Source organism: Streptomyces sp. bgisy130 (assembly GCF_057708345.1).
Window position 1 is genome coordinate 113016 of sequence record NZ_JBYISA010000005.1, and the last position, 212328, is coordinate 325343.

The window sequence follows — 212328 nt, forward strand, 5'->3', positions numbered from 1 at the left end:
CCAGTGATCTGAGACCGCCCCTACGGGCCGGGACTCGTCGCGCCCCTCGCCCCGCCGGGAACCGGTAGGGCCGACCGCCCTACAACTGCGGATCCGTCACCCCGCCCGCACAGCGGTGCCGTTCGACATCCCACCCGGCCCGCCCGGCCCCGGCACGGTAGGCACTCTCGTAGAAGTCGAGCACGGCCGCACGGGGATCGGCCTCCGCACGGGCGTCGTCGTACCGCAGCACGGCCAGATGGCTCTGCCCGCGGGCGACCCACCGCGCCGCCGCCGGCCGCAGCGGCTCAGCGGCCAGATCCGCGGGCTCCGGCGCGGTGTACGAGTAGAACGCCGGCTCGGGGAAACCGTCGTCCCCGAACCAGAAGCCGAAGCTGATCACCTCCCTGGAGTACGCCTCCCGCGTCACCGGGTCGGTCTCCCGCGGCTGCTCGACCCGCCGCTCGGAGAACCGGGTGTGCGCGATGTCGAAGGTGTGCCAGAAGTGGTGCACCGGGCTGACCTTCCCCTCATAGCCCGCGGCGAATTCCTCCAGCACCGAGGCCACCTGGCTGAGCACCTGCCAGTAGCGCTGGGCGTGCCGGGGGTCGTAGGCCGCGTGCTCGGTGTCCTCGGCGAACGGCCGTCCGGCGTCGGGCAGGTCGAACGGCCTGGGAACGGCGAGCCGCACCCGGATCCCCAGTCCAGCCAGCGCGTCCATAAGGCTGTCGTGGAAGGCCGCCACGGACCGCCCGGCCAGCGGAAACGACACCGCCCGGCCGTCCAGCACCGCCACGACCAGCTGATGCCCCACGAAGTCGAAGTCGATCGTGAAGAGCGGATTGCCGTCGAGCTGCCCCATCGGCCGGGCGGTGATGCCCCGCCCGGTGAGATGGAACGGCACATTCCACCAGTGATTGCGCCGCGCACTGGCAGCCAGCCGGACCTTCCCGACCACCTGCGCAAAGCGATGAACCGTCTCTTTGGTGTCCCGCCACTCGCCATACGGGATCGCCGGAAACAGCTCCATCGCCCTCACCTTCCCCTTCCGCACCGCACTCCTGACGGCCGGACGGCCGCGGATGACCATGATGAGCACGCGGGGACACATACGGCACGTTGGTCCGGAAGGCGCAGCAGGGCCGCCACATCCGCGTGGCGGCCCTGCTGTCTGTCCTGTCCCAGGTAGAAAGGTTCTCCCCCCTGGGTGCTGCGGTGGGGCGGGTGGGACTCGAACCCACGGCCGACGGATTATGAGTCCGCTGCTCTAACCGGCTGAGCTACCGCCCCCCACGGCGCGGCGCGCACATTTGTGCGCGCCGTCTGCCGCAGCATAGCCGCTCATACGATCTGTTGCCCGTGAGGGCGGCCGACCCGCGACCACGCACGCCCAAGAGGACTTCGATCACGGGCCGTTCGGTTCCATGGCACAAGAAAAAGGACCCCTTGCGGGGCCCTCGTTCTCTCTGCTCCCCCGACTGGACTCGAACCAGTAACCCTCCGGTTAACAGCCGAATGCTCTGCCAATTGAGCTACAGGGGACCGAGCTCCCCCGACTGGACTCGAACCAGTAACCTGCCGGTTAACAGCCGGCTGCTCTGCCAATTGAGCTACAGGGGATTGCTCTGTGTGCCTCGAATGCACCGCTGACCGGTCTTCCGGACGGCGCGCGCTCGCTGCGACACATACATTAGCGCAAGCAGGGGGGTGCTCCGCCAATCGGTATCGCCTCAGGTCACCTCGGGTGATCTGCGGCCCCGGAGGGTAGGCGCGCGGCACAGCCCGGCACTCCGGTGCGTACCGGCACCGGACGGGACCGACGAGAGGAAGGGTGGAGCAATGCGCTACCGGCTCACGTTCATCGCGGGACTGGCCACGGGGTATGTGCTCGGCTCACGGGCCGGCCGGGAACGGTACGAGCAGCTCCGCAAGGCCGCCCAGCGGATCTCCCAGAATCCCGCGGTCCGGAACACCGCCGAGTCGGCCGCGCTGACCGGGCGCGAGGCGGCGTCGAAGGCCTTCGGGACGGTATCGGCCAAGGTCGGGGACCGGCTGCCGGCCTCCGTCACCGACCGGGTCCGCTCGCTGCGCGACCAGCGCGGCTCCGACGAGGACGACTGGGGCACGAGCAACACTTAGGGCCTGAACCACACGACAGGCCCTAGGGGTGTTCCCCGGGTAAGCCCTGACGCTGCTCCTATGCGTCGTATGGGGCATCATCTGAGGCCATGGGGATAGTCGCCGGATTGGACAGTTCGTCCGAGAGCACACGGATCGTCGTCTGCGATGCGGACACGGGCGCCGTCATCAGGCGCGGGTACGCGCCGCACCCCGGCGAGAGGGGGCCCGAGGTCGATCCACAGGCGTGGCTGATCTCGCTCGGGGAGGCGGCGGGCCACGGGCTGCTCGAAGGGGTGCAGGCGATCGGCGTCGCCGCGCAGCCGCACGGTCTGCTGCCGCTGGACGTCGAGGGGAATCTCGTACGGCCCGCGCTGGTCGGCAATGACAAGCGGGCACAGAGCGCGGCGGCGGATCTGATCGACTCGCTCGGCGGGCGTACCGCGTGGGCGCAGGCCGTCGGGGCGGTGCCGCAGGCGACCCATGCGGTGACCAAGCTGCGCTGGCTGGCGCGTAACGAGCCGGCGCACGCGGCCCGGATCGCGGAGGTCATGCAGCCGCACGACTGGCTGGCGTGGCAGCTGCTGGGGCGGCCCGCCCGGCGGACGACGGACCGTGGCGGGGCCTCGGCGACCGGTTTCTGGTCGGCGGCGACCGAGTCGTACCGGCCGGATCTGGTGGAGCTGGCGCTGGGCCACCAGGTGCGGCTGCCGGAGCTGCTGAGCCCGTCGGGGACGGCGGGGTTCACCCCGGAGGGGCTGCTGATCTCCGCCGGTACGGGCGAGACGATGGCCGCCGCCTTCGGGCTCGGCGTCGGGGAGGGCGACGCGGTGGTGTCGCTGGGCGCCTCGGGGTCGGTGTTCGGGATTCATCACGAGGCGCTGGTGGACCCGAGCGGCACGATCACCTCGTTCGCGGACGCGACCGGCCGGTATCTGCCGGTGGTGCACACCAGCAACGCGGTACGGGTGCTGCGCGGGGCCGCGGAGATGCTGGGGACGGATCTGGCGGGCGTGTCCGAGCTGGCGATGAAGTCGTCGCCCGGTGCGTACGGGATGGTGATGCTGCCGTATCTGGAGGGCGAGCGGACCCCGCATCTGCCGCATACCGCCGGGTCGTTGCACGGGCTGCGGCGCGACAGCATGAAGCCGGAGCATCTGGCGCGGGCAGCCGTGGAGGGCATGCTCTGCGGGCTCGCGGACGCACTGGATGTGCTGCGGGGGCGGGGCATGGCGGTGCGCCGGGTGTTCCTGCTGGGCGCGGCGGCGGAGCTGTTCGCGGTGCAGGCGGTGGCGCCGGCGCTGTTCGGGGTGCCGGTCGTGGTGCCGCAGCCGGCGGAGTACGCGGCGCTGGGCGCGGCCCGGCAGGCGGCCTGGGCCTGGGGGGTGGCGCACGGCACCCTCACCCCGGCCGGCGGCGCGGAGTCCGGCACGGGCAGCGGGCCCGCCTGGGTCGATCCCCCGCAGTGGCCGGCCGCCGCGAGCCAGGTCTTCGAGCCGGGTGAGGAGCTGGCGGTCGGCCAGGCCGTACGCCAGCAGTACGCGGCGGTGCGCGACGAGGCCTATCCGGGGGCTTTCCAGCGGGAGGCGTGAGGCCCCGGGCGGGGGTCGGACGGGCGGGGCTGTTGCTTGGCCGGGCCGGGCGTGCGGGGCCGGACGGGCGGTGCCGGGGCCGGCCGGTCTCAGTCGAGGTAGCCGCGGAGCTGGTCGGCGAAGGCGTGGTCGCGGAGCTTGTTGAGGGTCTTGGACTCGATCTGCCGTATCCGTTCGCGGGTGACGCCGAAGATCCGGCCGATCTCCTCCAGCGTCCGGGGGCGGCCGTCGGCGAGGCCGTAGCGGAGCTGGACGACCTTGCGCTCCCGTTCGCCGAGGGTGGACAGCACCGCGTCGAGGTGCTCGCGGAGCAGCAGGAACGCGGCGGATTCGACGGGTGAAGCGGCGTCGCCGTCCTCGATGAGATCGCCGAGGGCGACGTCCTCCTCCTCGCCGACGGGGGCGTGCAGCGAGACCGGCTCCTGGGCCAGCCGCAGCACCTCGCTGACCCGTTCCCCGGTCAGGTCGAGATGGGCGGCGACCTCCTCGGGCGTGGGTTCGTAGCCGCGTTCCTGGAGCATCCGGCGCTGGACCCGCACCACGCGGTTGATCAGCTCGACGACATGGACCGGGACGCGGATGGTCCGGGCCTGGTCGGCGAGGGCGCGGGACATGGCCTGGCGGATCCACCAGGTGGCGTAGGTGGAGAACTTGTAGCCACGGGCGTAGTCGAACTTCTCGACGGCGCGGATCAGCCCGAGGTTGCCCTCCTGGACGAGGTCGAGCATGGTCAGCCCGCGGCCGACGTAGCGCTTGGCGACGGAGACCACCAGACGCAGGTTCGCCTCTATCAGGCGGCGCTTGGCCATCCGTCCCAGGACCACCAACTTGTCGAGGTCGAAGGCGAGTTGGGAGGAGAGATCGGGGGCGTTGGTGAGCTTCTCCTCGGCGAAGAGACCGGCCTCGACGCGGCGGGCGAGCTCCACCTCCTCGGCGGCGGTGAGCAGCGGGATCCGGCCGATCTCGCGGAGGTACTGGCGGAAGAGATCGGCGGACGGGCTGCCCGCCTCGGGGCGCGGCACCGGCTCCGGGACGATCTCCTCGACGATCATCTCGGCGGCGGGTGGTTCGGCCTGCTGCGGCACGGTGAGCGGCTCCGCGGCCGGGTCCGTGTCGTGTTCCGTGGCGGCCGGCGCGTCGGCGAGGGTCTGGGTCTGCACGGGGGCGACCTCCAGGGTGATCGCTGCTGAAGCGGCAGAAAGGTCGGGCACGGTGGCGGCCGGGCCGCCGTCCGTCCCGTACGTCACGAGTGGTTCCGCGGGGGATTCCGGTGGGGTACGGCCGGGCCCGCGGCGCACCGAGGACTCAGGCACCGCTTCTCAGTGTGGAGTACGACACACGCCTGCCACGAGGGGCGTGCGTGCACTTTTTGAGTCCGGTCCGTGACCGGACGGCTACCGCGGGGTGTTACGGGCGGCGCGGCGCGCGGACCGGCTCCCCGGGGCGGGCTCCCGGGGACTACAGGGCGGCGTAGCCGCGTTCGCGCAGGGACTGGCCGTACTGCTGGAGGACCCACAGTTCGTTCTGGACGGCCGCGAGGTGTTCGGGGTCTGCGCGGGGGCCGAGGCGCTGGAGGGTGCCGCGGATCTCGGTGACGCGCTGATTGACGGCGGCGAGGCGGACGGCGACCAACTGGACGCCGGCGTAGGCGTCGTCGGGATCCCGGCGGGTGTGCAGCGGTTCGACGGCGAGCTCGGTGACCATGGCGCGGACGGTGTCGTCGGGGGCGGCCTCCCGCACCCGGGGGATGAACGCCTGGTCGGCGGCGCCGGCCGCGGCACCGCCGGCGTCCTCGATGCACTGACGGACCACGGCGTAGGGCGGGGCGGTGAACTCGTCGGCACCGTAGGCGTCGAAGGCCGGGGAGACCAGGTCGGGGCGCTGGAGCGCCAGCTTGAGAAGCTCCCGCTCGACGCGGTGGGCGGGGCTGCGGAGGTTGAGCGCCGGGCCGCGCGGGCCGGGCGCGGGGCCGGCCTCCGCGGGCGCCGGGGCCTGGCCGCGGCGCTGCTGACGGCCCTGGTCGGGACCGCCGTCCCGGCCGCGTTCGCGGGCCCAGCGGGCGAGCTGGGAGACCCGCTTGACCACGAACTGGGTGTCCAGGATGCCGAGCATGCCGGCGAGCTGGACGGCGGACTCGTGCTGGATGGAGCTGTTTTTGATGTGCGCGACGATGGGGGCGGCCTCGTCGAGGGCGGCGGCGCGGCCGACGGTGGTGTCGAGGTTGTGCCGGGAGACGACATGGCGCAGCGCGAACTCGAAGAGCGGGGTCCGGGCCTCGACGAGATCGGCGACCGCCTGATCGCCCTTGGCGAGCCGCAGATCGCACGGGTCCATGCCGCCCGGGGTGATCGCGATGGAGGTCTCGGCGGCGAACTTCTGGTCGTCCTCGAAGGCGCGCAGGGCGGCCTTCTGGCCTGCGGCGTCGCCGTCGAAGGTGAAGACGACCTCGGAGCCGGAGTTGTCCATCAGGAGGCGGCGGAGGATCTTGATGTGGCCCTCGCCGAAGGCGGTGCCGGAGGTGGCGATGGCGGTGGTGACCCCGGACAGATGGCAGGCCATCACGTCCGTGTAGCCCTCGACGACGACCGCGCGGTTGGTCTTGGCGATCTCCTTCTTGGCGAGGTCGATGCCGTAGAGGACCTGGGACTTGCGGTAGATGGGGGTTTCGGGGGTGTTGAGGTACTTGGGGCCGTTGTCGTCGTCGCGGAGCTTACGGGCGCCGAAGCCGACGACCTCGCCGGCGATATCGCGGATCGGCCACATCAGTCGGCCGCGGAAGCGGTCGATCGGGCCGCGGCGGCCCTCCTGGGAGAGGCCGGAGAGGACCAGCTCCTGGTCGCTGAAGCGGCGGCCGCGCAGAAAGCGGGTGAGGTGGTCCCAGCCGGCCGGGCTGTAGCCGACGCCGAAATGCTGGGCGGCGGCCTGGTCGAAGCCGCGCTCGGCGAGGAACTTGCGGGCGATCTCCGCCTCGGGGCTGTCGAGCTGCTCGACGTAGAACTGGGCGGCGGCCTTGTGGGCCTCCACCAGGCGGGTGCGCTCGCCCTGCTGGCGGCCGGGGGTGTAGCCGCCCTCCTCGTAGCGCAGGGTGATACCGGCCTGGGAGGCGAGGCGCTCGATGGTCTCGGCGAAGGAGAGGTGGTCGATCTTCATGACGAAGTCGACGGTGTCGCCGCCCTCCTGGCAGCCGAAGCAGTGGTAGAGCCCCTTGGCCGGACTGACGTGGAAGGACGGGGACTTCTCGTCGTGGAAGGGGCACAGGCCCTTGAGATTGCCGCCGCCGGCGTTGCGGAGCTGGAGATACTCGGACACGACGGCGTCGATCGGGACCGCGTCCCGTACCGCCTTCACATCGTCATCGTTGATCCTGCCTGCCACGCGTGAATTCTACGGCCGGGGTCGGACAGCCCTGGCCGCGCGTCGTCGCGAACGCCGGGGCTCTCCCCCCACCCCCGAACCCACCCCCGCCCCCTCCCCCCGAAGGGGGAGGAGGGGGAGGGGGCGGGGGAGCAGCAGGAGGGCGCCGCGGCCCGCCCGGCGCCCCTGCCGCTCACCTCAGGAGAACCCCGCGACCCGCCCGGCTCCCTCCCCTCACCCCAGCAGTTCCACGAACCGTTCCAGCCCTACATTGCCCCCCGAGATGATCACGCCGACGCGGGGCGGCAGGGGGCTGATGTGGCCGGCCAGGAGGGCGGCCAGGGCGCTGGCGCCGCTGGGTTCGGTGACGATTTTGAGGCGTTCGAAGGCGAACTTCATGGCCGCGCGGATCTCGTCGTCGGTGACCAGGACGACCGAGTCGAGGAGGCGCCGGTTGATGGCGAAGGTCAGTTCGCCGGGGGTGGCGATGGCCTGGCCGTCGGCGATGGTGTGCGGCACGGGAACGGTGACGGGGTGGCCGGCGGCCAGGGAGCGCAGGGTGTCGTCGCCGGCCTCCGGCTCCACGCCGATCATGCGGATGCCGGGGACCAGGGCGGTGGCGGCGGTGGCCGAGCCGGCCATCAGCCCGCCGCCGCCGACCGGTGCCAGCAGTGCGTCGAGCGGGCCGGTCTCCTCGAGCAGCTCCAGGGCCGCGGTGCCCTGGCCGGCGATGATGTGCGGATGCTCGTACGGCGGGATCAGCGCGAGGCCGCGTTCCTCGGCGAGCTGCCGGCCGATCGCGACGCGGTCGCCGGTGTAGCGGTCGTAGGTGACGATCTCGGCGCCGTATCCGGCGGTGGCGGCCCGCTTGGACTCCGGGGAGTCCTCGGGCATCACGATGACGGCGTGGCTGCCCAGCTCCCGGGCGGCCAGCGCGACGGCCTGGGCGTGGTTGCCGGAGGAGTAGGCGGCGACTCCACGGGCCAGCTGTTGCGGGGACAGCCGGGAGAGGGCGTTGTAGGCGCCGCGGAACTTGAAGGCGCCGACCCGCTGGAAGTTCTCGCACTTGAGGTGGACCTCGGCGCCGGCCAGGGCGTCGAGGGTGCGGGAGCGCAGCACGGGAGTGCGGTGGGCCACCCCCGCCAGCCGCCGGGCGGCGTCCCGGACGTCGTCGAGGGTGACGACGTCCGGGACGTCGGTGCTGCCGGGGCCGGAGGGACCGCTGGGGCTTGGCGTCATACGGGCACGCTACGGGAGCAGCGAGGCCAGCGGTACCTCCGGATCGGCCAGCGCCTCGGGCGCCAACGGCGCCCCGGAACGGATCAGTTGCTGGATGGACTCGGCGACGTCCCAGACATTGACGTTCATCCCCGCCAGCAGCCGGCCGTCCGCGCCGAGCCAGAAGGCGGTGAACTCCCGCTTGGCGACGTCACCGCGGCAGACGACCTGCGCGTACGAGCCGGGCGGGGCGTAGCCGGAGTACTCCATGCCGACGTCGTACTGGTCGGAGAAGAAGTACGGGATGCGGTCGTAGCTGACGTCCTGGCCGAGCATGGCGCGCGCGGCGGCCGGGCCGCCGTTGAGGGCGTTGGCCCAGTGTTCGACGCGCAGGCGGCTGTCCAGGACGGGGTGGTCGGCGGCGGCGACATCGCCGGCGGCGTGGATGTACGGGTCGGAGGTGCGCAGCGCCGCGTCGACCGCGATACCGCCACCGGCCTCCCGGTCGACGAGGTCCAGCCCGGCCTGTTCGGCGAGGGCGGTGCGCGGGGCGGCGCCGATCGCGGCGAGCACGTCGTGGGCGGGGTGTTCCTCGCCGTCGTCGGTGCGGACGGCGAGGACCATGCCGTCCTGGCCGACGATCTCGGTGAGGCGGGCGCCGAAGTGGAAGCGGACGCCGTGTTCGCGGTGCAGATCGGCGAACAGGCCGCCGAGTTCGGGGCCCAGGATGCCGTGCAGCGGGGTGGGGGCGGGCTCGACGACGGTGACCTCGGCGCCGTAGGAGCGGGCCGCGGCGGCGACCTCCAAGCCGATCCAGCCGGCGCCGGCGATCACCAGATGGCCGTTTTCCCGGCCGAGGGAGGCCAGGACGCCGCGCAGCCGTTCGGCGTGTGCGAGGCGGCGCAGGTGGTGCACGCCGGCCAGGCCGGTGCCGGGGATGTCCAGGCGGCGCGGCTCGGCGCCGGTGGCCAGCAGCAGCTTGTCGTAGGCGATGAGGGTGCCGTCGCCGAGCCGGACCGTCCTGGCCCCGGGGTCGAGGTGGACGGCGGGCTGGCCCAGGTGGAGTTCAATGTGTGCCTGGGCGTACCAGGCGGGTTCATGGACGAAAACGCTGTCGCGCTCTTCCTTGCCGAGCAGGTACCCCTTGGAGAGCGGGGGGCGCTCGTAGGGGTGGTCGCGCTCGTCACAGATGAGGATCACCCGGCCGGTGAAACCTTCCGCGCGGAGCGTCTCCGCGGCCTTTGCCCCGGCCAGGCCACCCCCGACGATGACGAACGTCTGGTGTGCGTCGACCACTTGCTTCCTCCTCGTTGCGGTACCTGCGTCCGCGTCCGCGTCCGTGAACGCCCCGATGTACCCCCCGGTGCTCTTCCGGTGCTCTCCCCCGTTGATGCGTCCGGTGGCCTCGGGGTTCCCGGGCGCCGCCGATCGGGGTTCCCGAGCGCCGTCCGCCGAACGGGGTTGCCGTGCCGGTCAGGGCTCGCTGTTCGCTGTTGTCAGGGTGCTCCGTTCGAAAACGGTGGGGTTCGAGCGTCCCGCACGGAGCGTGAGGGGGGAAGAGGGGCTTTCCTCCAGGGTCACCCGCGGTGGGCCTCGCCGTGACCGGGACGACGGGTGAGACGGGCGTGCAGCGAGCGGGCGGAGGCGTCGGTCAGGGCGGCGATCTGGTCGATGACGGCGCGCATCCGTGCGGTGTCGTCGGGGGCCGTGTCGAACAGTGAACGGAACTGTGGATCAAGGCCGTCGGGGGCGCGGGCGAACAACACCTCGGCCAGTTCGGCGAGGACGACACGCTGGTCGGCGCGGAGCGCCTCCTGGTCGGGGCGCTGCATGACGTACCGGTCGGCGACGGCTTTCAAAACGGCGCATTCCAGCCGGGTTTCGTCCGGAACCACCAGCTCCGCTCCGTAGCGGGTGAGCCGTCCGGTGCCCCACCGGGCCCGCGTCGCGCCCTCCGCGGCGAGACAGAAGCGGCCGATCAGCTGGCTCGTGGCGTCCTTGAGGCGGGCCTGGGCGAGGGCGGAGCCGTCGTAGCCGTGCGGCCACCACTCCTGCTCCAGGAGGCGGTCCAGCGCCGCGGCCAGCTCCGCGGGGCCGGCGCCGGGGGCGTAGCGGGCACCGGCGACCTCGAAGATCTCGGCGCGTTCGGCGTCGGCGAGCAGGAGGTTGGGGTCGAGGTGTCCGGCGTGCAGCCCGTCCTCGACGTCGTGCACCGAGTACGCCACATCGTCGGACCAGTCCATGACCTGCGCCTCGAAGCTGCGGGCTCCGTCGGGGGCGCCCTGCCGGAACCACGCGTAGACCGGCGCGTCGTCCGCGTAGACGCCGAACTTCGGGGACGCGGGGTCGGTGGGGTGACCGCCGCGCGCCCACGGGTACTTGGTGGCCGCGTCGAGGGCGGCGCGGCTGAGGTTCAGCCCGACGCTGACCGTCGAGCCGTCTTCGGCGGGCACGAACCGCTTGGGCTCCAGACGGGCCAGCAGCCGCAGCGACTGGGCGTTGCCCTCGAAGCCGCCGCAGGGCGCGGCGACTTCGTTGAGCGTCTGCTCGCCGTTGTGGCCGAAGGGCGGGTGGCCGAGATCGTGCGCCAGACAGGCGGTCTCGACCAGGTCCGGGTCGCAGCCGAGGGCGGCGCCGAGCTCCCGGCCGACCTGGGCGCACTCCAGGGAGTGGGTCAGCCGGGTACGCGGGCTGGCGTCCCAGGCGGCGGTGTGCGCGCCGGGGGTGACGACCTGGGTCTTGCCGGCCAGCCGGCGCAGCGCGGCGGAGTGCAGTACCCGGGCGCGGTCGCGCTGGAAGGCGGTGCGTCCCGGCCGTTTGTCGGGCTCGGTGACCCAGCGTTCGAGGTCGGCCGCGGTGTAGCCGGGGATGGTCGGTGGTGTGCCCGTCATACAGCGACGGTAGCCGCCCGGCGGGCCTCCGGGCCGGATCCGGCGGGAGCCTGGAGGGCCTGGTCGTAGCGGCGCAGTACGAGACGGGCCAGTGCGGGGTGGTCGCCCAGGGGTTCGGCGGCGGGCCCGGGAGCGGCGGCCGCGCACTGGGTGGCGAAGCGTCCGGGGGCGGTGAAGCAGCCGGCGACGGCGATCCGGTCGTGGCCGCGGGCGGTCAGCGTGCGGACCGCGTCGGCGACGGTGGGGGCGGCCGCGGAGGCGTAGGCGGGCAGGACGGGGGTGCCGCCGAGCCGGGCCGAGAGGAGGTGTGCGGTGCGTTCGGTGTCCTGGGCGGAGCGCGGGGCGCGGGAGCCGGCGGCAGCCAGGACCACGGCGGTGCGCGGGCCCGGGGCCTCGGGGAAGCCGGCCGCCAGCAGCCGGCCGTGCAGCGCCTCGGCGAGCAGCGGATGCGGCCCGAGGGGTGCGGCGATCCGGCCGGTGAGCTGGGGTGCGGCCGCCAGGGCGGCGGGCAGGTCGTGGGTGACGTGATGGCCGTGGCCGAACAGCAGCGGGACGAGGACGGCCGGGCCGCACAGCCCGTCGAGGGTGTCGGCGAGCAGCGGCCGGTTCAGCTCGATGTGCCCGAGCCGGACGTCCAGGCCGGGGCGCAGCGCCCGGACCCGGTCGAGCAGGGCCCGGACGGTGGGCAGGGCGCGGGGGTCGCGGCTGCCGTGGGCGACGGCGACGAGGGTGGGGGCCGGGTTCTCCGGGGCGCGGAAGCCGCGCAGCCGGACGCGGCGGAGCTGGGTGCTGAGCTGGGCGGTGATCTCGGCGGCGAGGCCACCCGTGCCGAGGGGGGCCAGGGACGCGGAGGGCAGGTGCGGTATCGGCGCCGTCATGATCCGAGCGTGGCAGCCGGGCGTTGCCGTGCTGTTTCCCCGGGGCGAACGTTGTGTTCCGGCCCGCTGCCGGCGGCCCGCGCCCCGGGGGCAGGACGGGCGGCAGGGGACCTCTCACACGGCCCTGCCGCCCGGGGGCCTACGCCTGGTGGGCGTCCACTTCCCGGAGGTACCGCTCGCGGGTCGGCTCGTCGAGGAAGGAGGCGCGGAAGGAGTTCCGGGCGAGGGTGCGCAGGGTCTCCTGGTCGAGGCCGAGGGCGTCGCGTACGGCGGTGAAGTTGTCGTCCGCGTAGCCGCCGAAGTACGCCGGGTCGTCGGAGTTGACGGTGACCAGCAGCCCGGCGTCCAGCATCGCGGGCAGCGGGTGGTCGGCGAGGTCGTCGATGACCCGCAGCCGGACGTTGGACAGCGGGCATACGGTGAGCGGCACCTGGTCCGCCACCAGCCGGGCCACCAGCCGCTCGTCCTCCAGGGAGCGCACCCCGTGGTCGATCCGGTCCACGCCGAGGACGTCCAGGGCCTCCCACACATAGGCCGGGGGCCCCTCCTCCCCCGCGTGCGCCACGCACTTGAGCCCGGCCTCCCGCGCCAGCGCGTAGACCTCCCGGAACTTCGACGGCGGGTGCCCGACCTCGGCGGAGTCCAGGCCGACGGCGGTGATCCGGTCGAGGTGGGGACGGGCCGCCTCGAAGGTCGCGAGGGCGGACTCGGCGCTCTCGTCGCGCAGGAAGCACATGATCAGGCGGGTGCTGATGCCATAGGTCTCGGGGGCGCTGTCCAGGGCGCGGGCCAGGCCGTCGATGACGGTGCCGATCGGGACGCCGCGCGCGGTGTGCGCCTGCGGGTCGAAGAAGATCTCGGCGTGCCGTACGCCCTGCTCCTTGGCGCGGGCGAGATAGGCGTGGGCGAGGTCGGCGAAGTCGTCCTCGGTGCGCAGCACGGCCATCAGCGCGTAGTAGAGGTTCAGGAAGGACTGGAGATCGGCGAAGGAGTAGGCGCGGCGCAGCTCGTCCTGGGTGGCGTAGGGCAGCTCGACGCCGTTGCGCTCGGCGAGCGCGAAGGCCAGTTCGGGTTCCAGCGTGCCCTCGATGTGCAGATGCAGCTCCGCTTTGGGCAGCGGCTCGTGGGCAGTTGCGGAGGGGGAGGACGGGGAGGAAGCCACGCGGTCACACCTGTTCTGCGGTACGGGAAGGGCCCTCGGTACGGGTGGAAGCCCTGGTACGCGAGGGGTCGTCCAGGTTAGCCGGGGCGGGGGCGGCTGCCGCGGCGGCGCCCGGGGGCGGCCGGGTGGCGTGCCCGGGCGGGCTGCGGGGCCGGTCAGCCGGCCGCGGCCCGCGAGGCCGGCCAGTCGCCGCCCTCGATGGGGGTGCCGGTGGCGCGCAGCCGGGCGGCGAGCGGGCCGGCCGCCAGGTAGACCCAGGCCCGTACGGTCCGGCCGTCCGGGCACACGGCCTCGGTGGCCACCCGCTCGTAGAGGTTGTGCGGGTCGCCGGGGGTGTAGCCCTCCAGCCGGTCCAGGACCGCGCACACCGCGTCGTAGTCGGTGTCGCGGGGCCGGACCAGGGCGCCGTGCACCACCGCGGCGGCGGGCCCGGTCGTCGCGTAGGGGTAGCCGGGGCCGTCGTACAGCAGCGCGCCGCCGATGTGGGCCGGTTCCTCGGCCGCGGTCCGGCCGCGCAGGGTCCGGCCGTAGTTGGCCTCGCCGGGCCGCAGCGTCCCGTAGACGAAGAACGGCAGCCGCTCGGGCTCGCGGGTCATGGTGGTGCGGTCCTCTCCGGGCGGGGTGCTCTCTGCCACGATGCCAGGCCCGCGCTGCAACCATCACGGGTGCACCGGGCGTCGGAGCCTGCGAGATCGATCGCGAGCGGACGGGGGCGGGGATGCGCGGGCCGGTACCGGGACTGGTGCGACGAATAGGGAGCAGGGTGCGCCGGCTGCGGCTGCCGCGGACCCGGCGGGGCCGGCGCCGCGTGTTCCAGGCCGTGGTGGCGCTGACGGTGCTCGCGCTGGCGCCCGCGACCTGGATGAACGCGACCGCCGGGCCGCGGGTGCACGGTGTCGCGGACGTCCCGGAGGCGCCGGTGGCCCTCGTCTTCGGCGCGGGCCTGTGGAACGGCGCGCCGTCGCCGTATCTCGCCCACCGGCTGGACGCGGCCGCCGCGCTGTACGAGCGGGGCACCGTCCGCGCGGTCCTGGTCACCGGCGACAACAGCCGGACCGACTACGACGAGCCGGACGCGATGCGCAGCTATCTGCTGCGGCACGGCGTCCCGGCGCGGAAGATCGTCAGCGACTACGCGGGCTTCGACACCTGGGACTCCTGTAGCCGGGCCCACCGGATCTTCGGGGTGAACCGGGCCGTGCTGGTCAGCCAGGGCTTCCACATCCGGCGCGCGCTGGCCCTGTGCAACGCCGCCGGGGTCGACTCCGACGGCGTCGGGGTGGCCGCCAAGCACGATGTGACCTGGGCGTACGGCGGGGTGCGGGAGATCTTCGCGGCCGGGAAGGCGGCGGCGGACGCGCTGCTGCGGCCCGATCCGCAGTTCCTCGGGCCGCAGGAGAAGGGGGTGACGGAGGCGCTGGCGGACGCAGGTTAGCGCCTCCGTCGGAGGGTCACTTCTCGGCCGCGCGGGCGTACAGGTTGAGGATCTTCGTCCCGAAGTACGGGCTGTAGGAGATCCGGTCGGCGTCCGGGCCCTTCGGGCCGCCGCCGTTGAGGCCGCCGATCACGCCGATGACCCGGCCGGTCCCGCTGTCCTCGTTGAAGTCGCTCAGCCAGGGGCTGCCGGAGGTCCCGCCGTAGAACCCGCCGCATTCCATGCGCAGTTCACGGGTGCCGGTCAGCCGGCCGGTGCGGGTCGCGCAGCGTACGGCCCGGTCCTCCGGGTCGTTGCGGACGTTCGGGTAGCCGATGACGGTGACGTCGTTGGTGTAACCGGGCGTCGGGGAGAGGGTGTTGCCGCCGGTGACCTCTTCGAGGGTGCGGTCGTCCTCGTCGGGGGCGACGGTGGCGAAGGCGAAGTCGAGGTCCGCTCCGGCGCCGGTGGTGCCGCGCCCGGGGTAGGCGAAGGTGTCCTCGATCGCCCATACCCCGTGCGGCTGGGTGGCCGCGCCGGAACGATACTGCGGGACGAACGCGGCACGGGTCCCCGGATTGCAGTGCCCGGCGGTGAGGATGAGGTTGCCGTGCGGGCTGTGCACCACGCTGGCGGTGCAATGGTGTGCCTTGGAGTCCCCGTCGACGGAGAACAGCACACCGACGGACGGGATGCCGTTGAAGTGCCGGGCGGTGCGGGCGGCGCGGGCCGCGGCGGCGGTCCCCTTCGGCGCGGCGGACCGGGTCGTGGCCGCGGTCGGGGTGGGGGCCTCGGGCCGGGCCGGGGTGTCGCTGCCGGCCGGTGCGGCGGCCGCCATCCGGTCGGGCGTCCAGTAGTCGGCGGCGTCCCGGCTGGTCCAGGTCGCGTCGGGGCTGGGGGTGCCGTCGCCCGGTGCCGCGTGCCGGGCCTCGTTGACGGCGTGGCCGACGGTCGCGGTGGCCAGGCACACCGTCACTCCGGCCACCGCCGCCGCGGCCCTGATCCAGCGCTTCCGGGTGGGCCGCGCCCGGTCAACTCGGGTCGTGGCGCCGGGTTCGGTGGTGTCGCGCTCCATGGTCAGCTCGTCTCCTCTGCGACCCAGGACAGATAGCCGGTGCCACCGCGGGTGATGGGGGTGGCGATGATCTCGGGGGTGTCGTAGTCGTGCGCGTCGAGGAGATAGGCCGCCAGCGCCTCGTAGCGTGCGTCGGCCGTCTTGAACAGCACCTGCCACTCCTGGCTGGCCTCGACCGCGTCGTCCCAGCGGTACACCGAGGTCACCGGCGCGCTGATCTGCGCGCAGGCGGCGAGCCGGCCCTCGATCGCCCCGCGCGCCAGCTTCCGGGCCTTGGTCTCGCTGTCGGTGGTCGTCATGACGGTCAGGAATCCGGTCTGCCGCCCGGTGGAGTCGGGCGGGTTGTTCGGGGCAGTCGGGTCGGCCACGGGTGCGCATCCTTCACGGTGGGGGGCGGGAGGGAACGGACGGGACGGTGGGGCCGCTTCGGCCGGGCGGACCGGCCGGCGGCAGGGGTCCGTGGCGTGGCCGAGCGGACTCGGCGACGCCACGGACCGCCTCGCATCGTACGGACCGGATGATCATCCCGTAAGTGACCGGCCCGCCCCACGGCGGTATGCACCCGGACGCCGTCCGCCCCCGCCCGCCGGGCTCCGAGGGCCGGGGCGGGCTCCCCGGTTGCGTCCCCCCGTGCACCGGCAACGATGGAAAGGGCAGCCCAACCGCCGGTCCGTACGCGAAAGGCCAGCATCATGGACGATCTCGATGCGCTCGCCCGCCAGCAGCTCGACGAGGCCAGGGTCTCCACGCACGGGCGCAGTGCCCGGCTCTTCCTCCACGACGACCGGCTGCGGCAGACCGTGATCGCGCTGGTCGCGGGCGCCGCGCTGGACGAGCACAACGCGCCCCCGGCGGCGAGCCTGCAAGTCCTGCGGGGGCGGGTCCGGCTGACCGGGGCGGGCGGCGGCCAGGAGTTGATGACCGGTCAGGTCGCCATGACGCCGCGCGAGCGGCACGGTCTGCTGGCCGTGGAGGACTCGGCGGTGCTGCTGACCGCCGTCACGGAGATACCGGCCGGGGCGCGCCCCGCGCCCCTGGCGGGGGCGGACCCGCGCTAGCGCGGGGGCAGCCCGCGCCTCCTCCACAGTCTCCGGAATTCTGAGTCTTCACATTTTTCTGAATCTTAAGTACTCTGTACTTCATGATCAGTCCTCGTACCGACCCGCGCCCCCAGGTGCATCTGACCGAGGAGAAGGAAACCCTTCTCGCCACGCTCTACGGCCGCGCGGTCGACAGCCGCGCGAAGGATCCGATCCTCGGCGACACCACCGCCGCCGAGACCGTGCGGCGGCTCGACTACGACTTCGGAAAGATGCGGCTGAGCCCCGGCAAAGCGGCCGCGGTCGCGCTGCGCGCCCGGCAGTTGGACGTCTGGACCGCGCGCTTCCTCGACCGGCACGAGGAGGCGACGGTGGTGCATCTGGGCTGCGGCCTCGACAGCCGCGTCCAGCGTCTCGACCCGGGGCCGGGGGTGCGGTGGTTCGACATCGACTACCCCGAGGTCATCGAGCTGCGGCGGCAGCTCTACCCGGAGCGCACGGGCTACACGGCCATCCCGTCGTCCGTGACCGACCCGGCGTGGGTGGCGCGGATTCCCACGGACCGGCCGGCGATGATCGTGGCCGAGGGGCTGCTGATGTATCTGACCGAGGAGGACGGCACGGCGCTGCTGCGGCGGCTGATGGACCGGGTGCCGAGCGGTGAGCTGGCCTTCGACGCCTTCAGCAGGTTCGCGATCCGCGCCCAGTGGCTCAACCGCGTCGTGGTGAAGGCCGGCGCGCGGCTGCACTGGGGTACGGACGCCGCGGGGATCGCGGCGCTGAGCCCGAAGCTGGAGATCGTCGAGAACATCAGCGCCCTGGAGATCCCCGGCATCGAGAAGCTGTCGGCGGGCAGCCGGCTGGCGGCCCGCATGGTGGCGAAGCTGCCCGGGGTGCGGGACATGGGGCGGATGTACCACTGCCGGTTCTGAGGGGGCGGGGGCGGCCGGCCGGGCCTACGGCGCCGACCTGGCGGAGGGGGCCCCACGGGGGTGGGCCCCCGAACCAGGCCGGGCCACCGGCCACCGCCGGCCCGCCCGCCCCGTCAGGCCGCCAGCCACTGGTCGTAGCCCAGCTTGCACAGCAGCGCGACGACCACGACCACCAGCACGCCGCGGACGAAGCCGACGCCGCGCTTGAGGGCCATCCGGGCGCCCACCATGCCGCCGGTGAAGTTGAACAGGGCGAGCAGGGCGCCCAGTTGCCACAGCACGGTGCCCTGGATCGCGAACATCGTCAGTGCGCCGATATTGGTGCAGGAATTGACGACCTTGGCGGTGGCGGAGGCGGTGACCAGGTCCATGTGCAGCACTGCGGCGAGCGCGATGATCAGGAACGCCCCGGTCCCGGGCCCGATCAGCCCGTCGTAGAAGCCGATGCCCAGACCCGCGATGAGAATGGCCGCCAGGACGCGCTGCCGGGAGACCGGCCCCGAAGGCGCGGGGGCGGTCCCGAAGGCGGGCCGGAGCAGGATGAACACCAGCACCCCCAGCAGGACGGCCATGATCATCGGACGCAGCACCGCACTGTTGATCCCGGCCGCGAAGAACGCCCCGGCCAGCGAACCGGCGACCGCGGCGAGGCCGATGCGCAGCGCCGTCCGGACATCGATCGGGGTCTTGCGGACGTAGGTGACCGCGGCCGCGGTGGTGCCCACGATGGCGGTGGACTTGTTGGTCCCCAGTACGTACGCGACCGGGGCGTGCGGCAGACCGACCAGCAGCGCGGGGAGCAGCAGCAGTCCGCCACCGCCCACCACGGCGTCGATCCAGCCCGCCGCGAGCGCGGCCAGGCAGAGCAGGGTCAGAGTGAAGAGTGATATGTCAGGAGGCACCGGCTGATCTTATGAACCGGCCGTCACCTACGGGACGGCCCTTAGACTCCGAATGCATGGATGCAGACACTGTGTTGGCCGATTTCTCCCTCGGCGGGGAGCTGCCGGTCCGGCGGCTCGGCCTCGGCACCGGCGGGCTCGTCGGCCCCGGCTACTGGGGCCCCCGGCACGACGATCCGCGGCACTCCGTCGCACTGCTGCGCCGCGCCGTCGAGCACGGCGTCACGCTGATCGACACCGCCGACAACTACGGCCCGGACGTGGCCGAGGAGCTGGTGGCCCGCGCCCTGCATCCGTATCCCGAGGGGCTGGTGATCGCGACGAAGGGCGGGGTGGTCCGTACCGGCCCGGACGTCTGGCACCTCGCGGGGCGCCCCGAGCAGCTGCGCGCCGGCTGCGAGGCGAGCCTGCGCCGGCTGCGCACCGACACCCTCGGCCTCTACCAGCTGCACCGGCTCGACCCGGACGTGCCGATGACCGATCAGCTGGGCGCGCTGCTGGACCTCCAACGGGAGGGAAAGATCCGGCACATCGGCCTGGACTCCATCGACGCGGCCGAGCTGACCCGGGCCCGGGAGATCGCCCCCATCGCGTCGGTGCAGAACCGCTACAACCTGCTGGACCGTGCCGCCGAGGACGTCCTGGAGCTGTGCGAGAAGCACGGCATCGCGTTTCTGCCGTGGTTCCCGCTGGGCAACGGCGCCCTGACCGGTGCCGCGGGCGCGGCCCTCACCGCCGTCGCCGCCCGGCACGGCGCGACCACCGGCCAGATCGCCCTCGCCTGGCTGCTGCACCACTCCCCCGTCCTGCTCCCCACTCCGGGTACCGGCTCCCCCGCCCACCTCGACGAGAACCTGGCGGCGGGCCGGATCGCCCTGACGGAGGGGGACTTGGGGGAGTTGGAGGCGTCGGCATAGGGCGCCTGGGGACGCGGGCCCGACTGCGGACTTCACGGTGCCGCGCGGAACGGTGCCGACGGCGAGCCGACCGGCGCCGAGGCCGTGCTGACCAGCGTGACAAAGCCGCCGCTCGGCTGCTCGGGAAGGTTGTACCCGGCCGGTGTCCGGTCCGGGGAGACCGGGGCGTCCGGGGTGATCGTCCGGGACACCAGGGTGGCGGTGAGCGCGCTCGCCCCCACCAGGCAGGCGGCGAGCTGACGGCGGGCCCACACGGTGACGGCCGGGACGGTGTGCGGTTTGCGGTGTCGGGCCATGAGGGTGACTTCCTTGCGGGTCGGGACGGCGGTCGGGGACAGCGGGGCGGGCTGGTGGCGGGCCGGCGAGGGCTCTCAGAAGGTGAACTGCTCGGAGTGAATGCGGTCGGCCGGCACCCCGGCCCGTTCCAGGGCGGCGGCCGCGGCCGTGGACATGCCGGGCGGGCCGCACAGGTAGACGTCGTGCAGCGCCAGGTCCGGGACGAGGTTGCGCAGGGCTTGGGGCGCCAGCGGATCGAAGGGGCCGTCGGACGGGCCGAGGAGGTAATGCAGCGCCGCGCCACGGGCCGCGGCGATCTCCTCCAGCTCCTCCCGCAGCACCAACTGCGCGGCGTTGCCCGCCCGGTAGAGGAGCGTGAGATCCCCGGGCTCACCCGGCAGGGTCTCGAAGAGCGCCCGCATCGGCGTGATCCCGACGCCGCCGGCGAGCAGCAGCACCTTGCGCCGGGTGCGCCGGTGTGCGGTCAGCGCGCCGAACGGGCCGGTGGCCACCACGCGTACGCCCGGCCGCAGCCGGCGGATCCGGCGGGTGTGGTCGCCGCACGCCTTCACGGTGATCCGCAGGGTGTCGTCACGCACGGGTGCGGAAAGCGAGAAGGGCAGGGCCGTCCGCCACAGCCGCCGGGACAGGAACCGCCAGCGGAAGAACTGTCCCGGCTCGGCCCGCAGCGCGTCCAGACCCAGGCCCCGCATGACGACCGAGACCACGTCCGGCCCCTCGACCCGCACCTCGGTCACCCGCAGGCCGTGCCGCAGCGCCTGACGTGCGGGAACGACCAGGCGGTACCAGACCAGCAGGGTGCCGACGGTGGTGTGCAGCAGCGTCCACAGCCAGCCGGCGAACGCGCCGCCGGCCAGATCCGGGCCGGCGAGCTGGTGGGCGAAGGCCAGGGCGGCGCCCACGTAGGTCAGCAGATGGACGGCGCGCCAGGTCTCATGGCGTACCCGGCGGCGGACCGTACGGGCCGAGGTGACGCCGACGGCGACGAGCAGCGCGGTGCCGACGGCGGCCGCGGCCAGCCCCGGGTAGCCCATCAGGTCGACGGTGGCGTCGAGGACATCGGTGCCGGTGTGGACGGCGTAGCCGCACAGCGCGAAGGCGGTGTGGGCGAAGCACAGGGTGAGGACATGGCGGCCGCCGAGCGCGTGCCAGCGGGCCAGCCGGTCGGCGCCGACGCCGTGTTCGATGGCCGGGACCCGGGCCATCAGCAGCAGCATCACCAGGATTCCGTAGCCCGCGAGCAGTCCGGTGAGATGGGCCAGGGTGGCGAACAGCGCGTCGAGCCGCACCGAGGGCTCGGCCTGCGCCAGCCACAGCCCCACGATCACCACCGCACCGAGGCCCAGCACCCGCAGCAGGGTCATGGGCGAGAGGCGCAGCGGAGGCGCGGGCACGGGAGCCCTGCGGGGCGCGTAGTCCGGCTGGGGCGGCAGGTACCGGGGGCTGAGCCGCGAGTACAGCGGGTGGGTGGGCGGCGGGTCGGCGGGGCCCGTAGGCGGGGCGCCAGGGCCGGGTGCGCCGCCCGGCGCGTACCCGTCGCTGAGGCCGGCGTGGATCGTCACGGCGTCGAAAATACGGCCGCTCGGTGGCCGGAAACAGCAGGTCAGGGCCTCTGCGCAGATCCTTAAGGCGGCCTTGAGGGTCCGCTGACCGGCGGTTAAGAACCGCGGGTTCCGCGGGGCGCCTCCGGCGCCGGGCTCCTCACCCCAACAACTCGGCCAGCCGGGCGCCCCGGCTCTCCGCGACGCGGTGCACATCGGCGAGCGCGGCGGTCAAGTCCTCGGCCAGGAGGTGGATTTCGCCCGGCGTCCAGCGCCGTCCGGCGAGCACGGCCCGCGCCTCTCCGATGAGTTCGGCAGCGGAACCGAGCTGCGTCGCCTCGATGGTGTCGGCGGTGCGGGACACGAAACCGGTCCCGTCGCCCGCGACATAGCACGGCTTTCCGTCGGGGCTCGACCAGGGCAGAAGCCGTGGGGTGGATTCGGTCATCTCGCGAACTCCCTAGCTGTCTTCGGTGGCTGTCTTTGGTAACTGGATGTAGCCAATTGGTCACCTGGACACGTGTCGGGCAATAGGGTCGGAGTGCTTGAAGCGGCCGTGCGCAAGTCTGCGACGTGCCGCACTACCGGCACGCACCCATATGCCGAGAGGTCATGGCGTTGGACGAAACGACCCCGCCCGAGCACTTGAATCCGCTACAGCGCTTCGGGCGCGACATCAAACAGGTACGACTGGCCCGCAAACTCACCCAGAAGCAACTGGGCAAGGCCACCGGCTACTCCGAGGGCTACGTCAGCAAGGTCGAATCCGGCACACTCCTGCCCCGCCCCAGCGAGAAGTTCGCCAAGGGCTGCGATCTCACGTTCGGGACGGGGGAGTTGTTCGCGGGGTTGCTGCGGAGGATCGATGAGGGAGACCACCCGAGCTGGTTCTTCCCGTATCTGCATCTGGAGCGGAAGGCTGCGCGGATACTGGACTACTCGGCGAGTCTGGTGATGGGCATCCTCCAGACCGAGGCCTACGCGTGGGCAGTCTTCCGAGCGTCACATCCACGCGAGGATGCGGAGCTACTCGAAGGCCGAGTCTCCGCCCGCCTGCGCCGTCGTGAAATCTTCGAGGGAGAGGACCCACCGCTGCTGTGGGTCATCCTTCACGAGACATGCCTGCGGACGGTCGTCGGCGACGATGAGGTCATGGCCGAACAGCTCGAATATCTGCTCACGGCGGCCAACTCACCTCACATTGACCTCCAAGTCCTGCCGTTCTCCGCAGGAGCTCCTGGGGTGCACACGAGGCCGTTCACCATACTGACCTTCGCCAAGTTCCCTACGGTGCTTTACGCAGACGGCCCGCAAGGCGGCAAGCTGTACGACTCTGCCCAGACAGTCTCGTTGCACCTCGACAGCTACGATCGGCTGAGGGCACATGCACTGTCCCCCGGCGATTCAGTGGCCCTCATCAAGTCCCTGGCAAAGGAGTACAGATCATGAGCGCTGACCTCGACCTCACGAACACCGAGTGGCTCAAGTCGTCCTACAGCGACGGCAGCGGCGGGGACTGCGTCGAGTTCACGCGCGACTTCACCTGGCTCAAGTCCTCGTACAGCGACGGCGACGGCGGCCAGTGCCTCGAATTCTCCCGCGCCCTCACCGAACCCCACGGCCTCGTCCCCGTCCGTGACAGCAAGGACCCGGACGGCCCGGCGCTCATATTCCCCGCGGGCGGCTGGTCCTCGTTCGTCTCGGCCGTCAAGCGCGGGCAATTCACCGCCTGACGGGCGTCTCCGTGCACGGGAGTACTTGAGGCGCGGTGTCGGTACCCGCCATGGATACGCGCTGCGCCATCCGGGCTAACCCGGTCGTCAACTATGGCGTGTCGTGCTGGCGGTCCCTTGAATCGGTGCTACCGACGGTGGGGTGCCCATCCCCTGGCGGGGGACCATGGACGGCTGCTGGTGTGATGCGGTTCCGTCGTGTTCTTCAGGGCACCCCCGACAGGTGAGCGCGCCAGGACAGTTGCCTGCCCTCCGGCGTGCCACAGCCCCCCACCTCCGCATACGGAGCCTTCGAAAGGGGCTGTCCAGCATGGCACTCGTTCTCACACTCACCCCGTCAACCGTCTTGGCGGGCCAGACCTTCCAAGCCGCTGTCACCGGGGCGGTGGCAGGTGAGGCGATCACCTTCACCTACGACGGAGCGACCCCCCAGACCGTTATCGCTGACGCCATGGGCAACGCGAGCGCCACGTTCACCGCGACCACAACGGACGTGGTGGTCGCCGCCGGCCCCACCAGTGGCGCCTCCTCCGTGACGCTGACCGTCACCGAGCCGGAGAACTGTGTCGTCACGGTGACGGCGACGCCGACCAACCCGACCGCGGGCCAGCCGGTCACCGTGACCGCCACCGTCACCTGCGGCGGCGTACCTGTCGAAGGCGCGACGGTCCTCTTCGCCACCACAAGCGGCTCTCTCGGCGTCGGCGTCACCTCGGCCGCCGGACAGGCCAGCGTCACCACCAGCGCGCTGCCCACCGGCGTCAACGTCGTCACCGCCACGGTCACCGCCGCCAACACCACCTGCACCTGCGTCGGCGTCTCCGCCACCGCGACCGTCACCGTCACCGCGCCGCAGAGCTGCGTGGTCACCCTGTCGGCGACACCGACCAACCCGTCCGCCGGTCAGCCGGTCACCGTCACCGCCACCGTCACCTGCGGCGGCGCCCCCGTAGCCGGCGCCACCGTCCTCTTCACCACCACCAGCGGCTCCCTCGGCGTCGGCGTCACCTCGGCCGCCGGACAGGCCAGCGTCACCACCAGCGCGCTGCCCACCGGCGTCAACGTCGTCACCGCCACCGTCACCGCCGCCAACACCACCTGCACCTGCGTCGGCGTCTCGGCGACGGCCACCGTCACCGTCACCGCGCCGCAGAGCTGCGTGGTCACCCTGTCGGCGACACCGGCCAACCCCGCCCCGGGCCAGCCGGTCACCGTCACCGCCACCGTCACCTGCGGCGGCGCCCCGGTGGCAGGCGCGACCGTGCTCTTCAGCACCACCGGCGGGCCGCTGGGGATCGGCGTGACCAACGCGGTCGGCCAGGCCAGCGTGACCACCAGCACCCTGCCGGCCGGGGCCACCGTCGTCACCGGCACCGTGATCGCCGGCACCAGCGCCTGCACCTGCGTCGGCGTCTCCGGCACCACGACCGTGAACGTCCCCCCGGCGCAGAGCTGCGTGATCACCCTGTCGTTCACCCCGGCCCGGCCGACCGCGGGCCAGCCGGTCACCGTCACCGCCACCGTCACCTGCGGCGGCGCCCCCGTAGCCGGCGCGGTCGTGCTGTTCAGCACCACCGGCGGCCCCCTGGGCATCGGCCTCACCAACGCCGCCGGCCAGGCCAGCGTGACCACCAGCAGCCTGCCGGCCGGCAGCACCGTCGTCACGGCCACCGTGCTCGCCGGCACCAGTGCCTGCACCTGCGTCGGTGTCTCCGGCACGGGGACGGTGACCGTGGGCGTGGGGAGCGGTTTCACGGCGCACCCGGCCTGCTACACGGTCAGCTTCCCCCCGGTGCCCTGGGCCTTCGCAACGGCCACGTTCAGCGCCAGCGGCGCGACTCCGGGCGCGCTGGTCACCTTCCACCTGGGCGGCGCCAACGGGCCGGTGGTGTGCACCGCCACCGCCGACGCGAGCGGCAACGCCAGCTGCACGGCCACCCTCAACATCGGGCAGGTGCTGTTCGCCACCTACACGGCGACCACCAACGGCGCCAGTGGGCCGCTCCAGTCGTCCAGCAGCCTGGGCATCTGCACCTGACGCCCTCCCCGGCGCGTGCACCGCACGGCCGGTAACAGAACGCCGCGCGGCTGAAGCGGCGCGCACACCCCCGGGCTGACGAGCCCCGGCGAAGCAGCCGTCCCCCGTAACGCAACTACGGGGGACGGCTGCGGGCCCAAGACAGGCCCGGGGACATCCTCCCCACACCGGCCGGGCCGTATCGGCCCGCCTCGCGAAACGTCACTCAAGGAGCGGACCATGGGCTGCAATTGCGGCGGCGGTGCCCGTACGGGCGTCACCCTCTACCAGTTGACTCTGCCGGACGGCACGGTGCGCCTGTTCTACACCTGGCAAGAGGCCGAGGCGGCCAACCAACGGGCCGGCGGCATCGGCACCATCACCGTCATCACTCAATAAGGGACCGCCCCGCGCCCGCGCGGTGACAGGGTGGAGGTGGAGTGCATGAGCCTTCCGGAGTTTCTGCTGTCCCTCGGCGCCACGTGCCGGCTCACCAGATTCGTCACCAAGGACACCCTCGCGGCGGGGTTCCGCTCCTGGGTGGCCGACCGCTTCGGCGATGACTCCAAACCGTCGTACCTGGTCAGCTGTAGCTGGTGTACGAGCGTGTGGGTGGCCTCCGCGATGGCCCTGCTCACGCACTGGGCCGGCGGGACCACCGCGCTCCAGGTCACCACAATGGCCCTGTCGCTCTCCTACCTCGCCGGGCTCGCCTCCCGGTGGCTCGACTGAGCGGCCCGTCGCCGCGTGGCGGGGCGCGGGCCCTGAGCCGACAATGAGGGGCAGAGCGGACGGTGGCCAGGGACCGCGGCTGCCCGCCGCAGTCGTCCAGGAGGTGGCAATGCGCCAGACCCAACTCACCAGGGAGTCGACCGCATACGCCGACGCCCGTGAGGAGCTGCGGCAGGCCGAGATCGAGCTGATGCGCCGGCGCGAACGGGTCGCCGAACTGCGCCGGGGGCTGCCGCCGGGCCCCGTCGTGGACGACTACGTCTTCGAGGAGGGTCCCGCGGATCTGCACGCCGGGGACGCCCCGGCGCGGTCCGTCCGGCTCAGCGAGCTGTTCAGCGGGCCCGGCCGGGACCTGATCGTCTACCACTTCATGTTCGGCAAGCAGCAGAAGCAGGCCTGCCCCATGTGCACGATGTGGATCGACGGCTTCAACGGGATCGCCCACCACCTCACCCAGAACGCCGACTTCGCCATCGTCGCCGCGGCCGGGCTGCCGGTGCTGCGGGCGTACGCGCGCGACCGTCAGTGGACGAATCTGCGGCTGCTCAGCGCCGCGGGCAACACCTTCAAGTACGACCTGGGCAGCGAGGACACCGACGGCAACCAGGACTCGACGGTGTCGGTCTTCACCCGCGACGACACCGGATCGCTGCGCCACTTCTACTCGGCGCACCCCCGTATGGCCGACGACATCGACCAGCGCGGCATCGACCTGCTCACGCCGGTGTGGCATCTGCTCGATCTCACGCCCCAGGGGCGCGGGGAGTGGTTCCCGGCGCTGCGGTATTAGGTGTTGGTCCGGTGCGCCCTGCGGATATCAACCGGCCGTAGCAGAAGATGAATTCGGCCATCAGCCTCTTCCCCCGTCTGGCTCTGCCAATGCCCTGCTACGGTGATCATTCTTCGCTGTCCGTGCGTGGGCACGACGGCGAGACGCGAGAGCCTTGGCCGGCAGAAGAGGACCCCGTATCTCGGATGCGGCATGTTCTGGTGAATGCTCTCGGATTCCGGTGCCGATCCAACTCGCTTTGCCAAGTTCGCGCATGACCGGCGTGAACTCGGCGGGGAAGCCGCGCCGGGAAGAATCAACTCGGGGAAGCTCCATGCACGAAAAGAGGGGAAATTCCATGCGTGACAAGAAGTGCACGAACCACCGAGGCGGAGCGCTGCGCCGTACGGCTGCCGCCGCATCTCTGACCCTGCTTATGGGGGCTCTGCCGGTGGCTCTCGCGACGCCTGCCTCGGCGTCCCCAGGAGCATGTGCGAGTTACCTGGCCGCGAAGGGCTACAAGGTCGGCCCGTGGGTGAAGAAGGCATGTGCCAGGGGGACGGGCCCCGCGGGCACGCCGGGCCAGCATGCATGTTGGTCCATGCTGGTGGAGCTCGGAGTCAAGGGCGACCACGCAGTAGACGCCTGCTACCGGGCGCGCTGATCGGCTTCATAGCTGACGTGACGCCACAGCACCCCAGCCTCGGCCGGGAGTGCGGCGAAGAGCGGGCGGCGCTGAACTCAGCGGAGCGTGATGCTCCGGACGGAGCGGCACGACAGCGCTGAGAAGACCCATCAGCCCCAACGGTCGTCCTCGAACAGCAGGCTCCCGGGACTAAGTCCCGGGAGCCTGCTGCGCATTCCGCCTCTGCGGCCCGGCGCAGGGGCTCCTCATCTCCTCCCGCGGACTCGCCACATGAGGCGCTTCTTAGAACCCTCTTAAGACCTGGGACTATCCAGTCCCCATGACATCCGAAGTTCTCCAGTCCCCCAAAGCCACCGGCCGTCGCCGGACCGCCACCCGTGTGCTCGCTGCCTCCCTCGCCCTCACCGCGACCACCTTCGGGGTGGCCGGCTGTGACAGTGCCGCCGCCGGCACGCTGGAGGGCAGCCGGCTCGAACTGCCCGTGTCCGGTGGCACGGCCGTGGTCGACACCGCCTCGCTTGCGGTCACCGCGCAGACGGGCGGCAGACGGGCGCTGGTGCTGTCCGGTCCGGCGGGCGGCGGGCTCGGGAAGCCGGGGCCGGTGACGCGTACGGCCCACGGGGCGCGCTGGAGTTACCCCGCCAAGGGGCTGGAGGTGACGGCCGGTTCGGAGCGCGGACGGCTGCGGATCAAGCTGCGGGCGAACCGCGACGGGTCGGTCAGCTGGCCGGTGACCGGTACCGACCGGGCCGCCGCCGCCCTGCAACTGCCGCGCGGCGAGGGGCTGGACGTGCCGGTGCGGGACGCGTTCTGGAACTCCAGTGCGCCGAAGGGCGGGCTGGCCGGCAGCACCCTCGACATGGGTGAGGGCCTGGCGCTCCCGCTGTGGGGCTACTCCATGGGGGCGGCCGGCGTCAGCTACCTCACCCCCACCGACCTCGGCACCTCGCTGAAGTTCGCCTCCACCGGCGGACGGCTGCGCACCACGGCCGAGCACGCCTTCGACGCCGGTGAGGGCACCCGCGACTACGAGGTCTCCTTCGCCCTCACCGACGGCAACCCGGTCGCCCCCGCCGCCGACTACCGCTCCTACCTCGCCCAGCGCGGACAGCTCGGCAGCCTGCGCCGGAAGATCCGGCAGAACCCGGCCAACGGCAAGCTGCTCGGCGCATTCCACGCCTATGTGTGGGGCGATGCGCGGACCGCCGCCGGGGTGGACAAGCTGAAGAAGCTGGGCGTGGACCGGATGTGGCTCGGGTACGACGCCGGTCCTGGCCCGATGAACGCCGCGGCGGTGCGGGCCGCCAAGAAGGCGGGCTACCTCGTCGGCCCGTACGACACCTTCGCCAACGGGCAGGACCCGAAGACCGCCGACAGCCCCACCTCGGTCTGGCCCGGCCGGGTCTACCCCGACTTCTGTATACGGAAGGCGGACGGCACCCCGGAGACCGGGTTCGGGGGCCGCGGCTGCTACCTCAGCTCCCGCGCCTTCGAGAAGGCCGAGCCGGGCAAGCGCTACCTCGCCGACCGCACCCGCACGATGGTCGCCAACGGGGCTGACAGCTACTTCCTGGACGTGGACGCGACCGGTGAGGTGTTCCGCGACCACGGCAAGGGCCATGAGATGACCAAGGCCGGTGACCGCGAGATGCGGCTCGCACGGATGCGGCGGCTGTCCCGGAACCTCGTCCTCGGCTCGGAGTCCGCGCAGGGCTGGGCCAACAAGGTGCTGGCCTACGACCATGGCTCGGGCACCCCGGCCGCCGACGGTCTGTGGAAGCTGGAGCGCGACAAGAAGACCTGGGGCGGCTACTTCCCGGAGAAGGCCCCGGGCGCCTTCTTCAAGCCGGTGAAGCTGCCCGCCGAACTGGCCACCGCCATGTACGACCCCAAGTACCGCGCACCGCTCTACGAGACCGCGCTGCACGGTTCGCTGGTCAACGCCGAGCGCTGGGAGCTGTCGTACGAGAAGCTGCCCGGGCAGAAGACCGACCGGGCGCTGCTGGCGATGCTCTACAACACCCCGCTCAACTACGTCCTCGACGGCCCGACGCTCGACAGGAACGGGCCTGAGATGGCCGCGCTCCAGAAGTACTTCTCGCCGCTGCACCGCGCGGCCGGCACCGAGCGGCTGACCTCGTTCCGGTGGCTGTCCGGGGACCGCAGCGTGCAGCGCACGGTCTTCGGCGACGGCACGCTGACCGTCACCGCCAACTTCGGCAGCCGCACCCACGAGGGTCTGCCGGGCGGCTGTGTGGACGCCAGGCTGCGCACCGACGACAAGCCGCGGCGGCTGTGCCCGGCACAGCCGCAGGGCTGACCGGCCGGTCAGCCCGACCCTTAGGGGCAAGGGGCGGGCCCTGCCACGGCGGGCCCGCCCTCACACGGCGGCCCGCCCGCCACTGAGGGCAGCGTTCCGCCCGGGAAACAGAGCAGATGCGGGCGGGTAACAGCCGGACCGCAGGCTGATGAACATGACCTCGATGCCGCCGCACCCGGAAGCCACGCCAGCCGCCGCGCCTGGCACCACCCCCACCCTTGTCCTCATCGGCCACGGCATGGTCGGCCAGCGCTTCCTGGAGGAGCTGGCCGACCGCGGCGTCACCGAGCGGACCCGGGTGGTCGTGCTGTGCGAGGAGCCCCGCCCGGCCTACGACCGCGTCCAGCTGACGTCGTACTTCGCCGGCCGCAGCCCGGACGACCTGAGCCTGGCCGATCCGGACTTCATGGCCCGCCACGGCATCGAACTGCACCTCGGTGACCCGGCCACGGCCGTCGACCGCACGGCCCGTACGGTCACCGCCCGCTCCGGCCTGACCGTCCGCTACGACACCCTGGTGCTGGCCACCGGCTCGTACCCGTTCGTGCCGCCGGTGCCCGGCAAGGACAGTGCGGGCTGTTTCGTCTACCGCACCATCGAGGACCTGCTCGCGATCGAGGAGTACGCCGAGAACGCCCGCACGGGTGTGGTGGTCGGCGGCGGGCTGCTCGGCCTGGAGGCGGCCGGGGCGCTGAAGGGGCTGGGGCTGCGCACCCACATCGTGGAGTTCGCGCCGCGGCTGATGGCCCTCCAGGTCGACGAGGGTGGCGGCCGCGCGCTGCGCCGTACCGTCGAGGAGATGGGCCTGGAGGTGCACACCGGCGTCGGCGGCAAGGAGATCGTCGCGGACGGGGCCGGTGCGGTGACCGCCATGGGCCTGTCCGACGACTCCCGTATCGAGACCGATCTGGTCGTCTTCTCGGCCGGTGTCCGGCCCCGCGACCAGCTCGCCCGGGACTGCGGGCTGCCGGTCGGCGAGCGCGGCGGCATCGTCGTCGACGAGCGGTGCCGCACCACCGACCCCGCCGTGTACGCGATCGGCGAGTGCGCGCTGGCCGCCGACGGCCGGGTCTACGGTCTGGTCGCGCCCGGCTACGACATGGCCCGCGCGGCCGCCGGCACCATCGCCGACGCGCTCGGCACCGGCCCCGGAGCGCCGGACGGCTTCACCGGCGCGGACCTGTCCACCAAGCTCAAGCTGCTCGGGGTGGACGTCGCCTCCTTCGGCGACGCGCACGGCGCCACCGACGGCTGTCTGGACGTGGTCTACTCCGACGCCCGCAGCGGTGTCTACAAGAAGCTGGTGATCGGCGCCGCGGGCGAGCTGCTGGGCGGGGTGCTGGTCGGCGACGCCGAGGCGTACGGCATGCTGCGCCCGCTGACCGGCAGCGTTCCGCCGGTGTCGGCCGAGCAGCTGGTGCTGCCCGCCGGGGCCGAGGGCGGGGCCGCCGCGCTCGGCCCGTCGGCGCTGCCGGACAGCGCGGTGCTGTGCAACTGCCACAACGTGACCAAGGGGACGGTCCGGGCGGCGGTCACCGAGCACTCCTGCGGCACCCTCCCCGAGGTCAAGAAGTGCACCAAGGCCGGTACCGGCTGCGGCAGTTGCGTCAAGTCGCTGACCGCCGTGATGAACGACGAGCTGGCCGCGTCCGGCGCCACCATCGACACCGGGCTGTGCGGCTGCTTCCCGCACACCCGCGCCGAGCTGTACGAGATCGTGCGCACCCTGCGGCTGACGACCTTCGCCGAACTGCTGGACTCGCACGGCCGCCCGGAGGCGCGGAACGGCGACGGCTGTGAGATCTGCAAGCCCACCGTCGGCTCGATCATCGCCTCGCTCGCCCCCAGCGTCGGCGCCGACGGCTATGTCCTCGACGGGGAGCAGGCTGCCCTCCAGGACACCAACGACCACTTCCTCGCCAACCTCCAGCGCAACGGCTCGTACTCGATCGTGCCGCGCATCCCCGGCGGGGAGATCACCCCGGACAAGCTGATCGTGATCGGCGAGGTGGCCCGCGACTTCGGCCTCTACACCAAGATCACCGGTGGTCAGCGGATCGATCTGTTCGGCGCCCGGGTCGACCAACTCCCGCAGGTATGGGCCCGGTTGGTGGACGCCGGCTTCGAGTCGGGACATGCGTACGGCAAGGCGCTGCGCACCGTGAAGTCGTGTGTGGGGCAGACCTGGTGCCGCTACGGCGTGCAGGACTCGGTCCGTATGGCCATCGAACTGGAGCTGCGCTACCGGGGGCTGCGCTCCCCGCACAAGCTCAAGTCCGCGGTCTCCGGCTGCGCGCGGGAGTGCGCGGAGGCCCGCGGCAAGGACTTCGGCGTCATCGCCACCTCCAACGGCTGGAACCTCTACGTCGGCGGCAACGGCGGCGCCGATCCTCGGCACGCCGATCTGCTCGCCCAGGACCTGAGCGACGCCGAACTGATCCGGCTGATCGACCGGTTCCTGATGTTCTACATCCGCACCGCGGACCGGCTGGAGCGCACCTCCGCCTGGCTGGAGCGGATCGAGGGCGGCCTCGACCACGTCCGGGACGTCGTCGTCCACGACTCCCTGGGGCTGTGCGACGAACTGGAGGCCCTGATGGCCGCCCATGTCACCCACTACCGCGACGAATGGGCCGAGACCCTCGCCGACCCCGAGCGGCTGGCCCGCTTCGTCTCCTTCGTCAACGCGCCCGACGCGCCCGATCCGTCCGTCCGCTTCGTGCCGGAGCGCGACCAGGTCAAGCCGGACCTGACGCTGCTGGCCGGCCCGACCCTGCCCGTTCGCACCCTGGAAGGGACCTCCGTCTGATGACCACCGCCACCGCCACGCGCACCCGCACCGAGGAAGACATCGCGGCCGCCACGGTCGAGATCCGCTGCCCCCAGGGCTGGGTCGCGGTCTGCACCCTGGACGACCTCATCCCGGGGCGCGGGGTCGCCGCGCTCCTCCCGGACGGCACCCAGGCCGCGCTCTTCACCGACCGCGCCGGGCAGCCCTATGCGATCGGCAACCGCGACCCGTTCACCGGCGCCCAGGTGCTCTCCCGCGGCCTGACCGGCTCCGCCGACGGCCGCCCGTTCGTGGCATCGCCCCTGCTCAAGCAGCGTTTCGACCTGGCGTCGGGCAGCTGCCTGGACGATCCGTCGGTCTCCGTACCGGCGTATCGCGTACGGACCGGGAGCGGGGAGCGCGCCCACTGAGACCTGTCCCCGCCGGGACGCAATGCGCAACCCATCGGTTGCACCTCCTGCCGCCACGTGCAACCATTGGGTAGCACGTAAGGCATCAGCCGATCCGAGAACGGCAGGAGGCGCACGCCATGAGCACCGACAGCCACCAGAACACCGACAGCGGCGCGGGCGGCAGCAGGGACCGCATCGAGCGGGAGATCAGCATCGCCGCGCCCATGGAGCGGGTGTGGGCCGTGCTCACCGAACCGGAGCACGTCGGCTCGTGGTTCGGGCAGGGCAAACCGACGCCGGTCGATCTGCGGCCGGGCGGCATCATGGAGCTCGACCACGGCGAGTACGGGCAGTTCCCGACCACCATCGTGACGGTGGACCCGCCGCGCTACTTCGCGTACCGCTGGGCCAGCGCCTTCCCGGGCGAGGTGGCGACCGAGGGCAACTCCACCCTCGTCGAGTTCACCCTCACCCCGGACGGCGACGGCACCCGGCTGCGCGTCGTGGAGACCGGCTTCGCCGCGCTCAGCATCCCCGCGGACCGGCAGCCGACCGCCGGGTACGAGAGCCACTCCGAGGGCTGGTCCGGCCAGGTGGAGAACATCCGGCGGTACACGGAGCAGCTCGCGGCATGACGAGGGACGCGGGGGCAGGAGCGGGACGGCCGGGGGCGGGGCCGGACGGGGGGCCGGGGAGGGGTGCGGGGGCCGGAGCGGGTTCCGGTCCGGGCTCCGGCCCTGTCCCCGGCCCGGACGGCGGTGCGGGCGGGGACGCCGTGGCCGAGGTGTTCGCCGCGCTGGCGGACCCGACCCGCCGCCGGATACTCGACGCCCTCGCCGCGCACGGCGAGGCGACCGCCACGGTCCTGGCGGCGGAACTGCCGGTCAGCCGCCAGGCCATCGTCAAACATCTGGGGGTCCTGGACCGGGCCGGTCTGGTCGCCGGCCACCGGGAGGGCAGGGAGGCCCGCTACCGGGTCATCCCGGAGCGGCTGGGGGTCACCGCCCGGTGGATGGACCGGGTGGCCGCCGCCTGGGACACCCGCCTCTCGGCGATCAAGCGCCTCGCCGAAGGGGAGTGACCGGGGCGGCGTGACGGCGGGAGCGGTGCGGCGGGAGCGGTGCGGCGGGAGCGGTGCGGCGGGAGCGGTGCGGCGGGAGCGGTGCGGCGGCGGTGGGCGGACCGGCAAGCGGCCGTGGGCGGACCGGGGCGGCAGCGGCCGGTGTCCGGGCGCGCCGCACCCGTCACCTCCGTCCCTCCCACCCCATCCGCCCCACCGCCCGGCGTAACCTGGTTGCCCCCTACGGAGGAGTGCAGGCGTGACCAGGTGGAACACCAGCCACATCCCCGACCAGACCGGCCGCTCGGTGGTGGTCACGGGCGCGAACAGCGGTATCGGCTATGTCACCGCCCGCGAACTGGCCCGCCAGGGCGCCCGCGTACTGCTGGCCTGCCGCAACGAGACGCGCGGGATCGCCGCGCTGGACCGGCTGCGCTCCGAAGTTCCCACCGCCGAGGCCGAGTTCCGGTCACTGGACCTGGCCGATCTGTCCTCCGTACGGGACTTCGCCGCCGCCCTCGACGACTTCGACGGCGACCGCCTCGACCTGCTCATCAACAACGCGGGCGTGATGGCCCTGCCGCACCGCACCACCGCCGACGGCTTCGAGATGCAGTTCGGCACCAACCACCTCGGCCACTTCGCGCTGACCGGGCTGCTGCTGCCCAAGCTCCTCGCCACCCCCGGCGCCCGGGTCGTCACGGTCTCCAGCATGCTGCACGCCCTCGCCGACCTCGACTACAGCGACCTCAACAGCGAGCACTCCTACCGCCGCTGGATCGCCTACGCCCGCTCGAAGAGCGCCAACCTCCTCTTCGTCCACGAGCTGACCCGGCGGCTGGCCGCGGCCGGCTCGCAGGTCGTCGCGGCCGCCGCGCACCCCGGATACGCCGCCACCAATCTCGCGACCGAGGGCGTCCGGATGGAGGGCCGCGCCGCCACCGAGCGCATGGTCGAGCGGGCCAACCGGGTGCTCGCCCAGTCCCCCGACGGCGGCGCCCTGGGTACCCTCTGCGCGGCCACCGCCCCGCACATGCGGCCGGACTCCTTCATCGGCCCGCGCAGCGGACTGCGCGGCGCACCCGCCCAGTGCTTCCGCGCCCCCTGGACCAAGAAGGACGCGAACGGCGAGCGCCTGTGGGCGGCCTCGGAACAACTCACCGGTGTCCGCTACGACTTCTCCCGGCCCGCCACGGCGTTCTGACCCGCACGGCATGGAAAAATCCGGACCCGTGTACGAAAGATCTTTCCCTCCGCAGCAACCCTCCCCGCAGGGCCCGCCACTGCACCAGCAGCCCTACCCGCCGCAGCCGTACGCCCCGCAGCCGGCCGCGCAGTCCCCGTACGCGCCGCCCGCCGCGGCCGTGCGCATCCCCGACGAGGCGCGACCGCTGCGCCGGTGGGGGGCGCTCCTCCTCGACGGTCTGCTGGCCCTGACGGCCGCCTACGTCGCCCTGAACTCCGCCGACCACGCCGGTCTGCCCGCCCTTCAGACCTGCTACGCGGTCGCCGGCGCGGGCTTCGGGCTGTCGTTCCTCAACCAGGTCCTGCTGACCCGTATCGCGGGCGCCAGCCTGGGCAAGTTCGCCGTCCGTACCCGCGTCATCCGCGAAACGGACGCCAGCCGTCCGCGACTGCCCCGGCTGTTCCGCCGCTGGCTGGGCGGCTACCTCTTCATCGTGGTCTGGATCATCGCGGCGTGCTTCGAGATGGAGGACGACCCCGAGGACTTCTGCGGGATCCGCCTGGTCCGCCACAAGGACCTGCGAGCACTCGTTCCGACAGCCTGACCGGCCCCACCCCCGTCAAGAACGCGTGAAGAACGGTCCGTCGCCCGCCAAGGGGCCGCCAAGGCCGCGGGCGCCGGCCGTCGCGCCCCGCACGCTGGCCTGGTCCCGCACGGTGCGCACGGAGGTACGACGAACAATGCCGCAGGTGTCCCCAGCCGATGGCCGACCGGAGGAACCACCGGATACCGCCACCGTCACCGCCGCAGCCACCGCCAACGGGCGGGGCGGAACGGGCGACGGCCTCCACTCCGAGGCCGGGGCCGGAGCCGGGGCTGGGGCCGGAGCCGGGGCCGACTCCGGCATCTCCAACGCCCCCCGCGGCGCCACCGTTCCCGAACCCGACGCCCGGCACCGACTCACCGCCCTCCAGGGTCTGGCCGCCCTCTCCCTCGACGCCATGGCGTCCGTGGCCTACGGCCCCGAGGCGATCGTGCTGGTCCTGGCCGCGGCGGGCGGCCACGGCCTCGGTTTCACGCTCCCCGTCACCCTCGCCATCGCCGCCCTGCTCGCCGTCCTGGTCGCCTCCTACCGTCAGGTGATCGCGGCCTTCCCCAATGGCGGCGGCTCGTACGCGGTGGCCAAGACGCACCTCGGCCGCCGCACCGCCCTGTTCGCCGCCGCCTCCCTCGTCCTCGACTACGTGCTGAATGTCGCGGTCTCGGTGACCGCCGGTGTCGCGGCCCTGACCTCGGCCTTCCCCGCCCTGCACGACGACCGGGTGGGTATCTGCCTGGCAGTCCTCGCCCTCATCACCGCCCTCAACCTGCGCGGTATCGCCGACTCAGCCAGGGCCTTCCTCGTCCCCACCGCCGTCTTTGTCGGCGCCGTCCTGACGATGATCGCCGTCGGGCTGTTCCGTACCGCTCCCGCCGCCACCGTGGCCGCCGACGGACACGCCTCCGTCGTCGCCGACAACGCCACCACGGTCGGCGCCCTGCTGCTGCTCAAGGCGTTCGCGGCCGGCTGCTCGGCGCTGACCGGGGTCGAGGCGGTCGCCAACGCGGTGCCCTCCTTCCGGGCCCCGGCGGTCCGGCGTGCCCAGCGCACCGAGGTCGCGCTCGGCGCGCTGCTCGGGGTGATGCTGATCGGGCTGTCCGTCCTCATCGGCCGTTTCCACCTCCAGCCGGTGGAGGGCGTCACCGTCCTCGCCCAGCTCGCGGACGCCTCGCTCGGCCACCACGCGGCCTTCTACGTCGTCCAGTTCGCCACCATGGTGCTGCTGGCCCTCGCCGCGAACACCTCCTTCGGCGGCCTGCCCGTCCTGATGGGCCTGCTGGCGCGGGACAACTACCTCCCGCACGTCTTCGGCCTGAAGGCGGACCGCCCACCTCTGGCAGCGCCTGCTCCAGAACCAGCGCGGCGCGGTCGTCGCCCACGCGATCCGCCGCGACACCGACGCGGTGATCTGCCGGCTCCGCTTCCGCCTGACGGCGCCCGCTCACACAGGGTGACAGCGCATTGTCAGTGGGTGGCCCTACCGTGACGACATGGACGCCACCATGGATTACGACGACCACTGCGCCGAAATCGTCCAGCAGGCCGAGCTGCTGAGCTCCCACCTCGACGAGAACACGGCCCTGACCACCTCGGTGCCCTCCTGCCCCGACTGGAACCTCGCCCAGCTGCTCCGGCATCTGGGCGAGGCCCATCGCTGGGTCGAGCACCTCGTCCGGACCCGGGCGACCGAGCCCCCGCCGGAGACCGCACTCCGGGTCCTCCCCCGCGAGACCACCGAGACCCCTGCCGCCCTCGCCGGCTGGCTCACCCAGGGCGCCCGGCTCCTCGCGGACACGCTCCGCGCCGCCGGCCCCGACGCCCGGATCTGGACCCCGCTCCCCTCCGGCTCCCCGCGCTTCTTCGCCCGCCGGATGGCCCACGAGACGGTGATGCACCGGGCCGACGCCGCTCTCACCCTCGGCGCGGACTTCACCGTCGACCAGCGGGTCGCCCTCGACTGCCTCGACGAATGGATGGAACTGGGCTCCCTGCCCGAGATGTTCGACCACCACCCGGACCGCCGCGCCCTCCTCGGCCCCGGCCGCACCCTCCACTTCCACGCCACGGACACCCCACCGGACGCGGCCGCCGACTGGCTCGTCGACCTCACCGGCGACACCCTCGCCTGGCGCCGCGCCCAGGAGCCGGCCGCCGTCTCCGTCCGCGCCCCCCTGACGGACCTCCTGCTCCTCATCTACGGGCGCGTCCCGGGCGACCGCGACACCTTCGCCATCACCGGTGACCAGGAACTGCTGGAATTCTGGCTGTCACAGGTGCTGTTCGGGTGAGGAGGGGCACCCCGGAGGCGAACCGATCGGGCCGTCACGGCGTGAGTTAGGTTGACCCTCATCCGCATGTCCAGCACCAAGGAGTCAGAACATGACCGATTCCGACCAGTCTGGCAGCGTCCCGGGCCTGCCCCCCACGCCGCCCCCGCTCCCCCCGCAGACCGGACCGCAGCCCGTGCCGGCGAACGCGGACGAGGCACTGGAGATCGGCCGTCAGCACTTCCCCGAAGTCGGTTCACCCGGCGGCCCGTCCGGTCTGTTCGTCCATGAATTCGACATCGGCTACCTGATCCACGCGAGCTGGCCGCCGCCCGCGGACCCCACCGCCCCGCCCGCGGAGCCCGGCGGAAGCAATGTCGTCATCGCCAAGACCGACGGCGAGGTCTCCTTCCTGCCCAACTTCCCCCCGGAGTCGGCCGTGGAGCTCTACCACCGCCTGCGCGGCGGTCACACCTCCTGAGGCTTCCCGGCCTCGGTCGCACCCCTGAAACCTCCCGGCCGGAGCTCCACCGACCACGCGCAGAGCGCTCCGCCCGCAGCACCTGGTGGGCTGTCAACCGCGCCAGTTAGGCTTTGGCTTGAATTTTGACCGGGTCAGCGCGAACACGGGGGACGTCATGGCCGGAGCCGGTGGTTTCCAGACCGATGTGGAGAGCCTCAAGGCTCAGGGCACCAACTTCGTCAAGCTCGGTGAGGACTTCTATTCCTCGGTCGCCCGGCTGATGGACGGCCTGCACGCCCTGGGGGCCGGGCCGCCCAGCAACGGGCAGGAAAAGCCGCCGCCGGAGAAGTCGTTCGGTGAGCAGTTCGTGAGCGGTCTGACGACGTTCGACAGCAAGGACGGGGCTCCGCCGTGGGGCGATGACGAGATCGGCGAGAAGTTCGGTGTCGTCTACGAAGGTGTGCGGGACGGCATGAACGAGTCGATGGGCCATCTCTCCGCCCAGCTCCAGAAAATCGGCAAGGCACTGACGTCGATGTCCAAGAACCATGCCGAGAACGAGGACTTCAACGACTCGCTGATGAAGCAGCACGTCGAGAACCAGCAGGCGTGGCGCGACCCGACCGTCGACGACACGGTCCGCACCTCGATCACGCCCGTCAAGCACTGACGCCACCGGCCGGTTCCGGGGATACGGACGCGGCGGCCGTTCCGCGCGGCCCGCGTCCGCCACACGCCTAGAAGCACTTTTCTAGAAGTACATTTCACGGGGGAGCTTCCGCCTTGTCTGTCATGCTGCCTGATCCGCTTGAGTGGGTCCTGGACATGCTCGGCTTCAACTGGCCGCACGCGGACGAAGACAAGTTGCTGGAATGCGCGCAGGTCTGGCGCAATTTCGCGGCGGAGGTGCAGGGGCATCAGGCCCGGGGTGCCACCTATGCGAGCAATGTGCTCGCCGAGAACTCCGGCGATGCCATCGAGGGCTTCGGCAAGGCGTGGGAGAAGTTCTCCGGGAATTCGGGGTATCTCAACGATGCCGCGCAGGCGGCCGAGGTCATCGCGTTCACCTTCGAGGCCGCCGCCACGCTCGTGATCGGCATGAAGGTCGCCGTGATCGTCCAGTTGGCGATTCTGGCCGCGGAAATCATCGCGGCCCAGGCCGCGGCCCCCTTCACCCTCGGTCTGTCCGAAATAGGCGCCGCGGCCGCCACGTTCGCCACCCGCGAGATGGTCCGCAGGATCCTCAAGGAGGTCGCCAAGCAGCTCCTTGACGCGATCATGGAGGCCGCCAAGGAGCCGGTGATCTCCGCGCTGGAGGCCATGGCCTCCGACCTCATCGCCCAGACCGTCAACCAGAACTTCGGCGCCCAGAAGGGCTACGACCTCGGCCGCACCGCCAAGGAAGGCCAGAAGGCCGCCACCGACGCCCTCAAGAACACCGGCGAATCCCTCGGCGAAAGCCTCCGCGACGGCGCCGGCGGCCGCGCCGGACGCCGCGCCCGCAACGGCCTGGACAGCGCCGCGGGCCACGGGAGCGACGGCAGCGACTCGACGGACGGCGGCAGCGGCGACGGCGGGTCGAGCGGGTCGGATAGCGGGTCCGGTGGCTCCGGTCGTGGGTCGGGCAGCGGGGCGGGGGCCGGTGACGGGGCCGACGGGGGTGGCTCCGGCAGCAGCTCGGGAGCGGGCTCGGGTACGGGCTCAGGTACGGGCTCGGACGGCGGCTCGAACAGCGGTTCCGATGGGGGCGGTTCCGGTTCCGGTTCCGGTCGCGCCTCCGGCGACACCGGCGGCAGCGGCAACCGCGGGGGCGTGGACTCGGGCAGCGCGGACTCCGGCGGTTCCACCAGCCACTCCCCCCGCGCCTCGGACAACGTGGGCACAGGTACGGGCACGGACGGCGGCAGCGGCTCCCGTACGGATTCCGGCGCGGGCTCCGGTACGAACCCCAGCTCCGGCTCGGACGCAGGCGCGGGCACGGGCACCAACCCGGGCCCCTCCGCCGACAGTTCCTCCCCCGGCTCGGACCCCTCGCGCAGCGTCCCGGAGGCCCAGCCCCTCCCGCCGCCGGGCCAGCGCTCCCCCTTCGACGAGGGCTACTCCGGCGGCAACGACAGCCCGTACGGGACGTCCCCCACCCCCGACTCCGGGCACGCTCCGGACAGCGGCCCGACCCCCGACTCCGGGCACACTCCCGAGTCGGGCCCGACCCCGACCCCGGACGCCGACTCCCCCAGCACCCAGCCCACCCCCGACAACACCCCTGACTCAGCCCGCCCGGACCCGGACAACATCACCACCCAGCCCGCACGGGACACCACCCCGGACGCCCTACGCCCGGACGCCGACAACATCACCACCCAGCCGGCCCCGGACCACACCCCGGAAGGGGCGCGCCCCGCCCCCGCCCCGGACAACGCCCCGGACGCGGCCCGCCCGGCCCCCGCCCCGGACCCCATCAGCACCCAGCCCGCACCGGACCAGTCCCCCCAACAGGGCGGGCCCGCACATCCGGACGCGCCCCAGGCCGCGCCGGCACCCTCGCCAAGCCCGGACCCCGTAGCCGGCAACCCGCCCTCCAACAGCGACAACTCCCCCGACGCGGGCAACAACAGCACCTCCAACGGGGACAGCTCCACGGGCGGCGGCCGCACCTCGATGCCGCACGCCGGCACCCCGCCGCAGGGCGCCCCCGTACAGCACAGCCCGTCGTCCGGTCAGCCCATCCAGCAGCGTGACCCGGCTCCCGGCGACCCCATGCCCACGGTGGACGACCCCGACGACACCACCGTCACCACCCAGTCCGCGGGCACCGCAACCCTCCCCCCGCCGACCCAGCACACCGCCGACACCGGCACCCCCACCACCCCCTCCCCCCAAGGGACCCAGCCCCACACCCCCCAGGCCAACGGCCCGATGATGACGGGCGCCATGCCGCCCCAGGCCGGTGGCACCGGCACCCCCCGCGGCACCACACCGCCCACCGGCAACACCAACGGCAACGCTTCCGCCCGCCCCAACCGCCGCCCCGACGGCTCCCAGGCGATCCACGACGCAAGCCAACAACGACGCCCCGAGCAGCCCGCGTACAACCCGCGCCTCGACGGCCCCCGCCGGGAAGAGACCTCCCGGCCCTACAACCCGCGCCTGGACGGCCCCCGCCGGGAAGAGACCTCCCGGCCCTACAACCCGCGCCTGGACGGCCCCCGCCGCGACATCCCCACCACGCCTCCCGGCAACAACCGCCGCCCCGACGGCTCGCAGATCATCCAGGACCACACCCAGCAGCCCACCCCCGAACGCCCCCCGCACAACCCCCGCCTCGACGGCCCCACCCGCGCCAACGAGCCCCGCCCCGAGGAGAACGCAGCAGGCAACGGCAACCCCGCGACGCCCCAATCCGACCCCGCCCCCACCACAACAGACCAGACCACCCCCGCCGAACCCCACGACCAGCACACACCGCCGGACACATCGGACACGTCGGACGCATCTCACCCCGCAGACCACTCCACACACTCGGACCAGGCGGACCACTCGGAGCAGGCAGACCACTCGAAGAACTCCGACCAGAACAACCCCACTCCCGCCTCCGACACCCGCAACCGCGAGCGTCCCGGCGGTCTCGACGGTCCCACCGACGCGCATCAGCAGCAGGTCGAGGACGCGATACCCAAGGGCGAGGACGGCGAGCCCCAGCGCCACCCCGACCCCGAGGACGGCAACTGGGTCGACTCCATCAACGACCCGGGCCCCGACGCCCCCGGCCGCAGCAACAACTGCGTCGACGCCGCACTCGCGGCCGCCGACACCTACTCCGGCAACCCCACCGCCGCCGCTCACCGCACCCCGGACACCAACCCCGACGGCACGCCCTCCGACCGCGGCGAGAACAACGGCCGCGACCGCATCGAGAACACCCTCGGCGCCCGCTTCAGCGACTACGGCAACGGCCCCAGGGCGTTCAACCGCCTGGAAAACGACCTCCGCAACTCCGGCCACGGCTCCCAGGCCGTCATCGTCACCCAGGACAGCAAGGGCCGCGCCCACGCCTGGAACGTCGTCAACCACAACGGCAAGATCACCTACGTCGACGCCCAGACCGGCCAGCGCAGCAACAAGCCCCTCCACGACGGCACCAACGGCGTCCACGCCATCCCACTCAATGCCAACCGCCGTCCCCTCCAGGATGGTTCACCCCGCCACGACGGAGCCACCCAAGGCGACCGCCGCCCCGCAGCCGAACCCGCAGGCAACGGCAAGGGGAACCAGCACGACCCCTCCCCCGACGACATGGACATCGACGAAGTGGGCCAGCCCCACGACGATTCCGACGTCGACATGGCCGACGCCGACGGTGACGGAACACCGGACCCGACCAAGCTCAACGGTCCAGAAGGCGCGCACGATCCCCAGCTCGGCCTGCCACCGGACGAGGAACAAGAGAAGCTGCGCAGCCCGAAGAACCCCGTTTACAGGCTCGGGGAGGATGCGCTCAGCGACAACTATGGGGCCGATGGACTGTCGCATGTCCATGACAGCCTCCGCGGTTGGGCGCGTGACGGCAGCCTGGCCAGCATCTTGGAACGCGCCGAGGGACGGATGGCGGCACAGCGCCGCGCCCTCGCGGCCGGGAACACCAACCCTCCGCCGACGACCATCACGCGACGGGAGTTGGAGGCCACCCTCGGAGACCGGTTCCGCGCCATGAACGACGGTCAGAAGATGGCAGTGGTCGGCTCTCTGGCGCGAATGAGTGCGGTGTATCACGAGAGTCAGGGCGTCGGGAAAAACCCTGGATATGACTCCCAGCCCTACGCCAACGCCGACGCTCGTCAAGACGGCACGGATGACCTGGCCAAGAGCAGGGATCGAGGAGTGAGTTCGCAGGCCCGCGAGGAAGCGAGCCCTAATTTCCCCGTGAAGCACCGCAGCGCTCCCGAGACCAAGCGCGACATGAAAGAGCTCTACAACCGGATCACCGGAAACAAGGCATCAGCAAAGGGGCCGTCGAAGAAGCAAATCGACGAGATGATCGCCGCGACCGCTGCACACAAGCCAGATTTCTCTGGAAAGAACTACGCAGTTGTCGAGGTCGTTGACGCCGACGGAAATTCGACATACGTCGTGGATTCATCGGTCCCCGCAGAAACTTCGGGAGTGTCTCCGCGCCACTCGGAAAAGCACCTGCTCCAGTGGATCGACCGGCAGAACGAGAAGCCCGGTGGGTCGCAGTACACACTTCGGGGCCTTTACACCGAGCGCGAGCCCTGCGGCAAGGGACAAGGACATGCCCACTGTTCCGACAGGCTCCGCGAGCATGATCTGATGGCCGGCGTGCCCGTGTACTACAGCACGACGTACCGAACGGATGATGCCGGACTCAAACTGCGGTCCAACGAACGCGAACTTCAGAAGAAGAAATTCGCATCCCAGATCCAGGCGGCGCAGGCCATGACCGACGAGAAGGACAGGCGAGCCGCACTGAAGGAAATCAGCAAGAAGATCAACAATGAGGTGAAGAAGAAGAAGTCCGACAAGGAGTTGCTCATGCAGCAAGAAATGGATGACCATCTGGACGTCATCGGTGAGGTTTGGGCAACGACCATGCGTCATATCGTTCCGAGGTAATCACGTGAATCAGCCCAGTACCCCCGGCCACCACCACCTCTCGACCGACGAGGCGGTCTCACGCGTTGTCGAGTGGTGGAACCAAGGGCGTCCCGCCGGCAGCCGCTGCGACATCGTGGGCGGGCACGCCGCGGACGAGGTTCTGCACGAAGTACACCGGCGAACGCCTCGAAGTCTGCTGCTCGATGCCGCGGGGCAGACGCCCGGGGAGATCGTGACGGAGGTACTTGGCTTTGTCGGCGTGCCGACCTCAGCCCACATCAACACGCCGTGGCGCCATTTGCGCAAGTATTTCTCCGCCGACACGTGCATCCTGCTCAAGAACGCACACCGGGCAGGCCGGACCCGGTGTTCGGCGCGGCCTTTGCAGGTACGGGACGAGCTTGCCGGGAGGCTCAGCCACCAGCGCAAGGTCGCCGTGGTCGTTGCCGCTCCGCCACAGGCCGATCCGCCGGCCCGCGAGTTCGTCCTGCATCTAGACGATGGTCCTGAATCCCCCTGGGATTCAGAGCTCGTTGACGTACCGGCGCAGATCCGGGCACTGGCGCTGGCCGAGCCGCGCCGGGTTCCGCTCCGGGTGTGGCGGGAGCTTGCGCAGTCCGCCGGGCTGCGCGATACGGAGGAGGTCATGCTTCAGGAAATCCTCGCCCGGTTCCCCGACCTGGTGACGCACGACTCCGACGGTGTCACATTCGTCGATGAAGGGCTGGCGGAGGCTCTTCGCGAGGCCGCCGACGAGGAGACGGTGCTCCGCGTCAACCGGCACATGGTCGAATGGCTCAGGGAAATGTCCCCCCAATTGCTGCACACCGAGGGGTGGGCGGCCTCGGGGGAAATCGGACGCTACGCCGCACACGGGCTGGCAATGCATGCCGTCCAAGCCGGGCTGTTCCACGAATTGCTGTGCGATGGCTCCCTCATCGCCAACATCACGCAGGAAGCACTGCTTGATGCAGCACATTGCGCCTTCGACGGATCGGTTCCGGGAAACAACCCCGCAGCCGACGCCGTACATCTGTGGAGCTACGGGGTGACCCCACCCACCCAGCCGGAGTGGGCTGCCTGGCTGCATCTGATGGCGACCGCACGCGAGGACTCCGCATTCGCGACAGGCATTGCGGGCTCGGGACTGGGCATGCCGTGGACCACGAGCTGGACCCACTGGCGTCCGCCGGGCGGCTATCACCCGCGCTATCTCACCCCAGGGGTGGTCAATGACCTTTACCCGGTCCATTGGCACGGCCGCCCCGCAGTGGCCGTCGAGTGCGAATCCCCTTCCCCCGTGCACGTCCGGGACATCGCAACCGGCGAACTGCTGGGCGGTCCCTGGTATGGCGACGACCTGCCGGAAGCCGCACAGCAGGCCCTCACCTGGGCCGACCCCGACGCCCATGACACCAGCGGCCCCCTCACCCTCAGCGATTTCGAGGAGGCCGACGGGGCCGACGAAGGCCCCGACGAGGAATTTCTCTACCTCGCCCGGACCGTTGAGGACCGCGTCATCGTGGCCGGCGCGGGCGGCCTGTTCGGTGTGGCGCCTGCCGAGCCAGACGAGTTCCCGGGCCTCACACCGCCGACCGGCCCGCCCCTCTCCGGATGCCCGACCGTGGCCGGCCCCACCCGCCCTGCGCACGCCCCCGAACCCGCCCCGACGGATCTGACGGAACTGCTCGACGAACCCCTCGTCGTGCGCACGCCCATCGACGGCTTGCCGAGCGGCCTCACCGACGCGGCGGCCCGGCGAACGCTCTCCGAAACCGGACTCCCCGTCATGGACACGAGAGGAATCGCCCTGGAACCTGATCTCCCCGGCTTCCTCTCGGAGATCGCCTGGCAGGAGGGCCTGGAGGCGCCCGACGCCGCAGGCCCATTCTTCAAGATCGGCCGATGGATGGGCGGCCTGATCGTCATCGACGGCCCCACCGGCCGCACACTGCGTATGCCCGGCAGCCCTGACGAAGACGGCCTGGAAGGGACACTCGTTGCCACCAGCCTGGATTCCTTCCTTACCAAGGCAGCCCAATGGATCACGGGTCGGCACATCCTCGATGCCACGGAAAACGAAATCGAAGCCCACTCGCTACGACGGGACATCGAAGACACCTTGTGGAACATCGACTGGCGCGGCTCCACGGCGGGGGCGTGGGTCTATCCCCTCCACAATGACTGAGGATCTGCGTCCTTTCGGAGGTGCTGACGCTGGTGTGACGCCGCCCCGGATATCGCCCTGAAGTCGATGGGAGTGCAAGTACGTGGAGTCACCTCCAACTGCCGCGGCGGAGCTGGAAGCCTGGCTCGGTGAGCCGCGGCGCAAGGGCGGCGTGCTCGTATTGCGCGGCGCCGGCGGCTCCGGTGCCGGGCAGGTGCTCGACGACCTCCGTCGACGAGTGCCCGACGCAGTGTTCGTCGATTGTCTCCATCTGAGTGCCGAGGAAGTGGCAATTCATGTACTTCTCGGTCTGGGGGTGGATCCGGAGGCCGCTCACGAACGGCGAGCGAGCTTCTGGAGTGCGCAAGGGCTCATCAACCGTGATGCGGTCGTCTTGCTGGCCAACGCCCAGTGGGCCGGACCCACGATCACCTCGACGGAGCCCGGGCGGGTGCTCCGTCTGGTCGCGGAACGCTTGGGGCGCGATGACCGCCGGTGTCTGCGGATAGTGGTGGAAGGTGATATCGATCGTGCGCGTATCCCCCATCGCCGCCAGTCGCAGGAGGTGTTGATAGCCGATGGCGACGCGCCGGGTAGCGCCGGAACTCTTCAAGAGGCCAGCGCCATGTGCCGGCACCGTGCCATTCAGCTTCTCGCTGCGGCCGAGACGCCCGCTATTGCCTTTCCTGTGTGGTCAGCGCTCTGCGAAGCTTTGGGGCATCGCGCGGACGAGGGCGAGCTCCGGTCACTCGTCGCCCAGTACCCGAACCAGCTGTCTGTGGAAGCCGCCGAGGACGACGCCGAAAGCATTTCTTTCACCACACCCATGACGCGGTCCATCGCTCGCGAGGAAAGCGCCCTCTCCCCCGCGGATCAGCAGGCCCTTTTCCATTACCTTTCCGCGCACGCGGGCACGCCCGAGCTGACGCGATATGCCGCTCAGGCCCTCCCCATGCACGCGGCACTCGGTGGTTCCCTTGAGGAGTTGCTGGGCAATGGTGAGATGCTCGCCCGCACGGAACGCTACGGGCTGCTACAGGGACTTGCAGCGGCCTGGCCGTCGGGTGTACCACAAGGCACCGTCGCGATGGACATTCACTATCTGGAAGCGCAGCGAGTTGATCCCGTATCACGCGGCGAGTGGCTTTCCTGGTTGCACTGGGCGGCAGTGAACCATGGGCAGCACGAGCTGGCAGACGGACTCGCAAACGCCGGCATCGAGCTGCCTTGGAAGACGCTCTGGTCTCATCAACGGCCGTACGGCGTATTCGGTCCGATGGACGGGGAAGTGGGACGCGTCGACCAGGTGCGCGTGGAGCGCAGGGATAACGTGCCGGTCGCCGTGATGAGGCGGGTCGTCCAGTACGACGACATGGGCGGGCCGTTGAACGAGGAGTATGTGGAACGTGTCTTCGCTCTCGATGACGGCACGGAGGTAGGCGCGGAAAGTGTCGTACGGATTCCGCATACCCAGGACACCCCCAGGCCGGCGGAATTCCAGGAGGCCGCAGCGCTACCGGCCCCCAGAACTCCCGATGCCAACAGAAGCATCAGGCCGGCTGGGCCGGGCTGCTGGGTCATCGGCGGGCACGGCGGGCTGTACGCAGTGCACGCAGTGGCCTCGGCCGATGCCGAAGCGGGCGTGTGGGCCACGGGGCCCTACCTCGGCTCTGTAACAAAGGCCGCCACCTGGCAGTGCCCCGAGGAGGCGCTTGCCGATGGTGCCCCTTCGGCGTCATGGCTGGAGAGAATCTTCGGTGGCGGAAGCTGCCGGACAATGAGTGCTGCTCACCTACCCGACGGCCTGCGCAATCCCGCCGCCCGGGAGTTCTTGAACACGACTGGCCTGCCGTACGTGAACGGCCAGATCCCTTTCTTCTCCTCTCTCCCCCTGGACGGACAAGGGCTTCCGGAGTTCGAATGGCCAGACGATGCGCCGGATCCGGAGGCGGAGGGCCCCTTCTATCGGATCGGCTCGTGGAGGGGAGGAGCCGTGGTACTGGACGGATCGAGCGGCGCAGTCCTCCAGGACACGGAGAGCGGCTATTCGACAGTCCTCTTGGCCGGCAGCCTCCCGCAATTCGCCACGGCGCTAAGGCTCTACTGCGAGTACCGCACCAGTTGGCTGTCCACCCTCGCCGAAGTCATCGACGCCCGGTGGAGCCTCAGGGAATGGGCCGAGGAAATCGACCCCGCCACGGAGACCGCTGATCACTGGGACGAGGTATTCGAAGGCGGATTGGACAACCTCGGATCCTATTGACGGAGCGGCGAAATTCCCCGGCGAGACCGTGCACGACAGGAGCAGTAGATGACCAGGCCGCAGGGCAGTCCCACACCGCCCACTACCCCCGAGGAAGCGCTCGCCATCGCCCATAGCCGCCATGCCAAGCCCGCTGCCGGCGGCCGGCAGGCGCCCCGATAGAGCCCCCCGCCCCCGTTATCCACAGACGCAACACACCCCCACCCCCATACGGCACCATGGACGACCGCACCATCGGTGATCGACCATAACCATGACGTGACAAGCGCACGGGGCGATGCGTCGTGCGCGACGTGGCAACCGCACGAGGCGGCATGTCGTGCGGAACGTGACGAGCGCAGGGGGCGACGTGGCATGACGGAGATCAACAGGCGGCGGTTGTTGGCGGCTGGTGGTGGGGTCGCGCTTGCCGCGGGGCTGGCGACGGCGTGTGGGTCCAATACCGGGCGGGGAGGCGGGGGTTCGGGGGCGGAGATCAGGCAGTGGTATCACCAGTACGGGGAGCCGGGGGCCGAGCGGGCCGTGAAGCGGTATGCGGCCGCGTACCGGAAGGCGGATGTCTCGGTGCAGTGGCGGCCGGGGGATTATGACCGGCAGACGGCGGCGGCGCTGCTGACCGACTCGGGGCCGGATGTCTTCGAGGTCAATGGGCCGCTGCTGGAGCAGATTCAGGGCGGGCAGGTGGTCGATCTGACCGATGTCGTCGAGCCGGTCAAGGATGACTTCCACCAGGCCGCGCTGGCGCCGAAGATCTGGCAGGACAAGGTCTGGGGCATCCCGCAGGTCGTGGACATGCAGCTGCTCTACTACCGCAAGAGCCTGCTGAGGGAGGCCGGGGTCCGGCCGCCGCAGACGCTCGATGAGCTGGTGGACGGGGCGAAGAAGCTCAGTAACAAGAAGGCCAAGGGGCTGTTCCTGGGGAACGACGGCGGGGTCGGGGTGCTCGGCGGGACGCCGTTGTTCGCGGCCGGGCTGAGTCTGGTCGATGCGGACGGCAGGGCCGGGTTCGACGATCCGGCCGCGGCGCGGGCGCTGGGGAAGATCCGGCAGCTGTACGCGGACAAGTCGTTGCTGCTGGGGGCGCCCACGGACTGGTCCGATCCGGCCGCGTTCATCCAGGGCCTGACCGCGATGCAGTGGTCGGGGCTGTGGGCGCTGCCGCAGATCAAGAAGGCGCTGGGGGACGACTTCGGGGTGCTGCCGTTCCCGAAGGACGGAAGCGGCGGGAAGCCGTCCGTTCAGGTGGGCGCCTATGGCTCGGCGGTCAGTGCCCGGAGCAAGCGCAAGGCGGAGGCGAAGGCCTTCGCGAAGTGGCTGTGGGTGGACCGCACCGACTTCCAGCAGGATTTCGCGCTGTCGTACGGGTTCCACATCCCGGCCCGGATCTCGCTGGCGAAGAAGGCCGAGCAGCTGCGGGAGGGGCCGGCGGCGGATGCGGTCCGCTTCGCGACCGAGCACGGTTATGCGGAGCCGCTGTTGTGGACGACCGCGGACCGTACCACCTATCAGGACGCGCTGAGCCGGATCATCAAGGACGGCGCCAACCCGGAGAGTGAGCTGAGGACCGTGGTGCGCAAGGTCAACGCCGAGCTTCAGCGGGTCAGGAAGAAGTGACGGCGGGAGGGAGCGGAGGGGCGGTCGGGGTCAAGGACGAGCCGGTCCGCCGCCGGGCGGCGGTCGCGCCGGCTGCCGGGCGTCCTTCGCTCGGTGTCCGGCTGCTCGGGCAGCAGCGGCGGAATCTGTGGTTCTGGGCCTTCGTCGGGCCGTTCGCCCTCGGTCTGGGGCTGTTCACCTACGTGCCATTGGTGTGGAGCGTCTATCTGAGCTTCTTCGACGCGCACAACACGGTGAGTCCGTCCGGCGCGGATTTCGTCGGGCTGGGCAACTACGGCGCGATGCTCAGCGATGCGTCCTTCCTCGGCAGTCTGGGGACGTTTCTGCTGTTCACGGCGTTCATCGTGCCGGCGACCTATGTGCTGTCGCTGGCCCTTGCGCTGATGGTCAACCGGCTGCGGTTCGCCCGGGCGTTCTTCCGGTCGGTGTTCTTTCTGCCGACGGCCTGCTCGTATGTCGTCGCGGCGGTGATCTGGAAGCTGTCGATCTTCAACGGGGTGCGGTTCGGGCTGGCCAACACCGTGCTGGGGTGGTTCGGGGCGGACCGGACCGCCTGGCTGTCGACGACCGAACCACCCTGGTACTGGCTGGTCATCGTGACCGTACGGCTGTGGTTGCAGGCCGGGTTCTACATGATCCTGTTCCTGGCCGGGCTCCAGCGGATCTCGCCGCAGCTGTACGAGGCGGCGGCGGTGGACGGGGCGCGGCCCGGATGGCAGACCTTCCGGTACATCACCTTTCCGCAGTTGCGGGCCACATCGGTGGCGGTGGTGCTGCTGTTGGTAATCAACGCGTTCCAGGCGTTCGACGAGTTCTACAACCTGCTGAGCGATGCGCGCGGCTATCCGCCGTACGCCCGGCCGCCGTTGGTCTACCTCTACTACACGGCGCTGGGCCGGGATCAGAACCTCGGGCTGGGCAGCGCGGGTGCGGTGATCCTGGCGCTGATCATCGCGGTGGCGACGGTGGTGCAGGCCCGCTGGCTCGGCCTCGGTCGCAAGGAGGAGTGAGTGGGGGATGGAGGAGTGAACGGGATGGACGATGCGCTGACAAGGGCCGGGCGGGCGCTACGGGTGGTGCTGCTGGTGGCCCTGGCGCTGCTGTTCCTGGTGCCGTTCTATCTGCTGGTGCGGAACGGGCTGGCGACCGAACAGGACATCACCGCGCCCGACTGGACGTTCTTCCCACGGGTGCTTCAGTGGTCGAACCTGACCGAGGTCTTCCAGGACCCGAACCTGCCGCTGGGGCGGGCGCTGCTCAACTCCACGCTGATCGCCGTGTCGACGACCGCCGGTACGGTACTGCTGGCCTCGCTCGCCGGGTACGGCCTGGCCCGGATCCCGTACCGGCACGCCGATGTCGTCTTCTACGCGATCCTGGGGACGCTGATGGTCCCGGCGGCCGTGACATTCGTGCCGAGCTTTGTGCTGGTGTCATCGCTCGGATGGATCTCCACGCTGCGCGGGCTGGTCATTCCGACGCTGTTCAGCGCGTTCGCCTGCTTCATCTTCCGGCAGTATTTCCTGGGCTTCCCACGGGAGCTGGAGGACGCGGCGCGGGTCGACGGGCTCGGCTACTGGCGGACGTACTGGCGCATCGTGGTGCCCAACGCCCGCCCGGTCTTCGCCGCCGTCGGCACGATCGTGTTCATCGGCGCCTGGAACGCGTTCCTGTGGCCGCTGGTGATCGGGCAGGACCAGGAGGCATGGACGGTGCAGGTGGCGCTGTCGACGTTCACCACCGCGCAGAACCTCAATCTGCATGAGCTGTTCGTGGCCGCGGCGGTCTCGATCGCCCCGCTGGTGGTGGTGTTCCTGGTGCTCCAGCGGTACATCGTCGCGGGGGTGGAGCGCAGTGGGATCGATGACTGACGCATTGAGGACACCTGGCTGAGGCGGTACGGTGCGTGGCATGAGCACGCACCTGGACGTCCGTGAGGCGGAGCCGCGCGACCGCGGCCCCCACGGCGAGTGCGCGCCCCGCGGCCTGAGCTTTCTGCGCCGCCGCGGCCGGGTGGGCTCTCCCCCGGCCGGTTGTTCCTGTACGTCCTGACGGCTCCGTGAGCTGAGCTCCGGCCGCCGGTCATCCGCGTGCCGGGCCCACCGGCGCCCCCGGCGACTCTCCCGTAACCCACCGCACCCCACCGGCACCCTGCCCTCTCCTTCTCCCCTCCAGGAGGATCAGTTGACGGCTCGCACCGACTCCGCCGCTCCCGCCCCGGCCACCACTTCCGCCCCTCCCACCCCTTCCGCCCCTCCCGCCCTGCGCCCCCACCGCATCCCCGCCGACGGGCTGTACGAAGGGCCCCGTCTGCTGCGCCGGACCCCCGACGGCTGGGACGACCGGCCCTACGAGCGCTTCGAGGTCGTGCCGCAGGCGGCCACCATCGGGGCCGAAATCCGTGGGCTGGACCTGTCCCGGCCACTGTCCGCGGAGCTGCGTACGGAGCTGAACCGGGCGCTGCTGGAGTGGAAGGTGCTGTTCTTCCGCGGGCAGCGGCTGAGCTCCCGGGAACAGCGGGAATTCGCCAGGAATTGGGGCGAGCTGGAGACCAATCCGCTGCTGGCCCGGGGTGATTCGAAGGACGTGGTGCGGTTCGACAAGGCGGCCGGCGGGGTCCCGACGTTCGAAAATGTATGGCACACGGATGTGACGTTCCGGGAACGTCCGGCGATGGGCGCGGTGTTGCAGCTGCGTGAGGTACCGCCCGCCGGCGGGGACACGATGTGGGCCGATATGGCGGCGGCATACGACAATTTGCCGTCGGAAATCCGGGCACGGATCAATGAGGCGCGGGCGGTGCACGACTATCTCCCGGGCTTCGCGCGCTTCTACTCCCCCGCTCAACTGGCGCCATTTCAGGAGGAGTTCCCTCCGGTTGCGCATCCGGTGGTGCGCCGGCACCCGGAGACGGGGCGGCGGATGCTGTTCGTCAACGCATCCTTCACCACCCACATCGTGGGGCTCGGCCGGGCGGCGAGCGACCGGTTGCTGCGGCTGTTGTTCCAGCAGGCGCAGGTGCCGGAGTTCCAGGTGCGCTGGCGCTGGCAGCCGGGGGATCTCGCGTTCTGGGACAACCGCGCCACCCAGCACTACGCGGTGAACGACTACGGGACGCACCGCCGGGTCGCCGAACGGGTCGCCATCGCGGGCGACCGCCCCTTCTGACCGCGGGGACGCCGCCGGCGGAAGTCCGTCCCTCCCGCACCCGCCCGGCACCCGGCACGGCGTCCCCGGCGCCCCTCACCGGAGCCGCTCGTACGCCGCCTCCTCCGCCGGGCGTGCGCCGCGCAGCAGGGCCGCGCCCAGCGGGGTGAGGGTGTGCAGCACCGCGTTGCCCTGCCGCAGGGTGAGCAGCAGACCGGCGTCGCGGAGCACCGTCGCATGCTGGCTGGCGGAGGCCAGCGAGACATCGGCGCGCCGGGCGAGTTCGCTGGTGGTGCAGCCGACACCGATCCGCTGGAGTATCGCGGAGCGGGTCTGGCCGACCAGCCGGCCCAGGGAGCGCTCCGGCGGGACCTGGGGCGTGAGCCGGGGCGCGGGATGCTCGACGGGGTAGACCAGGACGGGCGTCAGCTCCGGGTTGTGGAAGGTGACGGGGGTGCGGCGGCAGAAGTACGACGGCAGCAGCAACAGCCCCCGGCCGTTGAGGTGCAGATCGCGGTCCACCGGATAGTCGGCCTCCAGGACCGGCGGGCGCCAGCGCATCATCGGCGGGAGCGAGGCGAGCAGCCGGTCCGCGCCGCCGTCGAGCAGTGCCCGGCCGCGGGCCGCCCGGTCGGCCTCTATGCGGCCCTGGACGCGCGCCCAGTACGGGGCGACGGCCGCCTCGTAATAGCGCTGGAGTATGCCGGCGAGCCGGCCCAGCGCACGGGTGTCACCGTCGGCCATCGCCCGTATCCAGGACGGGAACGGGCGGGCGGCAGTGGAGAGCCGGGCGAGCTCGGCACCCAGCCGGGAGGCGGGCGTCTCCCGCAGGGCGGCGAGCGCGTCGGTCATCCCGAGGAGCCCTTCGGCGGGCGTCAGGAAATCGGGAAAATAGCCGCGAGTGGGCACCAGCGGCGCCAGCAGCCGCGCTTCGCCATTCAACCTTCCCCGTGTTTCCGATCGCCATTTGCCGAACGCCGAATCGTCCCGTCTGTCACGTAGCCGATGAAAGCTTAAGACGGTCTCCCACAGTGCGTCCGGGCGTGCCGCAATGCGCACACGGGCCAGATCGAGTCCACTGAAATGGACGCGTAACACCGAACCCCCACCCCTGGTTTCCTCAGTCGGCCCCCGGCACGCCTGAGTATGCACGCCAACACGCGCGGTCACCATGCCCTTTTGGCCAGACTTGAAAGTGGTCGCGCCACCAGGGGGCCGGAAGGAATGCTGTACTCAATTCAACGGCGGCGCGAACGGACCGGGTTGCTCGATCCCGTGGGGGGTGATGGGCACACCACCGGCCGCTCGGCAGCCCCGTTGAAGGCCGCCTTCCCGCGCCGACCGGGGTGGCGGCAGCTCCCGAGGGGGGAGTCCGGAGAAAACGAGGGCGGCACCTCCGCACAGGTGCCGCTCTCGTCGGACCGGGCAGGAGCACGAGGGCCCTATCGCCCCGCTCCACCGGATGCACCCTCGGGGACACGGGGGCAGGCTGGAGTCATGGCCGAGCACCCGCCCGTCATCGTGCATCCGCCGTCGCCCACCGGTGGCCGGCGCGTCACGATCGAGGGCGAGATCCTCGGCCTCGCGTACAGCAGCGTCGATCTTCTGGAGTTTCTGCGCCGGGCCGGTCTGGACACCGATGTGGTGTCGCTGGACGACCGCGACCTGATCGAGTGGCGGGGCGGCGGCCACAACGTCTGGATGTGACGAAGGGCGGCACCTCCGCACAGGTGCCGCCCTCGTCGGGGTGCCGGAGCCGGCGTCAGGCCGGTGAGGGTGAGGTGCCGTGGCACCGGCTCCGGTGGGCTGTCCCGGGGCCGCGGACGCGCCTGGCGCCCGCGGTACCCCGGTGGGGTCAGCGGCTGTCGCTGCCCTTGGACTCGGCGGCCGCCCGGCCCGCCTCCAGCCGTGCGACCGGGATACGGAACGGGGAGCAGGAGACGTAGTCCAGGCCCACTTCGTGGAAGAAGTGGACGGACTCCGGGTCACCGCCGTGCTCGCCGCAGACCCCGAGCTTGAGGTCGGGGCGGGTGGCGCGGCCGGCCGCGGCGGCGTTGCGGACCAGGGAGCCCACGCCGTCCTTGTCGATGGTCTCGAACGGGCTGACGCCGAAGATGCCCTTCTCCAGGTAGGCGGTGAAGAAGCTGGCCTCGACGTCGTCGCGGCTGAAGCCCCAGACCGTCTGCGTCAGGTCGTTCGTACCGAAGGAGAAGAAGTCCGCCGACTCCGCGATCTGACCGGCCGTAAGGGCGGCGCGGGGCAGCTCGATCATCGTGCCGAGGGTGAGCCGGAGGCTGACGCCGTGGGCCTTCTCGACCTCGGCGATGACCTGCTCGGCCTCCTCGCGGACGATCTCCAGCTCCTGGACGGTGCCGACCAGCGGAATCATGATCTCCGCGCGCGGGTCGCCCTTGGCGTTCTTGCGCTCGGCGGCCGCCTCGGCGATCGCGCGCACCTGCATCGCGAACAGACCGGGGATGACCAGGCCGAGGCGTACGCCGCGCAGACCCAGCATCGGGTTCTGCTCGTGCAGCTTGTGCACGGCCTGGAGCAGGCGCAGGTCGTTCTCGTTGGCGTCCTTGCGGGCCTCGGCGAGCGCGACCCGCACCGACAGCTCGGTGATGTCGGGCAGGAACTCGTGCAGCGGCGGGTCCAGCAGCCGGACGGTCACCGGCAGCCCGTCCATCGACTCGAACAGCTCGATGAAGTCGGCCTTCTGGAGCGGCAGCAGCTGGCTGAGCGCGGCGTCCCGGTCGGTCTCGGTGTCGGCCAGGATCAGGCGCTCGACCATCTCGCGGCGCTCACCGAGGAACATGTGCTCGGTGCGGCACAGGCCGATGCCCTGGGCGCCGAACCGGCGGGCGCGCGCGGCGTCCTCGGCGTTGTCGGCGTTGGCCCGTACGCGCAGCCGGCGCACCCGGTCCGCGTACGCCATGATCCGGTGGACGGCCTTGACCAGCTCGTCGGCGTCCTCGGCACCGGCGTGCATCCGGCCCTCGAAGTACTCCACGACCGGGGAGGGCACGACCGGCACCTCGCCGGCGTAGACCTTGCCGGTGGAGCCGTCGATGGAGACGACGTCGCCCTCCTCGATGACGATCCCGTCCTGGGTCGTCATCCGGCGGGCCTTGGTGTCGACCTCCAGCTCCTCGGCGCCGCAGACACAGGTCTTGCCCATGCCGCGGGCGACGACGGCGGCGTGCGAGGTCTTGCCGCCGCGGGAGGTGAGGATGCCCTCGGCGGCGATCATGCCGTTGAGGTCGTCGGGGTTGGTCTCCCGGCGGATCAGGATGACCTTCTCGCCGGAGCGCGACCACTTGACGGCGGTGTACGAGTCGAAGACGGCCTTGCCGACCGCCGCGCCCGGGGAGGCGGCGATACCGCGGCCGATCATCTCGGACTTCGCGCCGAGGTCGAAGCGGGGGAACATCAGCTGCGCCAGCTGCGCGCCGTTGACCCGCTGGAGGGCCTCGGCCTCGTCGATCAGGCCCTGGTCGACAAGCTGGGTGGCGATCCGGAAGGCGGCACCGGCGGTGCGCTTGCCGACCCGGGTCTGGAGCATCCACAGCTTGCCGCGCTCAATGGTGAACTCGATGTCGCACAGGTCCTTGTAGTGCGTTTCGAGCGTCTCCATGATCTGCATCAGCTGGTCGTACGACGCCTTGTCGATCTGCTCCAGGTCCGCGAGCGGGACCGTGTTGCGGATACCGGCGACGACGTCCTCGCCCTGCGCGTTCTGGAGGTAGTCGCCGTAGACGCCCTGGTGGCCGCTGGCGGGGTCGCGGGTGAAGGCGACACCGGTGCCGGAGTCGGGGCCGAGGTTGCCGAAGACCATGGAGCAGACGTTGACCGCGGTGCCGAGGTCGCCGGGGATGCGCTCCTGGCGGCGGTAGAGCTTGGCGCGGTCGGTGTTCCACGAGTCGAAGACCGCGCGCACCGCGAGGTCCATCTGCTCGCGCGGCTCCTGCGGGAAGTCGCGGCCGGTCTCCTTGGCGACGATGTCCTTGAAGTGCGCGACCAGGCTCTGGAGGTCGGCGGCGTCGAGGTCGATGTCGACGCGGACACCCTTGGCCTGCTTGGCCTCCTCCAGCGCCTCCTCGAAGAGCTCGCCGTCGACGCCCAGCACGGTCTTGCCGAACATCTGGATGAGGCGGCGGTAGGAGTCCCACGCGAACCGCTCGTCGCCGGCCTGCGCGGCGAGGCCGGAAACCGACGCATCGGAGAGGCCGATGTTGAGGACGGTGTCCATCATGCCGGGCATGGAGAACTTCGCCCCGGAACGCACCGATACGAGCAGCGGGTCGTCGGCCTGGCCGAGCTTCTTCCCCATCTTCTGCTCAAGGGCGTCGAGGTGCTGCGAGACCTCGGCACGCAGTGCCGCGGGCTCGGTGCCGCTGTCCAGGTAGACCTTGCAGGCTTCAGTAGTGATCGTGAAGCCGGGAGGGACCGGAAGCCCCAGGTTGGTCATCTCGGCGAGGTTCGCGCCCTTGCCGCCTAGCAGGTCCTTGAGCTCCTTGTTGCCCTCGGTGAAGTCGTAGACGAACTTCGCGACCGAAGGCTGCGTTACGTGGGGATCTTGTGTTTCCGGCACGGCACTGACTCCTCGCCGACGGGCTGCCCTGACGGCGAGGAACATACCCAGATCGAAGGCGTATGGGTACGTCCACTTGGTCGACATACCTGCGTAACCAGTCGTCCGCCACCAGATCGAAAGTGATCACGCGTTTGGACGATGCTTCATTACCTGAATGCATCACTGCGCTACGCAGTCATGGATAGGTTCTATGCTACGCACTGCAACGAATGGCTTAATCAGTCGAACACATGATGCGTGGCACCCGGTGCCACCATTGGAGAGATAGAACCCCACTCACACTGCTCATCTGAGCGCCACCCCTATCAGGGGTGGCGAGAATCACGCGCTCATGTGTGACCGGGTTCCATCATTTGGACCCACTCGTGGCTATGTGATCAAGGAAAGCGTCCACCAACGCGCGGGCACGCGCGCGGACGGCAGGGAGATCTGCCCGCAATTCGGCCACCAGCCGCTCCGGGTCGACGCCCACCTCGGCCGCGATCGCCGTCCCGTCCTCGTCGAACCACGCCTGGAGCACCTCCGGCGTCAGCTCCGGATGGAACTGCACGCCCCAGGAGCGGCCGCAGACGAAGGCCTGCGAGGCGACGTCATTGCGCGCCAGCTCCCGGGCGCCCGGCGGCAACAGCCAGCGGTCCCCGTGGAACTGGAACCAGGGGCCCGGCCCGACCAGCTCCGGGGCGTCAGTCGTGAGGCGGCTCCAGCCCAGCTCGAAGCGCGGGGCGGCCTCGATGTCCCCGCCGAGCGCGGTGGCCAGCGCCTGGCCGCCGAAGCAGATACCGAGCACCGGGACCCCGGCCCGGTGCGCCGCGCGCAGCAGGGCCAGTTCCGCCTCGATCCAGGCGTTCCTCCGCGCCACCGACCACGGAGCACCGAGCGTCAGGATCAGGCCATAGTCCTCGGCCGCCGGGAACGCCACGTCGACGTCCGGAGTTGTATACCGCTCGGCCGGCACGACGAGCAGTTCGTCGAGCTCATAGCCCCGTTCGGCCAGCCGCTCGCCCACATGGCCCGCGGTGGACAGATGGTCGTGAACGATGACCAAGGCACGCATGCCGGTCACTCCCCTCCCTTTGGCGGGGCCGCCCGGACCCCGGGTGCGGACGCTCCGTTTGGGCTCAAACTTCAGTATCACCCGGGGGCCGCCCGACGCGACGGGTCCCTCTTCTACCTCTTCGCCCGGCGTCCGCTCCGCCGCGGGCGGGGGTCCTGGCCGTCCAGCAGCTCCAGCCGCCGCTCCTCGCCCCGGGTCTCGACCTGCGCCACGACCCGGCCCAGCAGCTCCGCCAGGTCCAGCGCCTCGTCATCGCTCAACCCCTCGGTGACGAAGACCTCTTCGGCGTGGAACTCCGGGAAGACCCGGGCCATCAGCCGCTCGCCCTCGGGCGTGAGCGCGAGCAGGGCGAGCCGTCCGTCGGTCGGATGGTCCTTGCGCTCCAGCAGGCCGCGGCTCTGGAGGGTGCGGGCGACGCCGGTGAGCGTCCCCTTGGAGATCCCGGCGTCCTCGGCGACCCGGCGGGTCTCCCGCTCGCCCCCGATCCACACCACCCACAGCACCACGAAGGAGGTCCAGGTCAGCTCGACGCCGCGCAGTACGGAGTTCTCGAAGTGCTGCCGTACGGCCGCCGCGGCGCGGTAGAGGTGTGCGACCGCGGCCATCCGCTCGTGGTGCACGGGGGTGTCCCCGAGCTTGGCCTGTACGTCCTTCTCCGTGTCCCCGGTGGAACGGTGCCCGCTCACCACAGCGACTCCCTCGGCCGGTCCGTCGGTTCCGCCCACCGTCTGCCGGACCTCGTGGGCGGCCGTACGAGCTGCCGCAAAACGCCCGTACGGGATCAAACGATAGCGCCGTACGGTGCCGTTGGGCCCCGACCGCGCGCCGACACGCCCCAGGGGTACACGGGTGCCGTAGGCCGGACGGCGGCCTCCAGGCCACGGGGCTCGTGCGGGGAGCCGTGCGCCGGAGCAGCCGGAGCGGCCGCCGGGGGTCAGCCGCCCGAGGTGTCCAGCTCCGCGCCCGCGTCCACGCCCGCGCAGTCGTACGGGTCGTCCAGCCAGCCGTCCGGCAGCACGACGCGGTTGCGGCCCGACGTACGGCCGCGCGGGCCGTCCGCGCCCGCCGGCCACGGCTGGTCCAGGTCCAGCTCCGACAGCAGCGCGTCCAGTTCGTCGAGGGAGGAGGTCACCGCGAGGCCGCGGCGCATCTCGGAGCCGATCGAGAAGCCCTTGGTGTACCAGGCGACATGCTTACGGAAGTCGATCACGCCGCGCGTCTCGTCACCGATCCACTCGCCGAGGAGGGTGGCGTGCCGCAGCATGACGGCGGCGACCTCCTTCAGCGTCGGCTGGGCGCCCGCCCGTCGCCCGCCACCACCCTCCTGTGGAAGCGCTTCGCGCCCTGGTTCTGTGCCCTCAAAAGCGGCGACCAGGTCCCCGAACAGCCACGGCCGCCCGAGGCAGCCGCGCCCCACGACCACGCCGTCGCAGCCGGTCTCCCGCATCATCCGCCGGGCGTCCTCGGCCGACCAGATGTCGCCGTTGCCGAGCACCGGGATCTCCGGGACATGCTCCTTGAGGCGGGCGATGGCGTCCCAGTCGGCGGTGCCGCCGTAGTGCTGGGCCGCGGTGCGGCCGTGCAGCGCGATCGCCGTGATGCCTTCTTCGGCCGCGGTCCGGCCCGCGTCGAGGTAGGTGATGTGGTCGTCGTCGATGCCCTTGCGCATCTTCATCGTCACCGGCAGGGCGCCCGCGTTCGCCACCGCCTCCCGCAGGATCGAGCGCAGCAGGTTCCGCTTGTACGGGAGCGCCGAGCCGCCGCCCTTGCGGGTCACCTTCGGGACCGGGCAGCCGAAGTTCAGATCGATGTGGTCGGCGAGATTCTCCTCCGCGATCATGCGGACGGCCTTGCCGACGGTGTCCGGGTCGACGCCGTACAGCTGGATCGAGCGCGGCTTCTCGGTCTCGTCGAAGTGGATCAGCTGCATGGTCTTCTCATTGCGCTCGACCAGCGCCCGCGTCGTGATCATCTCGCTGACGAACAGGCCCTTGCCGCCGCTGAACTCCCGGCACAGCGTCCGGAACGGGGCATTGGTGATCCCGGCCATCGGCGCGAGGACCACGGGCGGCTGCACCGCGTGCGGACCGATCTGGAGCAGAGTCATGGCGGCGATACCTTCGGCTTTCTTCGGCTTCCGTTGGCGGGGCGGGCGGGCCGCGGCCGTACGGGGCACCGGCCGCTGCGACCTCCTATTGTCCCGCACCGCGCGAGTGGCCCCGTCAGGGCCGGGGACGGCGGATCGCTGTAGCGTTCAAGAATGCCTGAGCTGAGTCGTCGACGGCGTCTCCTGGTGCTGGCGATCTGCTGTATGAGCCTGCTGATCGTCAGCCTCGACAACACCATCCTCAATGTCGCGCTGCCGTCCATCCAGCACGATCTGCACGCCACGGTCGCCGGCATGCAGTGGACGATCGACGCCTACACCCTGGTCCTGGCGGCGCTGCTGATGCTGGCCGGCTCCACCGCCGACCGGCTCGGGCGGCGCCGGGTCTTCGTGGTCGGCCTGGTGGTCTTCGCGGCCGGCTCGCTGCTGTGCAGCCTGGCGCCGAGCCTGGAGTGGCTGGTGGTCTTCCGGATGGTGCAGGCGGTCGGCGGCTCGATGCTCAACCCCGTCGCGATGTCGATCATCACCAACACCTTCACCGAGCCGCGGGAGCGGGCCCGGGCGATCGGGGTGTGGGGCGGCGTCGTCGGCATCAGCATGGCTGCCGGGCCGGTGATCGGCGGGCTGCTGGTGCAGAGCGTCGGCTGGCGCTCGATCTTCTGGATCAACGTCCCGATCGGCGCCCTCGCGCTCTTCCTGACCCTGCGCTACGTCCCCGAATCGCGCGCCCCCAGGCCGCGCCGCGTCGACCCGGTCGGCCAGCTGCTGGTGATCGGGGTGCTCGGCTCGCTGACGTACGCGATCATCGAGGCCCCGGACGCCGGCTGGGCGTCCCCGGAGATCCTGGCCTTCGTCATGGTCGCGCTGGCCTCGCTGGCCGGGCTGGTCGGCTATGAGCGGCGCCGCCGGGAACCCCTGATCGACCTGCGGTTCTTCCACAGCGCGCCGTTCAGCGGGGCCACGGTCGTGGCGGTCTGCGCCTTTGCCGCGCTGGCCGGCTTCCTCTTCATCAACACGCTGTATCTCCAGAACATCCGCGGCCTGTCCGCTTTGGACGCCGGTCTCTACATGCTCCCCATGGCCGGGATGACGCTGATCTTCGCGCCGCTGTCGGGACGGCTGGTCGGCAGCCGGGGGCCGCGGCTCTCCCTGCTCCTGGCCGGTGCGGCGATGGGGGCCAGCGGAGTGCTCTTCGCGGCGTTCGACGCCCAGTCGGCGGACCCGCTGATGTTCACCGGCTACGTCCTGTTCGGCATCGGGTTCGGCCTGGTCAACGCGCCGATCACCAACACCGCGGTGTCCGGGATGCCCCGCGCCCAGGCCGGGGTGGCCGCCGCGGTCGCCTCCACCAGCAGACAGGTTGGACAGTCGCTCGGCGTCGCGGTGATCGGCGCCGTACTGGCGAGCGGGGCGCATGCCGCCGCCACCGCGGACGCCTTCCTCGCGGCCGGCCGCCCGGCGTGGTGGATCATCGCCGGCTGCGGCGCGGCCGTCCTGCTGCTCGGCGCACTGACCACCGGCCGCTGGGCGCGGGCGACGGCCGACCGCACGGCGGCACTCTTCGAGGAAGAGGCCCCGGGGTTCCGGCCGGCGGACGCGCGGTCTTAGGCGGTGTCCCTTGGCGCTGGACGCAGGCGTGGTGCGCGGGCGCTCACTGCGCGCCCAGGAGTGCCAGCACCTTGTTGACGGCCTCGACGATCGGTACGCCGAGCGCGCCGAAGGTCGCGGCGATGCCCGCGACGGCGTACAGCGCGCGGTGGCGCTCCTGCTGCGGGACGTTCGCCTCGGCGCGGAGGGCGGGCAGCGAGTCGTCGAGGGCCGCGGCGCCCGCCTGCGGGACCTGGCCGCGCAACTCCTGGACCAGGGCGAGGAGTTCGCGGGCCTCTGCCGGCGGGTTCCACGACGGCTCCGCCGGACCTGTTGACGTCATACGAGTCCCCCTCTTCAGACCTCACCGGGCGAGATCCGGTCACCTCGCGGCAAGGAGATCTTTCCCTCTCTCCGTGCCGCACCATGCAAGAGGATTCACTGCGTCAGAGGTGCTGCCACAGAAGGAAGTTGGTTCTCTGCAAGCAGCCGTCCACGTCCCCTGAGCCCCTCGCCCGTACGGTCACACCGCCGCGAGCGCCGCCGGTTCGGCGGCCAGTTGCTCCAGCCGCTCCCGGGACATCTCGTCCACGGGCGTGTAATACAGCAGCTTGGGACCGGGGTTGGGCCCCGTCCACAGGCTGGTGGCGGTCAGCTGGAGGGCGCCCACCTGTGGATGCCGGAAGACCTTCACGGCACTGACCGGGCGGAGGACCTCGTGCTGCGCCCATATTTCACGGAACTCCGGCGAGGCCTCCATCAGCCGCGCGACCAGCGCCTTCCAGGCCGGCTCGGCGAGATGCTCGGCCATCGAGGCCCGGAACTTGGCGGCCATCACCCGCAGCGTGGCCTCCAGATCGCCGAGGCCCGCCCGCCACACGGGGTGGGTGAACGCCAGCCACATACAGTTGCGGTCCTCTTCGGGCACCGCGTCGAGATCGCACAGCAGACGGCCGTAGGTGCGGTTGTAGGCGAGGATGTCGAACCGGCTGTTCTGGACGACCGCGGGGAACGGCGTGAGCTGGTGCAGTAGTTGCCACAGCTCCCGGGTGACGCCCGTGCACTCCCTGCCGGGCATCGGATCGACCGCCCCCGCCAGCGCGAACAGATGGCTGCGCTCGGCGCGGTCGAGCAGCAGCGCACGGGCCACCGCGTCCAGGACCTGCGGCGATACATGGATGTCCCGGGCCTGTTCGAGCCAGGTGTACCAGGTGACGCCGACCGCGCCCAGGTGCGCGACCTCCTCGCGGCGCAGACCGGGCGTACGCCGGCGGGCGCCGCGCGGCAGTCCGACCTGCTCGGGTGTGATCCGCTCCCGTCGGCTGCGCAGAAAGGCGGCCAGCTCGGCCCGGCGGGCGGCGCCATCGCGCGGGGCGGTGCCGTACGGCGGGGCGGCGGCGCCACCGGGGCCTGTGGCAGGCTGCGGCAGAAGCGGGTCCACGGTCATGGGTCCAGCCTGCCGCAGGCCCGAGGCGGTTGCCAGGTAGCGCTGGTACCAGGATAAGAACACTCTGGTACCCGGTTGAGCCCTCGACGATCGTCGACTCCGTGAGCGATACCCGAGCACAGATGACCACCCGGGAAGCCCCGGCCGCGCCACTCGGCGCCCCGGCCACCGCCCCGGAGGCCGCGTTCCCGGACGCCCCGGCGACCCCGGAGGCACCGGCCGCACCCGGCCCCGCCCGACAGCCGCAGCGGACCCCGACCGTGCTGACCCCGCTCGGTCTGCTGACCGTACTGCTGGGCGCGGCCCTCCCCATGATCGACTTCTTTATCGTCAATGTCGCCCTGCCGACCATCGACCACGATCTGCACGCCGGTCCGGCGATGCTGGAGATGGTGGTGGCCGGTTACGGCGTCGCCTACGCGATGCTGCTGGTCATCGGCGGGCGGCTGGGCGACATGATCGGCCGCCGCCGGCTGTTCCTGTGGGGCCTGGCCGCCTTCGGACTGACCTCGCTGGCCTGCGGTCTGGCACCGGACGCCTGGACGCTGGTGGCCGCCCGGGTCGCCCAGGGCGCCGCGGCCGCCCTGCTGCTGCCGCAGGTACTGGCCACCATCCAGGCCACGACCACCGGCAAGCGGCGCGCCAAGGCCGTCAGCCTGTACGGCGGCACGGCCGGGGTGTCCAGCGCCGTCGGGCAGGTACTCGGCGGGCTGCTGGTCTCCGTCGACCTGGCGGGCACCGGCTGGCGCGCGGTCTTCCTGGTGAACGTCCCGATAGCCGCCGCGGCCTGGCTGCTGGCCGCCCGTACGGTCCCCGAGACCCGCTCCCCGCACCCGGCCCGGGTGGACGGCCCCGGCACCGCACTGCTCGCCGCCACCCTGATCACCCTGCTGCTGCCGCTGACCGAGGGCCGGGCGGCCGGCTGGCCCCTGTGGTCCTGGATCCTGCTGGCCGTCTTCCCCTTTGCCGCCACCGCGTTCGTGCTGTTCGAGCGCCGGGCCGAGCGTCTCGGCCGTACGCCGCTCATCCCGCCCTCACTGCTGCGCATCCCCTCCGTGAACAGCGGACTTCTCATGCTGGTGCCGTTCACGCTGGGCTTTGGCGGCTTCATGTTCGTGGTGGCGGTCGCCCTCCAAAACGGCCTGCACTTCGGCCCGTTCGCGGCCGGACTGTCGCTGGCGCCGCTGTGCGCGGCCTTCTTCCTCGCCTCGCTTGCCGGTCCGCGGCTGGTGCAGCGGTTCGGCCGGCGGGTGGTGATCGCCGGTTCGCTGATCCAGGGCACCGGGCTGGCACTGCTGGCGCTGACCGTGCACGAGGGCTGGCCCGGGATCTCGGTGGCCGGCCTCGCGCCGAGCATGGCCGTACTGGGCTTCGGTCAGGGCATGGTGATGCCGGTGGTGATGCGCATCGTGCTGAGCGAACTGCCGATGTCCCAGGCGGGCGTGGGCGGCGGCGTCATGGTCACCACCCAGCAGTCCGGCCTCGCCCTGGGCGTGGCCACCCTCGGCACCCTCTTCCTCTCGCTGCTGCCGTCCGTCGGCATCCGCGACGCCCTGCTCGCCGCGCTGCTGACGCAACTGGCGATCGTCGCGGGCACCACGCTGCTCACCCTGCGCCTGCCACGCACTGTGCGTTGAGGTGCGCTGAGGGGCTCTAGGGGCGCTGAGCTGGGCCGGGCGGGGGTCTGTGCGGCGTGACGGCTGACAGATATTGAAATCTGTCAGCCGTCATGCCATGCTGAGTGCACGGCAGCCGCTCTCCGTCCCCGTTCCGCCCTCCCTCACCCTTCACTCCCCTCATCACCTTCAGGAGCGCACAGTGCAGACCCGCACCCTGGGCACCACCGGCCCGCAGACCTCCGCCCTCGGCCTCGGCTGCATGGGCATGTCCGCCCTCTACGGCGACAGCGACCGCAGCGAATCCCTCGCCACCGTGCACGCCGCCCTCGACGCGGGCATCACCCTGCTCGACACCGGCGACTTCTACGGCATGGGGCACAACGAGCTGCTGATCAACGAAGCGCTGCGCACCGCCCCCGCGGTGGCTCGCGAAAAGGCGCAGATCAGCGTGAAGTTCGGCGCCCTGCGCACCGTCGAGGGCGGCTTCACCGGCTACGACGGCCGGCCGAACGCGGTGAAGAACTTCGCCGCCTACTCCCTCCAGCGCCTGGGCACCGACCACATCGACATCTACCGGATCGCCCGGGTCGATCCGGATGTCCCGATCGAGGAGACCGTCGGCGCCATCGCCGAACTGGTCGAGGCAGGCCATGTCCGCCACATCGGCCTGTCCGAGGTGGGCGCGCAGACCCTGCGCCGAGCCGCCACGGTGGCCCCGATCGCCGACCTCCAGATCGAGTACTCCCTCCTCTCCCGCGGCATCGAGGAGGCGATCCTGCCGACCGCCCGCGAGCTGGGCATCGGCATCACCGCCTACGGGGTCCTGTCCCGCGGCCTGATCAGCGGCCACTTCACCCGCGACCGCAAGCTCGCCGCGAATGACTTCCGGGGTATGAGCCCGCGCTTCCAGGGCGAGAACCTCGACCGCAATCTCGACCTGGTGGACGCGCTGCGCAAGATCGCCGACCAGAAGGGCGTCTCGGTCGCCCAGACCGCCATCGCCTGGGTTCTCTCGCGCGGCACGGACATCGTCCCGCTGGTCGGCGCCCGCCGCCGCGACCGGCTGTCCGAGGCCCTCGGCGCCCTGGACATCACCCTGGACGCCGACGATCTCACCGCGATCGAGCACGCCATCCCGGCCGGCGCCGCCGCCGGCGACCGCTACCCCAGCGCGCAGATGGCCCACCTGGACAGCGAGCACTGACGAAGGGGGGAGGCGGACCACTGAGCCATAGGGGCATGGCTGCCACTGGGGCATGCCGGCCACCGGGCGCACGAGCCACCGGCCATACGGCCACCGCAGCGGGTACGGGGCGCGGCCAGGTACCGTCCGTACGTACCACCGTCCCTGCTCCATCCCTCCCCGACGCCGCGCCGTCGCCGCCCGGTCCCGCCCCGTCGCCGCCGCGTGACCGTCCGCCCTCCCGAAAGGCCGACCCGCCGCATGCCGCCCGAAACGTTGACCCCAGAGCGCATCCTCGAAGCCACCGAGGAGGTGCTGCGCCGCTACGGCCCGGCCAAGGCCACGGTCGTCGATGTGGCACGGGCCCTGGGCGTCAGCCACGGCAGCGTCTACCGCCACTTCCGTACGAAGGCGGCGCTGCGGGAGGCGGTCACGGCACGCTGGCTGGACCGTACGAGCCAGGAGCTGTCGGTCATCGTCACGGCCGAAGGGCCGGCTCCGGAGCGGCTGGACCGCTGGCTGACCGCCCTCTTCGAGGCCAAGCGGCACAAAGCCGGCGACGATCCCGAACTGTTCGCCACCTACATGACGTTGATCGGAGAGAGCGGCGGCGTGGTCGAGCGCCATATCACCGACCTCGAAACCCAGCTCACCTCCATCATCGAAGCCGGCGTCAGCCAGGGCGACTTCCACACCCCCTCCCCCGCCACCACCGCCCGCGCCGTCTTCGACGCCACCGGCCGTTTCCACGACCCGTGTTACGCCCCCGAGTGGTCCCGCCCCGAGATCACCACCGACTTCGAGGCCGTCCGCGACCTGGTCCTGCGCGGCCTGCGCACGGATACCTGAGCAGGCACGCCTGCGCATGCGGGGCGGCACGCTTCAGATGCCGTCCGCCTCGCCACCGCCCGCCCGCTACACCGCCCCCGCCGTGCCGTGCAGAAAGAGGGCCCAGGCAAGGAGGCCGAAGGACGCGGTGTGAAGGAGGGCGCGGATGGTGTTCCAGGTGACCCAGCGGCGCTCGAAGGCGGCCCGGGCGGCTGCGGTGCGGTGGTCGTCTCCCGTATCGGCCTTGTCGAGGGCGTTGTTGAGCGGGACGTTGACGCCGCTGGTGACGAAGAAGCCTGCCAGGTAGAGGACCAGCGCGGCGAGAATCCAGGGCAGGGCCACCTGCCCGTGGCCGTTCCAGGCCAGAACCGTGGCGAGGACCAACAGGGGGACCGGCAGCAGAAAGGGGATCAGGAACCAGCCGTTGAGGATGGCCCGGTTGATGTGCTGCATGGCCTGGACGAAGGTGCGGTCGGCGGAGCGGGCGAGACCGGGCATCACCGCGTAGGCGAAAGCGGCGAACAGTCCGGCCATCAGGCCCGCGCCGAGCGTCGCGACCAGCAGCGTGGCGGTCTGCAAGGCCCTCATGGCTCCTCCGTATGCGATACGCGGGGGTGCGATACGCGGTGCGATCCGTGAGCTGACCCTACCGAGGGCATCCCCCGGAAACCGTCCCACCGGGAGGAGCTGCGGTCAGGGCTGTTCCCCGCCGCCCGCGCGGGAGCGCTCGGCCAGCTCCGCGGCCCACCCGTCCGACCAGCGGACGAGGGGGCGAAGGGCCCGGTGGGCGTCCTTGCCGAGGGCGGTGAGGGCGTACTGGCCCTCCGGTGTCTGCTCCACCAGGCACGCATCCACCAGTTCGAGCAGGCGTTGGCGCAGCACGCTGGAGGACATGTTGTCGCACCGCTGCTGAAGGGAGCGGAAACCCAGGGAGCCTTCCTTCAGCTCCCAGACGACGCGCAGCGTCCACCGCCGGCCGAAGAGGTCGAGCGCGGCCATGAGCGGCCGCCCCGTGGTCGAGCCACGAACGGGCCGTCCCGGTGTCGGCGATGCCATGGCGGTTCCTCCTCCGGACGTTCCCCGTTCCCCGTTCCCCGGTGACGGCGATCATCGCACGCGACGGGCGCCGGGGCAGCTGCCCCGGCGCCCGTCGGCAGCGGTGGAACTCAGTCCGAGCTCTGCTGGCGGTAGCGGACCCACGTCACGACCGTCAGGCACGCGGTGGTCCACATCACGACGCTGGCGGTGGCCACGGACTCGACGTACTGCTCATAACCATCTGCGCGCAACTGGACCGCGAGGACGCCCAGCACCGTCCCTAGCGCCGCAATCGCGGCGGACAGAGAAGCGAACGGAGGGTGCTGTCTCATGTCATCTCCTTTTGAGCTGTGAGCCGGCAGGGTGATCATCAAGTCTATGTAACACGCGCCCGCCCAGGCCCTGTTGTGTCGCGAACGACTCCAAACCCACCGCGCACGCCCACCACCTGACCGGCCGTGCTCCGCCCCGAAGCCCCGAACGCGCTCTGAGGCGGCGCAGCGGCAACTCGCCCGCCGGGCGGGCGAAACTCACCGCCGGGCGGGCGCTGCACGGCGAACTCGCCCGGGGCCTGCCCTCGGCCGGGGCCCGCCGCGCTGCCCGTGCGGCCGGGCTGCCGTGCCGCCGGGCTACCCCTACAGGTCGAGTTCGGCGACGATGGCACCGTGGTCGGAAGCCTGATCGCCGGGTCCGGTCACGTCGTCGAACGGGGTGCCGAACTCGAAGATCCCACGCCGCTCCACCTCGACCGTGTCCACCTTGGCGAACAGCTGCGGCGAGAACATCAGGTAGTCGATCTTGTCGCTGGCGTTGCACTTCCCGTGGGTACCGGGCGGCCCCTCGTAACTGCTGTGGGTCATCGCGTCCTTCAGGCTGGTGGCCTCGAGGAACGCGAGCGGCGGGCTGCCCGGGGTGTCATTGAGGTCCCCGGCGACCACGACATGGGCCGAGCGCTTGAGCGCGGCCCGGTAGAGCTGGGCGACGCGCTCGCCCTGGAGCTTGCGCTTGTCCGCGCCTCCGCCGAGCTTGCTCTTGAAGTGGTTCCCGAGGAGCCAGAGCGGTTCGCCATCGACATCGATCTCGAATTCCGGGCAGTCCCGGCTGAAGATGTCCCGGGAATCCTTCTTGTCGAAGATGTGCGAGCGTATGGAGGTGATCGGGTGCCGGCTGAAGACCCCCACGTCGATACCGCGAAGGTCGTTGCCGTCGATCAGCATGTTGAACGGATACGGCTCCACGTCGAACTGGCCGGTCAGCACCTGTTTGTTGAAGCGGTGCAGGGTGAGACGGTCCTCGACTTCGACCGTCAGCAGTATGTCGGCGTTCACCTCGGCGATCACCCTGGCGGTGTTCTTGACGGCGGCCCAGCTGAGGTCGGTCTTGACCAGCTCGACCCAGCCGACCCAGGCGTTCCGTCCCGTGACCTCGGCCCTGACCTCGATGTTCCTGCCCTCACCCTTGAGCAGCTTGGCCTGACCGCGCGGCTCGTTCACCATCATCGTCTGGGTGGAGATTTCCTGGGAGACATCGACGCTGTGCTTCTTGAGAAGCTCGATGATCTTTGTTTTGTCGTTGGCCGTATACGTGTTGTGATCGAGGATTTCGACAAGTTTCCTGAAGTCCCCGAGCACGGCGTCGCGTATGGGGTCGTTCCCGGCCCCGAAAACGACGGGCCTCCGGAAGAGATTTTCGCAGTTGAAAGTGGCTATGCGGATAGTCATCGCCCCTCCTCACCTACTTCCGATTCTCCGGCGGCGGGCCACGACTGTCGAACGGAGCAGCACCGCTCCCGGAGGAGCGCAGCTCGCGGCGTCTCACACCCCCTAAGGGCTGTCCCGTAATCCCTGGCGGAAAAGCCGCTAGCTAGGCCCCCATCCCCAGAAAACGCAGCACCGCCAGCACCCGGCGGTGATCGGCATCGGCCTTGGGCAGATCCAGCTTGGCCAGAATGTTGTTGATGTGCTTGGCGACCGCGCTCTCGCTCACCACCAGTTGTGCGGCGATGCCCGCGTTGGAACGGCCCTCGGCCATCAGCGCGAGCACATCCCGCTCGCGGGCCGTCAGCCGCTCCAGCGGATCGCTCGCCCGGCGCACCAGCAGCTGCGCGACGACCTGCGGGTCCAGCGCGGTGCCGCCGCCCGCCACCCTCCGCAACGCCTCGATGAACTCCTCGACATCCGCGACCCGCTGTTTGAGCAGATAGCCCACCCCACTGGTGTTCGTCGCCAGCAGTTCGGCCGCGTACCGCTCCTCGACGTACTGGGAGAGCATCAACACCGCAGTCTGCGGCCGCTCCTGACGGATCGCCAACGCAGCGCGCACCCCCTCATCCGTGAAACCGGGCGGCATCCGCACATCCACCACCGCCAGATCCGGCCGGTGCTCCTCGACCGCCGCCAGCAGCCCCGGCCCGTCCCCCGCCTCGGCCGCCACCTCGAACCCGGCCATCTCCACCACCTTGACCAGCCCGATCCGCAGCAGAACGGAGTCCTCGGCGATCACGGCACGCCTCACATCGGGCACGGCAGCTCCACGCTCATCATGGTCGGGCCCCCCACGGGGCTGCTCATCCGGAAGGTTCCGTCCACGGAGCGCACGCGCTGGGCGAGCCCCTTCAGACCGCTCCCCTTGGACGGATCGGCGCCGCCCATACCGTCGTCGGCGATCACCACCCGCAGTATCTCGCCGAGCCGGGTGACCGTCACGTCCGCCCGGGTCGCCTCCCGTGCGTGCTTGGCGACATTCGTCAGCGCCTCGGAGACGACGAAGTAGGCGACGGCTTCGACGGCCGGTGCGGTCCGCTGCGGCAGCTCTGCCGGCAGATCCACCCGCAGCCGTACGGGGAGCGGCGCGCGGGCCGCGAGCCCCGACAGCGCGGCGTCCAGCCCCAGTTCGTCCAGAACGGCCGGGTGGAGGCCGCGCACCAGATTGTTGAGCTCCTCGATCGCGTCCTTCGCCTCGCGGTGCGCGGCATCGATGACCTCCTGCGCCTCCGCCGGCAGATCCGTGAGGGTGGCCTTGGCGAGCCCGAGGTTCAGCGCGAGGGAGACCAGCCGCTGTTGTGCGCCGTCATGCAGATCCCGCTCGATGCGCCGCCGTTCGGCGTCGGCGGCGTCCACCGCACCGGCCCGGCTCTCGGTCAGGTCCTCGACCCGCCGCGCCAGCTCGTCGGACCGGCTCACCCCCAGCACCGCCCGCCCGACCAGGATCTCCAGCCGCACCAGCCCCGCCGCCAGTGGGGGCACCGCGGCGAGCGCCACCAGCCCCAGCACGGTGAGATAGGTGGCCGTAGTGCTGTAGCCGGGGTGCTCGATGCGCCATTGCGCCGGCGTGAGCCACACCCACACCAGAACCAGTACCGCGGCCAGCGCCGTCAACACCAGCCCCAGCAGCAGGACTTCCAGCACGCCGAGCAGCGGGCCCACCAGCCAGTTGTAGCCCAACTGCCGTTTGCCCGCTGTGAACCGCAGCCGCGGCAGCTCGACCCCGCACAGCGCCCGGAACCGCCACCGCTGCGCCTCGGTGAAGCCGTACCCGGCAATGACCAGCAGGGTCAGCGGGGCCGTCAGCACTACAGGGGCGTTGGGGGAACTCCCGGTCACCGTGTCGGCCAGCAGGGACAGCGCCCACCAGGACAGCAGCATCGGGACGACATGCAGCGGCACCCCGGCGGCGGCGAAGGTGAGGTCGCGCCGCATACGGACGAGGGCCCGGCGCTGCCGGGGCGGGATGGTCATGATCACACCGTATGGGGCCGGTAATGCGGCAGCCATGACAGCAGTGTCCGTACCGGGGGTGTAGCTGGTGCCACCCCAAGTCGGACAGCGGAGTTACTGACGGAAGGCGCCCGAAACCGGAGTGTTGATCACGAGCCCGACGGCCGGGTTCACGACTCCGAAAGCGACCCTTCCATGACCCTGCTCGCCTACAACTCCCCCGCCACCCAAGCCAGTTGCCCCCGCCGCAGCATTTCCACCCGACCGGCGCGCATCGCCACCGAACGTCGCCGACGGTCCAGAATCCTGACCGACACCGGACGTCGCCGGCAGTCGCGGATCCTGACCGATGCCGGACGTCTCCGCCTGGGCAGGATCCTGACCGGCGCCGGCCTCGTCCTCCTCCCCTGGCTCGGCTACCTCGCCGGCACCCTCCCGCCCGCCGAGGCCGCAGCCTGGGTCACCCTCGACACCCTGGAAGCTGCCGCCCTCCTCCTCACCGGCACCCGCCTCCTACGCGGCGACCCCCGCCACCGCACCCCCGCAGCCGCCGCGGCCCTCCTGCTCCTCACCGACGCCTGCCTCGACCTGGCCACCGCCACCCCCGGCACGGAACTGACCACCGCCCTCGCCATGGCGATAGGAGCGGAACTCCCCCTGGCCACCCTCTGCGCAACACTGGCCACCCGCCCGGCAATCCCGGCCGCCGCCCCTCACACGCGTTGACAACGCCGGCGCGCCATACGCCTAGGGGCCGACCGAACAAAACCCGTAGGGGCCGCTGGCACCCCCTGCGGGCCACAACGCGGCGGGTATAACGGGGTATTCCCACGACCCCGTCCCGCCACGACGACGTTCAGCCCACGCGGCCCGCTCGGGCCGCCCGGCCCACGCGGCCACCCCACGGTACGTGCACGCAAAAACACCGGCCCACCCCAGAAAACCCAGCCCGACCGGCACTTGAGGTCACCCACCGGCCCCCCCACCCCGCACACACAAAAACGCCGGCCGACCCCGGAATACCCGAGCCCGACCGGCGTTTGAGGTCGCCCGCAGGGGCGCAGCCCCGAGGGACAGCGCCCCGCCCCGTGAGGGACTAGCAGCCGAGCAGTCGCGCCCCCAGGTACGCCTGGATCTGGTCCAGGCTGACCCGCTCCTGCTTCATGGTGTCGCGCTCGCGCACGGTCACCGCGTTGTCGTCGAGGGTGTCGAAGTCGACGGTGACGCAGAACGGCGTGCCGATCTCGTCCTGGCGGCGGTAGCGGCGGCCGATCGCGCCGGCGTCGTCGAACTCGATGTTCCAGTTCTTGCGCAGGTCCGTGGCCAGCCCCTTCGCCTTCGGCGACAGCTGCGGGTTGCGGGACAGCGGCAGCACCGCGACCTTGACCGGCGCCAGGCGCGGGTCGAGGCGCATGACGGTGCGCTTCTCCATCTTGCCCTTGGCGTTGGGCGCCTCGTCCTCGATGTACGCGTCGAGCATGAAGGCGAGCATCGCGCGGTTCACACCGGCCGCCGGCTCGATGACGTAGGGGGTCCAGCGCTCGCCGGCCTCCTGGTCGAAGTAGGAGAGGTCCTGGCCGGAGGCCTTGGCGTGCGCCGACAGGTCGTAGTCGGTGCGGTTGGCCACGCCCTCCAGCTCGGAGAACTCGGTGCCGCCGAAGTTGAAGCGGTACTCGATGTCAGCGGTGCGCTTGGAGTAGTGCGAGAGCTTCTCGGCCGGGTGCTCGTACCAGCGGATGTTCTCCTCGCGGATGCCGAGGTCGCGGTACCAGTTCCACCGCTCGGCCATCCAGTACTCCTGCCACTCCTCGTCCTCGCCCGGCTTGACGAAGAACTCCATCTCCATCTGCTCGAACTCGCGGGTCCGGAAGATGAAGTTGCCGGGCGTGATCTCGTTGCGGAAGGACTTGCCCATCTGCGCGATGCCGAACGGCGGCTTCTTGCGGGAAGTCTGCTGCACCTGGGCGAAGTTGGTGAAGATGCCCTGGGCGGTCTCGGGGCGCAGGTAGGCGACCGAGGCGGTGTCCTGGGACGGGCCGAGGTGGGTGGAGAGCAGGCCGGAGAACTGCTTGGGCTCGGTGAAGCCGCCCTTGTTGCCGCAGTGGGGGCAGTTGACGTCGGCGAGGCCGTTCTCGGGGAGCCGCCCGTGCTTGGCCTCGTACGCCTCCTCCAGGTGGTCCGCGCGGAAGCGCTTGTGGCAGGAGGTGCACTCGGTGAGCGGGTCGGTGAAGGTGGCGACGTGGCCGGACGCCTGCCAGACCTCGGGGGCCAGGATCACCGACGAGTCGATGCCGACGACGTCTTCGCGCGAGGTGACCATGGCGCGCCACCACTGACGCTTGATGTTCTCCTTGAGCTCGACGCCCAGGGGACCGTAGTCCCAGGCAGCGCGGGAGCCGCCGTAGATCTCACTGCACGGATAGACGAAGCCACGGCGCTTGCTCAGGCTGACGATGGTATCGATCTTGTCGGCGGCCACGGTGCTCTCTTCATTACGACGACGAACGATGGATGGGCGGCGCCCTGGCGTCCCGATGAGGGGTGTGGTCAAAGACGGCCGGGCGAATAGTTCAGGGTACCGGCGGCCGTACCCCCTGGATCAAATCGGTTCCGGCCCACTGTCGCCCCGCTCACACCGCTCCAGCTGTTGTTGACAATCGTTTCCAACATTGTTGAAAATGAGTGTCATGAACATACGCCGTCCCATATCCACCGCGACCCTCGCCGGGGTCTCGGTGCTCGGCCTGCTGGCCCTCTCCGCCTGCTCCCCCTCGGGCGGCGCCCGGACCGAGGACGGCAAGCTGAGGGTGACAGCGTCCTTCTACCCCATGGAATTCCTCGCCCGGCAGATCGGCGGGCAGCACGTCGAGGTGACCGACCTCACCAAGCCGGGGGTCGAGCCGCACGACCTGGAGCTCTCCCCGAAGCAGACCGCCCAGCTCGGCGAGTCCGGCGCGATCGTCTACCTCAAGGGCCTCCAGCCCGCCGTGGACGCCGCCGTCGAGCAGTCCGGCGCCAAGCACGTCGCCGACGCCGCGGCCCTCACCTCCCTCGAAGCGCACGGCACCGAGGTCGACGGCCACCACCACACCACCGGCGACAACCACTCGCACTCGGAATCCGAGGGCGGCAAGGACCCGCACCTCTGGCTCGACCCGGTGAAGTACGCCGAGGTCGCCAAGGGCGTCAACAAGACCCTCGCCAAGGCCGACCCCGGCCACAAGGCCGACTACCAGAAGAACACCGACGCCCTGGTGAAGAAGCTCGACGGGCTGAACACCGAGTTCAAGAACGGCCTGAAGAAGCGGTCGTCCGACACCTTCCTCACCACCCACGCCGCCTTCGGCTACCTCGCCGAGCGCTACGGCCTCACCGAGGAGGCCATCAGCGGACTCGACCCCGAGTCCGAGCCCAGCGCCAAGCGCATCAAGGACCTGCACACCCTCGCCAAGGAGCACCACGTCTCCACGGTCTTCTTCGAGACCATCGCCAACCCCGCCACCGCCAAGGCCCTGGCCGGCGACCTCCGCCTGAAGACCGATGTCCTGGACCCGCTGGAGGGGATCAACGCCAAGTCCCGCGGCACGGACTACTTCGGTGTGCAGCGCGCCAACCTCGCCGCGCTGCAGAAGGCGCTCGGCAGCAAGTGACGGACACCGCACCGCACGTGACGGAGGCCCCCATGAACCAGCCGCACCCCCAGCCGGTGATCGACCTGCGCGGGGCCACCGCCTCGCTGGGCGCCCGCCCCGTATTGCGCGGTGTCGACCTCACCGTGCACTCCGGCGAGGTCGTCGCGCTGCTCGGCGCCAACGGCTCCGGCAAGTCCACCGCCGTACGCTCCGTGATCGGCCAGGTCCCGCTCACCGGCGGTGAGCTGGCCCTCTTCGGCACGGACTTCCGGCGGTTCCGGAACTGGGCCCGGATCGGCTATGTCCCGCAGCGCACCACCGCGGCCGGCGGCGTCCCCGCCACCGTCCGCGAGGTCGTCACGGCAGGCCGGCTGGCCCGTACGAAGCTGGGCATCCTGCGCAAGGCCGACCGGGCCGCCGTGCACCGGGCGCTGGAGCTGGTCGGCATGGCGGACCGCGCCAAGGACTCCGTCAACGCGCTCTCCGGCGGACAGCATCAGCGGGTGCTGATCGCCCGTGCGCTGGCCGGCGAACCGGAACTGCTGATCATGGACGAGCCGATGGCCGGCGTCGACCTGGCCAGCCAGGAGGTGCTCGCCGCCGCCCTGCGCGAACAGGTCGGCCGCGGTGCCACGGTCCTGCTCGTGCTGCACGAGCTGGGCCCGCTGGAACCGCTGATCGACCGCGCGGTGGTGCTGCGGGACGGCTGTGTCGTCCACGACGGCCCGCCGCCCGAGGCCGTGGGCCAGCACGCGCTGCCCGGCCACGACCATGTCCACCCGCACGCCGACCAGGCCGCGGAACCGATCCGGACGGGGCTGCTGAGCTGATGGAGATCCTCGACTACGCCTTCATGCAGCGGGCCCTGATCGCCGCCCTGATCGTCGGCGTCACCGCCCCCGCCATCGGCATCTACCTCGTCCAGCGCCGCCAGGCCCTGATGGGCGACGGCATCGGCCATGTCGCGCTGACCGGCGTCGGCCTCGGCTTCCTGCTGAACACCAGCCCCATCTGGGTCGCCACCGCGGTCGCCATCGCCGGCTCGGTCGTCATGGAGCTGATCCGCTGGTACGGCAAGACCCGCGGCGACCTCGCGCTGGCCATGCTGTTCTACGGCGGTATGGCGGGCGGCGTGATGCTGATGAACCTCTCCGACGCGGGCTCCAACGCCAACCTCGGCACCTACCTCTTCGGCTCGATCACCACCGTCTCGCCACAGGACATGACGACGATCTATGTGCTCGCCGCCCTGGTGCTGGCGATCACGATCGGACTGCGCCGCCAGCTGTTCGCGGTGTGCCAGGACGAGGAGTTCGCCCGGGTGACCGGCTTGCCGGTGCGGCTGCTGAATCTGCTGGTCGCCGTCACCGCCGCGGTCACCGTCACCGTCGCCATGCGCGTCGTCGGTCTGCTGCTGGTCAGCGCCCTGATGGTGATCCCGGTCGCGGCCGCCCAGCAGATCAGCCGCAGCTTCGCGGTCACCTTCTCGGTGGCCGTGGCCATCGGGGTCGCGGTCACCCTTACGGGCACCACCACCTCGTACTACGTCGACGTCCCGTCCGGCGCCACGATCGTGCTGTTCGCCATCGGTCTGTTCGTGCTCTTCACCGGGCTCGCCGCCCCGCTCGCGAAAAAGCGTGCAAGGGCTGCCGCAGAAGCCTCGAAGGGGTGCACTCTGGAGGTACCCGGCGACCGCTCGGCGACGGACGATGTCAGTGTGGCCGGGTGAGCACGGGCGGCAGGAAGCCGGCGGACCACCGCCGGCGACAGATACGTGTATCGGTAAGCGTCTCCCCGGCGGGCCGGTCATCACCTGGCACAATGGCGGGACGCACGTGCAGGGGGAAGTCCTGACGTCGTAAACGTCCTAGGGAGGCAACGGTGGCGACGAGCGCGGGATCTCCGGTACGCGGCCGGTCGACGCGGCAGCGGACCGCGGTGTCGGCCGCACTCGACGAGGTCGACGAGTTCCGCAGTGCGCAGGAGCTGCACGACATGCTCAAGCACAAGGGCGACTCCGTCGGGCTGACCACCGTCTACCGGACGCTTCAGTCCCTCGCCGACGCCGGTGAGGTCGATGTGCTGCGCACCAGCGACGGGGAGGCGGTCTACCGCCGGTGCAGCACCGACGATCACCACCACCACCTGGTGTGCCGGGCCTGCGGCAAGGCCGTCGAGGTCGAGGGCCCCGCGGTGGAGAAGTGGGCCGACCAGATCGCCCGGGAGCACGGCTTCCAGGACGTCGCGCACACCATCGAGATCTTCGGGACCTGCGGCGAGTGCGCCAGGCGGGCCACCGAGAAGCAGTAGCGGCAGCACCGCGACGCCACGCCGAAGGGCCGCCTCCGATCATCGGAGGCGGCCCTTTGCGCGTCTGCCCGCGGCCCCTACGTCGCGGTCTCGCCGTCCGACAGCTGCGCGCCACCGAACCTGCGGTCCCGCTTGGCGTACTCCAGGCACGCCTCCCACAGGTTCCGGCGGTCGAAGTCCGGCCACAGAATGTCCTGGAACACCATCTCCGCGTACGCGCTCTGCCAGATCAGGTAGTTCGAGGTCCGCTGCTCGCCCGACGGCCGCACGAAGAGATCCACATCCGGCATGTCCGGGTAGTACATGTACTTCGCGACGGTCTTCTCACTGACCTTCGACGGGTCCAGCTTCCCGGCCCGCACATCCGCCGCGATGGCCGCCGCCGCGTCCGCGATCTCGGCCCGACCGCCGTAATTCACGCAGAAATACAGCGTCATCGCGTCATTGTTCTTGGTCTGCTCCTGGGCGATCTGGAGCTCCTGCACGACGGACTTCCACAGCTTCGGCATACGCCCGACCCAGCGGATACGGATACCCAGCGCATCCATCTCGTCACGGCGCCGCCGGATCACATCGCGGTTGAAGTTCATCAGGAAGCGGACCTCGTCGGGCGACCGCTTCCAGTTCTCCGTCGAGAAGGCGTACAGCGAAAGATTCTTCACGCCCATTTCGATGCAGCCCTTGAGGACGTCCAGCACGACGCCCTCGCCGACCTTGTGGCCCTCGGTGCGCGGCAGCCCGCGCTCCTTGGCCCACCGGCCGTTGCCGTCCATGACGACCGCCACATGGTTCGGGACGAGCTCACTGGGGATCTTCGGCGGCCGGGCACCGGAAGGGTGCGGCTCGGGCGTGAGGTATTCACGTCGATTACGGCCCAGAATCCCGCGTCGTGCCATGCGGCCCACTTCTCCTAGAGGTCTTGAGAGGCGTCTTCGCCTTGAGGGTCGTGTTCGCTATTTCTCTACGTACCGGAGAGAGCGCAGGCCCCGCTCCAGATGCCAGTGCAGATACGCCGTGACAAGGCCGCTGCCCTCCCGGGCATGACGGGCCTCACAGGCGTCCGCGGTCTCCCAGTCGCCGGTCAGCAGCGCACTCAGGAGCCCGATGGCCTCAGAGGAGGGTACGACGCTCCCCGGCACCCGGCAGTCACCACAGGTCACCCCGCCCGACGCGACCGAGAAGAACCGGTTGGGGCCGGGCAGCCCGCACCGCGCACAGCTGTCGAAACTTGGCGCATAACCGTTGACGGCGAGCGAGCGCAGCAGGAACGCGTCCAGCACCAGATGCGGCTCGTGCTCCCCGCGGGCCAGCGTCCGCAGCCCGCCGACCAGCAGCAGATACTGCTGTACGGCGGGCTCGCCCTCATGATCGGTGAACCGCTCGGCGGTCTCCAGCATGGCCGTGCCGGCCGTGTAGCGGGCGTAGTCGGTGACGATCCCGCCGCCGTACGCCGCGATCGTCTCGCTCTGCGTACACAGCGGCAGCCCGCGCCCGATCAGCTCGCTGCCGCGGGCGTAGAACTGCACATCGACATGCGAGAACGGCTCCAGCCGCGCCCCGAACTTCGACTTCGTCCGCCGCACCCCACGGGCCACCGCCCGCACCCGGCCGTGCCCCCGGGTGAGCAGCGTGATGATCCGGTCCGCCTCACCCAGCTTCTGGGTGCGCAGCACGATGCCGTCGTCGCGGAACAGACTCATGGCGCCATTCTCGCGCATCGGCCGAAGCGGACCGGGCCGGGTGCCCCTCGGGCCCACGGCCCCTCAGCCTCCCTCAGCCTCCCTCAGCCCTTCTCAGTCCCGGGCGCCCCTGGAGTGCTCGGTCAGGGCGTCGGTCAGCTGCCGGGCGACCTCCATCGAGCACCGCCCGAGCTCGACCAGCGGCGGGATGTAGCGGTGCGCGATCGACACCGGATCGGGGCGCAGCGAGGGCAGCACGACGCCGGCCCGTGCCAGGGCCTCGCGCAATTCCGTCGTCACGGCTTCCACTTCCTTGAACTGCTGCATGGGCGTCCGCACTTTCCGTGAGGGGTTTCACTGTTCGCATTCAGAGCGTGACGGTGTGGAACTACGGTGGGCAAGGGCACCGCCACTGCAACGGGTGCGCAGAGAAAGGACGTACGTCATGGCCAACGCTTCACGGCAAGCCGCCTGGGAATTCTGGGGCACGGGGCTGAAGCGCCGCCGGGAGGACGCGGGGTTGACCCAGGAGGCCCTGGGCCGCCGCGTCTTCGTGTCCGGCGGCTACATCGGCCAGTTCGAGCAGGCGATCAGAAAGCCGCAGTTGGACGTGGCAGTGCGCATCGATGAGGTCCTGCAAACCGATGGCTTTTTCGAGCGGACCTGGCGGAAGCTGATCGACGACAAGCGGTATCCGGATTACTTCGCCGTAGCGGCGGAGCTGGAGCCGCTGGCAGCGAAAATCTGCGAGTTCGAGCCCGTGATCGTGCCAGGGCTGCTCCAGACACGGTCGTACGCGCAGTCACTCTTGCTCGCGGGCAACCCGCTCGCGACGGACGAGTACATCGATGAGAAGGTCCGCGGCCGTCTGGACCGAACCGTCATCCTCAAGGACGCTTCACGCCCCGTCTACTGGGCTGTGCTGCACGAGGCCGCACTGCGGGTACCGGTAGGCGGCCCGGGCATCATGGCTGAGCAGTTGGAGCACATTGCGCGACTCTCCCGCGAGCGCAAAATCCTGCTACAGGCCGTACCGTTCGCGGCGGGGGCATACCCGGTGATGGGGAAATCAATTCGGCTCATGGAGTTCGAGGATGCCCCGCCAACCGCTTATACAGAAGGCCTGTATTCGGGGAACTTGCTGGACGATCCGGCCGTGGTGAAGCGCGTACAGCAGGACTACGATCTGCTCAGGGCCGCCGCGCTGTCGCCGGAGGCGTCCCGGGCCCTGATCGAGTCGGCGGTGGAGGACTACAGACGATGCGTGAGTACGACCTGAGCACCGCCCGCTGGCGTAAGAGCAGCTACAGCGACCAGAACGGCGGCAACTGCGTCGAGGTCGCCCACGACTTCCCCGGCGCCGCCCATTGGCGCAAGAGCAGCTACAGCGACGGCAACGGCGGCAACTGCATCGAGGTCGCCGACGACACCCCCGGCATCGTCCCCGTCCGCGACAGCAAGAACCCCGAGGGCCCCGCCCTCGTCTTCCCGGCCGCGGGATGGACCGCCTTCATCGGCGCCGTCAAAAACTCGCATTTCACCGGCGCCTGACCGGCTTTCACCAGGCGTACACAACAGGCGCACAAAGGCCCCGCCATCTCGCTGGATGACGGGGCCACATCACGTTATGGTCCGGGTCATCGTGGGCGGAAGACGACCTTCCCGTACTTCTCAGTCGCCCCGTGGAACTGGCCCTCACGGCTCGTCAACCGCCCGGTAGCATCCCGTGAAGTTCGGCAAGACACGTCGCCGTGAAGGCCGGCCGATCCAGTCAGTACCCAAATGAGGATCTCGATGACATCCATACCGGAGGCGCTGTTGTGGTGCCTCAGCGCAGGTACGGCCGCCGCCGTGGTCCTGGCGGCGCTCTCGATCCGTGCGGGCAGGCAGCGCGCGGACCTGCGAAAGCGCCTGTCCGCCGCTGAGGATCAGAACAGCGCCACGCTCCACAGCAATACGGAGCTGACGGCCCGGCTGCGCGCCACCGAGGCCGAGATCCGGCATCTGGCCGGTAGCCGGCTCCCCGAACTGACGCTGGCGCTGGCCCATCCGCATGTGCCCGTACCGGGGCTGCTGGACGCGCGGTTCGCCGGGTCGGAGACCGAACAGGCGCTCAACGGCGTACTGGAGCAGGTCAGCGACGCGATCACCAAGGAGCGGGCGCGGGTCGACGCCGCCGCGCAGTCCACCCTCCGCGGGGCGACCACCACCATTCAGGCGCTGCTCTACCGCATCCAGACGGCGCTCCAGGAGATGCAGCACCGCTACGACGACCCGAACGTCGCCCAGGACCTGCTGAACGCCGACTTCCTCAACGAGCAGGCGCTGCGGCGCGTGCAGGCCACCGGTGTGGTCTGCGGCGCCTGGCCGGGGCTGACCCGCGAGGACTCCTACCTCGCCGAGCTGGTCGTCGGCGCCACCTCCCGGCTGCGCGGCTACGAGCGGGTGAACATCAGCAATCAGCTGCGGGACCCGGTCGCCGTGGTCGCGCGGGCGGTGGAGCCGATCGCGATCGTGGTCACCGAGCTGCTGGCCAACGCGCTGCACCACTCGCATCGTGAACTGCCCGTCACCATCACCCTCCAGCAGGGCAATCGGGGCGCCTCGGTCATCGTCGACGACTACGGCGTCGGGATGCACGACGACGAGATCAAGGCGGCGATGGAGCTGCTGGCGGCCGACGAGGACCTGCTGCTCACCCAGCTCGGCGACCCGCCGCGGTCCGGGTTCGCGGCGGCCGGTCAGCTGGTGCGCCAGTACGGCTTCGGGGTCCATGTCGAGCCCTCGCCGTACGGCGGGGTGCGCGCGGTCGTGTACATCCCGGGTGACCCGCTGCTCACCGTCCTCGACGAGAGCGCCCAGCCGATGTCCGTGATGGCGCCGATGCCGCACCGTTCCGCGGTGCCGGATCGTTCCTCCTCGGTGCTGCCCACCGGGTCCGCGACAGCGCCCGCGGCCCCCGCCGCACAGCCCGCGCCCGCGCCCTCCGCGCAGCCCGCCCCCTCCTACGAGGCCCCGGCCCAGCAGGCCGAAGGCGAACTCCCGCGCCGGCGGCGCCGTAAGCCCGTCTCCGAAACCGATGAGGATGCCGCGCGCACCGAGCCGGCTCCCGAGCGCTCCCCGGAAGAGACCGGAACCCGCTGGGCCGCGCTCCAGCGCGGTACCGAGTCCGGCCGGGCGGCCGCCCAGTCAGAACCCCCTCGCAGTCCCGAAGGGAACGCCTAGTCATGAACAGCCCCACCCGCCGCCGTGTTGCCGAGGACAAGTCCTGGGTGCTGGCACCCCTTTTGGAGCTGCCGCATGTTCTTCACGCAGCCGTCATCTCCGGCGACGGATTCATCGAGGGCTCCTCACCCGGTCTGAAGCGGGACTCCGCCGAGGGTGTCGCCGCGATGATGTCCGCGCTCCAGGGCGCGGGCCGGGCCGTCACCGCGGCGTTCGCCGAGAAGGACGACACCCGGCTGCGGCAGACCGTGATCGAGTCCGATGAAGGCTTCGTCTTCGCGATACCGGCCGGCGAGAACACCTGCCTGGCCGTCTTCGCCGGCCCGGAGGTGAACATGGGTGTGGTCGCGCACCATATGCAGGTCCAGGTGACGACCCTGGGCAACAAGGTCATGAACAGCCGGGCGCGGGACCTCGGTAACCCGGTATGACCCCCCGCCAGAGCAGCGGCAGGCGCCTCGTACCGGCCTATCTGGCGACCGGCGGACGCGCCCAGCCCAGCCGCAACACCCTGGACCGGCTCACCCTGCTGCACAGCGTGGGGATGCCGATCACCAGTGAGGTACGCCCGGAGGAGCACCGCATCCTGGAGCTGCTTCAGCCCGGGGCGCTGTCTCTGGCCGAGGTCGCCGCCCACCTTCACCTGCCCGTGAGCGTGGTGAAGGTGCTGGTGGCCGACCTCGTCGACGCCGGGCGGCTGCACGCCCGTGCCCCCATCCCCGAAGCCGAGCAATTCGACCGACACATCCTGGAGAGGGTTCTCGATGGACTCCGCTCTCTCAAGTCCTAGCCCCGGCACCGGCGCGAGCACCGGCAACATGTACCTCTCCGGCGAGAACCAGACACTGGTCAAACTGCTGATCGCGGGACCGTTCGGGGTCGGCAAGACCACCCTGATCCGTGCGCTGTCGGAGACTCCGCCGCTGCACACCGAAGAGGTCATGACCCAGACCGGCGCCGCCGTCGACGATCTCGCCGGAGTCCGGGAGAAGACCACCACCACCGTCGCCATCGACTTCGGGCGGCTGACCCTGCCCGGGGACCTGGCGCTGTATCTGTTCGGCACGCCGGGCCAGAAGCGCTTCCGTCCCCTGTGGCAGGACATCGCCCGCGGCGCACTGGGCGCCCTCGTCCTCGCGGACACCCGCCGGCTGGCGGACTCCTTCGAGGTGATGGACATCGTCGAGGAGGCCGGACTGCGCTACGCGGTCGCGGTCAACACCTTCCCCGACGCGCCCCAGTACGACGTCGACAAGCTCCGCGAGGCGCTCGATCTGCACCCCGAGACGCCGCTGGTGCTGTGTGACGCCCGCGACCGGGAGCAGTCCGTCGACGCGCTGATCGCGCTCGTCGGGCACGTCCTGGCCCACACCCCCGAGGAGAACCCGAACCCGTGACTTCCCCGCACCGGCCGGGAGCCGCGCCGCCACCGGGCTGCCCGGCGCACGCCGCCGCTCCGTACCAGCAGGCACCTGACGACGCCCACGCCCCGGTGAAGCTCTACGGGCCGGACTTCGCCGCCGACCCGCACCGCATCTACGCGCAGCTGCGCCAGTACGGCGCGCTGGCGCCGGTCGAGATCGCGCCGGAGGTGACCGCGATGCTGGTCACCGACTACCGGGCGGCCCTCGACCTGCTGCACGACGACCAGACCTGGTCCAAGGACTCCCGCGAGTGGATGACCACCGTCCCGGCGGACTCGCCGGTCATGCCGATGCTGATGTGGCGGCCCAACATCTTCTACGCGGACGGGCCGGCGCACGTCCGCTACCGGGACGTCGTCGTCGACAGCTTCAAGCTCGTCGAGCCGCATGAGCTGCGGGCCCGCGTCCACCACGCCGCGGACAGCCTGATCCAGCGGTTCGGGGCGCACGGCGAGGTCGATCTGATCGGCGACTATGCGCGGCTGATCCCGCTGCTGATGTTCAACAACCTCTTCGGGATGCCCGATTCCTACAGCGAGCGGCTGATCGAGGCCATCGCGGGGATGCTGGACGGCACCTCCCCGGAGGAGGCCGCGGCCGCCAACGAGGCGTTCACCAACTACATCATGGAGCTGGTGGGCTCGAAGAAGGCCGAGCGCGGGCTGGACCTGACGTCCTGGTTCATGGACCACCCCAACGGGCTGAGCGACGAGGAGCTGATCCACAACATCCTCCTCACGATGGGCGCGGGCAACGAACCGCTCGCCAACCTCATCGGCAACGCGCTGTCGCGGATGCTGTCCGACGACCGCTACTACAACACCCTGTCCGGTGGCGCGCTGACCGCGCACGACGCCATCAACGAGGTGCTGTGGAACGACCCGCCGCTGACGAACTACTCCGCGCACTTCCCGGTCCGGGATGTTTTCTTCCACGGCACCTGGGTGCGCAAGGGGCAGTTGGTGATGGTGTCGTACGCGGCCGCCAACAGCCAGTTCGACACCACCTCGCTGGATACGCCCGGTTCGGGCGGCGGCTCGCACCTGGCCTGGGCGGCCGGTCCGCACGCCTGCCCCGTGAAGCGGCATGCGCTGCTGATCGCCACCACGGCGATCGAGCGGCTCACGGCCTGGCTCTCCGACATCGAACTCGCCGTGGATCCCGGCACGTTGCAGTGGCGCAACGGCGCGTTCCACCGGGCCCTCGTCGCGCTCCCGGCCCGCTTCACCCCGATCACCCCTGACCAGGCAGGAGCTACTCCATGGCACAACAGGGACAGCGGCCCTTCGTCATCGACCCGGTCGGAAGCGACATCCACGGGGAGGCAGCCCGCCTCCGCGCACTAGGCCCGGTGGCCCGGACCGAGCTGCCCGGCGGTATCGAGGCGTGGACGGTCACCAGCCACGCCCTCCTCAAGCAGCTGCTGACCGACGACCGGGTCTCGAAGAACCCCCGGGACCACTGGCCGGAGTGGCAGCGCGAGGAGATCCGCAGCAGCTGGCTCCAGTACTGGATCGGCGTCACCAACATGTTCACCGCGTACGGCGCCGATCACCGCCGGCTGCGCAAGCTGATCGCCCCGGCGTTCACGGCCCGCCGTACCGACGCCATGCGCCCGCGGGTGGAGAGCATCACCGCGGCGCTGCTGGACGACCTCGCCGCGCACCCGGCGGGCGAGCCGCTGGACCTGCGGGCACGGTTCAACCACCCGCTGCCCATGCAGGTCATCTGTGAGCTGTTCGGCGTCCCCGAGGGCGAGCAGCGCGGCGAACTCGCCCGCCTCGTCACGGCCATCATGGACACCACGGCCACCCCGGAGCAGGCCGGTGCTACCAGCGCGGCCGTCCATGCGCTGCTGTCCGGTCTGGTCGCCGCCAAGCGCGAGCACCCGGCGGACGACCTCACCAGCCTGCTGGTCTGCGCGCGCGACGACGAGGGCCGGACGATGACCGAGCAGGAGCTGCTGGACACCCTGCTGCTGGTCATCGGGGCCGGTCACGAGACCACCGTCGATCTCCTGGGCAACGCGGTGCACGCCCTGCTGACCCACCCCGAGCAGCTCGAGCTGGTGCTGTCGGGCCAGGTCTCCTGGAACGACGTCATCGAGGAGACCCTCCGCTGGGCGCCCAGCATCGCCGCGCTCCCCCTCCGCTTCGCCGTGGAGGACATCGAGATCCCGGACGGCCCGACCCTCCGCAAGGGCGAGGCGATCCTCCCGGGCTACGCGGCGGCCGGCCGGGATGCCGCGTTCCACGGCGACACCGCCGCCGAGTTCGACATCCGGCGCTCCCACCAGGAGCACCTGGCGTTCGGTCACGGCGTGCACCACTGCCTCGGCGCCCCGCTGGCCCGTATGGAGGCCCGGATCGCCCTGCCGGCTCTCTTCGCCCGCTTCCCTGACCTCCAACTGGCCGACCCGGCCGAGCAGTTGGAGCCGACCAGCGGCTTCATCTCGGGCGGTCTGCGCACCCTGCCGGTCCGTCTGACTCCGGCGTGAAACCGTCCTGAGGCGGGCCTGAACCCGTCCCGAGGCGGGCCTGAAGCGGGCCTGAGAAGGCTCTTGGGCGGCCCGCCGCTGCGGCGCCCGACCCCGTCACACCGCCCGGGTGGTGGGGTCTTCTGCTGCCGCCCTCAGGACGGCGTACGCGCCGCGGCCAGCAGCCGGTTGATCTCGGCGGGGCGCAGCGTCAGGGCGCTGCCGACGGTGCTCAGCACCTCGCGTTCCGCGGGGGTGTAGGAGCCGTCGGCGAGGGCGATCCGGGCGCCCTGGAGCAGGAGCGCTTCCCGGCCCGCGGGGGCGAGGTGCGGGGCGAGCGGCTCCAGCGCCTCGTGGAGCTCTATGGCCAGCGCGGTGCCGCACGGGTCCAGGCCCTGGTGGCCGCAGTGGCCGCCGGTGACCGCGTCGTAGGTGCCGGTCAGCCGGCCGGTGTCGGCGGCGAGGGCGGCGAGCAGGGTCAGCAGCTCGTCCTCGGTGCAGTCCGCGAAGCCGGCCGCGCGGACCGTGTCGACGGCGGTGTCGCGGACCGCGCGGGAGGAGGTGCCGCCGGCGGCCAGCAGCGCGAGGGTGACGGTGTGGACGGCGTCCCGGAGCATCGCGGAGAAGCGGAGGGTGGTGGGGTGGTCCAGGGCGTCCGGGCCGAAGTGGCCGCGGCAGGCGGAGCACTCCAGGACCGGGCCGGCGGGGCCGCGGGAGAGGAGCGGGAGGCCGAGGAGGGTGAGCCGGCGACGGCCGGTCCGGCGGAGGTAGTTGCGGTCCCCGCCGCAGTCCGGGCAGAAGAACTCGCCATCGGCGACGGTCCGCCAGGACGTGCGCACGCCCATCACACACATCTTGTGGATCACGTCAGCCCTCCGTAACTCACCCGTACCCCTCCGGACACGGGTGGTAACCCCACGGCCCCCTCGTCGCATTGGACGTGATGTTAGCCACATACGTGATGCGGCGTCAGCACCTCGTACCGGACAACTGGCCGGATGACGAAGCACCCCGCCCCTCCGGAAGGTAGGCGGCGGGGCCTATGGACGCCGTGAAGAGCATGGCCATGAGGAGGCGGGCAACGGGCGGGGCGGCTGCGGGGGCCGCTCGTGGCGGGAGCGCGGCTTGGCCAAAAGGGTGGGGGTACGGCGGGGCCGCGCCGGGACCGGCGTCAGCCTTACGAGGTCATTTGCCTTACGGGATCATCAGCGCCCGGGTCACCTGGCGTGACTGGCTGTCCAGGCCGCGGGCGTTGGGGTGGACGAAGGTGCAGGCCGCGCCGGTGCCGGGGAAGGACCGGCACAGCTCCGTCGGCGGGTCGGCCTGGTTTCCGTCGCCGGTGAGGTCGTCCTTGATGCCGTACATCCACTTCGCCTCGCCGCTCGCACACACCCCGTGCGCGGCACTCGGCCCGTAGGTGTCGACGTAACTCGCGCCGTGGTAGGCGGCGTGCTTCTCCAGCAGTGCGTTCAGGCGCAGTTCGAGGCTGTCGAGCCAGGGCATGTCGCCCTTCTTGACGCTGCCGAGCTGGTTCCAGCGGCCGAAGGTGCAGCCGGAGTTGTCCGGAACGATGGCCGGATATCCCACGACGGCGACCCGTGCGTGCGGTGCGCGCCGGTGGATCACCGTCATCATGTGGGCGAAGTCGGTGTCGAGCCGGCTGAACCGCTCCTCCAGCCAGTCCTCGCCCGGACCGCCGTCGCTGTAGTGGTCGGTACAGGGCTTCGGCTGAAGGGGCTTGGAGATGCCCAGTTCGAGGCACTTGGTCACGATGGGCCCGAAGCCGAGGGAGTTGCCGCCGACGCCGATGGTCACGTAGTCGGTGTCCGGGGACAACGCGTCGACCTGCGGGGGCAGATCGGACCAGCCGCCCGGGGGCGGGTTGGTGGGCGGCCCGTGAATCTTGGCGGCCGGCTGGGGGCCGAGGACCCCGTCGACCACCTCGGCGGCCCCGCAGGTCTTATCCGTCAGCGCGAATCCGAGCTCACCGGCCACCTGGTGCGGGTAGTTGCGTCCGGAGCGGCCGCAGCCGTCGTGCTCCTCCCAGGGGCGGACGAAGACCCCGGCGCTGTAGGAGTCGCCGAGCGCCACATACTCCGGACGGTCCGCCGTCCGGGCCGGGGCTCCGGACGCCGCCGGGGCGAACACGGAGGCCAGCACGGCAAGCAAGGCAGCCGCCGCGACGGCCGGCCGGGAGAGTGCGGGCACGCCATATCTGCTCATCTGCACGTCCTTGGTGTCCGCGCCGCGGCCGGTCCGACGAGCGCTGCTCACCAAACGTACTGAGCTACTTACGCACAGTGATATGCATGGAGTCCAAACCCCACCTTCAGGTGGCGGGGTCGCACAACGGCGCCCCCGCGGCTCGGAAGGAGTCGCGGGGGCGCCGAAAGGGGGCGGCCGGCGCCGGGCGTCAGCGCCCCGCGCGGTTCACGGCGGAGACCACGGCCTTCAGCGAGGCGCGCGTGGTGTTCGCGTCGATGCCGATGCCCCACAGGACCTTGTCACCGATCGCGCACTCGATGTACGAGGCGGCCAGCGCGGAGGCGCCCTCACTCATGGTGTGCTCCTGGTAGTCCAGCAGCCGCGCGTCGATGTCGATGCCCTGGAGCGCGTCGAAGAACGCGGAGATCGGGCCGTTGCCGGTGCCGGTCAGCACCGTCTCCGCACCGTCCACCTCGGCCTCGACGGTGAGGGTGTCGACGCCGTCCTTGTCGGTGGTCGTCTGGCCGTTCTTGACCTGGATGCGGCCCCACGGGTTCTCGGGGTTGGGCAGGTACTCGTCCTGGAAGGCCGACCAGATGGCGGTGGGCGTGACCTCGCCGCCCTCGGCGTCGGTCTTCTCCTGGATGATCCGGGAGAACTCGATCTGCATCCGGCGCGGCAGTTCCAGCTTGTGGTCGTTCTTCAGGACGTAGGCGATACCGCCCTTGCCGGACTGCGAGTTGACGCGGATGACGGCCTCGTAGGAGCGGCCGACGTCCTTGGGGTCGATGGGCAGGTACGGGACCGCCCACTCGATGTCGTCCACGGTCTTGCCGGCGGCGGCCGCCTCGGCCTCCATGGCGTCGAAGCCCTTCTTGATGGCGTCCTGGTGGGAGCCGGAGAAGGCGGTGTAGACCAGATCGCCCGCGTAGGGGTGGCGCGGGTGGATCTCCATCTGGTTGCAGTACTCGCTGGTGCGACGGATCTCGTCGATCTGCGAGAAGTCGATCTGCGGGTCGACGCCCTGGGAGAACAGGTTCATGCCCAGCGTCACCAGGTCGACATTGCCGGTGCGCTCGCCCTGCCCGAACAGACAGCCCTCGATGCGGTCGGCGCCCGCCATGATCGCCAGCTCGGCGGCGGCGACGGCGGTGCCCCGGTCGTTGTGCGGGTGCACGGACAGGCAGACGTGCTCGCGCCGGGACAGGTGGCGCGACATCCACTCGAAGCGGTCGGCGTGGGTGGACGGGGTGGAGCGCTCGACGGTGGCGGGCAGGTTCAGGATGATCTCGCGGCCCTCTTCGGGCTGCCAGACGTCGCAGACCGCCTCACAGACCTCCAGCGCGAAGTCCAGCTCGGTGTCGGTGAAGATCTCCGGGCTGTACTGGTAGCCGAAGATCGTCTCGTCGCCGAGGATCTTGTCGGCGTACTCCATGACCAGCCGGGTGCCGTCCACGGCGATCTGCTTGACCTGCTCCTTCGAGCCGCGGAAGACGACCCGGCGGAAGGTGGGCGCGGTGGCGTTGTAGAGGTGCACCGTGGCGCGGCGGGCGCCGCGCAGCGACTCGACGGTGCGCTCGATCAGCTCCTCGCGGGCCTGCGTCAGGACGGAGATCGTCACGTCCTCGGGGATCGCGCCCTCTTCGATGATCGAGCGGACGAAGGCGAAGTCCGTCTCCCCGGAGGACGGGAAGCCGACCTCGATCTCCTTGTAGCCCATGCGTACCAGCAGGTCGAACATCTCGCGCTTACGGGCCGGCGACATCGGGTCGATCAGCGCCTGGTTGCCGTCCCGCAGGTCGGTGGAGAGCCAGCGGGGCGCGACGGTGATGCGGTTGTCCGGCCAGGTGCGGTCGGGGATGTCGACCGCTTCGTAGCGGCCGTACTTGTGGACCGGCATTCCGGAGGGCCGCTGGAGCTGCGTCGCGTTGGTGACCGGGGTGGGCCGGCCGACGGCATGACCTGCGGGGCTCGACGGATTCGTCATGGTGCGTAGGGCTCCTCGTATGTCCGCTGGGGGTCCCCCTGCTCCAAAAGAGCCAGGGAGAGGCCGACGGGGCGATAGATCGCAACACCGAACTCCGCGGGGAGGGGGTCGGCCTACGACTACAGGCCCTCGCCGCGGCAGCTAAGGAGAAGCAGCCCGAAACGCATGATGCACAGCACCCTAGCCGAGGTACGCCGTGTCCGGCGGTCGCGTATCAGTATGCGGGACCGGACGGATGTTACGGCTTAAATGCGACCAACCACACTTTTACGGGAATCTTGGACGCGGGCAGTGACAGCCGCATTACACAGTGCCACCGTTTGTGCATGGACCTCAACGACGCGCAGCCAGATCCCGCCACCTGCCACACGCCCGTCTTCTGCACGATCATCCCGCCGCACATCCTCGACAACCTGGCCCAGTCGGACGACCCGGAGCGGCACGAGCCCGCCCGCCGCACCCTGGAGCACGACGACGTACGGCGCACCGAGCGCCTCGCGATCGCCGCCCGCGGCGGCCTCACCCCCGGCGAGCCCGGCGCCGACGCCGACAAACCCAACCGCACCATCTACGACGCCCGGCACCACGAGGACCTGCCCGGCAAGAAGGTCCGCAGCGAGTCCGACGGCCCCTCCAAGGACGCCTCCGTCAACCGCGCCCACGCCGGCCTGGGCGCCACCTTCGAGCTCTACCTCAAGGTCTACGGGCGCAAGTCCATCGACGGCGCCGGCCTGCCGCTCAACGCGACCGTCCACTACGGCCGGCGGTACGACAACGCCTTCTGGGACGGCGAGCGGATGGTCTTCGGCGACGGGGACAACGACCTGTTCAAGGACTTCACCATCCCCGTCGACGTGATCGGCCACGAGCTCACCCACGGGGTCACCCAGTACACCGCCAACCTCGACTACCAGGGCCAGTCCGGCGCCCTCAACGAGTCGGTCTCCGATGTCTTCGGCGTGCTGATCAAGCAGTACGCCCTGGGCCACACCGCCGACCAGGCCGACTGGCTGATCGGCGCCGACCTGCTCGGCCCGAACGTCACCGGCACCGCCCTGCGCTCGATGAAGGCCCCGGGCACCGCCTACGACGACGACGTGCTCGGCAAGGACCCGCAGCCCGCCGCCATGAAGGACTACGTGGACACGGCCGGCGACAACGGCGGCGTGCACATCAACTCCGGCATCCCCAACCACGCCTTCTACCTGGCCGCCACCGCCATCGGCGGCAAGGCATGGGAGCGCGCCGGGCAGGTCTGGTACGACGTGCTGACCGGCGGCAAGCTCACCAAAACCGCCACCTTCGCCGACTTCGCCGCCCTCACGATCAAGGCCGCCCAGGCCCGCTTCGGCGCCGGCGACGAGCACGAGGCGATGATCAAGGCCTGGACACAGGTCGGCATCACCACGAAGTAGCGGCACCGCGCGCCCGGGGCGGGAGGATTCGGCAGCGCCTTCCGCCCCGGGCACGATTACCGTGGCCTTACGGGGTAGGAGTCCGTCGAAGACGTCGGAGGAGTCCGTTATGCGCATTCATGTCCATCGCACCGGAGGCTTCGCGGGCGTCGACCGCCGCGCCGAGATCGACACCTCGGGCCGCCCCGACGCCGATGACTGGCAGGACCTGGCCAAAGAGGCCGTCGCCACCGCCCGCACCGAACCCCCCGTCGGGGTCCCGGACGGCTTCAGCTACCAGATCACCGTCGACGGCCGGACGGTCTACTGCTCCGACCCGCGCCTCACGAAGGAACAGCGGTCGCTGATCACGAAGGTGATGAAGGAAGGCGCGTAGGCGCGTCCGGGTGCCGCGCGGAGCCCGGTTCATCCGCTGAGGGCCCCACGCCTTGGCGCGTTCTCGCCGCCGTCACGTCCTGAAGTCGTACAACCCCAGCGCGTGGTGACCGGCATCACCGGCACCCATGGCCCGGAATGCCCGCTCCGCCCCCTTGATAGCGCTTTATGGAGCTATTCAACCCACCCCGGCTGCGCTTAAGTTCCCGCCCACAGCACGTTCGCGGCATGCACCCGCATGCCTTTTCGTCGGTGAGGTGGGGGACTTGGCAGGGAGAGCTGCGGCGGCGCATCGAAGGCGCTTCCGCCTGATCCGGGTGGCGGGGCTGGGCGGACTTCTGGTGGGGGTGCTTCCCGTGTTCCTCGGGGCCTCGGCGTGGGCGGCGCCCCGTACCCCCACAGCCGTCACGACGACCGCCATGGGGCAGGCCGCCGCCCGGGACACCGCCCCGAAGAAGGTCACCGCCCGCTGGGAGTTCGACCGGGAGGCCGAGGCGGGCGCCAACTCGGTACCGGGCGGCCCGGCCATGACGCTGGGCGGTGGCGCGAAGCTGGTGCCCGGCGCCGGGTTCATGGGCGAGGGGGGTCTCCTCCTGGACGGCAAGCGGGGATATGCGTCCAGTGCCGTGCCCGTCGACACCGGCACCAGTTTCACAGTGACCGCATGGGTGAAGGCCGCCTCGGACCCCACCCGCCGCATGACGGTCGTCAGCGCCGCAGGGAACGCCACCAGCAGCTTCCGGGTGGACTTCGTCCCCGACCGCGCACAGGTGCCCGGCGGGGATGCCTGGGAAGCAACCATGGCGCGGACCGACACGACCGGCGGCACGACCGTCTCGGCGACCAACGTGGGGGGCTGGAACAGCGCGACGGACTGGAACCACCTCGCAGTGGTCTACGACGCGTCGGCCCAGCAGCTCCGCCTCTATGTCAACGGCCAACTCGGCACCGCCGCTTGCTTCGACGACGACAAGGACGGGGCGGCCGACGATCCGCAGTGCGTCCCGGCAGTGCCGTGGGCCGACCATGCGCGCTCCTTCACGCCACCGCGGTCCCTCCAGGTCGGACGGGCCAAGAGCCAAGGCACCTTCGGGGACCACTGGTCAGGGGCGATCGACGACGTATGGACGTTCCAGGGTGCGCTCAGCCACGACCAGATCGGCCGTCTCGCGGGCGAGTGGGACGGCCTGCCGACCGAGGTGCCGAACGTCCCCGAGGCGGGCTGACCTGCCCCTCAACTCCCGTACCGCACCGCCCCCTTGACACCGTTACCGCCGGTTACAAAGATCCGGTCCATGACGACCGAGCCGGTGAGCGCCGCCCTGCCCCGCTTCCCCCGTGACTTCGTGTGGGGGGTGTCCACGTCCGCCGCGCAGATCGAAGGCGCGGTGGCGGAAGGCGGGCGGGGGCGGTCCGCGTGGGATGTGTTCGCGGCGGAGGCGGGGCGGATCAAGGACGGGTCGCAGCCGCGGGTGGCGACCGATCACTACCACCGGTACCCCGAGGACGTGGCGCTGCTCAAGGAGCTCGGGGTCGGGGCGTACCGCTTCTCGGTGGCCTGGCCGCGGGTGGTGCCGGACGGGAGCGGGGCGGTCAGCGAGGCGGGGCTGGACTTCTACGACCGGCTGGTGGACGCGCTGCTGGCGGCGGGGGTCGCACCGGTGCCGACGCTGTTCCACTGGGACACCCCGCAGGCGCTGGAGGAGGGCGGCGGGTGGCTCGTCCGGGAGACGGCGGAGAAGTTCGCGGCGTACGCGGACGTGGTGGCGGAGCGGCTCGGGGACCGGGTGGAGCGGTGGATCACGCTCAACGAACCGGCCGAACTGACCTTGCTGGGCTACGGGCTGGGGCAGCACGCTCCGGGGCGGCAGCTGCTGTTCGAGGCGCTGCCGGCGGCACACCATCAGCTGCTGGGGCACGGTCTGGCCGTACAGGCGCTGCGGGCCCGCGGGGCGGCGAGCATCGGGATCGCCAATTCGCACGGGCCGACCTGGACGGCGAGCGCGTCGGAGGCGGACACCGCGGCGGCCGATCTCTACGACCTGCTGCTCAACCGGCTGTTCGCGGAGCCGGTGCTGCTGGGGCGGTATCCCGATGAGGAGCTGGCGGCCCTGCTGCCGGGGCCGGTCGCCGAGGACCTGAAGGTCATCGCGCAGCCGCTGGACTGGTACGGGATCAACTACTACCAGCCGACGCTGGTGGGCGCCCCGGGGGCCGAGGGTGCGGCGGCGGCCGACTTCGGCGGGATCCGGCTGCCGCCCGAACTGCCCTTCGCGCCCCAGGAGATCGAGGGGTATCCGCGGACCGACTTCGGCTGGCCGGTGGTGCCGGAGGCGCTGACCGAGCTGCTGGTGTCGTTCCAGGAGCGGTACGGCGACCGGCTGCCGCCCGTCGTGATCACCGAGAACGGGTGCTCGTACGAGGGCATCGAGGACGGCGAGCGGATCGCGTTCCTGGACGGGCATCTGCGGGCGCTGCACGAGGCCATGGCGGCCGGGGTGGACGTCCGGGGCTACTTCGTGTGGTCGCTGATGGACAACTTCGAATGGGCGGAGGGGTACGCGCGGCGCTTCGGGCTGGTGCACGTCGACTACCCGACGCTGGCGCGGACGCCCAAGGCGTCGTTCCGCTGGCTGCGTGACGCCCTCCGGGAGCAGGCCCGGGGATGAGCCGCCCCGCCGCTCCGGAGGCGCTCACGGAGCCGGTGGAGCGGCCCGGACGCGGGTGGACCGCCGCCCTGTCGCTGGCCAACGGGGCGATCTGGGTCGGCTGGTACGGGCCGCTCCAGATCCTGCTCGCCCTCCAGGCCGCGGAACTCGCGCCGCCGGGCACCGCGAAGGAGTCGGTACTGGCGTGGGTGACGGGCGCCGGGGCCGTCGTCTCGATGGTGGCCAACCCGCTGTTCGGGGCGCTGTCGGACCGTACGGCCTCGCGGTTCGGGCGGCGCACCCCGTGGATCCTCGCGGGGGTGCTGGGCGGGGCCGGGGCGCTGGTGCTGCTGGCCGGGGCGGGCACGGTCGCGGGGATGGCGCTGGGGTGGTGCCTGGTGCAGCTCACCCTCAACGCGGCGTTCGCGGCGATCACGGCGGTGGTGCCCGACCGGGTGCCGCAGGGCCGGCGCGGGGCGGTGGGCGGCTGGCTGGGGGCCGCGCAGATCCTCGGGGTGGTGGCCGGGACGGGGCTGGCGACGGTCGCGGGCGGGGTGGTCGCGGGCTATCTCGCCTGTGCCGGCTGCACGGTGCTGGGCGCTCTCCCGTACGTACTGCTGCACCGGGACCCGGCGCTGCCGGCCGGGCGGCGGCCGGCCCTGCGCCTGCGGGCCCTGCTCGCCGGGTTCCGGATCAGCCCGCGCCGCCACCCCGATCTGGCGTGGGCCTGGCTGACCCGGTTCCTGATCAACCTCGGTAACGCGCTGGCCCTGCTGTACCTGCTGTATTACCTGCGGGATGTGCTGCACCGGCCGGACCCGGACGGCGGGGTGCTGGTGCTCACCGCCGTCAACGCGGTGACCCTGCTCGGCACGGTCGTCGTCGCGGGCTTCTGGTCGGACCGGATCGGGCGCCGGCAGCCGTTCGTGCTGGGGGCGGGGGTGCTGATGACGGTGGCGACCGGGCTGCTGGCCGGGTGGCAGACCTGGCCGGGGGCGGTGTGTGCCGCGGCGCTGCTCGGGGTCGGCTTCGGCGTCTTCACCTCCGTCGACTTCGCGCTGATGACGCAGGTGCTGCCGGCCGCTGCGGACCGCGGCAAGGACCTGGGCGTCATCAATATCGCCAACGCGCTGCCGCAGGTGGCCGCCCCGGTGCTGGCCGCGCCGATCGTGCAGCACCTCGGCGGCTACCGGGTGCTGTACGGCGTCGCGGCGGCCATCGGGCTGCTGGGGGCGTTGCTGGTGCGCAGGATCCGGGGCGTGGCGTAGCGGCCGGTACGGCGGAGCCGGGGCGTGGCACGGGGCCGTCGGCCGGGCCCCGGGCCGGAGCGGCTCAGAAGCCCAGCTTGCGCAGCTGCTTCGGGTCGCGCTGCCAGTCCTTGGCGACCTTGACGTGCAGATCCAGGAAGACGGGCGTGCCCAGCAGCGCCTCGATGTGCTTGCGGGACTTCATGCCGACCTCCTTCAGGCGCTGGCCCTTGGGGCCGATGATGATGCCCTTCTGGCTGGGGCGCTCGATGTAGACATTGGCGTGGATGTCGAGGAGCGGCTTGTCGGCCGGGCGGTCCTCGCGCGGCAGCATCTCCTCGACGACCACCGCGATGGAGTGCGGCAGCTCGTCACGGACGCCTTCCAGCGCGGCCTCGCGGATCAGCTCGGCGACCATGACCTGCTCGGGCTCGTCGGTGAGGTCGCCCTCGGGGTAGAGCGGCGGGCTCTCCGGGAGCATCGGGACCAGCAGGTCGGCGAGCAGGGACACCTGGGTGTCACCGACCGCCGAGACCGGGATGATCTCGGCCCATTCGATGCCCAGTTCCTTGCCGAGCTGGTCGATGGCGATCAGCTGGGCGGCCAGTGCCTTGGAGTCGACCAGGTCGGTCTTGGTGACGATGGCGACCTTGGGGGTCTTCTTGATGTCGGCCAGCTCACCGGCGATGTAGCGGTCGCCGGGGCCGATCTTCTGGTCGGCGGGCAGACAGAAGCCGATCACATCGACCTCGGACCAGGTGGTGCGCACGACATCGTTCAGCCGCTCGCCCAGCAGCGTGCGCGGCTTGTGCAGGCCGGGGGTGTCCACGAGGACCAGCTGGGCCTCGGGGCGGTGCACGATGCCGCGGACCGTGTGGCGGGTGGTCTGCGGGCGGTTGGAGGTGATGGCCACCTTCGTGCCGACGAGCGCGTTCGTCAGGGTCGACTTGCCGGCATTGGGACGGCCGACGAAGCAGGCGAAGCCCGCACGGTGCGCGGCGGAGGACTCGGTACGAACGCTCATGGCGCCCATTCTCCCCGATCCCGGGCGCGCCTCCGACCATCCCGGCCCGGAGACGGCCGGCGGGGGGCGCGAACGGCGCGGGGCGGCCCTGCGCTGCCGGCGGGCCGCCCCGTGTGCCGTCGTACGGCTGCCCGGCTCAGGCCGGGGCGCCGCCCGCCGGGACGGTGCTGCGCAGAGTGCCGTCGAGACCCGCGACCAGCACCGGCGTCTCGGGACCGCCGAGGTCCCGTACGGCCGCGCGGTCCGCGTCGGTGGCGCGCTCGGCGTCGGTGACCACGGCCGCGGCCTCCAGGGACGTGGCCCCGCTGGCGACGGCCATCGCGACGGCGGTCTGTAGCGCGCTGAGCTGTAGCGAGTCCAGGGCGACGGTGCCGGCGACATAGGTGCGGCCGGTCTCGTCGCGGACGGCGGCGCCCTCGGGCACGCCGTTACGGGCCCGCGCCGAGCGCGCGAGCGTGATGATCTTGCGGTCTTCGGGGTCCAGCGGTGCGGCTTCGCTCATACGGGCGAGCATATGCGGGGCGGCGGGAGGACCGCGGCAAGGGCCGACGGGCCGGGCCGGGCTGCTCAAGGGGCGCCCGCCCGTGGCCGTCCACCGGGGCCGCCCGCCCCCGGGCCGTCAGCCCGCGACCGAGGACATCCCGCCGCGCCGGCCCTCCGGAGAGGTGAGCCACGCCAGCCGGGCCGCGGTGTCCGTCTCCGGGCGCGGATTGTGCAGCACGATGTTGAGGTCGGGGCGGACCGGAACCCGCAGCTGGGTGGTCTCGAAGTACAGGGCGCCGACGAGTGGATGGTCCAGCTCCTTGTGGAGCGTCCCGCCGTCCTGCACATCGCCGCGCCCCCACAGCTCGGCGAACTCCGCGCTGAGCGCCGAGGCCTCGCGGACCACCTCGTCGAAGCCCTCGTCGCCGGGCCGCGCCGACCATGCGGCCCGGTACTGCGCCACGAGCGCGGGGGCGTTCGCCTCCCAACTCGCCGCCCGCGCACGGTAGACGGGGTCGGTGAAGAAGGCGATCAGGCAGTTCGTCGAGACGCCGGGGCGGCCGTGGCCGAGCACCAGCCCCGCCGCCTCGTTGAAGGCGATGAGGTTCCAGTACGGGTCCATGATGTGCGCCGGGGACGGCATCCAGGCGTCGATCAGCCGCTGGAGGCCCGCGCACACATCGGTGCGGCCCAGTTCCTCGGCGTCCTGCCGCAGCGGTGGGTTCAGCCCGGCCAGGACGTACAGATGCCGGCGCTCGGCGCCGCTGAGCCGCAGGACCCGGGCGACCGAGTCCAGCACCTGCGGCGAGACGGTGATGTCCCGGCCCTGCTCCAGCCACTGGTACCAGGACGCGCCGACCCCGGCGAGGACGGCGACCTCCTCGCGGCGCAGGCCCGGGGTGCGGCGGCGGCCGCCGTCGGGCAGGCCCGCCTCGGCCGGGGTGACCCGGGCGCGACGGCTTCTGAGGAAGTCGCGCAGATCCTGGCGGCGGCGCGCGGTGTCCCGGTTGGCTGCGTTCGTGGCCACGTTCTCCCCCTGTTCGCGTGGCTGGTGGTGCGGACACCACGATAAGTTCCCGCTCCCCACGCGGTCTTGCGGGGCCGCAGCCTCGTCGTATGCCGATAACCGACAGCACCGCTGCTCTTGACACACCGACGGACGCCGCCCCCGCGCCGGGCGCCGCCCCGGATGCCGCCGCCGGCCCGCGGATGACCCGGCGCGCCCAGCTCATCCTGCTGCTCCTGTGCGGCGCCCAGTTCATCATCGCGCTGGACTTCTCCATCCTGAATGTGGCGCTTCCGGTGCTCGGCCGGGATCTGGGGATGGACCAGGCCGATCTCCAGTGGGCGGTCACCGCGTTCGCGCTGCCCTCGGGCGGTTTCCTGCTGCTGTCCGGCCGGATCGCCGATCTCTTCGGGCGGCGGCGGCTGTTCCTCATCGGGCTCGGGCTGTTCACCGCGGCCTCCGTGCTGGCCGCGCTGGCGTGGTCCCCGGCGGTCTTCCTGGCCGGGCGGGCGCTCCAGGGCCTGGGCGCGGCGATCATCGTGCCCACCGGGATGTCGCTGCTCACCACCACCTTCGCCGAGGGCCCGCAGCGCGAACGCGCGCTGGGCATCAGCGGCACCGTGCTCTCGACGGGTTTCACCATCGGCATGGTGCTGGGCGGGGTGATGACCGAGACGCTGGGCTGGCGCTCCACCATGGGCCTGCTGTCCGTGGCCGGGGTGGCGGTCCTGGCCGCGGCACCGCTGCTGCTGACCGAGTCCCGGCATTCCGAGCGCCCCCGGATCGACGTACCCGGCGCGGTCACCGTCACCGGCGGGCTGCTGTCGCTGATCTACGCCCTGTCGACCGCCGCCGAGCAGGGCTTCGGCCGCCCGGACGTGCTGGTGACGCTGCTCGCGGGGGTGGGGCTGCTGGCCGCGTTCGTGGTGGTGGAGTCGCGGGCCACGCAGCCGCTGGTGTCGCTGCCGATGCTGCGCCGGCGGACCGTCGCCTGGGGCAATCTGGCGGGCCTGACGACGTTCGCGATGATGAGCACCGTCATCTTCCTGCTGACGCTCTACCTCCAGGAAGTGCTGCGGCTGTCCCCCTTCCACACGGGTCTGGTGTTCGGGGTGCAGGGCGTGGTCTCGGCGTTCGCCGGCCTCGTCGCCCCGAAGGTCATCGGCCGGCTCGGTGCCCGCCGCACCCTGCTGGCCGGGCTGCTGATCCAGGCGGGTTTCACGGCCGCGCTGCTGGGGCTGGGCACCGGCAGCGGCCTGTGGCTGGCCCTGACCGGGGTGTCCCTCGGCAGCCTCGGCCATCTGTGGGCGATCATCTCCTACGGCGTGACCGCGACCTCCGGGGTGCCGGACGCCGAACAGGGCCTGGCCACCGGGCTGGTCACCAGCTCGCAGCAGGTGGGCATCACCCTCGGCATTCCGCTGCTGAGCGCGGTCGCCTCGGCGCATATCGCCGCGCTGCGGGCGGACGGCAGCGGCTTCGCCCAGGCCACTCTCGGCGGCATCAAGCTGGCGCTGGGCCTGGACGCGGCGCTGCTCGCGCTGGTCGCGCTGCTGGTGGCGGCCGGGCTGCGGATGGTGCGTCCGGCGCGCCGCGGCTGAGGAAGAAGGTGGTTGCCCCGGTCCCCCGCCCCGGGGCAACCTGCGCTACAGGATTTCTCACGCATTGCGGTCACCGTCGGCGACCGCTTGAAGATCTTTCCATGGCGCCCGCCGCGGAATCCAGCTTCCCCGGATATGGCTTTCAGAACATTTCTGCTGCACTGGAGATAAGTAGCCGCCCGGCAGGCCACAGCCAGAAATATTCCCGGCATCACCAGAAATTACGCGGCGAATTCCGCGGATGTTCAGCCGGCGGTGCGGCCGCCCGCCGGCGATTCCTCGGCGGCGCTCGCGCCCGCCGGGCGCACCGGCTCACACAGCACCGTAATGATCTTGTTGCGGCGGCCGGCCGGGGCTTCCGCGGTCAGCCGCAGCGCCTTCAGCCCCGGGTCGGAGGCGTCGTCGGCGAGGTCGACCTCGGCGGTGGCACCGGCGATCGGGACCCGGCCGAGGAGCTTGGCGAGCAGTCCGCCGACGGTTTCGACGTCCTCGTCGTCCAGCTCGGCCAGGCCGTAGAGCTCACCGAGGTCGCCGATGTCCAGCCGGGAGGTGACGCGATAGCGGCCGTCGCCGAGATCCTCGACGGGCGGCAGTTCCCGGTCGTATTCATCGGTGATCTCGCCGACGATCTCTTCCAGAATGTCCTCGATGGTGACAATGCCGGCGGTGCCGCCATATTCATCGATGACCACCGCGACATGATTGCGGTCCTGCTGCATTTCGCGCAGCAGATCACCGGCATTCTTGGTGTCGGGGACGAAAACGGCGGGGCGCATGGCCGTGGAGACCAGCTCGGACTCGGCGTCGCGGCTGATGTGGACCTTGCGGGCCAGGTCCTTGAGGTAGACCACGCCGACGATGTCGTCCTCGTTCTCGCCGGTCACCGGGATACGGGAGAAGCCGGAGCGCAGGGCGAGGGTCAGCGCCTGGCGGATGGTCTTGAACCGCTCGACGGCGACCAGGTCCGTACGCGGCACCATCACCTCACGGACGAGGGTGTCGCCGAGCTGGAAGACGGAGTGCACCATCCGGCGCTCCTCGTCCTCGATCAGCGACTCCTTCTCCGCGAGGTCCACCAGGGAGCGCAGCTCGGCCTCGGAGGCGAACGGGCCCTTGCGGAAGCCCTTGCCGGGGGTCAGGGCGTTGCCGAGGAGGATCAGCAGCTGCGGGATGGGGCCCATGATGCGGGCCAGCGGCAGCAGGACGTAGGCGGCGGCGGTCGCGGTGTTCAGCGGGTGCTGGCGGCCGATCGTCCGCGGTGAGACGCCGACGGCGACATAGGAGACCAGCACCATCACGGCGATGGCGACGGTCAGCGCCTCCCAGGTCGCGTCGAACGAGCGCAGGCAGGCGTAGGTCACCAGGACCCCGGCGGCCATCTCGCAGCCGACCCGCACCAGCAGGGCGACATTGAGATAGCGGGTGGGGTCGGCGGCGACGGCGGCGAGCCTGGCGCTGCCGCGGCGGCCGGAGCGGACGGCTTCCTCGGCCCGGAAGCTGGTCGTCCGGGCCAGGCCGGCCTCCGCGCAGGCGGCGAGCCAGGCGATCACGACGAGCAGGACCGCGACCGCGATCAGCTGGGTGGTCATCGGGTGTCCCGTCAGGTCACGGTGGGGGCCGGAGAGGGGCCGGTCAGCCCCCGCTCGGCGCGCCAGCCGTCAACGATCGCCGCCTGGAGGCCGAACATCTCGGCCTTCTCGTCCGGCTCCTCGTGGTCGTAGCCGAGGAGGTGGAGCACTCCGTGGACGGTGAGCAGCTGGAGCTCCTCGTCCATGCTGTGCCCGGTCGGCGCCTCCTCGCCCTGCTTCTTGGCGACCTCCGGGCAGAGCACGATGTCACCGAGGAGGCCCTGCGGGGGCTCCTCGTCGTCCTTGGCCGGCGGGCGCAGCTCGTCCATGGGGAAGGACATGACATCGGTCGGCCCCGGCAGGTCCATCCACTGGAGGTGAAGCTGCTCCATGGCCTCGGCGTCGACGACGATCACGGACAGCTCGGAGAGCGGGTGGATGCGCATCCGGGCGACGGCGTAGCGGGCGACATCCAGGATGGCCTGCTCGTCGATCTCGGTGCCGGACTCGTTGTTGACGTCGATGGACATGGGGAGGGTTGCTTCTCGCTTCTCGGGCCCGGCCCGATGGTTGCTGGGAGCGCGGGGCGTGGACCCCGGCCGGCCGGGTGGCCGGCCGGTGGGCTCACGTGCCGTTGCGGCTGTCGTACTTCTCGTAGGCGTCGACGATACGGCCGACGAGCTTGTGCCGGACCACGTCCTTGCTGGTGAGCAGGGAGAAATGCACATCGTCGACGCCGTCCAGGATGTCCCGGACCTGGCGCAGACCGCTCTTCGTCCCGCCCGGGAGGTCGACCTGGGTGACATCGCCGGTGATGACGATCTTCGAGTCGAAGCCGAGGCGGGTGAGGAACATCTTCATCTGCTCGGGGTTCGTGTTCTGCGCCTCGTCGAGAATGATGAAGGCGTCGTTCAGCGTGTTGTGTGTGAGCAGATAGTCCTGGGTGACGTACAGCGAGTCCTCCGCTGCCACCTGGATGCACACCGCTTCCTCGCGACCGGCCGGCTCGATGCTGTCGATGAAGCGCATCGGGCGTCCGCCGCCGCCGGCGGCGTGATACTTCTCCCGCTTGCGGGCCAGGCGGAAGGGTTCCAGGCCCTCGGGAAGCCGGATGTCGACGATGTGGGCGTCGCGCCGGTGTTCGACCGCGCGTTGCCCGGCCCGGCCGGGAGCGCGGCCGGCTGCCGGCCTGCGCCGGGTGTAGGCGACACCGCCGAGGGACTGGACCAGCGAGATGACATCGTCGCGGAGCAGAATCGACGTGGTCGAGTACTGGACGCGGCAGGTGCGGGAATCCTGGGCCACCGGTCCGCCATCGGCGTCGAGAAGCCCCTGAAGCAGCGCGAGCCGGATCTCAACGGAGTTGTACCGATACACGTCCGGCACGAACTTGGTGTTGGAGCGGCTGCCCAGCAAATCCAGTTCGCGCAGGACACGCGTCACCGGGTTCTCGGTCGTGACGACATCACCGGGCTCCTTGATCCGGTTCAGGACGTAGTCGGGTCCTCCCTTCGGGCGGGCATGGACACCTGGCAGTGCGGCCGTCAGCGCCTCGACGAGCTCAGGGTCGTCACTGGAGAACGACGGGGTGGTGGAGCCCGTCAGGCACCCGTCGCCAAGCAACAGTCCCAGCGCGTACGGATCCATCGGGACCTCGCGCTCCGGGAAGCAGACCGGGGCGGTGAGGAGCGGCAGCTCATAGCGGCGGGCGTGCGCCGCGCGGAGATTGCCGATCATTTCCTGCGTCTCCAGGACCCGCCACGGCTTGTCGCGGCGCTTGTCCGAAGCCGTGCGTACGGTCCACAGGTGTTCACCGCAGCACAGGGTCCAGGAGCCGTCCTGGGCAGTGACGCGGTAGATGTCCTTCTCGCCCTGTGGGTAGACGCCGAGGACCGGAGTCGGCTCGCCGTTGGAGCCGATCACCAGGTCGCCGACCTGGAGCTCGCCGATGGGCCGCCAGCCGTCCGGCGTCAGAACGTTCGTGAAGACCGGCTGGGCGCGGCCGCGCATGTACGCCAGCGGAGCGACCTCGATCGTCCCGGCGGCCATCAGGCGCGGGATGGAGTCGGGGTCGAGCATGTCGTGCAGCGCGTCGTAGAGCGGGCGCAGATAGGGGTCGATCTTCTCGTAGAGCGTGCCGGGCAGGAAGCCCAGCCGCTCACCGGCCTCGACCGCGGGGCGGGTCAGGATGATGCGGTTGACCTGCTTGGCCTGGAGCGCCTGGACGGCCTTGGCCATGGCGAGGTAGGTCTTGCCGGTGCCCGCCGGGCCGATGCCGAAGACGACGGTGTGCTCGTCGATGGCGTCGACATAGCGCTTCTGGTTGAGGGTCTTGGGCCGGATCGTCCGGCCGCGGTTGGAGAGGATGTTCTGGGTGAGCACCTCGGCGGGCGTCTCGCTCACCGCGCCCTCGCCGTCCTCCGCCGCGCGCAGCATGGCGATGGACCGTTCCACTGCGTCCTCCGTCATCGGTTGTCCGGTGCGGAGCACCAGCATCATCTCGTCGAAGAGGCGCTGGATGAGAGCCACTTCCCGGGCGTCACCGACAGCGCTGACCTCGTTGCCCCGGACATGGATGTCGGTCGCCGGGAAGGCTTTTTCGATCACGCGCAGTAGGGAGTCACCGGATCCCAGGACCGTCACCATCGGGTGCTTGGCCGGGACGGTGAACTGGGCGCGCGCCTGCGGTTGCGTGGGTGTCTGAGTCATAAGGCGGCTCGGTGGCCTGCTCAACCCCCATCCTTTGCTAATAAGAGGTGCCTGCCTGCACTCGACTCCTTGAGATACAAGAGTACGACGGAGCACTGACAGGCCCGAGAGCTTTTTCCCGCCGGGGCGGGGCGACGGGGGCCCACCGCGCGCTCCCGGGGCGTCGGCCGGCCGGGCCGGGAACGGCCCCGCGGCGGCTCAGGCCGGGCGGCGGAAGCCGATGGTGGGGACGGCGCGGGCCAGCGGCGCGGGCCGGTACGCCGCGGGCAGCACCTCGTCCAGGAAGGCGTACTGGCGGCGCAGCACGCCCGGTGCGCCCGCCTCGTAGGCCCGCACCTGCTGCCACCAGGCGGCGATCTCCGCCCAGCCCGGCGCGGACAGCGAGCCGCCGAATTCCTGCACGGACAGCGCGGCGGACAGCCCCGCGAAGGCGAGCCGGTCGGCGAGCGGCCAGTCGGCGAGGGTGCCGGTGACGAATCCGGCGACGAAGACATCCCCGGCGCCGGTGGGGTCCAGCGCCTCCACGGCGATCGCGGGCACCTCGGCGCTCTCGCCGGTCCGGCCGTCCACCGCGTAGGCGCCCTCCGAACCCAGCGTGACCACCGCGAGCGGCACCCGGTCGGCGAGCTTGCGGGCCGCGGCGCGCGGGCAGTCCGTCCGGGTGTAGCGCATCGCCTCCTCGGCGTTGGGCAGGAACGCCTCGCAGTGCTCCAGGTCGGCGAGGTCCGCCGGGTCCCAGCGGCCGCTGTCGTCCCAGCCCACGTCCGCGAAGATGCGGCTGCCGCGGCCCGCCGCGCAGCCCAGCCAGCCCTCCCGCCGGCCCGGGACCAGCGAGGCGATGCAGGCGCGGGACGGCGGCGGGCAGCCGGGGGCGTGCTTGCCGTCGAAGGCGAAATCGGGCGGTGGCGCCTCGTGGCCGTGCGACACCATCGTGCGCTCGCCCTCGTACGCCATGGAGACGGTGACCGGGGAGTGCCAGCCGGGGACGGTGCGGGACAGCGCCAGGTCGATGCCCTCGCCCTGTTCGAGCGCCTCCCAGCAGTACTCGCCGTAGTGGTCGTCGCCGAAGGCCGCGGCGAGTGAGGTGCGCAGCCCGAGCCGGGCCAGGGCGGTGGCCATGTTGGCGACGCCGCCGGGGCTGGAGCCCATCCCGCGGGCCCAGGACTCGGTGCCGCGGACCGGGGCGGAGTCCAGGCCGGTGAAGATGATGTCCAGGAAGACCGAGCCGGTGAGGTAGACGTCGGTGCGCGGATCGCCGTCGGCGCGCACCCCGGCCAGCGGATCGAGGTCCGCGGGCACGGCCGCCGGGCCCGCGGGCGGAAGGTCATCGCGTCGGCTGCTCACCGTGCTCTCCCCTCTCGTATCTGCACGTGCCGCCAGTGTGCCTGATGCTGCGGTACGTTCCGCCCCATGAGGCTCACGATTCTGGGCGGGGGCGGTTTCCGGGTGCCGCTGGTCTACCGCGCCTTGCTGGACGACCCGGGACGCGCCGTCTCCGAGGTGGTGCTGCACGACACCGATCCGCGCCGGGTGGCGGTGATCGCCGACGTCCTGGCGCGGCTGGCGCAGGGGCATCCCGCGCCGGTACCCGTACGGGTCGCGGGCGGTCTGGACGAGGCGCTGACCGGTGCCGGCTTCGTCTTCTCGGCGATCCGGGTGGGCGGCACCGCGGGCCGGGTACGGGACGAACGCATCCCGCTGTCCGAGGGCGTGCTCGGCCAGGAGACGGTCGGCGCGGGCGGTGTCCTCTACGGCCTGCGGACGATCCCGGTGGCGCTGCACATCGCCGAGCGGGTCGCGGCGCTCGCCCCGGACGCCTGGGTCATCAACTTCACCAACCCCGCGGGCATGGTCACCGAGGCGATGTCCCAGGTGCTCGGCGACCGCGTCATCGGGATCTGCGATTCGCCGGTGGGGCTGGTGCGCCGCGCGGCGCGGGCGGCCGGCGCGGACCCGGACCGGGCCGGCTACGACTATGTGGGGCTCAACCACCTCGGCTGGCTGCGGTCGTTGACGCTGGACGGCACGGATCTGCTGCCGGGCCTGCTCGCCGACGAGGACGCGCTGGCCTCCTTCGAGGAGGGCCGGCTGTTCGGCGGGGAATGGCTGCGGACCCTGGGCGCGCTCCCGAACGAGTATCTGCACTACTACTACTTCCGCCGCGAGACCCTCGACTCCGTACGGGACACCCGGGAGACCCGCGGCGAGTTCCTCGACCAGCAGCAGGGCGGCTTCTTCGAGCGGGCCGCGGCGGCCGGTGGCCCGGACGCGGCGTACGCCCTGTGGGAGCGGACCCGGCTGGAGCGCGAGGAGACATATATGGCGCACAGCCGGGAGGCCAGTGGCGGCTGGCAGCGCGACAGCCACGATCTGGAGGGCGGCGGCTACGACCGGGTGGCGCTGGCACTGATGCACGGCATCCTGGGCAGCAGCGGCACCCAGCTGATCCTCAATGTCCGCAACGGGACGACCGTGCCGCAACTGGCACCGGACGCGATCGTGGAGACCGTGTGCGAGGTGACCGCACAGGGCGCCCGCCCCCTGCCCTGCGCACCGCTGCGCGAGGACCAGTTGGGCCTGATGTTGCAGGTCAAGGCGGTGGAACGGGCGACGATCGAAGCCGCCGTCTTCAAGGACCGCTCCGCCGCCCTACGAGCCCTGGCCCTGCATCCCCTGGTGGACTCCCCCACGGTGGCCGCCCGGATTCTGGAGCGAGCGGGCGGGGAGGGGTAAGGGGGAATGCCCCTCCACCCCCGCCACGTTATGGCCCCGAGGGGGCGTCCGCGCCCCCTACGGGAAGTGTTCGCCCCTCCCCTAAGGCATCCCCCCAGCAGCCCCCGGTTTCCCAACTGGACGCCACAGCCTCGTTCTTCGGGTCCCCCCAGGCGCATTTCCCCTGCTCACGCCCGTGTTAGCGGGACGTTAGCGGGGCGGCAGCCTTGCACTAGTGGCCCCGACCAGAGTGGTGGTCGTACCGAGGAAACAGCGACACACCGACCGTCCTGGGGGACCCGAAATGAGCGCCAACACCACTGCCCGCACCGTCCGTCGCCGCAGCCTGCGCCTCGCCGTCGCGGCCCTGACCGCGGCCGCCGGCCTGACGCTGACCGCCTGCTCCGGCTCGGACGTCGCCGCCACGGAGCCCGCGGGCCAGTCGGGCCAGGGCGCGGCCGTCGAGTCCGGCGGCACGGACTCCGGCTCCGAGGCGCAGGGCTCCGGTGACGAGGCGGGCGCCGGCGCCAAGACCGACACCAAGGCCGACGCCAAGGGGGGCGCTGCGGCCAAGAAGCCGGGCGGCACGAACGCCGCCGGCGGTGGCGGGACGGGCGCGGGCGCGGGCGTTGAGCGCTGCCACACCTCCGGCCTGAAGGCGGCGTTCGCCACGGGCGAGGATGCGGCCCCGGACCCGAACGCGGGCGGCTCGACGACCACCAGCGTCGTGCTGACCAACAAGGGCAGCCGCAGCTGCAAGATCGGCGGCTTCCCGGGTGTGGACCTCAAGTCCGAGAACGGCGGCGAGCGCTGGTCGCTGGCCCGCTCGTCGGCCAAGCACAGCTCGATCACCCTGGCGCCCGGCGACAGCACCGACTTCACCATCAACGTCGCCCTGACCAAGGAGGACAAGGGCTTCTACCAGCCCGCCTTCGCGGACGTCACGCCCCCCAACGAGACCAAGTCGCTCACCATCAAGTGGCCCTGGGGCACCCTCGTCGACCAGCGCAGCGCCACCCACCCGGCCACCTTCGTCAACCCCATCGGCTGACCACCTCGGCGCCACCCTGGACATCAGCCGGGAACACTTCTGAGCCCGACCGGCTCAGAACGCACAAAACAAGCAGAGGAGTTCACCATGAAGTCGTTACGCACTCGAATCGGTGTCGGTCTCGCGGTCGCTGCCGCAGCGGTCGCCATCCCGCTGACCTCCACCACCGCCTTCGCCGCCCCGCCCCCCGGTGACGGCTGGGTGCCCGTCGGTGGCGAGAAGTACCCCTCGAAGGCGGAGTGCGAAGCGAAGGAACTCCCGTACGCCCAGGCTAACGGGTACCACGAGGTGTGGTGCGACGACAGCAAGCCCATCATGGCCATCTACAACCGCTGACGGCTCGCCACCCGGCGAGAAACCCGGCGAGGACTCCTCCCGCCGGCGCCGCGCCGAAAGTCCGCTGCCCCGGTGTGTCACACCGGGGCAGCGGACTTTCGGCGATCCATGCGGACCCGCCCTGGGGCCGGTCGTGCTAATGGCCCCGCTTGATCCACTCTTCCAGGTGCGGGGCCTCCGTCCCGATCGTCGTCGGATCGCCGTGTCCGGTACGGACCGAGGTCTCGGGCGGCAGGGTCAGCAGCCGGTCCCGGATCGAGGCGACGATCGTCGGGAAGTCCGAGAAGGACCGGCCGGTGGCGCCGGGGCCGCCCTGGAAGAGGGTGTCGCCGGTGAAGACGGTGCGCAGGTCGGGCGCGTGGAGGCAGACCGCGCCGGGGGCGTGGCCCGGGGTGTGCAGCACGGTCAGGTCCGTACCGGCGATGGTCAGCACCTGACCGTCCGCCAGCTCCGCGTCCGGTGGGGTGTCCGGGTGGGTCATCTTCCACAACGGGAGGTCGGCGGGGTGCAGATGGATCCGGGCGCCGGTGCGGGAGGCGAGCGCCGGGGCCGCGTCGATGTGGTCGTTGTGCCCATGGGTGCAGATGATCGCGCGCAGCGTCCGGCCGCCGAGGGCCGCGACGATGGCGTCGGCGTCATGGGCGGCGTCGATGACGATCGCCTCGTCGTCGTCGCCGACGATCCAGACGTTGTTGTCGACGTCCCAGGTGCCGCCGTCGAGGGAGAAGGTGCCGGAGGTGACCAGGTGGTCGATGCGGGCCGCCATCAGAGCGTCACCACCGAACGCAGCACGTCGCCCGCGTGCATCCGGGCGAAGGCCTGCTCCACGTCCTCGATGCCGATGGTCTCGGTGACGAATGCCCCCAGGTCGATCCGGCCCTGGAGGTGCAGATCGACCAGCATCGGGAAGTCGCGGGAGGGCAGACAGTCGCCGTACCAGGAGGACTTGAGGGCGCCGCCGCGGCCGAAGACGTCCAGGAGGGGGAGTTCCAGGGACATGTCCGGGGTGGGGACGCCCACCAGGACGACGGTTCCGGCCAGGTCACGGGCGTAGAACGCCTGCCGGTAGGTCTCCGGGCGGCCGACCGCCTCGATGACGACGTCCGCGCCGAAGCCGCCGGTCAGCTCGCGGATCGCCTCGACGGGGTCGGTGGAGCGGGAGTTGACGGTATGGGTGGCGCCCATGGAGCGCGCGGTCTCCAGCTTGCGGTCGTCGATGTCCACCGCGATGATCTTGGCCGCGCCGGCCAGCCGGGACCCCATCACGGCCGCGTCGCCGACGCCGCCGCAGCCGATGACCGCGACCGCGTCGCCGCGTGCGACACCGCCGGTGTTGAGCGCGGCGCCCATACCGGCCATCACCCCGCAGCCCAGCAGACCGGCCGCCTCGGGCGCGATCTCGGGGTCGACCTTGGTGCACTGCCCGGCGGCGACCAGGGTCTTGTCGGCGAAGGCGCCGATGCCCAGCGCCGGGCTCAGCTCCGTGCCGTCCTTCAGCGTCATTTTCTGGCGGGCGTTGTGGGTGTCGAAGCAGTACTGGGGGCGGCCGCGCAGACACGCCCGGCACTGGCCGCACACCGCTCGCCAGTTGAGGATGACGAAGTCGCCGGGCGCCACATCGGTGACGCCGGAGCCGACCGACTCCACTACACCGGCCGCCTCGTGCCCGAGCAGGAACGGGAAGTCGTCGTTGATGCCGCCCTGCTTGTAGTGCAGATCGGTGTGGCACACCCCGCACGCCTGGATCTTCACCACGGCCTCGCCGGGACCCGGGTCCGGCACCAGGATGGTCTCCAGCCGGACCGGTTCGTTCTTCCCCGGCGCAATCACGCCGCGCACTTCCTGTGCCATCGGGACAGCCCCTTTCAAAGATCACGTACGGGACCACTGTGGCGCACCGCCACTGAGCCGTGCCTCACCGTACGCGTGCCGGGCCACCGCGCACAGGACCACGGCCGGGCACGGGGCGGCCCCCAGGATCACCAGCGTGGCGTGGCAGGGCTGACCCAGCCGGGGTCCGCGTGCCGCATGGCGGCGGCGTCATCGCGGTCGCGCAGTGCGCCGTCGTCGGCCAGCCAGCGGCGGTGCAGCGCGGCGAGCCGGTCGCGGTCGAGGGTGATGCCGAGGCCGGGGGCGTCGCTGACGTCCACCCGGCCGTCGCGGATGCCGATCCGTTCGGTGAGGACGTCCTCGGTCTGCCAGGGGTAGTGGCTGTCGCAGGCGTGGTCGAGGTGCGGCAGGGTCGCCGCGACCTGGGTCATGGCGGCGAGGCTGATGCCCAGATGGGTGTTGGAGTGCATGGACAGGCCGACGCCGAAGGTGCGGCAGATGGCGGCGAGTTCGCGAGTGGTGCGGAGCCCGCCCCAGTAGTGGTGGTCGGCGAGCACGATCTGGACGGCGTCCCGGGCGAATGCCCCGGCGATCTCGTCGACGGTCGTCACGCACATGTTCGTGGCCAGCGGGAGGCCGGCCCGTCCGGCGGCGTCCGGCCGTGCCCCGCGCAGGGCGGCCGCCACCTCCGCCATCCCTGCCGTGCCGCTCGTCGGGTCCTCCAGATACTCCAGGACGTCCGCCAGCCCGGCCGCGACCCGGCAGGAAGTCGGCACGCTCCAGGCGCCGTTGGGGTCCAGGCGCAGCGGCTGCCCGGGGAACGCGGCGGCCAGCGCCCGGACCGCGGCGCTCTCCTCGTCGGGCGGGAAGACGCCGCCCTTGAGCTTGAAGGAGGTGAAACCGTAGGTGTCGGCGAACCGGCGGGCCTGGGCGACGACACCGGCGGGGTCGAGCGCCGCGCCCCAGTCGTCGCGTTCGCCGCGGCCGCCCGGGTGTTCGGCCCAGCGGTAGAAGAGGTAGGCGCTGAACTCCACCCGGTCGCGGACCTTGCCACCGAGCAGGGCGTGGACGGGCAGTCCGGTGGCGCGGCCCCAGGCGTCCAGGCAGGCGACCTCGAAGCCGGAGAGGACGGAGAGCCGCAGTTTTTGTGCGGTCCGGACGCCGCGCAGTCCGCCGGCGTCCACGGCACCGGCGCCGGTCGCGCCCGGCGGGTCCCCGCACACCTCGGCGGCCAGCTCGGGCAGTCCGTTCAGATCCGTGACCGACCGGCCGATCAGCGCACCGGCCAGCGGCTGGGCCAGGGCCAGGTAACCGGTGTCCCCGTAGGTCTCGCCGAGCCCGGTGACGCCGCCCTCGGTGGTCACCTCGATGATCAGCCGTGGGGTGTACGGCTGGTGTACGCCCTGCGTGTTCAGCAGCGGCGGATCGGCCACCAGGACCGGGGTGAGCCGGACCTCGGCGAGGGTGAGGTCGTGCCGGGCGTCGGTCATCCAGAGGCTCCTACGAGGCCGAGGGCTGTTCTCATATGTAGATGACGTCTATGGAGGGAGTGGGAGGTTAGGGATTCCGCACAGCGACCGTCAAGGCCCGCCACCGCGGTCAGCTTTTACCAAGGGTTGAATCTGCGCGCGTAGATACCGATGTGAGGCTCTGTTAGACCTACGGGGTCCGCTCATGTCTCCGGAGGAGCCGCGCATGCCCCGTCCCGCCCGTTTCCGCCCCGCCCTCTCCCGCAGGGCCCGCCTCGGCGCCACCACGGTCGCCGCCCTCGTCGCCGGCACCGCCGTCTTCGGCATCGGCCAGGCCACCGCCGAACACTCCGTACCGCGCACCGACAAGGAGATCCCGAACCTCACCCAGGTGCAGGACAAGATCAAGGCGTACTACGGCGACACGGTGACGGCGGACGGCGAGCACTACGCCTCCCCGCGCAGCAACTACGCACAGCAGGTCCGCGGCATCGAGGCCAAGGCCCGCGGCTATCTTTCGAAGGCCCTGGCCCGCCATGACCGTACGGGCAAGGCCAAGCCGGCCATCGTGCTCGACATCGACGACACCACCCTGCTCACCTACAACTACGAGCTCCAGGTCGGCTTCCACTTCACCGAGGAGAGCCAGGACAAGTACCTGGCCCACACCGACATGGACCCGGTCTTCGGCATGGACCGGCTGGTCAACTGGGCGCACGACAAGGGCGCCGAGGTCTTCTTCCTCACCGGCCGCAAGGAGGCCCAGCGCGCCTGGAGCGTCCGCAACCTCAAGAACGTCGGCTACGGCATGCCCCTGGACCGCCGGCACGTCTACCTGAAGGACAAGGAGCACCCGCCGGCCTACCTGCCCTGCGGTGCCACCTGCACGACCATCGAGTACAAGTCGGGGACCCGCAAGCACATCGAGTCCCTCGGCTACCACATCGTCGCCAGCTTCGGGGACCAGTACAGCGATCTGCGCGGCGGCGCCGCGGACCGGACCTTCAAGTTGCCCAACCCGATGTACTACCTGCCGTAAGGCGGAGGCTTGCGGGTCCGGTCCCACGGGGCCGGACCGGGCGGGCCGGGCCGCTTTCACGCCCCGGCCCGCCGCCCTCAGCGCCGTTTGGGCAGCGGCACCCGCGACAGGTCCTGGGCGATGGTCAGTTCGCCCGTGTACCCCGCCGTGCGGGCCTGCCGCTCGAACTCCGTGGGGTCGTCGTAGCGCTGCGAGAAGTGCGTCAGCACGAGATGCCGCACGCCGGCCCGTGCGGCCACCTCCGCGGCCTGCCCGGCGGTCAGATGCCCGTGGTCCTCGGCCAGCTGGACGTCCTCATCCAGGAACGTCGACTCGATGACCAGCATGTCCGCCCCCTCGGCGAGCGCATGGACCCCGGGGCACAGCCGGGTGTCCATGACGAACGCGAACCGCTGGCCCCGCCGCCGCTCGCTCACCTCGTCGAGGGTGACGCCGTTCAGCTCGCCGAGCTGCTTGAGCCGCCCGATGTCCGGCCCGGCGATACCGTGCTCCGCCAGCCGGTCCGGCAGCATCCGGCGGCTGTCCGGCTCGACGAGGCGGTAGCCGTACGACTCGACCGGGTGGGAGAGCTTGCGCGCTTCCAGGACGTACGCCGGCGAGCGCTCCAGCTCACCGTCGACGGCGACCGGCCGCTGGACCAGCCGGACCGTCTCCCGGTACGCGGTGGCATAGCGCAGCCGCTCGAAGAAGCGCTCCCCGCTGGCCGGGTAGTGGGCGGTGACCGGGTGGGGCACCCGGTCGAGATTGATCCGCTGGATCACGCCGGCCAGGCCGAGCGAGTGGTCACCGTGGAAGTGCGTGATGCAGATCCGGTTCAGGTCATGGGCGGCGACCCCGGCGCGCAGCATCTGGCGCTGGGTGCCCTCGCCGGGGTCGAAGAGCAGCCCCTGACCGTCCCAGCGCAGCAGGTAGCCGTTGTGGTTGCGGTGCCGGGTGGGGACCTGGCTGGCGGTGCCGAGGACCACCAATTCACGTACGGACACGGTCGGTTATCCGGGCGGCCACTGGAGGCCGCGGCCGCCGAGCACGTGCAGGTGGGCATGGAAGACGGTCTGGCCGGCGCCCGCGCCGGTGTTGAAGACGACCCGGTAGCCGCGGTCCTCCACCTTCTCCTCGGCGGCGACCTCCCGGGACTCCCGCAGTATGTCGGCGATGACCTGCGGTTCGGCGGCGGCCAGGGCCGCGGCGTCGTGGTAGTGCACCTTGGGGATGATCAGGACATGGGTCGGCGCCTGGGGGTTGATGTCGCGGAAGGCGACAGTGGTCTCCGTCTCCCGGACGATGGTCGCCGGCACCTCCCTCGCCACGATCTTGCAGAACAGGCAGTCGGCCTGCGGTTCTCCCGCCACGGGTGGCTCCTCCCAGGTCATCCGTCCGGCGCACGGTGCGCACGGCCTCGGATGCTACCGGGCGGGCCGCACCGGAGCGTCCACCCGGCCCGCCCGCCGCGCGGCTGCGCCCGCCCGGGCCCGGCGCCGCGGCGGGCACGCGCACGGGTCGGCCGGGCGCCGGGCCGCCGGATCATTAAGCTGGGCGGTGATCCCTTTCGCCCACAACCGGGAGTTCTGCACCATGGCAACCACGCGCACCGCCAAGACCCACTGGGAAGGCAACCTCCTGGAGGGCAAGGGCACCGTCGCCCTGGAGTCCTCCAAGGTCGGTACGTACGACGTGAACTGGCCCGCCCGCGCGGAGCAGCCCAACGGCGTCACCAGCCCCGAGGAACTGATCGCGGCGGCCCACTCCTCCTGCTACTCGATGGCCTTCTCGCACGGCCTGGCGGGCAAGGGCTACACCGTCGAGGCCCTGGACACCCAGGCCGATGTCACCTTCCAGCCCGGTGAGGGCATCACCGGGATCGCGCTGACCGTCAAGGCCCGCGTCCCCGGCCTGTCCGAGGAGGACTTCCAGGCGGCGGCCCAGGACGCCAAGGCCAACTGCCCGGTGAGCCAGGCGCTGGCGGGCGTCAAGAACATCACGCTGGCGGCCGAGCTGCTCTGACGGGACGGCCGGCCGGGCCGGTCCTCCGAGTGTGAACGGCGGTGCGCCGGACGGCCCCTGAGGGCACGTCCGGCGCACCGTCGCGTTGTCAGTGGGCTGTGCCACGATCTCTGTGCTGCCGCGGAACGGCCCGGTGCCGCTCCGCGGGCCTCCGCACACCCGCCCCGCGAAGGGACTCCCGCACGTGACCCACCGCTCCGCCACCCCGCTCCCTCTGGCCCTGCGGCTCGCCGCGCCGGACACCGCCGATGCGCTCGCCGAGCGGCAGCGCCCGGAGCTGCTGGCCGCGCTGTCCAGCCGGTTCGGGCTGCCGGAGGAGATGGTGGAGACCCTGATCGGGCCGGGCGGCGCGGCGCTGCGTGCCGCACTGGACGCCGATCCCGCGGCGTTCCTGCTACGGGCGGCGGAGACCGGCGATCCGGTGATCGCCCGCGCGGTGTGGCGGGCGCGCTACCGCCCCGCACCGGACCGGACCCGGCGCGGGCGGGACCTGCCGGATCTGCTGCCGGCGATTCTGCGCGCCGCCGACCCCACGGACCCGCGCTGGGAGGCCGAGGACGGCCTCGTCCCGGTGCTCCAGGAGGAAGCCACCGGATGCGAGCTGTTGCCCACCCTGACCGGCCCGTTCCCCCAGCTGATCTCCTTCACCCTGGTCCGGCTGGCCCGGTTCCTCCCGCTGCCGGTCGCCCTCGACGCCTGTATCGCCCTGGTGCAACTCGCGGGCGGTGAAGGGCTGCTGGCCTTCGCCGACGGTGTCGAGCGGATCGAGGACTTCGACCTCGGGCGGCCGGAGTTGCTGGAGCTGATGCGGGCGGCCGCCGCCGCGGACGATCCGGAGGCGTTCCTGCGGGAGCGGCGGCCGGCCGGTGAGTGGACCGACCCCGCGGCGCTGCACGCCCTGCTGCGGGTCCGTGAGACCAGCGCGGTGGTGGCCGCGCCCGACGCCCTGGACTGGGAACCGGTCCGCCGCGAGCACGCCCGTCTGCCCTTCGAGACCGAGCCGGCGCGCGGCTACGGCCGCCACGGCAGCAACCGCCTCTTGCAGCTCACCCGCTGGGAAGGCTGCCCGGCGGACCTGGTCATGGAGAGCTTCCGTGCCGACCCGCGGTCCACCGCACGGTACGCCGCCGAGCTGCCCTTCGAGGCGCTGAAGGGCCCCGAGGCGGCCGCGGGCAGGGTGGAGTTCGGGGATGTCCTCGCCCACGGCATCCGGGCCGGCCGGCTGCCGGTGGACCGCGCGCTGACCGAACTCACCCCGGCGCCGGAGGTGCTCGGCGCGCTGCCCTACGACCACGAGCCGACCCGTAAGGCCCTCGCCGGGCTGCTCGACCGGCTCGGCACGGACCCGGTCAACTGGCTGACGTGCTACGCCCGGATGGGCCGGGCCCGCGGCAGTGTCGCCGAGCTGATCGACGACGCCGCCTCGGCCACCTCCCGCCAGAAGCGCAACACCAGCTGGCCGCGCCCCCTGGAGGCGGTGTTCCCCGCCACGCCCCCCGAGGCGTCCCGGGCCGCGTTCCTGCACCTGTTCCAGTGCGCCTCCGAAGAGGCGCAGATCGCCGTCGTACCGCACTTCGACCCCCGGGCCGTGCAGCATCTCCTGGTATACGGCGATCCGGCGCCGGCCGTCCGGGACGCGGTCATCGCCGCCCACGGAGTGGCGGCACAGGCCGCGCAGGCCGCCACCACCGCCCTCTCCCCCGAGAAGCTGGCCTACCTCCTCGATCTCGACGAACCGCAGGTGGATGCCCACCTGTTCTTCTACTGCGGTATCGACCAGCGGGAGCGGGAGCGGATGCTCGCCGGACGGCTGCGCGGCGGCGGCGTCCGCCCCGTCCCCGAGGAACTGCTCCACGTCCTGCGGGAGACCAACCTCGGCCACTACCGTCACTGGCTCATCGCCGGCCTGGACTCCGGTGACCTGGGTGTGGCGCGCACCCTCCTCGGGCGGCTGAAGCTGCGGATACCCGCGGCCCGGCTGCGGCTGCTGGTGGCCGTGTGGCAGCGCGGCGGCCCGGACGCGGTGCGCGAGATCCTGGCGATGGACCGGCTCCCGGTCACCCTCCGCCGGCAGACCGAGAAGCTGCTGGACGCGCCGGACGGCCTGGACCGGCTGCGCGCCCGCCTGGCCGCGGAGGAGGACCCGGAGAAGCTGCTGGAGTACCTCAACAAGGCGCCGGGCTACGACGGCAGCCAGCCGCACAAGCTCACCGGCGAGGGCATCCCGCTGCCCTGGCCCGAGCTGATCGCGGCGTACCGCTCCGGCAAGCTGACCCCCAGCGCGGCCCGGGACCTCGCCGAACGCGCGGACTGCCCGCGCGAGCTGCTGCTGGCCCTCCTGCCGGACACCCCGGAGCCCGACCGCTACAGCACCGCCTGGCCCCAGCTCGCCCTCCGCCACGGCACACTCACCCCGCAGGACATCCTGACCCACGCCGCCCCGGCGCGCCGGGCCCTGTCCCATCTGAGCCACGCCCTCAACTCCCCCGAGCAAAGGGCCGACCGGCAGGAACTGCGCACACAAGCGGCCGCACTGACCGCCGAGCAACTGGGCACCGACCCCGAAGCCTGGGCCGTCGCCCTCCAGCTGCTCCCGACCTTCGCCGGCACCCTCACCGAACTGTGCACAACGGCAGCCGCAATCACCCGACCGTCCACCTGACCACCCCGGCGGCCGCCCAGCCCGATCCACCGGTCACCGAACCACCGACGCAGACCCCCACCGGCCTTCCCCCCACCCCTCAACGGGAGGGGACGGGCCGGAGGGGCAGGGTGTCCGGACGTAAAGCGAAGCAGTCCGGACACCCTGCCCCGGAGGCCCGTCACCGCACCCCAACAGCCCCGCGCAGCGGCACCGCCCGCCGCAGGCGCAACGGCGAGGTCCCACACGACGGGAAAGCCGAAAACGTGGGCCCGAAACCTAACCCCACCGCCCCGTAAGCCCCATCAGCAGCGCCGTGGCCGCCGTCCCGGCCGTAGAGGTCCGCAGCACACTCGGCCCCAGCCGATAAGGCTTCGCACCGGCCTCCGCGAAGGCGGCCAGCTCCTCCGGGGAGACCCCGCCTTCCGGACCGACGACGAGCACAATCCGCCCCTCGGCGGGGAGTTCGGCGGTGGCGAGCGGCGCGCTGCCCTCCTCGTGGAGGACGGCCGCGAAGTCGGCATCGGCGAGCAGCGCGGCCACCTGCTTGGTCGTCAGCGGGTCCGCGACCTCGGGAAAGGTCAGCCGGCGGGACTGCTTGCCCGCCTCGCGGGCGGTGGCGCGCCATTTGCCCAGCGCCTTGGCGGCCCGCTCGCCCTTCCACTGGGTGACACAACGCGCCGCCGGCCAGGGCACGATGGCGTCCACCCCGGTCTCGGTCATCGTCTCGACGGCCAGTTCCCCGCGGTCGCCCTTGGGCAGCGCCTGGACGACGGTGATCGTGGGGCGGGGCGGGTCCTCGGTGCGCAGCTCGGTGACCGCGACGGTGAGCCGGTCCTTGCCCTCGACGGCGGCGACCGTCCCGTGGGCGCCGGTGCCATGACCGTCCGTCAGGACGACCTGCTCGCCGGTCCGCAGCCGGCGCACCGAGACCGCGTGCCGGCCTTCGGGGCCGTCCAGCGTCAGCGTGCCGCCGGCCCGTACGCCCGCGAGCGACTCGACGAGGAAGACGGGCGCGGTCATGAGGCGTTTCCGTCGGCGGTGCGCTGCAACGCGGCGCGCGCGGCGTCCAGTTCGGCCGCCAGCACCTCCACCAGCTGCCGGGCGGGCAGCTCCCGCGCCAGCCGGTGCCCCTGCCCGGCCCACAGGTTCATGCCCTGGGCGTCGCCCGCCTTGGCGGCGGCCTTGCGCACGGTGGAGGTGAGGTAGTGGACGGCCGGGTAGGCGGCCGGTGCGTACGGGCCGTGCTCGCGCAGGAAGCGGTTGACCAGCCCGCGGGCCGGCCGTCCGGAGAACGCCCGGGTCAACTCCGTATGGGTGAACAGGGGGTTGGTCAGGGCCTGCTTGTGCAGCGGGTTGGCGCCCGACTCGGGGGTGGCGAGGAAGGCGGTGCCCAGCTGCGCCATGGTCGCCCCGGCGGCCAGCACGGCCGCGATCTGCGACCCGCGCATCAGCCCGCCCGCGGCGATCATCGGAATCTGCACGGCCTCCCGGACCTGGCCGAGCGCCGCCAGCAGCCCCAGCCCCGCGCCGGTCCCGTCCGCGTGCGGATCGTCCCGGTGCGTGCCCTGGTGGCCGCCGGCCTCCACGCCCTGCACACACACCGCGTCCGCACCGGACCACTGCGCGGCCTGTGCCTCGGCGGCGGTGGTGACCGTGACGACGGTGTACGTACCGACCTTGGCGAACGCGTCGAGGACGGCGCGCGAGGGGCAGCCGAAGGTGAAGGACACCACCGGCACCGGGTCCTCGCGCAGTATCGCGAGCTTGGCCTCGTAGCCGTCGTCGATGGGCCCGTCGGTGTCGCCGAGTTCGGTCTCGTACCAGGTGGCCTCGCCGGCGAGCTGTTCGCGGTAGACCTCGACCACGGTGCCGTCGGCCAGGGAGGGCTGCGGCATGAAGAGGTTGACGCCGAAGGGCCGGTCGGTCAGCGACCGCAGCTGTTTGATCTCCTGGTACATCCCGTCGGCGGTTTTGTAGCCGGCGGCGAGGAAGCCGAGACCGCCGGCCGCGCAGACGGCGGCGGCCAGCTCGGGTCCGGAGCCGCCGCCCGCCATCGGGGCCTGCACGATCGGGTAGCGGCAGAGATCGGTTGGTGCGGTGGGCATGAGCACATCGTGTCACGCCCACCGCACCGCCCCGAACGGGGGCGGTGGCGGCCACGCGGGCCCGGGGAGACTCCGCGGACCCCGGGCCGATCTGGGCTATCGCCCGTTGAAAGCGTCCTTCAGCCGCGAGAACAGCCCCTGCTGCCCCGGCTGGAACTGCCCCGTGGGCCGCTCCTCACCGCGGAGCTTGGCCAGCCGCCGCAGCGCCTCTTCCTGCTCGGGGTCGAGCTTGGTGGGCGTCTGCACCTCGACATGGACGATGAGGTCGCCGCGGCCACCGCCGCGCAGGTGGGTCACGCCGCGCTGGTGCAGCGGGATCGACTGGCCGGACTGGGTACCGGGCCGGACATCGATCTCCTCCACCCCGTCCAGCGTCTCCAGCGGGCACTTCGTGCCCAGCGCCGCCGCCGTCATCGGGATGGTGACCGTGCAGTGCAGATCGTCGCCGCGCCGCTGGAAGACCGGGTGCGGCAGCTCGTGGATCTCGACGTAGAGATCGCCGGCGGGGCCGCCGCCGGGGCCGACCTCGCCCTCGCCCGCGAGCTGGATGCGGGTGCCGTTGTCGACACCGGCCGGGATCTTGACGGTCAGGGTGCGGCGGGAGCGGATGCGTCCGTCGCCCGCGCACTCGTGGCACGGCGTCGGGACGACCGTGCCGAAGCCCTGGCACTGCGGGCACGGCCGCGAGGTCATGACCTGGCCCAGGAACGACCGGGTGACCTGCGAGACCTCACCGCGGCCGCGGCACATGTCACAGGTCTGCGCCGAGGTGCCCGGCGCCGCGCCCTCGCCGCTGCACGTCGTACAGACGACGGCGGTGTCGACCTGTATGTCCTTGGTGGTCCCGAAGGCCGCTTCGGTCAGCTCGATATCGAGCCGGATCATGGCGTCCTGGCCGCGGCGGGTGCGCGAGCGCGGCCCGCGCTGCGACGCGGTGCCGAAGAAGGCGTCCATGATGTCGGAGAAGTTGCCGAAGCCCGCGCCGAAGCCGCCCGCGCCCTGGCCGCCGCCCGCCTGCGAGAGGGGGTCTCCGCCGAGGTCGTAGACCTGCTTCTTCTGCGGGTCCGAGAGCACCTCGTAAGCGGCGTTGATCTCCTTGAACCGCTCCTGGGTCTTCGGATCCGGGTTCACATCCGGGTGCAGCTCACGCGCCAGCCGGCGGAAGGCCTTCTTGATCTGGTCCTGCGAGGCGTCGCGTCCGATACCGAGGACCGAGTAGTAATCCGTGGCCACTTACGACTCCGCGAGGATTTGTCCGACGTAACGTGCCACTGCGCGTACCGCTCCCATCGTTCCGGGGTAGTCCATGCGGGTCGGTCCGACCACGCCGAGTTTGGCGACTGCCTCGTCGCCCGAACCGTAGCCGACCGTGACGACCGATGTGGACGCCAGGCCTTCATGGGCATTCTCATGCCCGATACGTACGGTCATGCCCGAGTCCTTGGCCTCGCCGAGAAGCTTGAGCATCACCACATGCTCCTCAAGGGCCTCCAGCACCGGCCGGATGGTCAGGGGGAAGTCGTGCCCGAAGCGCGTGAGATTGGCGGTGCCGCCGATCATCAGCCGCTCTTCGGTCTCCTCCACCAGAGTTTCCAGCAACACCGACAGCACTGTCGAGACCGTGCTGCGGTCGTCCTGCTCGAAGGACTCCGGGAGATCCTGCACCAACTGCGGCACATCCGCGAACCGGCGCCCCACGACCCGGCTGTTGAGCCGGGCCCGCAGGTCCGCCAGGGAGGTTTCGCCGAACGGCGCCTGGCAGTCGATCAACCGCTGCTCGACCCGCCCGGTGTCCGTGATCAGCACCAGCATCAGCCGGGCCGGGGCCAGCGCCAGCAGCTCGACGTGCCGGACCGTGGACCGGGTCAGGGACGGGTACTGCACGACCGCGACCTGCCGGGTCAGCTGCGCCAGCAGCCGGACCGTGCGGCCCACCACGTCATCGAGGTCGACGGCGCCGTCCAGGAAGTTCTGGATCGCCCGCCGCTCCGGGCTGGACAGCGGCTTCACACCGGCCAGCTTGTCGACGAACAGGCGGTAGCCCTTGTCGGTCGGGATGCGCCCGGCGCTCGTGTGCGGCTGGGCGATGAAACCCTCGTCCTCCAGGGCGGCCATGTCGTTGCGGACGGTGGCCGGGGAGACGCCGAGCTGATGGCGCTCGGTCAGGGCCTTGGAGCCGACCGGCTCCTCCGTCCCGACATAGTCCTGGACGATGGCGCGCAGCACTTCGAGCCTGCGTTCACTGAGCATCCCGCGCACCTCCAGTCCGGCCGTCCGCCGTCTCGACTCTCCTGGCACTCACACGGGCCGAGTGCCAGACCTTGAGCCAGTGTACGGCCGAGTAGCACGGACACGGCAAGGGCGGCCGCACACTGCACCCGCCCGGTGACCGTGTTCGGTCGATCTGTCGGGCAACGCTATCGCGATGGCGCTAGCGTCTCGGTATGCACACGACTTGGGAAGAGGCCGGTTGGGAACAGCTCGGTGACGGTGTCGCCAGACGCCGGATGCCGGGCTGGGACGAGACGATCGGGGTGATCGCGGGGACCACCGGCGTCATGATCGTCGACACCGGCGCGACCCTGCGCGACGGTGCGGATCTGCGGCGCGCGATCCGCAGTGTGCTGGGCCGGAACGTGACGCATGTCGCGCTCACCCACCCGCATTTCGATCATGTCCTGGGCACCGCCGCCTTCGCGGGCGTCGAGGTCTTCGGCGCGGCCGGGCTGGGCGAGCTGCTGCGCCGCGGCAAGGACGAGCTGCGGCACGACGCGATCCGGCACGGCATCGACCGGGACACCGCCGCCGAGGCCGCCGATCTGCTGGTCGCCCCGCACCACCACGTCCACGACCAGCTGACCGTCGAGCTCGGCGACCGGCAGGTGCTGCTCGCCAACGTCGGCCCCGGCCACTCGGCGCACGATCTGGCGGTCCTGGTACCCGGCCGGGGCGGGTCCCCCGAGATTGTCTTCTGCGGCGACCTGGTCGAGGAGTCCGGCGAACCCCAGGCGGGCCCGGACGCGCTGCCGCAGCGGTGGCCCGGCGCACTGGACCGGCTGCTGGCCCTGGGCGGTGAGGACGCCCTGTATGTGCCCGGCCACGGCGCCGTGGTGGACGCCGGTTTCGTCCGCGCCCAGCGTGCCGCCCTCGCCGCCCGCTTCGGCGTCGCCCCCTCCTGAACCGCCCGCCGACCTCACGAGACAGGCCGCCATGCAGAGCAAGCGCTACAGCCCCGACCTCACCCCTCCCTGACTGCATCCCCCGGGGGCGACCCCCGGACCCCCGGCCGAAACACCGACCACCCGCAGAGAAGCAGGCCCACTCGATGCAGAACAGGCACTACAGCCCCGACCTCACCCCGCCCTGGAAGAAGCAGCGCCCCGCGCCCGAAGTGCCCGCCGAACCCGATCTGGTCGTCGAGGAGGTCACCTCGGGCTTCTGCGGCGCGGTGATCCGCTGCGAGAAGACGGCGCAGGGCCCGACCGTCACCCTGGAGGACCGCTTCGGCAAGCACCGTGTCTTTCCCATGGCGCCGCGCGGCTTCCTCCTGGAGGGCAAGGTGGTCACGCTCGTACGCCCCCAGGGCGCGCCGGCGCCGAGCGGTCCGGCACGCACCGCATCGGGCTCCCTCGCCGTCCCCGGCGCCCGCGCACGGGTCGCCCGCGCCGGGCGCATCTACGTGGAGGGCCGGCACGACGCCGAGCTGGTGGAGCGGGTGTGGGGCGACGACCTGCGCATCGAGGGCGTCGTCGTGGAGTACCTGGAGGGCGTCGACGACCTGCCCGCCATCGTCCGCGGCTTCTCCCCCGGCCCGGACGCCCGCCTCGGCGTCCTCGTCGACCATCTCGTTCCCGGCTCGAAGGAGTCCCGGATCGCGGCCGGGGTGACCGGTGACCACGCGCTGGTGGTGGGCCACCCGTACATCGACATCTGGGAGGCGGTGAAACCGTCCTCGGTCGGCATCCCGGCCTGGCCCTCCGTCCCGCACGGCCAGGACTGGAAAACGGGCGTCTGCCGGGCACTGGGCTGGCCGGAGAACACCGGCGCCGCCTGGCAGCGGATCCTCTCCCGCGTGCGCTCCTACAGGGACCTGGAGCCGGCGTTGCTGGGGCGGGTGGAGGAGCTGATCGACTTCGTCACGGCCGGCGGTGACGTGTGACACCAGCAAGCGTCCCGAACCGCGAGGTGTCCAGCTCGACGCCGAGGGTGTCGACGCGGAGCGAGGCACCGAACGAGACGGTGCGCTGAACCTCGTAGTCGGCGTCTTCTCCCGCGCCGTGCGGTTCCGTCAGCAGTACGCAGCGGGCGTCATACGGGTCGACGATCAGATACGCGGGGATTCTCCCTGCGGCGTAGAGGGAGCGCTTCAGGCCGTAGTCGCGGTCGGCGCTGCGCAGGGAAACCACCTCGAGCAACAGCGTCACGTCCGCAGCGGGTACGAGCCATCCGGAACCCTCGCACCTTCCGCGCTCCATCACCACGAGGTCGGGCTGTGGCTTGCTGACCTCCCCCGGGAACGAGATGTGCTGTGTCGCGAACCTGTGCCAGCGGCCGTGCGGAATCTGCCCCGTCACCTCGCTGACGATCTTGTTGTGGACGATATCCGTCCCGCCGGTCAGCAGAATCTCCCGGCGCAGGAGCTCCGCCCGGAGACCCTCCGGAGGCTCGAACTCCGCGAAGTACTCCTCGATATGCTGATCGTGCACTGCGGCCAACCGCCCAACTGTCCCTGCCTGCCGATGTGTTGCCGGCAGCCTAGGGACGCCGTTGCCCGGTGGGCGGGGTCTCTGGGGTGAGATCCCTCGGCCGGGTGATCAGTCCACCAGATCCCGCACCACCGCGTCGGCGAGCAGTCGCCCCCGGAGCGTCAGCACCGCCCGGCCGGCCTCGTACGGGCCGGGCTCCAGCAGGCCGTCCGCCAGTGCCCGCGCCGCCGCCCGTGCCCCCGTCGGGGCCAGGATGTCGAGCGGGCAGCCGTCCACCAGGCGCAGTTCCAGGAGGATGCGTTCGACGCGGCGGTCCTCGGGGGAGAGGAGTTCGCGGCCGGCGCCCGGGGAGCGGCCCTCGGTGAGCGCCTGGGCGTAGGCGCCGGGGTGTTTGACGTTCCACCAGCGGACGCCGCCGACGTGGCTGTGGGCGCCGGGGCCGGCGCCCCACCAGTCGGCGCCGGTCCAGTAGAGCTCGTTGTGGCGGCAGCGGGCGGCGTCGGTGGTGGCCCAGTTGGAGACCTCGTACCAGGTGAAACCGGCCGCGGCGAGGCGTTCCTCGGTGATCAGGTAGCGGTCGGCGTGCACATCGTCGTCGGTCATCGGGACCTCGCCGCGGCGGATCCGGCGGGCCAGCTGGGTGCCCTCCTCGACGATCAGGGCGTAGGCGGAGACATGGTCGGGGCCGGCGCCGATCGCGGCGTCGAGGGAGGCGCGCCAGTCGTCGTCGGTCTCGCCCGGGGTGCCGTAGATCAGATCGAGGTTGACGTGGTCGAAGCCGGCGGCGCGGGCCTCGGCGACACAGGCCTCGGGGCGGCCCGGGGTGTGCGTCCGGTCGAGGATCTTCAGGACGTGCTGGCGGGCGCTCTGCATGCCGAAGGAGACGCGGTTGAAGCCGCCGGCGCGCAGTTCATCGAGGTAGCGGGGGTCGACGGACTCCGGGTTGGCCTCGGTGGTGATCTCCGCGCCGGGCGCCAGGCCGAATTCCTCGCGGATCGCGGCCAGCATCCGGCCGAGGTCGGCGGCGGGCAGCAGGGTCGGGGTGCCGCCGCCGACGAAGACCGTCTCGACCGGGCGCGGGTCGTCGCCCAGCACCTTGCGGGCCAGCCGGATCTCGTCCACGACGGTGTCGGCGTAGTTGTCCCGGGAGGCCAGGGCGCCGCCGGAGCCGCGCAGCTCGCTCGCGGTGTAGGTGTTGAAGTCGCAGTAGCCGCAGCGGGTCGCGCAGTACGGCACATGCAGATAGAAGCCGAGGGGGCGCCCGGCGGCCCCGGCCGCGGTATGACCGGGCAGCGCCCCGTCCTCGGGCATCGGCTCACCATCAGGCAGTGCGGAAGGCATGGGATCCATTGTCCGTCATGGCGGGACCGTGCCCGTCCGGTGCCGCTGTGCCTCAGGACACCCCGGGGCCCGACGCCTGGAGGACCAGCAGGGCCAGGTCGTCGTCGGGCGGGGTGGGGCCGAAGGCGTGGACGGTGCGGCGGATGTGGTCCGCGAGGGCGGTGGCGCCCAGGCCGGCGCCCGCGGCGAGGGCGGTGGCCAAGCCGTCCTCGTCGTCGAAGAGCCGCCGCCCCGAGCGCCGCTCGGTCACCCCGTCGGTGACGCACAGCAGCGTCTCCCCTGGGCAGAGGTCAAACGATTCGCTTACGTACGCCGCGTCCTCGACCACCCCCAGCAGCATCTGCGGCGCCGCGACGACCCGGACGGTGCCGTCCGTGCCCAGCACCAGCGGCAGCGGGTGGCCGGCGCTGGCGAGGGTGCAGCGGGCGCCGCCGGAGCCGCCGGGGTACGGGACGATCTCGCCGTAGAGGAGGGACAGGAAGCGGGCCTGTTCGCCCTCCTCACGGATCTCGACCGGCGCCTCCGCCCCGGCGCCGGCCGCCGCCACCGCCGCCGCGACCGCCGCGACCGAGTCCGCGGCCTCCCGGGCCATGGTCTTGTTGAGCCGGTCGAGCACCGCCGCGACCCCGAAGCCGTCCCGGGCCAGCAGCCGCAGCACCGGCCGGGCCAGCCCGGTCACCGCGGCCGCCTCCGGGCCGCTGCCGCAGACGTCGCCGAGGGCGAAGCACCAGCGGCTGTCCCCGGCGTCGAAGAGGTCCCAGAAGTCACCGCCCGCCCAGGCGCCCTCGCGCGGTTCGTAGACCACCGCCGACTCCACGCCGGGCACCCGCGCCCGCCCCCGGGGCAGCAGCCGGCGCTGAAGGACCTGGCTGATGCGCTCCTGGCGGCTGTAGGCGCGGGCGGTGGCGACCGCGCGGGCTACCCGGCGGCACAGGTCCTCGATCAGCGCGACCACCTCGTCGGGGAAGTGCGGCAGCCCGCCCCGGCCGAGCAGCAGGGTGCCGAGCCGCCGGCCGCCGGCGACCAGGGGGCAGGCCAGGGCGGCGCCGCCGGGGCCGTAGCCGCCCGGTTCGTACGGCCAGGGCCAGGGCGCGATGCCCGGTGCGGCGCCGGACGCGCCGCCGCCCGGAAGTTCCGGCGGCTGCTTCTCCAGCGCCGTGCGCAGCGCGTCGATCCGGCTCTCGCTGGTGTGCCAGACGCCGGCGAGCCGCTGCTCGTCACCGGCCTGGGCGATCCCCCGGCCGGGTGCGCCGCCGTCGCCGTCGTACAGCCACACCGCACACCACTCGGCGAGCCGGGGCACGATCAACTGGGCGGCGAGCGCGGCAACTTGGTCGGCGTCGAGCTGGCCGGAGAGCAGATCCGAGGCCTCGGCGAGGAAGGAGAGGGCGCCGTTGTCTGCCCGGCCGCTGCCGGGTTCCGGGCGGGCGGCGCGGCGCGGGGCCGGGGCGAGGAGCTCGGCAGCCCGCAGCTCGCGCTGGAGCAGCTGATTGTCAAGGACGATCTCCGGCTCGGGCCGGCCGGCGCCGTCCGCGGCCCCCATGGGCAGCCGGAACCAGACGGTCTTCATGGCCCGGCGGTAGGTGACACCCCAGGACTCGGCGACCGCGCTGATCAGCTGGAGCCCGTGCCCGCCGTTCTCGGACGCGGCGCTCTCCGCACGGGCCCGGACCGGCTGGGTGGGGTGGTGATCGGAGACCTCGATGAGGATGCCGGGGCCGCAGTCGTCGTCGGCACCGGCTCCCGGGGCGGCCGCCGCTTCCCGGTGCGCCTCGTACGGCTCGCGGTCGCGGCCCCGGTACGGCTCCGTGTCCCCGTCCCGCCCGGCCGCCGGGTCCAGTTGGCAGCGCAGTTCGACGGTGGTGCCCGCATGCACGACCGCGTTCGTCACCAACTCGCTGACCAGCAGCTCCGCTGCGTCGGCGAGTCGGCCGGTGAGGCCCTCCGCACCGGTCAGCCGCCGGCCGGTCCAGTCGGCGAAGGTGGCCCGGACGAAGCGCCGGGCGGCGGCAGCGGCCTGCGGATCACCGGGCAGGCTGGCCCGGCGGGAACGGGCGGCGGGACCGTCGGCGGCCCCGGCCGCGGGTCCGCCGGCGAACCCGTTCGTCCTCGTCGCGCGCGCCGCCGTGACGTCGTCGTCCCGTGGAGACGAAGTTGTCGTCCTCATTGAGCAACTCCCGCCCAGCTCCGCTACGGCGCCGGATGCGCCACCGACAGAGTGACAGAACGAGCGCAGCCATAAGCACTGAGTCACAGAAGTGGGAGGTCGCAGCCATCAATTCGGCTGACGTACCGCGGGAGTTGGCCGACGGGATTGGAGTTACGGGCACGGCGGAGCGGGGCGGAGCCACCGGGACGGCGGTCCGGGGGGGCCTACCGGGACGGCGGTACGGGCGGAGCCGACCGGCACGGCGGTACGAGGCGGGAGCCCACCGGCCCGTCCGTACCGCCGTCCCGGATCGCCGACCCGTACCGCCGTCCCGTATGGCTACGCCTCGCGCGCCCCCGTGTACATGTCGTCGAGCAGGTCCTTGAACGTCCGCTCGACCACGGGCCGCTTGATCTTGAGGCTCGGGGTCACCTCGCCGTGCTCGATGTCCAGGTCACGCGGCAGCAGCCGGAACTTGCGGATCTGCTGCCAGCGCTGGAGCCCCTCGTTGACCCGCTCGACATAGCCGTCGATCAGCTCCCGGACCTGGTCGGTGGCGACGACCTCGGCGTAGCTCTTGCCGCTCAGGCCGTGCTCCGCCGCCCAGGTCAGGATGGTCGGCTCGTCGAGGGCGATCAGCGCGGTGCAGAAGTTCCGGTTGGCGCCGTGCACCAGCACATTGGAGACGAACGGACAGACCGCCTTGAACTGGCCCTCCACCTCGGCCGGCGCGATGTACTTGCCGCCCGAGGTCTTGATCAGGTCCTTCTTGCGGTCGGTGATCCGCAGATAGCCGTCCGGGGAGAGCTCGCCGATGTCGCCGGTGTGGAACCAGCCGTCCTCCTCCAGGACCTCGGCGGTCTTGTCCGGCAGGCCGTGGTAGCCCTGCATGATGCCGGGGCCGCGCAGCAGGATCTCGCCGTCCTCGGCGATCCGCACCTCGGTGCCGGGCAGCGGCTTGCCGACCGTTCCGGTGCGGTAGGCCTCGCCGGGGTTGACGAAGCTGGCGGCGCTGGACTCCGTCAGGCCGTAGCCCTCCAGGATGTGGATACCGGCACCGGAGAAGAAGTAGCCGATCTCCGGCGAGAGCGCGGCCGATCCGGAGACCGCGGCGCGCAGCCGGCCGCCGAACGCCTCGCGCAGCTTGGTGTAGACGAGGGCGTCGGCGATCTTGTGCTTGGCGCCGAGCGCGAACGGCACCGAGGCGCTGCCGGTGCGGCGGAAGTTGTCCTGCGAGACCTTGGCGTACTCGCGGGCCACCTCGGCCGCCCACTGGAAGATCTTGTACCGGGCGGCGCCGCCCGCGCGGGCCTTGGCGGCGACCCCGTTGTAGACCTTCTCGAAGATCCGCGGCACGGCCGCCATGTACGTGGGCTGGACGACCGGCAGATTCTCGATGATCTTGTCGACCCGGCCGTCCACGGCGATCACCTGGCCGGTCGCGATCTGCCCGGCGGTGAGCACCTTGCCGAAGACATGCGCCAGCGGCAGCCAGAGGTACTGCACATCGTCCTCATGGACCAGGCCCGTCGACTGGATCGCGCGGGCCATGTACGACCAGCAGTCGTGCGGCAGCCGGACGCCCTTGGGACGGCCGGTGGTCCCGGAGGTGTAGATGAGCGTCGCCAGCTGGTCGGCCCGCAGCGCGGCCACCCGCTCCTTGACGCACTCCGGGTGCTCCTCCAGATAGGCGGTGCCGCGCTTCTCCAGCTCGGCGAGGGTGAGCACCCAGCCCTCCGGATCGCCCTCGGCTGGCTCCGCGCCCGTCTCGTCGATGACGACGACGTGCGCCAGCTCGGGCAGCTCCGCCCGCTGCTCACGGGCCTTGGCGAGCTGACCGGCGTCCTCCGCGATCAGCACCCGGCTCCCGGAGTCGGACAGGATGTACGCGGTCTCCTCGGCGTTGGTGCTGGGGTAGACCGTGGTGGTGGCGGCGCCGGAGCAGAGCACCCCGAGGTCGGCGAGGATCCACTCGACGCGGGTGTTCGAGGCCAGGGCCACCCGCTCCTCGGGGTGGACGCCGAGCGCGATGAGCCCGGCGGCCACGGCGTAGACCCGCTCCGCGGCCTGGGCCCAGCTGATCGCCTTCCAGTCGTCCGGCCCCTTGCCCGCGGCCGGGGGGACGGGATGGCGATAGGCCTCGATGTCGGGCGTGGCCGCCACCCGCTCCAGGAAGAGATGGGCCACCGAGGGCGGCCGGTTTTCGATCAGCGTGTGGGTGTCCGTCACGGCGTCCTCCGGGGCCCGCTTCGTTGCTGGTGACTCGCGAGTAACCTTTGAGCAGTGATCAGACTAGAGCGCGATGCGCCGCCACGTAAGGGGCTGCGACCTACTGGTTCACGATGTGACCGGTGCGTTAGGTGTATGTAGCACGCGCAATGCCCCGATAGTAGCCGCGCCGGTCACCGCCACCGGATCACACCCGGCGGGCCGCAGCACGCCACCCCCGGTGGCCTGCCGGGCAGCCCTCCCCGGGTGCGGCCCGGAAAGCCGGCAGGGCGCCGGCCCCCATGGGGACCGACGCCCTGCCACCGCCGCTTCGCGGCCGCCGTTACCGGCCGCGCGCTACTTCTTCGCCTTCGCGTCACCGTCGGAGTCCGAGGACAGCACCGCGATGAAGGCCTCCTGCGGGACCTCCACGCTGCCGACCATCTTCATCCGCTTCTTGCCTTCCTTCTGCTTCTCCAGCAGCTTCCGCTTACGGGAGATGTCACCGCCGTAGCACTTGGCGAGGACGTCCTTGCGGATGGCGCGGACCGTCTCACGGGCGATGACCCGGCTGCCGATGGCGGCCTGGATCGGCACCTCGAAGCTCTGCCGCGGGATCAGCTCCCGCAGCTTGGCGACCAGCCGCACGCCGTACGCGTACGCCTTGTCCTTGTGGCAGATCGCGGAGAACGCGTCGACCTTGTCGCCGTGCAGCAGGATGTCGACCTTGACCAGGTCGGCGGCCTGCTCGCCGGTGGGCTCGTAGTCCAGCGAGGCATAGCCGCGGGTCTTGGACTTGAGCTGGTCGAAGAAGTCGAAGACGACCTCGGCGAGCGGGAGCGTGTAGCGGATCTCGACGCGGTCCTCGGAGAGGTAGTCCATGCCGAGGAGGTTGCCGCGGCGGTTCTGGCACAGCTCCATGATCGCGCCGATGAACTCGCTGGGCGCCAGGATCGTGGCCCGGACGACCGGCTCATGCACCTTGTCGATCTTGCCGGTCGGGAACTCGCTCGGGTTGGTGACCTCGTGCTCGGCGCCGTCCTCCATGTCCACGCGGTAGACCACGTTCGGCGCGGTGGCGATCAGATCGAGGCCGAACTCGCGCTCCAGCCGCTCCCGGATGACCTCCAGGTGCAGCAGGCCCAGGAAGCCGACGCGGAAGCCGAAGCCCAGGGCCGCGGAGGTCTCCGGTTCGTAGACCAGCGCGGCGTCGTTGAGCTGGAGCTTGTCGAGCGCGTCACGCAGCTCGGGGTAGTCGGAGCCGTCCAGCGGATACAGCCCCGAGAACACCATCGGCTTGGGATCCTTGTAGCCGCCCAGCGGCACCTCGGCGCCCTTGCTGAGCTGGGTGATCGTGTCACCCACCTTGGACTGCCGGACATCCTTCACACCGGTGATCAGATAGCCGACCTCACCGACGGACAGCCCGTCGGCGGCCTTCATCTCCGGGGAGTTCGTACCGATCTCCAGCAGCTCGTGCGCCGCGCCGGTCGACATCATCCTGATGCGCTCGCGCTTGCTGAGCGTGCCGTCGACGACCTTCACATAGGTCACGACACCGCGGTAGGCGTCGTAGACCGAGTCGAAGATCATCGCGCGGGCGGGGGCGTCCTTGACGCCGACCGGGGCCGGCACCTCGCGGACGACCTTGTCCAGCAGCTCGGGCACGCCGACGCCGGTCTTGGCGGAGACCCGCAGCACGTCCTCCGGCTCGCAGCCGACCAGATTGGCCAGCTCGGCGGCGAACTTCTCGGGCTGCGCGGCCGGCAGGTCGATCTTGTTGAGGACGGGGATGATCGTGAGCTCGTGCTCCATCGCCAGGTACAGGTTGGCGAGGGTCTGGGCCTCGATGCCCTGGGCGGCGTCGACGAGGAGGATGCAGCCCTCGCACGCGGCGAGCGAGCGGGAGACCTCGTAGGTGAAGTCGACGTGGCCCGGGGTGTCGATCATGTTGAGGATGTGGGTCGTACCACGTCCCTCTTCACCCTCGGAGGGGTCCCAGGGCAGCCGGACCGCCTGGGACTTGATCGTGATGCCACGCTCGCGCTCGATGTCCATGCGGTCGAGGTACTGCGCGCGCATCTGCCGCTGGTCGACGACACCGGTGAGCTGGAGCATCCGGTCGGCGAGCGTCGACTTGCCGTGGTCGATGTGCGCGATGATGCAGAAGTTACGGAGGAGGGCCGGATCGGTACGGCTCGGCTCCGGCACGTTCGTAGGGGTCGCGGGCACGCAGGGTCCATTCAGTGAACGCGGGTAGGCGGGACTCGGGTATATGACGTCTCCCCCCATCGTCCCATGAGCGAGGGGCTCGGTCCGGTTTGGGCGGGGCGGGGGGGGGCTTCGCGGGTGCTGGTGGGCGGTTGTCGGGGGCGCGACTGGGGGCCGGCGGTGGCCGGGTGGGGCTCGGGCGGTGGTCGTGCGAGGGTTCCGGCGGTGGTGCGGCGGCGGTCGGACGGTGAGTGCGGTCCGGTTTGGGCGGCCGTGGAGCCTGCTGGTAGCCTGGTCCACTGCGCTTCGTGCCCTCTCTCGTACGAGGCGCAACTCGAAACTCCAACGAACCTGAAAAGGCTCTTTCGTGGCGAACATCAAGTCCCAGATGAAGCGGATCAAGACGAACGAGAAGGCTCGTCAGCGCAACAAGGCTGTCAAGTCCACTCTGAAGACCGCGATCCGTCGCACCCGCGAGGCCGTGGAGGCCGGTGACCTTCAGAAGGCCACCACCGCCCAGGCCGAGGCTGCCAAGAAGCTCGACAAGGCCGTCAGCAAGGGTGTCATTCACAAGAACGCCGCCGCCAACAAGAAGTCGGCGCTGGCGAAGAAGGTCGCGTCCCTCCAGGGCTGACCTTCCTCTCGGAAGAAGGTCTTCGGCCTTTCAGGCCGGATCTTCGACCCACCGCAATACCTGAGCAGTAACCCTGCCGACAGGGACCCAGCGGCCCCTCTCTCCGCTCCCTGACCGGTGCACCACCGCGCCGCACACGGCCTGCGTTCGCCACGCGGGTGCGGCGCACCCGGCTCGCCAGGCGGCTACCACCGCCGACGAAGCCGCAACAGCTTGATATGAAGGCCCCGCCTCCCCCTTCCCCAGGGATGAGGCGGGGCCTTTTGTCGTGGGGGAGGCGCGGCCGCCCGGCGCCCCCGCACGGACGCACTGCCAGGCTTCGTTAAGTGCTGTGGCGAAACTTGCTGTGGGTTTTGTTGCGGAAGTGGTGAGTGCTGGGGTTTTCGCAGGGATCTGCTGCCGGGCTTTTACTCGGCGAGCGGTAATTGTTACGGGGAATATGTCCAGGGGCCCTTGTTACGGGGCTTTGGGACTTCTTGCCCGAGGGCTACTGCCATCCGGAAGATCGGCTTACCCGCCGTCGAGGAAATTCGCGGTGCCGCGCCCGGGTTCGCTTTCGGCCGGGTCCGCTACGCTGCCGCCCATGTCCATATCGGGGGATCAGAACAATCCTTACGGCCGGCCACAGGCGCATCCCTACGGCCAGGTTCCCGCACCGCAGAATCCGGTGCCCGCGCAGCAGAATCCCTACGCACAGCAGCCCCCGCCGCAGGGGCCGGCCGGCGGATACGGCTATCCGGCAGCCGGCGGACCCCTAGTAGGGGCGCCCGGTGCTCCGGACGGCACGGGCCGCGGCACGTCCGGCTGGCTCTGGGCGATCGGCGGGGCCGTCGCCGCCTCCGCGATCTGGGGCTCGCTCCTGTTCGCGACCGGCGGTTTCTCCTCCGAGCCCAGCCCCGATCTCGCGGGCTACGGCTACACCGGTGATCTGTGTGCGGACACCTCGATGACCCCGTTCGAGAACGCCGGCCTCAAGGCCAAGGCGAGCACCGGCACGGCCTCGAAGGACGCCAACCCGCAGCACAGCGGCGCGCGACAGGCGTCGCTGGACATCATGTGGTGCAACACCTCGCTGGAAAAGAAGAACGCCGGCAGCTCCGACTACTCCTCGATCTGGCTCTCCAACACGGCCACCCTGCACAAGAAGGCCGACCCCGCGCCCGAATTCGCCGACAGCTACCGCTCGTACGAGAAGCAGGACGCCTCCACCGGCTACCGGGTCGAGGCCGTACCCGGCCTGGGCGACGAGGCATTTCTGGTGACCCGGAAGGACGACGACAGCACGAGCTCCAGCTCGTATGTGATCCTCGGCGTCCGGGACGGCTGGATGACGTATCAGTCGACATGGTCGAACTACGCGTCCAGCAGCAGCTCCACCAAGCAGCCGACCGCGGACGAGGTCGCCACGATGCTGAAGACCAGCGCCACGGAAACGCTCAAACGACTCCAGAACTCGCGGTCCCGGTGAGGGGCTTGGGGGTTGGGTGAGGGGCGCCGCCGGGCGCCCCAGGCCGCCGTCGCCTCGCCACCCCCGACACCCGGCCGTGTCACCGCCTCACCGCGACCGGGCCGCCCGGGCGATCGTCACGACGGCCTTCTCCAGGGCGTATTCGGGATCGTCGCCGCCGCCCTTCACTCCCGCGTCGGCCGCCGCCACCGCGCGCAGCGCCGTGGCCACACCGTCCGCCGACCAGCCGCGCATCTGCTGCCGGACCCGGTCGATCTTCCAGGGCGGCATACCGAGGTCGCGGGCGAGGTCGCCGGGGCGGGCGCCGCGAGGGGCGGAGGCCAGCTTGCCGATGGCGCGGACGCCCTGGGCCAACGCGCTGGTGATCATGACGGGGGCGACGCCGGTGGCGATCGCCCAGCGCAGTGCCTCCAGCGCCTCGGCGGCCCGGCCCTCGACGGCGCGGTCCGCGACGGTGAAGCTCGATGCCTCGGCCCGGCCGGTGTAGTAGCGCGCGACGACGGCGTCGTCGATCGTGCCCTCGACGTCGGCGGCCAGCTGCGAACAGGCCGATGCCAGCTCACGCAGATCGCTGCCGATCGCGTCCACCAGCGACTGGCAGGCCTCCGGCGTCGCCGAACGCCCCGTCGCACGGAACTCGCTCCGTACGAAGGCCAGCCGGTCGGCCGGCTTGGTCATCTTGGGGCAGGCCACCTCCCGCGCCCCGGCCTTACGGGCGGCGTCCAGCAGGCCCTTTCCCTTGGCGCCGCCGGCATGCAGCAGCACCAGCGTGATCTCCTCGGCGGGCGAGCCGAGATACGCCTTGACGTCCTTGATGGTGTCCGCGGACAGGTCCTGGGCGGCCCGCACCACGACGACCTTGCGCTCGGCGAAGAGCGAGGGACTGGTCAGCTCGGCGAGGGTGCCGGGCTGTAGTTGGTCGGGGGTGAGGTCGCGCACATCGGTGTCCGCATCGGCCGCCCGGGCGGCCGCCACCACCTGCTGCACCGCACGGTCCAGCAGCAGGTCTTCCTGGCCCACCGCGATCGTGACGGGGGCAAGCGGGTCATCGTGAGCTGTCTTCCTGGCCATCGCGGTCCAGCATCCCACGTGCCACTGACAACCCGCCCCGACCGAACCCCGCCCCCTGCCGGACCGGGCCGCCCTCCCCCTGTCGGACAATGGCCGGGTGAATGACGCAGCCCCCCACCACCCCGATGTACGACCTGAGCGCCACGTCCTGGTGCTGCCCGACCGCGACGCGGCGGAGGAGGTCGCCGAAGCCCTGACCGAACGTTTCGGGGTCACCGAGGAGCCCCAGCTCGTACGGGACGCCCTGGCCGGTGAGGACGACGCCGAGGACGCCCAGTGGCTGGTGGTCGTCGAGGACCCGGACGCCGCTCACGACCCCGCGCGGCTGCACGACCTCGCGGCGGAGTACGAGGGCTGGCGCGAGGCCGAGTAACGACAGGCCGCGCCCGTCCCGACGGCCGGACGACCCCGTCGGCCGGTCCACCACTGCCGACGGCCAGACGACGCCCGTCGGCCGGTCCACTGCCGACGGCCGGACGACTCCCAACGGCCGGACCACTGCCGACGGCCGGACGACGGGCCGCTACGAGCGTCCCTGGGCTCCGATCCCGGGCGGCGGCACCTCGCCGACCACGGGCTCCCGGTCCAGCACGATCCCGAAGTGCTCCCGGTAGGCGGCGAGGATCTCGTCAGCGGCAACCAGGCGCTCGTCGCGTGCGCCGTCCACCGCGGTGGTCACGAGCGTACGGCCGGAGAGGGTGATCCGACCGGTCTCCGTCAGCCGCGAGCACACCAGGGACTGGGTGAAGTGCGACGTGGGCGAGGTCCGGTTCCACCAGCAGCCGACCTCGAAGTCCGCGTACACACGCGGACGTTGCTCGATGCGGTACTGCGGCGAGCCGTCCCGCACCACATCGAGATCGCCGTCCGCCGTCTCCTCGATCCGGAACACCCCACCCGGATCGGCCTGCTCGGCACGGCTGTCCCAGCGCAGCGGAAAGTGGCTGTGCCGGCCGAAGCCGACGTCCGCAAGCCATGGCCCGTCGGACGTCCGGACGCGCAGCGCAAGGTGGTCATACGGGATCCCGAGCTTCCCCTCGGCGCCGAAGACCCGCGCGGCCAACAGCTCGACCTCATACCCCAGCGCGCCCAGCAGCATGGCGAACGCGCCGTTGAGCTCGTAACAGAAGCCGCCCCGCCGGGCACCGACGATCTTGTCGAGCACCGGCTGCTCCGCGAGCACGATCTCCTCGCCAAGGTGGATGGAGAGGTTCTCGAAGGGGACGGTGCGCAGATGGCTGAGGTGCAGTGCCCGCAGTGCGTCGGCATCGGGGGAAGCGGGGCGGTCGGCGCCGATCCGGTCCAGGTAGGCGTCGGTGCCAGCGGTGTCCATCAGGTGTGCGTCCTCTCCGCAGCGAACCAGCGGCGGGTCCGTTCCGCCGCCGAGGCGGGCGTACCGGCCATCACGTCGGCAAGGGTCTGTGCGGCCAGCTCACGCCGCCAGGCCAGCTCGGCCTTGCCCATCGCCGTGGCGATGCCACAGGGCCGGCCGAACTCCCTGCCGGACGCCGCCGCACCGGCCCCACGCCGACGGATTTCGGTACACCGGAAGACATCGTCGGCGCCCTCGATCGCCGCAACGACGTCCATGAGGGTGATCCGCTCCGGCGACCGTGCCAACTGGAACCCACCCCGCGCACCGGGCGTGGAACGCAGAATCCCGGCCCGCACCAGCGCCTGAAGCCGCTTGTTCAGGTAGGCCGCCGGCAACTCGAAGGAGGCCGCCAGCCGAGCCGTGGACACGGGCCCGTCCCCTTCGAGCCAGGCCAGCGTCACACAACAGTGCAGGCCCCACTCGACGCCTTCACTCATCCTCATAATCTGGAGTCTACTGATCCTGGTTCTGAGACCTTCCTCCATTTCTCCGGCGTCGACGGGTAGCGGTTCGGCGGGCGGCTGTGGGCGTCGGCGGGCGCCTATCAGGTGGTGGTGGGCCGCGGGACGGGGGCGGTTCCTGGAGCGGCGCCTGCCTGCTGCACGAACGCCGGCCCGGCGCACGCCCGGGTGCGTACGGCCTCGGATTCTCGGGCCGCTGACCAGCCGGACCTTGACCCGGTGGCCGGTGACCGTGGCGGACAGCCCGGCCGGGGTGCCGAGGATCGCGATGGCTCCGTCGGTGTCCGTACGCAGCACCCGGGCGCCCTGGGCACGGAGTGCCGCGATGGTGCGGGGCGCCGGATGGCCGTACGGGTTGTCGGCACCACAGGAGATCAGCGCCAGGCGCGGCGCCAGCCGCTGCATCAACGGCGGGTCCTGATAGGCGGAGCCGTGGTGTGCCACCTTCAGGACGTCGACACCACCAAGCTCGGGGTGCGCCGCCAACAGCCCCTGCTGTGCAGGCGGTTCGAGGTCGCCGAGCAGCAGAATGGACAGCCCTCCCGTACGGACGAGCAGAGTCACGCTGGCGTCATTGGGGCCGTCGAAGACCGTGGGGTCGGTGGGGGGAGTGGGGGCGGCCGGGGCACCCGGGCTACCCGGGCTGACGGGACCACCGGAGCCCCCCGGGCCACCAGGAGCGCCAGTGCTGGCGCCAAGAGCGGCGGGGCTTTGGGTGGGGACGCCGGGGCCGGGAGGGGTGGGCGAGGCGGGTGGCCAGAGGACCTCCCAGGTCAGCGGGCCCAGGTGGCGGTGCTCCCCTGGTGTGGCACGGACGACCGGTACCCGGGCCGCAGCCGCCGTACTGCGCACGAACTGCGCCTGCCCCGGAGGTTCTTGCAGGGTCGTGGTCTGGATCGCGCCGACCGAGCGCCCGCGGAGCGCGCCCGGGAGCCCGTCCACATGGTCGGCGTGGAAGTGCGTCAGAACGAGCAGAGGGATGTGGCGGATACCCAGGTCGGTCAGGCAGCGGTCGATGGCGCGGGGCTCGGGCCCGGTGTCCACCACCAGCGCCGTACCGTCGCCGGCTGCCAGCACCAGCCCGTCGCCCTGCCCGACGTCACAGACCACGGCCCGCCATCCCGGCGGCGGCCAGCCTGTGAGAACGCGGGTGAACGGCGCGGGGCGGCACACTGCCAAGATCACCGCCAACGCGCAGAGCACACACAACCAGCGGCGGCGCAGCACCCAGCGGCCGACCGGCACCAGGACCACCACGGCGGCCGCCAGCACCAACCCACCGACCCAGCCGCCCGGCCAGGCGAACTCCGCCCCCGGCAGGGCCGCTCCCGTACGGGCGACACCGGCGATCCACTCGGCCGGCCAGCCCGCGCACCACGCCAGCGCCTGGGCGACCGGCGGCACGATCGGAACGATGGCGAGGGCCGCGAAGCCCAGAACCGTCGCGGGGCCCACGGCCAGTTCGGCCAGCAGATTGCAGGGCACAGCGACCAGCCCCACCCGGGCCGCCAGCACGGCGACGACGGGTGCGCAGACCGCCTGGGCGGCGGCCGCGGCGGCCAGCACCTCGGCGAGACGGGGCGGCACCCGACGCCGTTGAAGTGCGGCGCTCCACCGCGGCGCGAGCAGCAGCAGAGCGCCGGTCGCCAGGACAGAGAGCAGAAAGCCGTAACTGCGGGCGAGCCAGGGGTCGTAGAGCACCAGCAGCAGGACCGCGGCGGCGAGCGCGGGGAGCAGCGAACGGCGGCGGCCGGTCCCGATCGCCAGCAACGTGATCAGACCGCAGGCGGCGGCCCGCAGCACGCTCGGGTCCGGGCGGCACACCACGACGAAGGCGAGGGCGAGCGCGCCACCGATGACCGCCGTACCGCGCAGCGACAACCCCAGACGCGGCGCCAGCCCGCGGCGCTCGGCGCGCGTCGCCAGATGCGGCGGGCCGATCAGCAGCGCGAGCACAATCGTCAGATTGCTGCCGGACACGGCGAGCAGATGCGTCAGGTCGGTGGCACGGAACGCGTCGTCCAGATCCGGCGGCACACGCGAGGTGTCCCCCACCACGAGTCCCGGCAACAACGCCCGGGCATCGGGACGCAACCCCTCGGTGGCCGCACGCAGCCCCGCACGCAGGCTCCCCGCCAACCGCTGTAGCGCGTCCGGCGCACCCACCTTGCCCGGCGGCTCATCGGCCGTCACCCGCAGCACGGCGGCCACCTGATCGCCGGACAACAGCGGCGGCGCCACACGCGCCATGGCCCTGATCCGGGTCGACGGCAACAACTCCCGCCACTCCGACGCGATGCCCCGACGGGCGCCGCCGCTCCCTCCTCCCGGCTGTTGTACGACCACCAGGGTGGGCGTACGGACAGCCGTGACCTCACCATCCGGTGCCGTGACGCGGACGGCATCGGCCGTGAAGACCAGGACCGGGGGCGTCCGTTGGGAGCCGCGCACCCTGGGGCGGGTCAGCCGTGGATCACCCGTCACCTCCAGTTCCACCGTGGCCCGCGCATACTGCTCCGCGAGGACGGGGAGGGGCCCACGCCGCAGGTCCGAGGCATGCAGCGCGGCGGACGCAGCCCCCGCCGCGGCACACAGCAACACCGCGGCCAGGGCCACCAACGCCCCGGCCGGCCGGAGGCGGGGCGAGCGACGCCGGGGCGACTCAGCTCCACGCCGACCGGTGTCGGTCAGAGGAGCGACATCAGGCTGCTCTTCCACCCCTGACGCACGCTCGGCCCTGCGCCGAACCACAGCCACCCGCAAGACAAGGACCGCCAGCACCACGGCCACGCCACAGGCCACCGCCACTCCCCCGCCGGGGACACCCAGACCGATCGCCGCGGCCGCCCAGGCGGCCAGGGCGGGCGCGACGAGCCGAAGATCGGCCGGGCCCTCCTGATGTGGGTCCGAGGCGCCGTGCGGCGATGCCGCCGTGGCGTGCACGGTGGCGCGAGGGCCGGTCATGGCACCACCAGGGGGCGCAGATCGGCGAAGCGTCGGTCACCGATACCGGTCACCTGACGGAGCTGGTCCACCGAGGTGAACCCACCGTGCTGGGTGCGGAATTCGACGATGTGGCGGGCCAGGACCGGGCCCACTCCCGGCAGGGAGTCGAGCTGCTGCTCGGTCGCCGTGCTGAGACTGACCGGACCGCCCGGACCGGCCCCGGCACTCGGCGGTCCACTCCCCGACCCGCCGGCCCCCACGTCAGCGGAACCGGCACCACCCCCGGCCCCAGCCCCGCCACCGGCCGCACCGGCCGCACCGGCCGGACCTGCCGCACCGACCACGATCTGCTCGCCGTCGGTCAGCAGCCGCGCCCGGTTGAGCCCACGGATGTTCGTCCCGCGCAGCACGCCACCCGCGGCCCGCAAGGCGTCGACCACCCGCGACCCCGGCGGCATCCGCTGAATTCCGGGGCGCCGGACCTTGCCCGTGACATCGACCACCAGCCCGCGCCCCGCATTGCCCGGCGGACCGTTCGCCACCGCAGTGGCGGACGATGACGCTGACGGCAACGACGGTGCTCGCGAGTCGGGGCCGGGCGCCCCTCCGGCCCGTTCGACCGCCGGGGCCCGTACCGGCTCGGGGCGCCCCACCCAGAAGTGCTGCACGGCGAACCCCACGGCCACCAAGAGCACCAGGACCAGCGCAACGAGCGCCTTGGGGTCGGTGCCACACCGTAACTGCACCCAGAGCGGGAGCCGTTCGCGCACGGCACACCACGCCCGCTCCCCACGGCCTGAGCGCGGAGAATCATGCCCAGGAGGCGGCAGGCCGGCCTCGGCGGCGCTCCCTGCGTCACCAAAGATCGCCGCAACCCGGGCCCGCACCCTCTCGCGCTCCCACTCCCGCCGCTCCGCCCCGCCGGATGGCGCCACTGCCCCATCCGGCGGGGCGGACAGAGCCGACGCAGGCGAGGAGGCGGAAGGAACAGACGCCCCCGAAGAGCCGGAGGGAGCGGAAGGGGCAGAGGGTGCCGAAGGAGCTGGAGGAGTCAAAGAGGAGGAAGCCGCTCCCAGCCCCGAACCCCCCGACGAGGCCGGAAGCCCCCATGACGCAGACCGAGACAAGTTCATACGACCGACGCTAAGCACCCCGCGCGGATCCCGCCGAGCAGCGTCAAATCCGGTGGACAGCGCCCCAGTTGTGGATAACTCCGTCACCCACAGGGCACCCCGCCGCCCCACTCACCGCGGCGACACCACAACCCCCAGCAGCCCGGGACCCGTATGCGCGCCGATCACCGCACCCACCTCGCTCACATGCAGCTCATTGAGCCCGGTCACCCGCTCCCGGAGCCGCTCGGCCAGGGCCTCCGCGCGCTCCGCCGCGGCAAGATGGTGAACCGCGATATCGACCTGGCCCTCACCCGCCCGCTCCGCGGCGATCTCCTCCAGCCGCGCGATGGCCTTGGACGCCGTACGGACCTTCTCCAGCAGCTCGATCCGCCCGTCGGCCAGTTGCAGGAGCGGTTTGACGGCGAGCGCGGAGCCGAGCAGCGCCTGGGCCGCGCCGATCCGGCCGCCGCGGCGCAGATAGTCGAGGGTGTCGACGTAGAAGTAGGCGGAGGTACCCGCTGCGCGCTTCTCCGCGGCGGCGACCGCATCGTCCACGCCCCCGCCGGCCTCCGCCGTCTCCGCGGCCGCCAGGGCGCAGAACCCGAGGGCCATCGCGACCATCCCGGTGTCCACGACACGTACGGGCACCGGAGCCTCCTTGGCCGCCTGCACCGCCGCGTCGTAGGTGCCGGAGAATTCCGAGGAGAGGTGGAGCGAGACGATGCCGCGCGCACCGGTCGCCGCGACCTTGCGGTAGGTCTCCGCGAACGTCGTGGGGCTGGGCCGGGAGGTCGTCACCGACCGGCGCTTCTGGAGCGCCTGGGCGAGGGATCTCGCGGAGATTTCGGTGCCCTCTTCCAGGGCCTGGTCCCCCAGGACGACGGTCAGTGGTACGGCTGTGATGTGGTGACGCTCGATAGCCGCCCGCGGCAAGTAGGCCGTGGAATCGGTGACGATCGCGACATGGCGGGACATGACAGGGAGGTTATCCGGGGATCCGGACGCCGCACAGTGCGGGCCCCTTCCCAAGATCCTCCAGGATTACCCAAGGCTCTGCCAAGACCCCACCGAAAAGCACCGCCGGGGCCCTGGGTCCGCGCGACGGCAGCCCCCGGCGCAACGCCCCGGCAGCCGCCACGTCCGCGATGTCCACCAGGAACAGAAGCCCGGTGGAGCCCGATAAGGACTGGTGGGGTCCGATAAGGCCGGTTGGAGCCCGGCCCTTCCCCGCCGTCTTCCTCTCCCCCCGGGGCCCCGCCCCACCCCACCCCACCCCCTCGCGCCTCCCCTGCCGCTACGCCCTCATCTGGTCGTGTCCTCCGTCCGCGGGGTCTTCTGCCACGGGTACGAGGGCTGGGTGCGGGGGTCCCGTGCGGTGATCGCCGGCGGGTCCTCGGGGGTCGGGCCCCAAGAGCGGGCGGCGGCGTCCGACGGGCCGGCGGTGGCACCGGACCGTGCGGGCCCGTCCGTCGGCTGCCCTCGGCCGGGGGCCTTCGTCTCTGCCGGTTCCGCGCTCTCCGGACGGCCCGGTACGGGGTCCCGCAGCGGATCCGTGGCGTCCTCGACCCGGGTCCAGTGCCGCAGCGCCCCGGACTCCACATCGATCTGGTCGCTGAGCGAGGCCAGATCGTCCTCCGCGAACTTGCGGGCGCGGTCGCGCGCGGCCCAGCGCAGCGACTCCGCGGAGTGCGTGATCCGCTCCAGGCGCTCCCGGAGGTCCGGGAGGCGGGCGCCGATGGTGGCCCGGTCGGGCTCGCGTTCCAGCCGCTTGAGTTCGTCGTCCAGCTCATGGCCATGGGCGCTGAGGCGCTCGAAGAGGCCGATCGCCTCGCTGAGGGAGGCATCGTCCGGCGATCCCCCGTAGAGCACTTCCTGAGTGGCGCGCATGGAGGTGCGCAGCGAGAGCCGCAGCTGTGCCAGTTCGCCGACCACGCCGGGCTGGGCGAACTGGCGGGCCCGGAGGGTGGTGTCCTCGACGGTTCTTCGGGCCTGGGCGACCGTGCGGTCCACTCCGCGCTTGGCTGCCTTGACCGCCTTGACCGTCACGAAGACCCCGGCCAGAACGAACAGCACGAAGAGCAGTCCGATGATGGCAACGGCGGCTTCCATGGGCTCTCCCCAGACGTGTCGGCGGCGCCGGATTACGGCCCGCGCCTTGTACCTCCACGGTAAACGGCTCGGGCAGGTCACGGGTTCCAGAGGAACCCCCAACCTGCCCGTAGGGGAAACCACCCATGGCGCTCACGGAGCGCCGGCAGGGCGGATCGAAGCGGTCTCGCGACCGGCCCGGTGAGGCGTCAGCGGCGGTCCCGGAGAACCGCTGCCGGGCGCCCGGGGCCGGTCCCGGGCGCCCGCCGGCGGTTACGCCGGAACGATGTTCACCAGCTTCGGCGCCCGGACGATGACCTTCCGGATGCCTGCGCCGTCCAGCGCAGCGACCACGGCCGGCTCGGCCAGGGCCGTCGCCTCCAGGTCGGCGTCGGAGATCGACGGAGCGACCTCCAGCCGCGCCTTGACCTTGCCCTTGATCTGCACGACGCAGGTCACGGTCTCGTCCACGACGTACGCCGGGTCGGCCACCGGGAAGTCCGCGTGCACCACGGAGTCGGTGTGGCCCAGCTTGCGCCACAGCTCCTCGGCGATGTGCGGCGCGAGCGGGGCGATCAGCAGCACCAGCTGCTCCGCGACCGCGCGCGGGACGGGGGTGCCCGCCTTGGTCAGGTGGTTGTTCAGCTCGGTCACCTTGGCGATGGCGGTGTTGAAGCGCAGGTTCGCCATGTCCTGGCTGACACCGTCGATCGCCTTGTGCAGGGCGCGCAGGGTGGCCTCGTCCGGCTCGCTGTCGACGACGGTGACCTCGCCGGTCGCCTCGTCGACGACATTGCGCCACAGCCGCTGGAGCAGGCGGTACTGGCCGACGACGGCCCGGGTGTCCCACGGGCGCGACACGTCCAGCGGGCCCATGGCCATCTCGTACAGGCGCAGGGTGTCCGCGCCGTATTCGGCGCAGATCTCGTCGGGAGTGACGGCGTTCTTCAGGGACTTGCCCATCTTGCCCAGGACGCGGCTGACCTTCTCGCCCTGGTAGTAGTAGCCGCCGTCCCGCTCCTCGACCTCGGCGGCGGGGACGGCGATGCCGCGGCTGTCCCGGTAGACGAAGGCCTGGATCATGCCCTGGTTGTACAGCTTGTGGAACGGCTCGGAGGACGAGACATGGCCCAGGTCGTGCAGTACCTGGGACCAGAAGCGGGCGTACAGCAGGTGCAGTACGGCGTGCTCCGCGCCGCCCACGTACAGGTCGACGCCGCCGGCCGGCTGCCCCTCACGCGGGCCCATCCAGTACTGCTCGATCTCCGGGTCGACCAGCGCATCGCTGTTGTGGGGGTCCAGGTAGCGCATCTCGTACCAGCACGAACCCGCCCAGTTGGGCATGGTGTTGGTCTCGCGGCGGTAGCGCTTGATGCCGTCGCCCAGGTCCAGGTCGACATGGACCCAGTCCTCGTTGCGGGACAGCGGGGTCTCCGGCTGGGTGTCGGCGTCGTCCGGGTCGAAGGTCCGCGGGGAGTAGTCCTCGACCTCCGGCAGTTCCAGCGGCAGCATCGACTCGGGCAGGGCGTGGGCCACCCCGTCCTCGTCGTAGACGATCGGGAACGGCTCGCCCCAGTAGCGCTGCCGGCTGAACAGCCAGTCGCGCAGCCGGAAGTTGACGGTGCCCTCGCCGATGCCCTGGTCGGCCAGCCACTCGGTGATCTTCGCCTTGGCTTCCGTGACGCCCAGGCCGTCCAGCGAGATGTCCGCGCCGGACGAGTTCACGATCTTGGCGTCGTACGAGGCGAAGGCATCGTCCCAGGTGGAGGGGTCGGTGCCGCGGTCGTCCGAGGGCTCGACGACACAGCGCATCGGCAGCTCGAAGGCGCGGGCGAAGGCGAAGTCGCGGGTGTCGTGGGCGGGGACGGCCATGATCGCGCCGGTGCCGTAACCCATCAGGACGTAGTCGGCGATGAAGACCGGGACCTGTTCGCCGCTGACCGGGTTGGTCGCGAAGGCGCCGGTGAAGACGCCGGTCTTGTCCTTGGCCTCGGCCTGCCGCTCGACGTCCGACTTGGAGGCGGCCTGCTTGCGGTAGGCGGCAACGGCGTCGCCGGGGGTGGCGTGGCCGCCGGTCCACACGTCGTGGGTGCCCTCTGGCCAGGCGTCCGGGACGATCGAGCCCGTGCCGTTGCCGTTGTCGGCGCCGGCGACCAGCGGGTGCTCGGGCGCCAGCACCATGTACGTCGCGCCGAACAGGGTGTCCTGGCGGGTGGTGAAGACGGTGATCTTGTCGTCGCCCACCGGGAAGTCGACCCGGGCGCCCTCGGAGCGGCCGATCCAGTTGCGCTGCTGGAGCTTGATGGCCTCCGGCCAGTCCAGCCCGTCCAGGCCGTTCAGCAGCCGGTCGGCGTAGGCGGTGATGCGCATGTTCCACTGGCGCAGCTTGGCCTTGAAGACCGGGTAGTTACCGCGCTCGGAGCGGCCGTCGGCGGTGACCTCCTCGTTGGCCAGCACCGTGCCCAGGCCAGGACACCAGTTGACCGGTGCGTCCGAGGCGTACGCCAGGCGGTACTCGCCCAGGATGTTGGCCCGCTCCAGGGGGCTCAGCCCGCTCCAGGCCCGGCCGTCGGGGGTCGGGCGGTCACCGGCCTCGAACTGGGCGACCAGGGTGTCGATCGGGCGGGCGGCGTCCGCCTCCGGGTCGTACCAGGAGTTGAAGATCTGGAGGAAGATCCACTGGGTCCACTTGTAGTACGCCGGGTCGATCGTCTCGACCGAACGGCGTCCGTCGTGGCCCAGGCCCAGGCGGCGCAGCTGGCGGCGCATGTTCACGATGTTGGCCTCGGTGGAGACCCGCGGGTGGGTGCCGGTCTGCACGGCGTACTGCTCGGCGGGCAGGCCGAAGGCGTCGAAGCCCAGGGTGTGCAGGACGTTGTGGCCCGTCATGCGCTGGTGGCGGGCGTAGACGTCGGTGGCGATGAAGCCCAGCGGGTGCCCGACGTGCAGGCCGGCGCCCGACGGGTAGGGGAACATGTCCATGATGAACTTCTTGGGGCGGGCCACCGACCCGGCGTCGCCGGCCAGGTCACCCTTGGGGTTGGGGGCCTCGTAGGTCCCCTCCACCTCCCAGAATTCCTGCCAGCGTGCCTCGATGTCGGCGGCCAGCGCGGCCGTGTAGCGGTGCGGCGCCGTCGTTTCGGTGGGGGCACCTCCCGCACTTTCGGCAGCGGGGGAGTTGGTCGTCTCGCTCATCGTCCTCAAAGCTCCATCGATCGTCTCTGCCAGCGGAAACGCGCCAGATCCCCGGCACGCCGGAAACAAAAAGACCCCTCGCACAGGAGGGGAAGCCGCGCCGATTCCGACGGGTTCTGTCATCCGTCGGTACTGATCAGCGCGGCCCGCTAAGCAGAAGGCGTACGGCACGCATGGCGTCAGGGTACCGCAGGGCGTACGGGGCCCGCGCTGGGATTGCCCCCATGCGGGCCCCGCCCCCGGTTACCCCGCCCTCCTACCGCCGCGTCACCGGGCACGGCCGGCGCGGGGAGGCGGCGCCGCGCCCTGGCGTCAGGGGCGGTAGGAGCTCACATAGCCGGCGCCCGGTGTGCCGACGCCGGTGACGTCGTCGTAGCCGACGACCGCGTGCAGGGAGCTGTCCTTGCCCAGGCTGCGCAGCGAGGTCGTGGTGCCCTTGCTCGCGTCGGTGCCGTTGACGTAGTCGACCCGGACGACCGCCAGGTCACGGCCGGCGCCCAGGGGGTGGTCGGTGACGTCGTGGTAGGCGGGGGTGCCGTAGCGCTGGTAGATGCCGGGGTTGGCGAAGCCGATGGCGACGCCGTGCCGGGCCTGCTGGGCGAGCGCCTGGACGCCCGCGATCACCGGGGCGGCCAGTGAGGTGCCGCCGATGCGGTACTCGTCGTAGCCGAGCGTGCCGTCCGGCAGGGTCTGGGTCTGGCCGACCAGGAAGCCGGTGTTGGGGTCGGCGACCGCAGCGATGTCCGGGACGGTGCGCATCGCGCCGCCGCCGTTCGCCTTCGCGAGCCCGTCCGGGACGACTCCGCGCTGGTAGAAGGGCTGCGCGACGGTCTTGCTGGTGCCGCCGCCGGCGCCGCCGTTGAAGGCACCGGGGAAGCCGGTCCAGTCGTGGCCGTCCTTGGAGAGCACCGCCTTCCGGGTGCCCCAGCCGGTCTCCCACTGGTAGGCGTCGTGCTTGCCGACAGCCAGAGAGGTGCCGCCGACGGCGGTCACCCAGGCGGAGTTCGCCGGGGTGTCGACCTGCTTGGTGCCGGTGTTGTCGACCTCGTCACCGTTGTCGCCGGAGGAGAAGTAGAAGCCGATGCCCTGCACCGCGCCCTGCTGGAAGAGCTGGTCGTAGGCGGCGGCCACGTCCGGGGTCTCGTTCGCCTCGATGTCGCCCCAGGAGTTGGAGACGATGTCGGCGAGGTGCCCGTCGACGATCTTGCCGAGCGATTCGAGCAGATCGTCGTCCATGCAGGAGGCGCCGCCGACGTAGACGATGTCGGAGTCGGGGGCGACGGCGTGCACGGCCTCGACGTCGAGGGTCTCCTCGCCGTACCAGCCGGCCGCGCCGCACTCCTTGATGTGCGTGTAGTCCTCGGGAAGCACCTGGGAGAGCTGGCCCCGGCGGTAACGGGGGTCACCGTTGCGGGCGGCGTACTTGTCCGCGTCCCGGGCGATGGTCGGCGAGGCGTAGGCGTCGGTGATCGCGACGGTGACGTTCTTGCCGGTCCACTTCTTCGCCCCGTAGGCGGCGCGGAGCTGCTGTCCGGTGTAGCCCTTGATCGCGTACGGCGCCTTGCTCCCGTAGGCGGACGGCAGCTTCTTGTCGGTCCTGGAGCCGTAGTACGAGGAGAACGGGCCGGAGTTACGGAAGACGCCTTCCGGCGGCGGCAGTTCGCTGGAGTGGTGCTTGGCGAGCCGCGGCGCGTTGTCCAGGCCGGTGACCGTCAGCACCGCGTCGGCCAGGGCGGCGGGCGCGGAGGCAGTGGCCGACGGGGCGTGGTAAGTGTGCCCGCTCTTGCGGTAATTGTGCAGGTCGACGGCGAAGGCACGCTCGGCGGCGGCCGCGTCGCCCCGGACCGTCAGATAGCGGTTGGTGGTCCCGGTGACCGTCAGGCCGGACTTCTTCAGCCAGCCGGTCACCTTGGCTATCTGGTCGTGCGTGGCGCCGTAGCGGGCGCGCACCTGGGCGGGGCTCAGATATTTGCCGTACGCGGCGGAGTGCGGGTCCGACACGGCCCGCGCGCGGTCCGCGAGCCCCTTGGCGTCGCGGCCGGCCAGGTAGACGCGGGCGGTGACGGCCGTGGAGGCGGCGGTGGCGCCCTGGTCGGCCTGCCGGGTGGCCCACAGCGGCTTGGTGCCCGGCAGCGCGTGCCGTCCGCCGTCGTGGCCCGCGGCGTCGGCGGCGGGCGCGCCGAGCGCGAGCGCACCGGCGACCAGCGGCAGCGTCGCTGCCCAGGCCAGACCGGCGCGGGCGCGCGGTGATCTGGTGCGGCTTGATCTCATGGAACCCCCTGTGTGGCGATGTGGTGCGCCGCGGGGTGCCGCGCTGCGCCGGTGTGCCGGTGTGCGGCACCGCACGAGCGGTGAAGGCGTGAGAGTGCGCTCACGCGATGCGCCACTCTTTCGGTGAACCGTTCATGTCAGGGGCATGCGATCACCAAGATGAGCCCAAGGAAAGACAAGGACTGGTCAGGAATGAACACGGAGCGAACAGTCAACTCGCCCTGGCGGACGCGTCACTGACCGAATATCAGCACAACACCGGGAGAACTCCCGCCGGTTGCACCCCTGGGGCGCCCGGTGCGCAGACGCACGACGAAGCAGGCCATCCATATCGGATGACCTGCTTCGTTCACTGTGGAGCTAAGGAGAATTGAACTCCTGACCTCCTGCATGCCATGCAGGCGCTCTACCAACTGAGCTATAGCCCCGTATTCTGTTTCCGCGCGGTTCCCCGCTGCGGCATCGCCTACATTACACGGACCTCCCCGGCTTCTGCCAAATCGTTCTGCCAGGGGCCCTTCGGCGCGACGCGCGGTACTGTCGGCGATCTGTGCCCGATTCGTCCTGGGGAGTCGTACGCCGTGACCGCGCTGGAGCTGGAGCAGTCCACCGACGCCGGCGGCGACCGGCCCGGCAAGGGCCTCATCCGCCGGCACCCCACACTCGCCGCGGCCCTCGGCTGCCTGGTCTCCTTCGCCGTCTTCTGGACCGTGCAGCGCCTGCTGCACGTGACGATGATCGACCTGATGGTCTACCGCGCCGAGGGCTTCACCGTCCGCAACGGCGAGTCCCTCTACGACATGGTGGCGACCTCGGCGCATCTGCCCAACACCTACCCGCCCTTCGCGGCCCTGCTGTTCACCCCGCTCACTCTGCTCGGGGTCCCGGCGATGCGGACCGTCGCCACCGCCGGCAACCTGCTGCTGCTCGTCGGCGTCGTCCACCTCTCGCTGCGGCTGACCGGCCGGCCCCGGCGGCTCCCCCGGCCCGCCGCGGCGTTCGCGCTCTCCGCGCTGCTGGTGTGGTGCGAGCCGGTCTGGACGACGCTGCGCTACGGCCAGATCAATCTGCTGATCGCGGTGCTGGTGCTGTGGGACCTGACCCGCGCGGACACCCGGCGGCTCGCGGGCATCGGCATCGGTGTCGCGGCCGGACTCAAACTGACCCCGGCGCTGTTCGCGGTCTTTCTCGCGCTGGCCGGACTGGTCCGTGCCGGGCAGCTGTTGCGCTCCGGCGCGGGAGCCCGCGCCGCCTGGAACCCCTGGCTGCGGCAGGCCGCCGTCGCCACCGCCACCTTCCTGGCCACCGCGCTGCTCTCCGCGCTCGCGCTGCCGCGCGACTCGTACCGCTTCTGGACCGAGATCGTGTACGCCACCGACCGGGTCGGTGAGGTGGAGATCACCGCGAACCAGTCGCTGCGCGGCGCCCTCGCCCGGCTGCTGCACACCCACGACCCGGGCGCCGCCTGGCTCGTGGTCGCCGGTCTGACCGGGGCCCTCGGTCTGGCACTGGCCGTCGCCGCGCTGCTGCGCGGCCAGCGCGCCTGGGCGGCCGCCGCCTGCGCCGCGACCGCGCTCCTGGTCAGCCCGATCTCCTGGTCCCACCACTGGGTGTGGTGCGTGCCGATGCTGATCCTGGCCGGCTCCGAGGCGCTGCACCGGACGGGCACCGCGGCCCGCCGCTGGTGGACGCTGACCGGTGCGCTGGGGCTGCTCTTCTGCTCGTTCGCGCTGTGGTGGGTGCCGCACCGCTGGCACCGCCACGAGGAACTGCACCAGAACGGCGTGCAGATGCTGCTCTCCGGCAGCTATCCGCTCGCCGGTCTCGCGCTGCTGGCCCTGACCGGGGCCCAGCTGTGGCGGCTCCGGGGGCGGGCGGGACAAGGCGAGGCGCGCCCGTCCGCCGACGCCGGTGGAGGCGGCAGCTGAACCCTGCCCCCGCACTGCGGAATTGCGCGGTGACCCTCTCATGTCCGCCACAACGTCCCCGCCGCCGACGGCAGTTCCGGCTGACCGGAAGCGCCCGGAAGCGTCCGGAACTGCCCGGAGCTGTCCTGAGCTGCCTGAGACGCCGTCAAGGAGGGGGACGCCGCGTCAGCGGCACCTACGGGGGCGGCGGCCCGCTCAGGCCGTGGCGAAGGAGTAGAAGCGCTTCAGGGTGCAGTGCTCGTCCAGCAGGCGCCCGTAGATCGGCTCCCCGTCGAGCTCCCGGTAGGTCTCGATCGGGTCGCCTTTTATGACCAGGGCGCGGGCGCATTCCTCGCACCAGTACTGGTAGGCCGTGTTGACGGGTTCCATGTCCCGGACGATCGGCGTACCACTGCCGCACCAGTCACATTTCCTGCTGTGCGCGCCCATCCATCAGCTCCAACTGTGGCCGCAGGCCGTACAAACGAAGGAAACGCCCCCGTTGTCGCCCAGCACCTGTGCGACATGGGAGGAGCCGCACGAGGGGCACTGAAGAGCGGTGCCGTCGCCGTTGCGCACGGAGGCGGGACCGTCGACGGGGCAGGTGAAACGGAGCGCGTATTCCGGCAGCCAGTCATAGCCCTGCGCCTCGGCCACTTCGAGCAGGTCATTGACCTCCTCGAGGATGCTCGTGGGCATCGCGATCTCTCCTCCCCTGCCGGCGCCGTCCGATTCTGCCACGGACCGGGGGCCGGGTCAGGGCCGCCTTCGCGCCACCGTGGACGACGGCACCGCCGGCCACCGGCCCGGCGACGGCCCGCGCACGGGGCGCCCCGACCGCGCGGCGGCCCCGCACAACGCAGAGATCCCGCCTCCGAGAGGAGACGGGATCATCCGGGTTGTGGAGCTAAGGAGAATTGAACTCCTGACCTCCTGCATGCCATGCAGGCGCTCTACCAACTGAGCTATAGCCCCGAGTCTTGTTCCGCTCCTCCGGGTTTCCCCCGGCGGCGCCGCGAACAAGAAGAACTTTAGCCTGCGACCTGCCCAGATGTGAAATCCGGTCCGGCCGGGCCGCCCGGCGGGCTCAGTCGTCGTCGCCGAGCACCGGCTCCGGCAGGGTGCCGGCGTTGTGTTCCATCAGGCGCCAGCCGCGCGCGCCCCGGCCCAGCACCGACCAGCAGCAGTTCGACAGACCGCCCAGGCCCTCCCAGTGGTGGGCCTCCAGGCCGAGCAGCCGCCCGATGGTGGTGCGGATCGTGCCGCCGTGGCTGACCACGACCAGGGTGCCGTTCTCGGGAAGCTTGTCGGCGTGGTTGAGCACGACGGGGGCGGCCCGGTCGGCGACCTCGGTCTCCAGCTCGCCACCACCACGGCGCACCGGCTCACCGCGCTTCCAGGCGGCGTACTGCTCGCCGTGGCGCGCGAGGATCTCGTCGTGCGTCAGCCCCTGCCAGGAGCCCGCGTAGGTCTCCCGCAGGGCCGCGTCATGCGTGACGTCGAGCCGGGTCAGCGCGGCCAGCTCACGCGCCGTCGCCGCCGCCCGCTGGAGGTCGGACGCGACGATGGCGTCCGGCCCGAGGGCGGCGAGCAGCCGGGCGGCGCGCCGCGCCTGGGCGACGCCCGCCTCGGTCAGCTCGATGTCCGTCGAGCCCTGGAAGCGGCGCTCCAGATTCCAGGCGGTCTGGCCGTGGCGCCACAGGACGATGCGGCGACCCTGGCCGCTCCTGGTGCCGTTCAGAGCAGCTCACCGTCCTGTTCGCCCGCCGTGGCGTCGGCGTGCGCCGCGGCCTTGCCACGGGTGGCCTTGGCCTCCTCGGGGAGGTCGATCTCGGGGCAGTCCTTCCACAGGCGCTCGAGCGCGTAGAAGACCCGCTCCTCGCTGTGCTGGATGTGCACCACGATGTCGACGTAGTCGAGCAGCACCCAGCGGGCCTCGCGGTCGCCCTCGCGGCGGACCGGCTTGGCACCGAGGTCCTTGTTGAGGCGTTCCTCGATCTCGTCGACGATCGACTTGACCTGGCGGTCGCTGGGCGCCGAGGCCAGCAGGAAGGCGTCGGTGATCGAGAGGACGTCACTGACGTCGTACGCGATGATGTCGTGCGCGAGCTTGTCGGCCGCGGCCTGGGCGGCGGCGTTGATGAGCTCGATGGAGCGGTCCGTGGCGGTCACAAGCGGCTTTCCGGTTCGAGGGCAGCCTCTCCGGCCGGGCAGGGGCGCTCGCTCGCTGCGGAGCCGCGGCGCGCGCCGCAGTCCCCATGGGCAACCGGATCGGCGGTCAGGTACCCCTCAAGGGTCTCACGGACCGCCGACACTCCCGGCTGTGTTTTCGAACCCACTGGTCGGTTCCGGCGTCCGGGCCGGTCAGCGCCCGGGCCCCCGGCCGGTGCCGGAGGGGCCGGGCGCGTCCGGCCCGTCAGCCCTTGTAGTCCTGTCCCAGCACCACGGTGATATCGGCGTTCGAGGCGCCCTTGCCCTGCCTGACCGCGCCCGCCGGCAGCCCCAGCGTCTTGGCGACCTCCGCGGCCCTGGCCTTCTGGGCGGCCTGCGCGTAGGTGATCCGGGACGCGGTACCGGCCGCGGCGGCGGTGCCGTCGTCGACGAAGCTGTAGCCGCCGTTGAGCAGCGCCACCTGCGCCTTTCCGGTGGCGGCCCGGTTTCCGGTGGCATTGCGGACGGCTACCCGGACGGTCGCGTCGGGGTTGGTCTTCTTGACCGTGCCGCCGAGCACGTCCTTGACCACGCTGGCCGAGGTGGTCTGGCTGAGCGTCCCGTTCGCCTGTACGGGCAGCAGGGTGGTGCGGTAGGCGCCGGTCTTCGCCAGCTCCGCCCGCTGCGCCAGCGAGCTGCCCAGCTGGGCCTCGGTGAGCGGCGGGTCGAGCACCTGGAGCAGCGTCTTGACCGTGGTGGTGGCGCCGTCGGCGTCGCTGGAGACCTTCTTCAGGGCCGCCTGCATGACCTGGCCGAACCGCTGGAGCTGCTTGGTCTGCGGCTCGCCCGGCTTCAGGTAGGTGGCGTAGGCGACGGCGGCCTGTCCGCCGAGGTCCTGGGCGCTGCCCTGTTTGACGACCGGGGAGGCGCCCTTCTTGGCGCCGGGGACGGTGGCGTCGGTGTCCAGGGTGATCCCGCCGACCGTCTCGACGAGGTTCTCCAGGTACGGGGTGTCCAGCCGCCAGCTGGCCTTGAGGTCGGCGCCCAGGAGGTTGTTGAGGGAGTCCCGGGTCGGCTCGGTGCCCTCGTCCTTGACGGACTTGCCGAGCGTCGTGCTGGTGCCGTCGTCCTTGGGGACGAGGAGGCTGTTGGGCAGGAGGACGGTGGTGCCCTTGTGGGTGGTCTCGTTGTCCACCAGCAGCGCCGTCGAGCTGTTCCCGCTCTTGGTGTCCCGCAGATGGACGACGAGGACATCGCGCTTCTGCCCGGCGCCCGCGGCCGCGCCGGCGTCCGGACCGGCCACTCCCGGCAGCTTGCCCGCCCACCACAGATAGCCGACACCGCCGGCGACCAGCAGGGCCAGCACGACGGACAGCGCGACGATCCGGCTGCGGCCGCGCCGCTTGGCCTCCTCGCGCCGCTCGGTGCGGCTCTCGGTGAACTTCAGCCAGTCGATGACGTCTTCGGGGTCCTCGTCCGGCTCCTCGATGAAGGAGAACTGCTCGGTGCCGTCATCGGGGCCGCCGGCGGAGGGCGCGCCGGACCTGCCCGCGGCGTCCGGTCCGCCGGCTTCCTCCGCCGGGGCGCGGCGCTGCGCCGGCGCCCGGGGCGGGCCGTCCTGGCGCTGCGGGGCGGCCTCCTCGTAGCGGGGCTGCTCCCCGTAGGGGACCTGCTCGTACGGGGACTGCTGGGCCTGCTGCGGGATCCACTCCTGCTGGTGCGAGGGGTCCTGCTGGGGGCGGCCGTACGGGTCGTACTGCTGGGGATAGCCGGGCCGGTCCTGCACCTGGCCGCCGCCGTAAGGGTCGTAGCCGTACTCCGGCTGCGCCTGGTACGGCTGGTGGCCGCCCTGGTACCCGTGGGGGGCCTGGCCGCCGCTCTGTTGGCCGCCGTACGGGTCATAGCCCTCATAGGCGGACGGGGCGGCCTGCTGCCCGTACGCGTCGTAGTGCTGCTGGTACGACGGCTGTGCGGCGTCGTGGTACACCGGCTGCCCGTAGGCGTCGTAGGTGTAGCCCTGGCCCTGCTGCCCTTGCTGCTCCTGGGCATACGGGTCGTGGGCGTACGGGTCCTGCGGCCCGTACGGATCCTGTCGGTCGCTCACCGGTGCCCCTTTCCGTCAGCCCCGTCAGCCGTCGTTGCGGTACAACTGCTTTTTGTCGATGTAGCGCACCACACCGTCCGGCACCAGGTACCAGACCGGATCCCCCTGGGCGACGCGCACCCGGCAGTCGGTCGAGGAGATGGCCAGCGCCGGCACCTCGACCAAGGACACCGCCCCCGCGGGCAGCCCGGGGTCCGCGAGGACGTGTCCGGGCCGGGTCACCCCGATGAAGTGGGCGAGTGAGACCAGCTCCGCGGCATCGTGCCAGGTCAGGATCTGGCTGAGCGCGTCGGCGCCGGTGATGAAGAACAGATCCGCGTCACGGTGCTCCGTCCGCAGATCACGCAGCGTGTCTATCGTGTACGTCTTGCCGCCGCGGTCGATATCGATCCGGCTGACGGAGAACTGCGGATTCGACGCGGTCGCGATGACCGTCATCAGATACCGGTCCTCGGCCGGGGACACCGTCTTGTGGCTCTTCTGCCACGGTTGTCCCGTAGGCACGAAGATGACCTCGTCGAGGTGGAACTGGCTGGCCACCTCGCTGGCGGCGACGAGGTGTCCGTGATGGATCGGGTCGAACGTCCCGCCCATCACTCCGAGTCGCCGCTTCACGGGCCCTGTGTGCTCTCCCATGCGTGCAGACCCTACTGGGCGACGCGCGATGCCGGGTGCCGGGTGCCTGGGCTCAGCGGTCCCGGTTGAAACGGGTGGTGATCCAGAGCAGGAGAAGCAGGATAAACAGGGCGCCGCCGCCGGTCACGAAGGGGCTGAGGCTGGCGTGCCCGCCCTCGTGGCCGGGCTCGGCGGCGAGGGTGGCCAGGGACTGTGCGGTGGTGTGCAGGCTCATCGTCGGCAGGACCAATCCGGGCTGGGGTCGGGCAGAGACTTCCACCACATCGTAAGCGTCGGCCCACCGGGAGCCCACGGCGACTCCGCCCGGAGGCGCCCCGGGCGGGCGGCGGAGGTCAGTCCTGCCCGTAGCCGCGCAGCAGGAACCAGGCGAGCAGGGCGGCACCCACGACGCCGACGATGATCACTGCGCGCAGGATCCATCCCGGTCCGCCGTCCCTGGCGGTCTCCTGGGCTGCGGCGAGCAGCACGCTCGGATACGGCATGACGATGCGCTCCCTCTGATGCGGTCCGTGCGGCCATCTGTACGGACCTGTGCGGGTATTGGTGCGATCGCCAGCGTACGCCCGAGCATCCATTCTCCTGTCGGTGGCGTCCTCTACTCTGAACACACGCAGTCGAACAGGGGGAGGCCCCAATGACGGAGAGCCCAGGCGGCAGCGCAAACGTACCGAGCCGGGACCGGCGGCGATTCCCCGGAATCTCGTCGCGGTCGTACGAGCACCCGGCGGACCGCTCGGCGCTGGTGGCGTTGCGCAAGCTGAGCGGGTTCGACACCGTCTTCAAGACGCTCAGCGGCTTGTTGCCGGAGCGCAGCCTGCGGCTGCTGTTCCTGTCGGACTCGGTGCGGGTGAGCGACCAGCAGTTCGCGCACCTCAACGACATGCTGCGCGATGCCTGCTACATCCTGGACCTGGAGAAGGTCCCGCCGATGTATGTGAATCAGGATCCGCAGCCCAACGCCATGTGCATCGGTCTCGACGAGCCGATCATCGTGGTGACGACCGGACTGGTCGAGCTGCTGGACGAGGAAGAGATGCGGGCGGTCGTCGGCCACGAGGTCGGGCACGCGCTGTCCGGGCACGCGGTCTACCGCACGATCCTGCTGTTCCTGACGAATCTGGCGATGAAGGTCGCCTGGATCCCGCTGGGCAACGTCGCGATCATGGCGATCGTGACGGCGCTGCGCGAGTGGTTCCGCAAGTCGGAGCTGTCGGCGGACCGTGCCGGGCTGCTGGTCGGGCAGGATCTCCATGCCTCGATGCGCGGTCTGATGAAGCTGGCCGGCGGCAATCATCTGCACGAGATGAATGTCGACGCCTTCCTGAAGCAGGCGGACGAGTACGAGTCCGGCGGCGATCTGCGCGACTCCGTGCTGAAGATCCTCAACCTGCTGCCGCGCAGCCACCCGTTCACGACCGTGCGGGCGGCCGAGCTCAAGAAGTGGGCGGCCAGCCGCGACTACCAGCGGATCATGGACGGCCACTACCCGCGCCGGGACGAGGACAAGGACACCTCGGTCTCCGACTCGTTCCGGGACTCCGCCGCCCACTACGCCGACTCGATGCGCAACAGCAAGGACCCGCTGATGGGCCTGGTGCGCGATATCGCGGGCGGCGCGGGCGACTTGGGCGGCAAGCTGCGCGACACGGTCTTCCGCGGCGGCGGGCGTCCCGAGGGCTCGGGCGGCGCCAACGGAAGCGGTGGAGCGGACGGCTCGGACGCCTAGGTCCCGTCCCTCGGACGCCCAGACCCCTCCTTGGGCGTCCGGGACCGGACCTAGCGCATCGGATGGCTCGGCTTCGGCTGGGCCGAGGGTGCCAGCTCACCGCAGAGGGACGGGTTGACCCGCTCCCTGGCGTAGGGGTCGGTGCCCGTGGGCCGGTCGTTGCCGGCGTGCTGTCCCGCGAACAGCGGGCGCAGCGCGTCGGCCGGCTTCGAGGAGCAGGTCATCGGCCCGGCCTGGAGGCTGCTCTGGACCACCTCCAGGCGGTGGTCGCTGAGGTTGTCGCGGGTCAGCCGGAAGTGCACCTCACGGCGGACGGTGACCAGCGAGGCGGCGCCCGGTGTGGGCTTGCCGAGGTCCTGGCCCGATGCCGCGGCCGGCGCACCCGGGGCGGGCCGGACTGCGTAGACGAAGGTGTAGTCGGCGGTGACATCGAGCGCGTCCGGGCTCAACTCCGAGGCGGACAGCGTGCCGTCGACCCGGACGTTCCGGTCGGCGAGCCGGGTCTGCGGGTCGAAGCGGACCAGCCAGCCGGTCGCGGCGTCGTGGCCGTTGTCGCCGGGGTGCGCCAGGCTGCGGTCGAACTGGTCGAGTTGGCGGGTGTCGAGCAGCAGCCGCACCGGCCGTACGGAGCCGCCGGTGAGGGTGTCCGGGTCCAGCGAGGAGCGGACGATGTAGTCCTTCGCGACGGTCAGCGCGGAGACGATCTGGCCGTCGGAGAAGTGCTCGGTGCGGGCGACGGGGGGCAGATTGATACCCGCGGCGCCGATCCGGTAATTCGCCGCGGGGCTGTGCGCGAAGAGATCCTCCGGTGTCGCGCCGGGCACCCTCCCGGAGGGCGCCAGCGGCACCACCGCGGAGCGCAGCGGCTGTGCCCGGACCGTGTCCGGGGCCTTGTAGGGGTGGCGTACGCCCATGTAGACGGCGGTGCCGAAGGCGAGCACGATCAGCAGCACCAGCAGGATGGCCTGCCGGGAGCCGCCCAGGCGCCGCCAGGCGTGCCGGGTCTTGACGGCCGGCGAATGATGCTCACCGAGCCGCTCGTCCGCGGAGAACTCCTGAAGCCGCGCAGCCCGAACAAACGATTCGTCGAAGACGACGGATCGGTATTCGTCCTCACCGCCTCCCGGGGCGCCGTTGGGCGTCCCTTCCGGAGGGTCACCAGGCCCGGTCATACAACAAGAGTAGGTCTGCGGGGGCGAACGTAAACGCCGGGACGCCGGGCAACTTCACCGGTCGAAGCGGTTTCAGGCGTCCGATTTGCGGGAAGTGTGCCACGCCGTCAGTGCGGCCTGGGCACCGCCGAGAACGACGGTCTCAGGGGCTCCACGGCCGGCGGCGACGGCAGGCCGGGGCGCGCCGTCCGGACGCTGTCCGTACGGCCCGTGACAGGGGCGTCCATCCCGCTGGAGGTGGGTGCCGGGGCGGGGCTCTGGGTCCGCCCGGCGGAGCCCCGGTAGACGGCGCTGAAGGCCAGCGCGACCAGCCCGATGCCCATCACCACGGCCAGCACCCAGGCGACCGGCCGGTGCCAGCGGGTGCTGCTGCGGTAAGGACGCAGCGCACCGCCGTAGGGGCCATACGGGTCATGCGGCGGATCGTCGCCGTACTCCCCGTCCCCGTACTCTCCGTAATCGGCGTAGCCCTCGTAGTCATCGGTATCCCGGCTCCGTCGGCGGCCGCGCCTGTCCGGGTCGTCGCCCTCGGGGCCGAAACCGGTCCCGGAGCGGGTGGCCTCGGCCTCGGCGCGCGCCTCGGCGGCGGCCAGCATCCGCTCGACCGCGGAGGGCTCGTGAATACGGGCGGACCGGACGAATTCCTCGTCGAAGACCACGGAGGCGAATTCTTCGTCCGCTTTTCCGTGGCTCCCGTGGTGGTGCTCGTCGGGCTCTTCACCGTCCGGGAACGGCTTGCCCCCCACGTCGTCCGGCACCCGTCCAGGTTAGCCCCGGCCGGTCATTTTGGGCAGGGAGAACGGGGAATCCGGGGGACGTTCAGCGGGTGTGGCCGTCGCCCGTGACGATGTACTTCGTCGAGGTCAGTTCCGGCAGTCCCATGGGGCCGCGGGCGTGCAGCTTCTGCGTCGAGATGCCGATCTCCGCACCGAAGCCGAACTCGCCGCCGTCGGTGAAGCGGGTGGAGGCGTTGACCGCGACGGTGGTCGAGTCGACCAACTGGGTGAAGCGGCGGGCGGCGGCCTGCGAGGTGGTGACGATGGCCTCGGTGTGACCGGAGGTCCAGCGCCGGATGTGCGCCACCGCCGCGTCCAGGTCGGGCACCACGGCGGCCGCGATGTCGTACGAGAGGTACTCGGTCGCCCAGTCCTCGTCGGTGGCGGGGGCCACCAGCCCGGGGCCGGCCTGCTGCCAGGCGGCGTCGCCGTGCACGATCACGCCGGCCTGGGTCAGCGCCTCCAGGGCGCGCGGCAGGAACTTCTCGGCGACCCCGGCGTGCACCAGCACCGTCTCGGCGGCGTTGCAGACGCTGGGCCGCTGGGCCTTGGAGTTGACGAGGATGTCGACGGCCATGTCGAGGTCGGCGGCCTCGTCGATGTAGACGTGGCAGTTGCCGGTGCCGGTCTCGATGACCGGGACGGTGGACTCCTCGACGACCGTACGGATCAGGGACGCGCCGCCGCGCGGGATCAGCACATCGACCAGGCCGCGGGCGCGCATCAGCTCGCGTACGGAGTCGCGGCTCTCGCCGGGCACCAGCTGCACCGCGTCGGCGGGCAGCCCGGCGCTCTGGACGGCGTCGCGCAGCACCTCCACCAGGGCGCTGTTGGAGGCGTACGCGGAGGACGAGCCGCGCAGCAGCACGGCGTTGCCGGACTTCAGGCACAGGGCCGCGGCGTCCACCGTCACATTGGGCCGGGCCTCGTAGATGATCCCGATCACGCCGAGCGGGACCCGGACCTGCCGCAGGTCGAGGCCGTTGGGCAGGGTCGAGCCGCGCACCACTTCACCCACCGGGTCGGGCAGCGCCACGACCTGGCGGACGTCGGCGGCGATGGCCGCGATCCGCTCGGGGGTGAGGGTGAGCCGGTCCACGATCGACTCGGCGGTGCCGGCCTCCCGTGCCTTGGCGATGTCCTGGGCGTTGGCGGTGACGATCGCCCCGGTCCGCTCCACCAGGGCGTCGGCGATGGCCAGCAGCGCCGCGTCACGGGCCGTACGCGGCAGTGGCGCCAGGACGGCGGCTGCCTCCCGCGCGCGGCGGGCGGTCTCGAGGACGGGAGAGGAGTGCGATGCGCTGCTGGTCATGGCCGCAGCCTAACGGGGTGGCGGGCCGCGGCCACGCCGTATCTCACAGCGCGGGACGCGGACGGCCGGTGGTCAGAACGGGTGGACGCCAACCGGGGAGGCCGGCGGCGGACCGTACCCCTCCGCGAGGCGCTGGTGATACGTCTCACGGTCGATGACTTCCAGGCCGACGATCTCCCACGGCGGCAGCTTGGCCGTCGAGCGGTGCTCGCCCCACAGCCGCAGCGCGACCGCGGCGGCGTCGTGCAGGTCCCGGGCCTCCTCCCAGTAGCGGATCTCGGCGTGGTCGGTGGCGTAGCGGCTGGTCAGCAGGAACGGATGGTCGTGGGCGAGCTGTTCCAGCGCCCGCCGGACCTCGTTCAGCGGGGCCTTGGCACCGGAGACGCTGAGCGTGATGTGCCACAGCCGGGACGCCTCCCGGCTGCCGCCCTCCGGTGCCTGCTGCGCGGCCCCGGGACGCTGTGCACTCTGCTCGTCCCGGCCCGCGTCCTCGCCGGTTCCGACGCTGGTCAGTGTGCGCTCCGCCGTCCCTCGGGGCGGTGCCCCTGGGCGCCCTCGTCTCACCGGCGGCCTCCTGTGATGAGAATCGCTCCGCTCTTGGGGGGTGCGGAGTCGTCGTACGTCGGCGGGTGCGCGTGCGCGCTGCGGGCGCCGCTCCCCTACGGCGCCCCCGCAACAAAGTTGACCAGCCCGCGGCCCGTCGCGGGGGCGTTTTCCCCAAGGTCTCCATGGAAAGGCCGGTCTTCACACCAGGCCGGAGGGGCTGTTTTCGGCCGCCCGGGGGACGTCGCGCCGGGACGGGGTCCTCAGGAGTGCAGCAGCACCAGATCGTCGCGGTGCACGACCTCCCGCTCATAGGCGGGGCCCAGCTCACGGGCGAGATCGCGGGTCGAACGCCCCATCAATCGGGGGATTTCCCGGGCATCGAAATTGACGACGCCGCGGGCCACCGCGCGGCCCTCGCCGTCCCGCAGCTCGACCGGGTCGCCGGCGGAGAACTCGCCCTCCACGGAGGCGATGCCGGCCGGCAGCAGCGAGGAGCGGCGCTCGACGACGGCCCGTACGGCACCGTCGTCCAGAATCAGCGCCCCGCGCGGGGTGGAGGCGTGCGCGAGCCACAGCAGCCGGTCGGCGGAGCGGCGGCCGGTGCGCAGGAAGTGGGTGCCGGTGGTGCCGCCGGCCAGGGCGTCCGCGGCGTGCACGGCGGAGGTCAGGACGACCGGGATACCGGCCGCGGCCGCGATCCGGGCCGCCTCGACCTTGGTGACCATGCCGCCGGTGCCGACGCCGGCCCTGCCCGCGCTGCCGATGGAGATGCCCTCCAGGTCCTTGGGCCCCTGGACCTCGGCTATCCGGGAGGTGCCGGGGGTGGCCGGATCGCCGTCGTAGAGGCCGTCCACGTCCGAGAGCAGGATCAGCAGGTCGGCGCGGACGAGATGGGCGACCAGGGCCGCCAGCCGGTCGTTGTCGCCGAACCGGATCTCGTCGGTGGCGACGGTGTCGTTCTCGTTCACGATCGGTACGGCGCCCATCGCCAGCAGCTGGTCGAGGGTCCGGTAGGCGTTGCGGTAGTGGGCCCGGCGGCTGGTGTCGTCGGAGGTCAGCAGGACCTGGCCGACGCGGCGGCCGTAGCGGGCGAAGGAGGCGGTGTAGCGGGCGACCAGCAGGCCCTGGCCGACGCTGGCGGCGGCCTGCTGCCGGGCCAGGTCGCGGGGCCGCTTCGCGAGCCCCAGGGGCGCCAGACCGGCCGCGATGGCGCCGGAGGAGACCAGCACGATCTCCTTGTCCTGGTGCTTGGCCAGCACATCCACCAGCGCGTCGACGCGGTCCGCGTCCAGTCCCCCCGCGGCCGTGGTCAGCGAGGACGAACCGACCTTCACCACGATCCGGCGGGCGTCCTTCACGTCCTGCCTTGCGCCTGCCACCTGCATACCCCTGTGCTCGCCGATCCCACCGCCGTACGGGGGACACTGCCCGGCCCGCACCACGGCCCTACGGGCGCAATCTACGGCAGAGCGGGCCGCGGGCGCTTCGTGATATTGCCTGGCGGACGGCCCGTGAGACGGGGCCGGATGGTCCCGGCGGGGGGAAAAGTGGCGCAGAATAGGGGCCGCGCTTCCCGTTCGCCCGATACCCGGCGGGGTTTTCCTTAAGAGAGAATCCGAGGCCAACTGGTTGCGTTCGATTGATCCGCTTTCGCGGTGATGAGAGCCACAGCAGATTGTCACCAAGGCCAACAAGGTCATACGGTCGGGTGTCCATCGGTCCCGTTTCGCCGCTCCCGCGGCGTCGCAGCGCGGGACCCGGCCGCCCCCCTCGGCCTCCCCCTGACCTTTCGTGCTGCCAGGAGCCCTCCCCCGTGCCTTCCGCCGGAATCGTCCCCCGCCGAGCCGTACAGCTCGCGGCCCTCTTCGCGATGATGGTCGCGTTCACCGCGCAGCTCCTCGGTGCGCTGCTGCCCGTCATCCCGCTGTTCATCGCCGCCTCCGTGGTCAACCTGGGTCTCGACCTGGTCCTCCAGCACAAGCAGCCCGGCCTGCTCGCCGTGCTCGGCCGGATCCGGTTCGATGTCACGGTGCGCCAGTTGCTGCGCGACATGCTGATACTGGTCGGCCTGCTGCACATCGACGGCATCAACCCGCTCGAGGAGCAGGCGCCGCTCACCATCACGCTGCTCCTCTTCTACGGCACCCACTTCGTGTGCCAGGCGGTCGCGGTGCTGGTCCGCCGGACCCGCAGCCTGCCGTTCGTCACCCGCAACATCGACGCGAGCGCGCTGCGGCTGACGGACGCCCCGCCGCGCATCCTCTCCCGCCAGACGGGCCGCCGCCTGCTGCGCTTCTCGGTGCCCACCACCACCGGCATGATGCTCACCGCGATCACCACCGACGCGTACTGGGGCGGCATCGGCCTGGCCGTCTCCCTGGCCCTCTCCGCCGGCGGCACGCTCTACCTGGGCACCTGGCTGCTGCCGAAGAAGCGGGTGGCCAACGAGAAGCAGGCCCTGGAGTGGCTGGACAACTGGCTTGCGGAGTACCGGCCGACGGTCGGTATGTACTTCTCCGGCGGCTCCTCGTCCGCCTACCAGGCCAACATGTGGCTGAGCACCCTCGCCGACCTGGACGGCAACCCGATCATCGTGCTGCGCGAACGTTTCATGGTGCAGAAGATCGAGGCCACGGACGTGCCGATCGTCTGCATCCCCAAGGTCGCCAACCTGATGCGGCTGGAGCACTCCACGCTCAAGGTGCTGCTGCACCCGGCGAACTCCGGCAAGACCTCGCAGATCCTGCGGATCCCGTCCATCAAGCACGCCTTCACCAACCACGGCGAGAGCGACAAGCTGTCCTCCTGCAACCCGTACGCGAAGGCGTACGACGAGGTGTGGGTGGCGGGCCCGGCGGCCCGTGACCGCTACCAGCTCGCCGACATCGGCGTCGAGGACAAGGACGTCATCGAGGTCGGCCGCCCCCAGCTGGCCCCGATCGAGCCGTACACGGGCGCCCCGGCCGGCCGGCTGACGACCGTGCTGTACGCCCCGACCTGGGAGGGCTGGGACGGCAACCCGGGCAACACCTCGGTGATCCTGGCCGGTGAGAACATCGTCCGCGAGCTGCTCGCCGACGAGAAGGTGCGGCTGCTGTACAAGCCGCACCCGATGACCGGTTCCGTGGACCCGCAGGCGGGCGCCGCCAACACCCGTATCCAGGCGATGATCACCGAGGCGAACGCCCGGCGCAGCGGGGAGCGGCCCGGCCCGGAGGCGGCCGCCGAACTGGCCCGCCGTACCGAGGAGCTGAACGCGCTGACCACCTCCGCGTTCCGCAAGAGCGCGGACGAGCTGGAGCGGATGCGGCTCCAGGGCACCCCGGAGGAGGGCCGCGCGGCCGCCGTCGCGGCGGCCGTCACCGCCTGGGAAGAGGCGTACTGGAACTCCTTCCCCGAGTGGGAGCACCGCATCATCACCACGGCCCGCCCCGGCATCTTCAGCTGCTTCAACGAGGCCGATGTGCTGATCAGCGACGTCTCCAGCGTCGTCTCCGACTACCTGACCAGCGAGAAGCCGTACGCGGTCGCCAACACCTCGGGGATGGGCGAGGACGACTTCCGGGTGAACTTCCCGACCGTGCGGGCGGCGACGATCCTCACGCCGGAGGCGGCGGAGGTGGCCGGTCTCCTCGACGCGGTCCGCAACCCGGAGAAGGACACCCTGGCCGCGGAGCGCGCCGAGCTCAAGGAGCATCTGCTGGGCCCGTCGGACCCGCCGTCGTCGGTCCGCTTCAACCAGGCGGCGCTGGCGCTGTGCACCAAGGCCGACGAGCGGCGCGTCCGGATGGAGAACCGGCTGTCCGGCATCCCCGGTCAGCGCTCTCAGGAGGACGTGGACGCCTCCGAGACGGCCGAGAACCAGGACAACGGCGCCTCGGACACCCCCGCCGCCGTCTGAGCCCGCAGCGGGCCGTCCACGGCCTCGGCGGCGACGCAGACGGGGAAGGCCCCCGGGAGTTCTCCTCCCGGGGGCCTTCCCCGTTCTTCGGTGCTGCGGTCCGCCGGGCGGTCCGTCAGAAGGGCTTGAAGCCCTCGTACTCCTGGTCGGCCTCGTCCCGCGCCACGTCCCGGTCCCGGCGGCGCTGCGCAGCCGGACGGGGCGCCTCCATGCGGTGGTCCTCGCCACGCCGGCCCAGCATCTCCGCGCCGGCCGCCATCATCGGCTCCCAGTCGAAGACGACGGCGTTGTCCTCGGGGCCGATGGCGATGCCGTCGCCCGCGTGCGCGCCGGCCTTGCGCAGCGCGTCCTCGACACCGAGACGGTTGAGGCGGTCGGCGAGGTAGCCGACGGCCTCGTCGTTGTTGAAGTCGGTCTGACGGACCCAGCGCTCGGGCTTCTCGCCGCGCACCCGGAAGAAGTTCTCGCCCTCCTCCGTGATCGTGAAGCCGGCATCGTCCACGGCCTGGGGCCGGATGACGATACGGGTGGCTTCCTGTACGGGCTTGGCGGCGCGGGCCTTGGCGACGACGTCGGCGAGCGCGAAGGACAGCTCCTTCAGGCCCATGTGGGCGACCGCGGAGACCTCGAACACGCGGTAGCCGCGCTCTTCCAGGTCGGGGCGGATGATGTCGGCGAGGTCCTTGCCGTCCGGGACGTCGATCTTGTTGAGGACGACCATCCGGGGCCGGTTGTCCAGACCGCCGTACTGCTTGAGCTCCTCCTCGATGGTGTCGAGGTCGGAGACCGGATCGCGGTCGGCCTCCAGGGTCGCGGTGTCCAGGACATGGACGAGCACCTCACAGCGCTCGACATGCCGCAGGAACTCCAGGCCCAGGCCCTTGCCCTGGCTCGCGCCGGGGATCAGACCGGGGACATCCGCGATCGTGTAGACCGTCGAACCGGCCGTCACCACACCGAGGTTGGGTACCAGGGTGGTGAAGGGGTAGTCGGCGATCTTGGGCTTGGCGGCCGAGAGCACCGAGATCAGCGAGGACTTGCCGGCGCTCGGATAGCCGACCAGCGCGACATCCGCGACGGTCTTGAGCTCCAGCACGATGTCGCGGGCCTCGCCGGGCTCGCCGAGCAGCGCGAAGCCGGGAGCCTTGCGGCGGGCCGAGGCCAGCGCGGCGTTGCCGAGGCCGCCGCGGCCGCCCTGGCCGGCGATGAAGGTGGTGCCCTGGCCGACGAGGTCGGCGAGCACATTGCCCTGGCCGTCCAGGATGACGGTGCCGTCGGGGACCGGCAGGACGAGGTCCTGGCCGTTCTTGCCGGAGCGGTTGTCGCCCGCGCCCGGCTGGCCGTTGGTGGCCTTGCGGTGCGGGTGGTGGTGGTATTCGAGAAGTGTGGTGACGTCCTGGTCGACGACCAGGATCACATCGCCGCCGCGGCCGCCGTTGCCGCCGTCCGGGCCGCCCAGCGGCTTGAACTTCTCCCGCATCACGGAGGCCACGCCGTGGCCTCCGTTACCCGCGGCGACGTGCAGCTCGACGCGGTCCACGAAGGTGGTCATGGTGGGGGTGCCTCCAGATAACTACGGGTATGTCGCTGTACTGCGCATGTCTCTGTGCTAACACGCAAGGGCGGACCGGCCTTCCCGCTCTCGCGGGAAAAGGCGGTCCGCCCCTGAGTGATGCTGATGCTGAGCTATCGCTCGGTCAGGCCGTGATTACTCGGCGACCGGAACGATGTTCACGACCTTGCGGCCACGGTGGGTGCCGAACTGCACCGCACCGGCAGCAAGGGCGAACAGGGTGTCGTCGCCGCCGCGGCCGACGCCCGTGCCCGGGTGGAAGTGGGTGCCACGCTGGCGGACCAGGATCTCACCGGCGAGGACGGCCTGACCGCCGAAGCGCTTCACGCCGAGCCGCTGAGCATTGGAATCGCGACCGTTCCGAGTGGACGATGCGCCCTTCTTATGTGCCATGTCTCCTCAGTCCCTTACTTCGCCGGAGCGTCGATGCCGGTGATCTTCAGCGCCGTGTGGAGCTGGCGGTGGCCGATCCGCTTCTTGTAGCCGGTCTTGTTCTTGTACTTCTGGATCCGGATCTTGTCGCCCTTGTGGTGGTCGACGACCTCGCCCTGGACCTTCACGCCGGCCAGGACCCACGGGTCGCTGGTGACCGAGTCGCCGTCGACAACCAGCAGCGTCGAGAGCTCGACGGTGTCGCCGACCTTGCTGGTGGAAATGCGGTCAACCTCGATGACGTCGCCGACAGCAACCTTCTGCTGGCGCCCGCCGGTGCGCACGATCGCGTACACGCGGAACTCTCTTTCGCTAGAAACGGATCCTCTGATGCCAGCCGCTCACACGGGCTCGGGATAGGGCCCATGGAATCCGAGTGGACGAGCGGCCTCCCTCGGCGGACCGAGAGGTGTGTGCTCAGGGGTTTGGTGTCACAGACACCGACGGTCAAGGTTACGGGGCCTTGACCAGGGGGTCAAACCGGCCCCGGACCGCTGACGGCCCGGGGCACGGCCTTCCTGCTCAGTCCTCCGCGGAAGCCGACACCGACGCCACCGAGGGCTGCTCGGCGGCAGCGGTCTTCTTGGCCGCCGCCTTCTTCGTCGTCGTCTTCTTCGCGGTGGTCTTCTTCGCCGTGGCCTTCTTGGCGGTGGTGGTCTTCTTCGCCACCGTCTTCTTGGCCGTGGTCTTCTTCGCCGTGGCCTTCTTGGCCGCGGCCTTCTTCGCCGTCGCCTTCTTCGCGGTCTTCTTGGCCGCGGGCTCCGCCTCCGCCCCGGCGCCCTCGACGGGCTCCGCCGGCGCCGGCTCGGTGACCGGCTCCGCCGGGGCGGCGATCACGACGGTCGCCGTGGAGTCGTCGGACACCTGCGGGGCGGCGACCTTACGGGTCACCCGGCGGCGCGGACGGGCCGGCGCGGGCTCCGCGGCCGGTGCCTCCACGGGCGCCTCGGCGACCGGCTCCACAGCGGGCTCCGGCTCGGGTGCCGCCACCGGCTCGGCCGGGACGACGATCTCGGCGGCCTCGGTGGCCTTCGGGGCGCCCGCCGGAGCGGACACCTTCCGGCTCGCCCGGCGGCGGCCACGGCCACGCCCGGCGGCCGCCTCGGCCTCGGCCGGGCTGCTGAACCACTCGTCGGCCTCGGCCACCGCGGGCTGAAGCTCGGCCTCCGTCACGGCGACCGGCTCCAGCTCCGGTGTGGCACCGTCCGGGGTCGGCGCGGCGACCTCGGCCTCGTGGACGTGCGGCTCGGCCTTCTCGGCCTTGCCCTTCTTCTTGCGCTTGCCACCGCCGCCGGCCGTCGTCGGCTGGTCCATGTGGACGATGACGCCACGGCCGTTGCAGTGCACACACGACTCGGAGAAGGACTCCAGCAGGCCCTGGCCGACCCGCTTACGGGTCATCTGGACCAGGCCGAGCGAGGTGACCTCGGCGACCTGGTGCTTGGTGCGGTCCCGGCCCAGGCACTCCAGCAGGCGCCGCAGCACCAGGTCCCGGTTGGACTCCAGCACCATGTCGATGAAGTCGATCACGATGATGCCGCCGAGGTCGCGCAGCCGCAGCTGACGCACGATCTCCTCGGCCGCCTCCAGGTTGTTCCTGGTGACCGTCTCCTCCAGGTTGCCGCCCTGGCCGGTGAACTTGCCGGTGTTGACGTCGACCACGACCATCGCCTCGGTCCGGTCGATCACCAGCGAACCGCCGCTGGGCAGCCAGACCTTGCGGTCCAGCGCCTTCATCAGCTGCTCGTCGATGCGGTACGTCGCGAAGACATCGACGTCCGAGGTCCACTTCTGGAGCCGGTCGACGAGGTCGGGGGCGACATGCGCGACATAGCCGTGGATGGTCTGCCAGGCGTCGTCACCGCTGACGATGACCTTGGAGAAGTCCTCGTTGAAGATGTCGCGGACGACCCGGACGGTCATGTCCGGCTCGCCGTAGAGCAGGGTCGGCGCGCTGGCGCTGCTGCTCTTGGCCTTCTTCTGGATCTCTTCCCACTGGGCCTGGAGCCGCTGGACGTCGCGCGCCAGCTCCTCCTCGCTCGCCCCCTCCGCGGCGGTACGCACGATGACGCCCGCGTCCTCGGGGACGATCTTCTTGAGGATCTGCTTCAGCCGCGCCCGCTCGGTGTCGGGCAGCTTGCGGCTGATACCGGTCATCGAGCCCTCGGGCACGTAGACCAGGTAGCGGCCGGGGAGCGAGACCTGGCTGGTGAGCCGGGCGCCCTTGTGGCCGATCGGGTCCTTGGTGACCTGCACCAGCACGGACTGGCCGGACTTCAGCGCGGTCTCGATCCGGCGCGGGCCGTTGGCCATGCCCAGCGCCTCGAAGTTGACCTCACCGGCGTACAGCACGGCGTTCCGGCCCTTGCCGATGTCGACGAACGCGGCCTCCATCGACGGCAGGACGTTCTGCACCTTGCCGAGGTAGACATTGCCGACGTACGAGGTCGCCTGCTCCTTGTTGACGAAGTGCTCCACGAGCACGTTGTCCTCAAGGACGCCGATCTGGGTGCGCTCGCCGCTCTGGCGGACGACCATCACCCGCTCGACGGCCTCGCGGCGGGCCAGGAACTCCGCCTCGGTGATGATCGGCACCCGGCGGCGGCCCTGCTCGCGGCCTTCCCGGCGACGCTGCTTCTTGGCCTCCAGACGCGTCGACCCCTTGATCGACTGCACCTCGTCGGCGCTGGTGCTCTCGTCCTTCTTGCGGGGCTCACGGACCTTGACGACCGTACGCTCCGGGTCGTCGGTACCGCCGGCCTCGGCCTCGGCGGCCTCACCGGTCCGGCGGCGACGGCGACGGCGACGGCGGCTGCTGCTGGAACCGCCGGCCGACTCCTCGGCCTCGTCCTGCGGCTCGGCGGCCTGCTCCTCGGCCTCCTCGGCCTCCTCCTCCGGGGTCTCCCGCTCGTCGGCGGCCTGCTCGTCGGCGCCCTCGGCGGCCTCACCGCGACGACGGCGGCGGCCACCACGGCGGCGGCGGCGCGAGGGGCGGTCGGCGGACTCGTCCTCGCCGCGGCCGCCCTCGGCCTGCTCGGCCTCCGGCTCGGCCTCGGTCTCGGCCTCGGCTTCGTCGGCCGCCGGCTCCTCGGCCGGGGCAGCGGCAACCTGCTCGGGCTCGGCCGGGGCGCCACGACGGCGACGGCGGCGCCCGCCCGCGGCGGGCTGCTCCTCCACGGCCGGCTCGGCCGGGGTCTCCTCCTGGTGGGCCGCGGCAGCGGCGGCCGCGGTCTCCGGCGTCTGGAACGTCGGCTCGGTGAAGACCGGCGCCTGGAAGACGGCGGTCGGGGGGCGCTGCGCACGGCGGCGGCCGCGCTGCGGTGCCTCCGTCGCGGGCTCCTCCTCGGCACGGGGCGCCTCGGCGGCCGGCTCCGCGGCACGCTCGCCACGGCGGCGCGCACGGTGGCGGGGTGCCTCGGCGGCCGCGTCCTCGGCGGCCGGCTCCTGCGCAGGCTCCTCGGCCGCGGGCTCCTCGGCCGTCTCGGCGGCCTGCGGGGCGTCCGAGGCGGCGGTGGTCTTACGGGTGGCGCGGCGACGCGTCCGGGCGGGCTTGGCCTCCTCGGCGGGGGCGGGCGCCGCTTCCTCGTCCTCGGCGGCCGGAGCGGCCGGGGTCGCGTCCGTGGTGGCGGCCTCGTCGGCGACGCTCGCCTGCGGGGCGCCGGCCGGAGCAGTGACCTTACGGGTGGCCCGGCGGCGGGTGCGGCGCGGCGCCGCACCCTCGGTCTCCTCGGCGGCAGCCGGAGCGGCCTCGACGGGAGTCTCGGCGGGGGCGGGCGCCTCGGCGACCACCGGCTCCGGGGCGGCCTCGGTCTGCGGGGTACCGGCGGGGGCGGTCACCTTGCGGGTCGCCCGGCGGCGGGTGCGGCGCGGCGCCGCCTCCTGCTGCGGTGCCTCGGCGGGCGTCTCGACAGCGGCGGCCGGGGCCTCGGCCGTCTCGGCCTCGTCGGCCTCTTCCTCGGCGGTCTCGACCTCCGTGGTCTCGATCTCGGCGGCCGGCTGCGGGGCGCCGGCCGGGGAGGTGACCTTACGGGTCGCCCGGCGGCGGCTACGGGCCGGCTTGGCCTCGTCGCCGGTGGTCACCGCGGCCGCGGTGCTCTCCTCGGCGAGGGCCGGATCGGCCGCGGGTGCGGCGGTGGCCTCGGTACTCACCACCGCGGCCTCGGCGGCGGCACCGGCCGCCGGCGGACCGGCCGGCCGGGATGCCGCGCGGCGCCGGCGGCGCGGCGGCAGTGTGTCACTCGGTGAGTGGTTGTTGTTGTCGTCAGCACCGCGATCCTGGGAATGCGTGGATCCGGTGGGCTCAATGGGCTCGAGCATGCGGGCGGTTCTCCCGTCACGCTCCCGGGCGCCGCGCCTGATTCCGGTCGCGGTCCGCGTGATGAGCGCGGTCCCGCTGTCCGGGGCGTGGGCGCCGCACGGGAGCTGTCGTCTCGCTCGTCGGCCCCGGTAGGGCGGGACCGGCGAAAGTCTCCTGGTCAGTGCGTCTGCCGGACCGGGGTGGCTCCCTGGTTGATCGGCGACGCAACGACGGCGGTCCTACGCAGTACCTTCCCCGGCTGCCGGGGAGGCCCCACATGTCGCCTTCGCGGCACTCAGCCCGGCGGCCGTGGGTAGGGCGGCCGTGGCAGCGTCGCGGTCGGGCGCCAGCGGGTCAGTCACCGCGCCGGTCTCCTCATCGAGCAGCCCCTGCGCCAGCCTGGTCACCGCAGCGGGGACCGGCGGCGCCAGGTCGGCCGTAGCTCGGAGGCCGGACAGGACGTCGTCGGGTCGAACGGCAGGTGTCAGATGCCGAACAACCAGCCGCAGTATCGCACAGGCATTGCCGTCGGGCCTATCGCCCTCGCGACCGGCGGCCTCCAGACGCGCCACCGCGGCCCGTGCGTCAAAGGTCCGCATGCCGTTTTTCGTCCGGCGCTCGACCTGCACCTCTTCCGCGGCGAGGAACGCCTCGACGGCGTGCCCGGCGGTCTCCGGGGCGACCCCGTCGAGCCGGATCTCCCACACCGAGGCCTCCAGCCGGTCGGCCAGGCCACTGGTGCGGGACTCCACGGCGTCGATCACATCGAGCCCGTCCGGCAGCGACTCGTTGAGGAGTTCGCGCAGCTTGTCCGGATCGCGGCGCTCGGCGAGCTGGATCTCCAGATACTCGGCCTCGCTTCCCGTACCGGTCGGGGCGGCGTTGGCGTACGACACCTTGGGGTGCGGGGTGAAGCCCGCCGAATAGGCCATGGGGACCTCGGCGCGGCGCAGCGCCCGCTCGAAAGCTCGCTGGAAGTCGCGGTGGCTGGTGAACCGGAGGCGGCCGCGCTTGGTGTAGCGCAGTCGGATGCGCTGCACCGCCGGTGCGGGCGGCGGGCCTTCGGGCTGTCGCTTGCCCAGTGTCGTTCAGTCCTTCGTGAGTGCGGTCGTACTGCTACCAAGAGTACGTGTCCCGGGGGCTCCCGGTTCCCGGCGGGGCGGAACGGCGCCCGCGCGCTCCGGTTCCCTGGGGGCGCCGAACAGGGCCCGCCGGAGCTCCCGGCGGGTCTGCCGGACGGTCTCGCGGGCAGTGCGCAGCGCCTGCCGGGCGGGCCGCCAGATGCCGTTCCGGATGCCGTGGCCGAGCGGGGTGAGCACGGTGCGGTAGACCCAGCGCACCGGCTCGACGAACAGCCACCGCAGCACCGTGCCGAGGAACCGGCCGACGGCCCGGGAGATGATCCCGGCGACCCGCCAGCAGTGCCCGAACGCCGCCCCGACCTCGCGGACGACCACCGTCACCACGGCGGCCAGCGCCCGCCCGGCGGGCCGCAGCACATACCGCCACAGGGCGACCAGCGGCACGACCAGGATCCACCGGACGAGGGTGGCAAGTACGGTGCCGAGGCCGCGCACCAGCCAGGCGATCCCGTGCCCGACCGGCGCCAGCACCGCCGCGTACAGCCACTGGGCGGGCACCACCACCAGATACCGCACCAACCACGCCACCACCACGGCAACGCCCCGCCCCACCGGCACCAACACAAACCGCCACAACGCCACCCACGGCCACACGAACAACGCCCTGCCCAACCACAACAGCGCGACACCCAACCCCCGCAGCAACCAGGCAATCCCCCGCCCGACCGGCGCCAGCACCGCCGCGTACAGCCACTGGGCGGGCACCACCACCAGATACCGCACCAACCACGCCACCACCACGGCAACGCCCCGCCCCACCGGCACCAACACAAACCGCCACAACGCCACCCACGGCCACACGAACAGCGCCTTGGCCAGCCACAGCAACCCCACGCCCAAGCCACGCACCAGCCAGGCGATGCCGCGCCCGACCGGCGTCAGCACCGACGCGTACAGCCACCTGAGCGGGGCCACGACGAGCGTGCGCCAGGTCCAGGCCACGGGTATCACGACGAGGGTGCGCCACAGCCAGGCGAGGCCGCTGCCGAGGGGACGCAGCGCGGTCCGGTGGACGGCCCGGCCGAGGGCGGCGCACGCGTCCCACACCAGACGCACCGGCACCACGAGCACCAGCACCACGATCCGCACCGGAAGCCGCACCGCTGTGGTCAGACAGCCCTCACCCGGCTCATAGCGCTCGGGCACCCGCCGGTCCTTGTCCATGGGCTCCATAGGGCCCTCCCCCTTGTACTTCGGTGCTTCCGTGGCGCCGCTACGGCCGCCGGCCGGCGGTGGCCGCGGCCGGGCGGAACCAGTAGCGCAGCTTTTCGTCCCGCTGGTCCTCGAAGACCCCGCCGCAGGCCTCGATGACCTTACGTGAGCCGGTGTTGGCGTCATCGCAGGTGACCAGCACCGGGTCGATGCCCAACTCGTGGTGGGCGATGGGCAGTGCGGCACGCAGCATCCCGGTGGCATGACCGCGGCGCCGGGCACCCGGACGTACCCCGTAGCCGATATGGCCGCCCCAGGTGAGGAGAGAGGGAGTGAGCCGGTGACGGAAGGTGACCCGGCCCAGGTAGGTGTCGCCGTCCACCCACCAGCGGGTGGTCCTGGGAACCACGCCGTCGGCGCGCTCCTCGCTCCCCACCCCGCCGGTCAGCTCGACATACTCGGCAAACCCCTCAGCGGTCGGCCAACGGGTGGCCCAAGTCCTCAGCTCCTGGGCCATGTTGGACGGCGCGACGGTCTCGGCACCGTCGGCCCGGAACTCGTCCATCGCGGCGAGGAAGGAGGCATGGACGGCGACGGTGGGGGCGATGAGCTGTGGCGACATCGCCTCATTGTGCGGGAACGTACGGCAGCCCGGCCACGCGAGTGCGGGGCCGGGCCGGGCCGAAGGCGCGTACGGGAAGCGCTACTTGACGACCGTCAGCGGCAGCAATTTCTTGCCCGTCGGGCCGATTTGGATTTCGGTGTCCATCTGGGGGCAGACGCCGCAGTCGAAGCACGGGGTCCAGCGGCAGTCCTCGACCTCGGTTTCGTCGAGGGCGTCCTGCCAGTCCTCCCAGAGCCAGTCCTTGTCGAGGCCGGAGTCCAGGTGGTCCCAGGGGAGGACCTCCTCGTACTCCCGCTCACGGGTGGTGTACCAGGCGACGTCCACGCCGAGGGCGGGCAGCGTCTCCTCGGCGGCCTTCATCCAGCGGTCGTAGGAGAAGTGCTCGCGCCAGCCGTCGAAGCGGCCGCCGCCCTCGTAGACGGCGCGGATGACCGAGCCGACGCGGCGGTCGCCGCGGGAGAGCAGGCCCTCGACGATGCCGGGCTTGCCGTCGTGGTAGCGGAAGCCGATGGAGCGGCCGTACTTCTTGTCGCCGCGGATCTTGTCGCGGAGCTTTTCGAGGCGGGCGTCGGTCTCCTCCGCGGAGAGCTGCGGCGCCCACTGGAAGGGGGTGTGCGGCTTGGGGACGAAGCCGCCGATGGAGACCGTGCAGCGGATGTCGTTCTGTCCGGAGACCTTGCGGCCCTCGGCGATGACCTTGACGGCCATGTCGCCGATCTGGAGCACGTCCTCGTCGGTCTCGGTCGGCAGACCGCACATGAAGTAGAGCTTCACCTGCCGCCAGCCGTTGCCGTAGGCCGTGGAGACGGTCCTGATCAGGTCTTCTTCGGAGACCATCTTGTTGATGACCTTGCGCATCCGCTCCGAGCCGCCCTCGGGCGCGAAGGTCAGACCCGAGCGACGGCCGTTGCGCGTCAGCTCGTTGGCAAGATCGACGTTGAAGGCGTCGACCCGGGTCGACGGGAGCGACAGGCCGATCTTGTCTTCCTCGTACCGGTCGGCGAGCCCCTTCGCGATGTCGCCGATCTCGGTGTGGTCCGCGGAGGACAGCGACAACAGGCCGACCTCCTCGAATCCCGTGGCCTTCAGCCCCTTGTCCACCATGTCGCCGATGCCGGTGATGCTTCGCTCCCGTACGGGGCGCGTGATCATGCCGGCCTGGCAGAAACGGCAGCCGCGGGTGCAGCCACGGAAGATCTCGACCGACATCCGCTCATGGACGGTCTCGGCCAGGGGGACGAGCGGCTGCTTGGGGTAGGGCCACTCGTCGAGGTCCATGACGGTGTGCTTGGACACCCGCCACGGGACGCCGGAGCGGTTCGGCACGACGCGGGAGATCCGCCCGTCGGCCAGATACTCGACGTCGTAGAACTTGGGGACGTAGACGCTGCCGGTCTTCGCGAGGCGGAACAGCAGCTCGTCGCGGCCGCCGGGCCGGTCCTCGGCCTTCCAGGCGCGGATGATCTCGGTGATCTCCAGCACCGCCTGCTCGCCGTCACCGACGACCGCGCAGTCCAGGAAGTCCGCGATCGGCTCGGGGTTGAAGGCCGCGTGGCCGCCGGCGAGGACGATCGGGTGGTCTTCCGTACGGTCCTTGGCCTCCATGGGGATACCGGCCAGGTCCAGGGCGGTGAGGAGGTTGGTGTACCCCAGCTCGGTCGAGAAGGAGACACCGAGCACGTCGAAGGCGCCGACGGGGCGGTGCGCGTCGACCGTGAACTGCGGGACGCCGTGCTCCCGCATCAGCGCTTCGAGGTCCGGCCACACGCTGTACGTGCGCTCGGCGAGCACGCCCTCGCGCTCGTTGAGGACCTCGTAGAGGATCATGACGCCCTGGTTGGGCAGACCGACCTCGTACGCGTCCGGGTACATGAGCGACCAGCGGACGTCGCAGGAGTCCCAGTCCTTGACGGTGGAGTTCAGCTCACCGCCGACGTACTGAATGGGCTTCTGCACATGCGGGAGCAGGGCCTCGAGCTGCGGGAAGACCGACTCGACAGACATCTGGAACCTTCGTGAGCTGGCAGGGGCGACTCTCAAGCGTAACCGCTCGGAGCCACCCCCCAGCACGTCGACCGGACACCCCCTCGGTGGCGGGGAGCACAGGGGCCGGCGCACTTCGCACGCGTCCCACGGCGGGTCACCTCCGCGTCGGCGGAGCTACGTGCACCGATCACACGATCGAGAGCCTGGCATGGTCACGGCCGCAGCGCGGCCCGGTGCTTACGGCGCGAGGCCTTCCGCCACACGTCCGGCAGGGCCCGCTCCCGGTCCGCCGCCAGGGCCTCCTCGCGCCCGTACAGCAGGCCGAAGGTGAAGCCGCCCTCACCGGCCCGCTGGGCCTGGGTCGCCAGCTCGCGCAGTGCGCCGCGGGCCACCACGCTGTCCTGGTGGTCCCCCAGCAGCTGCTGCACCCGCTTGGTCCGCTTGGCGAACTTCTTCGCCGGCCCGCCGAGCGCCGGTCGGGCGGCTTCCGCCGCGTACCGGGTGCGCTTGGCCGCCTTGCGGGCGCCGTGCAGCGCCTCGTCCCGTTCCCTCCCGGCCTGCGCGGCCAGCGCGGCCTCCGTACGGCGGGCCAGCCGGCGGTAGTCCTTGAGCACGGCCCCGGCCGCGACCTCGGGCGCCGGGCGGGCGGCGGCCTTGCGCAGCGGCGGCTCCTCCAGGAGGGCGTGCAGGGTCTTCAGCAGCGCCAGGTAGCGCGGCCCGTCCAGGACGTCGAGCAGCCGGTCCCGCGCGCCGGCCCGGCGCCGTTCGGACCAGATCCGCAGCCGGGCGTCCACGGGGCCGAGCCGTAGCGTCGCGGGCACCTCGGCCAGCCCCTCCCGCAGCCGCTCGGTCAGCACCTCACGGTCCCGCTCCACTCCCAACTCGGCCGCCAGCCACTTGAGTTCGACGCCGATGGGCAGGGTGGCGGCGCGGTCGAGCACCTTGGTGTACGAGCGGAAGGCGCTGCGCAGCCGCCGGGTGGCGACCCGCATCCGGTGCACCGAGTCGGGCAGATCCCGCCGTACCGCGGGGTCCAGCTCGATGATCACCCGCACCTGCTCGCGGGCGTAGTCCAGCACGACCTCACCGGCGGTCGGCCCCTTCTTGCCGCGCTTCCCGGCACCCTTCCCCTTGGCCGCGGCCTTGCCGGAGCCATGGGCGGGCCGCTCGTCCGGGCCGGCGGCGGGCGGCGCGGCCCCGTCGCGGCCCTGGCCCGTCTCGGCCAGCGCCCGCGCCAGCTTCGATGCCGCTGAGGCGGGGCGCACCCCCGCCTCGGTCAGCGCCCGGCCGACCTCGTCCAGCAGTCCGGCGCTGCCGTCCCCGGCCAGCTCCACCTCGATCTCGCGCCAGCGGGCCCCGGCGCGCCCGGCGCCGGCCGTCCCGGCGTCGACGGCCCCGGCCGCCGGCCAGGCGTGCACCGCGTCCTCGGCGACCTCCGCGAGCGGGGTGCCGGCGGCATCCTTCAGCACCCGGACCGTGCGCCGCGTCCGGAGCCGTACGACGGGCACCAGCTCCCCGTCCAGCACCCGGGACCGTACGAGCGCGGTCAGCTCCGGGGGCGGCGTCTCGGACAGCGGCGCCCGCAGCTCGTCCCGCACCCCGGGCCCGACCGGCAGCTTCAGATGCCAGCCCGCGTCCCTGCCGCCGGTGCGCCGGCGCAAGGTGATGCCGGCGGCGGCGAGGCACTGGCCGGCGGTGTCGTAGTAAACGGCGTCGAGATCCTCGGTGCCGGCCTCCACCACGGCGGCGACCCGGTCGATCCCGGCCAGGTCGGGCAGCCGGGTGTTGTCGTCGGCTTCGTACTTCCGCTCGATTTCCCGCACGGTGTCCGCCATGCATCGAATCTAGTCACCCGCTCCGGCCGGGACCACCCGCCAGAACCGGGAAGGCGTCACGGGGCCGGAAACCGCCGGAGCGGGTAGCACTCGCCGTATGGCGTGATTTACCGTGTGTGACGAGCCCGCCACGCAGAGTGGCAGTGGGCGCGCACTCGACCCCTTCGGGGAGGGAGACACCCGTGCACCCCCAGACCGCACCCGTCACCCGGACACCCATCCGCGTCGCGGCAGGCGCCCGCCCACACCTCCTGAGCACGCCGAGCACCCCCCGTGCCCCGAAGGCCGCCCGCGACTTCGTCCGCGCGGTGCTGCGCCGCACCCCGCTCGCCCCGCTCGCCGACACCGCGGTGCTGCTCACCTCGGAGGCGGTGACCAGCGCCCATCTGCGCACGCCGCGGTCCGCGGACATCCTGCTGCGGCTGCTGACCGCCGGACACGGCCTGCGGATCAGCGTGCACGACGAGGCGCCGGTCCGGATTCCCCGGCCGGCCGCGGTGACCGGGGAGCGGGACGCCGATCTCGGGCTGCTGCTGACCGGCGAGCTCTCCGACGACTGGGGCACCACGCCGTTCGGCGGACTGCCGCGGTCCCCCTCGCTCTGGTTCGAACTGCACCTCAGGGACTGACCCGGCGTCAGCGGGAGGCGGACAGCGGACGCTGCACCCGGATCGACTGGAGCAGCCCGATCGCGATCCAGACCGCGAACATCGAGGTGCCGCCGTAGGAGACGAACGGCAGCGGCAGACCGGTGACCGGCATGATCCCGAGGGTCATGCCGATGTTCTCGAAGGCCTGGAAGGCGAACCACGCGATGATGCCGGCGGCCACGACCGTCCCGTAGAGCTCGGTGGACTCCCGGGCGATCCGGCAGGCGCGCCACAGGACCACACCGAGCAGGACGATGATCAGGCCCGCGCCCAGGAAGCCGAGTTCCTCACCGGCGACGGTGAAGATGAAGTCCGTCTGCTGTTCGGGGACGAACTGACCGGTGGTCTGGCTGCCGTGGAAGAGACCGGATCCGGTCAGCCCGCCGCCGCCGATCGCGATCCGGGCCTGGTTGGTGTTGTAGCCGACACCGGCCGGGTCGAGGCTCGGGTTGGCGAAGGCGGCGAAGCGGGCGATCTGGTAGTCGTCGAGCAGCCCGAGCTGCCAGACCGCGACACAGCCGACGACACCGGTGCCGACCAGCCCGAGGATCCAGCGGTTGGAGGCGCCGGAGGAGAGCAGCACCCCGAGGATGACTGCGCCGAGCACCATCACCGAGCCGAGGTCGGGCATCAGCATGATGACGACGACGGGGACGGCGGCCAGCCCGAGGGCCTGGACGACGGTGCGGTGGTCGGGGTGCGGCCGGTCCCCCGCGTCGACCCGGGACGCCAGGAGCATCGCCATGCCCAGCGTGATGGTGATCTTCGCGAACTCGGCGGGCTGGAGGGAGAAGCCGCCGGGGATCGCCAGCCAGGACCGCGAGCCGTTGATGGTGGCGCCCAGCGGGGTCAGCACCAGCAGCGCCAGCACGACCGAGAGGGCGTAGAGGACCGGGACGGCGCCGCGCAGCGTCCGGTGGCCGAGCCAGATCGTGCCGCCGGCGAGCGCCAGCCCGATGCCGAGGTTCAGCAGATGGTGCAGGAAGTAGTAGTACTCGTCGCCGTGGTTGAGCTCGGTGCGGTTCCGGGTGGCGGAGAAGACCAGCAGCGAGCCCACCAGCGACAGCACCAGGCAGGACAGCAGCAGTATCCAGTCCAGCTTGCGCAGCACCGAATCGCGCGCCGTCAGCTTGCCCCAGGTGCCGAGCTCGGGGGTGTAGCGCCGGATCGAGAACGCCCGGGAGGTGTGGCTGGTCGTCATCGTGGGCTCTCCGATGCGGACGGCGACGGCGACGGCGGGGCATACGGCTTGATGGGCTGGGACTGGATGGCGCCATCACTTTCGATCTTGGGCAGCTTGGCCTCCGGCCTCGGGAGCAGCGCGGCCTTGGGGTCGATGCCGCCCTTTTCGTCGACGCCGTACAGCGCGTTGTAGATGTTGCGCACGGCGGGGCCGGAGGCGCCGGAGCCGGTACCACCCTGGGAGATGGTCATGACGATCGTGTAGTCCTTGGTGTACGTCGCGAACCACGAGGTGGTCTGCTTGCCGTAGACCTCGGCCGTACCTGTCTTGGCGTGCATCGGGATCTTGTCCTGCGGCCAGCCGCCGAACCGCCAGGCGGCGGTACCGCGGGTGGCGACACCGGCGAGGGCACCGTCCATCTGGTGCAGGGTCTTCTGCGTCACCGGCAGCCGGCCGTGCGACTGGGGCTTGACCCGCTGGATGTGCTTGCCGTCGGGGCTGATGACGGCCTTGCCCACGGTCGGGTCGTAGAGCGTGCCGCCGTTGCTGATCGCGCCGTAGATGGTCGCCATCTGGATCGGGGTGACGAGGGTGTCGCCCTGCCCGATGGCGTAGTTGATCGAGTCATAGGCGTGCAGCTTCATGCCCTCCAGGCAGCCTTCCCGGGCGAGCTTGGTGCCGAAGTCCTTCTTCTTCGGCCAGGCCTTGGCCTGTTCGCACCAGCCGGCCTTGTTGGCCTTCCAGAAGGCGTTCTTCCACTTGCGGTCGGGGACCCGGCCGGTGACCTCGTTCGGGAGGTCGATGCCGGTCTCCTTGCCGAGGCCGAACTGGTGGGCGGTCTTGTAGAACCAGTTCTTGGCGTCCTTCTTCGGCTTGTCCCCGCCGTCCTTCTTCCACTCGTCGTGCGAGAGGCGGTAGAAGACGGTGTCGCAGGAGACCTCCAGCGCCCGGCCGAGGCTGATCGCGCCATGGCTCTGCGACTCGAAGTTCTTGAAGGTCTGGCCGCCGATGCTGTACGAGCTGGTGCAGGGGTAGTGGCCCTCGAAGTCATAGCCCGCGTTGACCGCGGCCGCGGTCGAGATGACCTTGAAGATCGAGCCGGGGGCGGCCTGCCCCTGGATGGCGCGGTTCAGCAGCGGGTAGTTGGAGTCCTTGCCGGTGAGGTGGGCGTAGTCCTTGCCCGAGATCCCGCCGACCCAGGCGTTGGGGTCGTAGGTGGGGTTGGAGGCCATCGCCACCACCCGGCCGGTCTTCGCCTCCATGACGACGACGGCGCCCGAGTCGGCCTTGTAGTTGGTGCCCGTGTTCTTGTCGTGCTCCTTACGGGCGTCCTTCATGGCCTGGTCCAGCTGCTTCTCCGCCAGGCCCTGCACCCGGGCGTCGATGCTGGTGACGACGCTGGCGCCGGCCTTGCCCTTCTCGCTCTTGGCCTGGCCGATGACCCGGCCGAGGTTGTCGACCTCGTAGCGGGTGACGGCGGCCTTGCCGCGCAGCGCGTCGTCGTACGTCCGCTCCAGACCGGACCGGCCGATCTGGTCCGAGCGCAGCAGCGGTGAACGGCTGTGCTCGGCCTTCTTGATCTCCTCGTCGGTGACCGGCGAGAGATAGCCGAGGACCTGGGCGGTGTTGGCGTCGCCCGGGGCGGCGTAGCGGCGGACGGCGGTCGGCTCGGCGCTGATGCCGGGGAAGTCCTCGGAGCGCTCGCGGATCTGGAGGGCCTGCTGGGTGGTGGCCTCGTCGGTGATCGGGATCGGCTGGTACGGCGAGCCGTTCCAGCACGGCTGTGGTGTCTTGGAGTCGCAGAGCCGGACCTTGTTGCGGATCTCCTTCTCGGACATGCCGAGCACCTTGGCCAGCCGGCCGAGCACGGCCTTGCCGTCGTCCTTCATCTTCAGCAGCTCGGTACGGCTGGCCGACACCACCAGACGGGTCTGGTTGTCGGCCAGCGGCACCCCGCGGGCGTCGAGGATGGAGCCGCGGGTGGCGGGCTCGATGACCTGCTGGACGTGGTTGTTCCTGGCCTCGGTGGCGTACTCCGTGCCATTGCGGATCTGTAGATACCAGAGCCGGCCGCCGAGGGTGAGCAACAGCGAGAAGACCAGGATCTGAATCGCGATGAGCCGGACGCTGACCCGGGAGGTCCGGGATTCCGGGAGATTACTCATGGCGCGCCGCGCCTCCATGAGGGGTCGTGGTCGAAGGACGAGGGAGCGTCACAGCCGCTTGACCCCCTTGATGCGGCCCACCTTGTCGCGGGCCGACTTGCCGAGCAGACCGCCGCGCTGGCTGCCGATCCGGGCGCCCGAGCGCACGGACTTCATGGCGCCGCGGCTGGCCTTGAGGCCGGTGCCGGTGGTGAGCCAGCCGTACCCGGAGGTGCCGGAGCCGCTCGGGCCGGTGGAGCCGTCGCCGGTCAGCGGCTCGCCCTCGGTTCTGCGCGCCAGGGCCATCACCAGGGGGACCACGAAGGGGGCCAGCAGCAGGTCGTAGAGGGTGGCGCTGAGCAGCAGTCCGACGATGCCGACGTGCCGGGCGGCGGTGTCGCCGACCAGGGCGCCGACGCCCGCGTACATCAGCGTCGAGACGATCGCGGCGCCGAGGACGACGATCAGCGGCAGCGTCGCCGAGCGGTGCCGCCCGGACTCCGGCTTGGTCAGGCCGGCCGCATAGCCGATGACGCACAGCACCAGCGCATAGCGGCCGATGGCGTGGTCGGACGGCGGGGCGAGGTCGGCCAGCAGCCCGGCGCAGAAGCCGACGAGCGCGCCGCCGACATGGCCGTAGATCAGCGCCAGGCCGACCACGACGAGCAGCAGCAGGTCGGGTACGGCGCCGGGCAGTTGGAGTCTGGCGAGGATGGTGACCTGGATGACGAGGGCGACGACCACCAGCGGGGCCGAGAGCAGAATCCGGTTGATGCGCATCGGTCAGCTCCTGGGAGGGACGCTCGCGGAGGGGGTGGCCGTGACGGTGACCGTCGGCGTCGGCTTGGGCTTGGCGGGCCGGGGCGGCAGGACGGTGTCGCGCGGGTCCTCGCGGGGCGGCTGGACGACGACGCCGACGATGTCCAGCTGGGAGAAGGCGACGAACGGCCGGACCTGGAGGTTGCGGGTCAGATCCCCGTTGAACGGCTCGACCCGGACGACCCTGCCGACGGGCACACCGGGTACGAACGGCTTGTCCTTGCTGGAGCCGAAGGTGACCAGGCGGTCGCCCTTCTTGATGTTGGCCCGGCCATTGAGAAGCTGAACGCGCATCGAGCGGACGCCCTGCCCGTTGGCGAAGCCGATCTCGTTGGTCTTCTCCATGCGGGTGCCGACGGTGAAGTCGGGGTCGGCGGCCAGCAGGACGGTGGAGGTACCGGGGCCGACGGTGGTGATCCGGCCGACCAGACCGTCGCCGTTGAGCACGGTCATGTCGCGGCGGATGCCGTCACGGCTGCCGGCGTCGATGGTGACGGTCCAGGAGAAGCCCTGAGCCGAGCCGATGGCGATGACCTGGGCGCCCTTGATGGCGTACTGGCCGGTGCCCGCGGTCTTGAGGATCTTGTCGAGCTCTGCGGCGCGGCTGCGGTTCCGGTCGGAGGAGCCGAGTTTGGCCTTCAGCGCCTCGTTCTCGTGCTCCAGCGTGCTGATCCGGTTGTGCCGCCGGCCGGAGTCCCGTACGGCACCGACCGCGTTGCCGACCGGGTCGACGACGCGGGCGACACCGCTTTCGACCGGGCCGAAGGCGGAGGCGGCGGCTTGCCGGGCACCATCGAGCGGGGACTGTTCGCCGCCGCGGATATCGACCGTGATCAGCGCGAACGCGATCGCGACCAGCAGCACCAGCAGCAGCCGGCTCTCTCGTGTGTCCCTCACGTGCGGCGGCCGTGTCCTTCCTCGTAGGACCGGCCGGCTGCGGGCCCCGCCGGTCTCGTTCGGGAGTTGAGCGTTGTGCCTGTGTGACGGCGCCGGACGGTGAAGCGTCAGTGCACCGTGTCTGTCGGGCCGTTGGGCCCGCCGGCCGGTCCGGCGGACGGACCGGCCGCTGGTGCCGGGGCCCGACCCCCGCGTCCGCCGCTCGGCGGCCGCGGCGCGGGCCGGTTCCCCGGCCTCGCTACCTGCGCGGCTGGGAGTCGAGGACCTGCTGGAGCGCCTCGAACTCCTCGACGCACTTGCCGGAGCCCAGCGCGACGGAGTCGAGCGGGTCCTCGGCGATGTGGATGGGCATACCGGTCTCGCGGCGCAGCCGCTCGTCGAGGCCGCGGAGCAGGGCGCCGCCACCCGTGAGCACGATGCCGCGGTCCATGACGTCACCGGACAGCTCCGGCGGGCACTTGTCGAGGGTCGTCTTGACCGCGTCGACGATGGAGTTGACCGGCTCCTCGATGGCCTTGCGGACCTCGGCGGCCGAGATCACCACGGTCTTCGGCAGACCGGAGACCAGGTCCCGGCCGCGGATCTCGGTGTGCTCGTCCTGCTCGAGGTCGTAGGCCGAACCGATGGTGATCTTGATGCTCTCGGCGGTGCGCTCGCCCAGCAGAAGGCTGTACTCCTTCTTGATGTGCTGGATGATCGCGTTGTCGAGCTCGTCGCCGGCCACCCGGATGGACTGCGCCGTGACGATGCCGCCGAGCGAGATGACCGCGACCTCGGTCGTGCCGCCGCCGATGTCCACGACCATGTTGCCGGTGGCCTCGTGGACCGGCAGACCGGACCCGATCGCGGCGGCCATCGGCTCCTCGATGATGTGGACCTGGCGCGCGCCGGCCTGGGTCGAGGCCTCGATCACCGCACGGCGCTCCACTCCGGTGATGCCGGAGGGGACGCACACGACGACCCGCGGGCGGGCCAGATAGCGCCGCTTGTGGATCTTCAGGATGAAGTAGCGGAGCATCCGCTCGGTGATCTCGAAATCGGCGATCACGCCGTCTTTCAGGGGCCGTACGGCGACGATGTTGCCGGGCGTGCGCCCGATCATCTTCTTCGCCTCAGCACCCACCGCGAGGATCCCGCCGGTGTTGGTGTTGATGGCCACGACCGACGGCTCGTTGAGGACGATTCCGCGGCCCCTGACGTACACCAGCGTGTTGGCGGTCCCGAGGTCGACAGCCATGTCACGGCCGATGAACGACATGTTGTTCCCCATGAGGATACGTCTGGCCTTCCCAACTGGAGCGAATGCTTACTGGAGGTCGGCAGGAGGTGATGCGCTGTGAGGCGCGGAAGCCTCCATCGTAGTTCGTAGTGCGCCCACTCGAACACGTCGGGAGGCTGTTCCGCCATTGTCAGCCGTACACGCACCCGCCCCCCTCAATGGTGACGTCGTGTCGCGGAGATGCGTTCCCCCGATCGTGTCGTATACACCAAGGGGCGACCGATGATTTCTTCGGTCGCCCCAGGTCACGGGGGGTGCACAGCTGATGAAGTGTCAGGAAATGCCGGGGAAGAAAATCTTGATCTCACGCTCGGCGGACTCTTCGGAATCCGACGCATGGATCAGATTCTCCCGGGTGATCGTTCCGAAGTCCCCACGAATGGACCCACTCGGCGCGGCAATCGGGTCAGTCGGACCGGCCAGCGCCCGTACACCCTCGATCACCCGCTCGCCCTCGACGATCATCGAGACGACCGGACCGGAGGCCATGAAGCCGACCAGGGGCTCGTAGAACGGCTTGCCGACGTGCTCGGCGTAGTGCTGCTCCAGGATCTCGCGGTCCAGGCTGCGCAGTTCCAGGGCGCTGATCGTCCAGCCGGCCTTCTTCTCGATCCGGCCGATGATCTCGCCGATCAGACCGCGCTGGACGGCGTCAGGCTTGAGAAGGACGAGGGTGCGCTGGCTCACGAAGGGACTCCCTGGATATGAACAATGGTCAGCGGGTGCACTGAGGCTACATGGGGTACAAGGCGCCACGCGGCGCAGCCCCCAGCCTCCCGGACGCCCCGTGGAACGGGCTCTAGGCGGGCTTGCCGGCCGGTTCGTCGGTGGCCTCCGACTGCGCCGCCCAACGGGCCTTCGCCTCATCGATCTTGCGGCCGAAGTGCACCGATGCCCACCACAGGGCGGCGAAGACCGCGCCCAGGAAGAACATCGTCGGCACCACGAAACCGCTGGCGATCAGGGCCGCCTGAAGCGCCCAGCCGAGCTGGACGCCACCCGGACGGGTCAGCATCCCGCACAACAGCAGGCTCAGCAGCATCCCGATCCCGCTGACCGTCCAGATCGTGACCGGGGACAGCTCGGTCATCTGCATCGCGACCAGACCGGCGAAACCGATCACGAAGAATTCGCCTATCAGAGTGCCGGCACACAGGGTGCGCATGATCAGGCCCTTCCCATCAGCAGCCGGGCCTCGCCGACCGTGATCACCGAACCGGTCACCAGCACCCCGGCGCCGGAGAACTCACCCTCTTCCTCGGCGAGGGTGATCGCCGCCTCCAGTGCGTCGTCGAGCCGCGGCTCGACCTGGACCCGCTCGGCGCCGAAGACCTCGACGGCGACGGCCGCCAGCTCGTCCGGATCCATCGCACGATGGCTGGAATTACGGGTCACCACGACCTCGGCGAAGATCGGCTCGAAGGCTTCCAGGAAGCCCCGAACGTCCTTGTCCCCGCTGGCGCCGACCACGCCGACCAGGCGGCTGAACCCGAACGCCTCGGTGACCGCCTCGGCCGCGGCCCGCGCGCCCGCCGGGTTGTGTGCCGCGTCCAGCACCACCGTCGGGCTGCGGCGCACGACCTCCATCCGGCCGGGCGAGCTGACGGCGGCGAACGCGGAGCGGAGGGTGTCGATGTCGAGCGTGCGGGCGTGCTCCGAGCCGACGCCGAAGAACGCCTCGACCGCGGCGAGCGCCACCGCGGCGTTGTGCGCCTGATGGGCGCCGTACAGCGGAAGGAAGATCTCCGGGTACTCGCCGCCCAGGCCGCGCAGCGTCAGCATCTGCCCGCCGACGGCCACCTCACGGGAGAGCACCCCGAACTCCATGCCCTCACGGGCGACCGTGGCATCCACCTCGACCGCGCGCTTGAGCATCACCGACGCCGCGTCCACCGGCTGCTGGGCCAGCACGACCGTGGCGTCCTTCTTGATGATCCCGGACTTCTCCCCGGCGATCTCCTCGGGCGTCTCGCCCAGCCGGTCGGTGTGGTCCAGCGAGATCGGGGTGACCACGGCGACATCGCCGTCGATCACGTTCGTCGCGTCCCAGGTGCCGCCCATGCCGACCTCGACGACCGCGACGTCCACGGGGCTGTCCGCGAAGGCCGCGTACGCCATCGCCGTCAGCACCTCGAAGAACGACAGGCGGTACTCCTCCCGGCTGTCGACCATCTCCACATACGGCGCGATGTCCCGGTACGTCTCGATGAAGCGCTCGGCGGGGATCGGGGCGCCGTCCAGGCTGATCCGCTCGGTGATCGACTGGACATGCGGGCTGGTGTAGCGGCCGGTGCGCAGGTCGAAGGCGGACAGCAGGGCCTCGATCATGCGGGCGGTGCTGGTCTTGCCGTTGGTGCCGGTGATGTGGATGGAGGGGTAGGCCCGCTGCGGGGAGCCGAGGATGTCCATCAGCGCGGCGATGCGCTGCACGGACGGGTCCAGCTTGGTCTCGCCCCAGCGGCCCGCCAGCTCCTCCTCGACGGCGCGCAGCGCGCGGTCGACCTCGGGGTCGGCCGGCCGGGCGGGGATCCCGTCCCCCTGCGGCGGGCCGGCCTGCGCGCGCAGGGTCCGGCTGCCGGCCTCGATCACCGCGAGATCGGGGGTTGGGGTCTCCCCTGATTGAGCGGAGTCGAGATCTTGGGGAAGGTCGGTCTCCGCCTCGACCAGTTCGTCGAAGGCTTCGTTCGGGTCGGGATCGTCGTTCTGGGGGCGCTCGCTCACGCCGACCAGTCTACGAGGCACGTGTGACAGCGGTGCGCTGCGTTGCCCTTCCCGGCACCGCGCCGCTGCCAGGGGCGGCCGGCCCGGTCCGCGCCCCGGCGTGCGCCCCTGCGCCGGGGCCGTGGCCGGGGTCCGGACCCGGCTACGACGGCAGCGCCGCCTTCATCATGGCCCGCGCGATCGGGGCCGCCAGCCCGTTGCCGGAGACCTCGTTGCGGGCGGCATGCCCGTCCTCGACCATCACGGCCACCGCCACCCGGTGCCCCTTGCCGTCCTCGGCGTACGAGACGAACCAGGCGTAGGGCGTCCCGCTGTTGTCGACGCCGTGCTGGGCGGTGCCGGTCTTGCCGCCGACGGTCAGTCCGTCGATCTTCGCGCCGGAGCCGGTGCCCTTGTCCACGACCGTCTGCATCGCCGACCGCAGCTGCTGGGCGGTGCGCGCGGACATGGCCCGGTCGTCGCGGTAGGTCTTCGGCTCGTTGTCCTGGACGGTGTTGCCGCCGCCGTCGGTCAGCTTGTCGACCAGCTGCGGGGTCTTCAGCTCGCCGCCGTTGGCGATGGCCGAGCTGACCATCGCCATCTGGAGCGGGGTCGCTTGGTCGTCGAACTGGCCGATCCCGGACAGCGCGGTCTGCGCCTCGTCCATGTTCCCGGGATAGACGCTCTTGCCGGCCCGCACCGGGGTGTCCACCTTGCCGTCGTTGAAGCCGAACTTCTCGGCCTGCGCCTTCACCTTGTCCTTGCCCAGGTCGACGGCCATCTTCGCGAAGACGGTGTTGCAGGAGTACTGGAGCGCGGTGCGGATGTCCGCGTTCTTGCAGGGCGCGGCCCGGTTCTCGTTGGTGAGCTCGGTGCGGGTGTGCGGGAGCGTGTACGGGTCGGGGCTGTCGGTGGGCTCGTCCACCGAGGAGTACAGGCCGTTCTCCAGCGCGGCCGCGGCGACCACCAGCTTGAAGGTGGAGCCGGGCGGCAGCGGCTGCCGCAGCGCCCGGTTGACCTCGGGGTCGTCGGTGTCGGCGGACATCTTCCGCCAGGCCTTCTGGTCGGCGCCGTCGGACCCGGCGAAGGTCCCCGGGTCGTACGACGGGGTGCTCACCATGCCCAGGATCCGCCCGGTGGCCGGGTCCAGGGCGACGGCGGCGCCCTTCTTGCCGTCCAGCGCCCGGTAGCCGGCCTTCTGCACCGCGGCGTCGATGGTGGTGGCCACGTCGCCGCCCTTTGCCCGCTGACGGGTCAGCGCGTCGGCGGGGCTCTGGAGCCGGCTGTCGGAGCCGTCCAGGAGGTCGCCGTAGAGGCTCTCCAGCTGGTTGCTGCCGAAGATCTGCGAGGTGAAGCCGGTGACCGGCGCGTACAGCGGGCCGTCCTTGTAGGTCCGCTTGTACTTCAGCGTGTCGGAGGTGGCGGCGGAGCCGGTGACCGGTTCCCCGCCGACGAGGATGTTGCCCAGCGGCGCCGCGTACTTGCCGATGGTCACCCGCGGATTGTGCGGGTCCTCCTTGTAGTCGCTCGCCTTCGCGCCCTGGAGCCAGGTCACCCAGCCCATCAGCGCCACGATCAGGGCCAGACAGAAGACCGCGGCCCGTCGCAGGGGTTTGTTCATCGGGCGCGGCTCCTCCGGTACGGGACGTGCGGTGCTGCCGCCACTACGGCATTCCGGTCCACCGTGCCTCGGCCAGATGAGAGCGCGATGAGAACGCCCGGACCGCTGCCCGGACCACCGCCCGGCCTCTGCCCGCCGGGGCCCCGCCCGTCCGCGGACCGCCCCGGCAACGGCGCAGGCCCCCCGCCCGTACGGACGAGGGGCCTGCGGGGTCTGCCGCCGTTACGCCTTCGGCAGGGCCGCCAGCTGCGCGGTGATCCGGACGATGTCCGCCTCCGCGGCCTCCAGCCGGCCGCGGATCTTGTCCACGACCTTCTCCGGCGCCTTGGCGAGGAACGCCTCGTTGCCGAGCTTGGCGGTGGCCTGCGCCTTCTCCTTCTCGGCCGCGCCCAGGTCCTTCGTCAGGCGCTTGCGCTCCGCCTCGACGTCGATGGCGCCGGACAGGTCCAGGGCGACCGTGGCGCCCGCGACCGGCAGCGAGGCGGTGGCGCTGAAATCGTCACCGGCCGGCTGAAGCCGCAGCAGCGAGCGCATCGCGGCCTCGTGCGCGGCCAGCGCCGTACCGGACAGATCCAGCCGCGCGGGGACCTTCTGGCCGGGCTGGAGCCCCTGGTCGGAGCGGAACCGGCGGACCTCGGTCACGACCTGCTGAACGGTCTCGATCTCCCGCTCGGCGGCCGCGTCCCGGAAGCCGGAGTCCTTCGGCCAGTCGGCGATCACGACCGACTCGCCGCCGGTCAGCGCCGTCCACAGGGTCTCGGTGACGAACGGGACGACCGGGTGCAGCAGCCGCAGGGTGACGTCCAGGACCTCGCCCAGCACCCGGCGCGAGGCATCGGCGGCCGGGCCGCCCGCCATGAAGGTCGTCTTGGACAGCTCGACGTACCAGTCGAAGACCTCGTCCCAGGCGAAGTGGAAGAGGGTGTCCGACAGCTTCGCGAACTGGTAGTCGTCGTAGTAGGCGTCGACCTCGGCGACGACCGAGTTCAGCCGGGACAGGATCCACCGGTCGGTCGCCGACAGCTGCTCGGCGGGCGGGAGTTCGCCCTCCACCGTCGCACCGTTCATCAGCGCGAACCGGGTGGCGTTCCAGATCTTGTTGGCGAAGTTACGGGAGCCCTGGACCCAGTCCTCGCCGATCGGGACGTCGACACCGGGGTTGGCGCCCCGGGCGAGCGTGAACCGGACGGCGTCCGAGCCGTAGGAATCCATCCAGTCCAGCGGGTTGACCGCGTTCCCGAAGGACTTGGACATCTTCTTGCCGAACTGGTCGCGGACCATGCCGTGCAGCGCGATGGTGTGGAACGGCGGGGTGCCGTCCATCGCGTACAGGCCGAACATCATCATCCGGGCGACCCAGAAGAAGAGGATGTCGTAGCCGGTGACCAGGACGGAGTTCGGATAGAACTTCTCGACGCTCGGGGTCTGCTCGGGCCAGCCGAGCGTGGAGAACGGCCACAGCCCGGAGGAGAACCAGGTGTCGAGGACGTCGGTGTCCTGGTGCCAGCCCTCGCCGCTCGGCGGCTCCTCGTCCGGTCCGACGCAGACGACCTCACCCTCCGGCCCGTACCAGACCGGAATCCGGTGGCCCCACCACAACTGCCGCGAGATGCACCAGTCGTGGAGGTTGTCGACCCAGCCGAAGTAGCGGGACTCCATCTCCTTGGGGTGGATCTTGACCTTGCCGTCGCGGACCGCGTCCCCCGCGGCCTTCGCCAGCGGGCCGACCTTGACCCACCACTGCATCGACAGCCGCGGCTCGATGGTGGTCTTGCAGCGCGAGCAGTGCCCGACGGAGTGGGTGTACGGGCGCTTCTCGGCGACGATCCGGCCGTCGGCGCGCAGCGCACCGACGATCGCGGAGCGGGCCTCGAAGCGATCCAGGCCCTGGAAGGGGCCGTGTGCCGTGATGACCCCGCGCTCGTCGAGCACGGCGAGGTTGGGCAGCCCGTGCCGGCGGCCGATCTCGAAGTCGTTCGGGTCGTGGGCCGGGGTGACCTTGACCGCGCCGGTGCCGAACGCCGGGTCGACGTGCTCGTCGGCGACGACCGGGATCCGGCGGCCGGTCAGCGGCAACTCGATCTCGGTGCCGACGAGATGGGCGTACCGCTCGTCCTCGGGGTGGACGGCGACCGCGGTGTCGCCGAGCATCGTCTCGGCCCGGGTGGTGGCGACGACGATCGAGGCGTCACCCTCCCCATACCGGATGGAGACCAGCTCGCCGTCGTCGTCCTGGTACTCCACCTCGATGTCCGAGATGGCGGTCAGACAGCGCGGGCACCAGTTGATGATGCGCTCGGCGCGGTAGATCAGCTCGTCGTCATGGAGCCGCTTGAAGATCGTCTGGACGGCCTTGGACAGGCCCTCGTCCATCGTGAACCGCTCACGCGACCAGGCGACACCGTCGCCCAGGCGCCGCATCTGGCCCGAGATCTGTCCGCCGGACTCGCTCTTCCACTGCCAGACCCGCTCGACAAACGCCTCACGGCCCAGGTCGTGCCGGGAGACGCCCTCCTTGGCGAGCTCCCGCTCGACGACGTTCTGGGTCGCGATACCGGCGTGGTCCATGCCGGGCTGCCAGAGGGTCTCGTAGCCCTGCATGCGCTTACGGCGGGTGAGCGCGTCGATGAGGGTGTGCTCGAAGGCGTGCCCCAGGTGCAGGGAGCCGGTGACGTTCGGCGGCGGGATGACGACGGTGAACGGCGGCTTGTCGCTCTTCTCGTCCGCCTCGAAGTAACCCCGCTCTACCCAGCGCTCGTACAGCGGCCCCTCTACATCGGCCGGCGTGTACTGAGTCGGCAGTTCGGGGGCGCTGTGCTTGCTCTGCTGAGAGTTCTCGGTCACGCCGGACAGTGTACGGGCGCGGATGTAGCAGCTTCGAATCGGTTTCGCCCCCGGGGCAACGGCTGTCAGCGGCGTCGTACAGGATGTCGGCAGCGCATCCACAGCACCCAGAACTACACACGCAGAACTCAACTGAATTCAGTTGTCACGAGGGGAACCGCTCCATGAGCTTCAACCAGCCGCCTCCCGGCCCGTACGGCCAGCAGCCCCAGCAGCCGGGCCCGTACGGCCAGCCGCAGCAGCCACCGGCCCCCCAGCCCGGTTACGGCTACCCGCAGCAAGGCGGCCAGGTGCCTCCGCAGCAGGGCTACGGCTACCCCCAGCAGGCCGCCCAGGCGCCCCCTCAGCAGGGCTACGGCTACCCCCAGCAGGCCGCCCAGCCCTACGGCCAGCAGGCCCCGTACGGCGGCCAGCAGACCCCCTACGGCGTGATCCCGCAGGGCCCGGAGGAGAGCGGCGGCAACGGCAAGAAGATCGGCCTGATCGTCGGCGCGGTCGCCGTCGTCGCGGCGATCGGCGTGGGCGCGTACTTCGTCTTCGGCTCGGGCGGGGATGTGAAGCCGTACACGATCTCGCTGCCGGAGAAGCTGCTGAACGCGGAGTACAGCAAGAAGGGCACCAACGTTCCCGGCGCCAGTGGTGAGACCACTCCGAAGCACGTGTCCAATGACAAGGACGCCAAAGCCATGGGGATCACCGAGGCCAAGATGGTCCAAGGCAATTACACCAATGCCAGCAAAATGAACCTGACCTTGACGGGCACCTACGGGAAGGTCGCCGACCCGGACGGAGCCATCGACGCGGCTTTCGCCAAGCAGGACGAGATGTTCCAGAAGAACATGAAGTCCGAGGGAGGCAAGGTCGAAACCGTTGAGGGGCCGGAGGAATACGCGCCAGACGGCTTCGACGGTGCGGTGATGAAGTGCAAGTCGCTGAAGATCTCCCTCTCCCAGGGCGGCATGTCCTTGTCTTTCAAGGCCAACCTGTGCGCCTGGGGCGACAACAGCGCGATCGGTACAGTCACGATCGCGGACGGCATCACCCCCCAAGGGCAGATCACCTCACACGCACCCGGCCTTGAGGATCTGGCGGACAAGACCGCCAAGATCCGCGACGAGGTCCGCAGGGAGAAGTAGCAGCACCACCCGACCCCCAAGCCAAGGCGCTCGACGAGGCGATCCTCGTTGAGCGCGCCATGTTTTGGCCTCATCTATCCGCCACCGCGACGCATGATCCACTTCTGGCTAAGATTGAGGCCAATCAACCTTTCCAGGCGGCCCGGCAAGGCGCCAGGCTGTGCCACAACAGATCCGAATGGGGGGTGCCCTATGCGACAGGCACTTCGACGAATCGCAGCCACGACAGGAATACTCGTAGCCGCCGCAGCGATTCCGCTTGTGACCGCAGGGCCAGCGCAAGCCGCGGACTCGAACGATTGCGAGCTCTACCTGCTAGACAAGGGATACAAGGTGGGCCCGAAAGCTTCAAAGGCCTGCCACATGATGAATGGAACCGCGCTCGAGAAGGTCGCAAATCAGCCTATTTGCACAGCCACGTTGGCAGCCATCGGCGTCAAGGGAAACGACGCCCAAATGGCGTGCCTGGCAGCGATGTAGAAACTCTCTGCTCAAAAGACGCGACACAGAAGGGCCCACTCGCGAGAGTGGGCCCTTCTCGCACATGCGGAGAGACGCTACGCGCTCTTCTCCTGCGGCTCCCCCGACTCGCCGCGGCCCCGCGGGACCAGGGTCGGGTTGACGTTCGAGTGGACGACGTCCTCGGTGATGACGACGCGGGCCACGTCCTTACGGGACGGGATCTCGTACATCACCGCCTGGAGGACCTCCTCCATGATGGCGCGCAGACCACGGGCGCCGGTGCCGCGGAGGATGGCCTGGTCGGCGATGGCCTCCAGGGCCGGGCGGTCGAAGTCCAGCTCCACGCCGTCGAGTTCGAAGAGGCGCTTGTACTGCTTGACGAGCGCGTTGCGCGGCTCGACCAGGATCTGGAGCAGCGCCTCGCGGTCGAGGTTGTGGACCGAGGTCAGGACGGGGAGACGGCCGATGAACTCCGGGATCATCCCGAACTTCACCAGGTCCTCCGGCATCACGTCCTGGAGCTGGTCCTTGGACTCGATCTCCCGCTTGGAGCGGATCGTGGCGCCGAAGCCGATGCCCTTGGCGCCGGACCGGGACTCGATGATCTTCTCCAGGCCGGCGAAGGCACCGCCGACGATGAAGAGGACGTTGGTGGTGTCGATCTGGATGAATTCCTGGTGCGGGTGCTTGCGGCCGCCCTGGGGCGGGACCGAGGCGGTGGTGCCCTCCAGGATCTTCAGCAGCGCCTGCTGGACGCCCTCGCCGGAGACATCGCGGGTGATCGACGGGTTCTCGCTCTTCCGGGCGACCTTGTCGATCTCGTCGATGTAGATGATGCCGGTCTCGGCCTTCTTGATGTCGAAGTCCGCGGCCTGGATCAGCTTGAGGAGGATGTTCTCGACGTCCTCACCGACATAGCCGGCCTCCGTCAGCGCCGTGGCGTCGGCGAACGCGAAGGGGACGTTGAGCATCCGGGCGAGGGTCTGCGCGAGCAGCGTCTTGCCGGAGCCGGTGGGGCCGAGCAGCAGGATGTTGGACTTGGCGAGCTCGATGCCCTCATCGCCGCGGCCGGGGCCGTTCTCGCCCGCCTGCACCCGCTTGTAGTGGTTGTAGACGGCGACCGAGAGCGCCTTCTTGGCGGGGTCCTGGCCGACGACATAGCCGTTCAGGAACTCGTAGATCTCCCGCGGCTTCGGGAGCTCCTCCCACCGCACCTCGGAGGTCTCGGCGAGCTCCTCCTCGATGATTTCGTTGCAGAGATCAATGCACTCGTCGCAGATGTACACACCAGGTCCCGCGATGAGCTTCTTCACCTGCTTCTGGCTCTTCCCACAGAATGAGCACTTGAGCAGGTCGCCGCCGTCACCGATGCGTGCCACGAGGTGCTTCCCCTTCGCCTGGGATCCGTATTGCTCCACGGACCCGGGTGCTTGCCTATCGACGGTACCTTGCCGGGCCCCCCGTACGGGCCCCCCTTGGACGGACTCGGTTCACTCCGTCCCGAACCGGTCCAAGGGGGCAACGCTCCGGCTCATTTCGCGAAAGATCGCTAGCCGATCGAGACCGACGACTTCCGCGTCGAGACGATCTGGTCGACCAGACCGTACGCCAGGGACTCCTCGGCGGTCAGGATCTTGTCACGCTCGATATCGTCCCGGATCTTCTCGATCGGGGTGGTGGAGTGCTTGGCCAGCAGCTCCTCCAGCTGCGAACGCATCCGCAGGATCTCGTTGGCGGCGATCTCCAGGTCGGAGACCTGACCGCGGCCGGTCTCGCTGTAGGGCTGGTGGATCAGGACCCGGGCGTTCGGCAGCGCCATCCGCTTGCCGGGGGTGCCGGCGGCGAGCAGCACGGCCGCGGCGGAGGCCGCCTGGCCCATGCAGACCGTCTGGATGTCCGGCTTCACGAACTGCATCGTGTCGTAAATGGCGGTGAGCGCCGTGAAGGAACCGCCCGGGGAGTTGATGTAGATCGAGATGTCCCGGTCCGGGTCCATCGACTCCAGGCACAGCAGCTGCGCCATGACGTCGTTGGCCGAGGCGTCGTCGATCTGCACGCCGAGGAAGATCACGCGCTCCTCGAACAGCTTCGCGTACGGGTCGTACTCGCGCACGCCCTGCGAGGTGCGCTCGACGAAGCGCGGGACGATGTAGCGAGCCTCGGCCTGCGGGCCGGAGAACTGCGAGCGCGGGCCGGAAAACTCGGACTGGGCGCCCTCGTAGAGGCCGCTGCCGGGGAAGTTGTTCATCGTGGTGTTCACCGTCCTGGTGGCGATCAAGTGGGCTGGGGGCTGAAGGGCGAGTGGTACGGGCCTCAGGCGCCCGTGCCGCCCCCGCCCGGAACGCCGGCGGCGGAGGTCATGACATCGTCGATCAGGCCGTATTCCTTGGCCTCATCGGCGGAGAACCAGCGGTCGCGGTCGGAGTCCTGGGTGATCCGCTCGACGGTCTGGCCGGTGTGGAAGGCCGTCAGCTCCGCCATCCGCTTCTTGGTGTGCAGCAGCCGCTCGGCGTGGATCTTGATGTCGGACGCGGAGCCGGCCAGACCCGCGGAGGGCTGGTGGATGAGGATCTCGGCATTCGGCAGCGCGAAGCGCTTGCCCGGGGTGCCGGCGCTCAGCAGGAACTGTCCCATGGAGGCGGCGAGGCCCATCGCGATCGTCACCACGTCGTTCTTGATGTACTGCATGGTGTCGTAGATCGCCAAGCCGGCCGAGATCGAGCCGCCCGGGGAGTTGATGTAGAGGAAGATGTCCTTGTCCGGGTCCGCGGCGAGGAGAAGCAGCTGCGCGGTGATCTTGTTGGCGATGTCGTCGTCGACCGGCTGGCCGAGGAAGATGATCCGCTCGCCGAGCAGCCGGTTGTAGACCTGGTCGCCGAGGCCACCGAAGGTCGGCTCAGCGGCGGCGGAAGGCATCGGGATCGTCACGTGTCCACCTGCTCGTTGTCGGACGGCTCCAGGCCGTCTCAGCGTCGTCTTCTGGGGCGCGGGGATCGGCGCCGTGTGTCGCCCCGGCGCGGTTTCAGGGACTCCCCTGCCCTCGTATCTACGGACCCTAACGCGCAGGTCGGACAACGCCATCCCGCATCGATAACTGTTCGCTGTGAGCGCAGGCTCACCGGCCCGGTACGAGTACGGGCCCGAACACGCGGACGTGCGTGTTCGGGCCCGTAATCAGCGGTCTTCGCGCGAGGCGACCGGGGCTCAGGCCTCGGGCTTCTCGTCGGCGTCCGCGGCCTCGGCGGCCTCGGCCTCGACGGTCTCGGCGGTCTCGTCCTCGTCGTCGAGGTCGATGACCTCGCCGTTGCTGTCCTTGACCGTGGCGGCCTCGACGACGACCGCGAGGGCCTTGCCGCGGGCGACCTCACCGACGAGCATCGGCACCTGGCCGCCCTCGACGACGGCCTGGGCGAACTGGTCGGGGGACATGCCGGAGGACTGCGCGCGGCGCATGAGGTGCTCGGTGAGCTCCTCCTGGCTGACGTTCAGCTTCTCCTTGTTGACCAGCTCGTCCAGGATGAACTGGGTCTTGATGCCCTTCTCGGCCTGCTCCTTGGTCTCGGCGTCGAACTCTTCCTCGGTCTTGCCCTGGATCTCCAGGTACTTCGCGAGGTCGAGGCCCATCTGGCCGAGCTGGTGGTTGACCAGGTTGTGCTTGCGGGTCTCGATCTCGTCCGCGAGCAGCTTCTCCGGCATCGGCACCTCGACGAGCTTGAGCAGCTCGTCCAGGACCTTCTCCTGCGCCTGGGTGGCCTGGTCGTACTTCTTCATCTGCTCGAGGCGCTTGCGGCTGTCCGCGCGCAGCTCCTCAAAGGTGTCGAACTCGCTCGCCAGCTGGGCGAAGTCGTCGTCCAGCTCGGGCAGTTCGCGGGACTTGACCTCGGTGACCTCGACCTTGACCTCGGCCTCCTTGCCCTCGGCGGAGCCGCCCTTGAGCTCGGAGGTGAAGGTGGCCTCGCCGCCGGCCGCGACGCCGGTGACGGCCTCGTCGATGCCGTCGAGGAGCTCACCGGAGCCGACGGTGTAGCTGACGCCCTCGGCGACGCCGTCCTCCAGGACCTCGCCGTCCACCTTGGCCTCGAGGTTCAGCGTCAGGACGTCGCCGTCCTGGGCCGCGCGCTCGACCGGGGCGGTCGTGGCGAAGCGCTCGCGCAGCTGCTCGACGGACTTGTCGATGTCCTCGTCCGACACCTCCACGGCGTCGACCTCGACCTCGATGCCGGAGTAGTCCGGGATCTCGAGGGCGGGACGGATGTCGACCTCGGCGGTGAAGGCCAGCAGCTCGCCGTCCTTCAGCTCGGTGATGTCGACGTCGGGCTGGCCGAGGACGTTGAGCTCACCCTCGTTGACAGCCTCGGTGTAGAACTTCGGGAGCGCGTCGTTGACGGCCTCCTCCAGCACGGCACCGCGGCCGAACCGCTGGTCGATGACGCGCGCCGGGATCTTGCCCTGGCGGAAGCCCTTCACCGTGACCTGCTGGTTGATCTTCTTGTACGCCGCGTCGAGGCTGGGCTTGAGCTCCTCGAAGGGCACCTCGACAGTGAGCCGAACCCGAGTCGGGTTCAGGGTCTCCACGGCGCTCTTCACGGTTCGGTCTCCTTGGGGCTGACTTCTGGGGTTCTGCATGGGATCCGCCCGTATCCGGCTGTTCCGGTACCGGCCGATCACGCCCGGTACACAGACACACGGGCACGCAGCTTGCATAGTAACCGCAAGGAGGATGACGCCCACAACGCGATCTTGAACAGCGGCCGATCATGCGGCGGCGCGGAGTGGGCTAGGGGTGGTGCCCGACGGTGCCGTCGGGCTGACCTGTTCTACTGGTCGGGGTGGCCGGATTCGAACCGACGACCTTCCGCTCCCAAAGCGGACGCGCTACCAAGCTGCGCCACACCCCGTCGGTGCGACACGTAGGGTACATGGCCGACGGCGCTCCGGCTGCCAGTTATCGGGGCGCCCGGTGGCGGGAGATGGGGGCGTACGCGGCGACGCGCACCGTCCTCGGGAAGGGATGTGCGGCACACCGCCGCGACCCGCTAGGATGCACTGCGTGCCGAGGTCCGTGCGACCTGTGGCGCTTGCGGGCGTAGCTCAATGGTAGAGCCCCAGTCTTCCAAACTGGCTACGCGGGTTCGATTCCCGTCGCCCGCTCGCATGAGGAAACCCCAGGCCGCCGGCCTGGGGTTTTCCGCTTTCCGGAGAGCGCCGCCGGATGCCGGCACACCTCTTCGCTCCGCGGTCGCGGGTCAATAAGGTGTCCCGTATGGAGATCTGGCTCAATCCCGCGTGTTCCAAGTGCCGTTCCGCCGTGGAGATCCTCGACGAGGCGGGCGCCCACTACACCGTGCGCACATACCTGGAGGACCCGCCGAGCACCGGTGATCTGCGGGACGTGCTGACGCGGCTGGGTCTGGAGCCCTGGGACATCACCCGGACCCAGGAGGCCGAGGCCAAGGAGCTGGGGATCGGGGACTGGGAGCGCACCGACGCCGCGCGTGAGCGGTGGATCGCGGCGCTGGCGGCACACCCCCGGCTGATCCAGCGGCCGATCATCACCGCGGACGACGGTTCGGCGCTGGTCGGACGCAGCGAGGACGCCGTACGCGAGGCGATGGCGCGGGCCGGGGGCGAGACCTCGTAGGGCGGGATACTTCAGAGGCGCCTGGCGGAGGGCCGGCGGACCACCTAGAAGGTGATGTGGTTGATGGTGTCCGCCAGGGAGTTGAGGAACTTGTTGATCGACGGCGCCACGCCCGTGGAGGCGAGGAAGAAGCCGAACAGTATCGCGACGAGCGCCGGGCCCCCCTTGAGCGACTTCCCCCTGATCAGCACGATCATGATGATCCCCAACAGCAGCACAACTGACAGCGAAAGAGCCACAACTGATCACACCCTCGGTCGGAACGCCTCACCGGCCCGGGGGCATGCCGCGCACACCCCCCTGCACCCATCGTGCCACCAACTCCATGCCCAACGCAGGCCGGTGACGAATCATCGGCCAACGCTTTGCCCGATTCCGGCCGCTCGTGGCCGAGGGGTTACCGCGGGGTGACGTACGGGTGGCGTACAGGTGGCGAGCCGGCGACGGTGCGGGGGCTGCGTGGGGCCGGGACGCGACCGGCACGAGGCGGGGAATTTTCTTCCGCCTGACGCGGCGTCGGTAATTCCTGCCGATCATTCCTCCGCGGCATTCTGATCGTTTTCCCGGCCCGCGGAAAGAGAGAATTCGTGGCATCCGTCACTGCTTTACGGGCCACTTTGAAGGCTTATTAGCATTCGGACATAAGACTAAGGAATGGGACATTCCCCCAGAGTCGTTTGCGGGGGATACCGCCCGATTTGAGGTGATGAAAGGGGGCGAATCGGGCGGTGTGGCGAGGGTCCTGCCGCGGTGATTGCGGATTCTATGCCGGGCGCTCTCCGGAGCGGCATCCATCGAAATAACGAAGGGGCCGCACACGGTTTTACGCGCCCGCCGACCGCCGCTATCGTGCCTCAAATGTTTCCCGCTGCCCCGACACCCCGACGCGCCCTGCCCCCTGCCCAACGGGCGGCGGGTACGGACCGGACCGGGCCCACGGACCGGCCGTCCGGCGTGCCGGAGGGCGCGGCGGCGCCCGCTCCGAAGACCGGTGGCCGTAACCCGTTCTTCGACAACGCGAAGTACCTGGCCATCGTGCTGGTGGCGATGGGGCACGCATGGGAGCCGCTGACCGACAAGAGCCGGGCGGCCGAGGCGTTCTACATGACCGTCTACACCTTCCACATGCCGGCCTTCATCATCATTTCCGGTTACTTCTCGCGCAGCTTCGACATGCGCAAGGACCGGTTGCAGCGGCTGGTCACGGGGGTCGCGGTCCCCTACATCCTCTTCGAGACCGCCTATGCCTTCTTCAAGCGCTGGGCGGACGACGATCCCGGGCACCCCATCAGCCTGCTCGACCCGTGGTTCCTGACGTGGTTCCTGGTGGCCCTGTTCATCTGGCGGCTGACCACGCCGCTGTGGCAGATCGTGCGCTGGCCGATTCCGCTCGCGGTGGCCATCGCCGTACTCGCCTCCGTGTCACCGGACATCGGCGACGATCTGGACCTTCAGCGGGTGCTCCAGTTCCTGCCGTTCTTCGTCCTGGGACTGGCGCTGCGGCCGGAGCACTTCAAGCTGGTGCAGCGGCGGGCGGTGCGGATCGCCTCGCTGCCGGTCTTCGCCGCGGCGCTGGTGATGGCCTATTGGGCGGCGCCCCGGATGTCCTCGGCGTGGTTCTACCACCGGGACAGCGCCCAGGAACTGGGCACCACCTGGTGGATCGGCGCGGTGATGACACTGGCGCTCTTCGGCTGCTCGATCGTGATGGTGGCCTGCTTCTTCGCCTGGGTGCCGACCCGGCAGATCTGGTTCACGGTGCTGGGCGCGGGCACGCTCTACGGCTACCTGCTGCACGGGTTCCTGGCCAAGGGCTCGCGGTTCTGGGGCTGGTTCGACGACTACGCCTGGCTGCACACCCCGCTCGGTGAGATCGCGGTGACGCTGATCGCGGGCGGCATCGTGACGGCCCTGTGCACCCCGCCCGTCCGCCGGGTGTTCCGCTTCGCCATGGAGCCGACGATGGCCTGGGCGTTCCGGAAGGACCCGGCCGATACGGCGCGGGCCCGCGTCAGCACCTGAGCGCCCGCGGTTTCCGGCCGGAGCGTGACGCGGTCGGTTCACGCCATGTCATGGGCCGCGTCCCGGCCCCGCGGTGCGTGGGGAACGGCCGCGGAAACGGCTGAAGTACGCCCCCGGGAAGAGCGTCCGACGGGCCGCGGCCCCCTACGGCGCCGCCCCCGTCACGCGTCCCGGCAGATCAGCAGCAGCGCCCGGTCGTCGTTGACGTCCTTGGCGACGGCCTCGATCAGATGCCAGGCGGCGCCGGCGAAGCCGCCGGTGACATAGCGGTCGGCCTCGCCGGTCAGCCGGTCGATGCCCTCCGCGATATCGCGGTCGGCGGCCTCGACCAGGCCGTCGGTGAACAGCATCAGCACATCGCCGGTCCGCAACGTGCCCTTGACCGGGTGGAACTGGGCGCCGTCGTAGACGCCGAGCAGCGGCCCGTCCCCCGCCTTCTCCTCCCAGCGGCCGGTGCCGGCGCTGAGCTGAAGGGCCGGCAGATGTCCGGCGGAGAGGAGTTCATAGTCGCCGGATTCCAGGTCGAGGACGAGGTGGATGGAGGTCGCGAACCCCTCGTCCCAGTCCTGGCGCAGCAGATAGCCGTTGGCGGCGGGCAGGAAGCCGTGCGGCGGCAGCGAGCCGAGCAGGCCGCCGAAGGCACCGGACAGCAGCAGGGCGCGGGAGGCCGCGTCCATGCCCTTGCCGGAGACATCGGTCAGCACCACTTCGAGGATGGTGCCGCCGTGGGTGCGGGAGGCCACCACGAAGTCGCCGGAGAAGGACTGTCCGCCGGCCGGGCGCAGCGCCATCTCGTGGTGCCAGCCCTGCGGAAGCTTGGGCAGCTTGCTCTGTACGCGGATACGTTCGCGCAGGTCGAAGAGCATGGTGCCGCCGCGCCGCCAGGGCACCCCGACCCGGCTGCGGAACTGCGCGATGAGCAGCCCGAAGAGCCCGACCGCGGCGACGACCAGGACGGTGCCCGGGGTGATCCGTTCCGGCCCTTCGTCGTACGGGCCGAACAGCGCGGACTCGACGACCAGCGCGGTCGCCGAAGCGCCGTACAGGACGAGGAGGTTGGCCGGCCGCAACAGCAGTCCGCCTGCGATGACCGGGAGGACCAGCGCCGTCGGGGCGATCCATTCCGGCCACCAGAGTGTGCCCGCGGCGATGGCGGGTATGGCGATGAGCAGGACGGCCAGAGCGAACCGGTCGGAGCCCTCGCCGCGGAAGTAGTCGACACCGGCCTTGCGCACGCCGATGCGGGCCCGGTGCAGTCCTTTGTGCATCCGGGCCGTCAGGGTTTCCGTTCCCTGGCCGCTTGTCATTGCTCTGGGACCTTATCCACCCGTTCGGCGGTGCGTCGATTCGCCGCACGTCGGCCCGGAAAATTCCCGGGAAACCCCGTTCGAAATGCGGTCGCGCCGCTATGGAGCGTGCGCTAGGGATGTTGTATGGCCACGGAATTACGGATGTTGCGGGATGACGAATGGGACGCCTGGTCGGACGCGCTGAACCGGGCGTTCGGCGAGCCGCCCCCGGGACCTGAGCAGCGGGCGCTCCGGCGGGAGCTCACCGAGACCGGCCGCTCGCTCGGCGTCTGGGACGGCGCGGACTGTGTCGCCACGGCGGGGGCGCTCTCCTTCGGGCTCACCGTGCCGGGCGGCGCCGAAGTGCCGGTGGCCGGGGTCACGATGGTCAGTGTGCAGCCGACGCACCGACGCCGCGGGCTGCTGCGGGCCATGATGCGGCAGCAGCTGGCGGACGTCCGGGAGCGCGGGGAGCCGCTGGCGGTGCTGACCGCCTCGGAGCCGGCGATCTACGGCCGGTTCGGCTACGGTCCGGCGGCCCTGGACATGCAGCTGACCGTGGACACCGTGCGGCCGGCCGCCCCCGAGCTGCCCGGCACGGACGGGGTGCGGCTGCGGCTGGTGGACCCGGCGGCGGCGCTGGCGGAGTGCGAGCGGGTCTATGCCCGGCTGGTGCCCGCCCGGCCGGGGATGCTGGCGCGGCGGCCCGGCTGGGCGCGGATGGCGGTACTGGACCTCCCGGGCGAGCGGGCGGGGGCCGGGGAGCTCCAGTGTGTGCTGGCCGAGGTGGACGGCGAGGTGCGGGGCTATGCGCGCTATGCGGTCAAGGTGGTCTGGGAGGACGCCGGGCCGGCGGGTGTGGTGCGGGTGCGGCACCTGGAGGCGCTGGATCCGGTGGTGTACGCGGCGCTGTGGCGCTTTCTCTTCGGGATCGATCTGACCTCGTCGGTGTCGGTGCGCAGCCGGCCGGTGGACGATGCGCTGCCGCATCTGGTCGGGGACATGCGGCGGTGCGGTCTGCTGCTGCGGGAGTCGCTGTTCGTCCGGCCGGTGGAGGTGGGCGCGGCGCTGGCGGCGCGGACGTACCGGACGCCGGTGGATGTGGTGCTGGAGGTCGCCGACCCGTTCTGCCCGTGGAACGAGGGGCGTTGGCGGCTGACCGGCGACGGGACGGGCGCGGTCTGTGCGCGGACCACGGAACCGGCCGAGCTGGCGCTGTCCGTACGGGAGCTGGGGTCGGCGTATCTGGGCGGGTTCACCCTGATGTCGCTGGCGGCGGCAGGCGCCGTCCGGGAGCTGCGGCCGGGGGCGCTGGCGGCGGCCTCGGTGGCGTTCGGGTCGGATGTGGCGCCCTGGTTGCCGCACGGGTTCTGAGGGCTTCCCGTACGGTGCGGCAACCAGGGCGGCAACGGGCCGTCAGCCGCCGCCCGTGCCCGGCTGGCAGCCCGGGCACCAGAAGAGGTTGCGGGCGGCGAGGCCGGCGGTGCGGATCTCGCTGCCGCAGATGTGGCAGCCCTGGCGGGCGCGGCGGTAGACGTAGACCTCGCCGCCATGGTCGTCGACCCGGGGCGGGCGGCCCATGGCCTCCGGCAGATGCTCCGGGCGGACGGTGTCGATCCGGTTGTGCCGGACGCCCTCGGCCATCAGGAACACCAAGTCGGCCCAGAGGGCGTCCCATTCGGCGCGAGTGAGGTCACGGCCGGCGCGGTAGGGGTCGATCCGGTGCCGGAAGAGGACCTCGGCGCGGTAGACGTTGCCGACGCCGGCGATGACCTTCTGGTCGAGCAGCAGCGCCGCGATGGTTGTCCGGCTGCGGGAGATCCGCTGCCAGGCGCGGGTGCCGTCGTCCCCGGGGCGCAGCGGGTCGGGGCCGAGCCGGTCGTGTATCGCGTGCTTCCCGGCGTCGGTGATCAGCGCGCAGGTGGTGGGGCCGCGGAGGTCGGCGTACGCGGTGGGGTTGGCCAGCCGCAGGCGCACCGTGTCGGTGGGCGGCGGGGCGGGGGCCGCGCCGAAGCCGAGCTTGCCGAACAGGCCGAGGTGGACATGGACCCAGCGGTCGGGGCCGAAGCCCAGGAAGAGGTGCTTGCCGTGCGCCTCGGCGCGGGTCATGACCTGGCCGTCGATGAGGGCCGCACCGTCCGCGAACTTGCCCTGCGGACTGCTCACCCGGACCCGTTCGCCCTCGAAGCGGGAGCGGTGGTCCTGGGCGAGGCGGTGGATCGTATGCCCCTCGGGCACGGAGGTCCTCCAGTGGGCGCGCCCGCCCGCCCCGGCGGCCGGGGTGGGCGGGCGACGGGATGAACGGGGGTCAGCCCTGCGGGTGGTGGGCCGGGATGGCGGGCAGTTCGCCGGTGGTCTCGTAGGCCGAGAGCATCTCGATGCGGCGGGTGTGCCGCTCCTCACCCGAGTAGGGGGTGGCCAGGAAGACCTCGATGAACTTGGTCGCCTCTTCCTGGGTGTGCATCCGGCCGCCCACGGAGATGACGTTGGCGTTGTTGTGCTCGCGGCCGAGCTTGGCGGTCTCCTCGCTCCAGGCCAGCGCGGCCCGGACGCCCTTGACCTTGTTGGCGGCGATCTGCTCGCCGTTGCCGGAGCCGCCGATCACGATGCCGAGGCTGTCCGGGTCGGCGGCGGTCTTCTCCGCGGCGCGCAGGCAGAACGGCGGGTAGTCGTCCTGGGCGTCGTAGATGTGGGGTCCGCAGTCGACGGGCTCGTGGCCCTGGGCCTTGAGCCACTCGACGAGGTGGTTCTTGAGATCAAAACCGGCATGGTCGGAACCGAGGTACACGCGCATGCGATGAGTGTGACACGCCCGCCGCCGGGTAGGCGCGGCTGGGTCTGCCCAGGGGCCCTGTACAGAAAGCCACCTCGCGCCTTCTGTACGCAAGTGCATCGGGCAACCATCCAGGGTTTCACACAACAATCCGGCGGCAGACCTTCCAATCCACGGTTAACGAAGATCTAATGCGAGGGATCCATCCGAGAACCACGAAGGACGGTGCACATGGGCGCGCACCCGCCTACCACCACAGCGGTTCCGACGACCGGAGAACCCGGCGGCGGACCCTCCGGGGGGCAGTCACAGGACGGGCTGCAAGCAGGACTCAAGAACCGCCATCTGTCGATGATCGCCATCGGCGGGGTCATCGGCGCCGGTCTGTTCGTCGGCTCCGGCGCCGGGATCGCGGCCGCCGGCCCGGGCATTCTCCTCTCTTACGCGCTGACCGGCCTGCTGGTCGTGCTCGTGATGCGGATGCTGGGTGAGATGGCCGCGGCCTCTCCCACGTCGGGGTCGTTCTCCGCCTACGCGGACCGGGCCATGGGCCGCTGGGCCGGTTTCACGATCGGCTGGCTGTACTGGTTCTTCTGGTCGGTCGTGCTGGCCGTCGAGGCGACCGCGGCCGCCGCGATCCTCACCGGCTGGGTGCCGGCCGTGCCGCAGTGGGCCTGGGCGCTGCTGGTGATGATCGTGCTGACCGGCACCAACCTGGTCTCGGTCGGCTCATTCGGTGAGTTCGAGTTCTGGTTCGCCGGGATCAAGGTCGTGGCGATCGTCGTCTTCATCGTGATCGGTGCGCTGGCGATATTCGGGCTGCCGCCGGGCGGTGCCCCGGTCGGCACGGAGAATCTGACCGGGCACGGCGGCTTCCTGCCACACGGTCCGGGGGCGGTCCTCTCCGGCATGCTGCTGGTGGTCTTCTCCTTCATGGGCAGCGAGATCGTCACGCTGGCGGCGAGCGAGTCGCCGAACCCGGTGCAGGCCGTCCGCAAGGCCGTCAACAGCGTCATCTGGCGGATCGCGCTCTTCTACCTGGGCTCGATCGCGGTGATCGTGACGCTGCTGCCGTGGGACTCCAAGGCGGTGGAGAAGAGCCCGTACGTGGCCGTGCTGGAGTCGCTGGACATCCCGTACGCCGGCACCGTGATGGACGTCGTGGTGCTGACCGCGGTGCTGTCCTGTCTGAACTCCGGGCTCTACACCGCCTCGCGGATGGCGTTCTCGCTCGGCCAGCGCGGGGATGCGCCGAAGTCGTTCGCCACCGTCAACAAGGGCGGCGTCCCGGCGGTCGCGATCTGGGCGTCGGTCGCCTTCGGCTTCATCGCGACGATCTTCAGCTACACCTCGAAGGACACCATCTTCGAGTTCCTGCTGAATTCGTCGGGCGCGGTGGCGCTGTTCGTCTGGCTGGTCATCTGCTTCTCGCAGCTGCGGATGCGCCGGATCATCGAGCGGGAGACGCCGGAGCGGCTGACGGTGCGGATGTGGCTGTACCCGTGGCTGACGTACGCGACGATCGGGCTGATCCTCTTCGTCATCGGCTACATGTTCTACGACCCGGACGGGCGCAAGCAGATGGTGCTGTCGGTGGTCGCGGCCGTGGTGGTGCTGGCGGTCGGACTGGTCCTGGACCGGCGCCGGCCCCGGGAGCGGGACGCGGTCGAGGGCGCGTAACGCCGGACGACGGCAGAGAAGAGGGCGGGGCCGCACCAATCCGGTGCGGCCCCGCCCTTTACACATCGGGCACCCCGGCCATCAATTGAGGAACCCCAACGGCGATCAACCACCTCCGCGAGAGCGGCGGCGGTTCAGCCGCAAAATCAGCGGCTACCGGCAAGCTTCCAGGCCGTGGGCAGCGCGCCCATCGCGAGCGCGGCCTTGAGGGCGTCGCCGATCAGGAACGGGACCATGCCGACGGCGACCGCCTCGCCGAGGGACATCCCGGTGCTCAGCGCCAGGTAGGGGACGCCGACGGCGTAGATCAGGGCCATGCCGGCGGCCATGGTGGCGGCGGTGCGCAGCACTCCGCGGTCGCCGCCGCGGCGGGCCAGCGCGCCCACGGCGGTGGCGGCGAGCAGCATGCCCACGATGTAGCCGAAGGTGGCGCCGCCGGTGCCCGAGGCACCGCCGGCGAACCACGGCATGCCGGCGATCCCCGCCAGGGCGTACAGCGCCAGCGACAGCAGACCGCGGCCCGCCCCGAGGGAGGCGCCGACCAGCAGGGCGGCGAAGGTCTGGCCGGTGACCGGGACCGGGGAGCCGGGGACCGGGACGGCGATCTGGGCCGCGATGCCGGTGAGCGCGGCTCCGCCGAGCACCAGCGCGGCGTCGCGGACGCGGGCGCGGGAGGCGGTGGCGGCCGGCAGCAGATCGGCGAGGACCGTGCCGGGACGGTTCAGAGCGGCAATGCTCATCGGGACTCCGCGAGTGTGAGGACGGATATGGGACGGGACGCGATGACGTTAGTCCAGCGGGCGGCCGGCGATCATCGTGTAGCGGCGACAAAGCCGTACCGGCCCGCTTGGAGAGTTCCGAACAACTCCCACCCTGCCCGGGTCTGTTGGGGCGCGTGACGTCTTTGCAGGTCACGTGATGCTCATCACGGCCGGGACCGCGTCGTGAGGCCGGTTTTGTGGTAGCGCGCGGGGTGCGGCGACACTGGGTCCGCCCCGCGGTGACCTGTGGAGTTCCCCCAAAACGCGCCGGCGGCCCCCGCCGCCCCGGCCCTTGCGAGAGTACGAGTCCATGCACGACGCAACGACCCAAGCCGGTGAGCCCGCCCTCGGTGCGGGCACCGGCGCGAAAGAGCCGCTGTCCGCGGGGCTCAAGCAGCGCCATCTGACGATGCTGGGCCTGGGCGGGGTGATCGGCGCGGGCCTGTTCGTGGGCTCCGGCGCCGGGATCGCGGTGGCCGGACCGGGGATCGTGCTGTCGTATCTGATCGCGGGCGCGCTGGCGACGCTGGTCATGCGGATGCTCGGCGAGATGTCGGCGGCGATACCGGCTTCCGGTGCGTTCTCGGTGCATGCGGAGCGGGCGCTGGGGCGCTGGGCCGGGTTCAGTGTGGGCTGGCTGTACTGGTTCCTGCTGGTCGTGGTGCTCGCCGTGGAGGCCACCGGGGCGGCGCAGATCGCCCACGGCTGGGTGCCGGCGGTGCCGCAGTGGGGCTGGGTGCTGCTCTTCATGGTCGTCTTCACCGTCGCCAACCTGTCCGCGGTGAAGAACTTCGGTGAGTTCGAGTTCTGGTTCGCGGCGCTGAAGGTCACCGCGATCGTGCTGTTCCTGGCGCTGAGCCTGCTGGCGGTCTTCGGCGTGCTGCCCGACACCGAGCCGGTCGGCCTGGCGAACCTCACCGGGCACGGCGGTCTGCTGCCCCACGGCTGGGGCGGGGTGATCTCCGGTGTCCTCGCGGTGGTGTTCGCGTTCGGCGGCCTGGAGGTCGTCACCATCGCCGCGGCCGAGTCGGACGATCCGGCGCGTGCGGTGGGCCGGGCGGTGCGCAGCGCGGTGTGGCGGATCCTGTTCTTCTACGTCGGCTCGATGCTGGTGATCGTGACGCTGCTGCCCTGGTCGTCGATGCAGCCGGGCAAGAGCCCGTATGTCGCGGTGCTGGACGGCATCGGGGTGCCGGGCGCCGGCCAGATCATGAACATCGTGGTGTTCGTGGCGCTGCTCTCCGCGCTGAACGCCAACCTCTACGGCTCCTCGCGGATGGTGTTCTCGCTCGCCGAGCGCGGCGAGGCGCCGCGGGCGCTGCTGAAGGTGTCCGGCGGAGGGGTGCCGCGCCGGGCCGTGCTGGCGTCGGTGGCCTTCGGGTTCGTTTCCGTGCTGCTGAATCTGAAGTGGCCGGATTCGGTCTTCCTGTACATGCTCAACGCGGTCGGCGCGGTGCTGCTGTTCGTGTGGGGGCTGATCGCGGTCTCCCAGCTGCGGCTGCGTCCGCGTATCGAACGCGAGAACCCTGGGACGCTGACCCTGCGGATGTGGGCGTTCCCGTACCTGACCTGGGCGGCGCTGCTCGCCATGGCCGGCGTGCTGGTGCTGATGCTGACCGACGACACGGCCCGGCCACAGCTGCTGTGGTCGGCCGGGGCGACCGGCGCGGTGCTGCTCGTCGCGGGCGTCCGGGAACTCCGCGCGCGCCGCGCCCGGCGCTGAACTCCCCGGTGTCGGCGGTCACACCGTGTCGTATCCGACGATGAATCAGACACACACCGTCACGATCACGTCTGAATACCGAACATTCGCTGCACAACTGTTGCCCTGAGCGGACACCGGCGCTCAAACTGGGCCCGCTTTGCCGAGGACCCCGGAGTTGTGCCGTCGGCAGGCCCTTCGCGACCTGCTGCCCCGGCGGGGGTCTTGGGGGCCCGGCAGCACCGTCGCACCGGTCGCGGCCCCGGGAGAACGCAGTATCGCCTTGCTCCGCTCTCACCTACTGGGACAGGTACGACATGAATCGGACACCCTCGTCCGCCGCCCCCGCGCGCGAGCAGACCGACGCGGGTCAGGGCGCGGGCCCCGACAGCGGCTCCACGCTGTCCAACGGACTCAAGCAGCGCCACCTCTCGATGATCGCCCTGGGCGGGGTGATCGGCGCGGGCCTGTTCGTCGGCTCGCGCGAGGGCATCGCGGCGGCCGGCCCGTCGATCGTGCTGGCCTACGCCGTCTCCGGCGCCCTGGTCATGCTGATCATGCGGATGCTCGGCGAGATGGCCGCGGCCAATCCGGCCTCCGGCTCCTTCTCCGTGCACGCCGAGCGCTCCATAGGCTCCTGGGCCGGGTTCACGGTCGGCTGGATGTTCACCGCGCTGCTGTGTGTGGCGGTGGCCGCCGAGGCGATGGGCGCCGCGGATGTGATGGTCCAGTGGTTCCCGGGCTCCGAGCCCTGGATGTGGGTCCTGCTCTTCATGGTGATCTTCACCGGGACCAATCTCGCCGCGGTCAGCAACTTCGGTGAGTTCGAGTTCTGGTTCGCCGCCCTGAAGGTCGCGGCGATCGGCATCTTCCTGGTCCTGGGCGTGCTGGCCATCTTCGGCCTGCTGCCCGGCACCTCCGCGCCCGGCACCACGCATCTGACCGGTGACGGCGGCTTCCTGCCCAAGGGCGTCGACGGCCTGATGGTCGGTCTGCTGGCCTCGGTGTTCGCCTACGGCGGTCTGGAGACGGTGACCATCGCGGCCGCCGAGTCCAAGGACCCGGTCCGCGGGGTGGCCGGCGCGGTGCGCACCGCGATGTGGCGGATCGCCCTCTTCTACGTCGGCTCGATGGCCATCATCGTCACGGTCATCCCCTGGAGCGCGCCCTCCATCGCCAAGAGCGGCCCGTACGTGGCGGTCCTGGACTACCTCAAGATCCCGGCGGCCGGCCAGGTCATGAACGTCGTCATCCTGGTCGCGCTGCTCTCCGCGGTGAACGCCAACCTCTACGGCTCCTCGCGGATGGCGTACTCGCTCATCTCCCGCGGCCAGGGCCCGGCCTTCCTCGGCAAGGTCAGCGGGGGCGTGCCGCGCCGCGCGGTCCTGCTGTGCGCCGCCTTCGGCTTCGTCGCGGTGCTGCTGAGCTTCCTGTGGCCGGACACGCTCTTCCAGTGGCTGCTGAACATGGTCGGCGCGGCCGTCCTGGTGGTGTGGGGCTTCATCGCCACCGCCCAGCTGCGGATGCGCCGGACGCTGGAGCGCGAGGCGCCCGAGAAGCTCGTGGTGAAGATGTGGGCCTTCCCGGTCCTGACCTGGGTGGCGCTGGCGGGCATCGTCGCCGTGCTGCTGCTGATGCTGCGCGATGAGAACCAGCGCATTCAGCTGCTGTTCACCGGCGGGTTCGGCGTGGTGCTGACGGTGATCGGCCTGATCCGGCAGCGGGCGCTGGACCGGGGCGCGGGCCTC

General features: G+C 71.2%; 182 protein-coding genes, 7 tRNA genes and 1 pseudogene (1 of these 190 cut by a window edge). 79 read left to right on the forward strand and 111 right to left on the reverse strand.

Annotated elements, in window-relative coordinates; genetic code table 11:
* A protein-coding gene (locus AC3EUV_RS09425; RefSeq protein WP_432141691.1) for a glycosyltransferase family 2 protein crosses the window boundary here: on the forward strand, positions 1 to 12 show its end. 864 nt of this gene lie to the left of the window's left edge; 12 of the gene's 876 nt are visible here — the last part of the coding sequence; its start codon lies beyond the left edge, outside the window; it ends in the stop codon at positions 10 to 12.
* A gap of 67 nt (positions 13 to 79) precedes the next feature.
* Here the strand turns inward: AC3EUV_RS09425 and AC3EUV_RS09430 are convergent, their stop codons facing one another.
* From AC3EUV_RS09430 to AC3EUV_RS09445, 4 genes are all read right to left on the reverse strand, one after another.
* The gene (locus AC3EUV_RS09430; protein WP_435602635.1) at positions 80 to 1009 is read right to left on the reverse strand and encodes a DUF5996 family protein; all 930 of its coding nucleotides are present in this window, start codon (positions 1007 to 1009) and stop codon (positions 80 to 82) included.
* Between the two features lie 186 nt (positions 1010 to 1195).
* Positions 1196 to 1269 (reverse strand) — tRNA-Ile (locus AC3EUV_RS09435).
* Between the two features lie 179 nt (positions 1270 to 1448).
* Positions 1449 to 1521, reverse strand: a tRNA-Asn gene (locus tag AC3EUV_RS09440).
* Positions 1522 to 1526: 5 nt separating this feature from the next.
* A tRNA-Asn gene (locus AC3EUV_RS09445) sits at positions 1527 to 1599 on the reverse strand.
* A gap of 219 nt (positions 1600 to 1818) precedes the next feature.
* Between AC3EUV_RS09445 and AC3EUV_RS09450 the strand changes: the two genes are divergently transcribed.
* Both AC3EUV_RS09450 and AC3EUV_RS09455 read left to right on the forward strand, forming a co-directional pair.
* Positions 1819 to 2118 (forward strand): YtxH domain-containing protein, encoded by a 300-nt coding sequence (locus AC3EUV_RS09450; protein ID WP_432141689.1) that lies wholly within the window; start codon positions 1819 to 1821, stop codon positions 2116 to 2118.
* An 89-nt stretch (positions 2119 to 2207) separates the two neighbouring features.
* Positions 2208 to 3689, forward strand: a complete 1482-nt coding sequence (locus AC3EUV_RS09455; protein WP_432141688.1) for an FGGY family carbohydrate kinase — start codon at positions 2208 to 2210, stop codon at positions 3687 to 3689.
* Positions 3690 to 3778: 89 nt separating this feature from the next.
* Here the strand turns inward: AC3EUV_RS09455 and AC3EUV_RS09460 are convergent, their stop codons facing one another.
* The 8 genes from AC3EUV_RS09460 to AC3EUV_RS09495 all read right to left on the reverse strand — a co-directional run bounded on the left by AC3EUV_RS09460 (position 3779) and on the right by AC3EUV_RS09495 (position 13788).
* Positions 3779 to 5002 carry an RNA polymerase sigma factor gene (locus tag AC3EUV_RS09460; RefSeq protein WP_432141687.1) on the reverse strand — a complete coding sequence of 408 codons (1224 nt, stop codon included), beginning with the start codon at positions 5000 to 5002 and terminating at the stop codon, positions 3779 to 3781.
* A gap of 145 nt (positions 5003 to 5147) precedes the next feature.
* Positions 5148 to 7064, reverse strand: coding sequence for a DNA primase (gene dnaG / locus AC3EUV_RS09465; RefSeq protein ID WP_432141686.1), 1917 nt, complete (start codon positions 7062 to 7064; stop codon positions 5148 to 5150).
* 213 nt (positions 7065 to 7277) lie between these two features.
* Positions 7278 to 8282, reverse strand: coding sequence for a pyridoxal-phosphate dependent enzyme (locus tag AC3EUV_RS09470; protein ID WP_435602636.1), 1005 nt, complete (start codon positions 8280 to 8282; stop codon positions 7278 to 7280).
* Positions 8283 to 8291: 9 nt separating this feature from the next.
* A complete protein-coding gene (locus AC3EUV_RS09475; protein WP_432141684.1) occupies positions 8292 to 9557 on the reverse strand; it encodes an NAD(P)/FAD-dependent oxidoreductase in 1266 nt (421 codons plus the stop codon).
* Between the two features lie 281 nt (positions 9558 to 9838).
* Positions 9839 to 11152: a deoxyguanosinetriphosphate triphosphohydrolase gene (locus AC3EUV_RS09480; RefSeq protein ID WP_432141683.1), complete on the reverse strand. Its 1314-nt coding sequence runs from the start codon at positions 11150 to 11152 to the stop codon at positions 9839 to 9841.
* A complete protein-coding gene (locus AC3EUV_RS09485) occupies positions 11149 to 12030 on the reverse strand; it encodes a sirohydrochlorin chelatase (RefSeq protein ID WP_435602637.1) in 882 nt (293 codons plus the stop codon). The genes AC3EUV_RS09480 and AC3EUV_RS09485 overlap by 4 nt, the downstream gene beginning before the upstream one ends.
* Before the next feature lie 139 nt (positions 12031 to 12169).
* Complete coding sequence (locus AC3EUV_RS09490; RefSeq protein WP_432141681.1) at positions 12170 to 13192, reverse strand: adenosine deaminase; 1023 nt, start codon at positions 13190 to 13192, stop codon at positions 12170 to 12172.
* A gap of 155 nt (positions 13193 to 13347) precedes the next feature.
* On the reverse strand, positions 13348 to 13788 hold the full coding sequence (locus AC3EUV_RS09495; protein WP_432141788.1) for a gamma-glutamylcyclotransferase family protein: 441 nt from the start codon (positions 13786 to 13788) through the stop codon (positions 13348 to 13350).
* A 122-nt stretch (positions 13789 to 13910) separates the two neighbouring features.
* Here AC3EUV_RS09495 and AC3EUV_RS09500 point away from each other — a divergent pair, with 122 nt between their 5' ends.
* Positions 13911 to 14627: a SanA/YdcF family protein gene (locus AC3EUV_RS09500; RefSeq protein ID WP_435602638.1), complete on the forward strand. Its 717-nt coding sequence runs from the start codon at positions 13911 to 13913 to the stop codon at positions 14625 to 14627.
* Between the two features lie 16 nt (positions 14628 to 14643).
* On the opposite strand, the gene AC3EUV_RS09505 is transcribed toward AC3EUV_RS09500, so the two are convergent.
* A complete protein-coding gene (locus tag AC3EUV_RS09505) occupies positions 14644 to 15681 on the reverse strand; it encodes a trypsin-like serine peptidase (RefSeq protein ID WP_435602639.1) in 1038 nt (345 codons plus the stop codon).
* 2 nt (positions 15682 to 15683) lie between these two features.
* A complete protein-coding gene (gene cutA, locus AC3EUV_RS09510) occupies positions 15684 to 16049 on the reverse strand; it encodes a divalent-cation tolerance protein CutA (RefSeq protein ID WP_432141678.1) in 366 nt (121 codons plus the stop codon).
* 324 nt (positions 16050 to 16373) lie between these two features.
* Here cutA and AC3EUV_RS09515 point away from each other — a divergent pair, with 324 nt between their 5' ends.
* Positions 16374 to 16739: a cupin domain-containing protein gene (locus AC3EUV_RS09515; RefSeq protein WP_432141677.1), complete on the forward strand. Its 366-nt coding sequence runs from the start codon at positions 16374 to 16376 to the stop codon at positions 16737 to 16739.
* A gap of 83 nt (positions 16740 to 16822) precedes the next feature.
* A complete protein-coding gene (locus AC3EUV_RS09520; RefSeq protein ID WP_435602640.1) occupies positions 16823 to 17653 on the forward strand; it encodes a class I SAM-dependent methyltransferase in 831 nt (276 codons plus the stop codon).
* Between the two features lie 113 nt (positions 17654 to 17766).
* Here the strand turns inward: AC3EUV_RS09520 and AC3EUV_RS09525 are convergent, their stop codons facing one another.
* A complete protein-coding gene (locus tag AC3EUV_RS09525) occupies positions 17767 to 18555 on the reverse strand; it encodes a sulfite exporter TauE/SafE family protein (protein ID WP_432141675.1) in 789 nt (262 codons plus the stop codon).
* Between the two features lie 56 nt (positions 18556 to 18611).
* Here AC3EUV_RS09525 and AC3EUV_RS09530 point away from each other — a divergent pair, with 56 nt between their 5' ends.
* Complete coding sequence (locus tag AC3EUV_RS09530) at positions 18612 to 19472, forward strand: aldo/keto reductase (RefSeq protein WP_432141674.1); 861 nt, start codon at positions 18612 to 18614, stop codon at positions 19470 to 19472.
* Positions 19473 to 19504: 32 nt separating this feature from the next.
* Here AC3EUV_RS09530 and AC3EUV_RS09535 read toward each other — a convergent pair whose 3' ends face one another.
* From AC3EUV_RS09535 to AC3EUV_RS09545, 3 genes are all read right to left on the reverse strand, one after another.
* The gene (locus tag AC3EUV_RS09535; RefSeq protein WP_432141673.1) at positions 19505 to 19768 is read right to left on the reverse strand and encodes a hypothetical protein; all 264 of its coding nucleotides are present in this window, start codon (positions 19766 to 19768) and stop codon (positions 19505 to 19507) included.
* 75 nt (positions 19769 to 19843) lie between these two features.
* The gene (locus AC3EUV_RS09540; protein ID WP_435602692.1) at positions 19844 to 21133 is read right to left on the reverse strand and encodes a ferredoxin reductase family protein; all 1290 of its coding nucleotides are present in this window, start codon (positions 21131 to 21133) and stop codon (positions 19844 to 19846) included.
* A gap of 337 nt (positions 21134 to 21470) precedes the next feature.
* A complete protein-coding gene (locus tag AC3EUV_RS09545; protein WP_435602641.1) occupies positions 21471 to 21758 on the reverse strand; it encodes a hypothetical protein in 288 nt (95 codons plus the stop codon).
* A gap of 164 nt (positions 21759 to 21922) precedes the next feature.
* Between AC3EUV_RS09545 and AC3EUV_RS09550 the strand changes: the two genes are divergently transcribed.
* The 25 genes and pseudogenes from AC3EUV_RS09550 (at position 21923) to AC3EUV_RS09670 (ending at position 53112) form a co-directional block, all read left to right on the forward strand.
* Positions 21923 to 22759 (forward strand): helix-turn-helix domain-containing protein, encoded by an 837-nt coding sequence (locus AC3EUV_RS09550; RefSeq protein WP_432141671.1) that lies wholly within the window; start codon positions 21923 to 21925, stop codon positions 22757 to 22759.
* Positions 22756 to 23043, forward strand: a complete 288-nt coding sequence (locus AC3EUV_RS09555; protein WP_435602642.1) for a DUF397 domain-containing protein — start codon at positions 22756 to 22758, stop codon at positions 23041 to 23043. Before AC3EUV_RS09550 ends, AC3EUV_RS09555 begins: the two co-directional genes overlap by 4 nt.
* A gap of 310 nt (positions 23044 to 23353) precedes the next feature.
* On the forward strand, positions 23354 to 25081 hold the full coding sequence (locus AC3EUV_RS09560; protein WP_435602643.1) for an Ig-like domain repeat protein: 1728 nt from the start codon (positions 23354 to 23356) through the stop codon (positions 25079 to 25081).
* Between the two features lie 219 nt (positions 25082 to 25300).
* Positions 25301 to 25459 (forward strand): DUF7196 family protein, encoded by a 159-nt coding sequence (locus AC3EUV_RS09565; protein ID WP_432141668.1) that lies wholly within the window; start codon positions 25301 to 25303, stop codon positions 25457 to 25459.
* 45 nt (positions 25460 to 25504) lie between these two features.
* Entirely contained in the window at positions 25505 to 25792 is a 288-nt protein-coding gene (locus AC3EUV_RS09570; RefSeq protein WP_432141667.1) for a DUF1360 domain-containing protein, read from the forward strand.
* 109 nt (positions 25793 to 25901) lie between these two features.
* The gene (locus tag AC3EUV_RS09575; RefSeq protein ID WP_435602644.1) at positions 25902 to 26582 is read left to right on the forward strand and encodes a DUF899 family protein; all 681 of its coding nucleotides are present in this window, start codon (positions 25902 to 25904) and stop codon (positions 26580 to 26582) included.
* A gap of 944 nt (positions 26583 to 27526) precedes the next feature.
* Entirely contained in the window at positions 27527 to 29527 is a 2001-nt protein-coding gene (locus AC3EUV_RS09580; RefSeq protein ID WP_435602645.1) for a glycoside hydrolase, read from the forward strand.
* A gap of 154 nt (positions 29528 to 29681) precedes the next feature.
* The gene (nirB, locus tag AC3EUV_RS09585) at positions 29682 to 32336 is read left to right on the forward strand and encodes a nitrite reductase large subunit NirB (RefSeq protein ID WP_435602646.1); all 2655 of its coding nucleotides are present in this window, start codon (positions 29682 to 29684) and stop codon (positions 32334 to 32336) included.
* Entirely contained in the window at positions 32336 to 32728 is a 393-nt protein-coding gene (gene nirD, locus AC3EUV_RS09590) for a nitrite reductase small subunit NirD (protein ID WP_435602647.1), read from the forward strand. The genes nirB and nirD overlap by 1 nt, the downstream gene beginning before the upstream one ends.
* 119 nt (positions 32729 to 32847) lie before the next feature.
* Complete coding sequence (locus AC3EUV_RS09595) at positions 32848 to 33345, forward strand: SRPBCC family protein (RefSeq protein WP_435602648.1); 498 nt, start codon at positions 32848 to 32850, stop codon at positions 33343 to 33345.
* Positions 33346 to 33485: 140 nt separating this feature from the next.
* A complete protein-coding gene (locus AC3EUV_RS09600; RefSeq protein WP_018088131.1) occupies positions 33486 to 33791 on the forward strand; it encodes an ArsR/SmtB family transcription factor in 306 nt (101 codons plus the stop codon).
* A gap of 238 nt (positions 33792 to 34029) precedes the next feature.
* On the forward strand, positions 34030 to 34974 hold the full coding sequence (locus AC3EUV_RS09605) for an oxidoreductase (RefSeq protein ID WP_435602649.1): 945 nt from the start codon (positions 34030 to 34032) through the stop codon (positions 34972 to 34974).
* A gap of 28 nt (positions 34975 to 35002) precedes the next feature.
* Positions 35003 to 35560, forward strand: a complete 558-nt coding sequence (locus tag AC3EUV_RS09610) for an RDD family protein (RefSeq protein ID WP_435602650.1) — start codon at positions 35003 to 35005, stop codon at positions 35558 to 35560.
* Positions 35561 to 35696: 136 nt separating this feature from the next.
* Positions 35697 to 36884, forward strand: a pseudogene (locus tag AC3EUV_RS09615) (APC family permease); the annotation flags it as partial.
* Between the two features lie 163 nt (positions 36885 to 37047).
* On the forward strand, positions 37048 to 37845 hold the full coding sequence (locus tag AC3EUV_RS09620; RefSeq protein ID WP_435602651.1) for a maleylpyruvate isomerase family mycothiol-dependent enzyme: 798 nt from the start codon (positions 37048 to 37050) through the stop codon (positions 37843 to 37845).
* Positions 37846 to 37936: 91 nt separating this feature from the next.
* Positions 37937 to 38305, forward strand: coding sequence for a hypothetical protein (locus AC3EUV_RS09625; protein ID WP_432141658.1), 369 nt, complete (start codon positions 37937 to 37939; stop codon positions 38303 to 38305).
* Between the two features lie 157 nt (positions 38306 to 38462).
* On the forward strand, positions 38463 to 38957 hold the full coding sequence (locus AC3EUV_RS09630; RefSeq protein ID WP_432141657.1) for a hypothetical protein: 495 nt from the start codon (positions 38463 to 38465) through the stop codon (positions 38955 to 38957).
* Positions 38958 to 39079: 122 nt separating this feature from the next.
* Complete coding sequence (locus AC3EUV_RS09635; protein ID WP_435602693.1) at positions 39080 to 43918, forward strand: toxin glutamine deamidase domain-containing protein; 4839 nt, start codon at positions 39080 to 39082, stop codon at positions 43916 to 43918.
* A gap of 4 nt (positions 43919 to 43922) precedes the next feature.
* A complete protein-coding gene (locus AC3EUV_RS09640; protein ID WP_432141656.1) occupies positions 43923 to 46088 on the forward strand; it encodes an SUKH-4 family immunity protein in 2166 nt (721 codons plus the stop codon).
* Between the two features lie 82 nt (positions 46089 to 46170).
* Positions 46171 to 48330 (forward strand): SUKH-4 family immunity protein, encoded by a 2160-nt coding sequence (locus tag AC3EUV_RS09645; RefSeq protein ID WP_432141655.1) that lies wholly within the window; start codon positions 46171 to 46173, stop codon positions 48328 to 48330.
* A gap of 354 nt (positions 48331 to 48684) precedes the next feature.
* Positions 48685 to 49944 (forward strand): ABC transporter substrate-binding protein, encoded by a 1260-nt coding sequence (locus AC3EUV_RS09650; RefSeq protein ID WP_432141654.1) that lies wholly within the window; start codon positions 48685 to 48687, stop codon positions 49942 to 49944.
* 101 nt (positions 49945 to 50045) lie between these two features.
* Positions 50046 to 50954 (forward strand): carbohydrate ABC transporter permease, encoded by a 909-nt coding sequence (locus AC3EUV_RS09655; protein ID WP_432141784.1) that lies wholly within the window; start codon positions 50046 to 50048, stop codon positions 50952 to 50954.
* A gap of 24 nt (positions 50955 to 50978) precedes the next feature.
* The gene (locus tag AC3EUV_RS09660) at positions 50979 to 51815 is read left to right on the forward strand and encodes a carbohydrate ABC transporter permease (protein ID WP_432141653.1); all 837 of its coding nucleotides are present in this window, start codon (positions 50979 to 50981) and stop codon (positions 51813 to 51815) included.
* A gap of 40 nt (positions 51816 to 51855) precedes the next feature.
* Positions 51856 to 51996 carry a hypothetical protein gene (locus AC3EUV_RS09665; RefSeq protein ID WP_158092687.1) on the forward strand — a complete coding sequence of 47 codons (141 nt, stop codon included), beginning with the start codon at positions 51856 to 51858 and terminating at the stop codon, positions 51994 to 51996.
* 210 nt (positions 51997 to 52206) lie between these two features.
* Positions 52207 to 53112 carry a TauD/TfdA dioxygenase family protein gene (locus tag AC3EUV_RS09670; protein WP_435602694.1) on the forward strand — a complete coding sequence of 302 codons (906 nt, stop codon included), beginning with the start codon at positions 52207 to 52209 and terminating at the stop codon, positions 53110 to 53112.
* Positions 53113 to 53187: 75 nt separating this feature from the next.
* On the opposite strand, the gene AC3EUV_RS09675 is transcribed toward AC3EUV_RS09670, so the two are convergent.
* On the reverse strand, positions 53188 to 54033 hold the full coding sequence (locus AC3EUV_RS09675) for an ArsR/SmtB family transcription factor (protein ID WP_432141652.1): 846 nt from the start codon (positions 54031 to 54033) through the stop codon (positions 53188 to 53190).
* 555 nt (positions 54034 to 54588) lie between these two features.
* Here AC3EUV_RS09675 and AC3EUV_RS09680 point away from each other — a divergent pair.
* Positions 54589 to 54798: a hypothetical protein gene (locus AC3EUV_RS09680; RefSeq protein ID WP_432141651.1), complete on the forward strand. Its 210-nt coding sequence runs from the start codon at positions 54589 to 54591 to the stop codon at positions 54796 to 54798.
* A 148-nt stretch (positions 54799 to 54946) separates the two neighbouring features.
* Here AC3EUV_RS09680 and ppdK read toward each other — a convergent pair whose 3' ends face one another.
* From ppdK to dusB, 4 genes are all read right to left on the reverse strand, one after another.
* Positions 54947 to 57727, reverse strand: a complete 2781-nt coding sequence (gene ppdK / locus AC3EUV_RS09685) for a pyruvate, phosphate dikinase (RefSeq protein ID WP_432141782.1) — start codon at positions 57725 to 57727, stop codon at positions 54947 to 54949.
* A 307-nt stretch (positions 57728 to 58034) separates the two neighbouring features.
* Complete coding sequence (locus tag AC3EUV_RS09690) at positions 58035 to 58739, reverse strand: type 1 glutamine amidotransferase (RefSeq protein WP_435602652.1); 705 nt, start codon at positions 58737 to 58739, stop codon at positions 58035 to 58037.
* 113 nt (positions 58740 to 58852) lie between these two features.
* Entirely contained in the window at positions 58853 to 59425 is a 573-nt protein-coding gene (locus AC3EUV_RS09695; protein ID WP_435602653.1) for a MarR family winged helix-turn-helix transcriptional regulator, read from the reverse strand.
* A gap of 248 nt (positions 59426 to 59673) precedes the next feature.
* Positions 59674 to 60846: a tRNA dihydrouridine synthase DusB gene (dusB, locus tag AC3EUV_RS09700; protein WP_435602654.1), complete on the reverse strand. Its 1173-nt coding sequence runs from the start codon at positions 60844 to 60846 to the stop codon at positions 59674 to 59676.
* A gap of 153 nt (positions 60847 to 60999) precedes the next feature.
* Here dusB and AC3EUV_RS09705 point away from each other — a divergent pair, with 153 nt between their 5' ends.
* Positions 61000 to 62454 carry an MFS transporter gene (locus tag AC3EUV_RS09705; RefSeq protein ID WP_432141647.1) on the forward strand — a complete coding sequence of 485 codons (1455 nt, stop codon included), beginning with the start codon at positions 61000 to 61002 and terminating at the stop codon, positions 62452 to 62454.
* Positions 62455 to 62497: 43 nt separating this feature from the next.
* On the opposite strand, the gene AC3EUV_RS09710 is transcribed toward AC3EUV_RS09705, so the two are convergent.
* Both AC3EUV_RS09710 and AC3EUV_RS09715 read right to left on the reverse strand, forming a co-directional pair.
* Positions 62498 to 62776 carry a hypothetical protein gene (locus tag AC3EUV_RS09710; protein WP_432141646.1) on the reverse strand — a complete coding sequence of 93 codons (279 nt, stop codon included), beginning with the start codon at positions 62774 to 62776 and terminating at the stop codon, positions 62498 to 62500.
* 180 nt (positions 62777 to 62956) lie between these two features.
* Entirely contained in the window at positions 62957 to 63880 is a 924-nt protein-coding gene (locus AC3EUV_RS09715; protein ID WP_432141645.1) for a helix-turn-helix transcriptional regulator, read from the reverse strand.
* Positions 63881 to 64002: 122 nt separating this feature from the next.
* Between AC3EUV_RS09715 and AC3EUV_RS09720 the strand changes: the two genes are divergently transcribed.
* The 3 genes from AC3EUV_RS09720 (at position 64003) to AC3EUV_RS09730 (ending at position 67531) form a co-directional block, all read left to right on the forward strand.
* Entirely contained in the window at positions 64003 to 65517 is a 1515-nt protein-coding gene (locus tag AC3EUV_RS09720; RefSeq protein WP_432141781.1) for an MFS transporter, read from the forward strand.
* 181 nt (positions 65518 to 65698) lie between these two features.
* Positions 65699 to 66703 (forward strand): aldo/keto reductase, encoded by a 1005-nt coding sequence (locus AC3EUV_RS09725; protein WP_435602655.1) that lies wholly within the window; start codon positions 65699 to 65701, stop codon positions 66701 to 66703.
* A gap of 240 nt (positions 66704 to 66943) precedes the next feature.
* Positions 66944 to 67531 (forward strand): TetR/AcrR family transcriptional regulator, encoded by a 588-nt coding sequence (locus tag AC3EUV_RS09730; protein ID WP_432141643.1) that lies wholly within the window; start codon positions 66944 to 66946, stop codon positions 67529 to 67531.
* Positions 67532 to 67597: 66 nt separating this feature from the next.
* On the opposite strand, the gene AC3EUV_RS09735 is transcribed toward AC3EUV_RS09730, so the two are convergent.
* The 6 genes from AC3EUV_RS09735 to AC3EUV_RS09760 all read right to left on the reverse strand — a co-directional run bounded on the left by AC3EUV_RS09735 (position 67598) and on the right by AC3EUV_RS09760 (position 72285).
* Positions 67598 to 68098 (reverse strand): anthrone oxygenase family protein, encoded by a 501-nt coding sequence (locus tag AC3EUV_RS09735; protein WP_432141642.1) that lies wholly within the window; start codon positions 68096 to 68098, stop codon positions 67598 to 67600.
* A 105-nt stretch (positions 68099 to 68203) separates the two neighbouring features.
* Positions 68204 to 68566, reverse strand: a complete 363-nt coding sequence (locus tag AC3EUV_RS09740; RefSeq protein WP_432141641.1) for a winged helix-turn-helix transcriptional regulator — start codon at positions 68564 to 68566, stop codon at positions 68204 to 68206.
* A gap of 110 nt (positions 68567 to 68676) precedes the next feature.
* The gene (locus tag AC3EUV_RS09745; RefSeq protein ID WP_432141640.1) at positions 68677 to 68880 is read right to left on the reverse strand and encodes an SCO3870 family protein; all 204 of its coding nucleotides are present in this window, start codon (positions 68878 to 68880) and stop codon (positions 68677 to 68679) included.
* Positions 68881 to 69183: 303 nt separating this feature from the next.
* Entirely contained in the window at positions 69184 to 70269 is a 1086-nt protein-coding gene (locus AC3EUV_RS09750) for an endonuclease/exonuclease/phosphatase family protein (protein ID WP_432141639.1), read from the reverse strand.
* 142 nt (positions 70270 to 70411) lie between these two features.
* Positions 70412 to 71050: a response regulator gene (locus AC3EUV_RS09755; protein WP_432141780.1), complete on the reverse strand. Its 639-nt coding sequence runs from the start codon at positions 71048 to 71050 to the stop codon at positions 70412 to 70414.
* Between the two features lie 8 nt (positions 71051 to 71058).
* Positions 71059 to 72285: a sensor histidine kinase gene (locus AC3EUV_RS09760; RefSeq protein WP_435602656.1), complete on the reverse strand. Its 1227-nt coding sequence runs from the start codon at positions 72283 to 72285 to the stop codon at positions 71059 to 71061.
* Between the two features lie 174 nt (positions 72286 to 72459).
* Here AC3EUV_RS09760 and AC3EUV_RS09765 point away from each other — a divergent pair, with 174 nt between their 5' ends.
* Positions 72460 to 72990: a hypothetical protein gene (locus AC3EUV_RS09765; protein ID WP_435602657.1), complete on the forward strand. Its 531-nt coding sequence runs from the start codon at positions 72460 to 72462 to the stop codon at positions 72988 to 72990.
* Between the two features lie 370 nt (positions 72991 to 73360).
* Here the strand turns inward: AC3EUV_RS09765 and AC3EUV_RS09770 are convergent, their stop codons facing one another.
* Positions 73361 to 74743, reverse strand: a complete 1383-nt coding sequence (locus AC3EUV_RS09770; RefSeq protein ID WP_432141636.1) for a glycine--tRNA ligase — start codon at positions 74741 to 74743, stop codon at positions 73361 to 73363.
* Between the two features lie 208 nt (positions 74744 to 74951).
* Here AC3EUV_RS09770 and AC3EUV_RS09775 point away from each other — a divergent pair, with 208 nt between their 5' ends.
* The 4 genes from AC3EUV_RS09775 to AC3EUV_RS09790 all read left to right on the forward strand — a co-directional run bounded on the left by AC3EUV_RS09775 (position 74952) and on the right by AC3EUV_RS09790 (position 78206).
* The gene (locus tag AC3EUV_RS09775) at positions 74952 to 75914 is read left to right on the forward strand and encodes a metal ABC transporter substrate-binding protein (protein WP_435602658.1); all 963 of its coding nucleotides are present in this window, start codon (positions 74952 to 74954) and stop codon (positions 75912 to 75914) included.
* A 32-nt stretch (positions 75915 to 75946) separates the two neighbouring features.
* Complete coding sequence (locus AC3EUV_RS09780) at positions 75947 to 76726, forward strand: metal ABC transporter ATP-binding protein (protein WP_432141634.1); 780 nt, start codon at positions 75947 to 75949, stop codon at positions 76724 to 76726.
* Positions 76726 to 77625 carry a metal ABC transporter permease gene (locus tag AC3EUV_RS09785; RefSeq protein WP_435602659.1) on the forward strand — a complete coding sequence of 300 codons (900 nt, stop codon included), beginning with the start codon at positions 76726 to 76728 and terminating at the stop codon, positions 77623 to 77625. The genes AC3EUV_RS09780 and AC3EUV_RS09785 overlap by 1 nt, the downstream gene beginning before the upstream one ends.
* A 152-nt stretch (positions 77626 to 77777) precedes the next feature.
* Complete coding sequence (locus AC3EUV_RS09790; RefSeq protein WP_432141632.1) at positions 77778 to 78206, forward strand: Fur family transcriptional regulator; 429 nt, start codon at positions 77778 to 77780, stop codon at positions 78204 to 78206.
* Between the two features lie 77 nt (positions 78207 to 78283).
* Here AC3EUV_RS09790 and AC3EUV_RS09795 read toward each other — a convergent pair whose 3' ends face one another.
* The 3 genes from AC3EUV_RS09795 to AC3EUV_RS09805 all read right to left on the reverse strand — a co-directional run bounded on the left by AC3EUV_RS09795 (position 78284) and on the right by AC3EUV_RS09805 (position 80212).
* A complete protein-coding gene (locus tag AC3EUV_RS09795; protein ID WP_432141631.1) occupies positions 78284 to 79102 on the reverse strand; it encodes an isoprenyl transferase in 819 nt (272 codons plus the stop codon).
* 57 nt (positions 79103 to 79159) lie between these two features.
* Positions 79160 to 79906 carry a DNA repair protein RecO gene (gene recO, locus AC3EUV_RS09800; RefSeq protein WP_042154633.1) on the reverse strand — a complete coding sequence of 249 codons (747 nt, stop codon included), beginning with the start codon at positions 79904 to 79906 and terminating at the stop codon, positions 79160 to 79162.
* A 93-nt stretch (positions 79907 to 79999) separates the two neighbouring features.
* On the reverse strand, positions 80000 to 80212 hold the full coding sequence (locus tag AC3EUV_RS09805) for a hypothetical protein (RefSeq protein ID WP_386683840.1): 213 nt from the start codon (positions 80210 to 80212) through the stop codon (positions 80000 to 80002).
* Positions 80213 to 80330: 118 nt separating this feature from the next.
* On the opposite strand from AC3EUV_RS09805, the gene AC3EUV_RS09810 reads away from it, so the two are divergent.
* The 8 genes from AC3EUV_RS09810 (at position 80331) to AC3EUV_RS09845 (ending at position 87031) form a co-directional block, all read left to right on the forward strand.
* A complete protein-coding gene (locus AC3EUV_RS09810; RefSeq protein ID WP_435602660.1) occupies positions 80331 to 81164 on the forward strand; it encodes a helix-turn-helix domain-containing protein in 834 nt (277 codons plus the stop codon).
* The gene (locus tag AC3EUV_RS09815) at positions 81146 to 81436 is read left to right on the forward strand and encodes a DUF397 domain-containing protein (RefSeq protein ID WP_432141629.1); all 291 of its coding nucleotides are present in this window, start codon (positions 81146 to 81148) and stop codon (positions 81434 to 81436) included. The genes AC3EUV_RS09810 and AC3EUV_RS09815 overlap by 19 nt, the downstream gene beginning before the upstream one ends.
* Before the next feature lie 243 nt (positions 81437 to 81679).
* Positions 81680 to 83110 (forward strand): ATP-binding protein, encoded by a 1431-nt coding sequence (locus tag AC3EUV_RS09820; protein WP_435602661.1) that lies wholly within the window; start codon positions 81680 to 81682, stop codon positions 83108 to 83110.
* A 2-nt stretch (positions 83111 to 83112) separates the two neighbouring features.
* Positions 83113 to 83541, forward strand: a complete 429-nt coding sequence (locus AC3EUV_RS09825; RefSeq protein ID WP_432141627.1) for a roadblock/LC7 domain-containing protein — start codon at positions 83113 to 83115, stop codon at positions 83539 to 83541.
* A complete protein-coding gene (locus AC3EUV_RS09830) occupies positions 83538 to 83900 on the forward strand; it encodes a DUF742 domain-containing protein (RefSeq protein ID WP_085927072.1) in 363 nt (120 codons plus the stop codon). The genes AC3EUV_RS09825 and AC3EUV_RS09830 overlap by 4 nt, the downstream gene beginning before the upstream one ends.
* 28 nt (positions 83901 to 83928) lie before the next feature.
* Positions 83929 to 84507, forward strand: a complete 579-nt coding sequence (locus tag AC3EUV_RS09835; RefSeq protein ID WP_432141779.1) for a GTP-binding protein — start codon at positions 83929 to 83931, stop codon at positions 84505 to 84507.
* The gene (locus AC3EUV_RS09840; protein WP_435602662.1) at positions 84504 to 85880 is read left to right on the forward strand and encodes a cytochrome P450; all 1377 of its coding nucleotides are present in this window, start codon (positions 84504 to 84506) and stop codon (positions 85878 to 85880) included. Before AC3EUV_RS09835 ends, AC3EUV_RS09840 begins: the two co-directional genes overlap by 4 nt.
* A complete protein-coding gene (locus AC3EUV_RS09845) occupies positions 85796 to 87031 on the forward strand; it encodes a cytochrome P450 family protein (RefSeq protein ID WP_435602663.1) in 1236 nt (411 codons plus the stop codon). The genes AC3EUV_RS09840 and AC3EUV_RS09845 overlap by 85 nt, the downstream gene beginning before the upstream one ends.
* Positions 87032 to 87165: 134 nt before the next feature.
* Here the strand turns inward: AC3EUV_RS09845 and AC3EUV_RS09850 are convergent, their stop codons facing one another.
* From AC3EUV_RS09850 to leuA, 3 genes are all read right to left on the reverse strand, one after another.
* Positions 87166 to 87864 carry a TerB family tellurite resistance protein gene (locus tag AC3EUV_RS09850; RefSeq protein ID WP_432141778.1) on the reverse strand — a complete coding sequence of 233 codons (699 nt, stop codon included), beginning with the start codon at positions 87862 to 87864 and terminating at the stop codon, positions 87166 to 87168.
* Between the two features lie 340 nt (positions 87865 to 88204).
* Complete coding sequence (locus AC3EUV_RS09855; RefSeq protein WP_435602664.1) at positions 88205 to 89284, reverse strand: SGNH/GDSL hydrolase family protein; 1080 nt, start codon at positions 89282 to 89284, stop codon at positions 88205 to 88207.
* Between the two features lie 139 nt (positions 89285 to 89423).
* Positions 89424 to 91202, reverse strand: a complete 1779-nt coding sequence (gene leuA, locus AC3EUV_RS09860; RefSeq protein ID WP_435602665.1) for a 2-isopropylmalate synthase — start codon at positions 91200 to 91202, stop codon at positions 89424 to 89426.
* Between the two features lie 326 nt (positions 91203 to 91528).
* On the opposite strand from leuA, the gene AC3EUV_RS09865 reads away from it, so the two are divergent.
* From AC3EUV_RS09865 to AC3EUV_RS09885, 5 genes are all read left to right on the forward strand, one after another.
* Positions 91529 to 92617 (forward strand): M4 family metallopeptidase, encoded by a 1089-nt coding sequence (locus AC3EUV_RS09865; RefSeq protein ID WP_432141622.1) that lies wholly within the window; start codon positions 91529 to 91531, stop codon positions 92615 to 92617.
* A 109-nt stretch (positions 92618 to 92726) separates the two neighbouring features.
* A complete protein-coding gene (locus tag AC3EUV_RS09870; RefSeq protein WP_018088185.1) occupies positions 92727 to 92993 on the forward strand; it encodes a protealysin inhibitor emfourin in 267 nt (88 codons plus the stop codon).
* 265 nt (positions 92994 to 93258) lie between these two features.
* Entirely contained in the window at positions 93259 to 94218 is a 960-nt protein-coding gene (locus tag AC3EUV_RS09875) for a LamG domain-containing protein (protein WP_435602666.1), read from the forward strand.
* A gap of 69 nt (positions 94219 to 94287) precedes the next feature.
* On the forward strand, positions 94288 to 95661 hold the full coding sequence (locus AC3EUV_RS09880) for a GH1 family beta-glucosidase (RefSeq protein ID WP_435602667.1): 1374 nt from the start codon (positions 94288 to 94290) through the stop codon (positions 95659 to 95661).
* On the forward strand, positions 95658 to 96908 hold the full coding sequence (locus tag AC3EUV_RS09885) for an MFS transporter (RefSeq protein WP_435602668.1): 1251 nt from the start codon (positions 95658 to 95660) through the stop codon (positions 96906 to 96908). The genes AC3EUV_RS09880 and AC3EUV_RS09885 overlap by 4 nt, the downstream gene beginning before the upstream one ends.
* Positions 96909 to 96972: 64 nt before the next feature.
* On the opposite strand, the gene era is transcribed toward AC3EUV_RS09885, so the two are convergent.
* The 3 genes from era to AC3EUV_RS09900 all read right to left on the reverse strand — a co-directional run bounded on the left by era (position 96973) and on the right by AC3EUV_RS09900 (position 99421).
* Positions 96973 to 97920: a GTPase Era gene (gene era / locus AC3EUV_RS09890; RefSeq protein WP_386683870.1), complete on the reverse strand. Its 948-nt coding sequence runs from the start codon at positions 97918 to 97920 to the stop codon at positions 96973 to 96975.
* Positions 97921 to 98047: 127 nt separating this feature from the next.
* Positions 98048 to 98413 carry a cytidine deaminase gene (locus tag AC3EUV_RS09895; protein ID WP_435602669.1) on the reverse strand — a complete coding sequence of 122 codons (366 nt, stop codon included), beginning with the start codon at positions 98411 to 98413 and terminating at the stop codon, positions 98048 to 98050.
* Between the two features lie 117 nt (positions 98414 to 98530).
* A complete protein-coding gene (locus tag AC3EUV_RS09900) occupies positions 98531 to 99421 on the reverse strand; it encodes a helix-turn-helix transcriptional regulator (protein WP_435602670.1) in 891 nt (296 codons plus the stop codon).
* 89 nt (positions 99422 to 99510) lie between these two features.
* Between AC3EUV_RS09900 and AC3EUV_RS09905 the strand changes: the two genes are divergently transcribed.
* Entirely contained in the window at positions 99511 to 101001 is a 1491-nt protein-coding gene (locus tag AC3EUV_RS09905; RefSeq protein ID WP_435602671.1) for an MFS transporter, read from the forward strand.
* 245 nt (positions 101002 to 101246) lie between these two features.
* Here the strand turns inward: AC3EUV_RS09905 and AC3EUV_RS09910 are convergent, their stop codons facing one another.
* From AC3EUV_RS09910 to AC3EUV_RS09925, 4 genes are all read right to left on the reverse strand, one after another.
* Positions 101247 to 102590, reverse strand: a complete 1344-nt coding sequence (locus AC3EUV_RS09910; protein ID WP_432141615.1) for a hemolysin family protein — start codon at positions 102588 to 102590, stop codon at positions 101247 to 101249.
* Between the two features lie 11 nt (positions 102591 to 102601).
* Entirely contained in the window at positions 102602 to 103099 is a 498-nt protein-coding gene (gene ybeY / locus AC3EUV_RS09915; RefSeq protein ID WP_042154667.1) for an rRNA maturation RNase YbeY, read from the reverse strand.
* A gap of 94 nt (positions 103100 to 103193) precedes the next feature.
* On the reverse strand, positions 103194 to 105278 hold the full coding sequence (locus AC3EUV_RS09920) for a PhoH family protein (RefSeq protein WP_435602672.1): 2085 nt from the start codon (positions 105276 to 105278) through the stop codon (positions 103194 to 103196).
* Positions 105279 to 105476: 198 nt separating this feature from the next.
* A complete protein-coding gene (locus AC3EUV_RS09925; RefSeq protein ID WP_432141613.1) occupies positions 105477 to 106622 on the reverse strand; it encodes a carbohydrate kinase family protein in 1146 nt (381 codons plus the stop codon).
* A gap of 66 nt (positions 106623 to 106688) precedes the next feature.
* On the opposite strand from AC3EUV_RS09925, the gene AC3EUV_RS09930 reads away from it, so the two are divergent.
* The 3 genes from AC3EUV_RS09930 (at position 106689) to AC3EUV_RS09940 (ending at position 109377) form a co-directional block, all read left to right on the forward strand.
* Positions 106689 to 108011, forward strand: a complete 1323-nt coding sequence (locus tag AC3EUV_RS09930) for a 6-phospho-beta-glucosidase (protein WP_432141612.1) — start codon at positions 106689 to 106691, stop codon at positions 108009 to 108011.
* A 283-nt stretch (positions 108012 to 108294) separates the two neighbouring features.
* Positions 108295 to 109041: a DUF4232 domain-containing protein gene (locus AC3EUV_RS09935; protein ID WP_432141611.1), complete on the forward strand. Its 747-nt coding sequence runs from the start codon at positions 108295 to 108297 to the stop codon at positions 109039 to 109041.
* 87 nt (positions 109042 to 109128) lie between these two features.
* Positions 109129 to 109377, forward strand: coding sequence for a hypothetical protein (locus tag AC3EUV_RS09940; RefSeq protein ID WP_432141610.1), 249 nt, complete (start codon positions 109129 to 109131; stop codon positions 109375 to 109377).
* A gap of 136 nt (positions 109378 to 109513) precedes the next feature.
* Here AC3EUV_RS09940 and AC3EUV_RS09945 read toward each other — a convergent pair whose 3' ends face one another.
* The 3 genes from AC3EUV_RS09945 to AC3EUV_RS09955 all read right to left on the reverse strand — a co-directional run bounded on the left by AC3EUV_RS09945 (position 109514) and on the right by AC3EUV_RS09955 (position 112697).
* The gene (locus tag AC3EUV_RS09945; protein WP_432141609.1) at positions 109514 to 110143 is read right to left on the reverse strand and encodes an MBL fold metallo-hydrolase; all 630 of its coding nucleotides are present in this window, start codon (positions 110141 to 110143) and stop codon (positions 109514 to 109516) included.
* Positions 110143 to 111228 (reverse strand): S-(hydroxymethyl)mycothiol dehydrogenase, encoded by a 1086-nt coding sequence (locus AC3EUV_RS09950; RefSeq protein ID WP_432141608.1) that lies wholly within the window; start codon positions 111226 to 111228, stop codon positions 110143 to 110145. Before AC3EUV_RS09950 ends, AC3EUV_RS09945 begins: the two co-directional genes overlap by 1 nt.
* Positions 111229 to 111356: 128 nt before the next feature.
* The gene (locus AC3EUV_RS09955; RefSeq protein ID WP_432141607.1) at positions 111357 to 112697 is read right to left on the reverse strand and encodes an enolase C-terminal domain-like protein; all 1341 of its coding nucleotides are present in this window, start codon (positions 112695 to 112697) and stop codon (positions 111357 to 111359) included.
* A 205-nt stretch (positions 112698 to 112902) separates the two neighbouring features.
* On the opposite strand from AC3EUV_RS09955, the gene AC3EUV_RS09960 reads away from it, so the two are divergent.
* The gene (locus tag AC3EUV_RS09960) at positions 112903 to 113715 is read left to right on the forward strand and encodes an HAD family acid phosphatase (RefSeq protein ID WP_432141606.1); all 813 of its coding nucleotides are present in this window, start codon (positions 112903 to 112905) and stop codon (positions 113713 to 113715) included.
* Between the two features lie 77 nt (positions 113716 to 113792).
* On the opposite strand, the gene AC3EUV_RS09965 is transcribed toward AC3EUV_RS09960, so the two are convergent.
* Positions 113793 to 114698, reverse strand: a complete 906-nt coding sequence (locus AC3EUV_RS09965; RefSeq protein ID WP_435602673.1) for a ribonuclease Z — start codon at positions 114696 to 114698, stop codon at positions 113793 to 113795.
* A gap of 6 nt (positions 114699 to 114704) precedes the next feature.
* The gene (locus AC3EUV_RS09970; protein ID WP_432141604.1) at positions 114705 to 115064 is read right to left on the reverse strand and encodes a histidine triad nucleotide-binding protein; all 360 of its coding nucleotides are present in this window, start codon (positions 115062 to 115064) and stop codon (positions 114705 to 114707) included.
* Positions 115065 to 115287: 223 nt separating this feature from the next.
* Here AC3EUV_RS09970 and AC3EUV_RS09975 point away from each other — a divergent pair, with 223 nt between their 5' ends.
* Both AC3EUV_RS09975 and AC3EUV_RS09980 read left to right on the forward strand, forming a co-directional pair.
* The gene (locus AC3EUV_RS09975; protein WP_432141603.1) at positions 115288 to 115716 is read left to right on the forward strand and encodes an OsmC family protein; all 429 of its coding nucleotides are present in this window, start codon (positions 115288 to 115290) and stop codon (positions 115714 to 115716) included.
* A 184-nt stretch (positions 115717 to 115900) separates the two neighbouring features.
* Entirely contained in the window at positions 115901 to 118378 is a 2478-nt protein-coding gene (locus AC3EUV_RS09980) for a hypothetical protein (protein ID WP_435602674.1), read from the forward strand.
* A gap of 258 nt (positions 118379 to 118636) precedes the next feature.
* Here the strand turns inward: AC3EUV_RS09980 and AC3EUV_RS09985 are convergent, their stop codons facing one another.
* The 4 genes from AC3EUV_RS09985 to hrcA form a co-directional block, all read right to left on the reverse strand.
* On the reverse strand, positions 118637 to 119380 hold the full coding sequence (locus tag AC3EUV_RS09985; RefSeq protein WP_432145124.1) for a 16S rRNA (uracil(1498)-N(3))-methyltransferase: 744 nt from the start codon (positions 119378 to 119380) through the stop codon (positions 118637 to 118639).
* Positions 119377 to 120465, reverse strand: a complete 1089-nt coding sequence (locus AC3EUV_RS09990) for a nitronate monooxygenase (RefSeq protein ID WP_432145125.1) — start codon at positions 120463 to 120465, stop codon at positions 119377 to 119379. The genes AC3EUV_RS09985 and AC3EUV_RS09990 overlap by 4 nt, the downstream gene beginning before the upstream one ends.
* 96 nt (positions 120466 to 120561) lie before the next feature.
* Entirely contained in the window at positions 120562 to 121698 is a 1137-nt protein-coding gene (gene dnaJ / locus AC3EUV_RS09995; protein WP_432145126.1) for a molecular chaperone DnaJ, read from the reverse strand.
* Entirely contained in the window at positions 121699 to 122715 is a 1017-nt protein-coding gene (gene hrcA / locus AC3EUV_RS10000) for a heat-inducible transcriptional repressor HrcA (protein ID WP_388192612.1), read from the reverse strand.
* A gap of 194 nt (positions 122716 to 122909) precedes the next feature.
* On the opposite strand from hrcA, the gene AC3EUV_RS10005 reads away from it, so the two are divergent.
* Both AC3EUV_RS10005 and AC3EUV_RS10010 read left to right on the forward strand, forming a co-directional pair.
* Entirely contained in the window at positions 122910 to 123644 is a 735-nt protein-coding gene (locus AC3EUV_RS10005) for an MBL fold metallo-hydrolase (protein ID WP_432145127.1), read from the forward strand.
* Between the two features lie 146 nt (positions 123645 to 123790).
* Entirely contained in the window at positions 123791 to 124624 is an 834-nt protein-coding gene (locus tag AC3EUV_RS10010; RefSeq protein WP_432145128.1) for a DUF3097 domain-containing protein, read from the forward strand.
* On the opposite strand, the gene AC3EUV_RS10015 is transcribed toward AC3EUV_RS10010, so the two are convergent.
* From AC3EUV_RS10015 to lepA, 5 genes are all read right to left on the reverse strand, one after another.
* Positions 124602 to 125171: a Uma2 family endonuclease gene (locus AC3EUV_RS10015; RefSeq protein WP_435602675.1), complete on the reverse strand. Its 570-nt coding sequence runs from the start codon at positions 125169 to 125171 to the stop codon at positions 124602 to 124604. The genes AC3EUV_RS10010 and AC3EUV_RS10015 overlap by 23 nt on opposite strands.
* Positions 125172 to 125279: 108 nt before the next feature.
* The gene (hemW, locus tag AC3EUV_RS10020) at positions 125280 to 126512 is read right to left on the reverse strand and encodes a radical SAM family heme chaperone HemW (protein WP_432145129.1); all 1233 of its coding nucleotides are present in this window, start codon (positions 126510 to 126512) and stop codon (positions 125280 to 125282) included.
* A gap of 52 nt (positions 126513 to 126564) precedes the next feature.
* Positions 126565 to 128679: a SpoIIE family protein phosphatase gene (locus AC3EUV_RS10025; protein WP_432145130.1), complete on the reverse strand. Its 2115-nt coding sequence runs from the start codon at positions 128677 to 128679 to the stop codon at positions 126565 to 126567.
* A gap of 321 nt (positions 128680 to 129000) precedes the next feature.
* A complete protein-coding gene (locus tag AC3EUV_RS10030) occupies positions 129001 to 130890 on the reverse strand; it encodes an AMP-dependent synthetase/ligase (protein WP_432145131.1) in 1890 nt (629 codons plus the stop codon).
* Positions 130891 to 131226: 336 nt separating this feature from the next.
* Positions 131227 to 133101: a translation elongation factor 4 gene (gene lepA, locus AC3EUV_RS10035; protein ID WP_432145132.1), complete on the reverse strand. Its 1875-nt coding sequence runs from the start codon at positions 133099 to 133101 to the stop codon at positions 131227 to 131229.
* A gap of 346 nt (positions 133102 to 133447) precedes the next feature.
* Between lepA and rpsT the strand changes: the two genes are divergently transcribed.
* Together rpsT and AC3EUV_RS10045 are read left to right on the forward strand one after the other, a co-directional pair.
* Positions 133448 to 133714 carry a 30S ribosomal protein S20 gene (gene rpsT / locus AC3EUV_RS10040; protein WP_432145133.1) on the forward strand — a complete coding sequence of 89 codons (267 nt, stop codon included), beginning with the start codon at positions 133448 to 133450 and terminating at the stop codon, positions 133712 to 133714.
* Between the two features lie 583 nt (positions 133715 to 134297).
* Positions 134298 to 135182, forward strand: coding sequence for a hypothetical protein (locus tag AC3EUV_RS10045; protein WP_435602676.1), 885 nt, complete (start codon positions 134298 to 134300; stop codon positions 135180 to 135182).
* An 87-nt stretch (positions 135183 to 135269) separates the two neighbouring features.
* Here AC3EUV_RS10045 and holA read toward each other — a convergent pair whose 3' ends face one another.
* Positions 135270 to 136253 (reverse strand): DNA polymerase III subunit delta, encoded by a 984-nt coding sequence (holA, locus tag AC3EUV_RS10050; RefSeq protein WP_397969590.1) that lies wholly within the window; start codon positions 136251 to 136253, stop codon positions 135270 to 135272.
* Between the two features lie 97 nt (positions 136254 to 136350).
* Between holA and AC3EUV_RS10055 the strand changes: the two genes are divergently transcribed.
* Positions 136351 to 136626, forward strand: coding sequence for a hypothetical protein (locus AC3EUV_RS10055; protein WP_432145135.1), 276 nt, complete (start codon positions 136351 to 136353; stop codon positions 136624 to 136626).
* Positions 136627 to 136776: 150 nt separating this feature from the next.
* Here AC3EUV_RS10055 and AC3EUV_RS10060 read toward each other — a convergent pair whose 3' ends face one another.
* The 8 genes from AC3EUV_RS10060 to AC3EUV_RS10095 form a co-directional block, all read right to left on the reverse strand.
* Entirely contained in the window at positions 136777 to 137586 is an 810-nt protein-coding gene (locus AC3EUV_RS10060; protein ID WP_432145136.1) for an arylamine N-acetyltransferase family protein, read from the reverse strand.
* On the reverse strand, positions 137586 to 141053 hold the full coding sequence (locus AC3EUV_RS10065; protein WP_435602677.1) for a ComEC/Rec2 family competence protein: 3468 nt from the start codon (positions 141051 to 141053) through the stop codon (positions 137586 to 137588). The genes AC3EUV_RS10060 and AC3EUV_RS10065 overlap by 1 nt, the downstream gene beginning before the upstream one ends.
* Positions 141050 to 141805, reverse strand: a complete 756-nt coding sequence (locus AC3EUV_RS10070; protein WP_435602678.1) for a ComEA family DNA-binding protein — start codon at positions 141803 to 141805, stop codon at positions 141050 to 141052. Before AC3EUV_RS10070 ends, AC3EUV_RS10065 begins: the two co-directional genes overlap by 4 nt.
* Positions 141806 to 142279: 474 nt before the next feature.
* Positions 142280 to 143125: a DegV family protein gene (locus tag AC3EUV_RS10075; RefSeq protein ID WP_432145139.1), complete on the reverse strand. Its 846-nt coding sequence runs from the start codon at positions 143123 to 143125 to the stop codon at positions 142280 to 142282.
* Positions 143126 to 143452: 327 nt separating this feature from the next.
* Positions 143453 to 144259: a hypothetical protein gene (locus AC3EUV_RS10080; protein WP_435602679.1), complete on the reverse strand. Its 807-nt coding sequence runs from the start codon at positions 144257 to 144259 to the stop codon at positions 143453 to 143455.
* 252 nt (positions 144260 to 144511) lie between these two features.
* A complete protein-coding gene (locus tag AC3EUV_RS10085) occupies positions 144512 to 147433 on the reverse strand; it encodes a leucine--tRNA ligase (RefSeq protein WP_432145141.1) in 2922 nt (973 codons plus the stop codon).
* 312 nt (positions 147434 to 147745) lie between these two features.
* On the reverse strand, positions 147746 to 149704 hold the full coding sequence (locus AC3EUV_RS10090; RefSeq protein WP_435602680.1) for a S53 family peptidase: 1959 nt from the start codon (positions 149702 to 149704) through the stop codon (positions 147746 to 147748).
* A 355-nt stretch (positions 149705 to 150059) separates the two neighbouring features.
* Positions 150060 to 150132 (reverse strand) — tRNA-Ala (locus AC3EUV_RS10095).
* 153 nt (positions 150133 to 150285) lie between these two features.
* On the opposite strand from AC3EUV_RS10095, the gene AC3EUV_RS10100 reads away from it, so the two are divergent.
* Positions 150286 to 151632, forward strand: coding sequence for a glycosyltransferase 87 family protein (locus tag AC3EUV_RS10100; protein WP_435602681.1), 1347 nt, complete (start codon positions 150286 to 150288; stop codon positions 151630 to 151632).
* Positions 151633 to 151827: 195 nt separating this feature from the next.
* Here the strand turns inward: AC3EUV_RS10100 and AC3EUV_RS10105 are convergent, their stop codons facing one another.
* The 9 genes from AC3EUV_RS10105 to AC3EUV_RS10145 form a co-directional block, all read right to left on the reverse strand.
* Positions 151828 to 152061 carry a hypothetical protein gene (locus AC3EUV_RS10105; RefSeq protein WP_432145144.1) on the reverse strand — a complete coding sequence of 78 codons (234 nt, stop codon included), beginning with the start codon at positions 152059 to 152061 and terminating at the stop codon, positions 151828 to 151830.
* A 3-nt stretch (positions 152062 to 152064) separates the two neighbouring features.
* A complete protein-coding gene (locus AC3EUV_RS10110) occupies positions 152065 to 152310 on the reverse strand; it encodes a hypothetical protein (protein WP_042154731.1) in 246 nt (81 codons plus the stop codon).
* A 203-nt stretch (positions 152311 to 152513) separates the two neighbouring features.
* Positions 152514 to 152586: transfer RNA gene (locus tag AC3EUV_RS10115), tRNA-Ala, on the reverse strand.
* Positions 152587 to 152698: 112 nt separating this feature from the next.
* A complete protein-coding gene (locus AC3EUV_RS10120) occupies positions 152699 to 153352 on the reverse strand; it encodes a histidine phosphatase family protein (RefSeq protein ID WP_432145183.1) in 654 nt (217 codons plus the stop codon).
* A complete protein-coding gene (rsfS, locus tag AC3EUV_RS10125) occupies positions 153349 to 153783 on the reverse strand; it encodes a ribosome silencing factor (RefSeq protein ID WP_042154734.1) in 435 nt (144 codons plus the stop codon). The genes AC3EUV_RS10120 and rsfS overlap by 4 nt, the downstream gene beginning before the upstream one ends.
* Before the next feature lie 244 nt (positions 153784 to 154027).
* Positions 154028 to 155866 (reverse strand): LCP family protein, encoded by a 1839-nt coding sequence (locus AC3EUV_RS10130; RefSeq protein WP_432145145.1) that lies wholly within the window; start codon positions 155864 to 155866, stop codon positions 154028 to 154030.
* A gap of 24 nt (positions 155867 to 155890) precedes the next feature.
* On the reverse strand, positions 155891 to 156502 hold the full coding sequence (gene nadD / locus AC3EUV_RS10135) for a nicotinate-nucleotide adenylyltransferase (RefSeq protein ID WP_432145146.1): 612 nt from the start codon (positions 156500 to 156502) through the stop codon (positions 155891 to 155893).
* A gap of 52 nt (positions 156503 to 156554) precedes the next feature.
* Entirely contained in the window at positions 156555 to 156716 is a 162-nt protein-coding gene (locus AC3EUV_RS10140; protein WP_018088238.1) for a hypothetical protein, read from the reverse strand.
* Positions 156717 to 156834: 118 nt separating this feature from the next.
* Positions 156835 to 156984, reverse strand: coding sequence for a hypothetical protein (locus AC3EUV_RS10145; protein ID WP_167352495.1), 150 nt, complete (start codon positions 156982 to 156984; stop codon positions 156835 to 156837).
* A 152-nt stretch (positions 156985 to 157136) separates the two neighbouring features.
* Between AC3EUV_RS10145 and AC3EUV_RS10150 the strand changes: the two genes are divergently transcribed.
* The gene (locus AC3EUV_RS10150) at positions 157137 to 158228 is read left to right on the forward strand and encodes a M48 family metallopeptidase (RefSeq protein WP_432145147.1); all 1092 of its coding nucleotides are present in this window, start codon (positions 157137 to 157139) and stop codon (positions 158226 to 158228) included.
* Positions 158229 to 158278: 50 nt separating this feature from the next.
* Here the strand turns inward: AC3EUV_RS10150 and AC3EUV_RS10155 are convergent, their stop codons facing one another.
* The 5 genes from AC3EUV_RS10155 to proB all read right to left on the reverse strand — a co-directional run bounded on the left by AC3EUV_RS10155 (position 158279) and on the right by proB (position 163413).
* A complete protein-coding gene (locus AC3EUV_RS10155) occupies positions 158279 to 159400 on the reverse strand; it encodes an SCO2583 family membrane protein (protein WP_432145148.1) in 1122 nt (373 codons plus the stop codon).
* Positions 159401 to 159507: 107 nt separating this feature from the next.
* A complete protein-coding gene (locus AC3EUV_RS10160) occupies positions 159508 to 160158 on the reverse strand; it encodes an SCO2584 family spore wall biosynthesis protein (RefSeq protein ID WP_435602682.1) in 651 nt (216 codons plus the stop codon).
* Between the two features lie 61 nt (positions 160159 to 160219).
* The gene (locus AC3EUV_RS10165) at positions 160220 to 161488 is read right to left on the reverse strand and encodes a glutamate-5-semialdehyde dehydrogenase (RefSeq protein WP_432145150.1); all 1269 of its coding nucleotides are present in this window, start codon (positions 161486 to 161488) and stop codon (positions 160220 to 160222) included.
* Between the two features lie 72 nt (positions 161489 to 161560).
* On the reverse strand, positions 161561 to 162052 hold the full coding sequence (locus AC3EUV_RS10170) for a hypothetical protein (protein ID WP_432145151.1): 492 nt from the start codon (positions 162050 to 162052) through the stop codon (positions 161561 to 161563).
* Positions 162053 to 162294: 242 nt separating this feature from the next.
* Positions 162295 to 163413, reverse strand: coding sequence for a glutamate 5-kinase (gene proB / locus AC3EUV_RS10175; RefSeq protein WP_432145152.1), 1119 nt, complete (start codon positions 163411 to 163413; stop codon positions 162295 to 162297).
* Between the two features lie 434 nt (positions 163414 to 163847).
* On the opposite strand from proB, the gene AC3EUV_RS10180 reads away from it, so the two are divergent.
* Positions 163848 to 165935, forward strand: coding sequence for a hypothetical protein (locus AC3EUV_RS10180; RefSeq protein ID WP_432145153.1), 2088 nt, complete (start codon positions 163848 to 163850; stop codon positions 165933 to 165935).
* 115 nt (positions 165936 to 166050) lie between these two features.
* Here AC3EUV_RS10180 and obgE read toward each other — a convergent pair whose 3' ends face one another.
* The 9 genes from obgE to AC3EUV_RS10225 all read right to left on the reverse strand — a co-directional run bounded on the left by obgE (position 166051) and on the right by AC3EUV_RS10225 (position 178977).
* Positions 166051 to 167487: a GTPase ObgE gene (gene obgE / locus AC3EUV_RS10185; RefSeq protein ID WP_432145154.1), complete on the reverse strand. Its 1437-nt coding sequence runs from the start codon at positions 167485 to 167487 to the stop codon at positions 166051 to 166053.
* A gap of 156 nt (positions 167488 to 167643) precedes the next feature.
* Positions 167644 to 167901 (reverse strand): 50S ribosomal protein L27, encoded by a 258-nt coding sequence (rpmA, locus tag AC3EUV_RS10190; RefSeq protein WP_018088248.1) that lies wholly within the window; start codon positions 167899 to 167901, stop codon positions 167644 to 167646.
* Positions 167902 to 167915: 14 nt separating this feature from the next.
* Positions 167916 to 168236 (reverse strand): 50S ribosomal protein L21, encoded by a 321-nt coding sequence (rplU, locus tag AC3EUV_RS10195; protein ID WP_006605648.1) that lies wholly within the window; start codon positions 168234 to 168236, stop codon positions 167916 to 167918.
* 226 nt (positions 168237 to 168462) lie between these two features.
* Positions 168463 to 172257, reverse strand: a complete 3795-nt coding sequence (locus AC3EUV_RS10200) for an Rne/Rng family ribonuclease (protein ID WP_435602683.1) — start codon at positions 172255 to 172257, stop codon at positions 168463 to 168465.
* A gap of 219 nt (positions 172258 to 172476) precedes the next feature.
* A complete protein-coding gene (locus AC3EUV_RS10205; protein ID WP_432145156.1) occupies positions 172477 to 173277 on the reverse strand; it encodes a TIGR03936 family radical SAM-associated protein in 801 nt (266 codons plus the stop codon).
* A gap of 48 nt (positions 173278 to 173325) precedes the next feature.
* The gene (locus AC3EUV_RS10210; protein ID WP_432145157.1) at positions 173326 to 174552 is read right to left on the reverse strand and encodes a hypothetical protein; all 1227 of its coding nucleotides are present in this window, start codon (positions 174550 to 174552) and stop codon (positions 173326 to 173328) included.
* Positions 174553 to 174592: 40 nt separating this feature from the next.
* A complete protein-coding gene (locus AC3EUV_RS10215) occupies positions 174593 to 175153 on the reverse strand; it encodes a GNAT family N-acetyltransferase (protein WP_432145158.1) in 561 nt (186 codons plus the stop codon).
* An 81-nt stretch (positions 175154 to 175234) separates the two neighbouring features.
* Positions 175235 to 177160: a TIGR03960 family B12-binding radical SAM protein gene (locus AC3EUV_RS10220; protein WP_432145159.1), complete on the reverse strand. Its 1926-nt coding sequence runs from the start codon at positions 177158 to 177160 to the stop codon at positions 175235 to 175237.
* Between the two features lie 194 nt (positions 177161 to 177354).
* The gene (locus AC3EUV_RS10225) at positions 177355 to 178977 is read right to left on the reverse strand and encodes a CYTH and CHAD domain-containing protein (protein WP_435602684.1); all 1623 of its coding nucleotides are present in this window, start codon (positions 178975 to 178977) and stop codon (positions 177355 to 177357) included.
* Positions 178978 to 179159: 182 nt separating this feature from the next.
* Between AC3EUV_RS10225 and AC3EUV_RS10230 the strand changes: the two genes are divergently transcribed.
* The gene (locus AC3EUV_RS10230; RefSeq protein WP_432145161.1) at positions 179160 to 179606 is read left to right on the forward strand and encodes an ATP-binding protein; all 447 of its coding nucleotides are present in this window, start codon (positions 179160 to 179162) and stop codon (positions 179604 to 179606) included.
* Between the two features lie 7 nt (positions 179607 to 179613).
* Here the strand turns inward: AC3EUV_RS10230 and rodA are convergent, their stop codons facing one another.
* The 10 genes from rodA to AC3EUV_RS10280 all read right to left on the reverse strand — a co-directional run bounded on the left by rodA (position 179614) and on the right by AC3EUV_RS10280 (position 193114).
* Complete coding sequence (gene rodA, locus AC3EUV_RS10235; protein WP_432145162.1) at positions 179614 to 180828, reverse strand: rod shape-determining protein RodA; 1215 nt, start codon at positions 180826 to 180828, stop codon at positions 179614 to 179616.
* Entirely contained in the window at positions 180825 to 182975 is a 2151-nt protein-coding gene (gene mrdA / locus AC3EUV_RS10240) for a penicillin-binding protein 2 (RefSeq protein ID WP_432145163.1), read from the reverse strand. Before mrdA ends, rodA begins: the two co-directional genes overlap by 4 nt.
* A gap of 48 nt (positions 182976 to 183023) precedes the next feature.
* Positions 183024 to 183734, reverse strand: a complete 711-nt coding sequence (gene mreD, locus AC3EUV_RS10245) for a rod shape-determining protein MreD (protein WP_432145164.1) — start codon at positions 183732 to 183734, stop codon at positions 183024 to 183026.
* A gap of 3 nt (positions 183735 to 183737) precedes the next feature.
* Complete coding sequence (mreC, locus tag AC3EUV_RS10250) at positions 183738 to 184670, reverse strand: rod shape-determining protein MreC (protein ID WP_432145165.1); 933 nt, start codon at positions 184668 to 184670, stop codon at positions 183738 to 183740.
* A 238-nt stretch (positions 184671 to 184908) separates the two neighbouring features.
* The gene (locus AC3EUV_RS10255) at positions 184909 to 185928 is read right to left on the reverse strand and encodes a rod shape-determining protein (protein WP_003985182.1); all 1020 of its coding nucleotides are present in this window, start codon (positions 185926 to 185928) and stop codon (positions 184909 to 184911) included.
* A gap of 294 nt (positions 185929 to 186222) precedes the next feature.
* On the reverse strand, positions 186223 to 186636 hold the full coding sequence (gene ndk / locus AC3EUV_RS10260) for a nucleoside-diphosphate kinase (protein ID WP_085925624.1): 414 nt from the start codon (positions 186634 to 186636) through the stop codon (positions 186223 to 186225).
* Between the two features lie 112 nt (positions 186637 to 186748).
* Positions 186749 to 187114, reverse strand: a complete 366-nt coding sequence (locus AC3EUV_RS10265; RefSeq protein WP_432145166.1) for a DUF4233 domain-containing protein — start codon at positions 187112 to 187114, stop codon at positions 186749 to 186751.
* A 2-nt stretch (positions 187115 to 187116) separates the two neighbouring features.
* Positions 187117 to 188670 (reverse strand): bifunctional tetrahydrofolate synthase/dihydrofolate synthase, encoded by a 1554-nt coding sequence (gene folC, locus AC3EUV_RS10270; protein ID WP_432145167.1) that lies wholly within the window; start codon positions 188668 to 188670, stop codon positions 187117 to 187119.
* Between the two features lie 142 nt (positions 188671 to 188812).
* Entirely contained in the window at positions 188813 to 190270 is a 1458-nt protein-coding gene (locus tag AC3EUV_RS10275; protein WP_432145168.1) for a peptidoglycan D,D-transpeptidase FtsI family protein, read from the reverse strand.
* Positions 190271 to 190492: 222 nt separating this feature from the next.
* Positions 190493 to 193114: a valine--tRNA ligase gene (locus tag AC3EUV_RS10280; protein WP_432145169.1), complete on the reverse strand. Its 2622-nt coding sequence runs from the start codon at positions 193112 to 193114 to the stop codon at positions 190493 to 190495.
* A 164-nt stretch (positions 193115 to 193278) separates the two neighbouring features.
* On the opposite strand from AC3EUV_RS10280, the gene AC3EUV_RS10285 reads away from it, so the two are divergent.
* Entirely contained in the window at positions 193279 to 194250 is a 972-nt protein-coding gene (locus tag AC3EUV_RS10285) for a hypothetical protein (protein WP_432145170.1), read from the forward strand.
* A 557-nt stretch (positions 194251 to 194807) separates the two neighbouring features.
* Here the strand turns inward: AC3EUV_RS10285 and clpX are convergent.
* The 5 genes from clpX to AC3EUV_RS10310 all read right to left on the reverse strand — a co-directional run bounded on the left by clpX (position 194808) and on the right by AC3EUV_RS10310 (position 199610).
* Positions 194808 to 196091, reverse strand: a complete 1284-nt coding sequence (gene clpX, locus AC3EUV_RS10290) for an ATP-dependent Clp protease ATP-binding subunit ClpX (RefSeq protein WP_432145171.1) — start codon at positions 196089 to 196091, stop codon at positions 194808 to 194810.
* 170 nt (positions 196092 to 196261) lie between these two features.
* Entirely contained in the window at positions 196262 to 196960 is a 699-nt protein-coding gene (locus AC3EUV_RS10295) for an ATP-dependent Clp protease proteolytic subunit (protein ID WP_435602695.1), read from the reverse strand.
* A 65-nt stretch (positions 196961 to 197025) separates the two neighbouring features.
* On the reverse strand, positions 197026 to 197628 hold the full coding sequence (locus AC3EUV_RS10300) for an ATP-dependent Clp protease proteolytic subunit (RefSeq protein WP_030283915.1): 603 nt from the start codon (positions 197626 to 197628) through the stop codon (positions 197026 to 197028).
* A 288-nt stretch (positions 197629 to 197916) separates the two neighbouring features.
* A complete protein-coding gene (tig, locus tag AC3EUV_RS10305; protein ID WP_432145172.1) occupies positions 197917 to 199299 on the reverse strand; it encodes a trigger factor in 1383 nt (460 codons plus the stop codon).
* Positions 199300 to 199533: 234 nt separating this feature from the next.
* Positions 199534 to 199610: transfer RNA gene (locus tag AC3EUV_RS10310), tRNA-Pro, on the reverse strand.
* Between the two features lie 182 nt (positions 199611 to 199792).
* Here AC3EUV_RS10310 and AC3EUV_RS10315 point away from each other — a divergent pair.
* Together AC3EUV_RS10315 and AC3EUV_RS10320 are read left to right on the forward strand one after the other, a co-directional pair.
* A tRNA-Gly gene (locus AC3EUV_RS10315) sits at positions 199793 to 199863 on the forward strand.
* Positions 199864 to 199975: 112 nt separating this feature from the next.
* Complete coding sequence (locus tag AC3EUV_RS10320) at positions 199976 to 200353, forward strand: arsenate reductase family protein (protein WP_435602685.1); 378 nt, start codon at positions 199976 to 199978, stop codon at positions 200351 to 200353.
* Between the two features lie 44 nt (positions 200354 to 200397).
* Here AC3EUV_RS10320 and AC3EUV_RS10325 read toward each other — a convergent pair whose 3' ends face one another.
* The gene (locus AC3EUV_RS10325) at positions 200398 to 200592 is read right to left on the reverse strand and encodes a hypothetical protein (protein WP_026169395.1); all 195 of its coding nucleotides are present in this window, start codon (positions 200590 to 200592) and stop codon (positions 200398 to 200400) included.
* Positions 200593 to 201211: 619 nt separating this feature from the next.
* Between AC3EUV_RS10325 and AC3EUV_RS10330 the strand changes: the two genes are divergently transcribed.
* Positions 201212 to 202375: an acyltransferase family protein gene (locus AC3EUV_RS10330; RefSeq protein ID WP_432145174.1), complete on the forward strand. Its 1164-nt coding sequence runs from the start codon at positions 201212 to 201214 to the stop codon at positions 202373 to 202375.
* 161 nt (positions 202376 to 202536) lie between these two features.
* Here AC3EUV_RS10330 and AC3EUV_RS10335 read toward each other — a convergent pair whose 3' ends face one another.
* Positions 202537 to 203682 (reverse strand): SpoIIE family protein phosphatase, encoded by a 1146-nt coding sequence (locus AC3EUV_RS10335; RefSeq protein WP_435602686.1) that lies wholly within the window; start codon positions 203680 to 203682, stop codon positions 202537 to 202539.
* Between the two features lie 126 nt (positions 203683 to 203808).
* On the opposite strand from AC3EUV_RS10335, the gene AC3EUV_RS10340 reads away from it, so the two are divergent.
* On the forward strand, positions 203809 to 205038 hold the full coding sequence (locus tag AC3EUV_RS10340; RefSeq protein WP_435602687.1) for a GNAT family N-acetyltransferase: 1230 nt from the start codon (positions 203809 to 203811) through the stop codon (positions 205036 to 205038).
* Between the two features lie 42 nt (positions 205039 to 205080).
* Here AC3EUV_RS10340 and AC3EUV_RS10345 read toward each other — a convergent pair whose 3' ends face one another.
* Both AC3EUV_RS10345 and AC3EUV_RS10350 read right to left on the reverse strand, forming a co-directional pair.
* Positions 205081 to 205902, reverse strand: coding sequence for an Fpg/Nei family DNA glycosylase (locus AC3EUV_RS10345; protein ID WP_435602688.1), 822 nt, complete (start codon positions 205900 to 205902; stop codon positions 205081 to 205083).
* A 70-nt stretch (positions 205903 to 205972) separates the two neighbouring features.
* Positions 205973 to 206458 carry a ribose-5-phosphate isomerase gene (locus tag AC3EUV_RS10350; protein WP_432145178.1) on the reverse strand — a complete coding sequence of 162 codons (486 nt, stop codon included), beginning with the start codon at positions 206456 to 206458 and terminating at the stop codon, positions 205973 to 205975.
* Positions 206459 to 206668: 210 nt separating this feature from the next.
* Between AC3EUV_RS10350 and AC3EUV_RS10355 the strand changes: the two genes are divergently transcribed.
* The gene (locus AC3EUV_RS10355; RefSeq protein WP_435602689.1) at positions 206669 to 208117 is read left to right on the forward strand and encodes an amino acid permease; all 1449 of its coding nucleotides are present in this window, start codon (positions 206669 to 206671) and stop codon (positions 208115 to 208117) included.
* Positions 208118 to 208263: 146 nt separating this feature from the next.
* Here AC3EUV_RS10355 and AC3EUV_RS10360 read toward each other — a convergent pair whose 3' ends face one another.
* Positions 208264 to 208857: a biotin transporter BioY gene (locus tag AC3EUV_RS10360; RefSeq protein ID WP_435602690.1), complete on the reverse strand. Its 594-nt coding sequence runs from the start codon at positions 208855 to 208857 to the stop codon at positions 208264 to 208266.
* Between the two features lie 331 nt (positions 208858 to 209188).
* Between AC3EUV_RS10360 and AC3EUV_RS10365 the strand changes: the two genes are divergently transcribed.
* On the forward strand, positions 209189 to 210601 hold the full coding sequence (locus tag AC3EUV_RS10365) for an amino acid permease (protein WP_432145181.1): 1413 nt from the start codon (positions 209189 to 209191) through the stop codon (positions 210599 to 210601).
* A 296-nt stretch (positions 210602 to 210897) separates the two neighbouring features.
* Positions 210898 to 212328: amino acid permease (locus AC3EUV_RS10370; RefSeq protein ID WP_435602691.1), on the forward strand; the 1431-nt coding region annotated here is incomplete at its 3' end.

Excerpts from the sequence above, each read along its gene's own strand:
- AC3EUV_RS09430 (WP_435602635.1), bottom strand. The coding sequence starts at position 1,009 with ATGGAGCTGTTTCCGGCGATCCCGTATGGCGAGTGGCGGGACACCAAA.
- AC3EUV_RS09450 (WP_432141689.1), top strand. The coding sequence starts at position 1,819 with ATGCGCTACCGGCTCACGTTCATCGCGGGACTGGCCACGGGGTATGTG.
- AC3EUV_RS09455 (WP_432141688.1), top strand. The coding sequence starts at position 2,208 with ATGGGGATAGTCGCCGGATTGGACAGTTCGTCCGAGAGCACACGGATC.
- AC3EUV_RS09470 (WP_435602636.1), bottom strand. The coding sequence starts at position 8,282 with ATGACGCCAAGCCCCAGCGGTCCCTCCGGCCCCGGCAGCACCGACGTC.
- AC3EUV_RS09480 (WP_432141683.1), bottom strand. The coding sequence starts at position 11,152 with ATGACGGGCACACCACCGACCATCCCCGGCTACACCGCGGCCGACCTC.
- AC3EUV_RS09485 (WP_435602637.1), bottom strand. The coding sequence starts at position 12,030 with ATGACGGCGCCGATACCGCACCTGCCCTCCGCGTCCCTGGCCCCCCTC.
- AC3EUV_RS09495 (WP_432141788.1), bottom strand. The coding sequence starts at position 13,788 with ATGACCCGCGAGCCCGAGCGGCTGCCGTTCTTCGTCTACGGGACGCTG.
- AC3EUV_RS09500 (WP_435602638.1), top strand. The coding sequence starts at position 13,911 with ATGCGCGGGCCGGTACCGGGACTGGTGCGACGAATAGGGAGCAGGGTG.
- AC3EUV_RS09505 (WP_435602639.1), bottom strand. The coding sequence starts at position 15,681 with ATGGAGCGCGACACCACCGAACCCGGCGCCACGACCCGAGTTGACCGG.
- AC3EUV_RS09515 (WP_432141677.1), top strand. The coding sequence starts at position 16,374 with ATGGACGATCTCGATGCGCTCGCCCGCCAGCAGCTCGACGAGGCCAGG.
- AC3EUV_RS09520 (WP_435602640.1), top strand. The coding sequence starts at position 16,823 with ATGATCAGTCCTCGTACCGACCCGCGCCCCCAGGTGCATCTGACCGAG.
- AC3EUV_RS09530 (WP_432141674.1), top strand. The coding sequence starts at position 18,612 with ATGGATGCAGACACTGTGTTGGCCGATTTCTCCCTCGGCGGGGAGCTG.
- AC3EUV_RS09535 (WP_432141673.1), bottom strand. The coding sequence starts at position 19,768 with ATGGCCCGACACCGCAAACCGCACACCGTCCCGGCCGTCACCGTGTGG.
- AC3EUV_RS09540 (WP_435602692.1), bottom strand. The coding sequence starts at position 21,133 with ATGACCCTGCTGCGGGTGCTGGGCCTCGGTGCGGTGGTGATCGTGGGG.
- AC3EUV_RS09545 (WP_435602641.1), bottom strand. The coding sequence starts at position 21,758 with ATGACCGAATCCACCCCACGGCTTCTGCCCTGGTCGAGCCCCGACGGA.
- AC3EUV_RS09550 (WP_432141671.1), top strand. The coding sequence starts at position 21,923 with ATGGCGTTGGACGAAACGACCCCGCCCGAGCACTTGAATCCGCTACAG.
- AC3EUV_RS09555 (WP_435602642.1), top strand. The coding sequence starts at position 22,756 with ATGAGCGCTGACCTCGACCTCACGAACACCGAGTGGCTCAAGTCGTCC.
- AC3EUV_RS09560 (WP_435602643.1), top strand. The coding sequence starts at position 23,354 with ATGGCACTCGTTCTCACACTCACCCCGTCAACCGTCTTGGCGGGCCAG.
- AC3EUV_RS09565 (WP_432141668.1), top strand. The coding sequence starts at position 25,301 with ATGGGCTGCAATTGCGGCGGCGGTGCCCGTACGGGCGTCACCCTCTAC.
- AC3EUV_RS09570 (WP_432141667.1), top strand. The coding sequence starts at position 25,505 with ATGAGCCTTCCGGAGTTTCTGCTGTCCCTCGGCGCCACGTGCCGGCTC.
- AC3EUV_RS09575 (WP_435602644.1), top strand. The coding sequence starts at position 25,902 with ATGCGCCAGACCCAACTCACCAGGGAGTCGACCGCATACGCCGACGCC.
- AC3EUV_RS09580 (WP_435602645.1), top strand. The coding sequence starts at position 27,527 with ATGACATCCGAAGTTCTCCAGTCCCCCAAAGCCACCGGCCGTCGCCGG.
- nirB (WP_435602646.1), top strand. The coding sequence starts at position 29,682 with ATGACCTCGATGCCGCCGCACCCGGAAGCCACGCCAGCCGCCGCGCCT.
- nirD (WP_435602647.1), top strand. The coding sequence starts at position 32,336 with ATGACCACCGCCACCGCCACGCGCACCCGCACCGAGGAAGACATCGCG.
- AC3EUV_RS09595 (WP_435602648.1), top strand. The coding sequence starts at position 32,848 with ATGAGCACCGACAGCCACCAGAACACCGACAGCGGCGCGGGCGGCAGC.
- AC3EUV_RS09620 (WP_435602651.1), top strand. The coding sequence starts at position 37,048 with ATGGACGCCACCATGGATTACGACGACCACTGCGCCGAAATCGTCCAG.
- AC3EUV_RS09625 (WP_432141658.1), top strand. The coding sequence starts at position 37,937 with ATGACCGATTCCGACCAGTCTGGCAGCGTCCCGGGCCTGCCCCCCACG.
- AC3EUV_RS09630 (WP_432141657.1), top strand. The coding sequence starts at position 38,463 with ATGGCCGGAGCCGGTGGTTTCCAGACCGATGTGGAGAGCCTCAAGGCT.
- AC3EUV_RS09635 (WP_435602693.1), top strand. The coding sequence starts at position 39,080 with ATGCTGCCTGATCCGCTTGAGTGGGTCCTGGACATGCTCGGCTTCAAC.
- AC3EUV_RS09650 (WP_432141654.1), top strand. The coding sequence starts at position 48,685 with ATGACGGAGATCAACAGGCGGCGGTTGTTGGCGGCTGGTGGTGGGGTC.
- AC3EUV_RS09660 (WP_432141653.1), top strand. The coding sequence starts at position 50,979 with ATGGACGATGCGCTGACAAGGGCCGGGCGGGCGCTACGGGTGGTGCTG.
- AC3EUV_RS09665 (WP_158092687.1), top strand. The coding sequence starts at position 51,856 with ATGAGCACGCACCTGGACGTCCGTGAGGCGGAGCCGCGCGACCGCGGC.
- AC3EUV_RS09680 (WP_432141651.1), top strand. The coding sequence starts at position 54,589 with ATGGCCGAGCACCCGCCCGTCATCGTGCATCCGCCGTCGCCCACCGGT.
- ppdK (WP_432141782.1), bottom strand. The coding sequence starts at position 57,727 with ATGTTCCTCGCCGTCAGGGCAGCCCGTCGGCGAGGAGTCAGTGCCGTG.
- AC3EUV_RS09690 (WP_435602652.1), bottom strand. The coding sequence starts at position 58,739 with ATGCGTGCCTTGGTCATCGTTCACGACCATCTGTCCACCGCGGGCCAT.
- dusB (WP_435602654.1), bottom strand. The coding sequence starts at position 60,846 with ATGACTCTGCTCCAGATCGGTCCGCACGCGGTGCAGCCGCCCGTGGTC.
- AC3EUV_RS09705 (WP_432141647.1), top strand. The coding sequence starts at position 61,000 with ATGCCTGAGCTGAGTCGTCGACGGCGTCTCCTGGTGCTGGCGATCTGC.
- AC3EUV_RS09710 (WP_432141646.1), bottom strand. The coding sequence starts at position 62,776 with ATGACGTCAACAGGTCCGGCGGAGCCGTCGTGGAACCCGCCGGCAGAG.
- AC3EUV_RS09715 (WP_432141645.1), bottom strand. The coding sequence starts at position 63,880 with ATGACCGTGGACCCGCTTCTGCCGCAGCCTGCCACAGGCCCCGGTGGC.
- AC3EUV_RS09720 (WP_432141781.1), top strand. The coding sequence starts at position 64,003 with ATGACCACCCGGGAAGCCCCGGCCGCGCCACTCGGCGCCCCGGCCACC.
- AC3EUV_RS09730 (WP_432141643.1), top strand. The coding sequence starts at position 66,944 with ATGCCGCCCGAAACGTTGACCCCAGAGCGCATCCTCGAAGCCACCGAG.
- AC3EUV_RS09735 (WP_432141642.1), bottom strand. The coding sequence starts at position 68,098 with ATGAGGGCCTTGCAGACCGCCACGCTGCTGGTCGCGACGCTCGGCGCG.
- AC3EUV_RS09740 (WP_432141641.1), bottom strand. The coding sequence starts at position 68,566 with ATGGCATCGCCGACACCGGGACGGCCCGTTCGTGGCTCGACCACGGGG.
- AC3EUV_RS09745 (WP_432141640.1), bottom strand. The coding sequence starts at position 68,880 with ATGAGACAGCACCCTCCGTTCGCTTCTCTGTCCGCCGCGATTGCGGCG.
- AC3EUV_RS09750 (WP_432141639.1), bottom strand. The coding sequence starts at position 70,269 with ATGACTATCCGCATAGCCACTTTCAACTGCGAAAATCTCTTCCGGAGG.
- AC3EUV_RS09760 (WP_435602656.1), bottom strand. The coding sequence starts at position 72,285 with ATGACCATCCCGCCCCGGCAGCGCCGGGCCCTCGTCCGTATGCGGCGC.
- AC3EUV_RS09765 (WP_435602657.1), top strand. The coding sequence starts at position 72,460 with ATGACCCTGCTCGCCTACAACTCCCCCGCCACCCAAGCCAGTTGCCCC.
- AC3EUV_RS09775 (WP_435602658.1), top strand. The coding sequence starts at position 74,952 with ATGAACATACGCCGTCCCATATCCACCGCGACCCTCGCCGGGGTCTCG.
- AC3EUV_RS09780 (WP_432141634.1), top strand. The coding sequence starts at position 75,947 with ATGAACCAGCCGCACCCCCAGCCGGTGATCGACCTGCGCGGGGCCACC.
- AC3EUV_RS09785 (WP_435602659.1), top strand. The coding sequence starts at position 76,726 with ATGGAGATCCTCGACTACGCCTTCATGCAGCGGGCCCTGATCGCCGCC.
- AC3EUV_RS09795 (WP_432141631.1), bottom strand. The coding sequence starts at position 79,102 with ATGGCACGACGCGGGATTCTGGGCCGTAATCGACGTGAATACCTCACG.
- recO (WP_042154633.1), bottom strand. The coding sequence starts at position 79,906 with ATGAGTCTGTTCCGCGACGACGGCATCGTGCTGCGCACCCAGAAGCTG.
- AC3EUV_RS09805 (WP_386683840.1), bottom strand. The coding sequence starts at position 80,212 with ATGCAGCAGTTCAAGGAAGTGGAAGCCGTGACGACGGAATTGCGCGAG.
- AC3EUV_RS09810 (WP_435602660.1), top strand. The coding sequence starts at position 80,331 with ATGGCCAACGCTTCACGGCAAGCCGCCTGGGAATTCTGGGGCACGGGG.
- AC3EUV_RS09815 (WP_432141629.1), top strand. The coding sequence starts at position 81,146 with ATGCGTGAGTACGACCTGAGCACCGCCCGCTGGCGTAAGAGCAGCTAC.
- AC3EUV_RS09820 (WP_435602661.1), top strand. The coding sequence starts at position 81,680 with ATGACATCCATACCGGAGGCGCTGTTGTGGTGCCTCAGCGCAGGTACG.
- AC3EUV_RS09825 (WP_432141627.1), top strand. The coding sequence starts at position 83,113 with ATGAACAGCCCCACCCGCCGCCGTGTTGCCGAGGACAAGTCCTGGGTG.
- AC3EUV_RS09830 (WP_085927072.1), top strand. The coding sequence starts at position 83,538 with ATGACCCCCCGCCAGAGCAGCGGCAGGCGCCTCGTACCGGCCTATCTG.
- AC3EUV_RS09835 (WP_432141779.1), top strand. The coding sequence starts at position 83,929 with ATGTACCTCTCCGGCGAGAACCAGACACTGGTCAAACTGCTGATCGCG.
- AC3EUV_RS09845 (WP_435602663.1), top strand. The coding sequence starts at position 85,796 with ATGGCACAACAGGGACAGCGGCCCTTCGTCATCGACCCGGTCGGAAGC.
- AC3EUV_RS09850 (WP_432141778.1), bottom strand. The coding sequence starts at position 87,864 with ATGTGTGTGATGGGCGTGCGCACGTCCTGGCGGACCGTCGCCGATGGC.
- leuA (WP_435602665.1), bottom strand. The coding sequence starts at position 91,202 with ATGACGAATCCGTCGAGCCCCGCAGGTCATGCCGTCGGCCGGCCCACC.
- AC3EUV_RS09865 (WP_432141622.1), top strand. The coding sequence starts at position 91,529 with ATGGACCTCAACGACGCGCAGCCAGATCCCGCCACCTGCCACACGCCC.
- AC3EUV_RS09870 (WP_018088185.1), top strand. The coding sequence starts at position 92,727 with ATGCGCATTCATGTCCATCGCACCGGAGGCTTCGCGGGCGTCGACCGC.
- AC3EUV_RS09880 (WP_435602667.1), top strand. The coding sequence starts at position 94,288 with ATGACGACCGAGCCGGTGAGCGCCGCCCTGCCCCGCTTCCCCCGTGAC.
- AC3EUV_RS09885 (WP_435602668.1), top strand. The coding sequence starts at position 95,658 with ATGAGCCGCCCCGCCGCTCCGGAGGCGCTCACGGAGCCGGTGGAGCGG.
- era (WP_386683870.1), bottom strand. The coding sequence starts at position 97,920 with ATGGGCGCCATGAGCGTTCGTACCGAGTCCTCCGCCGCGCACCGTGCG.
- AC3EUV_RS09895 (WP_435602669.1), bottom strand. The coding sequence starts at position 98,413 with ATGAGCGAAGCCGCACCGCTGGACCCCGAAGACCGCAAGATCATCACG.
- AC3EUV_RS09905 (WP_435602671.1), top strand. The coding sequence starts at position 99,511 with ATGCCGATAACCGACAGCACCGCTGCTCTTGACACACCGACGGACGCC.
- AC3EUV_RS09910 (WP_432141615.1), bottom strand. The coding sequence starts at position 102,590 with ATGACCACCCAGCTGATCGCGGTCGCGGTCCTGCTCGTCGTGATCGCC.
- ybeY (WP_042154667.1), bottom strand. The coding sequence starts at position 103,099 with ATGTCCATCGACGTCAACAACGAGTCCGGCACCGAGATCGACGAGCAG.
- AC3EUV_RS09920 (WP_435602672.1), bottom strand. The coding sequence starts at position 105,278 with ATGACTCAGACACCCACGCAACCGCAGGCGCGCGCCCAGTTCACCGTC.
- AC3EUV_RS09930 (WP_432141612.1), top strand. The coding sequence starts at position 106,689 with ATGAGGCTCACGATTCTGGGCGGGGGCGGTTTCCGGGTGCCGCTGGTC.
- AC3EUV_RS09935 (WP_432141611.1), top strand. The coding sequence starts at position 108,295 with ATGAGCGCCAACACCACTGCCCGCACCGTCCGTCGCCGCAGCCTGCGC.
- AC3EUV_RS09940 (WP_432141610.1), top strand. The coding sequence starts at position 109,129 with ATGAAGTCGTTACGCACTCGAATCGGTGTCGGTCTCGCGGTCGCTGCC.
- AC3EUV_RS09945 (WP_432141609.1), bottom strand. The coding sequence starts at position 110,143 with ATGGCGGCCCGCATCGACCACCTGGTCACCTCCGGCACCTTCTCCCTC.
- AC3EUV_RS09950 (WP_432141608.1), bottom strand. The coding sequence starts at position 111,228 with ATGGCACAGGAAGTGCGCGGCGTGATTGCGCCGGGGAAGAACGAACCG.
- AC3EUV_RS09955 (WP_432141607.1), bottom strand. The coding sequence starts at position 112,697 with ATGACCGACGCCCGGCACGACCTCACCCTCGCCGAGGTCCGGCTCACC.
- AC3EUV_RS09960 (WP_432141606.1), top strand. The coding sequence starts at position 112,903 with ATGCCCCGTCCCGCCCGTTTCCGCCCCGCCCTCTCCCGCAGGGCCCGC.
- AC3EUV_RS09975 (WP_432141603.1), top strand. The coding sequence starts at position 115,288 with ATGGCAACCACGCGCACCGCCAAGACCCACTGGGAAGGCAACCTCCTG.
- AC3EUV_RS09985 (WP_432145124.1), bottom strand. The coding sequence starts at position 119,380 with ATGACCGCGCCCGTCTTCCTCGTCGAGTCGCTCGCGGGCGTACGGGCC.
- AC3EUV_RS09990 (WP_432145125.1), bottom strand. The coding sequence starts at position 120,465 with ATGCCCACCGCACCAACCGATCTCTGCCGCTACCCGATCGTGCAGGCC.
- hrcA (WP_388192612.1), bottom strand. The coding sequence starts at position 122,715 with ATGCTCAGTGAACGCAGGCTCGAAGTGCTGCGCGCCATCGTCCAGGAC.
- AC3EUV_RS10005 (WP_432145127.1), top strand. The coding sequence starts at position 122,910 with ATGCACACGACTTGGGAAGAGGCCGGTTGGGAACAGCTCGGTGACGGT.
- AC3EUV_RS10010 (WP_432145128.1), top strand. The coding sequence starts at position 123,791 with ATGCAGAACAGGCACTACAGCCCCGACCTCACCCCGCCCTGGAAGAAG.
- hemW (WP_432145129.1), bottom strand. The coding sequence starts at position 126,512 with ATGCCTTCCGCACTGCCTGATGGTGAGCCGATGCCCGAGGACGGGGCG.
- AC3EUV_RS10025 (WP_432145130.1), bottom strand. The coding sequence starts at position 128,679 with ATGAGGACGACAACTTCGTCTCCACGGGACGACGACGTCACGGCGGCG.
- AC3EUV_RS10045 (WP_435602676.1), top strand. The coding sequence starts at position 134,298 with ATGTCCATATCGGGGGATCAGAACAATCCTTACGGCCGGCCACAGGCG.
- holA (WP_397969590.1), bottom strand. The coding sequence starts at position 136,253 with ATGGCCAGGAAGACAGCTCACGATGACCCGCTTGCCCCCGTCACGATC.
- AC3EUV_RS10060 (WP_432145136.1), bottom strand. The coding sequence starts at position 137,586 with ATGGACACCGCTGGCACCGACGCCTACCTGGACCGGATCGGCGCCGAC.
- AC3EUV_RS10065 (WP_435602677.1), bottom strand. The coding sequence starts at position 141,053 with ATGACCGGCCCTCGCGCCACCGTGCACGCCACGGCGGCATCGCCGCAC.
- AC3EUV_RS10075 (WP_432145139.1), bottom strand. The coding sequence starts at position 143,125 with ATGTCCCGCCATGTCGCGATCGTCACCGATTCCACGGCCTACTTGCCG.
- AC3EUV_RS10080 (WP_435602679.1), bottom strand. The coding sequence starts at position 144,259 with ATGGAAGCCGCCGTTGCCATCATCGGACTGCTCTTCGTGCTGTTCGTT.
- AC3EUV_RS10085 (WP_432145141.1), bottom strand. The coding sequence starts at position 147,433 with ATGAGCGAGACGACCAACTCCCCCGCTGCCGAAAGTGCGGGAGGTGCC.
- AC3EUV_RS10090 (WP_435602680.1), bottom strand. The coding sequence starts at position 149,704 with ATGAGATCAAGCCGCACCAGATCACCGCGCGCCCGCGCCGGTCTGGCC.
- AC3EUV_RS10105 (WP_432145144.1), bottom strand. The coding sequence starts at position 152,061 with ATGGGCGCGCACAGCAGGAAATGTGACTGGTGCGGCAGTGGTACGCCG.
- AC3EUV_RS10110 (WP_042154731.1), bottom strand. The coding sequence starts at position 152,310 with ATGCCCACGAGCATCCTCGAGGAGGTCAATGACCTGCTCGAAGTGGCC.
- nadD (WP_432145146.1), bottom strand. The coding sequence starts at position 156,502 with ATGGGAGAGCACACAGGGCCCGTGAAGCGGCGACTCGGAGTGATGGGC.
- AC3EUV_RS10140 (WP_018088238.1), bottom strand. The coding sequence starts at position 156,716 with ATGAGCCTGCACACCACCGCACAGTCCCTGGCCACCCTCGCCGCCGAG.
- AC3EUV_RS10145 (WP_167352495.1), bottom strand. The coding sequence starts at position 156,984 with ATGCCGTATCCGAGCGTGCTGCTCGCCGCAGCCCAGGAGACCGCCAGG.
- AC3EUV_RS10150 (WP_432145147.1), top strand. The coding sequence starts at position 157,137 with ATGACGGAGAGCCCAGGCGGCAGCGCAAACGTACCGAGCCGGGACCGG.
- AC3EUV_RS10155 (WP_432145148.1), bottom strand. The coding sequence starts at position 159,400 with ATGACCGGGCCTGGTGACCCTCCGGAAGGGACGCCCAACGGCGCCCCG.
- AC3EUV_RS10165 (WP_432145150.1), bottom strand. The coding sequence starts at position 161,488 with ATGACCAGCAGCGCATCGCACTCCTCTCCCGTCCTCGAGACCGCCCGC.
- obgE (WP_432145154.1), bottom strand. The coding sequence starts at position 167,487 with ATGACCACCTTCGTGGACCGCGTCGAGCTGCACGTCGCCGCGGGTAAC.
- rpmA (WP_018088248.1), bottom strand. The coding sequence starts at position 167,901 with ATGGCACATAAGAAGGGCGCATCGTCCACTCGGAACGGTCGCGATTCC.
- AC3EUV_RS10200 (WP_435602683.1), bottom strand. The coding sequence starts at position 172,257 with ATGCTCGAGCCCATTGAGCCCACCGGATCCACGCATTCCCAGGATCGC.
- AC3EUV_RS10210 (WP_432145157.1), bottom strand. The coding sequence starts at position 174,552 with ATGGAGCCCATGGACAAGGACCGGCGGGTGCCCGAGCGCTATGAGCCG.
- AC3EUV_RS10215 (WP_432145158.1), bottom strand. The coding sequence starts at position 175,153 with ATGTCGCCACAGCTCATCGCCCCCACCGTCGCCGTCCATGCCTCCTTC.
- AC3EUV_RS10220 (WP_432145159.1), bottom strand. The coding sequence starts at position 177,160 with ATGTCTGTCGAGTCGGTCTTCCCGCAGCTCGAGGCCCTGCTCCCGCAT.
- AC3EUV_RS10225 (WP_435602684.1), bottom strand. The coding sequence starts at position 178,977 with ATGGCGGACACCGTGCGGGAAATCGAGCGGAAGTACGAAGCCGACGAC.
- rodA (WP_432145162.1), bottom strand. The coding sequence starts at position 180,828 with ATGACGACCAGCCACACCTCCCGGGCGTTCTCGATCCGGCGCTACACC.
- mrdA (WP_432145163.1), bottom strand. The coding sequence starts at position 182,975 with ATGAGTAATCTCCCGGAATCCCGGACCTCCCGGGTCAGCGTCCGGCTC.
- mreD (WP_432145164.1), bottom strand. The coding sequence starts at position 183,734 with ATGCGCATCAACCGGATTCTGCTCTCGGCCCCGCTGGTGGTCGTCGCC.
- AC3EUV_RS10255 (WP_003985182.1), bottom strand. The coding sequence starts at position 185,928 with ATGTCGTTCATCGGCCGTGACATGGCTGTCGACCTCGGGACCGCCAAC.
- AC3EUV_RS10265 (WP_432145166.1), bottom strand. The coding sequence starts at position 187,114 with ATGCGCACCCTGTGTGCCGGCACTCTGATAGGCGAATTCTTCGTGATC.
- AC3EUV_RS10275 (WP_432145168.1), bottom strand. The coding sequence starts at position 190,270 with ATGAACAAACCCCTGCGACGGGCCGCGGTCTTCTGTCTGGCCCTGATC.
- AC3EUV_RS10285 (WP_432145170.1), top strand. The coding sequence starts at position 193,279 with ATGAGCTTCAACCAGCCGCCTCCCGGCCCGTACGGCCAGCAGCCCCAG.
- AC3EUV_RS10295 (WP_435602695.1), bottom strand. The coding sequence starts at position 196,960 with ATGAACAACTTCCCCGGCAGCGGCCTCTACGAGGGCGCCCAGTCCGAG.
- AC3EUV_RS10300 (WP_030283915.1), bottom strand. The coding sequence starts at position 197,628 with ATGCCTTCCGCCGCCGCTGAGCCGACCTTCGGTGGCCTCGGCGACCAG.
- AC3EUV_RS10320 (WP_435602685.1), top strand. The coding sequence starts at position 199,976 with ATGGAGATCTGGCTCAATCCCGCGTGTTCCAAGTGCCGTTCCGCCGTG.
- AC3EUV_RS10330 (WP_432145174.1), top strand. The coding sequence starts at position 201,212 with ATGTTTCCCGCTGCCCCGACACCCCGACGCGCCCTGCCCCCTGCCCAA.
- AC3EUV_RS10335 (WP_435602686.1), bottom strand. The coding sequence starts at position 203,682 with ATGACAAGCGGCCAGGGAACGGAAACCCTGACGGCCCGGATGCACAAA.
- AC3EUV_RS10340 (WP_435602687.1), top strand. The coding sequence starts at position 203,809 with ATGGCCACGGAATTACGGATGTTGCGGGATGACGAATGGGACGCCTGG.
- AC3EUV_RS10350 (WP_432145178.1), bottom strand. The coding sequence starts at position 206,458 with ATGCGCGTGTACCTCGGTTCCGACCATGCCGGTTTTGATCTCAAGAAC.
- AC3EUV_RS10355 (WP_435602689.1), top strand. The coding sequence starts at position 206,669 with ATGGGCGCGCACCCGCCTACCACCACAGCGGTTCCGACGACCGGAGAA.
- AC3EUV_RS10360 (WP_435602690.1), bottom strand. The coding sequence starts at position 208,857 with ATGAGCATTGCCGCTCTGAACCGTCCCGGCACGGTCCTCGCCGATCTG.
- AC3EUV_RS10365 (WP_432145181.1), top strand. The coding sequence starts at position 209,189 with ATGCACGACGCAACGACCCAAGCCGGTGAGCCCGCCCTCGGTGCGGGC.